This is a genomic window from Sphingosinicella sp. CPCC 101087 (assembly GCF_004151485.1).
Taxonomy (GTDB): domain Bacteria; phylum Pseudomonadota; class Alphaproteobacteria; order Sphingomonadales; family Sphingomonadaceae; genus Allosphingosinicella.
Window position 1 is genome coordinate 280,121 of record NZ_SBFF01000001.1, and the last position, 204,405, is coordinate 484,525.

Consider the following 204,405-nt stretch of genomic DNA (forward strand, 5'->3'; position numbering starts at 1 on the left):
GATCCATCAGCAGATACGGGTCGCCCGCGCGAGCCAGAAGGCCATCGTGCTCGGCAAGGGCGGCACGCGCATCCGCGCGATCGGCGAGGCGGCGCGCGCCGAGCTCTCGCAGCTGCTCGGCCGCAAGGTTCATCTCTTCCTGCACGTCAAGGTCGATCCCCAATGGGAAGAGGATCGAAGCCTCTATCGTGAGATCGGGCTAGACTGGGTCGAGTGAGGCCTGGTCGGGCATCACCTTACCCGCCGGCAAGGTCCGCTCAAGAGGACCCCAGGACTTCCTCGACCCACATCGGCACCAGCTCGCCGGCCCTGCCGATGCGGCTTTCGTGGAAATGATAGCTGCCCAGGCTGGGATCGAGGTTCATCTCGAGCGTGCGCGCGCCATAATGGCGGGCGGTCTGGACGAAGCCGGCGGCGGGATAGACGGCGCCGGAGGTGCCGATCGAGACGAACAGGTCGGACTGCATCAGCGCGCCGTCGATCCGTTCCATCTCGTAGGGCATCTCGCCGAACCAGACGATGTCCGGGCGCAGCCGGCCGGCGGCGCCGCATTCGGGGCAGGCGGGATGGTCGCCGAGATCCCCTTCCCAGCGCATCCGAGCGTCGCAGCCAAGGCACCAGGCCGATTTCAATTCCCCGTGCATGTGAAGCATGCGCCGCGCGCCGGCGCGCTCGTGCAAATCGTCGACATTTTGCGTGACGATGAGCAATTCGCCCGGCCATTCCGCGTCGAGCCGCGCCAGTGCGCGATGCGCCGCATTGGGCTCGGCCGACTTCAGCCGGGCGCGCCGGGCGTCGTAGAAGGCCTGGACGAGCGAAGGGTCGCGCGCGAAGGCCTCCGGCGTCGCCACGTCCTCGACGCGGTGACCCTCCCAGAGCCCGTCGGGTCCGCGAAAGGTAGCGAGGCCGCTTTCCGCCGAAATCCCGGCGCCGGTCAGGATGACGATGTTGGTGATTTCAGGCATGGACCCGGCCTAGCGGAGCGGCGGAAGGTCTGGAATAGGCGGAAATCGCGCCCAGGGAATGAATTGGTCCATCATCCGGATTCCGAGGCCGGCTCGCGATCCCCGTGGCCACCAGCGCCAAGAGACGGCGCCTCCGATGAAGCCGGACGTTGTGCCTTCGTCCGCGTGGCGCGCGCCCGAGCCGGTGCATGGCCCGAAGAAGCGACAGACCGACGACCGCAGCCCCCGCGAATATCGCCGCCGCCTCCGTAAGGACCCTCACCTAGAGCCCGCCTGCGATCGTGGCACAAGCCGTCCTTATGAAGTGGCCGGCGTGATTTGTTGGTTGGCGTGGCCCCTGCCGTCTACATTCGTCACCATCGAACAGACAGGCAGCAAGAGCATGATCCAAGCCGTTCATCCCGCGTCCATAGCGGCCGAACTGGCCGACCCTTATCACAATCGGCGAATAGCGGCGGTCAACGACCATGAGGTGCGCCTCAGCATCATGACCCATGCTTTCGATTGGCATTCACATCCCGACTCCGACGAATGCTTTCTCGTCGTGGAGGGCCAACTCGTCGTCGAGCTCGAAACCGAAACGCACATATTGTCGCCCGGCGAGCTTCTGACGGTTCCGAGAGGCGTCAGGCATCGAACGCGCCCGCAAGGCGCCCGCTCGGTGAACTTGACGTTCGAGAGAAGGGACGCACGCTCCATCTTCACGCAGCCTGGCTCGGCCGATCGAGCAACTCGGCCGGGATGAAAGGACGAGCCTATTCGGCCGGGCAGAAAGCCTAGCCCGGCGTTCCGCGAATCGACGGGTCCTGCGAGGGCGCCATCCGAGGCCAGGCGATCCACGTCCCGACGGCGTAGCAGACCCCGTAGACGAGGACAGTGAGCGAGCTCCAGACGACGAACCGGTCGACCGTTTCGGGGTTCACCACCAGCATTGGAATGGGCGCAAGGGCGCGCAAAAGGTAGATCGTGCTGATCGCGACCAGAGCGGTGCGGAGCAGCGGAAGACGGCGAATTCGGCCGGCTCCGGAGAAGGCGTAAAGGGCCCAGACCAGCAGGACCGACGCGATGCCGAGCGTAACCAGGACGGGCCTCGCCGAACCCGCCTCGGCTGCGCGAGCCATCTCTTCCCCCGCTCCGAAGAAGCGATACCAGGCCGGCCCGCCGAAAATGACCGCGACATGGAGGAGGGCGGCGGCGGCGCTGAGCCCGCCTCCCGCGACAAGCCACCCGTTGCTCTTCATGACACCCTCCCCTTTTCCGCATCAGCGTAACGTCGCCGGCAATCTCCGCAATGGATGGACTTCGAAGGGCCGGAAGAATGACGGCGTGAGTCGCTCGATTTGACCTTGCGCCAATCCGCCCGGGACGGCACCTGCCTTCGGACGACGGAAGGAAATCCCATGGCCGCCACGCCCGAACGCCGCTTGCTCGGCGGCACGCCCTTCGAAATTGCGCCGCTCATGTTCGGCGGCAACGTGTTCGGCTGGACGGTCGACGAGGCGACGAGCTTTGCCTTGCTCGACCGCTTCGTCGACGCCGGCTTCAACGCCGTCGACACGGCCGACGTCTATTCGGGCTGGATCGAGGGCAACGAAGGCGGGGAGTCCGAGACGATCATCGGCAACTGGCTTGCCCAGGGCGGCGGCCGGCGCGATCGGATCGTGCTGGCGACCAAGGTCGGCATGGAGATGGCGCCGGACAGAAAGGGCCTGGCGCGCGACTATATCATCCGCGCCGCCGAGGATTCGCTGCGGCGGCTTCGCACCGACCGGATCGATCTCTACCAGTCGCATCGGGCCGACGAGAGCGTGCCGATCGAGGAGACGTTGCGCGCTTATGAGGAGCTGATCGCGAGCGGCAAGGTCCGCGCGATCGGCGCGTCCAACTATTCGGCGGCGCAGCTCGGCGCGGCGCTCGACACCAGCGAGGCGAAAGGCCTTCCCCGCTACGAGACGCTGCAGCCCCTCTATAATCTCTACGACCGCGCCGAATATGAAGGCGAGCTCGAACGGCTTTGCGAGGCGCGCGGTCTCGGCGTCATTCCCTTTTTCGGCCTCGCCAGCGGCTTCCTCACCGGCAAATATCGTTCCCAAGCGGATCTGGCCGGCCGGCCACGCGGGCAGCGGGTGCAGAAATATCTGAACACGCGCGGGCTTCGGATCCTGGGCGCGCTCGATGCCGTCGGCGCCGAGCTGGACGCGAGCCCCGCGCAGGTCGCACTCGCCTGGCTGATGGCACGGCCAAGCATCACCGCGCCGATCGCCAGCGCGACGAGCATCGCGCAGCTGGACGAGCTGATCCGGGCCGCGGCGCTGACGCTGGATCCGGGGCAGATCGCGACCCTCGATACGGCAAGTGCGGATGAGGAGCGGCCCGACCGATGAAGATGGACGAGATCATGCGCCTTGCGCCGGTCATCCCGGTGCTGATCGTCGAGGACGCCGCTTATTCCCGCCCGATCGCCGAAGCTTTGGTCGCGGGCGGCCTGCGGGTCCTCGAAGTGACCTTGCGCACGCCCGCCGCGCTCGATGTCATCGCCGAGATGGCGAAGGTCGAGGGAGCGGTGGTCGGCGCCGGCACGGTCCTCGATCCGGAGCAGCTAGAGGCGAGCCTTCGCGCCGGCGCGCGCTTCGCAGTGTCGCCCGGCCTCACCGAGCGGCTCGTCCGTGCGGCGATCGACGCCCGCATCCCCTACCTTCCCGGCGTCGCCACTGCAGGCGAGATCATGCGCGGCCTCGACCTCGGCCTCGACCGGTTCAAATTCTTCCCCGCCGAAGCGGCAGGCGGAACCAGCGCGCTCGCCGCCCAGGCCGCGCCCTTCGCCCATGTCCGATTCTGTCCCACCGGCGGCGTCCGACGTGAGACGATGAAGGACTGGCTAGCGCTCGATTCGGTGCTTTGCGTCGGCGGCAGCTGGCTGGTGCCCAAAGGTCCGGCCGATCCGGCCAGGATCGAGCAGGCGGCGCGGGACGCGGTGGCGCTCGCCGCGGAAAGATTCGCATAGGCGCAGGAAGTACGGCAATGTGAACGCTCCCATACGGGGTTGACATTTTCGCTCCCGGGGTCTGCGTTAGCGCTACCAGCGCGGGGAGGATGATGCTCGAGATCAAGTCAGCCAGGGTCGTGGTGACCTGCCCGGGCCGCAACTTCGTGACGCTGAAGATCGAGACGGCCGACGGCCCGACCGGGCTCGGCGACGCGACGCTGAACGGCCGCGAGCTTGCGGTGGCGAGCTATCTCTCCGATCATGTGATCCCCTGCCTGATCGGCCGGGACGCGCACCGGATCGAGGATATCTGGCAGTATCTGTATCGCGGCGCTTATTGGCGGCGCGGCCCCGTGACGATGAGCGCGATCGCCGCGGTCGACATGGCCTTGTGGGACATCAAGGGCAAGGCGGCGGGGTTGCCCCTCTACCAATTGCTCGGCGGTGCTTCGCGCGAGCGGGTGATGGTCTACGGCCATGCCAACGGTACGACGATCGGCGACACGATCGACCGGGCCCTCGAATATCGCGACCAGGGCTACAAGGCGATCCGGCTGCAATGCGGCGTTCCGGGCCTTCCCGCCACCTACGGCGTCTCCAAGGACAAATATTTCTACGAGCCCGCCGATGCCGATCTCCCGACCGAGACGGTGTGGTCGACCGAAAAATATCTGCGGGTCGTCCCCGAATTGTTCGCTGCCGCGCGCGAGAAGCTGGGCTGGGACGTCCACCTGCTCCACGACGTCCATCACCGGCTCACCCCGATCGAGGCGGCGCGGCTGGGCAAGGACCTGGAGCCCTACCGCCCCTTCTGGCTCGAGGATGCGGTGCCGGCCGACAACCAGGAAAGCTTCCGGCTGATCCGCCAGCATACGACGACTCCGCTCGCCGTCGGCGAGGTGTTCAACAGCATCTGGGACGCGAAGACGCTCATCCAGGAGCAGCTGATCGACTATATCCGCGCAACGGTCGTCCATGCCGGCGGGATCACCCATCTGCGCCGGATCGCCGCCTTCGCCGACATGCACAATGTGCGCACCGGCTGCCACGGCGCCACCGATCTTTCGCCGGTGACGATGGCCGCGGCGCTCCATTTCGACCTGTCGGTGCCCAATTTCGGCATCCAGGAATATATGCGTCATACCGACGAAACGGACGCGGTCTTCCCCCACGCCTACCGCTTCGCCGACGGTGCGATGCACCCGGGCGAAGCGCCCGGCCTGGGCGTCGAGCTCGACGAGGAGCGCGCCGCGCGCCACCCCTACAAGAGGGCCTATCTGCCGGTGAACCGGCTCGAGGACGGGACGATGCACGATTGGTGACACCATGACCGACACGGCCGCGGCAAGCGATGCGGGGGCGGGCGGCCGGATCGGGCGCTATCGCTGGGGCATCTGCGCCCTGCTCTTCTTCGCCATCACGATCAACTATGTCGACCGCCAGATCGTCGGCGTGCTCAAGCCCTTGCTCGAGGAGGAGTTCGGCTGGAGCGAGAACGATTATGCCAATATCGTCGTCGCCTTCCAGACCGCTTACGCGATCGGACTGCTGCTCGTCGGCCGCCTGATCGACGCGCTCGGCACGCGCTGGGGGATGACCCTTGCCATCGGCCTGTGGAGCGTGGCGGCCGCCGCCCATGCCGGGGCGAGCTCGGTCTTCCATTTCGTCGCGGCGCGCTTCGCTCTGGGTCTTGGTGAGGCGGGCGGCTTTCCCGGGGCCATCAAGGCCGTCTCGGAATGGTTCCCCAAGCGCGAGCGCGCCTTCGCCACCGGCCTGTTCAACGCCGGCGCCAATGTCGGAGCGCTGGTCACGCCGATCCTGGTGCCGCTGCTGGTGCTCGCCTGGGGTTGGCGGGCGGCCTTCCTGATCACCGGGGCAAGCGGCCTCGTCCTGCTCGCTTTCTGGATCATCGTCTATCGCCTTCCGCGCGAGCACAAGCGCATCGGCGCCGCCGAGCTGGCCTATATCGAGAGCGATCCGGCCGACCCGCCGGGGCGTGTGAGCTGGACGGTCGCGCTCAAGAGCCGCCAGGCCTGGGCGTTCATCATCGGCAAGTTCCTGACCGATCCGGTCTGGTGGCTGTTCCTGTTCTGGCTCCCAGACTTCTTCGCCCGCACCCACGGCCTCACCTTGCTGCCGCAAGGTGGCGGGATCTTCGTCACCTTCGGGCCGGCGCTCGTCGCGGTCTACCTGCTCGCCGATGTCGGAAGCATCGGCGGCGGCTGGCTCTCGTCGCGGCTGATCAAGCGCGGCTGGTCGGTCAATGCCGGGCGCAAGACAGCCATGCTGGTCTGCGCCTTGTGCGTGACCCCGGTCTCGGTCGCCGCCTTCGTCGACAGCCTGCCGATCGCGGTCGCGATCATCGGGCTGGCCGCCGCCGCCCATCAGGGCTGGTCGGCCAATCTGTTCACCCTGACTTCCGACCTCTTCCCGCGCCGCGCGGTGGCGACGGTGGTCGGGCTGGGCGGCTTCGCGGGCGCGGTCGGCGGCATGTTCATCGCCAAGTTCGCCGGATGGACGCTCGAAGCGACCGGAAGCTACATCCCGTTGCTGCTGTTCGCAGGCGTCACCTATCTGGTCGCGCTCGGACTCATTCACCTGCTGGTGCCGCGGCTCGAGCCCGCGACGCTTCCGGCCGAAACGGGACTGCAATCGTGACCAGGCTCTTCCTCCACCCCGACCGGCTGTTCCCCGCCACGCCTGCGATCCGCGACATCGCACGGGCCCTCTACGCCGAGGTGAAGGATCTGCCGATCATCAGCCCGCACGGCCATACCGATCCGTCCTGGTTCGCATTCGACGCGCCGTTCGCCAATCCGTCCGAGCTGCTGATCGTCCCCGACCATTACGTCTTCCGCATGCTCTACAGCCAGGGGATCGCGCTCGAGGATCTCGGCATCCCCCGCTGCGACGGCGGCCCGGTGGAGAATGATCCGCGCGCGATCTGGCGGCGCTTCGCCCAGCATTATCACCTCTTTCGCGGCACGCCGTCGCGGCTATGGCTCGACTGGGTGTTCGCCGAGATTTTCGGTCTGGACGTTCGCCTGGCGGCCGACAGCGCCGATCACTATTACGAGACGATCGACGCGGCGCTGAAAAGGCCGGATTTCCGGCCTCGGGCCCTGTTCGAGCGGTTCAACATCGAACTGATCGCCACGACCGAGAGCCCGCTCGACCCACTCGACCATCACCGGGCGATCCGTGAATCGGGATGGCAGGGCCGGGTGGTCACCGCCTACCGCCCCGATGCGGTGGTGGATCCCGAATTCCCCGCTTTTGGCGAGAATGTCCGGCAGTTCGGCGCGCTCACCAGCGAGGATGTCGGGCACTATGCCGGCTATTTGCGCGCCCACGAAAAGCGCCGCGCCTTCTTCCGCGAGGCGGGCGCCACCTCGACCGATCACGGCCATCCGACCGCCTTCACCGCCGATCTGCCCCGGCCGCAAGCGGAGGCGCTCTACGAACGCATCCTCGCCGGCGGCGCCTCGGCGGCCGACGCCGAGCTGTTCCGCGGGCAGATGCTGACCGAGATGGCGCGGATGAGCCTGGACGACGGGATGGTGATGCAGATCCATCCGGGCGCCTATCGCAACCACAATGCGCCTCTGTTCGAGCGGTTCGGACGCGACAAGGGCGCCGACATTCCGGTGGCGACCGAATATGTCCGGTCCCTCAAGCCCTTGCTCGACCGCTTCGGGTCGGAGCCCGGCCTCACCATCATCCTCTTCACGCTCGACGAGACCAGCTATGCGCGCGAGCTGGCGCCGCTCGCCGGCCATTATCCCGCCTTGCGGCTCGGCCCGCCCTGGTGGTTCCACGACAGCCCGGAAGGGATGCGCCGCTTCCGCGAGCAGGCGACCGAGACGGCCGGTTTCTACAATACGGTCGGGTTCAACGACGACACCCGCGCCTTTCTGTCGATCCCGGCCCGACACGACGTGGCGCGGCGGATGGACTGCGCCTTCCTCGCCCGTCTGGTCGCCGAGCACCGGATCGAGGAGGACGAGGCACACGAAGTCGCCCGGGCGCTCGCCTACGACCTCGCGAAGGCCGCCTACAAACTGTGATCCCGCGCCTGTCCGAAGCGACTTTGGATAGCCTGCCGGCGGATGTCGTCCGCTTCGGCTATGATCGCCGCCGCACCCAGGCCGGTGTCGTCCATCTCGGCATCGGCGCCTTCCACCGCGCCCACCAGGCGGCGATATTCGATTCCCTGCTCGAAGGCGATCCGCGCTGGGCGGTGCGCGGCGCATCGCTGCGCTCGCCAGGCGTTCGCGACCAGATGATGCCTCAGGACGGCCTCTATGCGCTGGTCGTTCGCGAAGGGGATGCGGAACAGGTGCGAGTGATCGGTGCCGTCCGCGACGTCCTCGTCGCACCGGAGGATCCCGCCGCGCTCGTCGAGGTGCTGGCAGCGCCGGAGACGCGGATCGTCACGCTGACGGTCACCGAGAAAGGCTATCGGCCCGACCCGGGCGAGACCGGCCTCGCCGCGCCTCGGACGGCCGCCGGCTTCATCGCCGCCGGTCTCGCGCGGCGGCGTGAACGAGGCCTCGCGCCCTTCGCCGCTTTGTCCTGCGACAACCTGCCCGACAATGGCGCCCATCTGCGCGCCGCCGTGCTGGCGGCGGCGGAGCGCGACGATCCGGCCTTGCGCGACTGGATCGCCGACCGCGTCGCCTTCCCCAAGACGATGGTGGACCGCATCGTCCCCGCCACGGACCCAGCCGACGTGGACGCGCTCGCGCGGCGGATCGGCCTTGTCGACGAGGCCATGGTCAAGGCCGAGCCCTTCCTCCAGTGGGTGATCGAGGATTTCCCCGGCGAGAGGCCGGACTTCGAATCGGCGGGGGTCCAGATGACGGCCGACGTGGCGCCGTGGGAGGATGCCAAGCTGCGGCTGCTCAATGGCGCGCACTCCGCCATCGCCTATCTCGGCGGTCTCGCCGGCATCAGCTTCGTCGATGATTTCGTCGCCGACCCGGCCGGACGCGCCTATGTCGAGGCCTTGTGGGACGAGGCCCAGGAGACGCTGAGCCCGCCGCCCGGCCTCGACCCCCTCGCCTACCGCGCGGCGCTGATGCGCCGATTTGCCAATGCGGCCCTCCAGCACCGGACCCGTCAGATCGCGATGGACGGATCGCAGAAGCTGCCGCAGCGGCTCCTGGCGCCGATCGCCGAGCGATTGAAGCGCGGCCTGCCGGTCGAAGCGCTCGCCCTCGCCGTCGCCGGCTGGATCCGCTGGCAAAGCGGGCGCACCGACGAGGGCGAGGCTTTCACGGTCGACGATCCGCTGGCCGGCGAGACGACGAAGCTGCTCGCGCCGCATGGCGACCCCGCGGCGCAGGTTCGCGCGATCCTCACGCTCGAGATTTTCCCGCCGGCGTTGCGGGAAAATTCCCGCTTCGTCGACGTCGTGACGAGACAGCTGACGCGGCTGGCAAAATCGGGCGCCCGACAGGCCATCCTCCAGTTCGCACGGGACTGAAGAAGGAACTGCCTCCGCGTTCGCGGGCCTTGGGCGAGCGCTTCGGTATCCCGGGCAGCAGGCAAACCGACTTTTAAGTAGTCCGGTCTATGCCGCCGCCATGCAGGTCGAGATCGCTTCCGTGCCGCCAGCGGCGAAGTCCCAATACTCGTGGGACTTGGCGGGGCGGCTCGTGCTGCCGGCGGTGATCGTCGCCACCCTGATGTTCGAGCTTGCGTTGGCGGAGCGCAAATATGCCCTGTTCGGCGGCGGCTTCGGCCAGTCTCAGACGCTCGACGCGCCGCTGGAGATCCTGGCCTTTTTCGGCGCCCTGCTCGCCTGCCACGCCCTGCTCTTCTACCTGATCTATCGGCTGATCCGCCGGCTGCACGGCCGGCGGGCGCAAAGCCCGCTCTTCCAGTTCAACTTCGCCTGTTTCGCCGGGCTCGGCGCGATCGGGCTCATCGTCGCCAAATATCAGGCACTCGCCTATTTCAGCGACGCGATGAGCTTCCAGATCGTCCGCAACCTTGGCGGCGGAAGCCTCGCCGATGCGTTGCTCTACAGCCTGAGCGAGGCGGGACTCGTGCTCATCGCAACAGCCGGCTTCGTCGTCTGCTACGTCACTGCGCTGATGCTGGTGCGACGGCGCTGGCGCGATGCACCGCCGCTGCCCGACAGGGTGCGGCTGAGCGGTCGGCAACTGCTCCTGGCGCTCGCCGGTGCGCCGCTGCTCCTGTTTGCGGCCAACCAGGCCGAAGACGCGCGGCCTGCGCTCGCCCGTTTCACCGCCGTCTCCGCTTTCGCCATGCCGCTCCACTTCCTGACCGATTTCGACCGCGACGGATGGAGCTTCTACTCCTTTCCGCTCGATCGACAGCCTTTCGACGGCAGTCGCCACCCTTATGCGCTCGACGTGCCGAACAACGGAATCGACGAGGATGGCTATGGCGGGGATCTGGGCTTTGCCGCGGCGCCGATCGAAATCGCACCCGCGGCGATCCCGGGGCGTAAGCGCCACGTGATCCTGATCGTGCTCGAAAGCACCCGCGCCGATGCGATCGGCATGCGAGTGAGTGGCCGTCCGGTTACACCCGTGCTCGAGGCGCTGGCGGCGCAAGGGAGCGCCGCCGAGGAGGCATACAGCCATGTCGGCTTCACCACCCAGTCGCTGCAGAGCCTCTTCACCGGCCGGCTTGCGCCCGCCGACGACCGTCAGTCGTTGGTGCGCGATTTCCTCGCCAATGGCTATCGGGTCGGAATCTTCTCCGGCCAGTCGGAGGATTTCGGCGGGATCGCCGCGACAACGGGCATGCGTCGCGGCGAGATCTTCGTCGACGCCAATACGCTTCGCGAAGAGCGAGTCTTCAGCTTCGCCGCGGAAGGGTCGCTCCATGTCGACGGCAAGGTCCTGCTGCGCGAGTTCGACCGGCGGCTCGGGCGGCGCGAGGCGTGGGATCGCCCGACCTTCCTCTACTTCAATTTCCAGTCGGCCCACTTCCCCTACGCCTTTCCCGGAATGGACCGGATACTGCCGGGAGAGCCGATTCCGCGCGCCAGGATCGGCGCCGACAATCGCGACTGGGTGGCGCGAACTTATTGGAATGCGGTCGCCTATAACGACCGCCTGATCGGCGCGCTGCTGGCAAGACTGGAGCGGCTGGGCATCCGCGACGACAGCCTGGTCGTCGTAACCGCGGACCATGGCGAGTCCCTGTTCGACGACGGTTTCCTCGGCCACGGCCACGCGCTCAACGCCCAGCAGACCCGCATTCCCTTCATCCTCAGCGATCCCGAGGTGCCGATTTCCGGCCCCGTCGGGCTTGCGGACATGCGCGCCATCATCCTTCGCGCCGCGGGAGCGCAGGTTGCCGGCGGAACGATGGACGGCGGCGTATTCCAGTATCTCGGCGAACTCGACCGGCCCGGAACGATCGGCCGGGTCGGGCGCCGCGGCGCGTGGATCAGGTTCGACCTGTTCCGCGAGGCAGTTTGGACCAGCGAGACGCAGCGCTGGGTGTCTTACAACAAGCTGACTGGCGCACAGAAAGCCGAAGCCGACGCGCTCATCGACGAATGGGCAAAGCAGCGATGGATGAGCCGATTGGAGGCAGCGCGCTAGGATTGTGTGCGCCTGCCCCCCTCATCACCCTTCGTCGAATGTGGTTCCTCGGATAGCCAGCCATCCGCCCGTCGCCTGCCTCTGTTCAGGCCGGCAAGGGGCGGATGGCTCGCCGCTGGCAATCAACCGCCGGTGTCGGGGGCCGGCGTATCGATCGAGACGTCGGCGTCGATCTTCTCCGTGCCGCCGCCGCCGATCAGACCCTGTCCGAACACAAGGAACAGAACGACCAGCAGGGCGATGAGCAGCACGACCGCAAGGATCGTTCCGCCACCTCCGCCGCCACTATCGGTGGTGACGATCGTCTCTCTTTCACGCTCTGCCATAGCAAACTCCTTGGCTGACTGGTTGGCCCAACGCCCTCCTGGTGCGGCTGTTCCTTGCGCGCGCGGGTTGCAGCCGCGCGCGGCGTCCCGCATGGAGACGGTTAGATCGTCTCGGGAGCAGAGATTCGGATGACGCGAATCGGCATTTTGGGCGCGTCCGGTAGGATGGGACGGGCGATTGCGGCCCTGCTCCAGGCCAGCGTCGAGGCGCGGCTCGCCGGGACGGTCGGCCGCGGCGAGGATCCGGAGCCGCTCGCCGCCGGCTCCGACGTCCTCATCGACTTCACCGGACCCGATGCGATCCGGATCCATCTCGACGCCGCCGTGGCGAACCGGACTCCGATCGTGATCGGCACGACCGGCCTCGAGCCGGCACACCATCAGGCGATCGACCTCGCCGCCCGCAAGATCCCCGTCCTGCAATCCGCCAACATGTCGCTCGGCGTGAATCTGCTCGCTTTCCTGGTTCGCGAGGCGGCCCGGCGGCTCGATGACGAATGGGACATCGAAATTCTCGAAATGCATCATCGCCACAAGGTCGACGCGCCGTCCGGCACCGCCTTGCTTCTCGGTGAGGCGGCGGCGCAGGGGCGCGGGATCGCGCTCGATGGCGCCAGCGACCGAGGCCGCGATGGCCTCACCGGGCCGCGCGAGCCGGGTCGGGTCGGTTTCGCCTCGCTGCGCGGCGGATCGGTGGCGGGCGATCACATGGTCGTGTTCGCCGGGGATTCGGAAAGGATCGAGCTCGGCCATCGTGCCGAGAGCCGCGAGGTGTTCGCGCGCGGTGCGCTCCAGGCGGCGATCTGGCTCCACCAACAGCCGCACGGCCGCTACGACATGACGGATCTGCTGGGGCTGAAGCTCGAAAGCGGTGCGGCGGCCGGATGAGCGACGACGGGGCGGCGCCTACGGAAAAGCCTTCGCAGCGCACGTCGCAGGGACTGGTCCGCCGCCTGGGTCTGTTCGACGCGACGATGATCGTGATGGGCGGGATCATCGGCGCCGGCATCTTCGTGAATCCGGCCGAGGTCGCCCGCCACCTCTCCTCTCCGGCGCTGATCGTCGGCGCATGGCTGATCGGCGGCACCGTCGCGATGGTCGGCGCCCTGGTCTATGCCGAGCTCGCGACGCGGCGGCCGGAGACTGGCGGCCAATATGCCTATCTGCGCGACGCCTGGGGGCCCCTGCCCGCCTTCCTGTACGGTTGGTCGCTCCTGCTGGTCATCCAGTCGGGCGGGATGGCGGCTGTGGCGATCACCTTTGCGCGCTATGCCGGCGAGCTGACCGGCTGGGGACTCTCCGACGGGCTCGTCGCCGCGGCGGCGCTGGCGCTGCTCAGCGCGGTCAACTGCCTCGGCGTGCGGGCCGGCAGCAATGTCCAGAGCACCCTGATGGTGCTGAAGATCGCGGCGATCGGATTGCTCGTCCTCGCCGGCTGGCTGATCGCGCCGGCCTTCGTGGCACCGGCCGCCGCCGCGCCGCAGCCGGTCGAGACCGGCGCCGGCCTAGGGCTGATCGTCGCGCTGACGCCGGTCATGTTCGCTTATGGCGGTTGGCAGACGTCGAGTTTCGTGGCGGGCGAAATGCGCGATCCGCGTCGGGACCTGTCGCGGGGCCTGCTGCTCGGTGTCGCCGGCGTCGTGCTGCTCTACGGCGCCGTCGCCTTCGTCTGCGTCCGCGTGCTGGGGCCGGAGGGACTCGCCGCGACGCAAACACCGGCATCGGCGGTGATGCGACTCGCGCTCGGCGAGCTCGGCGCCGACCTGATCGCGCTCGGCATCGCCGTTTCCGCCCTCGGCTTCCTGAGCCAGGGCATGCTGACCACGCCGCGAGTCTATTTCGCCATGGCGGAGGATGGATTGTTCTTCCGCCGCGTCGCCCAGGTTTCGCCGCGCACCCATGCCCCGGTCTTCGCCATCCTGCTGCAAGGGGCGGCGTCGATCATCATCGCCCTGTCGGGGACCTACGGCCAGATTCTCTCTTATGTCGTCTCGGTCGATTTCATCTGGTTCGGCTTGACCGGCGCCGCCTTGTTCGTCTTCCGCCGGCGCATGCCGTCGAGCGAGGGGTTCCGCGTACCGGGTCATCCGTTCAGCACCGGCCTGTTCGTCGCCGCCTGCTGGCTCATCGTCGCCGCGACGGTGTGGAACAACCCGGCGAACAGCGCGGTCGGATTCCTGATCCTGGCTGCCGGCGTTCCGGTCTGCCTGCTCTGGCTGCGGCGGCGCGCGAAGGAAAGGACGAGGCCGGAATGACGCGGACGATGCGGTCGGACTATATGCACTGGGCGAAGAACCAGCCCAAGGTGACGTTCAATCTCGGCTCCAGCGAAGTCGACAATTTTCGTCTGGACCGACTGCCCTTCGAGATCGCCGATCTGGAACTCGACGGCGCCAGCTATCATCGTTACCCGCCGCTGCGCCAGGCGATCGCCGAGAAGGAGCAAGTGACTCCGGAGCAGGTGGTGATGGCCGACGGCACGTCCATGGCCAACATGCTGGCGCTCGCCGCTCTAATTGATCCGGGGGACGAGGTGCTGGTCGAGGAACCGGTCTACGAGCCGATGCTCGCCACCGTCCGCTATCTCGGCGGCGAGGTAAGGCGGTTCGAGCGTCGCGCGGAGGAAGGTTTCCGGCTCGACCCCGATGCGGTCGAGCGGCAGGTCGGCCCGCGCACCCGTCTCATCCTCGTCACCAACCTGCACAATCCCTCCGGCGCTTTCGCCGACGAGGCGGCGCTGGAGCGGATCGGCGCAATCGGGCCGCGGGTGGTGGTCGACGAAGTCTATCGCGACGCCGTGCCCGGATCGCGTAGCGCGGCCCATCTCGGCTCCAACTTCATCGTCACCAACAGCCTCACCAAGGTCTACGGCCTGAGCGGGCTGCGCTGCGGCTGGATTCTCGCCGACCCCGATTTGGCCGAACGGATGTGGCGATTGAACGAGCTGTTCGGCGTCGCCCAGGCGCATGCCGCGGAAAGGCTCTCCTGCATCGCGCTCGCCCATCTGGACGAGGTCGCTTCCGGCACGGCCGAGCGGCTCGAGCGCAACCGCGCTTTGGCCCGCGATTTCCTCGATGGACGCCCGGAGCTCGACTGGGTCCCGGTTCCGCACGGCATCACCCTCTTCCCGCGGCTGGTTCGCGGCGACGTCGACCGGCTTCGCGACCTGCTCGTCGAGAAATATGACGCGTCGATCGTGCCGGGACGCTGGTTCGAGCGGCCGGATCATTTTCGGCTGGGGATCGGCGCGCCGCCCGAGCGGTTCACGGCCGGTCTCGAGCGGCTCGGCTCGGCCCTGGACGAACTCTCGCGAACATGAAGAAGGCCGATATCGCTGAATTCTACCGGCGTCTCGCCGACCGCATTCCCGAGCCCGAGACCGAGCTCGATTTCGTCAACGACTATACGCTGCTGGTGGCGGTCGTGCTCTCCGCCCAGGCGACCGATGCCGGCGTCAACCAGGCCACGAAGGACCTGTTCGACAAGGTGACGACGCCCGAGCAGATGATCGCGCTCGGAGAGGAAGGGCTGAAGCAGCACATCAAGACGATCGGCCTGTTCAACACCAAGGCGAAGAACGTCATCGCGCTTTCGCAGGCGCTGATCGAGAAGCATGGCGGCAAGGTGCCGGCCGATCGCGACGCGCTGCAGGCGCTGCCGGGGGTCGGCCGCAAGACCGCCAACGTCGTGATGAACTGCGCGTTCGGGGCGGAGACGTTCGCGGTCGATACCCATGTCTTTCGCGTGGCCAACCGCACTGGCCTCGCTCCCGGCAAGACGGTCGAGGCGGTCGAGGCAAAGCTCGACCGGCTGACCCCGCAACCCTACCGACGGCACGCCCATCACTGGCTGATCCTGCACGGCCGCTATGTATGCAAGGCGCGCCGGCCGGAATGCTGGCGCTGCGTGGTCAGGGACCTGTGTGCCTACAGGCCGAAAACTCCGGCGCCCGGAAGCGAGGAGGAAGCGCGCATGAAGGCCGCGGCGAGGCGGCCGAAAAGCGCCTGAGCACCCCGCCTTTTCCCGGTCCGGGCTGGCGCGGCCGATGCGGATGGTTGTATCATGCGCCAGCGTCGGGGGACTCATGCGCTGCCGCGAGGCAGCGAAGGAGGCACGATGAAGAAGGCGTTCGTCGCCACGGCGATTCTGCTTGCCGGCTGCGTGGCTGGAACTGCCGCCACCCCTCGCCAGGAGGCTAACCGCCGGGCCCTGGACGACGCCCGCCCGGTCGGCGAGCCCGAAGATTGCATCAGCATCAACCGTATCCGGAGCAGCAATGTCCGCTCCGAAGACGTCATCGATTTCGAGATGAACGACGGTCGGATCATGCGCAGCCGGCTGCCTCAGTCCTGCCCCGGCCTCGCCTTCGAGGAGCGCTTCACCTACCGAACGTCGCTGAACCGCCTGTGTGCGGTCGACACGATCACCGTGCTCGATTCCTCCGGCCGGCGCGGTGCGAGCTGCGGCCTCGGGCCGTTCCAGCCCGTCGAGCTACCCCGAAGATAGGGTCTGGTCCCCTTGCCGGGCCTTTGCTAAGCGCCCATCTTCGCTGGCCCAGGCACCCGTAGCTCAGCTGGATAGAGCGCTGCCCTCCGAAGGCAGAGGTCACAGGTTCGAATCCTGTCGGGTGCGCCACATACCGCCGTCGGTCGACGTATGCGACGCTGCAGCCGATTGAAGCACGCCGGCGGAGCAGGCGCGACCGCTCATAGCGGCGTATGAGTGCGTCGGACAGCGCTACGTGGGACGTCGCGGCAGAAGCAGCGAAGATGGAACTCGCCGAATCGATTATTGCTTCGGTGCAACGTCGCCCCACCTAAAAGGCATGTCAGTCTGCACCGATCTGGTCCGCACTTTGTCGCTGTTGCGAGAGCTCACTGATCAGATGGTCAGCAATGGCCCTGACGGAGGGAAGCTGCCCGCGGCGATGCGGCATCAGTAGCGTCGTAGTTACGCCACGTGCGGCCCAGTCCGGCAGGATGCGGAGGAGCGCCCCGGATTCTACCAGCGGCGCACAGAAGCTGCCGGCAAGACAGGCCACCCCGAGCCCTGCCCTCGCGGCTTCCCGCAACGACACCGTTTCGTTGGCGAAATAGCGTGGCGCCGGCGCAACCTGGGCCACCGCCCCTTCGGCATTGTGAAGCGTCCAGATCGTCCCCGAGGACGAGGCCAGTAGTCCGTCGAGGTCGTTTGCTTCCTCGGGTCGCGAAGGCCGCCCCCTCTCTCGAACGTAGTCGGGCGAGGCGACAAGCCAGGCGGGGTCATAATTGATGCGACGTTGCACCAGATCGGTATCGGGCAATGGGGCGAAGTGGTTGCGGATGGCGATATCAAAGCCTTCCTGTACGACGTCCACGAACCGGTCGGAGACGTCGAGCACGATGCGGACCTTCGGATAGGCGGTCGCCAGGCGCGGGAGGATCGATGCGAGGCGGAATTGGGCGATCGGCAACGACGCCGTGATGCGCACGGTTCCGCTCGGCTCCGCAAGCCGGCCCTTGATTACATTCTCCGCCGCCTCCGCTTCGATCAGCATGGCGGCGGCATGGCGATAGAAGTCCCGTCCGACCTCGGTCACGGCGAAGCTGCGCGAGGTTCGCTGGATCAGACGCACGCCGATCGCCTTCTCCAGTTCGGAGAGCCGCTTGCTGAGTGTGGACTTGGGGATGCCAAGGGCGCGACCAGCCGCCGCGAAGCCTCCGTGATCCACCACCCTGACGAAAACGAGGAGGTCGTTGAGGTTCAGCATCTGTGCCCTCATCGTTCCCACATGTGGACGATAGGTCTGCGGATAGCCTACTACTGCTTCTGCGTCCAACATTGCATCTCCTGGCAGCTGCCGCCGTTGGGGCGGGGCTGCAACTTGGAAGGATGCAAACTTGATGGCGAATATCGCGATCATCGGCCTCGGGGCCATGGGGCAGGCGCTGACCGCCCGATTTCTTCAGCAGGGCCACACCGTCACCGTTTGGAACCGCACGCCTGGCAAGGGCGCCTCGCTCGTCGCCCGAGGGGCGCGCGAAGCTAGGTCCGCTGCCGACGCAATCGCTGCGAGCGACGTCACAGTCATGTGCGTGCTGGACTATTCCGCGACGGATTCGATTATCAATGATGCGGCACCGACGCTCTCCGGGCGAGCGCTGATCAATCTGACCAATGGGACGCCCGCGCAGGCACGCGCCACTGCAGAGCTGGTCGCGACGCTGGACGCGGACTATCTCGACGGCGGGATCATGGCGACGCCTCCGATGATCGGCGGCGAGCATGCACTCATCCTTTATAGCGGATCGAAGGCGGCTTTCGACGCGCACGCAGAGACGCTCGAAGGGCTCGGTGCGGCGAACTATCTGGGCGAGGATGCCGGGCTGGCGTCGCTACACGACCTTGCTCTTCTCAGCGGTATGTACGGCCTTTTCGCGGGCTTCTTCCACGCCACCGCGCTCGTCGATTCCGAGGGTATTCCCGCCAGCGGCTTTCTCACGCTTCTCCGCAACTGGATGACCGCGATGCTGGGCGAGTTGGCTGGATATGCGGAAAAGATCGACAGCGGCGAACACGGCGTGAATGTCGTGTCGAATCTGGGAATGCAGACCGCCTCATTGGAGAACATCCTCACTGCTACCCGAGAGCAGGGTGTAGCAGCCGACCTGCTGAACCCGATGCTGGACTTGTTTCGCAAGCGGGCCGGTTCAGGATTCGGCGACGAGGATATTTCGGGCGTGTTCGAGCTGATCCGGCGCCAGCGTGGGAAGTAGGTCGAGCGAACCAGCGCGTCCACCGTCTACTCCCTGAGCGCCCCGCTTCGCTCCTGGTACTTCTTTCCCCATGCGCGAGCGGAGCAGGATCCAGCAAGGTGGCAACGAGCCGTCCGACATCGTCATCATCAGCATCACCGTGCGGCGCGGCTACGAGGCTGAATAGCGTTGGCAATGTCGATCGCCGCGATCCGCGGCAGGACCTAATTTCTAAGGAGCTTTCATGCCCGCCCAGCATTTGCTGCATATCGACGCGAGCGCCCGGCCCGGTCTTTCTGGAGTTGATCCCCACGGTTCGCACACGCGACGCTTGACCCGGCGCTTTATGGATCGGTGGCGCGCCATTCGGCCGGTCGACCAAGTGACTTATCGCGATTTGGGGCGCGCGCCGCCATCGCCGGTAACAGGGGAATGGATCGCTGCTGCCTTCACGCCGCCGGAACGACGGGATGCCGAGATGGGCGCGTGGCTTGCAGAGAGCGACCGCCTGGTCAGCGAGCTGCAGCGTGCGCACCTCGTTGTGATCGGCGCGCCGATGTACAATCTTGGCGTTCCCTCCCCGCTCAAGGCGTGGATCGACAACATCGTGCGCGTGGGCGTGACATTTGGTTTCGACCGCAACCGTGTCGGCGACCCCTATTGGCCAATGTTACGGCCCGGTAAGCGACTCGTAATTCTCTCTTCGCGAGGTGATTCCGGGTACGGGCCTGGTGGACGGCTGGAAGCGTACAACCTCGTGGAGCGCAGCATTACACTGCCGCTGTCCTATATCGGTATCACCGACACCTACAGCGCCGCGATCGAGTTTGATGAGTTTGCCGACAACCGCTTGTCTGCCTCCATCGCGAAGGCTGAAGCCACCGTCGACGCGCTAGTGCAGAAGCTCGCCGCCGCGCCATTCGCGCCATCGTCGCGCACCCTGCCGAAGGAAGCTCCGATCCCGCAAGGGAGAATGCCTCAGGGCGGTATGGAGCCATAGGGGTGCGGAGCGCGAACCCGGCCAGTTCTCGGTGAGAGCCTCGGTACGCCGTCACTGGTCGTGGCTCGGCGCCGGATCCGGGAATTACCAAGAGCTTTGGCTCAAGAGTCCCTGCGGGACCAGGTCAGGGAACGTTGAACGTCAGCTCACTCTTCGAAGGCTACATCCGGCGACGCCGACCGGATTATCCGACCGAACGTTCGGTCGGCCCCCAGCATGCACGAAGGCGGCGGAAGCTCGTGCTTTATGGTACCATGCTAACTATGGATTAGGAGTTGCCGATGCCCCTCTCAGTGTTTGCCACCATTACTCCGAAGCCGGAACATCTGTCGGACGCCAAAGCAGCCGTGAAGAGCATCATGGCCGATACCCGCGCCGAAGAGGGCTGTATCCAGTTCGAACTCCACGAAAGCGCCGAAGCCGAACGGCTCCACCTTTACGAGGTTTGGGCCGATCGCGATGCCTTCGACGCTCATCACGCGCAGCCTTATACCCAAGCTGTGTACAAGCAATACGAAGCCTGGCTCGCTGCGCCCGTCGAGCTGGTTTTCATGCGGCCAGTGGCTTGACTTGGCGGCGGCAAGCGAGCTCGAAAAGGTCGATGCGTGCGGTCACTAGGATCGTGCCGCGAGGACTGCGGCAGGCATGCGCCCGGCCGCTCCCCTGCGGGCGTGGTTCATCGTCGATCCTTGTGTTCGAAGGTGGGAAAAGGCGCACGGCTAGAAATCCACCGCGAGGAAGGCGGTGAAGCGCCTTCTGTCCATCAGGCCGTAGCTGTTGCTGCCGACGATGCTCCAGTTGAACGTGTTGGTGACGTTCTGCATCTGGACGCGAAAGGTCGCCGGCGACGTGCCGAGCTTGAAGCGGTAGCGCGCGCCGAGATCGATCAGCGCATAAGGGTCGACGGAGACCAGATTGTCGCGCGAGGCGGGCCGCTCGCCGTACCAGGACACGGCCAGGTCGAGCGAAACGCCGGGCAGGAAGGGCAGCCGATAGTCTGCATTGCCGCGCAGGATGGTGGCGGACTGGCCCAGCGGCTTGCGGCCGACGCGGCCCAGCTCCACCGCCTCGCCGGTGACTCGGGGCTGCATGAGGACGGCTCCGGCAACGACGCTCAGATTGTCGATGGGGTTGCCCGACAGGCTCAACTCCACCCCGCGATGCCGGACGTCGCCGAGGATCGTGTAGACGTTCGCCTCGTCGGTGTTGAAGTAAGGCTTGCGCACGTCGAACACGCCCGCGACGAGCTTCAGGCGCGGCGAGATCGTCCAGCGGATCCCCGCATCCGCCTGTCGCGTGCGGATCGCGGGAAGCGCCTCGTTCCGATTGGCGGCGTTGTTGGGCGCAAGCCCGCTTTCCTCGAGCCCGCGCGTATAGCCGGCATAAAGAGCGACGTTGCCGGTCAGATAGGCGGCCGCCGACGCGTTGAACAGCCAAGGTCTGTCCCCGGCTCGCGTGGTGGGAAGGTCTCCCGGAAGGTCGATCGTCTTGCTGTAGTCGGCACGCTGGACGCCAAGGCTGAGCTCGCCCACATCCTTCCAGCGCCCCTCATAGGCGACGCCGATCGTCGTTTGTCGCACCCGATCGTAGGTGCGCTCGCCGAAGGCGAAGGACGCGGGCTCCGGAGCCGGCACGATCTCTCCGAGCCGGCGTTCGCCAAGGTCGATCGGCGCGGAGGCGCCGCCGTAGCGGCTGTCGAGTTCGCGGGCGCGCATCGAGGCATGCAAGGTGTGCAGCCGCGGCCCTTCGGTGAAGCTGCGGCTGACGCGCAGCTCGCCGCTCGTCGAGGCATAGCGCTGGCCCGGGTCGGCAATCACTTGGGCGCGGGTGCGCCCGTCCGGCGTCGTGCCGACGAAGTTCTGCGCGAAATTCTCCTCGTTGACGAAGATCGAGCGGAAGAGGCCGCCGGTGATCGCCCAGTTTCGCCCGATGCGAGCCTTGGCGATGACGCCTGCGTTGGTGCTGCGGCTGTCCTTGGCTGCCCAGCCCTGCCCGAAATAATGCCGCCGCTCGACCTCTGGCGGGACGAAGGCGCCCGCGCTGATGATCGTCGGCGCAACCTCCTCATCCTTGCCGATCGTGGTCGACCAGAAAGGAATGATCTCGACATTGTCCGACGGCCGCCACCTGGGGATGATGGCCGCGCGGAAGTAGCCGGCGTCGGCGCCGTCATAATATTCCTCGAGGGCATAGGATGCGCCGAGCGCGACGCCGAGCCGGCCCCGGGCGATCGGCAGCTGCGCATCGATCTCCAGCGAGGGCGCGCCATAGGCGAAGCTACCGGCGACGACGCTGACGAGCGGCCGGTCGCCGACGTTCCGCAGGCGATAATCGACGATGCCTGTCGGCGCGGGGAAGGGATAACCGTGAGCGGAGAGGCCCACTCGGATGGTCGAGCCCTCTACCAGCCGCGTAGCGACATAGCCCTGGCGGTCGATATAGATGCCCTCAATGCGCACGTTGCCGGCGGTGACCGGCGAGAAGCCCCGCACCTGGCTGCTGCTGTAAAGGCCGATGCTCTCGTTGCCGATCGAGGTGCCGAAGGCGTCCTCGGCGGCGGTCACCGCATTGTCCTCGGTGCGCTGGGCCTCGGCGGGCGTGACGAAGGCGGCCGCGCCGAGAACGGCGATGACCGCATATCTGTTGATCATTCCACCACCCGCCACTTGCGAATGCGCCCGAGGCCAAAGGCGATGCAGAGCAATGCGAGCAAGCTGAGCCAAAAGAGGAAGGGCAGCACCTGTCCGATTCGTTCCGCCGCGGATCGATCGGCGAGCGCGAACTCCGGCAGCGTCAGCGGCTCGGCAAGATTCAGCCGCCCGCGCGTCTCGCGATCGGGCGGTGCCGGTGGCTGGGTGATCTCGCGCTGTACGAGCGGATGGACGATCTCGCGCAGCCGCAGCTGATAGTCGCGTGCCTGCATCTCGAATGCTCGCTGGCGCGTCGGGTCGGTGCCGGCCAGCATGGCGAACGCGGCCTCGACGCCGAGGGTCGGGATCGCGAAACCGGCGATGTGGGCGACCATTTCCTGCCTTGCCCGATGATCCTGGATCGCGATGCGCAGTTGCGACAGCCGCCGCTCCGTCTCGGGCACGAGGAAGCTCAGCCGCGTCGCATAATCGAGCGTCGCCGCCCGATCGGCAAAAGGCCGCAGATCGGGTCGGCCCGTCAGCGCCGCTGCCAGGATCGCGTCCCGCTCCCTGTTGATCTCGTCGCTGATGCGGCGCTGGGCATCGACATAGCCGATGGCTGAAGGCACGGGATCGATCATGCCTGCCACGGCCGAGCCCGCCAGCGGCAGACCGATCGTCAATGCGGCCCAAATCGCCGCGAACGAGCCCAGCGCGGCCCCGGCACCCGGCTGGCGCGCAAGGACCGCCAGGGCCACGCCCGACCAGAACAGCATGTATAGGACCGTCACAAGGACGGCGACTGCAAGCGAGACGACGACGGCGCCGAGCGGGACCCCGGCGATGCCGAGCGCGGCGATCATCGCCAGAACCGTCGCCGGGACGGACCAGGCGAGGATGGCGGCCATGCGCGCGCCGATCCAGGCGCGCGGTCCCGTCGCCTGCGCCGCCACCAATCGCAGCATGTCGCGGTCCCGTTCGAAGGTGACGAGCAGCGCGAACAGAAGGAGCAGCCCGATCGGCAGCAGGAAGACGATCGCAAAGGCGAGGTCGAACCGTCCAAGCGCCAAGCCACGCGGGTTCTCGAAATCATAGGTGTCGAGGAAGCCGAACGGCGTATTGAGCTTGATCTCGAGGCGGCTGGGCGCGAGGTCGCTGACGCCTGCCGCGAGCGGTGACAGCGGCAGATGCGGCTTCAAAGCCGACTTGCGGACGAAATATTCGCTATACCCCGCGACATTGGTCGGATCCTGCCAATAGGCGACGGGTCCCGCCGAGGCGGTGACGGGCGCGCGATAGGCGCGGGCGCGCTCGACCGCGCTCGCGTGGAACGCCGCGTCGGCCTGGCGCGCCCGCTCCAGCGCCGCGGTCTGCGCCGAGTGCAACACGGCGGTATTGAGCGCGCCCCAGACGAAGCTCGCGGATAGGATCAGCAGCACGGCCCAGAGCAGCGGCGAGCGCCCGACCTGCCGCCACTCCCAGGCGAAGAGGTCGCGAAAGCGAGGGCCGCTCATGGACGGAGCCTCCCGGAAACCACGGTCAGCACGAGCCCCGCTAGGCCGAGCCAGAGGAGGAGCGCGGCGAAGGCCGGGAGCGCCGTGGACGAAAGCCGGCCGAGCGGCGGAGCCGGATAGGCGAACTCGGGTATCCGCGACCAAAGCCGCTCGTCGTTGGTGTGCCGCTCGGTGCCGTGGGCGCGGTGCGCCATTCCGTCGGAATTCATAGCGTTCACCAGGTTGCGCCGGTAGCGCTCGGCGGTATCGATGAAGTGCCGGTGATGGCTGAAGTCGCTGCCCGCCACCGAAGCCGAGGACGCCTGGGCGGCGATCGTCGGCGAAAGGAAGCCAAGCGCCGCGAACAGCCGGTCCTGACTGGCGACCTTGGCGTAGAAGCCGCCTAGCACGCGGTCGAACACCTCATGGCTGTGGCGTTCCATCAAATCGAGCTCGGCCATGCGGGGGTTCGGGATGTCCTCCACCCGGCTGACGCCATAGCGTTCGAGCAGCGCCGCGCGGTTGCGCACGTTCTGCTCGTCCGACCAGAAGGCGGGCGCCTCTTCGGCCATCTGCTGGCGGATCGCCTGGCTCGACGGCAGTGGCCGGAGGGCATCGGCCATCCCGCTCGCCACCCGCGGCAGCGCGAGCGCGAACAGGATCCACAGGCCGAACAGGCCGGCGAGCGCCAGCCGCGCATTGCCCATCCGAAGCGACACCGCGATGCCGATCGCGGCCAGCAACGCCAGATAGCCGGCCATGGCGATGATCCAGCAGAGCGTGCGCAACAAGACGTCGCCGTCGAGGCGCCCGCCGACGCCCAGCCATAGGAGCGAGATGATCGCCACAGGCAGCACCAGCATCCCGGCGGAAGCGGACCAGACCGCCAACGCCTTCGCGCCCACGATGGTGCGCGGATGAACGGCGGCGCCGAGCGCCATGCGCATGGTGCCGCGCTCGCGGTCCTGCGCCACCAGAGTGAAGGCCAGGAGGAACACGATCAGGGGACCGAAACCGGTGATGAGCGCGGTCGGGCCGGCGAAGCCGATCCGCTGAAGCAGCGAGGCGTTCTGTTGCGGCCGGTAGAGCATGTCGTTCTGGTGGTGGGCCTCGAGCCAGACGGTCTGGCCGACAAAGGGTTCGCTCCCCGGATCGAGGCCCGCCAGCGCCGGCGAAGGCTTGAAGGCGAAGATGCTGTAATGCGCGGCGCTGTGCGGGTCCTTCTCGCCCTGGCCGACCCAGCGCGCACGCTCGGCCGCCGCGACGGCCCGCTTGTCGCCGTCGGTTCGCGCATTGTCGCTGGCGATCGCCGCGAAGGACAGGAGGACAAGCACGGCAAGCGCGACCAGCGACCACCATGCCCGCCTGTCGCGACGCAGGATGGTGAGCTCCAACCGGACGAGGGAGCCGATCATGCCGCGAGCCTCTCGAGATAGAGCCGTTCGAGCTCGACCGGCCCGATGGCGGCGGCATCGCGCTCGTCGACCAGGCGGCCGGCGTGGAGGATGCCGAGGCGACGCGCGACATCCTTGACGCGGAACAGGTCATGCGTCGCCATCAGCACCGCGATGCCACGATCCGATGCGCCGCGGATTACCTGGCCGAGATCGTTGGCGGCGCTGGCGTCGAGGCCCGAGGTCGGCTCGTCGAGCAGGAGCAAGCGTGCCTCCTTGGCAAGCGCGATTGCCACGCCGACCTTCTGCCGCATTCCCTTCGAGAAGCCTTGGGCTCGCCGGTCATGCGCCTCGTCCTGGAGGCCGGCGTCGGCGAGCAGGTTCCGCGCGGTCGCGGCGTCGATCTTCCGGCCCGCGAGAAGAGCGAAATAGCCAAGATTCTCGATCGCGGTGAGCGCGGGATGGAGCATCACCGTCTCGGGCAGGTAAGCGATGCGCGCGCGAGCGGCGAGCGGATCGGCCACCGCGTCGATCCCGTCGACATGGATCGACCCGCCGTCGGGTTTCAGGAACCCGAGGATCATGTTGAGCGTGGTCGTCTTGCCTGCTCCATTGGGGCCGAGCAGCGCATAGACCTCACCCGGCTCGAGCCTCAGCGAAAGGCCGTCGACGGCGCGATGACCGTTGAAGGCAAGGGAGACCGATTCCAGTCGGAGCACGGGCATGATGAAGTTCTCCTAGAAGCGGGTCAGCAGGCTGATCTCGACGCTTCTGGGAGCGCCGACCTGGAACTGGGTCGGCAGCATGTCGGTGTAGTCGACATAGAAGGCGTCGGTGAGGTTGCGGCCGCGCAGCGTCAGCTCGCCGAAGCCGAACCTGTAGCCAATCGCAGCATCGACGGTGGTGTAGCCGCGCGCCCGGATCGCGTTGGCATTGTCGGTATAGAAGCGCCCGGCGTGGCGAAGGCCTGCGCTGAGCGTCAGCGGCAGTCCCTCGACGCTGTAGAAAGCGAACAGGTTGGCGACCGTCTCGGGAATGCGCGGCGGCGTTTTGCCTATTCGGCTGACGCCGCCTGGGTCGATCAGTTCATCGAAGCGCGCGTCGAGCCGGGTCCAGTTGGCGTCGATGCGCAGCTGCCGCGTCAGCGCGGCGGAAAGCGACAGCTCGACGCCGCGCGACGATTGCTTCCCGCCCTGGATGCTGAGCCGGGGATCGCCCGGATCGCGCGTGACGATGTCGTTCTGTGAGATGTGATAGGCGGCGAGCGTCACGTCGATGCGGTCGCTCCAGAAGCTGCTCTTGATGCCGGCTTCGACCGATCGCCCGTGTGTCAGGTCGAATTGCGAGTTGGCGAAGGACAGCAGCAGGAAGTTGCCGACCGGTACGATCGCCCTGCTGTACTGGGCGAAGACCTGGGTCTTGGGCAGGATGTCGTACACCGTGCCGACCCGCCAGGAGAGCGCGCCATATTCGCGTTTGAAGTCGGTTGTCGGCGCGATGTGGCGCGAGAAGTCGATCCAGTCGTAGCGCGCCCCGGCGACCAGCAGCCATTTTGGGGTCAGGTTGAGCGCGTTCTCGCCGAAGACGGATGCGACCTTGACCCGCGCGCGCGAATTGGGCGGGGGCAAAGGTGCGCCGGCCCCGCCGGGGAAGGTGCCGCGGACTGGAGCGAACGGATCGACCGAGGTCGCGGTACCGAAGTAGCGCCGGGTCGCGAACTCGAGATTGCTGAACTCGGCGCCGATCGTGAAGCGATCGCGCAGGCCGCCGACCCTAACCTCACCCGACAAGGCGGGACGCTCGACCCAATAGTCGATGTCGTGCGTGACGATGCCTGTGGTGCGGTCGATCAGGCTGCTTTCGGCGTTGTAGCTGTACATCTCGGCGTTGATGAAGTGCCGATCCGAATGGTAGCGGCTGAGGTCGTTGGTGAAGGTGAGCTGGTCGCTGAGCTCGTAACGGACGCGCGAGCGCAGCCACAGCGTGTCGGAATCGAGCACGGCATCGGTGACGTTGAAGTTGGTCTCGCGCAGCGCGCGGTCGATCACGAGCCCGCCGGGGCCGCTTGCCGCGTTGGAGGGATCACGCGCCACGGACGCGGGCAGCAGCGGCGTGCCGAGGTCGGCGGTATTGTAGGCATCCTCGCTATAGTCGATCGCGAGATCGACCGTCAGCAGTTCGGTCGGGCGAAACTCCACGCCTAGGCTGGCGCCGAGGAAATCGGCATCCGTGTCCTCGACGAACCCGCTGGTGCGGCCATAGGCGCCCACGCCTCGGACGGCGACCCGGTCGCCGATCGGCAAGTTCAGGTCGCCCGCGAGCCGCAGCGTGTCGAAGCTGCCGTAGCTGGCAAGCGCGGAGACGTTCGTCTCGCCGATACGCGGCTTCTTGGGAACGAGATTGATGGCGCCGGCAAGCGCCCCCTCGCCATAGAGCACCGATGCGGGACCTTTAAGGATTTCGATGCGGTCGTAGAGCCAGCTGTCGCTGGCGCGCGAGAAGATGCCTGGCGTCGCGACTCGGACACCGTCGTACAGAAGCCCTACCGACCCGCCGGTGAAGCCGCGCATGGCCGGCACGCCAGGGCTGGTGGCAGGCAGCGACGAGGTGACGCCTGGGGCGCGGTTCAATGCCTCGACATTCGTTCGGGCACCAAACTCGCGAATCTGCCGTTCGGAAAGAATATCGACGATGGCCGGTGTTTCGCGGACTGTAAGTCCAAGCCGGCTGCCTGTCTCAGTGCGTGCGTCGAGGAGAAGCTGTCGAGCGGCCGTACCGGTTACGATGATCGTATCGCCGTCGGGCTCCGTTTCGACGGCTTGTGCGTAGGCTACGGCAGGAACGACAGAGGGCAGCGCTAGACACAGGCGAAGCACGGTTGCGCCAAACACATGTGACGGCGGGAACAACCCTCGGCGCGAACGCCGCGATCCACGATGCACTGCTGTGATATCCCCCATCCCTTGCGGTCTTCCTGTTCGGTCACCGGGCTGGGTGGGTAAGGATATATCGTATCCTGAGTCAATCCCGTATGGCTTCGGCAAGAGCAAGATTTCGCCGCTTTACCTACGTTGGCAAAGGACGGGCACCGACGAAACCGCGAGGGTGCGACTCCGACCCAGGCTTCTCGCTGTAGCGGCGGCGCTTATGGCCGTTTGGACCGCGCGAGGTGAACAGCAGGGGCCCCAGGGGGGCTTCAGGCCGCCTCGCAGCACTCCGACTCCCCGAAGAGATTGCGGCCGATCGCGCGGGCAGTATCCAGACAAGCCTGAGCCACTCCATCATGCGACTCGAGCAGGAGTTCGGACGTCACCACGCGCGCCCCGCAATAATTGAAGATGCCATGGTCGATCTGCGTTTTCATGGCGCCGAAATAGCCGTGCCGCGCATAGGTTCGCAGATCGGCGCCTCCAATGGCGATCAGATGCACCCGAAGGTGCCTTAATCTCTTCACTACGCCGCTACCCTCGCCGGCGTCATAAGCCCATCCATTGGCGAAGACTCGATCGATCCACCCTTTGAGCAGTCCTGGCATCGACCACCAATAGACCGGATAGACCAGCACGAGCGCGTCCGCGCGGTCGATCCGTGCCTGCTCGGCGATGACGTCTGCGGATGGCCGCGCCTGCCTGAGATGGACGGCCACATCGGCCATCGTGAATCTCGGGTCGAAGCCTTCCGCCGCCAGGTCCGCAATTTCCCAGGAATTGCCCGGACTCGCCAGGGCTATTCCCTCGGCAAAGTGTGCGGCGACGCTATGGGTCAGCGACTCCGGCCCAGGATGCGCGACAACGATGAGAGCGTGCATGACGGTAAGCTCCAGCGAAAGGTTGCGACTCGACCCAGACCTATATACTATTGGTAAGTTACTGTTGGTATATAGACATGTCAATCGGCCAATCCGACAACTCCGCTCAAGGAACGCGTCCGCGCCGTCGCTTGCCGAGACAGGAGCGGCATCGCCAGCTCCTGGACGTCGCCTGGCGCCTCGTCGGGGACGAAGGCACGGAAGCCTTGACGCTCGGGCGGCTCGCCGAGGAGGCGGGTGTGACGAAGCCTGTCGTCTATGATCATTTCGGTACGCGATCGGGGCTGCTGGCGACACTCTACCGTGAATATGATGCGCGACAGACGGCGCTCATGGACGCGGCGCTTCAGGTGAGCGAACCGACCCTGACGGGCAAGGCGGCAGTCATCGCATCCTCCTACGTCGACTGTGTGCTCCTCCAGGGCCGTGAGATACCGGACGTCATTGCTGCGCTGGCCGGTTCGCCGGAGCTCGAAAAGGTCAAGCGCGAGTACCGAATTGCCTTCATCGAGAAATGCCGAACCGTCCTCGCTCCGTTCGCGGGGGCTGCGCGTATCGGGTCCCCCGGCTTATGGGCGATGCTCGGTGCGGCAGACGCTTTGTCCCATGCGGCCGCAACCGGGGAGATTACGGCCGTAGAGGCAAAGGACGAACTCTCCGAAACCATTGTGGCGATGGTTTCGAGAAGTGCGCGCAACGGCTCCCCATAATGGATTAACAGCAACGAGCAGCGTAGGCTGCGCGACGGGGCTTGCGTCGCGTGCGGATTCAGGTGCGGCGGGCGGCTGGGACTCCTTATCGCGCGTCATCGCTGCACAGCTCTCGCACAAGGTTCCTGACGCAAGTGCCAATAGGGTAGGTTCCAGTCGGCCCCAGCCTCCCGCAGGCTGCCGTTCGCGCAGAACCGGTACCGTTGGCGAGAATCGGGCTCGCTTCGGCTCGACTGACCGATAATGTCCAGCATGGCGGGGCTTGGCGAGGCGCAGGACAGGCTGGTGGTGAGCAAGCGGCGCATGACGATGGGAATCCTGACAGCGGCGCTACTGCTTCTGCTCGGACGTGGCTGGGTCATATCTCCGCCTCCCACGCCCGATGCCCGGGCGGCCATGCCCACGCAGCAACAAGAGATGGATCGGATCATTGCCTCCCTGCAGCCAGCGAAGCGGTGGCGGCCGCTGGTTGCCATTGTCGGCATCAATGATGGAACGGAGACAGCTGGATATTCAATGACGGCGGAGCGATGAGTTTCGGAGGCTCGCGCTTTGGCCGACAGCGGCAGCCGGAGACCCAGTTCAAGCTCTTGGAGAGGGAGAGTGCTCATGTCAGACGAAGCTGAAATCCGAATGATGCTGGACCGTTGGGCGGCCGCCGTACGCGCACATGATCTTGAAACGATCCTGGAGCAGCGAAGCCCGGACATCGTGATGTTCGACGTTCCCGAGCCGCTTCAGGCAAAAGGCCTCGAAGCCTATCGAGACGGCTGGAAGCTCTATTTTGGCGACGAGGGTTCCCGGCTGTTCGAGCTGCGAGAAACCCATATCGTTGCCGGCGACGGAGTCGCTTGGGTACGGGCGATCCTTCGCTGCACAACGTCGCCCGATCCTGCGGGGCGACTCACGATGGGTCTTCGCAAGGTCGGCGGCCGCTGGGTCGTTGAGCACGAGCATCATTCCTTCCCCGTGGGGCTCGGCGAGGGAGAATGAACCGGTTTGCCGTCGCGCCCGAGCTGTTATCTGTCGAGGCTGCCACCCGTGATCGCCGCGGCGCGATCGAGGAGAGAAGGACAGCGCTTTGATTACAAGGCGCCAATCACCAACTCGCGCAGCGCCCGTAGTCGCGCCCAGGATAAGCATTCCCACGAACCTTCGAGTGGAGCACTTGGAGGAGGCGCTTGGGATAGATTTCGAGCCGCCGAGACTGTCCTGGTGGCTCCCTCTCGGAGCTCGAGAACAGGTTGCGTATCAGCTTCGGACAAAAGAGTGGGATTCAGGCAAAGTCGAGTCCGGGAACAGCTTGTTGGTGCCGTTTCCCGGCGAACTGCAATCCCGCCAAAGCGTCGAGTGCGCCGTCAAGGTCTGGACCGACCAAGGTGAAAGCAGATGGTCCGAGCCCGTGCGGTGGGAAATGGGGCTACTTGATCCGAATGATTGGAAAGCCAGCTGGATCGAGCCGCCCGAGGGCGACGATATCCCGCCTGGCGGCAAACGTCCCGGCTGGCACCTTCATCACGCATTTACGACGGCGCAGGCACCAACCCACGCCCGCTTCTATGCAACTGCGCAGGGGATTTACGAAATCCATCTGAACGGATCGCAGGTCGGCGATATCGAGCTGACTCCGGGCTTCACAAGCTATGACAGGATTCTGCAGTATCAGACCTATGATGTCGGAGGTCTGATCCGCTCGGGCCTTAACAGGATAGACGTCATCTTGTCCGACGGCTGGTATCGCGGACAGACCGGCGCCTTCCGGCAGTTCGATCAGTTCGGGGAGCGCACCGCTTTTCTCGCCCAACTAGAGATGAGCTTCGCCGACGGTTCCCGGCAGCTCGTCATAACCGATAAGGAATGGCGTGCGACGATCGGAGCCGTGCGAGCGGCCGACCTGATGCAGGGTGTGATCATGGACTTTCGATGTTCTGCGCACGCCTTGCCGTCCAGTGGGAAGCGAGCCGTGGAATGGAACGCGGTGAACGTTGCCGATCACGACCTGGCGCGGCTCCGTGCTTCCCCCTCGCCTCCGGTTCGGCAGATCGCCGAGATCGAGCCGGCCGAGATTCGCGCCCTGGATGAGCACCGACAAATAATCGATCTGGGTCAAAACATTGCAGGATGGCTACGGCTGCGTGATCTGGGGCCAGCGCATGTCCGGTTACGGCTGACCTACGGAGAAGCCCTCGACGCCAACGGCGATGTAACGACCGACAATATCGATTCGACCGCGAATGCCGAAGAGTTGGGCCTGCCTGAGGCGGCTAAGATGCCGGATGAGATTGGCCCGCTGCAGGTTGACGAAGTCTACTCCGCGGGAAACGCATCTGACACCTTCGAGCCGCGGATGAGCACCAAGGGTTTTCGATACGTGCGCATCGAGGGACACCCGCATACCCTATCCCGCGACAGTGCCTCAGGCGTAGTCGTGCATTCCGATCTACGGCGCACCGGCTGGTTCGAATGTAGCAACGCGCGCGTCAATCAACTCCACGAAGCCGCGGTCTGGACGCTCAGATCGAACATGGTGGAGATTCCCACCGATTGTCCGCACCGCGAACGATCCGGCTGGGGCAGTGAATGGCAGATATTCGTTCCCAGTGCCGCCTTCCTTTATGATGTGGCGGGCTTCACAACGAAGTGGTTGCGCGACCTGGCGGCGGATCAGAAACCTGACGGCGCGGTCTTTCATAGCGCGCCCGAGAACAAGCTTGGCAAGTCGGAAGCCGTCATCCCGGCCGGTTCCGCCGGGTACAGCGATGCAGCGGTCATCGTGCCGTGGCGGATTTACCGGGCCTATGGGGATGAAAAGCTGCTGGCGGATCAATGGGAGTCCATGGCGGCCTGGGTGGATTGGTGCGAGCGGGTCGCACGCACGCAGAGGCACCCGGATCGGATCAAGTCTCGACCGAGACCCGAGGCGCATGAGCAGTTCTTGCGCGATACCGGCGTTCACTTCGGAGAGTGGCTGGCGCCCCCTTCCTCGATCGACCAATATAACTCGAAGCTGGAGGATGGGCGCGACGACGGCGACATTGCAACGGCGTACTTTCATTATTCGGCTAAGCTGCTCGGGCGGATCGCCAGAGTGCTCGGAAAGTTCGCCGCAGCCCAACGCTATGAGAATTTGGCCGAGAAGACGCGTTGGGCTTGGTGGACCGAATACGGAAATGCCGATGGATCGATCCGGCGGCCTACGCAGGCGAACTACGTCCGTGCTTTGGCGTTCGGACTTGCGCCCGATGCGCTCCGGGAGAAAGTAGCCTCTCATTTGGTCAACACTATTCGTGCCGCGGATACGCATGTTGGGACGGGCACCTTCGGAACGGCCTTATTGTTACCTGTCCTGGCCGATGCAGGTCATGCCGGCCTTGCGTACGAGTTACTGCTACAGGACACGGCTCCTTCGTGGCTGACCATGCTCGATCGCGGCGCTACGACGATCTGGGAGATGTGGGACGGGGTAGACGAGAATGGTGCAGCTCACTTTTCCCTGAACCATTTCAGTTTCGGTGCCGTGATTGCCTTCATGCACACGCATGTCGCCGGAATCCGTCTCGATAACACGGTGCCCGCCTACCGTCGCTTCCGCGTCCAGCCGGTCCCCGGGGGCGACCTGACTTGGGCAAAGGGAAGCCTTCTATCTCCTTATGGACTTATCTCTTCGGAATGGTGCATCGACTCCTCGCGCCGATTGCGATTGGACGTGACAATTCCGCCGGGGACGTCGGCCGAGATCCTGTTGCCGGACGATACCTATAGGGTTGTTCATTGCGGGCGTTCGCAATTCGATTGCGATCTGGGTTAGTCGTCTTCAACCTCCGGTCAGCTGTCAGCCTCCGCAAGCGCAACCCCTGCAGGCTCAGCACGCCCTCGTCCTCGGCGATGCGTCTGGCCGACAGGCATCGATCGACACGACGCCGCCTCCCCGACGAGAGGCGGCGCCGCATCCGTGCCGCGCTTCTAGAAGTGGAACACGAGCCCTGCCATGGGCCGCAGGCTGTCGAAGTCATAGGTCTCGGCCTGGAGCCGGATCCGCACGCCGCTGTTCCCGGTGATGCCGCCGAGCCCGATATCGCTTGGGCCGACTTCGACCCCGAGGCCGTAGACCCAGTCCTTCTGGTCGCTGAACCCGCGGCGGCCGTTCACCCATTGGTAGCCGGCGGAGCCGAAGACCATTCCGCTTTCGCCGGCTCGCACGCCGAACCGGCCTCTGACGCCATATTCCCAGCTGATGTCATTGAAGCCCTTGGTCGCATTGCCTTCGGCGCCGACGAATACTGGCCCGAGGGGCACGTTGACGCCCCCGATCCCGCTGATCAAGGCGCCGCCGAAGCGGCTGTCGGTCGGCGACACGCCGAACTCGCTGTCGCGATCGAACGAGTGGTAGCCGCCCAGCACGCCCAGATAGGGTTCGATGCCGAAGGCTCGTGTACCGTCTGGCGCGGAATGGCCTTCATGGGCCGCCTCCGGCGCACCCACGGCGTCAGAGCTGGCGTCGGAGGAGAAGGTTTGCTGTGCTGATCCGATAGAGGGGATGCCCGCCGCAAGAGCGGCGACTGCAAAGATGTACGATTTCATGATGTTACTCCGGATACATGCCGCGAGGCTGTTTCATTCGCGACGTACTGTTTGAACCTCCCTGTTCCAGTTAAGTTGCAAAGTGCTACGGATTGAATGGGTGTGTGATGGATAGGACACACGGACGATCCGGCGCCCCAACGATGGCGAGCACTTCCGGGCCGTCCGGCGCTGCCGAGCCTTCAGGACGGCTTGTGCTTACCCTCGCGGATGGCGGTCCCCACCAGGGCCCGGGTCGACAACAGGATAGCCGAGACGAGAATGGCGATGGACAGCAGCCCTACGGGCGTGACGCGGAGGGAAATCCGTGCGCCCGATTGCCGGCCGACGCGCAAGTCGAGCTCGGTCGATTGAGGGTCGGAAAGCAGGCCCATGGAAGGGAGAACGACGGCGGCGGAAGGAGGTTCAGCCCTTCGCTGGAGCCGCGAAGGCCACTGCGCTCCCAAGCGCGAACGGCAACACGGTCGCGGCGACGGCCGAATTCGCTCGCCCGCCACGTTTCACCCTCGGCGATCGTCATCTGGACGAACCATCGGTGACGGCGAGCCCCTCGCATCCCATTATCCGTCGATCCAAGTCCCAGGGAGTTCAGTCGTGACCGATCAAATTCTGCTCCCCAATGTCATGAAGATCACCGAGGGCCATCTGGACGCCTTTCGCGAAGCCGTGGGCACGGCGATCGATTTCGTCGAGGCCAACGGGCCTCAACTCATGGTTCGCACCTTCGTGGACGAGCAGGCAATGCGGGCCGTCAACTTTCAGCTCTACCGGAACTCCGACGATATCCTGCGTCACTGGGCGTTGTCAGACCCGTACATCAAGGACGTGTCGGCCCATTGCACCGTGGAAGCGTTCGAAGTTTATGGCGACCCAGCGAGCGGGTACGCGCCGGCCTCTCGCAATTCCTCGGCGACGGACGCGGTCTCGTGGTCATGCCGCTAGCCGGGTTTTCCCGCTTCAAGTGATGCCGAAGCCGATGAGAACAGTCGCGACAGAGTACAACACCCAGCCGGGATGCAAAGCTCGTATCGCCCATGCGTTGGCAATGGCGCCGAAGAGATAGGAGCTGCCGACAAGCAGGCCCGTCACCATCCGCGCTTCGCTTCCGAACCAGCTTGCCGCGGCGATCAACGCGAGACCGCCGACGAACCAGTTGAATGTGCTGAATTGCAAGAGAAGAGGCGCAAGCCTGCGGATTGGAGCGCCGATCCGCTTATCCCCGGCCGAAACAGCGCCGAACGGTTTCACCACCGCCCGATGGGTAAGGATCCCGTGGATCACGGCGACACCGCTTCCTATCACTCCGGCAAGCATGAGCGCACCGTCTTGCCAATCCATGATCTTGTTCCCCGATCAGGCTTCGTCGCGCGCCAGCCGGGCGCAGATCTCGGCGGTTTGGTTGTCGGCGGGGAAGGCGCACTCGATCCGCAGCTCGTCCAATGTCACATCGCGCGGGCCGGCAAATGTGGTGATCGTCTCGAAGAAGCGCAGCTCGCCAAGGCCGCTGCGGAAGATCAGGAACATGACGGGCGACGGTTCGAACTCGACGTCTCGAACGCGCCAGCTCGCCGGAACCTCGGGATAGGCCAACACCTCGTCAAGCAACGCTTGGGCTGCCTTGTCCGTCGGGACGGCGGCGATGTCGCTGTGCAGTTGGCGCAAGAATCTCTGCGCCACCTCGGACCAGTTGACGATCACCTGCCGGAAGTCGTCCGGGTCGAATACCTGGTGCAGCAGGTTCGTATGCGAACTCCGTCTGCCGCGCATCACCAGGTCGTTGATCCTTTGTGCCGCAGGATTCGCCATCAGCACGTCGAAATGACGATTGATGACGAAGGCCGGATAGGGCTCCTGATGGGCGACGATCAACTCGATCGCCTCGCGCATGCGCTCCAGGGCCGGAGTGACCAAAGGGTTCTCCGGATATTGCGGCGCATAACCGGCGGCCAGCAGCAGGGCGTTGCGTTCGCGCAGCGGCATGGCGAGGCCGTCGGCCAAGCGAAATAGGGTCTCACGGCCGGGCTGCGCCTTGCCGGTCTCGACGCAGCTCAAATGCCGGGTCGAGACGTCTGCCGCCAGCGACAGATCCAGCTGGCTCATGCGCCGCGCCGCGCGCCATTCGCGCAGCAGTGCACCGACCGGAGGAGGAGTTCGGCGTCGCGCCGCATTCGCAGATCGCATCGTCATTGCGTAGCGCTCCGTCGCTGCGGCGACCATGACTTCCAAGGTCAAACTCTCATGACCCGGGCGTCATTGTGGAAGGAACATGGCGTCGCTAGCCCTTGGTTCGAAAGCTGCTGCCACGCCGAGGAGCCGATGAACAGACGTGAACTCATGCTCGCCGGGATTGCCCTCGCGCTGCCGTTTCCCGCCGCCGCCGCCGCCGCCACGCCGGCCGAATGGACGCCCGCGCAATTCCATGCGGCCCGCAGGTTCGTCGACCTGCCCGTAGGCCGGGTCGCCTATGTCGAGCGCGGAAGCGGGCCGGTGGCAATCTTCCTCCATGGCTATCCGCTCAACGGCTTCCAGTGGCGCGGGCCAATGGCCCTCCTTGCGACGCATCGCCGCTGCGTCACACCGGACCTGATGGGGCTCGGCTACAGCGAGATACCGGCCGGAACCAGCCTGTCGCCGATCGCTCAGAGCGAGATGATCGTCGCCTTCATGGACCGGTTGGGGATCGCCGAGGCCGATTTCGTCGCCAACGACAGCGCTACGGGGATCGCTCAGCTCATCGCGGCCAACGCTCCGAACCGGGTGCGCAGCCTGTTGCTGACCAACGGTGACGTCGACATCAACAGTCCGCCGGAATTGCTGATGCCGTTCATCGAGCAATGCCGCAACGGCCAGGCCGACGCCTGGTTCTTACGTCACTATAGGGACCGCAACTGGGCGCGCACGGGCGATGGGCTGGCCAGCACCTTCAGGCACCCTGAAAAGGCGCTGAGCGACGAGAATATCGAGGTGTATTTCGGGCCGTTGGTTGCGACTTCGGAGCGGCTTGCGCAGGCACGGCGCTACGGGACCGACATGCTGCCCAATCCATTGCCGGCCATAGCGCCGAAGCTGCGGACCTTCCCCCGGCCGGTCCGCATGGTTTGGGCGCGCAATCTAGATCTGTTCCCGGATGATGGCGCGGTCTGGCTGGACAGGACCTTCCCGGCCTCGCGTGGCATTCGGTTCGTCGACGACGCGAAGCTGTTCTTCCCCGAAGAACGCCCCGATCTGATAGCCGACGAGGCGCGACGGCTCTGGGGCGTCTGAAGGATTGCGGAAGCCGGGATTTCCACCGTCCGGGCGCCAAAGCGCGGGGGATGTGCGAACGAGGCGTCGTGCGGCGGATTGCAACGATGGCGTCGTGGTCGTGCGATGCGCACGAGCACAGTCCGGCCGCGCAGATAAGCAATCCGAACTCCGAGATTTGAGCCGGCATTGCCGGCATTGACGATCAGAAGATGGGCCGCACCTCCAGGTTAGCGCTTAGGGGCGCTCGCCGAGTGACATGAGCATCCTCATGCATCGAACCTGCCGACCGCGTGAGCCGCGGCGAGGCACTCTTAGGAGGATAGGATTGGAACACCTTGGGGTTTGCCAGCGGCGGCGACCGTTGAGCCGGAACCCCAGGCGTGCATCCGGCCCCACTCGGCCAGTGCATGGACTGCCCTATTGAGGGATGCGCCCGCAGATGTCAGCGAATACTCGACGCGCAGAGGAACCTCATCGAACGCCTCGCGTCGAATGACGCCGTCGGCCTCCAACTGTCGTAGCTGCTCGTATAGAACCTTCTCGCTGATACCCGGAACGCGCCGGCGGAGCTCGCCGAAGCGGCCCGGGCGAAGATGAAGCTCCCACACTATCGTCGATTTCCACTTGCCGCCGATGACGCCTAGCGCGGCATCGAGTCCGCACGCGCCTGCTTCTTGTGTCTTTTCGGTCTCCACACGAACCTCCAAGTAAGTGCATACATCTTTGTAAGTAATTGATTCCTTGTGAACTATTCACGATTTGCCTCGTGCGGACATCACCGCGGCATCGAAGGGAATATAATCATGAGGAACGCAACCGTCATCGGCCTCGGCGAAATGGGATCGGCCCTGGCGCGTGCTTTGATACGCGCAGACCGCCACGTGACGATCTGGAATCGCAGTGCAGCCAAGGCCGCGCCGCTGGTCAGCGAGGGTGCCGAGCTTGCACGAAGCGCGGCAGCCGCCGCGGCTGCCAGCCCAGTCACGATCATGTGCGTGTCGGATTATGAAGCCGCGCAGGGAATTCTAAAGGCCCCGCAAGTGGCAGAGGCGCTGAGGGGCCGCACCCTGATTCAGTTAGGCAACGGAACGCCGCAGGAAGCACGCGACGGCGCGGCCTGGGCGGAAGCCAACGGCATCGAGTATCTCGACGGGACGATCCTGGCCTGGCCGAGCCAGATCGGCGGCGCCGAAACGGCGATCCTCGTCTCCGGGCCGACTCAGACCTTCTCGAATGTCGAGGCGGATCTCAAGCTACTCGCCGGCGGATTGAAGCATACCGGGGAGGCGGTCGGCGAAGCGGCCGCAGTCGCCGCCGCCACGCTATCCTATCTCATGGGCGAATGGATCGGCTTCTGCCACGGAGCGCTTATCCTCGAGGCGGAAGGTCTGCGCTTAGACACATTCGGCGCCCTCATCGAAGCCATTTCTCCGATCCTCGGCGCCGAAGCGAAACGCATGGGCCACGTCATTCAGACGAACGACTTCGGGTCGCCGGAAAGCTCGCTCAAGACCTCGGGCAGCGACATCATCCGTCTCGTTCGCCAGGCGCAGGAGGCAGGCATCAACGGCGAGTTCCCGACTTTCGCCGGAGACCTGTTCAAGCGCGCGATCGATGCGGGTTACGGAGGCGAGGAGCACGCCGCCATCATCAAGATATTGCGCCGCTAGCGAAGCCTTTCGGCGCCCGCGCCGCGAGCGGCCGGGCACGCCATCGGGAGAAACGAAGCGAAGGCTAACGACCCGGATAGATTAGCATTGACTGATGGATTAGCCGATGCTAATCGGTTTGCATGGATCGAATGTCCGCTGTCACCACCGCGATGCACGCGCTCGCCGGCCAAGCCCGCCCCGCGACCCTGGTCAACCTCCAGCGCAGTATCGACCGAATTCTCGCCGACGACCGGCGCAATCCCGCCGGCGGTTCAAGCTTCGGCGGATCGCGTCCTCGGTCCGTCGAGGCGTGGCGCGAGCCTCCGGGCGCGTTGGCGACCCCTGAGTCGGCCGGGCGCCGCGACGATTCCATCGCTTCCCTATCCAGAGAGAGGATCCTCAATTGATCAAGCTATTCGGACACCCCGCCAGCACCTACACGCGCAAGGTGCTCTGCACGCTGCACGAGATAGAGGCGCCGTTCGAACTTCGTTTCGTCGACTTGAACGGCGGCGAGCACACACAGGCGGCACATCTGGCACGCCAGCCTTTCGGGCGGGTGCCGACCATCGACGACCAGGGCTTCACCTTGTACGAATCACGCGCCATCATCCGCTATCTCAACGACCAGTATGGCGGCAGGCTCGTCCCGCCCGACGTGCGCGGCCGAGCCGCAATGGATCAGTGGATCGACGTTGGATATTCCTACTTCTCGGCTGCTGCCCTGAAGCCGATCTTGCACCATGTTTTCGGATTCCCGCAGGACGAACCCACGCTCGAGGCCGCGAGTGCAATGATCGAGCAGACGCTCGATGTGCTCGAAGCCCGATTGGGCGCTGGACCGTTTCTGGCGGGCGAGCAATTCTCGCTGGCCGACATCGTGTACCTGCCCGATCTGGATTATCTGATGGCTACGCCCCTTCAGGCGGCCGTGTCTTCGCGCGGCAACGTCGCTTCGTGGTGGGCACGCAGCTCGGAACGTCCGAGCTGGCGCAAGGCGACGGGACGGTAGGGACCGTCGAGCCGGCGGCCACCGGCCGCCGGCGCCGCAGGTTCAACGCCCTTCGCCGCTCGCAGCACGGGTCCGCTCGCGGATGTCGGCTTCGAAGCGATTGGCTTCCGCCGTTGCCCGCTCGAACTCCTTTTGTCTTTGCTGTTCGATCCCGGCCTCTGCCGGATCGGACGCTTCCACCTTGGTTTCTGCAGGCGCACAGCTCGCCGCGGCCACGGCGGCGACGAGCAAGAAGGTCCGCCGCATCGTCGCTATCGCCCTGCCCGTGGGCAGCGCAGCGGCACTATAGGCATCGTTCAAGATCGAGACTCCTTCGGCAAGCGGGAGCGCAAGGCGTCTCTCAGTCACACCGATTGCTTGGGGCGGGACGGGCGATCTGCCGAATATGGGGGCGCCGCGCGCAATAGCCAGCTCTGCCAACTCGGTGCCGGGTGACCGTACCAACGGCGCCCGCGTGCAACTTGGATGGCCGGTCGAATTGCTATTCCGGCGCGGATCCCCATATCGGGTCCATCACCTGCGCCCTCGCAAGCATCCCCGTGACAGAGAGACGGACCGCGCTCTCGCTTGCACAACCGAGGTGATTCACATGAACGAGACATATTGGTCCGGGCGCGAGCAGAAAGCAGCGTCTCCATGCGCGGACGTTGCACCGCAGGCCGATCGGATCAACGCGTTCGTCGGCCTTCACGCCATCCGCGGTCCGAGCGGCCGACGATGAGCTTCGCCTTCAAGAAGCCGAGGATCGGCAGGACACTCTCCACCGACGAACTGTCGCGACAGGGCGAGGCGGTCAAATCGGCCCTTGCAGCCTTGGGCGGTGCCAATGCCCTGGCCTTCCTCAACACCCATCATGACGGACTTTGCGGCCGACCGCTGGACCTTGCCATTGCGAGCGACGCAGGCCTGCAGGCGGTGGAAGCGGTTCTGAGAGCCGAAGCGGGCCCCGGCCTCGCAAGCTCTTGAGGCACTCGCAGCAGCAAGGAGAAAGACGATGATCGACTCCGACGGCGAACGCCCGGTGGCAACCTCGTTCACATCGAAAACTTCCGACGACGCGGCGATCGTGGCGCGAAGCGGCATCCCCCACATTCCGGCGGATCTTCTAGGACGGGAGGGCGAACGATGAGCCTGCACGACTGGTTCGGCCGACATGTCGCCGATCTCGAGACGAGTCACTGGGAAGGTGGCTATTTCGTCAGCCGCTGCACGCAGTGCGGGCGCAAGATGATCAAGTTGCCCGGCCTGCCTTGGCGATTGCAGGAGAAACTGCCGGCCTGACGTTGCGGCGGCTCGCGGCGCTCGTCGCGCCGGAGCAGCGAGGCATCGTTGTCGCCGCCAGGGTCCGTTCTGCGCCGGAGACTTCGAAAAAGCTTGAAGCGCCTCCCGGCTTGCCGGTCGGAGGCGTCGCCCTTGCGCACGGCGGCTCCACGCCAGCTCGGGTCGCAAAGATCCACGCCCCTTCTTGCGAATAATTCGCAATAGAAATATGGCGAACGCGGAAGGGAGATCTGCGTTCATGAAAACAATCTCGATCATCGCCGCCTGCACCGGCCTTTTTATGCTTGCCGCCTGCGGCACAGGCGCGTCCGACGGCAACGACACCGCGGCCGGTGCCGGAGAGGTCAATCTCTACACGGCGCGTCATTATGACAGCGATCAGGCGCTGTACGACCGGTTCACGGCCGAGACGGGTATCCGAATCAACCTGATCGAGGGGCGGCCGGACGAGTTGATCGCGCGAATCCGCAGCGAAGGCGAGCGAAGCCCGGCCGACCTGTTCCTGGCCGCCGACGCCGGCGCCCTGTGGCGGGCGCAGCAGGCAGGCCTGTTCCAACCGGTCCAGTCCGAGGCTCTGAACGCCGCAATCCCGGCGAACCTGCGCGAGCCGGGCGGCCATTGGACCGGATTCATGCGCCGGGCCCGCATCGTCGCCTATGACAGCCAGCGCGTGCAGCCCGAGGAAGTGGACAGCTACGAGAAGCTCGCCTCGCCGCGCTTTCGCGGAAAGGTCTGCGTGCGCTCGTCCGACAGCGTCTACAACCTTTCGCTGCTCGGCGCCTTGATCGAGGCCTGGGGCGAGGAGCGCGCCGAGCAATGGGCCCGCGGCATCGTCGCCAACATGGCCCGTCCGCCGGAGGGCGGCGACCGCGACCAGATCCGCGCCGTCGCGGCCGGGGTATGCGAAGTCGCGATCACCAACAGCTATTACTATATTCGCATGGCCAATGGGGACGATGCCGGCGACCGCGAGATCACGCAAAGGGTTCGCCTCGCCTTCCCCAGCCTGGACGGACAGGGCGCGCACGTGAACATCTCCGGCGGCGGCGTGCTCGCTCGCGCCCCCAATCGCGACAATGCGGTGCGCCTGCTCGAATTCTTCGCCTCGGCGGATTCCCAGCGGCATATCTCGGCGAACAATAATGAGTTCCCCGCCTCGCCGGGTGTCGCCGCACCCGAGCCGGTGGCCGCTCATGCGGATTTCACGGCCCATCCGATGTCGGTCGCGGCGTTCGCCGCGCGCCAGCCGCAGGCTCAGTCGATCATGAGCCGGGTGGGCTGGCGATAGGCACTGCTGCACCCCTGGAAGCCGCCGCGCCGCGCGCGCGGCGGCTTCACTTCGATCCACTGCCCTGGCTGGGGGCGTTCGCGGCCATTGCGGCCGCGTTGCCGCTCGCCGGAGTGGTGTGGGCGGCGCTTTCCGGCGAAACCGCGGACATCGCCGCACGCGACATTGCACGCTACGCCGCGACTTCGGCCGTTCTCGCCCTGTTGGTCGGGACGATCACCGCAATCCTGGGATCCATTGCCGCCTGGCTGGTCGTCATGCACCGCTTCCCGGGCCGGGACCTGTTCGCCTGGGCCCTCGCGCTGCCGCTCGCGGCGCCCGCTTTCGCGCTGGCTTATGCCTATGGCGACCTGTTCGATGTCGCCGGCGATCTGCGCATGTGGATGCGACCGGCGCTCGGATTCGACCTGCCGTTCGAGATGCGGACCCTGTCCGGGGCCGCGTTCGTCCTGTCCTGCGCCTTCTACCCTTACGTCTATCTCGCAATGCGGGCCGCTTTCCTGAATCAGTCCGTAACGGCGCTTGAGGCGGCGCGCACGCTCGGCTGTACCCAGCGCCGCGCCTTCGTCCGTGCCGCCATGCCTCTCGCCCGACCGGCGCTCGCTGCCGGCGTTGCGCTGGCGGTGATGGAAACGCTCGCCGATTATGGCGCCGTCCAGTTTCTCGCGGTTCAGACGCTCACCACCGGCGTGGTGCGCGCCTGGTCCGTCTACGCCTCGACGGCTTCGGCCGCGCAGCTGGCGCTACCGCTGCTGGGCGCGGCCGTGCTGCTGATGTGGATCGAGCGGGCGGCACGCAGGGGGCGCGCTTATGAAAGCGCCGGCTCGAAATGGCGGCCGCTGCCCGTGACGCCGCTGCCGGCCGCCAAGGCGGCGCTCGCTTGCCTCTTCTGCTTCTCGCTGCTCTTCTTCGGCCTGCTGCTTCCCTGCGGCTGGCTGCTATGGAGCTCGCTCGCGGTCTCGCCCGACTGGATCCGCCTGGCCGACGCCGCGGGCCACTCGGTGTCACTCGCCCTCGCTGGCGCCGTCGTCACCGTGGCCCTCGCCACCGCCCTTGCCCTGGGCGCGGCGCGCCTGCCGCTCGCCGCGCGCCTGGTCAGCCTCGGCTATGCGACGCCGGGCGCGGTGATGGCGATCGGGCTGCTCGCGCCCGCCGCGATCATCTGGCGGATGACGCCCGGAGCGTCGGGCTTCGCCGTCGGGATCGGCCTGCTCGTCTACGCATACGCCGCCCGGCTCATGGCGGCCGCGCTGGAGCCGGTCGATGCGGGTCTTTCCAAAGTGACGGTGCGGATGGCCTGGGCCAGCCGGACGCTCGGCCGCGGACCGGCGGCGACGGCCTGGAAGGTCCAGCTCCCCGTCGCGCGCGGCACGCTCCTGACCGCCGGGCTCGTCGTGTTCATCGACGTGCTGAAGGAACTGCCGGCGACGCTCATCCTTCGCCCGTTCAACTTCGACACGCTGGCGGTGATCGCCAGCAATTATGCGCTCGACGAGCGTCTTCCTCAGGCGGGCTGGCCCTCCCTCCTGATCGTCTTCCTCGCCCTCCCCGCCGTCGTCTGGCTCAGCCGCAAGATTGCCATGTCGCGCCCCGGGACGGCATAGCCCCGCCATGACCGTCGCGCTGCCGCCTTCCGTCGACATTCGCGGCGTGACCCGCGCCTATCCGGGCACGCTCGCGCTCGATTCGGTGTCGCTGGCGCTTCGATCGGGCCGGATCACCTGCCTGCTCGGCCCATCCGGATGCGGCAAGAGCAGCCTCCTGCGCGTCGTCGCAGGGCTGGAGCCGGTGGATTCGGGTGAGATCGAGGGCGGCGGTCGGCGCCTTTCGGCACCCGGCTTCACCGTTCCGCCGGAAGGCCGCAATATCGGCCTCGTCTTCCAGGACCTCGCCCTCTTCCCGCATCTTACGGTCGCGCAGAATGTCGCTTTCGGGCTGGACCGGCTGGACCGGCCGGCGCGCCGGGCGCGGGTATCGGAGCTGCTCGCCCGTTTCAAGCTCGCCCATCGCGCGGACGCCTGGCCCCACACCCTTTCCGGCGGCGAGCAGCAGCGGGTAGCGATCGCCCGCGCACTGGCCCGCGAGCCGGCGGCGTTGCTGCTCGACGAGCCCTTTTCCGGCCTGGACGGCGATCTGAAGGCGGAGGTGCGCCAGGTCGTCCTTTCCGGCCTGCGGGCCGCGCGCGCCGCCATCCTGATCGTCACCCACGATCCCGAGGAAGCGATGCTGGTCGCCGACGACCTTGCTTTGATGTCGGCCGGCCGGCTGCTCCAGAGTGGAAGCCCGCGGGACTGCTACCTCAACCCGTCTTCGCTGGCCGCGGCGCGGTTGCTCGGTCCGGCCAATCTCGTAACGGCGCGCGTCGAGGCCGGCATCGCGCATTCCCCCTTCGGCGCTGTGACGGCGGATATGCCGGACGGGCCGGCGACGATGATGATCAGGCCCGAAGGCCTTCGGCTCGCCGCCCAAGGCGCCGCGGTCGCCGTCGCCGACGTCCATTTCGGCGGCGCCTTCCATGAGGTCACCGTGGAGGCGGAAGGCGTCACCGCCATCCTGCGCCACACCGGCCCGCACGTGCCTGCCACCGGCCCGGCACACCTGGTCATGGACCCGGATCGGGTGCGGCTCTTTCCCCACTGACGGAGTCCATTCCCGGCAGCGTCCGCCGGACGCGGGTCCATGCCCGGTTTGTGATTTGATAACCTTGATCGGCCACAAGGGGCGGAGGGACGACAAGTCCAGCGGTGCAGGCGGCCTCGGCGTGCCGGCCAGTCTTGGGGCGGCGGGTTACGGAACGACTGCAAGCACGACGATGATCCAATCGCCCGACACGAATTCCGGAACCCGATCATTCGGCGCCGCCGCCGCGCGGGCGATCATTCTCTGGGCGGCGCTTGCCACGATGGTGCTCACCGGCATCAGCTATCTGCTGGCTTCGGCCCGCGCAGAGCGCCAGGCGCTCGAACGCCTGTCCGAATATGTCTCCCAGCGCGGCGAATCCGAAAGCCAGCTCTTCCTGGCCGCGCAGGCCAATCTCGAGACCTTTCGAAGCCGCTTCCTCGAGCTCTACAATGATCCGGCCGTGCTGGCCTCGCCCCGGTTCGGAGACTGGTTCTACGAGGACCGGCACGGCGCCATCCGCCTTCGTCCCGAATATTTCGAAGGGCGGCGGGACAGCGACGGCACCCTTCGCCGCGGCACGTCGGCCTTCATGGGCCGCAAGCGGCCCGAGCTCACGCCGGAGCTCCAGCGGCGGATGATCATCGCCTATCAGCTGGTCGACCGCTTCGGGCCCGCCTGGCTCAACCAGTTCGACAACCTGCACGCCAGCCTTCCGGAAAACGCCCTCATCATCCACTGGCCGGGCGGAAATTGGGGCGCGAATGCCGATCCGGACCTCGACATGACGGCCGGTGCGGTCATCAAGGCGACCCTGCAGTCGCACAATCCCGAACGCAGGCCGGTCTGGACCGGGCTCTATTACGATCTGACGGCGGGGCATTGGGCGGTGACCTATCAGCTCCCGGTGGATCAGGGCGGTCGCCACCTCATCAACCCGAGCCACGACATCCGCCTCGGCGACCTCGTTCGTCGGCTCGCCGAGGATCATCCGCCCGGCGGCCGCAATCTCATCCTCTCCGACCGCGGCGAACTCGTTGCTCAGCCCGAACGGATGGACGAGATCTTCCAGAACCGGGGCGTGCTGGACATCGGCAAGCTCGGCGATCCCGCGCTCCGGGCGATCCATCAGGCGTTGCAGGAGGACATCGTCGGCCGGGCGCCGGACCGACAGGCCCGCGTCGTCCGGATCGACGCGCTGGACGCCTATGTCGCCTTCGCCCGTATCGAGGGGCCGGGCTGGTGGTTCGCGACGATCTATCCGCGCTCCCTGGTCTCGCGTCAGGCGCACGAAGCTGCCGGAATCATCCTGCTGCTCGGCCTCCTGCTCCTCGCCTTGGTCGCCACGGCCGTCCTGGCCATCCTGCGCCTCAGGGTGGCACGCCCGCTGGCCGAGCTGGAATGCGCGTCACGGCGAATTGCGGCCGGGGAGCATGAGGCGGTCGCCGCGGGCGAGATCCCGCTCCCGGTCGAGCGGCGCGACGAAATCGGCCTGCTCGCGCGCGCATTCAGGTCGATGGCGACGGAGATCGGTGCGGCGAGCGCGGAGCTGGAGCGCAACGTCGCCGCGCGGACCGTCGAGCTGCGGCTTGCCAATCGCCGCCTCGAGCAGTTGAGCCTCCGGGACGGCCTCACCGGAGCCTTGAACCGAAGGGCGCTCGACAGCGATCTCGCCGCGGCGGCGCGCCGGGCCCGCGAGGTCGGCCTGCCCTGCGCCCTGTTGCTGTGCGACATCGATCATTTCAAAGCTTATAATGACAGCTATGGTCACCTCGCCGGAGATCAGGTGCTGGTCCTGGTGGCGAGCACCGTCGCCCAGTCCGTGCCGGACGGGCGGGTCTATCGGTATGGCGGCGAGGAATTCGCCGTCATCCTCGATCCCTCGGAATGCAATTGCGCATCGGTCGGCGACCAGCTCGTGCGTCGTATCGCCGCGCTGCAAATGCCGCACCGAGGCAGCCCGCTGGGGATCATCACGATGAGCGCCGGCCTGGCCTATGTGGGCGACGGTCTCGCGGGCGCCGCGGCGCTGCTGGAAGCGGCCGACGCGCAGCTCTATCGCGCCAAGGAAGGTGGCCGGAACCGCCTCGCTTGCGACGACGTAGCGGAAGCCGGCGTCTCCGACGCGGCCTAGGCTTGGGCGGATCCGGCAACGAACATATTTCGCACGGAAGCTGCCGAAGCGCGGCGCTCCTCTTGGAGGCCAGCCGCCTCCCCTCCTCTACGTTTGCGGGGTCTCGTCGCCCGACTCTTCGCGGCCGCGCTCGGCGTGCCAGGACTGCGCCGGATCGGTCGGGACGATGCGGCCGCCGCTCACCCGGCCCGCATAGCGGCGCGATCCCGCCTCCGTCGCGACCGCGAAGTCGATCCGGTCGCCGGTCAGCCGTCCGCGGGCGATGGGGAGGTCCTCGTCCCCGTTCCGAAGCGCGCCGGTGAAGGCCTGGAAGCGCTGGGAGATACGGAGCTCGCCGACGCGGCCCGCTTCGTCGGTGAAGCGCCAGACGCCGTCGACCTGGGCCGGCACCGTCCACAAATGGACCCGTGCGCCGCCGACGCGGTGGGTCTCGTCCGGCCGCCATTCGCCCATGTCGAAGGCGTGGCTGACGATGCGGGAGCCGGGGCGCAACTGCGACAGCAAGCGCGGGCGCAGCCGCAGGTTGACCTCGGGCAGAAGGAATAGCGTGACGACGGTAGCGTCCGACAGCGGCGTCTCGAACAGATTCTCGACCCGGAAGCGGACCCGATCGGCGACGCCCGCCCGCCGGGCATTTTCCTGCGCTTCGCCGATCAGAACGGGATCGATGTCGACGCCGAGGCCGCGCGCGCCGCGGTCGCGCGCGGCCGCGATGAGGATCCGTCCGTCGCCGGTGCCCAGATCGATGACATGATCAGATGGACCGACGCGCGCGGCTTCCAGCATCCGGTCGACCACGGCAGGGCGCGTGCCGGCATAAGGGACATCCAGGTCGAGCCGTCCGTGGACGAGGCTCGACAACGAGCATCGGCTCTGCGTGACCGAGAGGCAGCCCAGGCCGGTGACGACGAGCAGCCCGACGAGCAAAGTCAGCCCGCCTGCCGCCAGATGCGGCGCCCAAGACGCACGCAGTCCCCATCTCATGCCCCGTCATCCCTACCCGCCGCCTGCGCTTCACGAAAGGGGCGGCTGGTCGCCCATTCCTTCAGGATTCGGCCACCAGCTGGTCGACAGGCGCCGACAGGCAGACCTCCAGCCCTTCCGGTCGCCAGGTGCGGACCAGTTCGGCGCCAAGCTGGCCCTTGAGGGTGATATCCACCAATCGGCTGCCGAAGCCGAAATGCTCGGGCTCGCGCACCGGCGGCCCGCCTTTCTCCAGCCAGCGCAGGGTGAAGCGTTCGGCGGAACGCTCGCCGCGGACGCGGACCTGGCCCTCCGGCACGCTCAACGCGCCATATTTGGCGGCGTTCGTCGCCAGCTCATGGACGGCCAGGGAGATCGGGGTGGCGGCGCGATTCCTCAGCGGCGCATCGTCGCCTTCTACGAGAACCCGCTCCCGGCCCTCCAGTCCATAAGGCGACAGCAGCTGCCGAACCAGGCCGAGCACGGAGGCTCGCTGCGCCTCCGACGGGACGCCGTCGCCGTGCGGCCGGGCATAATCATGTGCCCGGCCGAGCGCGGCGATGCGATCGCGCACCTCGTCGGCGAAGGCGCGCGCCTCCGGATGCTGGCGGACCGAAAGCGCGATCAGGCCGGAAACGACGGCGAAGATGTTCTTGATCCGGTGGCTCAGTTCCTTGCTCGCCAGCTCCATCTGCTCGCCGAAGGACTTCTGCGCCTGGATGTCGGTGCAGGTGCCCATCCAGCGGATGATCTGCCCCGCCTCGTCGCGGACCGGATGCGCTCGGCCGAGCATCCACCGATAGTCGCCGGAACGGTGCCTCAGCCGATATTCGATCTCATAGGGATCGCCGGTGGCGAGGCTGTGCCGCCACCGCGCGAAGGTCCGTTCTTGATCGTCGGGATGGAACAGGTCGGCCCAGCCATCCCCGTCGCTCGACCCGGGCGTCGCCCCGGTATATTCATACCAGCGGCGGTTGAAGAAATCGTGATAGCCGTCCGGGCGAGTCACCCAGATCATCTGGTCCACCGATTCGACGATGTCGGCGAGCAGGGCTCGGCTCTCCTCCAGCGCTCGCTCGATGCTCTTATGTGCGGTGATATCCAGGAAGAGAACGGCGAAACGCTCGTCTCCGAGCGGGTGGGCGCGCGCTTCGTAGGATCGATGGTCCAGGGCCGGAACCTCGACCTCGAACGCGGCAGGCTCGCCGCTGTCCACCACTGCGCCGTAGCGACGCACGATGCTGGCCGGAAAGCCCGGTATCGCCGCGCTCACGCAATGGCCCAAGGCGGCGCTCGCCGTCAGCCCGGTCTGCTCCGTGAAGGCCGGATTGACCTCGCGGAAGATGAAATCCGCGGCCCGGCCCGCCTCGTCGCGGACGAGCTCGGCCACGAAGAAGCCTTCGCGAATCTTCTGGAAAAGGCCTCGATAGCTGGCCTCGCCGAGAGGCTGCTCCTCCCCGGGCTCCGCCACGGCCGCATCGTTCATCGGGCACGCCACTCCCTTTTCGTGCCGAACGTGTGCGGCCGACGGCTGTTCCTGCGGCGCGCCGGCGGTGGAGGCAAGATACGCGTCAGCAAAAGTCGCTCAGTCGAATCTCGCGCAGCGGATCGCCGCCGTCGATGAACAGGCGTCCCGCCGGCGCGAGCGCCGCGGCGATGCGCGGCACGGCCTGACGGCCCGCTCGCGGGTGCCGTCCGTCGAACGCACCGACCCGAACGGCCAAAGCGATATCGAAAGGCGCCTCCCCGGCCTCGAGCTGGAAATCCTCGGCGGCGACATGCCGGAAGCTCAAGCGCCCGGCGGCGAGCTCCTGCGCGGAGGCGGCAACGGCCTGGGCGATCGCCCTGGCGGACCGGTCGATGCCCAGCACATGGCCATCGCCGATGCGGCTCGAGACGGCGCGGGCGGCAGCCCCGGGACCGCAGCCGATCTCCAGCACGCGCAGGCCCGGACGAAGCGGAAGGGCGTCGACGATTGCCGCCAGCCGTGGAGACAGGGGATTGGTCATAGCGCCGTGTGACTCCCGGTCGGCGCCGGTTCAACGCCTTCCCTGTTCGTCGCAGCGGGCTCGGGCGGGAGCCAACGGCGTCACCGCAGTGCAGCAGAGATTTCATTGCACCGCAGCAATCAGGCCATGGAAGCGCAACGGCCGGCCCCTAGCGACCCGATCGACCGCAACAAGCGGCAATCGAGCAAGGGGTCCCAAGATGAGTTTCCGAAAGTTCGCGTCCGCCGGCCTGTCCGCCTTCCTCGCCAGCACCAGCAGCCTCGCGCTGGCCCAGACCGGCCCCGGTGACGGGCCTGTCACGACGAGCGGCGGCGACGAGGAAATCGTCGTCACCGGCCGCGCGGGGGCGTCCGAGCGCACTCGGCTGGAGACGAGCTACGCCATCACCACGATCGACAATGACGCGCTGCGCTCGCGCGCGCCGTCGAGCGTCACCGAGGCGCTCAAGTCGGTGCCCGGATTCTGGGTGGAGGCATCGGGCGGCGAAGGGAGCGGCAATGTCCGCGCGCGCGGCATTCCGGTCGACGGCTTCGGCTCGATCAACCTCCTCGAGAACGGGCTTCCCGTCCAGCACGACCCTTCGCTCGGCTATCTCAATGCCGACCAGGCCTTTCGGATCGACGAGTCGATCGAGCGAATCGAGGTGGTGCGCGGCGGCCCCTCCTCCATCTTCTACTCGAACGCGCCGGGCGGCGCGGTCAACTTCATCACCCGGCAGCCCGGTGACACGCTCGGCGGCGTTGCACGCGTGCTCTACGGGCCGACCGCCGACCTCTATCGCTTCGACGGCTGGATCGGCGCACCGCTCGGCGCCGGCTGGAGCCTCGGCGTCGGCGGCTATTACCGCAACGAAGCCGGCGTGCGAGACCCCGGCTTCACCGGCAATCGTGGCGGCCAGATCCGCGCCGACGTGAATTACGACTTCGGCAACGGCAGCGTGACGTTCGGCTACAAGAGAATCGACGACCATGCGATCTTCTACACCGGCATTCCGCTGACCAAGGACCGCGAGGGCGACGTCGTCGGGCTGCCCGGCTTCGATCCCCATTACGACACGACCGCGAGCCGGGCGACCGCCTTCATGACCCTGCGCAGCGCGGACGGGCCCGTCTTCTTCGACAATGCCGACGGCACCGATATCGAGCTCGACCAGTTCAGCCTGCTGGCCGACTGGGAGATCGCGCCGGGCTGGGAACTCACCAACCGCGCCCGCTACCGTGATTCCCGGACGGTCCGCAACGGCGTCTATCCCGCCTCCGTCAGCACCGCGACGTCTCTGCTCGACCAATATCGAGGCCAGGTGCTGACCGCCTTCCCGACCGCGACGAGCGTGCAGCTGCGCTACGTGGACACCGGCGAAGCCTTCGACCTGACCGGCCAGAACGGCAATGGCGACATATTCATCAATGCCGCGCGTCCCGTGACCGTCGAGGAGAGCGAATTCCTCAACGACCTGCGCCTTGCCCACAGCTTCGAGATCGGCGGCATGACGCACGATTTCGCGATCGGCTTCTATTATGCGCGCATCGAAGAGACGTTCGTCCGCTATTCGGCTTCGACGATCCAGGACGTCTCCGGCAACTCGCGCCTGCTCGATCTCGTCGCGCTCGGCGCCGGCGGGCAGGTGGTCGGTGCGCTCACCGAGAATGGCGTCGCCCGCTACGGTTCCGAGTTCGCCAACGGGCGCGGCACGCAGGACACGTTCGCGCTCTATGCGGCGGACGAATGGCAGGTGACGCCGCAGCTTCGCATCGACGCCGGCCTGCGCTGGGAAACGGTCAGCACCCGGGGCGCGCAGGAGGGCAGCCAAACCGTCGACCTCGGCGACCCGACGACGCTCGCCGACAATGCCGTGCTGACCGGAAATGGCGTCTTCACGCCGTTCGACCGCCGGTTCGACCGCGTCGGCTACACCATAGGCGCCGACTGGCGGTTCGATGCCCGGGCGGGACTGTTCGCGCGCTACACCTCGGCCTTCCGCCTGCCGAGCGTCGGCAGCTTCATCACCAGCGCGACCGCCGATCCGCGCACCCAGGGCATCGACCTGTGGGAGGCGGGCGTCAAATATCAGTCGCGGCTGGCGAGCCTCTATCTCACCGGCTTCCTCACCGACTTCGACTCCTATTCGATCGGCAATACGAGATTCGATCCGGTCACCCAGGGCTATGTGACCCAGACCGTCTATACCGACACCCGCTCTTACGGCGTCGAATTCGAAGGCACGGTTCGGCCCGTCGACTGGTTCGACTTCACGTTGAACGCCACCTACCAGGAGCCGACCTTCCGGAACCTGCGCTACGACGAACTGACCAGCGTGGAGGGCGTGCCGACTCTGGTGCCGCGCGATTATACGGGCAACCAGCTGCTTCGCGTGCCGAAGCTCGCGCTGCGGGCCACTCCGGCCGTCACCCTGTTCGAGGATCGCCTGCGCGCCCAGCTCGATATCGAACACTATTCCAAGCGCTATGCCGATGCGGCCAACAGGTCGGTGCTGCCGGCCTACACGGTGCTGAACGCGAGCGTCCGCTTCCAGCTCACCGATCGGATCGCGCTGTGGGCCTATGGCGACAATCTCACCAACACGATCGGCCTCACCGAAGGCAATCCGCGCGCCGGCGAGCTTACCAGCGGCCAGGCGAACGACCTGCTCTTCATCGGTCGTCCGATCCTCGGCCGGAATTTCCGCTTCGCCGTGGATTTCCGCTTCTGATGCGGGCCACGATCCTGTTAGCGGCCGCATGGCTGGCCGCCGCCATTCCGATGGCGGCGGCCGGTCAGGCGCCTACACCCGCTCCGGACCTCAGTTTCACCGGGGAGATTGTCGGCGCGGATCATCAGACCTATCGGCCGGTGCCCTTCGACGTGCCTGAGGGCGTCGGGCGGATCACCGTCACGCTCGCCTACGATCGGTCGAACCGCACGGTCGTCGACATGGGCGTGTGGGACCCGGCGCGCTTCCGCGGCTGGAGCGGCGGCACGCGCGACCGCTTCACTCTTGCGCCGAGCGACGCCACGCCAGGCTATCTGGCCGGCGACCTTCCCGCCGGTCGCTGGCGCCTCATGCTGGGCGTGCCCAATGCGCGCAGCGGCGCGCGGGCGGCTTATGAGGTCAAAGTCTATTTCGATCGCGCCGGAGAGCATCGCGCGACCGAAGCCATCGCCGATCCGCCGCTGAAAGACGGCCCCGGCTGGTATCGCGGCGATCTCCATCTGCACGACGCCCACAGCGACGGAAGCTGCGAGAGCCGAAGCGGACGACGCGTCCCCTGCCCGCTCTTCCGCACCGTCGAAGCGGCGGCCGAAGCCGGATTGGACTTCATCGCCGTCACCGATCACAACACCACCGCCCATTTCGGCGGCCTGCGCGAGCTCCAGCCTTATTTCGACGATCTGCTGCTCATCCCCGGAATCGAGATCACCACCTTCGGCGGCCATGCCAACATCTTCGGCCCGCGGCGCTTCGTCGATTTCCGGGTGGGGTCGGACGAGGTGGCCGATATCCGGGTTTTGCAACGCGACGCCGCGGCGGCAGGTGCGATCCTGTCGCTCAACCATCCCGCACTGCCTTCGGGCGAGCCATGCATGGGCTGCGGCTGGACCTGGCCCGACACCGACTTTGGCGCCGTCGCGGCGATCGAGGCGATAAACGGCACGATGACGCAGGGCCCGCTCGCCGGGCTGGGCTTCTGGTACGCCCGTCTGAACGAGGGACATCGCCTTACCGGCATCGCCGCCAGCGACAATCACGATCCGGATGTGGCCCCGGGTCAGGCACCCCCCGGCCCTTCTCCGGTGGGCCGCCCGGCGACGGTGGTCTACGCCCGCAACCTCTCGATGCCGGCAATCCTCGACGCGATCCGGGCCGGCAATGTCTTCATCGATGTTGAAGGCACTCGAAGCCGACGGCTCGAAGTCGAGGCGCAGGCAGGCCGCGACCGCGCGTCCATGGGCGAGACGCTGGCGGGCCGCCGGCAAGTGGCGATCCATGCCGTCGTGGCCGGAGCGGCGGGTGCCTTCGCCGAACTGATCGTCAATGGACAGCCGCTCGGCCAGCGCCGATCGATCTCATCGGACGAGGCGCAATTGTTCCTGTCCCTGGAGCCCGGCCAAGCCTGCGGCTGGCTCGCGATCAACGTCCGCGAAGCGGACGGCCGACCACTGCTGGTCGGCAACCCCGTCTATCTTCGGTGCGACTAGCGCGGCGGCGGATCGGGGGCGCTGGCAGGGCAGATGCGAAGATCGCCTGCTCCTGGTCCGCACCTCCGACCCGCGGCTGCGGCGCTCAGGCCGTCGCGCCCGGGGACTCGGACGCCGTCCCCGAAATATCCGGCTTCGCGGAGGCCTCCACGAACAGCATGCGGTAGGCGGCGCCTCCGACGAGGCCGCCGATCAGCGGGGCCAGCCAGAACAGCCAGAGCTGCTGCAGAGCGAGGCCGCCGACGAACAGCGCCGGTCCGGTGCTCCGCGCCGGATTGACCGACGTGTTGGTCACCGGGATGCTGATCAGGTGGATCAGGGTCAGCGCGAGACCGATCGCGATCGGGGCAAAGCCCGCCGGCGCGCGCGTGTCGGTCGAACCGAGGATGATGATCAGGAATCCGGCGGTGAGGACCAGCTCGATCGTCAGCGCGGAAGTCAGGGCATATCCGCCCGGCGAGCCCTCGCCATAGCCGTTCTGCGCGAGTCCGGAGGCGGCAAGGTCGAAGCCCGGTTGCCCGCTCGCAATCATCACCAGCAAGGCGGCGGCGGCGATGGCGCCGGCGAGCTGGGCCGCCACGTAGGGGAGAATGTCGCCGGCGGGAAACCGCCTGCCAGCCCATAGTCCGACCGTGACCGCCGGATTGAGGTGGCAGCCGGAAATATGACCGATCGAATAGGCCATGGTGAGGACCGTGAGGCCGAAGGCGAGGGAAACGCCGAGCAGGCCGATCCCCACTTCGGGAAAGGCCGCCGCCAGCACGGCGCTCCCGCACCCTCCAAAAACCAGCCAGAAGGTTCCGATTCCCTCCGCCGCCATCCGTCTGCCGATATGCATTGGCCCCTCCTTCCACTGAATTCCGACGCGAAGCCGAGTGCCCGGGACGCGCCGCGGCAACAAATGACCAGGCGCGCTGCGGCGCCCATTGCGCGCTCACCGGAGCGGAGAGGCGCGTTTACTTCTTTCTACCATATCGCGCCGGGGCCGAGAAGGAAGCTGCCGAGAGCGGCAACATTCTCTAGTTAATGCTAGTTTACACTTTGCTCGAATGGAGCGTCCCGAAACCAGCTCGTTTCTGGGCGGTCATGACGATCTTCACGCGATCCGGCGCTTCCTGCTTCCGCAAGCGGACGGACGCGCGGCCGGAGGCCGACGCAAAAGCGTCGGGAAAGCTAGAGTTGCAGCGCCAGCAATACGAGGGTCACCGCGACGACCCCGGCCATGCCGCCGATCAGTCTCATTTCCTCGACCGTCGGTATCGAGCGCCTGCATCTTCCGTCCATGCTCGTCTCCAGGGTCGATCATCTCAGGGACGCCGAGCGGCCGCCCGATCCGCAGCGGGGTGCGGCGAAGAAAATATGCGCTTGATGTCACATCCGCCGGCGCTGTCCCGTCTTGTTTGCGCTAGATCGAAAGGAGCGAACATGACACCCCGACTGAATCCCTTCGCCGCCGCGCCCAAGCCGATGCAGGCCTGGCTGGACTTCAGCCTCGGCCTCGAGGGCGTGGATCCCCGTATCGCCGAGCTGGTCAAGATCCGCGCATCGCAGATCAACGGCTGCGCCAATTGCCTGGCCATGCACACTCGTGAGGCGCGCGCGAAGGGCGAGACCGAGCAGCGCCTCTACCTGCTCGACGCGTGGCACGAAGCGCCCGTCTATGACGAACGGGAGCGCGCCGCTTTGGCCTGGACGGACGCGCTGACCCGCCTTCCGGATGCACGAGCCCCCGACGAGGTGTATGAGGCGCTGAATGCGCAGTTCACCCCGGAGGAGCAGGTGGCGCTCACGCTTCTGATCGTGACGATCAACGGCTGGAACCGGCTTGCGGTGGGATTCCGAATATTCCACCCCGAAGCGGCGGCAAAAGCCGCCCGGCAGGCGGCATGAGCGCGACCGCTATTGAAGCGGGCGCAGCGGAGACGTTCGATCCGCTGCGCCCGCGCCTGATCCGGATCGCCTATCGGATGCTCGGCTCGCTCGCCGATGCCGAGGACGTCGTTCAGGAGGCATTCCTGCGCTGGCTGCGCAGCGACCGGGCGTCGGTACGGGAACCCGAGGCCTTCCTTTGCCGCGTCGTCACCCGCATCGCCATCGACCAGCTCAATTCGGCGCGGCGCCGGCGCGAAGTCTATGTCGGACCTTGGCTGCCCGAACCGATCGTCGAGCCGGAAGAGGATTTGGCGGACGACGTGACCCTGCCGCTGCTGATGGCGCTCGAGCGGTTGTCGCCGCTCGAACGTGCGGCCTTTCTGCTGCACGACATATTCGGCCTCCCGTTCGAGGAGGTGGCGGAAACGATCGGTCGCGATCCGGCGGCGTGCCGTCAGCTCGCCAGCCGCGCCCGCACTCATGTGCGCGCGACGCGGCCGCGCTTCCCCGTCGACCGCGAACGCGGCATGGAGATCGCCGCCGCCTTCTTCGCCGCCTCCCGCAGCGGCGACATGAAGGCGCTCCGCACCCTGCTGGCGGACGGCGTAACCGTGGAGAGCGACGGCGGCGGCAAACGGCCGGCAGCGATGCGGCCGATCCGCGGCATCGAGGACGTGATGAGGCTTCATTCAAGCCTCGCCCGATTCTTCGCCAAGGGCAGATCCAGGATCCTCTGCTACGGCCTGATCAACGGTCTGCCCGGCTTCGTCACCCGCGAGGCCGACGGCATGCTGCAGACCACGGCCCTGGCGATCGACGGCGACCGTATCAGCCACGTCTACATCGTCCGGAACCCCGAAAAGCTGGCGCGGCTGGATGGCCAGCTGGTGCACTAGAAGGTTCAGGGGATGCACCTCTGCTTCCGCGTCCTTGTCCCGGCGGGGGGCGGGATCGATGGGAATGCTCGGCGCTTCCGGGTCTTACAGCGCCATGTGGAAGAACTGGTTGAACTCGGTCGGCACATAGCCGGCAAACGCTTCGCCCTTCGAGAAGCCTCGGCGTCGATACAAGGTCAGCGCCGCTTCGAAGGCGAAACCTCTTCCAGTCTCGAGGCTGAGGCGCCGGTAGCCGCGGCTGCGCGCCGTTTCGATGATGTGGTCGAGCAAAGCGGAGGCGACTCCCTTGCGCAGGAAATCCGGATGGGTCCGCATCGACTTGATCTCGCCGGTTCCGTCGCCGAGCGCCTTTAGCGCGCCGATCCCGACGAGCGAGCCGCCATGGCGTGCGGCCCAGAGCGTCACGCCAGGCGCGCGTAAGCCCAAAAGATCGAGCGCGAAGCTGTGGCCGGGCGGCGATCCGGCCTGCATCCCGGCCAGGTGAAGCGCCAGCAGCGCGCGCGTCTCCTCGCCCGAAAGATCGTCCTCGCTAATCTCGATCATGCCGCCTCCGTCGGCGCGATCCTACGCAGCGGCGCCGCCGGACTCCACGTGAGGAATTGACCCGTCTCGCTCGCGGGGCGCGGCAAAGACGGAACCGAAGGTCCACGCCGCCTCGCGTCGCGGCTCCCGCGGCGAAGCACAGGATTTTTCGTTCGAGAGCTTGCCCGAACATGCTAGGATGAAGAAGATCGCGCGCGGGGGGCGGGCACATGCGCCAGACGACCTTGTCGGTACCGCTGGAGGTGAAGCCGGAGAGCAGTGCCCGGCTGACCGACCTCATCGAGGCGCTGCGGCAGCGCGAGGAAACGCCGCCGCTCGGCCATCCGCAGGAATATGCCCGCATCATGCGCGACGTGCCGTCGCTGCATTTCATGTCGATGAGCGTCTTCCCCAGCCACGATTACGATCCCCTGTTCATTCTGGAGGCCAATTTCGACGGCCCGTCCGGCGCCTTCTGGGGCCAGATCGAAGCCGCGTTCGGCGAGGATCTTCGGGCGATGCTGCGCTGCTGCAAGCGGCCGCTCGATCGCGACGGGCCGCTCTACGATGCGGTGACCGCGCCGGATTCGCGCCTGGCGGTCGCGCCTTATTTCGAGGCGCGAACGATGCGGCCGAGCGTGTTCCACCACGGCAATCGCGGCATGACGCGCGACCGCATCCTCGATGAAGCCGCCTTGTTCCTCGCGATCCGCGACGAATTGCACGAAGCCGACAGCGATGGGCCGAGCCCGTATCGCGGCGCTTCGGCCGCGGAGGCGCACCAGAAGTTGCGGGCGGCATTGCTGCCCGCCTTTCCCTGGCTGGATCATCGCGCCCCGAAGCGGATTCCGCTGACGGAGCGGGCCACCGATATCGTTCGGCTGCTGCTGTTCGCCGTCGCCGCAGTCTTCATCGTCTCGCTGCCCGGCATCATCCTGCAAGCCTTCATGCGGACCGACCGCTACCTGATCGCGCTAATCGGGCTGATGATCGCGATCGTCGTCCTGCTCTTTCTCAAGCGCAAGCCGCTGCCGGGCACCGAGGCGCCGGGCAAGTTCCGGCCGATCGCCTTCCTGCTCCGCCACAGCCTGCTCATCGTGCTCATGCTCGGCGCCTACCTGCTCATCGCCGTGCCGGTCGCCACCGGGCTGCACATGCTGTTCCGGGGCCTGGGCGCGGAGGCCGCGTGGCAACCGGCGCTCCGCGCGGTGCTGCTCGGCCTCGCCTTCATTCCGCTCGCCCTGCTCGCTTTGGTGCTTCGGCTGCGCTATCTGGAGCGCCGCGACAGCTGGCATGACGCGCCCCATACCGACGAGCAGAGCTTGCGCGAGATGGTCCGCCGCGAAGACTGGATCGCCCAGAATCACATGGGATCGATCGTGCTGATCAAACCCGGCGTGCTCAGGTCGATCATCATCCATGCGGGGCATCTCGGCCTCGGCCTGCTGCTGCGGGTCAAGGCAACCGACGGCTATCTCGGCAGCATGCGCACCGTCCATTTCGCCCACTGGGCGTTCCTCAACAATCACAGCCGCTTGCTCTTCTTCAGCAACTTCGATCATAGCTGGGACTCCTATCTCGACGACTTCATCGAGAAGGCGCATGCCGGCCTGACGCTGGCCTGGGGCTGCGGAGTCGGCTTCCCGCCGACCCGGTTCCTGGTGCTGGACGGGGCGAGCCACGGGCGGATGTTCAAGGCATGGGCGCTGGCCTCGCGGGCGGTGAGCCGCTTCTGGTACAGCGCCTACAAGGACCTCACCGTCGACCAGATCGAGCGCAACGCACGGATCGCGACGGGCCTGCGCCGCAAGTCCATGACCGAAAAGGAGGCAGGGCGATGGATGCTCGACCTGTAGCCACGGCGCCGCGCCGGCCGAGCTGGAAGCTGAAGCCGCCTCACGACGCGAACACGCAGGGACTGGTGGTGAGCGGGTTCGGTTCGCTGCCGACCGGGCGGGCCTTGTTCCTCGAATTCGGCTGGCCCGAGGGGACCGGCGGCGGCGCCTGGTTGAACGCCCTGGAGGCGGTGGCGCCGGTCACCGATGCCGACGATCCCGAAGCGAAGACGGCGGCGCTCGCCTTCACCTGGAGCGGCCTGAGGGCCATGGGGCTCGACCGGCGTGCGCTCGATTCCTTCTCGCGGCCCTTCCGCGAGGGCATGTTCCAGGAAGACCGCCTGAGGCGCCTGGGCGATCGGCGCGGCGGCGAATGGCTGGACACGGTGATTGACGGCGGCCCGAGATGGAGCGCCAACACGCCGCGACGCGAGGAAGTGACGGCGGAAGCCTGGACCGGCGCCGACCTGATGGAATCGGCGCCGGCCGGGGACGAGCAGGTGACGACGCCGATCACGGTCCATGCCCTGCTTCTTCTCTACGACGCTAACGAGGCGGAGGCGGAAGAACGCTGCAAGGCGGTCGAGGCGGCGCTGGCGCCACACGAGGTGCGCGTCGTCCATCGCCTGCCCTTGCTGCTCGATCCCGACGGGAAGGGTATCAGCCGCGATCATTACGGCTTCGCCGACGGCCTATCCCAGCCCATCCCCTACGACGAGGCAGCGCTGGTCGGCAGCGACGGAAAGCCGGTGGAGAAGAACCCGTGTAACGGCGTGCCGCTGGGCGAGATCCTCATCGGCCACACCAACGGCCATCGCGAGAAGGCGCAGGGACCGATCGTGCCCGACGATCCTGACGGGCGGCCTGCCGCCGCCGGACTGATGCCGCATGCGAGCGCGGAGGGGTTTTTCGACCTTGGCCTCGACGGCAGCTACATGGTGGTGCGCGAGCTGAACCAGGACGTCGCCGCCTTCTGGAAATCGCTGCAAGCCAATGCCGAGCGCATTCGCAAGCGCGATCCGCAGCATAGCGGCCATGTCGACACGATCTGGCTCGCCGAGCGGGTGATCGGCCGCAGCACCGACGGCCACCTGTTGTGCCCGGGCGGCTACCTGCCGCCCGACGGCTACGGGATGCCTGACAACGATTATCTGTTCCAGGCGCGCGATCCGCACGGGATCGGCTGTCCGGCCGGATCACATGTGCGCCGCGCCAATCCGCGCGACGCGCTGGCTCCCACGGCGAAGGAGGCCCAGAGCCTGCTCGACGCCGCCAACAACCACCGCATCCTTCGCCGAGGCCGCAAATATGGCCCCAAGATCGCGGACCCCTATCAGGATGACGGAAAGGAACGGGGCCTCCTGTTCGTCTGCCTCAACACCGACATCGCCCGCCAGTTCGAGTTCGTGCAGCAGACGTGGCTGCTCAACCAGAACTTCGCGACTCTCTATGACGAAACCGATCCGCTCCTCGGTCCCGCCGGGCGGATGACCATTCGGGAGCAGCCGCTGCGGCGGATCGTGGACGTCGAGACGTTCGTGAAGATGGCGGGCGGCGAATATTTCTTCCTGCCGAGCCTATCGGCGCTTCGCTACCTGGCGATGCTGTGAACGCGCCGGGATCCGTCGCGATGCACGAAGCGTCCATCCTCGCCTCGCGCAACGTGCTCCGGCCGTCGCCGCGGGGCCTCAAGGCCTGGTTCGCGCGACGGCTGGTAGGACTGATGCCTTTCGCCTTCCGACTGATGCGGCGCTTCAAGCCGATCGCGAAGATGGGCTCCCTGTATATCGCCACTCGGCACGACGACGTGCGCGAGCTGTTCGCCACCGACACCGCCTTCGCCGTCCCCTACAAGGCGAAGCTCGACGTCATCACCGGCGGCCAGCCTTTCTTCCTCGGCATGGGCGATACGCCGGACTACCGATCGGGTCTGAAGGCCATGCAGGACGTCGTGCGCGCGGACGACCTGCCGGTACTGGCGCAAGGGGCCGAGCAAAGGGCCGAGGCGCTGGTCCAGGCGGCCGGCGGCCGGATCGAGGTGGTCGGGCTCGTCCGGGACGTCACCTTCGGCCTGCTCGGCGACTATTTCGGCGTGCCCGAACCCGCGGCCGGAAGCCTGCAGATGTGGGCGACGCGGCTCTTCGAGTTCCAGTTCGCCGATTCCGGCGACAGCCCCGAGTTGCGGGCCCAGGTCGACGTGATCGCGCCCGCGATGCGCGCGCATGTCGCCGCCGAGATTGAGCGCCGCCGCAGCGCCGGCGGCGCGGGCGGCGCCTGGGGCGACGGCGGCAAGGACGACGTACTGGCGCGCTGCCTTGCCCTGCAGGCGGCAAGCGAGCCGGGTTACAGCGACGGCGAGATCCGGACCGCCCTGGTCTGCATGATGGTCGGCGGGCCGCCGCAGCCACCAATGGTCGTGCCGCAGGCGCTGGAGCAATTGCTTCGCCGGCCGGCGGCCCTGTCCGGAGCCCAGGCTGCGGCGCGCGACGGCGGCGACGAGGCGCTGCGCGGCTATGTCTGGGAAGCGATGCGGTTCGATCCGCTCGCGCCCGGCCTGCCGCGCGTGGCGACCCGGACCTGGACCCTGGCCCAGGGCACGAAGCGCGCGAGAGAGATCCCGGCCGGCGCGACCGTGCTCGCCGCCTTCGCCTCCGCAATGATGGATGAAAGGCGGGTACCCGATCCCCACACCTTCGATCCGCGGCGCACGCCCCATCAATATATCCATTTCGGCCATCGCCTCCACGAATGCTTCGGCCGGCACATCAACGGCGCGACGCTGCACCGCATGCTGAAGCCGCTGCTCAGGCGCGAGGGGCTGAGGCGCGCCCACGGCCGTGAAGGGCGGCTCAGCAAGAACGGGCCGTTCGCCGAACGGCTGGTGGTGGAGTGGGGGTGACCTAGTCCCTGCGCCGAGACGAGCCGCGCGCGCTCGACTGATTCAGCTTCACGGCTGCCCGGATCAGGGCCTTGAAGCCCTCCTCGTCGACCTCCTCGCCCTCGTGAAAATCGATGGCGCGCCTCGTATTTCCCTCGAGGCTGGAGTTGAACAGGCCTGAAGGATCATCGAGTGCGGCCCCCTTCGCAAAGGTCATCTTCACGACCTTCTTGTAGGTCTCACCGGTGCAGATCATTCCGTCGTGATACCACACCGGGACCCCACGCCATTTCCACTCCTCGATCGCGTCCGGATCGGTCTGCCTGATCAAGGCGCGGAGCCGGGAGAGCATCTCGCCCCGCCAGTCGCCGAGCTCGTTGATCCTCTGGTCGATCAGCTGGGAGGGAGTCCTTTCTTCCTCGGTCCCGCTCTTGCTCATGAGCTTTCTCCTTCGCGCTCCGCCCTACGGTATCCAGCCTGGCATCGCCGCAGCCTGCTTGATCCAGCTCGCCACCAGCGCTTCGTCGGGCTCGTCATCCTCGTAGATGTGGAAGTAGCGCGCATTCTCGTCCTTGGACTCGACGGGCGGGAGGGGTTTCAGCGATGCGCCGCGGAAGAAGGCCACTTTGATATATCTGTTGAAGCAGTGATAGCTGAGGAACCAGCCCTGGCCCTCGGCCCCATAGAATGGCGAGTTCCATTTGACCGCCTTTTGCACGCCCGGAACGGTGCGCTCGATCAGCGCGTCGAGACGGCGCCCGGCCTCGCTTTTCCAGCCCGGCATGGCGGCGATATAGGCCTGCACCGGGGCATCGCCGTCCCCCTTCGGGATCTGGGGGTTGCCACCCGAAAGAAGCTTCGGCTCACCGGTGCTCGGCTTAGCGGGTTTCGCCGGTTTCTTGGCGGTCTTGGCCATTTCGCTCACTCCTGCGTGCCGGTGCGCCGCCCGCTCCGCCGGCCGGCGACATAAGGCAGCACGAACAGATATAGTCCGGTGAGCAGCAGGAAGGCGAGCGGGACCAGGGCCAGAATTCCCACCCAGAGGGGCGGTTCGGCCTGGGACAAGGCGATGACGTTGATGATGACGGCCAGTGTGAACGCCATGGACAACCAGCGGTGAACCTGTCGAATGGACGTGTTCCAGTTCAATGGGACCTCCTTTGAAGACGAGCCGGTCCAGCCTCGCCCTGGGTCGGCGGATTCAGTCTATCCGTGCGAGAACCTGCTCCAGTCTCGCGAGGAAGCGCGGCCACCCGCTCTTGGCGCCGTGATAGTAATTCGGCTGATCGCGCCGGAAACCCGATTGCTCCATGCGCAGAAGGGTTCCGATTTGCGTCGGGGTGAGAGTCCAGGTCACGACGCTGCTGAGATCATCATCGCCCCAGGTATAGGACAAGGTCCTGTTCGGCTCGACTTCGAGGACCTCGCCGCCCACGGAACCCCAATCCGCGCGAAGAGCGAAACGGTGGCCCACGAGAGGCTTGAAGTCGTTGCGCATCAGCCACTCCTCCATCAGGTGCGGCTGCGTGAGCGCACGCCAGATCTTTTCCGGCGGATGGCCTATTTCTCGTTCGACAATGACAGACCGGGTTTCGGTGGCAGCATCGTTCATTGGTCCATCCTTTTCAGCAGGTCCTCGAGGTCGTCGAAGCGGCTTTCCCAGAATCCGCCCATCCGACTTGTCCAGTCGATCAGCGGGGACAGGGCGCTGGGTTGCGCGCTGTAATGCGTCTGGCGGCCTTCGTGTCGGTCGCACACCAGCCCGGCCTGTTTCAGCACCCCGAGATGCTTGGAGACGGCCGGCTGCGAGACGCCCGCTCGAGAGGTCAAAGCCCCGACTGTCTGCTCCCCGTCGCGGCACAGTCGCTCGAAAATGGCTCGACGCGTCGGATCGGCGAGCGTCTTGAAGAGGAGGTCGGGGCTGTACGGCATCAAACGCATAACTCGCTGGCTATGGATTGACCGATAACCCGCGAGTTATCTGTCCGTCAATGGCGAGCTGGCTCATACGGCGACAGCCGGCCGGTTCGCCCGCGCTGCGCGTCACTCGGCGGGCCTGACCCCCCGGGAGGGCCAGCATAGGGCGTAGCGAGCCTCCGATTCCCGCGGAATGAATAAGCATTGACTAATTAATTAGTTCGCGCTATTATCTCTGCATGATCGATGCCGCTCCCATCACTTCCGTCATGCGTGCGCTTGCCGATCCCACACGGCGCGCCGTTTTCGAGCGGGTCGTCTGCTCGGACGAGATCACCGTCGTCGAGCTGACGCGAGGGAGCGGCGTGACGCAAGGCGCCATTTCTCAGCACCTCAAGGCTCTGAAGCAGGCAGGCCTCGTCGCCGAGCGCCCGGAAGGCCGGAAGGTCTATTATCGCGCCCAGCCGGAAGGCCTTGAGCCGCTGGTCGACTGGATGAGCCATTACGGCGTCTTCTGGCGCGATCGCTTCGCAAATCTGAAAACACTGCTGAAGGAAATCGACCCATGAACGACGTCGCCTTGAAGCCCGATCTCCAGGACATCGTGGTCGACGAGGTCTTCCCGCACTCGCCGGAGACGATCTGGAAAACGCTGACCACCGCCGATCTGATGGGCCGCTGGCTTATGATGCCGACAGGCTTCGAACCGGTGGAAGGCAAGCACTTCACCTACCAGACCAAGCCGGCCGGAGCATGGGACGGCACCATTCACTGCCAGGTGCTGGAGGTGAAGCCGAACGAGCGTTTGGCCTATGCCTGGAAAGGCGGGCATGAAGGGAATGCCGGATACGGCTCCCCGCTCGACACGGTGGTCACATTCATCCTTTCCAGGGTCGAGAACGGCACGCGCCTTCGACTCATCCATTCCGGCTTCATCCTGCCGAAGAACGAGGCTGCGTTCGAGAATATGAGCAAAGGCTGGCAGAAGGTCGTGCAGCACATCGGCGCTATCGCCGACAGGAAAGACTGACGCGGCGCCGCTGGGACGGCCACGGTTTGGCAACGGCTGCGCGGGGCTCGAAGCGTCTCGAATCCGCTGGAAAGGCGAGTCGACCTAAGTCGCCGCGGAAGCCGCCATCCGGGCTTCGCCTCCGGCCTCGCGGTCCATCATCGCCTGCAGGATTCTTCGTCCGCGCACCGCATGGGTGTCGTTCCTGAGCAGATATTCGCCCGGTACGTCCTGGAGGCGGGTGATCATTCGCTCGATCGCGACGGCGGCGGCGATGTCCTCGCCGACCGGAACCTTGAGCATCTCGAACTTCGCTTCCAGCGGCGTGCTCTCGAGCGCGCCGTTCGCGAAGAAATAATAACAGCTATGCTTCGTCGCCGGCGTGACCGCGTGATAGACTCGGCCCGCGGCGATCAGCTCCCCGCCTCGCTCCGGATGATCGGCCGGGATTCGCGTCTCGTCTATGCCGGCGTGGAAGCCCGGAAAGAAGAAATCCATCTGAGACAGGCGGTCTACCGGGCCGTCATAATCGTTCCTGCTCGCCGAGACCGGCGCGCGCGGCACGCTCTTCATCTCGCGCCGGCTCGTCAGTCTCCGCGGAGTCTCCTCGCGCACTTCGGGCGTGGTCGCATTGGCGGCCTGGCCGATCGTGCTCGCGTGCAGAAAGGCGAGATGGCTGAGGTCGAGAAGATTGTCGTTCAATATTTGGTACCGCGCCTCGATCTCGTGAAAGTAGAACGGGGCATAATGGAAGCCCGGCTCGTTCATCCGGATTTCTTCCATGGTCGGCAGAAGCGCCTCGTCGGCCAGATCGGGATCTCCGCCCCATATCCATAGCCATTTCCAGCGCTCCGCCACCGGATAGGCGCGGATGCGATAGGCGGCCGGCACGTGGCTCTGCATCGGGATGCCGGTGCATTTGCCGTCCGGTCCGAAGGAGATCCCGTGATAGCCGCAGACCAGCTCGTCGCCGCGCAGGCAGCCCTGCGCCAGCGGAAAGTGGCGGTGGGGGCAACGCCCGCTCACGGCGACGGCCGTGCCATTCTCCTTGCGGTAGAGCGCGACGGGTTCGCCCAGGAGCCACCGCTCCAACGGGGTCCGTCCGATCTCGTCGGCCCAGGCCAGCACGTACCAGGCGTTTCGAACGGCGAAGGAACCGGGCTTGAAGGGATACACGAGTCTCTCCCGTCGATGGCGTAATCGAACATTGTTCGCTTTATCCCCGTTGGCCTATTCGCCGCGGACATGTCAAGGAGCGCCATGTCCTTCGCAAAGCTCGACAGAGACCGCATCCTTGGCGAAGCGCTCGCGCTGATGCGGGAAGAGGGGCTGCCGCAGGTCAGCCTGCGCAAGCTGTCGGTGCGCCTCGGCGTCAGCGTCTCCTCCCTCTACTGGCACGTCGAAGACAAGGATGCGCTCTTCGCGCTGATGTCGCACTTCATCTATCGTTCCTGTGTCGAAGCCGTGCCCGAAGCGGGAACTTGGCACGATTGGCTGCGCGGCTTTGCGCGGGCGCTGTGGCAGGCCCAGAGCCGCATGCCGGATACGCGTCAGCTGATCGTGATGACGGGCAGGAGCGGACACATGCGGCGCGAACGATCCGAAACGCGCCTCCGGATCCTGACGCTGCTGGAAGGCAAGGGCCTGCCCTCGGAAATGGCCGCAATGGCCTACAAGTCCACACACGCTTTGGTTACCGGCTGGACATTGCTCGCCTCTTCGACCTCTGCCTATGAACCCGCCGACCAGGCCGATTTCGAAAAGGCGTTCGACCTCCTGATCGAGGGCATAGCCGCCCAGGTGACGAAGCGGGAAAGCATCAGGGCCGGATAGGGCCGACGGAGCGCCGAACCGGCGGATTCTCCGATTCTCAGGCGAAAGTCACATGGCCCTGCTCGTCGATCGGCCATGCGGGATTCCAGGCTATCTCCCAGGCATGGTCGTCCGGGTCGGCGACATAGCCGCGAAAGCCGCCATGGGGCGGCGCGTCGCCCGGTCTCAGCACGCGGCCTCCGGCCCCGGCGAGCCGGTCGATGAGCCGGATCACCTCGTCCGCCGACGCCACATTGTGCGCCAGGCTGAAAGCGCCCGGCGTCGCAAGCCCGCGCCGCTGCATGTCCTCCTCAAGCTTCGCCGCCACCCAGGTGCCGAGGACGAAGCCGTTCATCTGGTAGAAGGCGATCTCGTCATTGTCGAAGGCAGGCAACCATCCGAACCCGCCCTTATAGAATCGCTTCGATCGCGCGAGATCCGCGACGCCGAGGGTGATGACCGCAATCTGCTGCTGCATGTTCCATATCCTCTCTTCTGTCAGCGTCGACGGCTCACGCCGTCGCCCTTCCTCCCCCTCGAGCGCGCATATCATCGACCCACCGCCTCCGGCTCCTGTCGTCGTCGGTGCGCCTGCCGATAGGCGCGCGGACTGACTCCGAAGCGGGCGTGGAAGGAGGCGGCGAAATGGGAAGGCGTGGCGAAGCCGAGTCCGTAGGCGATCTCGGCAATGCCGGAGTCGCCGGAAAGCAGGCGCCGTGCGGCCATGTGCAGCCGGTAGGTCCGCGCATAGTCGCCCCACGACATGCCGAGCTGCCGGCCGAAGCGGCGGCTGAAATAAGCCACGGAAAGTCCGCACAGGCTCGCCGCCTCGTCGATCGAAGGCGGATGAGCCGGATCGGCGCGCAGCCGCTCCATCGCCGGGCGAAGCCGCTCGAAGCCGGCATTCCGCGCCGGCATCGCCTCACCCTCGATCACCGGCGACCGGACCGCCGCCGCCGCGAGCAGCTCCACCAGGCCAGGAACAAGCGGGTCGGTGGTGCCGAGATCGGCGAGCCAGCCGGCGAGCGTTGCGATCCGCGCTCCGAGCCGCGGATCGGGCCGGGCGCAAAAGGGGCTCGCCAGACGCTCGAGCCCGGGGCGCTGCGCCAGCTCCTCGCCGGCGGCCGGGTCGATCTGGATCAGCACCCAGTCTCGCGCGCCGGCCGTCAAGGCAAAATCGTGCTGGTGCATGGACGGGATCGAGACGATGCAGCCGGGGGAAAGCGGATAGCGGCGATCGTCGGCGACGAAATGACCGCCCACCTGGCCGAACACGACCAGCTCGCACACGTCGTGATAATGCGGGAACGGGTCGGTCTCGGCGGCGTCCGCGCCGTGCACGACTCGCTCTGCGATCACGGTCGCGCCGGGTGCGAGCTCCACCGGCTCGCAAATCGGTCGGATCGGCACGTGCTCCGTCATTTCGCCTAGGTAGAGCGAAACATAGGACCCATGAACCCCGTGGCGCCGGTCCTGAACGATAGGATCTTGGATCCGAATCCCCGGTCCGAGTCCGTGAAGGCGAGTTACAGGACGAGGCGAGACTAGGGAGTCCCGAGCACCCTCACCTCCATCGGCGCGAGGGTCAGCGCCGCCGGCTCGACCGGGTCGCCCGAACCGAGCAGGTCGGTCCACGATCCGCCCAGTTCGGCGGGCAAGCTGGCCTGGGCCGGCGCCTCGCCGAGATTGGCGAGGATCAGGGTGCGCGCCCCTTCCTGCTCGCGCACGATGCACAGCATGGATGTCTCGTCCTGGCAAAGGACCCGCTGGCCGCCCGCCCGAAGCTCCGGCCGGCGCGCACGCAGCGAGAGCAGCGCGCGATACCAGTTGAACAGCGAGTCCGGGGCACTCGCCTGTTCCTCGACCGAGACGCCGTCGCCGCTGCGATTGTAGCGCTCGGTCCACCAGGGCCGGTCGCCGGCATACCAGATCGCCGAGCCGGGCGCCTCCAGGTCGCGGGTCCAGCGGAACGCCTCCCGGAGCGGTATGTGGTTTCCATCGGAAAAGCCGCCTTCGCGTGTCCGGCCGCGCATGCCGATCTCCTGTCCGTAATAGATGAGCGGCTCGCCCCGCAGCAGCAGGCTCAGTGCGGCGCCGGCGCGGGCGCGCGCCGGATCTTCCTCGACGAGGGTCATGAATCGGTCGGTGTCGTGATTTTCCAGGAAGAGGATCTGACCCTTGTTGGCCGGGGTGCGCCCTTCCATCTCGCGCAGCGCCGTCAGAATCTCGCCTTTGTCGAGGTGGGTGAGCGCGCCGCGCAGCGGAAAGGCGAAGACCAGATCGGCATCGCCGCGCGTCAGCCAGTCGTCGCCATAGCCCCAGTCGGCCTGCTCGGCGATGATCCGGGCTTCGGGATTGCGCTCCCGAACCGCGCTGAAGATCGGCGCCCAGAATTCGGCGAAGAGATTGGTGAGGCGGCCCTTATGATCCAGATCGTCCATCATGTGATCGATGCGGAAGCCGTCCACGCCGTCACGCAGGCTGCCGTCGCCGTGCGGGTCAAGCCAGAACAGGAAGAGCCGCTCGAAATAGCGCCTGACTTCCTCGCGGCGCATGTCGACCATGGCGATGCCGATATGGGTGCCGTCATAGCTCGGCCAGGCGGGAAAGCTGAGGAACGGCTCGGGCTCGACATTGCCGGGCAGGTTCCAAAGCACGTAGCCGCTGTGGGGCGAATCCGGATTGCCCCGCGCCTCGTCCAGCCAGGGATGGCCGTCGGCGACATATTGGATCTCCTGGTCGAGATAGACCTTGAGCCCGCGCTGGTGCGCCGCGCGCACGAAGGCGAAATAATCCTCCATCGTGCCGTAATCGCTGTCGATGGCCTCGAAATCGGTCGCGAAGTAATTGTGGTAGAAAGGCGAAGGCTGGAGCGGCGTCAGCAGGATCGAGGTGACGCCGAGCGAGACGAGATGATCGAGCTTCTCGGTCAGGCCCGGCAGGTCGCCCTGGCGATCGCCATTGGCGTCGCGGAAACTGCGCATGAAGATGTGGTAGAAGACCTCTTCGCCCGCCGCCGCCCGTGCGGGCGCCGGGGCCGGTGCCTGCTGCACCGTCGCTGCCGACGGCGCGCCCGCTACGGCCAGGCAGGCCGCCACGATCCAGAGCTTCATCCCGATCTTCATCCACTGCCCTCCTCACTCAACACCCTGCCGAAGAAGACCAAAGTGTCCGCCACCGCTCGGGACCAATAGGGCCAGTCATGGCCGCCTTCGGATTCCTCGTAGATGTGCGCGATCCCGGCCTCGTCGAGCGCGCGGTGCAGCGCCCGGTTTCCCTCGAGATACGGGTCGGCCAGCCCGCAATCGAAGCGCAGCGGCGGCACGGGTCCGGAGGCGCCGAGCAGCGCCGCGAGCACCGTGCGATCCACGGGCGCCTCGCTCCAGCCACCGCGCGATTCCTCGATCAGCGAGTCCAGCTCGGCGGCGTCGGTGATCGACGAATGACCCGCGGCCGCAAGGATTCGACGGGGATGCTTCCCGGCCAGCCGCAACGCGCCGAACCCGCCCATGCTGAGCCCCGCAACCAGCATCGGGGATCCTCTGGTGCAGCCGGCGCAGACTTGGCGGGCCGCCGCCGGCACTTCGTCGAGGACCCAGCGCTCGAAATCCTGCAGAGGATGGGCGACATAGCCCGAGCCGTCCCCCCACAGCCCGTCCGAGGGCATGGCGAGAATGACGGGAGGAAGCAACCCCTGCGCGATCAGCCGCGCGGCTGTCACATGCGCGCCGCCCTTCAGCGCCCACGCCCAGTGCGAGCCATAGACGCCGTGGAGCAGCAGCACGAGCGGCACGTCCATCCGCCCCTCCGCCTCCGGTGGGACGAAGAAGCTGATATCCGCCCGCTGGCCCAATGCGGCGCTCTTGACCGTGACGAAGCGCAAGCCTTCCGCGGAAATGGCGGGATCTGACAGTTCGATCGTCCGGAAGGGCGCGGTGCTCATCCGATCCGGATCACGCTCTTGGCGGTGCGACCCGCCAACATGTCGTCCATCGCCGCCCCCAGCGCTTGCAGTTCATATTCACGGGTGATGAGCGGGCCCAGCTGGAGCTGGCCCTCGGCCGCCCAGCGGAACAGGCGCGGGAAGTCGCGCTCCGGCACGCAACCGCCGTAGAGCGGCGCCATGTAGCGCTTGTTCCAGAAGAAGTCCGGCATCGTCACGGCGACCTCGCCGTGGGCGCCGCTGACCTGCAATGCATTGCCGCCGTTGCGCGTCAGGCGCAGCGGCAGAAAGGCGAGCGCGGCGACGCCCGTCGCCTCGAACGCATGGTCGACGCCGCGCCCGCCGCTGAGCGCGCGTACCCTTGCGACGAGCGCCTCATGACCCGCATCGTCCTCGTCCGCGAACACCAGGCTGTCGGCGCCGAAGGCGCGTGCCCGCTCGAGCGCTTCCTGACGCCGATCGATCGCGATGATCCGGCCGGCCGCGGCGATCCGCGCGCCCTGGATGACGTTGAGCCCGACGCCGCCGCAGCCGATCACGGCCACCGTCTCGCCGGGCTGAACTCTCGCGACGTTCATGACCGATCCGACGCCGGTCATCACTGCACAGCCCAGGATGCACGCTTGCTCGGGCGGCAGCATGGCGGGAAGCGGCGTCACCGCCTCGGCGCGCACCACGCTGTGATGGGAGAAGGTGCCGAGGTGGAAGGACCGTTCGACCGGCCGGCCGCGCCACATCGTCGCGCCCGCATGGGCGCGGCTGGTGCCGAAAAAGTCCGGGTCGCTCTCCTGCGTGCGGTCGCACAAGGCCGCTGCGCCGGACGCGCATTGCCCGCAGGTGCCGCAGGGTATCGCCCAGTTGAGCAGGACGGCCTGGCCTGGCTCCAGCTTATCGACGCCGTCGCCGATCGCCTCGACATGGCCAGCTCCTTCGTGGCCAAGCACCATCGGTCCGGGCCAGGCGAGCGACGCATGATCGGTATGGCACAGGCCCGCCGCGGTCAGCCGCACCCGTACCTCGCCGGGGCCGGGGGGCGCGACCTCGATCTCGTCGAGGACGAACCCGCCCCGCCCGTCGGACAGTGCGGCGAGGCCGCTGACGGGCCGAGCCGTCACGCCGTCCGCTCGAACAGGACCGGATTGTTCGGCGTGTCGATCACCTCGCCGACCGCGGCGCCGGGGCACCAGCGCTCCCAATCGGCCTGCTGCATATGGTTGGTCGGTGCCTTGAGGCGCATGTCGCGATCCATGTAGATAATGGTCATCACCGACCGGGGACGGTCGGTGCGGTTCGGACCGGCGCGATGGAAGGTCCAGCCGAGGTGGAAGCTGATCTCGCCCAGGTCGAACGGTGCGTCGAACAGGCGGAAGCCGTGCCGTTCCATATCCTCGGTGATCGCCCGTTCGCTTTCGTCCGAAATGCCCAGGTCGCGGCCGAACTCCACTTCCTGGCTTCCTGCGAAGAAGGCCAGCGGCCCCATCTCCTGCGGCACCGCCTGGAGCGGCACCCAGGCGGTGATCGTGCGGTCGGTCTCGAGCGGCCAGTAATATTGGTCGGCATGGGCCGGGGTGATGCCGCCGCCCGGCTCCTTGTAGAGCGCCTGGTCGTGGTAGAGGCGAACGCCCCTGGTGCCGAGCAGGTCGGTGGCGATCTGCGCAAGGCGCTTGCCGAAGACGAACTCGCGCGCGAGCCCGCCATGCTCCCACAGATTCATGATCTGGAGAAAGGCCTTGTCGTAGGTCGAGCGCTCCTCGAGCGGCAGGGTCTGGGTATTGAGCGCGATGGTGAGCCGGGTGATCTCCTCGCCGTAATGAGCGAGCTCCTCGGCGTTGAAGACGTTCTTGAGGCGGATGAAACCATCGCGGCGGAAGGCGGCGACCTGCGCCGCCGAAACCGAATAGGGCCGGTCGAGGTCGATGCTCATATATCCTCTCCACGCGCTCATGTCCCGGCGCGATGACGATCTGTCTTCTTTCCAGGATAGCGCTTCGGATGCGTCGATTCACTCTCTACGGCTGTCGTCCGCTCGCAGAAAAACTGTCAAATTCATGACCTCTGCGTCGCCAGCGGCTCGCCGGGCGGCGCAGCCGCGTTGGGCCCGTTCAGACGCAGGCTCGCCAGGCCGGCCGCCACCATGAAGCCCCCGGCGATCAGGAAGGACACGATCGGTGCATCCGGGTAGAGGTGGCGCGACAGCGTTCCCATCACCGCCGATACGACGAGCTGCGGCAGGACGATGAACAGGTTGAAGAGGCCCATATAGATTCCGAGCTTCGCCTGCGGCAGCGCACCGCACAGGATCGCATAGGGCACGGTGAGGATCGACGCCCAGGCCATGCCGATGCCGACCATCGGGAGCAGCAGCAGTTCGGGGCTGCGGATCAAGGCGAAGGAAGCGAGCGCGAGCCCGCCGAGGGCGAGGTTGGCAAGGTGCAGCCGCGCCAGCCCCAGCCGCGCCGCCAGACCCGGCAGGATGAAGGCGTAGAGTGCGGCAATGCCGTTATAGACGGCGAACAGCACACCGACCCAGTCGGCGCCGTCATTATAGCTTTGGGTCGTCGGGTCTGCCGACCCGAACTGGTAGCGGGTCACGACCGGCGTGGCGTAGATCCACATGACGAACAAGGCGAACCAGGACAGGAACTGGATCAGCGCGAGCTGCCGCATCGTCGGCGGCATGGCCCAAAGGTCGCTGAGGATTTGCCCCAGCATCGTCGGCGCCGCCCGCTGCCGCATCCGCCAGGCGCTGTAGATCTGCGCCGCGCCGAAGGCGGCGAGGCCGAAGCCCAATATGTAGAGCGGCTTGTCCAGCCCGAGCCAGGCGACCAGCGCCACATTGGCCGTGCCGACCAGGATGCAGGCGATCGCGAAGCCCGTCGGCGGGACCGCATCGGGCCGGGCCGGGGCATGCTCGACCGTCTCGCCGAAGTCGGCGAGCTGCCGGGGCGAATATTCGCGGGTCGAAAGCACCGTCCACAACACCGCCGCCAGGAAAGCCGCCGCGCCGCCATAGAAGGCATAGCGCACCGAATCCGGAATGGCCCCTGCCGGCGCCGTGTTGTCGACGCCGAACAGGTTGGTCAGGATCGCCGGGGTCAGCGACGCGACCACGGCGCCCGAGCCGATGAATGCGGTCTGGAAGGCATAGCCCTTCGTCCGCTGCCGATCGTCCAGCATGTCGCCGACGAAGGCGCGGAAGGGCTCCATCGCGACGTTGATCGAGGCGTCGAGGATCCAGAGCAGTCCCGCCGCGACCCACAGCACGGGCGCATTGGGCATGAAGATGAGCGCGAACGAGGCCAGGATCGCGCCAGCCAGGAAATAGGGCCGCCGCCGTCCCATCCGCCACCAGGTGCGGTCGCTCATATAGCCGATCACCGGCTGGACGAGCAGTCCGGTCACCGGACCCGCCACCCACAGGATCGGCAGATCGTCGATCGAGGCGCCGAGCGTCTGGAAGATGCGGCTTACGTTGGCGCTCTGCAGCGCGAAGCCGATCTGGATCCCGAAGAAGCCGAAGGAAATGTTCCACAGGCCGAGGAAGCTGAGCAACGGCTTCCTCGCTCCTGGCGCAGCGGCGCTGCTCGCCATCCAATCTCCTCTCGCATCCGGCCCCGGCAGGACCAGACCGTTCCAACCGGAAACGGCCCGGCTTCGCTTGGCCGTCAGAACCGGTAGGTCGCCCCGGCGTAGAACTGGCGGCCGAAATATTGCAACGTCCCGGTCTGCGCTTCCTGCGCGAAATAGGAGCGGGTCGGCGCGTCGGTCAGGTTGTTGCCCTGCACGTACAGGGTCAGTCCCTCGAGCGCGCTATTCTCCTGGAAGCTGTAGGAGATCTGCGCGTCGACGACCGTTTCCGAAGCATTGTTGGTGATCTGCTCGTTCAGGCCGAATTGGGGCGCCACGAAACCGCTGCGGTAGCGGACCCCGACCCGGGCGGCGAAGCCGTTCCTGTCGTAGAAGAGGGTCGGGTTGAAGACGTGCTTCGACAGGCCTGGAAGCGGGATGGTCAGCGAGTTGCCGGACAGGCTGTTGGTGATGTCGAGGCTGCTCTGCGAATAAGCGTAGTTCATCGTCACGCCGAGCCCGTCGAGCGGTGCCGGCAGCTCGGCGAAGGTCCGGGTGAACTGCGCCTCGAAGCCGTAGACATGGCCGCCCTGGCCGTTGATCGGTGCGAAGAGCGGCCCGTTCGGCAGAACCGTCGCATTGGGTGGCGCATCGGGCGGGAGCGGCGGAAAGGTGAAGCCGGCGCCGGCAAAGTCGAAGTCATCGATGGTGCCGCCGACGATGAAGGTCTCCAGGTCCTTGTAAAATGTGCTGAGCACCAGGATGCCGGTATTGCCGAAATAATGCTCGTAGGCGAAATCGAACATGTTCGCCCGGAACGGACGCAGCAGCGGATTGCCGCCGTTGCCGCTTGGCCGGTAGACACCGCCGCCGATATTCGAAAGATTGAGACTGATCGTCCCGCCCAGATCGAAGAAGCGCGGACGGCTGAGCTGGCGCGAAGCGCTCAGGCGGATTCGGTCCGCCTCGCCCAGTTCCAGGATCAGATTGGCCGACGGCAGCACGTCCAGATAGGAATCGCCGACCGTCACGTCGTAGCGGGTCGCGTCGCCGGGGACGGTCGGATCGTCGAGCGAGCTGGTCGAGCTCTGGTCGGTGTGGACGACGCGCACCCCCACATTGCCGCGGAAGTTCAATCCGCCGACCACTGAATCGAAGTTGAGCTGAACGAAGCCGGCCCAGACATCCTCCTCGACGATGAAGCTCTGGTCGCGCGTGAATCCGAAGCTCTGGTCCGGCACCCGGTCCGGTCCGACGAACTCGTCGAGCAGGCCGTCAATGTCGACGGCCATGAAGTCCGGGAAGCCCGCCTTGGCGAAACCGCCCTTGAATCCGGCCAGTTCGAACAGGTTGGAGGGGATGGCGACATTGTCGGCGATGCCGAACGATCCGAACGAGGTCCGGATGCGCTCGGCCTTGCGGGTCGAATAACGTGCGCCGGCCTGGATGGAGCGGAAGAACGGGCCGCTCAGGTCGACGTCGAGGCTCGCGGCGAAGGCGATCAGTTCGTCATCGTCCTCGCGCGGCACGATGTAGAAACCCTGGAAGCGGTTGAGCTCGGGATCCGTGAAGTCGTGATTTATCGCCACGTCCGGGAGGTCGAGCCCGTTCAGGCGATAATCGACGACGAGCGCGCCCGGTATGCCGCTGAGGCGTCTGAAGCTGCCGTCGGCATTGCGCTGGTAGGCATTCACGTTGACGCCGGTGTCGACGAAGTAGCTGTTCGCGCGCGAATAGCTAGCGTCCAGGCTCAAGGTGACGCGCTCGCCGAAGTCCTGCTGGAAGTTGGCGGCGATCGTGTAGAGCTCGTCTCGGTCGCTTTCGTCCTGGTTCACGGATTCGACGTCGACGCCGTTGCCGCTGATGAAGCGTCCGCCGACGATCGCGCTATTCTCGACGATCGGATCCTGCAGGGTACCAAGCTCGATATTGCCGTTCTGGGTGCCCAAGGCCCGCACCCCGCGGCGGCGAACGTCCGAGCGGAAGCGAGAATAATAGCCATCGATGAGGAATCGGGTGCTTTCGGTCGGCTCGTACTGGATGACGCCGAGCACGCCGTCGCGTGTTTCCTTGCCGCCGAACTGGATCATCTCGAACCCGAAGCTGACTCCGTCGCGCACGCCGTCATTGTCCAGGTCGACGGCATTGCCGCCGCCATTGGCGCCGCTGGGCGTGTAGTCGAAGCCGACGAAGCGGGTGGCCACGTTGGGCTGGACGAGGCGCGCATAGCCGAGCGCGACGCCGAGCGTGTCGTTGAGCAGCTTGGCCTGGACCGAGACCGAGGCGCGATAGCCGAACTCGTCGGCGTCCGGGCTCTGATTGGCGCGGTCGTTATAGCTGCCGCGCAGGTTGACCGAGACCGAGAATGGGTCGCGCTGGTCGAGCGGCCGGGCCGTCTGAAGCTCGATCTTGCCGGCGATGCCGCCCTCGATGAGCGAGGCCATGGGCGATTTGTAGACCGCGGCCTGGGACAGGAGTTCCGAGGGATATTGGTCGAATTCGATCGTGCGCAGGCCGCTGGTCGAGACCTGTTCGCGCCCGTTCAGGGTCGCCGAAACCAGATCCTGGCTGAGGCCGCGCACATTGATCGCGCTCGCCTGCCCGCCGGTACGCTGCGAGGTGACGCCGGGCAGGCGGGCGAGCGCCTCGGCGATCGACACGTCGGGAAGGCCCGCAATGTCTTCGGCCGATACGGCGTCGAGGATGATGTCGGCGTTTCGCCGGGCGGCGATGGAATTTTCAAGGCTGGCGCGAAAGCCGGTCACGACGATCGAATCGTCGGCCTCGGCCGCAGCGGCGCCGGCGCTCGCGGCCTCGTCCGGCGGGCCCTGCGCGGGCGCAGGCTCGACTTCCTGGGCCAAGGCCGGAGTCGCGGCACCGATGAACAGCGCCAGCGTCGCGGCATCGCGCAACAGGCGAGCCCGGCGCGAATCGAATGAATGTCTCATATCCCCCCTCCTCTCGCAGCCGGCGAACTCTGGCCCGGCTCAGCCGAATTCTTCTCTTGCCCATTGGCCTCGAAAAGGCCGGCTGGGGCATCGGCTCCGATCGGGAAGCGCGGCGCCTGCCGCCCTCCGCTCGTTCCGTTGCCGCGTCTGCTTCGCGGTTCTCTTTCGCAAATAACTGCAAACGATTGGGCGGACGCGCAAGAGAAAAATGCCTCTGAGGCAGGAAATGTGCTGCTGCTGCCCGCCGGGTCGACAGCCAGAGCCAATTCTATAGCGTTGATCTTTCAATGTAATTGAACGTTGCCATATCGTTGCGCCGCAGGCGGGGTTGACGGCGCCGCGCGGCTTGCAAATAATTGCAAACGTCAGCAAGCCTTTCCGCCGGGACGCTCCCGCGCAATGAAGGGACCAGGGGGGAATCGTCATCGGCGAGTCGCGGCATCGGATGAGACGCACGGGCCGGAGGCTGGCGCTGACGCTGGTCGGCCTGCTCGGCTGCGTCGGCGCGGCGACCGCTCAGTCGACCGCCCCCGCCTCGTTCCGGGACCGGGTTCCGGAGGACGAATTCATCTATTTCGTGCTTCCCGACCGGTTCGAGAATGGCGATCCGGCGAACGATCGCGGCGGCCTTGCGGGCGGACGGCTCCAGCACGGCTTCGACCCCGCGCACAAGGGCTTCTACCACGGCGGTGACCTTCGCGGTCTGACCGATCGGCTCGATTACATACAAGGCCTGGGGGCCACCGCCATCTGGCTGGGGCCGATCTACCGCAACAAGCCCGTCCAAGGTCCGCCGGGGCAGGAATCGTCCGGCTATCACGGCTATTGGATCACCGATTTCCTGGACGTCGATCCTCATCTCGGCTCGCGCGACGAGCTGGAGCGCTTCGTCGATGCCGCCCATGCGCGGGGGATGAAGGTCTATCTCGACATCATCACCAATCACACCGCCGACGTCATCCGCTATCGCGACTGCGCGACGCCCGTCTGCCCCTATCGCAGCCATGCCGATTATCCTTATTCGCGACGGGGAGGCCCGGACGGCGCGCCGATCAACCCCGGCTTCGCCGGCGTGGATGCCGGGCATCGGACGTCCGACAATTTCGCGCGACTGACGCGGCCGGACTTCGCCTACCGGCCTTATGTCCCGGCCGGCGAGGAGGATGTGAAGTCACCGGCCTGGCTCAATGACCCGATCTTCTATCACAATCGCGGAGATACGACGTTCCAGGGCGAATCCAGCCGCTTCGGAGACTTTGCAGGGCTCGACGATCTGTTCACGGAGAATCCCCGCGTCGTTCAGGGCATGATCGAGATTTTCGGCCGGTGGATCGACGATTTCGGGATCGACGGATTCCGGATCGACACCGCCCGCCACGTCAATCCGGAATTCTGGCAGGCCTTCGTCCCCGCGATGCTGGAGCGCGCCCGCGCACGCGGCATCCCGAACTTCCACATCTTCGGGGAAGCCTTCGATCCCGATCCGGGCGCGCTGGCGGCCTTCACCCGCATCGACCGCTTCCCCACCGTCCTCGATTTCGCCTTCCAGTCCGCGGTGACCGAGGTCGTCGCTCGCGGCGCGCCGACCGAACGCCTGACGCGGCTGTTCCAGGCCGACGCGCTCTACGAGGGCGGGGAAGCGACGGCGCGGCGCCTCCCCACCTTTCTCGGCAATCACGACATGGGGCGCTTCGCCTTCTTCGTGCGCCAGGCCAATCCGCAAGCGAGCGACGAGGAATTGCTGAAGCGCGTGACGCTCGGTCATGCGCTGCTGATGTTCGCGCGCGGCGTGCCGACCATCTATTATGGCGACGAGCAGGGTTTCACCGGCGACGGCGGCGATCAGGATGCGCGCGAGGACATGTTCCCCAGCCGTGTCGCTTCCTACAACGACAACCGCCTGGTGGGCACGACGGCGACGACGGCGCAGGCGAATTTCGACACCGGCGCTCCGCTCTACCGCGCCATCGCGGGCATGGCCGCGATCCGCGCCGCCGATCCCGCGCTGCGACGCGGCGAGCAGAGGGTGCTGGCCGCCTCGACCGAAGGGCCAGGCCTGTTTGCCATCAGCCGCCGTTCGCCGGAAGGCGGCGAGACGCTGGTCGCCTTCAACACGGGCATGGAGCCGCTCGCGGTCAACCTCTGGATTTCGGCCGACCTCGAGCGCTTCCGGACGGTGCACGGCCGCTGCGCTCCCCGCATTTCCGCCCCGGGCAGCTACCCGGTCGAGATCCCGCCCCTCGCTTATGTGATCTGCCGCTCCGAGCGGCCCGGAGACTCGCGTTGAATCAGCTTCAGACCATGGCTTCGCCGGACCCGGCAACCGACGCGTGGTGGCGGGGTGCCGCCATCTACCAGATCTATCCGCGCAGCTTCGCCGACTCGAACGGGGACGGCGTCGGCGACCTGCCGGGAATCACCGCGCGGCTCGATTATGTCGCCTCCCTGGGCGTCGATGCGATCTGGCTCTCGCCCTTCTACGCCTCGCCGATGCGCGACTTCGGCTACGACATTTCCGATTATCGCGCCGTCGACCCGATCTTCGGCACGCTGGAGGATTTCGACCGCCTGCTCGATCGGGCCCACGCTTTGGGCCTCAGGGTCGTCATCGATCAGGTCTATTCCCACACGTCGGACCAGCATGCCTGGTTCCGCGAAAGCCGTTCGAGCCGCGACAATCCCAAGGCCGACTGGTACGTCTGGGCCGATCCCAAGCCGGACGGCTCGCCGCCGAACAACTGGCAATCGGTCTTTTATGGCCCGAGCTGGACCTGGGACGGGCGGCGCGGCCAATATTATCTGCACAACTTCCTTTCGGGCCAGCCCGATCTCAACCTGCACAATCCCGAAGTGCAGGAGGCCGTGCTCGACGTCACCCGCTTCTGGCTCGACCGCGGCGTCGACGGCTTCCGCCTCGATGCCATCAACTTCGCGATGCACGACCCGTCGCTCGAGGACAATCCGCCGGTCGCGCCAAGCGCCGTGAAGCGCCGCAGGACCTTCGACTTCCAGCATCATTTCCACAACCAGTCCCATCCGGACATTCCCGCTTTCCTGAGCCGGATCCGCGCGCTTACCGAAAGCTATGGAGGTCGCTTCATGGTCGCCGAGGTGGGCGGCGAGCAGGCGGACCGGGAGATGAAGCTGTTCACGAAGGGGCCGGATCGGCTGCACAGCGCCTATGGCTTCAACTTTCTCTACGCGGAAAGCCTCACCCCGGCGCTGATCCGCCATACGATGACGCTATGGTCGGGCGAGCCCGGCGAGGGCTGGCCGAGCTGGGCCTTCTCCAATCACGACGCGCCGCGCCACGTGTCGCGCTGGGGGGCAGGCCGCGACCCCGAGGCGGCCGCCCGTCTCTCCATGCTGCTGCTCGTCGCGCTGCGCGGCAACATCTTCCTCTACCAGGGTGAGGAACTCGGCCTGCCCCAGGCCGATGTTCCGTTCGAGCGCCTCCAGGACCCCGAGGCCATCGCCAACTGGCCTGACACGCACGGCCGGGACGGGGCGCGCACGCCGATGCCCTGGCGGGCCGACGCGCCGCATGCCGGCTTCTCGACCGCCGAGCCCTGGCTTCCGATCGACGCCGCGCACCCGGCACGCGCCGTCGACCGGCAGGAAGCCGATACCGGCTCGATGCTCCACTTCACCCGCCGAATCGTGGCCCTGCGCAGGCGGGAGCCCTCGCTTCGTTCCGGAATCGTCCGCCTGCTCGACGTGCCGGCGCCACTCGTCGCCTTCGAGCGCGGCGAGGGCGAAGCGCGCTTGCTGTGCGTCTTCAACCTGGGCGACGAACCGGTCGACCATGGCTTGGCGGCCGGATGGCGCATATTCGAATCGACCGGCGCCGGCGCCACCGCCGAGCGGCTGGCGCCGCTCAGCGGCTACCTTGCCAAGGTGTCATGACCGCCGGCTCAGCCGCCGCAGCTTTCCCGCACGATCAGCTCGGTCGGCAGCCGCTCCGACCGCATCTCGTCCCCGCCGGTGTCCAGCAGCTTGGACACCAGCAGGCGGCCGGCGCGCGCCGTATCCTGCGAAACGGTCGTGAGCGCGGGCCGGCTGTAGCGGGCGAAGGGCACGTCGTCATAGCCGACCACCGACACGTCCTGCGGCACCGTCAGCCCGGCATTCTGGAGCGCCCGGATCGCGCCCAGCGCGATGAGGTCGCTCGCCGCGACGATCCCGTCGAACTTCACTCCTCGCGCCAGCAGCGCGTCCACCGATGCCTCCGCCGATTCGACGGTGAAATGCGCCGGAACCATCAAGGCGGGATCATGCACGATCCCCGCCTGTCCCAGCGCCTCGACATAGCCGCGAACGCGTTGGCTCACTTCCGGAGCCTCGGTATCGCCGAGATAGACGATGCGCCGCCGCCCGAGCCGCGCGAGATGCGCCGTAGCCCGCCGCCCGCCGGCAAGATTGTCCGATCCGACCGAGCAATAGGCCTGTTCCGGCAGCTGCGCGCCCCACACGGCGAACCGGGCCTCGGCTTCCGCCTCGGCGAGGCGGTTGAGCGCATGGTGGAGCGAGCTCTGGCCGAGAAAGATCACGCCGTCGGCCCGACTCGTCGTCATCGCCGCCGAAAGGTCGGCGAAGCTGGTCGGCTGAAGGTGGCTGACGAGGAGGTCGCAGCCACGCGCGCGTGCCGCGTCGCTGATGCCGGCGAACAGTTCGAGGAAGAAGGGATCGTCGAGCTGCCCCTCGCGCCCCTGCGGTGGCGGCACGACCACGGCGATCGTGCCGTTCGCGCCGATCGGCCCGGCCGGCATGTAGCGGCGAAACGGGTAATCCTGCTCGCGGGCCAGCTTCCAGATCAGCTGCTTGGTGCGCGCATTGACCGAAGGGCTGTCGTTCAGCGCCCGCGACGCGGTCGCGATCGACACGCCGGCCAGCGCCGCGATGTCCTGAAGTCTCGTCGTGCGCCCGCTCATTCCCGCAATCTTTGCTGCAAATTTTTGCGCCATCTTGGGCAGCGCGCGTGTCTTTGCAAGCGCGACGGAGGCCAGCCATGATCGGTCGTCTTCTTCTCTTTCTCGCCTTGCTGCACTTCGCCGTCTCGGCCGCGGCCGAGACGGTGGCGCGGATCGGTTCCCCCGGCGGCGTGCTGAGCGTCGAGCTCGAGATCGATCCCGACGGGCGGCCAAGCTATTCCGTCCGCCGCTTCGGCCGCGAGGTGATCGCCCCCTCGCGGCTCGGCTTCCTGCTGGTCGACGCGCCGAAACTCGAGCGAGGCTTTCGTCTCGCCGACCAATCGACGCGCAGCTTCGACGAGACCTGGGAGCAGCCCTGGGGGGAGCGGCGCTTCGTCCGAAATCATTACAACGAGCTGCGCGCGCGCCTGACCGAGCGCAGCGGCCTCGGCCGAAGCCTGGACCTGGTCTTCCGCCTGTTCGACGACGGGATCGGCTTCCGTTATGAGTTTCCGGAGCAGCCGAACCTGTCCGACGTCGCGATCCAGGACGAGCTGACCGAGTTCGCCGTCGCCCCCTCCGGCACCGCCTGGTGGATCCCTGCCTTCGAATGGAATCGCGCCGAATATCTCTACAACCGCACGCCCGTGGCGGAGGTCGGGATCGCCCAGACGCCGATGACCGTCCGCACCGACGACGGGCTTCACATCGCCTTCCACGAGGCGGCGCTTGTCGACTATTCGGGCATGAACCTGGCTTCCGTGGGCCAGGGCCGCTTCCGCGCTGCGCTCACGCCGGGCACCGACGGTGCCAAGGTCCGGCGCCCGGCCCCCTTCCCGACGCCATGGCGGACGATGCAGATTGCCGACAGCGCCGGCGGGCTGGTGATGAACGACCTCATCCTCAACCTGAACGAACCGAACCGGCTCGGCGACGTCTCCTGGGTACGGCCGATGAAATATGTCGGCGTGTGGTGGGAAATGCATCTCGATCGCTCGACCTGGGCGTCGGGGCCGCGTCACGGCGCGACCACCGCCAATGTCCGCCGTCACATCGACTTCGCGGCAGAGAACGGCTTCGACGGCGTGCTCGTGGAGGGCTGGAACGTCGGCTGGGACGGAGACTGGTTCGGCAATGGACAGGATTTCAGCTTCACCCGGCCCTATCCGGACTTCGACCTGGAGGGCCTCGCCGCTTATGCGCGCGCTCGCGGGGTCCAGCTCGTCGGCCATCACGAGACCTCCGGTTTCGCAGCCCATTACGAGGACCAGATGGAGGGCGCTTTCGACCTCTACGAGCGGCTCGGCATTCGTGCGGTCAAGACCGGCTATGTCGCCGATGCGGGGCAGGCGAAGGTCCGCGGACCCGACGGACTTATCCGCTATGTCTGGCACGAAGGCCAGGCGATGAACCGCCATCATGTCCGGGTGATCGAGGCGGCGGCGCGCCGCCGCATCGCCGTCAATGCCCACGAGCCGACAAAGGATACCGGTCTCAGGCGCACCTGGCCCAACATGATCGCGCGCGAAGGCGCCCGCGGCATGGAATATTCGGCGTGGGGCAACCCGTCCAACCCGCCCGAGCATGAGGCCAACCTCGTCTTCACGCGGATGCTCGCCGGTCCGATGGATTACACGCCCGGCATTTTCTCGATGCGCACCCGCTCGCCCCAAGGGGTCCAGACCACCCTGGCCAAGCAGCTCGCGCTCTACGTCGTCATCTATTCGCCGCTGCAGATGGCCGCCGACCTGCTCGAACATTACGAGGCCAATCCGCGGCCCTTCCAGTTCATCCGCGACGTGCCGGTCGACTGGTCGGAAAGCCTCGTCCTGAACGGCGAGGTCGGCGACTATGTCACGATCGCGCGCAAGGACCGGGATGGAGAGGACTGGTATGTCGGCGCGGTCACCGACGAGGAAGGGCGGGTGCTCGAGGCACCGCTGTCCTTCCTGACGCCCGGACGCCGCTATCGCGCCCAGATCTATCGCGACGGCGCAAGCGCGGACTATCGGGCCAATCCCGCCGACATCGTCATCGAGGAAAGGGTCGTGACCAGCGCCGATAGGCTGACCCTTCGCCTCGCGCCCGGCGGCGGCCAGGCGATACGGCTCGTGGCGCTCGGCCGATGATCCCCGCAGTGAGCCGCCTGGCCGCGCTCCTCCTCCTGCTCGGGGCGGCGCTGCTGCACATCGCCCCCGCCTCGGCGCAGTCGACGGGTCGGCTGCACCAATATCGCGACTTCCCGTCGATGCATGTCGCGCCGCGCAACGTCACCGTCTGGCTGCCGCCGGGCTACGAGCCGAAGGGCCAGCCCCACGCGGTGCTCTACATGCATGACGGCCAGAATCTGTTCGAAGGCCGCACCGGCTATGGCGGCCAGGAATGGAGGGTCGACGAGGCGGCGGCGCGCCTGATCGCGAAGGGTGCGATACGTCCGACCATCATCGTCGGAATCTGGAACACGCCACAGCGCCTTCGCGAATATGTACCGGCCAAGGCGCTCGAGCGGCTGCCATCCGCCTATCTGGAGCGGGTGCGCGGCCTTTACGGGGGCGACGCGCTGTCGGAGGCCTATCTCAGCTTCATCGTGCGCGAGCTCAAGCCGTTCATCGACCGCAGCTACAACGTCGCTCGCGACCAGGCGAACACGGCGATCATGGGCTCCAGCATGGGCGGCCTGATTTCGCTCTATGCGCTCACCGAGTATCCGGAGGTGTTCGGCGCTGCCGGCGCACTCTCGACCCACTGGCCGCTCCTGCTGCCGCCCGACGGGGAAAGCCTGAGCGGCGCGGATGTCGATGCGGTCGCCACCGCGTTCGAAGCCTATCTGCGCCCTGCGCTGCCGCGCCCGGGTCGGCACCGTCTCTATTTCGACCATGGCAGCGAGACGCTCGACCGCCATTACGCGCCCTATCAGGCGCGAATCGACCGCCTGGTCGCCGCGGCCGGCTGGTCACGGGATCGCGACTGGATCAGCCGAAGCTTTCCGGGCGCCGCGCACGACGAGCAGGCGTGGCGCGCCCGCGTCCATATCCCGCTGCGTTTCCTGCTGCCCCCGATCCAGGGCAGCTCAAGCCGGGCGCACCGGCCGTCGGGCGGGACGAGCCTCGACGCCTGAACGTCGCGACGGCCCCGCTTTACCGGCTGCAGAAGGCATGGAAGAGTTGCGGCCGAAGCAGGAGGGGGCGCGGATGACGGGCGAGCGAGAGCCGCGGCACAGGATGCGGCTGATGATGAGCCGGCGGACCCTGCTGGCATCGGCCGCGGCCTTTGCCGCCTTGGCGCCTGGCACGGCCTTCGCACGGACGCGACCGGCGCCTCCCGTCGCGCGCGTCACCGACTTTTCGGAAGTCCTTCACGGCGTTCGGATCGCCGACCCCTATCGCTGGATGGAGAATGGCGAGGACCCGGACTGGCGGCCTTTCCTCGAAGGTCAGGGCGCTTATGCCCGGGCCGTCCTCGACTCGATCCCGGGACGTGCCGCCCTGCTCCAGCGTATCTCCGATTTGACCGCCGCGTCGACCATGGCCAACCAGCTCCAGTCCGTCGGGACGCGCTTCTTCACTCTCGCCCGGCCGCCCGGATCGTCGACTTTGTGCCTGATGGTCCGCGACGGCCGCGAGGGCCGCGATCGACTGCTCCTCGATCCGAACCGGCTGGCGCCGGCCGGAGGGCAGGCCGGGCTCGACTATCTGTGGAAGGTGTCGCCGAACGGCCGATACGTGGTTTGCGGCGTGATGCTGGACGGGTCGGAAAACACGATCCTCCATGTCGTCGATGTGGAGACCGGACACCTTCTCCCGGATCGGATCGACCGCACGAACTTCGCCTCGCCATCCTGGGCCCCGGACAGCAGCGGTTTCTTTTACAACCGCCTCGCGTCCCCGTCTGAGGGAGGCGCTGAGGCCTATGCGGGAAGTGTCGGCCGCTTCCACCGGCTGGGAGACGATCCCTCGCTCGACCTGGCCCTGCTCGGCCGCGGGCTCTCGCCCGATCTTCCGGTCGGCGATCTCGAGATCCCGATGCTGCGCGCCTGCGGAAAACATCTGGTCGGCGCGCTCTTCTCGGGAGTCGATCAGAACGCCACTTATTACCTCGCCTCCACCGTCGGGGCCCAGCAGGGCCGTCCCGTCTGGCGCAGGGTCTGCGGCAAGGCCGATGAAGTCGCCTCGATCGAGATTCACGGAGACGATCTCTATCTGCTGAGCCACAAGGGCGCGCCGCGCGGGCGCCTGCTCAAGACGTCGGTATCGAGCCCCGAACTGTCCTCGGCCGAGGAGGTCGCCCCGGAAGGTCCGCTGCCCCTGGTCGGGCTGGCCGCCGCACGTGACGGCCTGTTCCTCATGGCCTCTGACGTCGGCGTTCACCGCATCTCCGCCGTCGGTGCGGATGGTGCGATACGCGAGGTCCGCCTCCCCTTCGAGGGCGCCGCGCCATGGGGATTCAACGCCAATCGCGCCGAGGACGGAGTCTGGCTGGTCCTGCAAAGCTGGGTGGTGCCGCAGACCGCCTGCCGGGTGCGGGCGGACGGGAGCGTCGAGACGCTCGACATTTCCAAAGCGCCGCCGGCGGACCTCGCGCGCTACGCCTTCAGCCGCGCGGAAGTCACCGCCCGAGACGGGGTGAAGGTGCCGCTTTCCATCATCCATCCCCGAAGCGCGTCCCTCGACGGCTCGTCGCCCCTGATCATGACGGCTTACGGAAGCTACGGGGTGACGCTGGAGCCCCGATACACGCCCGCGGACATCGCCTGGTTGGAGGCGGGAGGTGTGCTCGCCGTCGCCCATGTGCGCGGCGGCGGCGACCGCGGCGACGCCTGGCACGAAGCCGGCCGCAAGTCGACCAAGCCCAACAGCTGGCGCGATCTCATCGATTGCGGCCGCTGGCTGGTCGACCGCGGCTGGACGAGCCGCCATGCTCTGGCGATCCAGGGCAAGTCGGCCGGCGGGATCGTCGTCGGTCGCGCCCTTACCGAGGCGCCGGACCTGTTCGGCGCGGTGATCTCCAGGGTCGGCGTATCCAACCCGCTTCGCAGCGAGGCGATGCCGAGCGGCCCGGCCAACGTCCCTGAATATGGCTCCCGCCACGATCCCGCCGAGTTCCCGGGGCTGCTGGCGATGGACGCCTATCACCACGTCCGGCCCGGTCTCGATTACCCGCACGTGCTGTTGACGACCGGCCTCAACGACACGCTGGTCATGCCCTGGCAGCCCGCCAAGATGGCCGCGCGTCTGCAGGCCGCCTCGCCCAACCCGGTCCTGCTACGGGTCGAGACGGCCGCCGGCCACGGCCTCGGTCTCAGCCGCTCGCAGGAGGATGAGGAAAAAGCCGACATCTTCGCTTTCGTTCTCTGGGCCGCCGGCCACCCCGACTTCCAGCCACCGGCCGTGCCCTGATCGTGACGGCGCTCAGCCAGGTCCCGTCGGCTCGGAAAGCCGGCTCAGCACCAGGTCGGCACGCTCTTCGACGGGGGCTCGGGGAAGGATCTCCAGGTCGTAGCCCAGCGCGCCATAGGTCTCGACCATGACGGCGCAGGTCCGTTCCGCCTCGTCGGCCGACTGCCGCCTTTCGCTGTCGCGCGCGTAGATTTCGGGCCAGAAGGGCGCCACGAAAACGCGGCGATTGTAGCGGCAGGCGCGGCTCGCCTCCTCGACCGCCGCCGGCACTTCGAGTCCGGTGAGCCGCAAATAGCCGGCGACGTCCGGTATGCCCCGGTCGAAGAAGACGGGACCGGAGCGTTGCGCGGCCGAGCGGTAGGCGGCGAGATCATGTTGGAGCATCGCCTGTGCGAACCCGGCAGGGTCCATCCACGGCAGCAAGGTCCCGCCGCTGGCGACCTGATCCCTGATGATCGCCCGCCCCGCTTCATCGGTGCAATGATGGCCCCGCCGTCGCAAGGCCTCGATCAGGCTGCTCTTCCCTGACCCGGGACCGCCCGTGATCACGATCAGGCGATCGGTCTGCTGCCGTGCCGCAGGTCTGGGCGAGGCTGGGGTCATCGGCAAGTCAGGGCCGCCCCGCCGGCCGGCGAGTCGAGCGTGTCGCAGGATTGTGCATTCCCGGCATGATCCGTTTGCAGGAAACCGGCGTCAAGGCGCCGGGACGATATGGCCGCCGATCGCTCCGCGTCGAGCCGGAGCCCTCAACCCTCCGCTCCCCCTCTGTCCCCCTGCGGCACAGCCGATTCTGGACGCTTGCTTCCGCCCGCCCGCGGGCGCGAAAGGAGGCCAGCCGGCTTCGGGCGGTGCGCCGCCGCCGGCCGGTTTGTTCGGCAAGGAGCGTGCGATGCGGCATATTTTCGACGGGCGGAGCCCCCTCGTTGCGGCGCGGCTGATTATCTGCGCGGCGAGCGCGATGATCCTGCTTCAGACCGCACCGGCCCTTGTCTCGGCCCGTGGCTCGGCGGAGCCGTCGTTCCCGGCCGCGTCCGAAGACTCGACCCCGCTCGGCATCGGCGCTCCCGTGCCTTCGAGCGTTGCCGAACCCGGCCCCGGACCGTCGCACGCACATGACCATGCGCCAGGCGCCGAGCAACCGCGCAGTGCGACGGCGATCCTTTCCTCCGTCAACGTCACCCGCGAGCTCGACATTCCGCACTGGCTGCGCCCCGGCGAGTTCGTCTGGACCGAGGAAGCCGTTCCACAGTCCGGGCCGACCGTCGTCGTCGTCAATCTGCGGGCGCGGGTGCTTTCCGTCTACCGCGCGGGAGTCGAGATCGGCCGTTCGAGCCTGATCTACGGCGCCGACAACAAACCGACGCCGATCGGCGAATTTCCGGTTCTGGAGAAAGATGCGGATCATGTCTCCAACCTCTATGACGCGCCGATGCCCCACATGATGCGGCTCACGTGGGACGGTGTGGCGCTGCACGGGTCGCCCGAGTTGCGCGACGATCTCGCGACCCGAGGATGCGTGGGCCTGCCGCGCGAATTTGCGGCGATGCTGTTCGACGTGGTGAAGATCGGCGACCGGGTGATCGTGTGGGACGGGGTGACGACGGCCTGAGCCTCCAGGACGCCGTCCCGGCCCTGGTCACGCGGTAACGGTCAACAGCTCCGGCGCTTCGCGCAGCCGGCTGACGTCGCTGCGCGGAGGGGCGCCGAACAGGCGGCGATATTCCCGGCTGAACTGGGACGGGCTGTCATAGCCGACCCGGAAGCCGGCCGTGGCGGCGTCGAGCGACTCGGCGAGCATCAGCCGGCGCGCCTCCTGCAGGCGCAGCTGCTTCTGGTATTGGAGCGGGCTCATCGCCGTCACCGCCTTGAAATGGGCGTGGAGCGAGGACGGGCTCATGCCCACTTCGCCGGCGAGCCGTTCCACGCTGAACGGCGCGTCGAAGTGGCGCTTGATCCAGGCGACGGCGCGGGCAATTCGCGCCGCATAGCTGCGCCCGGTGGCGATCTGGCGCATCGTCGCGCCCTGAGGCCCGGTGAGAAGCCGGTAGAGCAATTCGCGCTCCGCGAGCGGCGCGAGCACCGGCGCGCCTGCCGGATCGTCGAGCAGGCGCAGCAGCCGCAGTGCCGCGTCCAGCAGTTCGGGCCCCGCCGCGCACAAACTCATGCCGAGCGCAGAGGGGGACGAGTCTCCTCGAGCGTCGGGCGCCGGCGTGTCGAGCACGAGCTGCCCGAGAGCCAGGGGATCGAAGCCCAGCCGGACGCACAGATAGGGCTTGTCCTCGCTCGCCTCGATGACGTGGCCCACGACCGGCAGGTCGAGCCCGACGATGAGATAATGAGCAGGCTCGTAGATGAATGTGCGGTCACCCAGCACCCCTTGCTTGCGCCCTTGAGCGATGAGGCAGAGGCTCGGCTGGTACACCGTGGGCATCGGCTTTGTCGGCCTGGACGATCGTATAAGGTCGACCCGCGCAATCGGAGTCGAGGAGACGCCTTCGCCCGGCGCATGGCGGGCGATGATGCCGGCGATGTCCCTGAGCTGGTCCATGAGCCGCTCCTATGGCCGCCGGCCGGCCCGCGGCAAGCGCCAAACACCGCCGCGTGGAGGATCGTGCAATCTTCTCGGAGCCTCGGTCTACCGGTCCGGGCCTCGCGCAAGCCAAAGAGACTGCGCCCCGGGCACACCCCTGCCCTGCCCCAGAGAGGAAAGACCATGACCGACATCAAGGACAAGGTGATCCTGATAACCGGCGCATCGAGCGGCATCGGCGAAGCGACGGCTCGCGAACTCGGCGCGACCGGTGCGAAGCTGATGCTCGGCGCACGGAGAACCGATCGGCTCGAAGCCCTGGCTGGAGAGATTGGCGACAATGCCGCCTTCCGCCGTCTCGATGTGACCGATCTCCCCGATTTCCAGGCCTTCGCGGCGGCCGCCGGAGCGCAGTTCGGGCCGGTCGACGTCATCGTCAACAATGCCGGCCTGATGCCCTTGTCGCCCCTCGCCGCGCTGAAGACCGACGAGTGGGACCGGATGATCGACGTCAACATTCGCGGCGTGCTGAACGGAATCGCCGCCACCCTCCCCGGCTTCGTCGATCGGGGTTCGGGCCACGTGATCAACGTCGCCTCGATCGCCGCCTATCGAGTCATCCAGACCGCCGCCGTCTACTCGGCGACCAAATATGCGGTGCGCGCGATTACCGAAGGCCTTCGTCTGGAACATCGCGACCTGCGCACCACGTTGATCTCGCCCGGCGTCGTCGAATCCGAACTCGCCTCCACCATCACCCATGGGGATACGGCGCGGATGATCGACGAATATCGTCAGGTGGCGCTGACTCCGGACGCCATCGCCCGGGCGATCCGCTTCGCGATCGAGCAGCCGGACGATGTGGACGTCAACGAAATCGTCGTGCGGCCGACCGCCGCAGGCTGATCAACGGGAGGAAGAAGCATGAAGCAGCGCAAACTCGGAACGGCCGGCCCGACCGTCTCGGCAATAGGTCTCGGCTGCATGGGCATGTCGGACTTCTATGGGCCCGCCGATCGCGGCGAGAGCCTGGCCACGATCGCCATGGCCGTGGAGCAGGGAATTACCCTGCTCGACACCGGCGACTTCTATGGAATGGGCCATAACGAGATGCTGATCGGCGAGGCGCTCCGGACGCTCGACCGCGACCGGATGACGCTCAGCGTGAAGTTCGGAGCGCTTCGCGACCCGGAGCTGAACTGGGCCGGCTATGATGCCCGGCCGGCCGCAGTGAAGAATTTCGCGGCTTATTCGCTGAAGCGCCTGGGGGTCGATCATATCGACATCTACCGCCCGGCCCGGCTCGACCCGAACGTGCCGATCGAGGAGACGGTCGGCGCAATTGCCGACCTGATCCAGGCCGGCCATGTCCGCCAGGTCGGACTGTCGGAAGTCGGCGCCGAAATGATCCGGCGGGCCCATGCCGTGCATCCGATCGCCGACCTGCAGATCGAATATTCGCTCATCTCGCGCAGCATCGAGGACGAGATACTGCCCACGTGCCGAGAACTTGGCATCGGAATCACCGCTTATGCCGTGCTGTCGCGCGGCCTGATAAGCGGACACTGGTCGAAGGAACGTTCGGGCGGACAGGATTACAGGTCGGTGAGCCCGCGATTTCGGCCGGAGAATATCGAGCGCAACCTCGATCTGGTCGAGGCGCTGCGCGGGATAGCTGCGGCGCTGGGCGTCAGCGTCGCCCAGATCGCGATCGCTTGGGTCCTGAGCCGCGGCGAGGATGTCGTGCCCCTGGTCGGCGCGCGCCGGCGCGATCGCCTGGAGGAAGCGCTGGGTGCGCTGGACCTGCAGCTTTCCCGGGGGCATCTCGCCGCGATCGAGGCGGCGGTGCCCAGGGACGCCGCTGCCGGGGCGCGCTATCCCGAGGCGCAGCTCGTCCACATGGACAGCGAGCGAGGTTGAAGGCCGCCACGCCTCTGGCGGCCTCCACTTTCGGTCTTGGCGATGCCTCGGTCTAGATGACCTCGTCGCCGGCATTGGCCACGGATTCGACGTCCTCGCCGACTCCGCGGACCGTGTTGCAACCCGCCAGTACGAGAGCCGCCGAAATACCGGCCAGCGCGAACAGCTTGCGAATCATTGGAACTTCTCCTGATACCCTACAGGCCGCCAAATGGGCGGAGACGAGCGGAAAAGCCCTCGCCGCAGCCTTTGTTCCGCACCCGTATCCCACAGGTGCGAAACTCGGGCCGGCATGAGGCCCGGGCCGCCCGCGTTCGCGCCATATGGACAAGATCGAGCCGCCGGGGATAAGCGCGAGCGTGGTTACGGCGCTTTCGAACTTCATCGAGCTTCATAGCGCCTCGATCGGGCTCCTCCTGTTGCTGTTCCTGCTGGCCGGCTTCGTGCTCGAACGGTTCGCCCCCGTGGTGATCGCGATCATCGGCGTTGCGGCCGTGCTTGTCCTGGGATTTGCCGGGCCGGCCGAGATGCTCGACGTGTTCGGCAATCCGGCTCCGATCGCGATCGGAGCCTTGTTCATTCTCTCCGGCGCGCTCGTTCGGACCGGCGCGATCGACGCGATCATCGCGGCGGTCACGAAGCGCGCGGAGGCCCGGCCGCGCCGGACCATCGCCGAGCTCCTCTTCGGCACCATCGGCGCGGCCGCGTTCGTCAACAATACGCCGGTCGTCATCATCCTGGTGCCCGTCGTGCGGCGCCTGGCGCAGAGCGTCGGCCGCGCGGCAACCCGATTGCTCATTCCCCTCTCCTACGTTGCCATCCTGGGCGGGACGCTGACCCTGATCGGCACCAGCACCAACCTGATCGTCGACGGCGTCGCGCAGGAGCTGGGAGAGCCCGCGTTCGGCATCTTCGAGATCAGCGGCGTCGGGCTGATCACCGCCCTGGGCGGCGTCCTGGCGCTCGCGCTGCTCGGTCCTTTGCTGCTGCCGGACCGGCCCAGTCCCGAGCCGGACGAGAACCCCAATCAGAACTGCCTCTCGGAGTTGACCGTCGCGCAGGACGCGAGCGTCGTCGGACGCGCGATCGGCGAGATCGGGGCGCTGAAGCCGTCGCGCGTGCGGATCATCGCCCTCAGGCGCGACAATGTTCTGCGTCGCGGCGATCTCGAAACGGTCGAGCTCCAGCCCGGCGACCGGTTGATCGTTTCCGGTTCGCCCCACGAGCTGATCGGCATCGCCGGCGGCGAGGATTTCATCGTCGGCATCGGCGGGCTGCGCGGTGGCGCCGATCTGTCGGAAGACGCACGCCCGGCCGACGCCGAGCTGTTCGACGCGACCATCGCGCCGAGCCATCCCAGCATCGGCCGCCAACTGGCCGAAATACCCTTATTGTCCCGCCTGCCGGTTCGGATCCTGGCAATCTCGCGCGGGCGCCATCTGCCCGGACCCGATTTGCGCGGTGCCCGGATCCGCGCTGCCGACACGCTGCTGATCGCCGCGCGGCGCGAAGAGCTGCAGGCGCTGCGCGACAATGTCCACTTGCTCGGCGTGTCCCAAAGCGAGGCGCGGCCGTTCCGCCGCGACAAGGCGCCGATCGTGATCGCCGCGCTGGGCGGCGCGATCGTGCTCGCCGCTCTGGGCGTGCTCCCCATCGCCTTGCTGGCGATCATTGCCGTAGCGGTGGTGCTCGCCACCCGCTGCATCGATCCGGAAGAAGCCTGGGCCGCGATCGACGGCAACGTACTGGTCCTGATATTCGCGATGCTGGCGATCGGCGCAGGGCTCCAGAATGCCGGAAGCGTCGACCTGATCGTCGACAATGCGATCCCCTGGATCCGGGACGCGCCGTTCTTCGTGTTGCTGCTTTCCGTCTACCTGCTGACTTCGCTGCTCACCGAGCTGGTCACCAACAATGCTGTGGCGGTCGTCATGACGCCGGTCGTGATCGGAATCGCCGAGCAGCTCGGCATCGATGCGCGGCCGCTCCTGGTGGCGCTGATGTTCGCCGCTTCCGCGAGCTTCGCCACCCCGGTCGGCTATCAGACCAACACGATCGTCTATGCCGCCGCCGACTACAAGTTCGTCGATTTCCTCAAGATCGGCATGCCGATGAACCTGGTCGTGGGCCTGTTCGCCTGCGCCGGAATATACTGGCTGTTCCCGGGCTGAGGCCATTCCGGCCGCGGGCCATGCGCCTCACGCCCCGCGGATGAACGCCTCGAGCGCCTCGAACGCCTGGTCGTCGGTCATCTGCCGCGGCGGGTGCTTGCAGAAGGCGGCCGCCGCCGGATGGATCGGGCCACCGATGCCGCGGTCGCGGGCGAGCCGGGCGCAGCGTATCAGGTCGATCGCGACGCCGGCAGAATTGGGACTGTCCTCGACCGACAGGCGAAGCTCGAGGTTCATCGGCACGCCGCCGAACAGCTGCCCTTCCATCCTGAGGAAGCAGACCTTGTTGTCGTTCTGCCAGGCGACATAGTCGGATGGGCCGATATGGATGTTCTCGTCCTCCAGCCGATGCTCCGCGACCGACTGGACCGCCTCGGTCTTCGAGATTTTCTTGGACACGAGCCGTGCGCGATTCAGCATGTTGAGGAAGTCGGTATTGCCGCCGGTATTGAGCTGATAGGTGCGGTCGAGCTTCACGCCGCGCTTGCGGAACAGGTCGGTCAGCACGCGGTGGACGATCGTAGCGCCTAGCTGCGCCTTGATATCGTCGCCGATCAGCGGGACGCCGGCCTGCTCGAATCGCTTCGCCCAGTCGGGATTGCTGGCGATGAAGACCGGGATGTTGTTGACGAAGGCGACCCCGGCGTCGAGCGCGCACTCCGCGTAAAATTCGGTGGCGCGCTGCGATCCGACGGGGAGATAGTTCACCATCACGTCGGCGCCCGTTTCGCGGAGCAGGCCGACTACCTCGTCCTTGTCGGGCTCCGCCGCATCGCCGAGCAGGAAGGTGCGGTCGGGCGGCATGTCCGCCATATGCTCGGACCAGCCATCGAGAATCCGGCCCATCTGCACCTTTGCGCCGGAAAGGGGGACGTGGTCGCAGAAAGTGGCGGTGCAGTTGGGGCGTTCGAAAATCGCTTCTGCAACGTCGCGCCCGACCTTGCGGCGATCGACGTCCCAAGCGGCGACGACCTTGATGTCCTTCGGCCGATAGCCGCCCAAATCCCAGTGCAATAGGCCGATCTGCTCGTTGGCGCCGCCATTCTGGTAATGGGCGATCCCCTGAACCAGCGAGCTGGCGCAATTTCCGACGCCGACGATCGCCAGCCTGATCTCGCGCGCTGCGGGGTCGTGCAGGCTCATGCCACCTTCGCCTTAAGCTCGGCAGGCGCGTAGCGCTCGATCATCCGAGCGCAGAAATCAGCGAACACCATCGGATCGCGCGGCGGGCTGGTATGATGCGGCGCGATACCCTCGTGATCGGGGGTGAAGCAGAAGGTGACGGTCACGTCGAAATCGGCGAGCGCGTCCATCTGACGGTCGAACCAATCCTCCCATCCCGGCCGGTAGCTGTCCCACCAGCTCAGGCCGGTGCGAAGCCGGGTGACACCGAGCCGTTTCATCCAGGCGACGGCGTCGTCCAGCCGGTGATCCTCGAAATGGAACCATTGCATGATGCCCATCTCGGGTGCGTAACGGGCGAAGCGCTCCAGCGCCGGCTTGGGCGTGCCGTCCTCGCGGATCAGGCCCATGTAGAAATGGCGATAATAGCTCGACCCTTCCGCTTCCTTGTGCCGGGTCGTGGCCTCCCATTCGCGGGGCAGGTCGAACAAGCTGTACCAGTAGACGCGGGGCACGCGCCCCAGCAGCAGCTCGGCGGTTCGCTCGATACCAAAGAGCTGTACCTCCTCCGCGCCGAAGCTGCCGACCCCGACCTCGGTTGCCCAGATCTCGTGGTCAGGGGCGACCGCCTCGATCTCGGCGATACGGTCGGGCCACTCGTTGATCGGCCAGAGGTTCCAGTCGAGCGGAAAGCCGTGCACCGCGACGACATCGACATGGTCGAGCGCCCCATAGTCGTCGAGCCGGCGGATGAAGTGCGGATCGATCGGGGAGATGCCGCCGAGCACGCGCTTGACCGAAGGATTGGCCGCGGCGATCGCCTTGCCCGCCTCGACGACGGTGCGGGCGTAGATCGACCAGTCCGGATCGAGCTCCGGGTCCCAATGCGACTTGTTGTTGGGCTCGTTCCAGATCATCGCGGCTTCGATCATTCGGCCTCCCTCCGATGGCGTTCCGGATAGACTGCGCCGCTACCGGCACGGCCCTCGTAGGGCCGGTCGGCACGGCGGCAGATATAGACTTCGTCCTCGGCCCTCTTTTCGATCGAAAAGCCGGCAGCGCGCAGCATTGCCTCAGCGCAGGCGCGGTTCGGAACCCACCAGTTGGTCCAGTCGCCCGCATATTCGTGCTCTACGAAGTGGAGCTTCGGATAGCCGCTCTCGAAGAAGTGGTCGGTCTCGTTGAAGTCGTAATCCTCCGCCACGTCGAGGAGCTGCTTCGATCCTCGCTGCATGGATTGGAAGATCAGCATGTCGCCGGCGACATGCTCGCGGATGAGGTCGAGGGCGAGCAGCGGGTGGCGAAGATGGTAGAGGACGCCCATGAAGATGACGACGTCGAACTGCTCGCCGAGCGCCCCCACGTCATAGACGTCAAGCCTGCGAAACTCGATGCCGTCCTGGCCGAGCGTCTCGGCGGCGAAGCGGGCTTGGGCTAGGTATCGCTCGTCGGAATCGATCCCGAGTACGCGCGCGGCGCCGCGCCGCTTCATTTCCAGTGAATAGAAGCCGGCATTGCAGCCGATGTCGAGCACCGTCCTCCCGGTCAGGTCGTCGGGCAGATGGTCGGCGAAGCGGCGAAACTTCTCGCCCGGATAGTCGCCGAGGAAATGGTTGGGCGCGGTCCAAACGCCGCCGATATTCAGGTTGTGGAACCAGGGTCCCAGACCGTCGATCCGCTGCCGAAGTGCCTCCACGTCGGCCGGAAGTTCGTCGCGGTCTCCATGCAAATGGGCCCGGGCCAGGTTCATTGATAGAGCCTTTCGTTGAGGCTCACGATGCGGCCGCCCTGGTTCCCCAGTTCGAGGCGCGACACCGAGGCCGGGTCGATGTCGAACCGCAGCAGATGGTCGAGTGGAAGTCCCAGATAGTGCGCCACCGCACCCCGGATGATGTCGCAGTGGCTGACCGCGGCGACTGTCTCGCCCTCATGCTCCGCAGCGATCGTTTCCAGGGCGGCGGCGGCGCGCCCGACGGCCTCGCCCATCGACTCGCCGCCGGGGCATCGCGCGCTGCCGCGCGATTCATTCCATTCGTGCCACCGCGGATCGTCCTCCAGCTCGACGAAGGTCTTTCCGGCCCAATCGCCGAAATCGATTTCTTCCAGCCCGTCGTCGATGCGGACCTCCAGCCCGTGCGGTTCGGCAATGTCCCGCGCCGTGTACCAGGCTCGCTCCCGCGGCGAGGCGTAGACGGCGGCGATCGGCTGCGTGCCGAGGAGATCGGCAACGATCGCCGCCTGTTCCAGCCCTTCACGGCTCAAGGCCACATCTCGTCTCCGTCCGCTCAACTTTTGTCCAAGCTCCACATGCGCCGCGTGTCGGATCAGCAATATCCTGGCGCTCATGGTCCGCTCGGAACCGACCTGAAACGATCCCGCATGGCCGCCCAATGCTTGGAACAAAGCTTCGGTTCCAGGCGGGGCCTGGAGGGTCGCAACAGACGCGCGGGAAAGCACTTCATTCTCAAGGCGCTGCTCAGGATCGGTTCGTCTCTCGCGTCAGGAACAAGGCTGCCGATGCACGGTTCAGCACGGTCTGATGAGTTCGGCACAGCAGAAAGATTCGGCCATCCCGCCCTGGTCCTGGCGGGCCAACCTCGATTGGCTGACCGACAAGCTGGCCTTGGGCGGCAGCTTCCCGGCCGAACGCACCGCCTGGCTGGTGGAAGGACTTGCGATAAGGGCCGTCATCGACCTGCGCGCAGAGGCGTGCGACGACGCCGATGCGGTCTGCCGGCACGGTCTGGGTTTCCTCCATCTGCCGACGCCTGACCATCACGCCGTCGCGGATTCGATGCTCGACCGAGGCGTCGCCTTCGCCGCCCGTTACCTCGATCGCGGCGAGCGTGTGCTGATCCACTGCGAGCACGGGATAGGACGGGCGCCGCTCCTGGCCTTGTGCGTGCTGGTCGACCGCGGCCGGGCACCGCTCGAGGCGCTCCATCTGGCCAAGGAGCGCCGACCAGCCGTTTCGCCCAGCCCGGCCCAGTATGAGGCCTGGGCTGGCTGGCTCAGACGGCACGGGCACACACCTCCCGCCTTCGACGCGTTCGCCGCCATCGCCTATCGTCATCTCCCCCGCGGCTGACGGGGTCGCATCGATGCTCGTCTATGGCGACCGAAGCGAGCTGGCGGACCCCAGATCCTGCCTCGATCGGCTCGGCCGCGATCTCGCCGCTCTGTCGACGCAGCCGCCGGGGCTGAACCGCCATTCCGAACTCGTGTTCGCCCTGATCGAGGCGGGCCGTCTTCTCCAGGGCGTGGCGGATGCCGATTTCCGCCTGGTCGGCGCCGACCGCCGGACACCCGGCACGCGCGAGATAAGCGCTCTGCTCCAGGCCTTGGCGGCGGCCGTCTGCCGCTCCTGGGACAGCGAATTCGGCGGGCCGCTCATGCTTCCGGACGTCCCCTCCCCGCTCGGGCTACCGGAGACGGTCGAGCTGCGCACGCCGGAGGGCTTTGCTTATTACGGCCTCTATCCCGAGGCCTATATCGACGCGGCGCGGCGCCTGCGCCTCAGCGGACCACCGCGGGTGATCGGCATCAGGAGCATCGGGACCAGCCTCGGGGCGCTCGCCGCCGCCGCCCTCGGAGCACCGCCGCCGACGACCGTCCGCCCGATCGGCGATCCGGCAGACCGCCGGCTCGCGATTTCGGCCGATCTGGCCGCCGACCTGCTTTCCCCGCGCAACGCGCACTTCGTCATCGTCGACGAAGGCCCCGGCCGCTCCGGAAGCTCCTTCGCGTCGGTGGCCATCTGGCTGCGGGCGCGCCGCGTGCCGCTGGACCGTATCGCCTTCCTGCCGAGCCACGCCGGCGACCCGGGGCCCCAAGCCACGCCCCGGCACCGCCAGGTCTGGACTGGCGCGCAGCGCGTCGCTGCCGACCTCGGGCCTGCCCTGCCGCGGCTGCTCGCTGCATGGGCGGAGGATCGGATAGGTCCAATCGAAGGGCCGCTGATCGATATCTCGGCCGGCGCTTGGCGCAAGCGGGTCTATCCCGACGAATCGGCTTGGCCGGCGGTGATACCGGGGCAGGAGCGGCGCAAATTCCTCGCATCGGTCGGCGGCTCGACCTGGCTGCTCAAGTTCGCCGGCCTGGGCGTCGAAGGTCGCAGGCGGCTAGCCTGCGCGCGCACCCTCCACGCTGCCGGCCTGGTGCCTGAACCGCGGGACCTCATCCACGGTTTCCTCATCGAACGGTGGCAAAGCGACCGCAGCCCGCTCGCCGTCGGGGCGAAGCCGATGGCCGCGATCGCCCGCTATCTCGGCGTGCGGGCCCGTCTGCTGCCCGCCGCCGAAGGGAGCGGCGCCGATCTCGCCCAGCTTTTCGCACTGGCCTCGCGCAATTGCCGCCTGGCGCTCGGTGCCGAAGCCGCCTCCGCGCTGGACCGGTGGAAGGCGCGCCTGAGTGCGCTGGAAGCTCGGGTGCGTCGGGTCGCCACCGACAATCGTCTCGATCGGCACGAATGGCTCGATCTCCCCGGCAAGCCCTTGCTCAAGGCGGACGCCGTCGACCACCATGCGGGGCACGATCTGATCGGTTGCCAGGATATAGCCTGGGACGTGGCCGGCGCCGCGGTCGAGTTCGACCTCGACCCGCCCGCCGCCGCCCGCCTCGCCGCCGCAGTCGGCCGCGCCGCCGGCCGGAAAGTCGATCCGGAGCTGTGCGAATTCCTTACCTTGGCCTATCTCGCCTTCCGCATGGGCCAAGTGAAGCTCGCGGCGGAATCCGCCGGAGCGTGGCCGGGGGAAATGGTCCGGCTCGACGCCCGCGCTGCCGGCTATGCGCATCGACTTGAGCGCCGGCTCGCCCGGGCCGCCTGATCGCGTGATCGGGAAGTTCCCCGGGCGGGATCCACCCTCCTTTCATGTCACTTCCGTAATGAAAAGATACACTTGCGTAATGATCCGCATACGGAACCAAGCCGGAAATCCGCCGTTTGTGAAGGGTTGATGAAGAAGCTGCTGTGAATATTCGAAACCTGAGCTTTCTCAAAGACTAACCTGGATTAATTACGGGGGACTCGAAGTTGCCTGAAAGAATAATCGTAACCGGAGGTGCCGGTTTCATCGGTAGGGCCGTGACGGGCGAACTGCTGCGGCGCGGGCACGAGGTCCGGGTGCTCGACAGTCTGATCGACCAGGTCCATGGTGGCGGCGTCCCCGCGGATTTTCCGGCCGAAGCCGAGCTTATCCGCGGCGATGTCCGCGACCGCGACGTGGTCGCTCGGGCGCTGGACGGCGTGGATGCAGTCATCCACCTCGCGGCCGAGGTCGGGGTCGGCCAGTCCATGTATGCGGTCGAGCGCTACACCTCGGTAAACGAACTCGGCACCGCGGTCCTTTTCGAGAGGTTGATCGAGCGCCCCGTACGCCGGGTCGTCACCGCGTCGTCGATGAGCATCTACGGTGAGGGCCTCTATCTCGATGCCGACGGCCGCCCGGTGGAGGATGCCGAGCGCCGCCCGCGCGTCTCCGCCGCCGAGGGCTGGGATCCGCTGGACCGTCAGGGCCGCCCGCTTCGTCCGGTGCCGACCCCTGAATGGAAACGCCCCAGCCTCGCCTCGATCTACGCGCTCGGCAAATATGCGCAGGAGCGCCAGACCCTCATCATGACCGGCGCCTACGGCATGGAAGGCGTTTGTCTCAGGCTGTTCAACGTCTACGGGCCGGGTCAGGCGCTCTCGAATCCCTATACCGGCGTACTCGCGATCTTCGCATCGCGCCTGCTCAATGGCCAGCGTCCGATGATCTTCGAAGATGGCGAGCAGCGCCGCGACTTCGTCTATGTCGGCGACGTCGCAAGGGCTTTCGCCGATGCGCTGGAGAAGCCCGAGACGAATGGCGAGGTGTTCAACATCGGCTCTGGCCGCGACCGCAGCGTCTCCGAAGTGGCGCGCGAGCTGGCCTTGGCGATGGGCCGGAACGATGTAGAGCCCGAGATCGTCGGCAAGTCCCGGGTCGGCGACATCCGCCACTGCTTCTGTGACGGGGGCAAGGCGGCCGATAGGCTCGGCTTTACCGCCCGAAAGGATTTCCGCGAGGGCCTGGCCGAGCTGGCCGAATGGGTCGCCGCCCAGACTGCGCATGACCGCGTCGACGAGGCGCGCGCCGAGCTGGAAGCGCGGGGGCTGGTGGCATGAGATCGCCCGCCACGTCCGCCCCGATCCTGATCACCGGCGGCGCAGGCTTCATCGGCAGCAACATCGCCGACGCCCTTGCGGCGGACGGGCACGAGGTAATCGTTTACGATTCCCTCGCCCGGCCCGGGGTCGAGCGCAATCTCGGCTGGCTTCGAGAGCGGCACGGCGCGCGGATCGTGCCCATCGTCGCCGACATCCGCGACGAGGACGAGCTGCGCCGCGCCGCCGCCGGGGTCCAGGCCGTCTTCCACATGGCCGCCCAGGTGGCGGTCACCACCAGCCTTGCCGACCCGCGCGAGGATTTCGAGATCAATCTGCGCGGCACGCTGAACCTCCTGGATGCGTTGCGCATGCGGGGCGAGCCGGTCCCCCTGATCTTCGCGTCGACCAACAAGGTTTATGGGGACCTCGCCGACATCCCCTTCATTCTCGAAGACGAACGCTATGTCCCGGGCGACGCGGGGGTCCGCACGCACGGCATAGACGAGACCCGGCCGCTCGATTTCCACACGCCCTATGGCTGCTCCAAAGGCGCCGCCGATCAATATGTGCTCGATTATTGCCGCAGCTACGCTCTGCCGACCGCCGTGGTGCGAATGAGCTGCATCTACGGCAGGCGGCAGATGGGAACGGAAGATCAGGGCTGGGTCGCTCATTTCCTGATCCGGGCTCTCGAGGGCGCGCCGATCACGCTCTATGGCGACGGCTGCCAGGTGCGCGACATCCTCGACGTCTCCAATGCGGTCGAGGCCTATCTCGCCGCCTGGCGGCGAATCGAACGGGTCGCCGGGCGCGCCTTCAACCTGGGCGGCGGCCCCGCCAATGCCGTGTCGCTGCGCGAACTCATCGCCCATATCGGAGCTCTGACCGGCCGCGAGGTCTCGGTGCGGCACGAGGATTGGCGGGCCGGCGACCAGCGCTATTTCGTCGCCGACACCAGGGCCGTGCGCGACACGCTCGGCCTTTCGTCGCCGGTGCCCTGGCGCGAGGGAGTCGCCCGGCTCGCCGAATGGCTCGAAAGCGACCGGCAACCCGCCAATACTGCGCCGCACAAGACGTCGCTCGCGGCTGCGGAGGCCCGGGCATGACCAAGCGCCTCAGCGTCCTGGTCACGACCGATGCGGTCGGCGGCGTCTGGACCTACGGCCTTGATCTCGCCCGCGGCCTGAGCCGGCTCGACATCGATATCACGCTGGCTGTGCTCGGCCCCTCCCCCACCCCGGTCCAGCAGGCAGCCGCGCGGGGGACTGGGGCGAGGCTGGTCGACACCCGCCTTCCGCTCGACTGGGTGACCGAGGACCCGTCCGCGCTCACGCGGGCCGGGCAGCGGATCGCCGAGTTGGCCGGCGAGGTCGGCGCCGATCTCGTCCAGCTTAACTCGCCCGCTTTGGCCGCCGGGATAAGCTTCCCGGTGCCGCTGGCCGCCGTCATGCATAGCTGCGTCGCCACCTGGTGGGAGGCCGTGCACGGCACCGACCTTCCGCAGGATTTCGTCTGGCGGACCGGCCGCGTCGCCGCCGGCCTGGCGAACGCCGACAAGGTCGTGACGCCCAGCGCTGCCTTCGGCGAGGCAGTGCGCCGCTGCTACCGCCTCGCGGAGGCGCCTGCGACGGTGCTCAACGGCCGTTCCCCGCTCCGGCTGCCCGAGGCCGCGGGGCATGATTTCTGCTTCACCGCTGGCCGTCTGTGGGACGCGGGCAAGAATCTGGCGACCCTCGACGCGGCCGCCGCTCGGATCGGCATTCCCTTCCATGCTGCCGGGCCGACCACCGGGCCCAACGGCGCGACTGCCACGTTCGAACATCTCCATTGCCTCGGCTCGATCGAGGAAGCGGAGATAGGCCGCTGGCTGTCGGCTCGCCCGGTCTTCGCCTCTGCCGCCCTGTACGAACCGTTTGGCCTCGCCGTCCTGGAGGCGGCGATGGCCGGCTGCCCCCTGGTACTGTCCGACATCCCCACCTTCCGCGAGCTGTGGGAGGATGCGGCCGTGTTCGTGCCCCCCACCGACGCGGATGGCTTTGCCGAGGCGATTGCGGATCTGGCGGGAGACGATTTCGCGCGCGCCGCCCGCGGCCGCGCCGCCAAGGCCCGTGCGGCGCGCTACACGCCGGAGGCGATGGCCGCCCGAATGGCGGAGATCTACCGGGGATTGGTGAAGGCCGAGCGGGCTCCGAAGGGGAAGTCCGGGACGATGGTGGCCGCGGCATGAGGATCGTCTATTTCACCCATTCGCTGCGCTCCTGCTGGAATCACGGCAACGCCCACTTCCTGCGCGGCGTCCTTCGCGAGCTGATCCACGCGGGCCATGACGTCGCCGTCTGGGAGCCCGAGGGCGCGTGGAGCCTCGCCAATCTTCTCGCGGACCACGGCGAAGCGGGCCTCGCCGCCTGGCGCGATGCCTATCCGGAGCTTTCCTCGCGCAGTTACGGGCCCGATGCGGATCTCGAGGAAATGGTCGATGGCGCGGGCCTCGTCCTTGTCCACGAGTGGAACGACCCGGATCTGGTCGCGCGGCTCGGACGCCTGCGCGCCCGCGGCGGCGACTTCCTGCTGCTGTTCCACGACACCCATCACCGCGCCGTCTCGGCGCCCGACGAGCTCAGGGGCTGCAATCTTCCGGCCTATGACGGCATCCTCGCTTTTGGAGAATCGCTCGCGCGCGTCTACCGCGAGATGGGCTGGGGCGACGACGTCTTCGTCTGGCACGAGGCGGCCGACACGCGCCTGTTTCACCCTCCGACGCAGCCCACGACCCGCGAAGGGTTGGTGTGGATCGGCAATTGGGGCGACGGCGAGCGCACACGCGAGCTCGAGGAATATCTGCTCCAACCGGCGCGCGAGGCCGGCCTGCCGCTCGACATTTATGGCGTTCGCTATCCGGAGGCCGCGAAACGAACGCTGAAGCGCGAAGGCGCCGCTTACCATGGATGGCTCGCCAATGCCCGCGCGCCGGAGATATTCGCGCGCCATCTCGCCACCGTCCACGTTCCGCGCCGCTTCTATGCCGCCTTGCTTCCCGGAATCCCGACGATCCGGATGTTCGAGGCGCTGGCCTGTGGCATTCCTTTGGTCACCGCCCCGTGGAGCGACAGCGAGCATCTGTTCCGGCCCGGAACCGACTATCTCGTCGCCCCCGACGGCGCCGCCATGACCCGGCACCTGCGGGCCCTCGCAGCCGACGCGGACCTGCGCCGAAGTCTTGCGGCGCACGGGCTGGAGACGATCCGCGCCCGCCACAGCTGCGCCCACCGCGCCGCCGAGCTCGTCTCGATCGCCGGGCGGCTGCGCGGAAATCGATTGGAGAAAGTTGCATGAAGATTGCCTTTTACGGCTCCAGCCTCCTTTCCTCCTACTGGAACGGGGCGGCGACCTACTATCGCGGCCTGCTGCGCGACCTCGCCGCGCGCGGCTATGAAATCACCTTCTACGAACCCGACGCCTTCGATCGGCAGAAGCATCGCGACATCGACCCCCCCGAATGGGCGAAGGTGGTCGTGTGGGACGCGACCCCGGACGGCCTCCGGCGCGTTTTGGCCGAGGCGAAGCAGGCCGACATCGTCGTCAAGGCCAGTGGCGTCGGCGTGTTCGACGCCGAGTTGCTCCAGGGCGTGATCGACCATAGCCGCGAAGGGGCGCTCCGTCTGTTCTGGGACGTCGATGCCGCCGCGACCCTCGAAGAGATGCGAGGCGACGCAGGCCATCCGGTGCGCCGCGCCCTTTCCGCCCTCGACATGGTGCTGACCTATGGTGGCGGGCCGCCGGTGGTTGCGGCCTATCAGGGATTCGGCGCCGCCCGTTGCGTCCCGATCTACAACGCGCTCGACCCTTCCACCCATCATCCGGTGGAGCCCGACCCGCGCTTCGCTTCCGATTTGGCCTTTCTAGGCAACAGGCTTCCCGATCGCGAGGCGCGGGTGGAGGAATTCTTCCTCAAGGCCGCCGCCTCGCTCCCGGATCGGGCCTTCCTGATCGGCGGCAATGGGTGGGAGACCAAGACGATGCCGTCCAATGTCCGCCATCTCGGCCACGTCTACACACGCGAGCACAACGCGTTCAACGCGACTCCCCGGGCGGTGCTCAACGTCGCGCGCGACAGCATGGCCGATATCGGCTTCTCGCCGGCCACCCGCGTGTTCGAAGCGGCCGGCGCCGGAGCCTGCCTGATCACGGATGCGTGGGAGGGGATCGAGATGTTCCTCAAGCCCGGCGAGGAAGTGCTGGTCGCCCGCGACGGCGCCGACGTCGCGGATCATTTGCGCGGCCTCACGCCGGAGGTGGCCCGACGAATAGGCAAGGCGGCGCTGGAACGAGTCCGTGCGGAGCATAGCTACGCCCGTCGCGGGGCTCAGGTCGACGCGATCCTCCGCAAGGCGGCGCGCCCGGAAAGGAATGCGGCATGAAGCTGGTCGTCCTCGGTCTCAGCCTGTCCTCCTCCTGGGGCAACGGCCATGCCACCACCTACCGCTCGCTGCTCAAGGCGTTCGCGGCCCGCGGCCACGACATATTGTTCCTCGAACGGGACGTGCCCTGGTACCGCGCCCATCGCGACCTCGCCCGGCCGGATTTCTGCAGTCTGGCCTTCTACCGGACTCCCGAGGAGCTCGCCCGCTGGTCGGACGAGATCGCCTCGGCGGACGCGGTGATGGTCGGCTCCTACGTCCCCGACGGGGTCGAGGTCGGCCGTTTCGTCCAGCGCACCGCGCGCGGCGTCACCGCCTTCTACGATATCGACACGCCTGTGACGCTGGCGAAGCTGGAGCGGGACGATCACGAATATCTCGCGCCCGACCTCATCCCGGGCTTCGACCTCTATCTCTCCTTCACCGGCGGGCCCACGCTAAAGCGGATCGAGCGGGACTATGGATCGCCCGCCGCCCGCGCCCTCTATTGCTGCGTCGACCCGGCCGCCTACCCGCCGCTCCAGGTCCCGAAGAAGTGGGACCTCTCTTATCTCGGAACCTATAGCGACGACCGCCAGCCGACGCTGGAGCGACTGCTTATCGAACCGGCTCGCCGGCTGCCGCATCTGCGCTTCGCCGTCGCCGGTCCGCAATATCCTGAAGGGATCGACTGGCCCGCCAATGTCGAGCGGATCGACCATGTCGCGCCGGCGGACCATGCGGCCTTCTACGCCGCTTCGCGCTTCACCCTGAACGTCACCCGTGCCGACATGATTGCTGCCGGCTGGTCTCCTTCGGTGCGTCTGTTCGAAGCCGCGGCCTGCGCCGTCCCGGTCATCTCGGATCGGTGGGACGGGCTAGACAGCCTGCTCCTGCCGGATCGCGAAATCCTGCTCGCCGACACGACCGAGGACGTCACCGCCCGACTCGCGCGGACCCCCGACGGCGAGGCCGGATCGATCGGCCGCGCGGCCCGCGCCCGCATTCTCGCCTCGCACACCTCGGCCCATCGGGCCCGATCGCTCGAGACGCTGATCGACGAAGCCGGGGTGGCCCGCGCAAGCGATGACAAGACCATAATCAACAGGACTCCGGAGAGGGAGCCGATCATGAAGAATGACAGGTCCAGGACCATATTGGTGACCGGCGGCGCCGGCTTCATCGGGTCGCACATCTGCGATGCGCTGATCGCCGAGGGCGCAACCGTCGTCTGCCTCGACAATTTCATGACCGGGAGGCGCGAGAACATCGCCCATCTCGAGCGCGAGGAACGGTTCGAACTGTTCGAATGCGACGTGATCGACCGCCTGCCCTACCGGCTCGAAAACGGGCGCGCCCGCTTCGACCAGATCTACCATCTCGCCTGCGCAGCCTCACCGCCGCATTACCAGGCGGACCCCGAGCATACGATGCTGACCAACGTGCTCGGTACCCGAAACATGCTCCAGCTCGCCGAGCGCACCGGTGCGCGCCTGCTGCTGACCTCCACGAGCGAAGTCTATGGCGATCCCGAAGTGCATCCGCAGCCGGAAACCTATCGCGGCTGGGTGAGCTGCACGGGGCCGCGCGCCTGCTATGACGAGGGCAAGCGGGCGGCAGAGACGCTGGCCTTCGATTATCTGCGCAGCGGCCGGGGCGACGTGCGCGTCGCGCGCATCTTCAACACCTACGGCCCCCGCATGCGTCCGGACGACGGCCGCGTCGTGTCGAACGTCATCTGCCAGGCGCTCGCCGGTGACGACATCACCGTCTATGGCGATGGCACACAGACTCGCAGCTTCTGCTTCGTCAGCGATATGGTCGACGGGCTGATGCGGCTGATGGTCAGCGATCGCGCCGTCGGGGTTCCGGTCAATCTCGGTAACCCGAACGAACTCACCGTGATCGACCTCGTACGGCGCGTCCTCGCGCTGACCGGATCGGACTCGCGCATCGTCCACCGCCCTCTGCCCGAGGACGATCCGCGGCGGCGGCAGCCCGATATAGCCCGCGCGGCCCGGCTGCTCGGCTGGCGGCCCCGGGTCAGCCTGCAGGAAGGGCTCGGAGTGACCACGGCCTGGTTTGCCAAGGAGGAAGCGTTGCGGCTCGGGCGGCACCAGCCCGAGGACAGGAGCGAAGGCGGCCGGGCGCCCCTGGTCGAAGCGGCGGAATGAGCGGTCCCGGCACGATGCGGGCCGCCGTGCTGACCGGCCCGGGCTCTCTCAGGATCGAAACGGCGCCGGTGCCGGAGCCCCGGGCCGGCCAAGTCCGGATCCGCCTGGAAGGCTGCGGCGTATGCGCTTCGAACCTTACCCCCTGGGCCGGGCCGGAATGGATGCGCTTCCCCACCGATCCAGGTGCGCTCGGCCACGAAGGCTGGGGAATCGTCGATGCGCTCGGCGACGGCGTGACCGGGCTGGTCCCTGGCGACAGGGTCGCCGCCTTGAGCTTCGCCAGCTATGCCGAATATGACGTCGCCGCGGCCGATGCGGTGGTGCCGCTGCCGTCCAGTCTCGACGGGCTGGCTTTCCCCGGCGAGCCGTTCGGCTGCGCGATGAACATCTTCCGCCGAAGCGCGATCGAGGCCGGCCAGACGGTGGCCATCGTCGGCATCGGTTTCCTGGGGGCCGTGCTGACCCGCCTCGCCACGCAAGCGGGCGCACGGGTGATCGCCATCTCCCGCCGGCCTTTCTCGCTCGACCTCGCGCGTCGGATGGGCGCCGCCGAGACGATCCCGCTCGAGGACCATCATGGTATCGTCAGACGGGTCGCCGAGCTGACCGACGGCCGGATGTGCGAACGCGTCATCGAGGCGGTCGGAATGCAATGGCCGCTCGATCTCGCCGCCGAGCTCACCGCCGAGGGCGGGCGCTTGGTCGTCGCGGGCTATCACCAGGACGGTCCGCGACAGGTCAACATGCAGCTGTGGAACTGGCGCGGCTTCGACGTGATCAACGCGCATGAGCGCGACCCGGCCGTGGCGCGCCGCGGCATGGCCGAGGCGGTCGCCCAGATCGCCAGCGGCCGCCTCGACCCGTCGCAACTGCTGACCCACGAATATCCGCTGGAGGGCCTGGGCGACGCGCTGAACGCCACTCGCGACCGTCCGGAGGGTTTCCTTAAGGCGGTGGTGAGGCTTTCATGAACGCCGCAGGCCCGCGTCCGAAGATCGGCTTCCTCGGTGTCGGCTGGATCGGCCGCCACCGGATGGAAGCGATGCTCGCCGGCGGCGCCGTCGAGGCTGTCGCCGTCGCGGACCCGAGCGACGAAGCGGCCGCAGAGGCCCTGCGGCTCGCGCCCGCCGCAAGGCGGGTGCCCGACCTCGACGCCATGCTCGATCTGGGGCCGGACGGAATCGTCATCGCGACGCCGAGTGCGCTCCATGCCGGTCAGTCCGTCCGCGCGCTCGAAGCGGGCGCTGCGGTTTTCTGCCAGAAGCCGTTGGGCCGGACCGCGGCGGAAGTGGAAGGCGTGGTCGAGGCGGCTCGCCGCGCCGATCTGCTGCTCGGGGTCGACCTGTCCTACCGCCACACCGAAGGCATGAAGAAGATCCGCGCTCTGGCCGACGGCGATGCACTTGGCCGCCTCTATGCGGCGGACCTCGTCTTTCACAACGGCTACGGCCCCGACAAGGGCTGGTTCTACGATCCGGCCCAATCGGGCGGCGGCTGCGTCATGGATCTCGGCGTCCACCTCGTCGACCTGGCTTTGTGGATGCTCCACTTTCCCGAGGTGCGCGAGGTCTCGGCCCGCCTCTACGCTCAGGGCCGGCCCGTTGCAGCGGGAGAGGTCGAGGACCATGCGGTCGTGACGCTCGATCTCGCAAACGGCGCGACGGTGCGGGTCGCCTGCTCCTGGCGCCTCCAGGTCGGCTGCGACGCGGTCATCTCGGCCGAATTTTACGGCACCGAGGGCGGCGCGGCGCTGCGCAACGTGGACGGGTCCTTCTACGACTTCACCGCCGACCATTATCGCGGCACCGCCCGCGAGCGCCTCGCCTCGCCTCCCGATCCATGGGGCGGCCGCGCCGCCGCCGATTGGGCTGCCCGCCTGGCCGCCGGCGCGAGGTTCGACCAGTCGACCGAAGGTCTCGTCGAGACGGCGCGGGTGCTGGATCGTATCTACGGTCGCGATCCGGCCGCCCCGGTGGCCGCCGCGGACGCGACCGAAGGCGCGAGGCGGCTGAACGCGGCCTGATCCGCCGACGGCGTCCGGGACAAAGGGGCAACCGATGCCGCCCCATCTCGTTACCGCGCTGACGAAAGCCGTCGCGAGCCCGGAGGCTCCATGAGCGAACCAGTGCCGGAGGAATCCCCCGATCCGGGCGTCGGCCGCAGGATGCAGGTCAATCCGCCGGTCTTCTTCGTCTCGGCCGCGCTGATCCTTGCCTTCGCCTTGTTCGGCGCCTTGCTGCCGGACCAGGCGGGACGAATGTTCGGCGCGGTCCAGGCCGTCATCGTCGAGGATTTCGGCTGGTTCTACATCCTCGCGGTTGCCGGCTTCCTGCTGTTCGTCATCTTCCTGATGCTCAGCCGCTACGGCGACGTGAAACTGGGCCCGGACGACAGCGAGCCCGATTACGGCTATCTGTCCTGGTTCGCGATGCTGTTCAGCGCCGGGATGGGCATCGGCCTCATCTTCTTCGGCGTCGCCGAGCCGATCCAGCATTATGCGCTGCCCCCGGTCGGCGAGGGGCGGACGATCGAAGCGGCCCGCCAGGCGATGGTGCTGACCTTCTTCCACTGGGGCCTGCACGCTTGGGCCATCTACATCATTGTCGGCCTGGCGCTCGCTTATTTCGCCTTCCGCCGCGGCCTCCCGCTCGCGGTACGTTCGGCACTCTATCCGCTGATCGGAGAGCGCATTAACGGCCCGATCGGCCATGCCATCGACATATTCGCGGTGCTCGGCACGATGTTCGGAGTGGCGACGTCGCTCGGCCTCGGCGTGCTGCAGGTGAATGCAGGCTTCGGCTATCTCTTTGGGCTCCCGACCTCGACCCTGGCTCAGCTGGTGCTGATCGCGGTGATCACGGGCATGGCGACCGTCTCGGTGGTGCTTGGCCTGGATCGCGGGGTGAAACGCCTCTCGGAGCTCAACATCATCCTCGCGGTGATCCTGCTGGCGTTCATCCTCTTTACCGGCTCGACCGTGTTCCTGCTCCAGGCCTTCGTCCAGAATATCGGGACCTATTTGAGCGAGGTCGTGCCGCGGACCTTCCGCATGTACGCTTACGAGCCCAATCCGTGGCTCGGCGATTGGACGCTCTTCTACTGGGGATGGTGGATCGCCTGGTCGCCCTTCGTCGGAATGTTCATCGCCCGCATCTCGCGCGGGCGTACGATCCGCGAGTTCGTGACGGGGGTGCTGCTCGTGCCGGTACTCTTCACCTTCCTTTGGATGACGGTGTTCGGCAACAGCGCGATCGCGCTCGACCTCGCCGGCGCCGCGCCGATCGCCGACACGGTCGCAGACAATCTGCCGATCGCCTTGTTCGAAATGCTGGACGCGCTTCCGCTGACGGCGATCACCTCCGGCCTCGCTACCTTGCTGGTCATCACTTTCTTCGTCACCTCGGCGGATTCGGGTTCCCTGGTGATCGACATCATCACCTCGGGCGACGCCGAAAACCCGCCGGTGTGGCAGCGCGTCTTCTGGGCCCTGTGCGCGGGGACGGTCGCGGCGGTCCTGCTGGTCGCTGGCGGCCTCCAGGCGCTGCAGACCGCCGCCATCGCCAGCGCCCTACCCTTCGCGGTCGTCATGATCTTCATCTGCTACGGACTTCTTCGCGCGCTTCAGATGGAGGCGACGGGGTTTCCGGTGGGGCTAGCCACCGCCTCGGGCACAGGCACGGGCATGGGGTGGCAGCAGAGGCTGTCCAGCATCCTTCGTTTTCACGGCCGCGGCGAGGTCCGGGGCTTCCTGGCCGGGACGGCCCGGCCGGCGCTCGAAGCGGTGGCGGCGCAGATGCGCGAGCAGGGCCTGTCCCCCGAGCTCGCCGAGGACGAAGACCATCTCGACCTCACCGTGCCGCACGGCGAACGAGGCATGTTTCGATACGCCATCCGCGTTCGCGCCTTCCGCGCGCCGACCTTCGCCTGGGCAGAGACGCGCCGGACCCAGGATTCCGACCCGCAGCACTTTCGCGCATTGGTCTACACGGAGGGCGACCAGCCGCACGACGTCACCGGCTTCACCAACGATCAGCTGATCAACGACCTGCTCCAGCGATATGCGCGGTTCCGACAGGCGCGAAGAATGGCGTGACGCCGAGGCGGCGGGAGGATCGAGGCAATCGCGCTCCACGACGGCCGTAGCTACGATCCGTGCGCCATGTCCGGCCGCGCCGATCATTCCTCGGTCGGCGGGCTTTCTCGTGAGCAAGCGCCGTCCGAACTGGCCTGGTTGCGCAGCCTTTCGGGAAGCCGGCGCAGGATGTGGGCGAGGTAGACAGCGCGCTGGTCGTGAACGAAATCCTTGCCCGGCTCGAGCTCGGCAGCAGCGTTTGACATAAATATGTAAATCTTTACATAAACCGCGCTCCTTGAATAGGCATGGCGGGGTCGCGGCATGAATCTGGTGATGTTGCCTTTGGCGATGGCCCTCGCGGCGGCCGCTCCGCCGCAGGATCCGCCGCCCGAACATTGCGCCATCGGGGCCTATTCCCTCCCGGACGGGAGCTTCGTCGATGTCGCGCCCGCGGACGGCGCCGCTCTTCGTTGGCGCCGGCCCGACGGGACCACCGGTGCCCTTGCCGCCACGCCCGGCGGCGGCTGGGCCAGCACTCTGGGATGGACCGGTCGCCCGGATGGCGTGCAAGTTTCGTTCGATTGCGCGCGCGATACGATCGTCTTCGACGGTCGACGGGGTGAGCGGATGAAGTTCGACGTCGCCGAGACCCGTTTCGAGGTAGACGGTGCCGTTCTGGCGGGGCGCCTGATAATGCCTCCAGGTGACCAGCCGGTTCCGGTCGTGGTCCTCGTCCACGGCGCCGAACGCATGTCGGCGCGCGAAGCCTATGCGCTGCAACGAATGTTCCCGGCTGCCGGGATCGGCGCCTTCGTGTACGACAAGCGTGGAACGGGGGCTTCGACCGGACAATATACTCATGATTACGCCACGCTGGCGACCGACGCGATCTCGGCAGCCGATGAAGCGCGGCGGTTGGGCGGCAGCCGGATATCCCGCATCGGCTATCAGGCGGGCAGCCAGGGAGGATGGGTGGCGCCGCTCGCCGCTCAAATCGATCCCGTCGATTTCATCATCGTGAGCTTCGGCCTCGCCGTCTCGCCCGCGGCGGCGGAACGCGAGCTGATCGTCGCGGCGCTGAGGCGGCATGGCTTCGGGCCCGAAGCGATCGCCGGCGCCATGGAAATCTCACAGGCCGTCGAGGCGGTGATCGATAGCAATTTCCAGTCCGGCTACGATCGGCTCGCGGACGTTCGCGATCGTTATGCCGACGAACCCTGGTTCGCCCATGCCGGCGGCAGCTTCGTCGGCATGATCCTCGGAATGCCGCCCGAGCAGCTCCGCCGCGAAGGCCCGAAGCTCGCGCCGAACATATCGCTTTACTATGATCCCTTGCCGGTGCTCCGAAATCTCGACACGCCGCAATTGTGGATCCTGGCCGAAGAGGACCTCGTCGCTCCGGTGGCCGGCACGTCGCGCCGCCTCGCCGAGCTGGAGAAAGCGGGACGGCCGATCACGACGGCCATCTTCGCCGACGCCGAGCACGGCATGTACGGATACGAGATCGCGGCCGATGGCTCTCGCGTGTCGACCCGCGCTCCGGAGGGCTATTTCCCGATGATGCGCGATTACGTCCTGACCGGCCGTACCGGCCCTCGCTACGGAGCACGGATCCTGAACAGCGCCGCCGGCCGCGAATAGGCCCGATCGCGCCTTCGGAGACCTCCGTCCGGGACGATGGCGAGCGGCGGATGAGCCCTAGCTCCGCTCGATCGTGTAGAGCAGGTGCATCGCGGAGGCGGTCGCGACAGCGGAGCTCAGGGTCAGGTTCCGAGGCTGCTCCTCCAGATTCTCGAACAGGCGCAGACCGCTCCCGAAGATCACCGGCGCGACGTGCAGTTGGAGAGAGTCGACGAGGTTACCCGATAGCACCTGCTGGATCAGCGACGCCCCGCCCATCACGGCGACGTCGCGACCGGCCGCGGCCTGCGTGGCGGTCTCGATCGCGACTTCGAGGTTCGGCGCGTATAGGTAGACGCTGGCCTCGCGGAGGCTGGCTGGAGGCCTGTGCGTCACCACTATGGTAGGAACGCGCAACGGGCCGGACGGTCCGTCACCGCCCCACCCCCGGAGCGAATGATCGATCGACGTTCAACTTGCTCACATATGGCTCCTCTGCGACGGCATGGGGCGATCCATCGGCTCCGATCATGATCGCCTCGTCCCACGGCTAGTCCGCCCTTCGGTCGCGTGCCCGGAAGATCGATCATTGGCTGCCTCGGGGCCCGGAGCCGGATCGAGGATATTCCAGTTGCATCGCGACCATGGCAGCCGTCCGGGGCCCGAAACGGTGCGACAGCGCCTGGAGCGCCTGCTCGAGCGCTTCGGCCGGCCGCTGGCGCGAAGGATCCGGAAGAGTCCGCGCCTTCGCCCAGCCCGATTCGACCCGGTCGGGGAGGATGAGGAGGCCGTTGCGGCTCCGCCGTGGATCGGCGGACGCAGCATAGGTCACCGCCGTGGATCGATAGGTCCGCGACCACGCATCCGCCACCAGCGCGAGCGACACTTCGTCGATCCCGGGGGTCAGCCGGATCCCGAACTGCTCGCGATTCCAGAAGGGAATCGCATTTGCCATGACCGTCGTCACGAAGGGCCGGGAGAGAAGGAATCCGCTGCTGTCATGACGGGCATCCCAAGTGGAGAGCCCAAGGTCCCGGGCGACCGCCCCGGCCCGCTCGGGGCCTGCAACGGCCTCGATGAGCGTCAGCATCATCGGCATGGAGGCGGTGATCCCGGTCGTCGTGGCGACACCCCGGTCGACGACGAAGCGGCGGTTTCGGACATATTGGATCGTCGGGTGCCGCTCGAGCATCTCGCGCAGGTAATACCAGTGGGTCGTCGCTCGCCTGCCGTCGAGCAGCCCGGCGGCGGCGACCACCTTTGCGCCTGCGCATATTCCGATCGTGATCGCGCCCTTGCCGGCCTGGCTCCTGATCCATTGCAAGGCAGCGGGATCGTCGTCCCGGCTCATCGCCGGAACGATCACATAATCCGCGCCGCGCGGATGGTCCCGGTCGAACTCGGCCACGGTCGCCTGCGGGACCACTTTAAGGGCAGGGTAAAGGTCGACGGGGCCGGGTTCGGTCGACAGCGCCACCACATCGGCGACGTCGGCTCGCCGCAATATGCCGTAGGGCATGAGATAGTCGGTCGTTTCGGTGGCGTCGTTGATGCCGATGATCGCGATCAGCGGCCGCCGGCGCTTGGGCGGCCGCAGCGCCGACAGGGTGGCGGCCGTCTCCTGCGCCGGCACCGGCGCCGCGGCGGCGCTCGCCGCCGGAACTGGAGGAAGGGTGACGATCCATGCCGCGCCTGCGGCGGCGAGCAGGCCTGCGACGCCTGCAAGAACGCGAATCGCCAGACGCCTGTTCATGATGTCCGTCCTCCTGGCCGCCGCCGGGACGTGACGTGTCGGAGGAAGGTCGGCCAGCCTGGCGTTCGTCAGTGGTGCAGTTCATGCGCGAACGGTGCGGCTCCAGGCGGCCCGCACCGGCGGAGGCTTGAAGCGCACTTGCGCCGCACTCGCGCTCATGCGAGCCGCTTGTGCTTCGACGGCAGCGCGCCGGCCCTCCTCGCCGGGCGGGCCGGCGGTCCGCCGACCATCTGCCGGGTGGCCGCAGCGGTCGCCATGGTCGGCTTCGCGAGCAGTGCAGGCGGCGCGTGGACGGTGCAGGATTGAATAGGATATCGGCCGCTTGGGCACGCCGGCCTCGCCCCGGGATCGTCGCCGATCTCGGCCTGTTGCTCGTGATCGCCCTCTTTCTCGGCGTTACGGGGCCTTACGGAACGGCTCGCGAGCCGGTGGCGGCGAGACATCTCTTCTGGCTCTTCACGATCGTGGCGGGCGGTCTGATCGGCCTGGGGATAGCGGCTGCGCTTCGCTCCCGGATAAGGGACCGCTGGGTCCGGGCCCTCGTCGCGGCCGGTGCCATGACTCCGCCGGTCGCATTCCTCGTGCTGGCGGCCATGGTTCTCGTCTTGCGCCATGACCACGGCTTTTCCGGGATGATCTACCTCGACCTGCTCTGGCAGGTCTTCGTCATCGCCCTTGCCATGATGAGCCTGCTGACGTTGCTTCGGCGGCCGCCCCGGCGAATCGTCGAGACCCGAACCGTGATCGCCCCTCCGCTGCCCCACGCCGAGGCCCGTTTTCGCCGGCGCCTGTCGGCGGGGCGCCGCACGGCGGCACTGCTCGCGCTGGAGGCGCATGATCATTATGTGCGGGTCCACACCGACGCCGGAATCGAGCTGATCAGCCTGCGTTTCTCCGATGCCCTCGCCGAGCTCAGCGGCGCCCATGGATTCAGGGTGCACCGGTCCTGGTGGGTATCGGCCGAAGCGATCAAGGCGGCCCGCTGGCGGCGCGCGAGCGGCGAGCTGGAGCTTACCGACGGGTCGATCGTCCCGATCAGCCGTAGCGGGGCTCCGGCCCTGCGATCGGCGGGATGGCTTTGAGGCGCGTCGCGACGCCCGCTGCGAAGGGGATGAGCCTCTTTCCCCTTCGGTGCGGCCATAGCTTGTCCCTATGGCCGCCCGACCGCTTGTGATGTGACGCGCGCCGCAAGTGATCGCTAAGCTGGGCCGTCACGCACGGGGGAATATTGCGATGCTCGACCGCCGCTCGTTCCTGCTCGGCTCGGCCGCGACGATGGCGCTCCTGCCTGCCGCCGCCACGGGCGCGGTGCCGGTATCGCGCACGCATCGCGTGGGCGCCGCCGGCCTGACGGCACCTCTCGAAATCGTCGACGATCCTTACGGAGTCCCCCACATACGGGCCCAGTCGATCCCCGACGCCTTCTTCGGCCAGGGCTATGTGGTCGCGCGCGACCGGCTGTTCCAGATCGACCTCGCGCACCGGCGCGAGCTGGGGCGGCTGGCCGAAGCCTTCGGTGCCGAATTTGCCGCCCATGACGCGGCGGCCCGATTGTTCCATTTTCGCGGCGATCTGGACGCGGAGCTGGCGCGCGTGCCGGCGGAAATCCTTGCCTGCGCCCGCGCTTATGCGGCCGGAATCAACGCGCGCATCGACGAGGTTCTGGGCGATCCCGCCTTGTTGCCGCTGGAATATGCCATCCTCGGCGTCAGGCCGCTGAAGTGGGACGTGCGGGAAATGGTGCTGGCACGCGGAACGTCGTTCGGTGGCGTCGAGGACGAGGTTCGCCGCGCCCGCCTGGCCGGAATGGGGCTGCTCGAGCTGGACGCGGTGATGGCCCCGCTGCGGCCCGAATGGCCGCTCAGCGTGCCCGAAGGCCTGAATGCGGCGGCCGTGTCGGAAGCGGATCTGGGCGTGCTGCGGCTTGGCGGGCTGCCGTTCGGCTCGCTCGTGCCCGAGCCCGAACCCGGCCCCCAACCCTCTCCACTGGCCGGCACGGACGAGCGCTCCAATGCCGGCAGCAATGCCTGGACGGTCGGTCCTTCGCGCACCGCGACGGGCAGGCCGATCCTCGCCAACGATCCGCATCTGGGCATTGGCGGCTTCGGCCCGCGCCACGTCGCCCATTTGAGCGCTCCCGGGCTGGACGTGATCGGCGGCGGCGCCCCGGGCCTTCCGGGGATCATGCAGGGCCACACCGACCGCTTCGCCTTCGGCCGCACCAACTTCCATATCGACCAGGAGGATCTGTTCGTCCTGGAGCTGCACCCCGATGATCCCGAGCGCTATCGCCACGGCGACGGCTGGCGCCGGTTCGAACGGGTCGAGATCTCGGTCCCGGTCAAGGGCGGGGCGCCGCATTCCGCGACGCTGCGCTATGCCGTGCAGGGACCGGTGGTTTCGCATGATCCCGCCAGACGACGCGCCACCGCCCTCGCCGCGGTGGAGCTGCAGCCGGGCGCCAGCGGTGCGTTCGCGATGATCGCGATCAACCTGGCGCGGGACTGGGCGAGCCTGCGCGGCGCCTTCCGATTCCACCCCTCGCCGACCAACTTCCACTATGCCGACGTGGACGGGAACCATGGCTGGCAGGTGATCGGGTTCGTGCCGGTGCGGCGCAAGGGAGAGGGCCTGATGCCGGTGCCCGGCGACGGGCGCTACGACTGGACGGGCTTGCGCGACTTCCGGTCGCTGCCGAGCGAATATAATCCGGCCAAGGGCTGGTTCGCTTCGGCCAATCAGAACAACCTTCCGGAAGGCTGGCCGCGCGATCGCATTCCGGCCTTTTCGTTCCGCGATCCCTATCGGTACGAGCGGGTCGCGTCTGTGCTTTCCGCTCAGCCCAGGCACAGCCTCGCCGACAGCATCGCGCTGCTGCACGATACCCTGTCCACCCCGGCCCGGCAGCTGATCGCGCTCCTGCCCGCCCGGGGCTCGGCCGGGGCGCAGCCGGCGATCGCGATGCTGCGCGGCTGGGACGGACGGCTCGACGCCGACAGCGGACCGGCGGCCTTGTTCCAGATCCTGTGGCGCGAGCTTGGCGAGCGCATGCTCGCGGCGCTCGTGCCCGAGCGGGCCCGCGCCCTGGTCGACGAGATTTCGCCTTCGGTGCTGCTCGGCCTGCTGGCCGATCCCGACCGGCGGCTCGGCCCCGACCCCGCCGCGGCACGCGACGCCTTGTTCGACGCCGCGCTCGCCGCCGCCTGGGGCTCGGCGCGCGAGCAGCTCGGGCCGGATCCCGCCGCCTGGCGCTGGGGGACGCTCCACCAGGTAAGGATCCAGCATCCGTTGTCGCGCATTCCCGCCATCGCCGCGGCCTTCCCGCCGATCGAAGGCGGGGGATCGGGCGGCGATTCCTACACCGTCATGGCGCGCTGGGTGCGCCGCGGCCGGGGATGGAATGTCAGCGGAGGCGCCAGCTACTTCCAGGTGATCGATGTCGGCGCCTGGGACAATTCGCTGATGCTCAACCTGCCGGGCCAGTCGAACGACCCCCGCTCTTCCCATTATCGCGACCATTACGCGTCCTGGATCCAGGGCGAGATGCAGCCGATGCTGTTCAGCCGCGCCGCCGTCGATGCCCGCGCCAGGGGCCGCACCATTCTTCGTCCGTGACGTAAGGTCTAGCGGGCGAGCGCTTCGCACAGCCGGTCGGCCGCCAGCGCGATTCGGGACTCGGCGGTGTCCCGGTTGGAGGGGGCGTTGCGCACGCCGCGCGTTTCCGTGTTGAAGGCGATCAGGCTGCCGGCGCGCTGATCGGGACACAGACTCAAATAGGCGCGAAACCCGTTCTGGTCGCCATTGTGGCCGACGAACCGGACCGGTCCGGCCTCATCGACGAAGAAGGACAGGCCGCTTTGCGTCGTCGGTGCCATCCGGCCCTGGGTGAAGTCGTCGCCGGCGGCGATCTGCGGCCGCCACATCTCCTCGATCGACGCGCGCTTCAAGACGAGGTCGTAGTCCGCCTGTCGCGCGGGATCGCCGATCAGGAAAGCCACATATTTCGCCATGTCGGTGAGCGGCGCGTTGAGGCCGCCGTTCGAAACCGTCACGCCGGTATCGACGTCGAAGGGCGCCGCGACCCGCCGTCCGTCGCGTAGGTAGTAGCTGTGGGATCGATGCCGAAGCAGATGCGGCGGCGTGCGGTCGAAATAGCTGGCGTGCATGCCCAGCGGCCGAAGGATGTTCTTGTCGACATAGACTTCGAAATCCTCGCCGGAGAGCCGCTCGATCACCTGTCCGAGATAGACGATGCCCGGGTTGGAGTAGCTGAAGCGCGAACCCGGGCGGAACAGGACCTGCGTATAAGGCAGCATCGCCTCCAACTGTGCCCAGCTCGGCGGCTCGAACGGCTGCCACTCTTCGTCGCGCCAGGGCCAGGTTCCTCCCCGGAAGCCGGCGCTGTGGCTCATCAATTGCCTCAGCGTGATCGCGCCCGTGTCGCCGAACGGGTTGTGGACCGCGGCGAGCTCGGGCACGTGGCGGACGATCGGATCGTCCAGCGACAGCAGCCCGCGGTCGCGAAGCTGCATGATCGCGATGCCGGTCATCGTCTTGGTGATCGAGGCCCAGTGATAGATCGTCCGCGCGTCGACCGGCACGTGGGCGTCGGCGTCCTGCTCGCCCAGATGATCGGCGGCGACGATCTGCCCGTCCCGGACGAAATAGAAGCTGCTCCCGACGATTCCCGCTCGCTGCATCTCGGCCCGGTGAAGCTGACGGAAATCGCCCATGGCGGCCTCGAAGGCACGCTCGTCGGCGACGGCCGGGCTTCCGGTCAGCGAGGCGGCTATGAGGAACGTGGCGGCCGTCCGGCGGATCATGGCGAAAATTCCCCTTCCTTGATCGGGGAGACGCGACCCCTTCGGACGATCCCGGAATAAGCGATCCCCTGCGCCCGCACCATGGCCGTCGCGGCCTCGCTCAATCGAACAGGGTGACGGGCAGCGCCGCGCCCCGATAGGCGAAGGCGGCCGCGATGTCCGCTTCGGTCACGCGGCCGAGCGAGAGTTCGGGCAAGGCGTCGGGCGCAAAGAAGTCGGCTCCGCTCGTCTCGTGCCCGGCGACGGCGACGGCATCGCTTTCCCGCTCGCACAGGAAGAAGAGCTTGTAGAAATCGCGCGCGTCGGGCTCGTAGGGGCGCTTGGCCTTGTGCCGCACGGCGTAGAGGCCCGCGACGGCCACCTCGATCCCCGCCTCCTCGCGCATCTCCTTGGCGATGTTCTGGGCGGCCGAAAGGCCCACGTCGGCGAAGCCGCCGGGCAATGTCCAGCGGCCGTCGCTGCGCTCGCGCACCAGAAGCACGCGCCCGTCCTCGATGACGGCGCCGCGGACGTCGACCTTCGGTGTCGCATAGCCCTGCGCGAAATCGGAGACGAGGCCTTCGATCCGCGCGATCGGAACGCTGCCGAGCTCGGCCAGCATCGCGTTGGCGATCTGCGCCACCTCGGCATAGCGTTCGCGGTCGAACGGGTCGCGCGCGAAGTGCAGGCCCGTGGACGCGATCGCCTGCAGCCGCTTGGCATGCGCCAACCAAAGGCTCTCCATCGGCAAGCTCCTGCGAAAGGCGTGAGATTGCCCTCAACCGAGGACGGTGGCCAGACCAAAAGCGCTGATCGGGTTCCCGGCACGAGGGGTGCGCCCTCACGGTGACAGGGCTGTTCGTGCAGCCGGCGAACGTCCTCATTTCGCCCGAGCCACGCCTCGATGCGAGGGTCGCCTTCGCACCGGCGCTGGAAAGGCCTGAACACCGGCAGCCGTTACGCGGCGTGCAGCAATGCCAGGCCGGCGAGCAGCCCGAACACACCGGCAATTCCGAGCCGCGAAAGCGGTTCGCGGAGCAGCAGGCTGCCGATCACGACACTTACGCCGCTTGCCAGTCCGCTCATCACGGTTGCGATTGCCACATGCCCGGCCGCCTGTCCCAGTGCCAGCATGAGCGTACCGGCAACCGCCGCAGCGGTCGTGCCGAAGACCAGGGGCAGATGGCGGGCCGGCAGTCGAAGCGGTACCCGGGCCTTCCAGACCACGATCAGTGACGCGAGCGCTCCCGACACATAGTAGGCCCAGGTCGGAACGATGACGCCGAGCGACGGGATCACCAGCTCTCCCTGTACCCAGAAGCCGAGCCCGTACAGCAAGGCGGCTGCCGTGGCGTGCCACAGTCCACCCGAACCGGCTTGAGGTCCTGCGTGGCCGGCTCGCGTAAGGGCCAGTCCGCCGCACAAGGTCAGGAACAGGCCCGCCCACCCGAGCGGCGCGAGATATTCTCCCGCCATGGCGGCGAGCACTGCCGAGACGCCGCCATAGGAGGCGGCGATCGGTGCCACCACGCTCAGCGATCCGGCACGCAGCGCAGTGTAGAGCAGGGCTGTCGCGGCAAGATTGCTCGCGATGGAAAGGATCGTCCAAAGGCAGGTTTCGGTCGGGGCGGCGGGGATGCCGTTTCGGATGACGAGCAGGGAAAAGCCGATGGCCGCCGCGGTGTGGCCATAAAGGATCGTTCGCAGAGGGCCCGCTGCGGATCCCGACTGCTTGGCCAGGAAGTCGGTCACGCCGTAGAATAGCGCGGAGAGCAAGCCGAAGAGGATCGACGCCGTCATTCGGGCGATACGGCTGCCGCCACCGGGCAGTCGTCACAGACCTCGAAGTTGCACAGGCGGCAGATCCGATAGAGGTCGTCGCGACTGCCGGTCAAAGACAGCAGCATCTTCTCCGCCAATCGCGAAAAGACCCGTTGCTCGGCGGGGCTGAGAGCGTCGCTCATCACGCTGGCAAGCGAGGCGCTCCGCTTGCGGAGCCGCTCGTTTGCCAGCCGCTCGCCCTGCGGCGTGAGCCTCAGCCAGATCGCGCGCCGATCGATGCTGTCCCGGCTTCTCATGGCGAGGCCGGCATTTTCCAGGCGATCGGCCAGGCGCACGGTCGCTGAATGGCTCAGGTTCAGCACCCGGCGCAGCGATTCGATGGTCGGGGAGCGGCAATGCGAGAGATGTATGAGCGCGGCGTCGGGCAATGCGGCGTCGCGATCGGCTGCCATGCGATCGCAGAGCGCGAGCGCCAGCGCACCCATGATGTTCGCGGAGCGATTTATATGCGTCATGCATATAAAATTGCCGGATCCGGTGAATGTTCTCGCCGGAGGCTGAAGGCGGCCTGCGAATCTGCCCCGGCGCTACCCTTTCTCTGCAGTCGCTCGGGCGCCCCGATCCTTGCCTTCCTCTCCATCGGGGAACGACGGGCGAGACCCGGGAAGGTCGGCATCCGCCGCGGCCTGCCGAAGGAGCCATTGGCTGACCGCCTCCACGGCAGCGCCGGCCTGGCGCGTCGGTCGGCGCAGCAGATAATAGGTCTGCCCGGGGATCGTGGTGGCGAACGGCCGGACCAGGAGCCCGCGGCGTAGCGGCTCGCTGGCGATGGTGAGGCTGAACAGCGCCACCCCCTGCCCGGCGATGGCGGCCTGAAGGGCGTGGCTTTCCTCGTTGAATCGAAACGCGGCCATGGCCTCGCGATGTTCGTGACCGGCGGCCGCGAGCCACTTCGGCCAGTCTGGCGCGTCCGGCCGCGGCCGGTGCCAGTCGAAATGGATGAGCGGCACCTTTTCGAGGTCGGCCAGCCGGGAAATGTTCAGCGTCGGGCTCGCCACCGGCGTGAAATGATCGTCGAACAGCGCGATCGCGCCATGCTCGGCCGGAGGTCGGCCGGCGAGACGAACGGCCAGGTCGGCCTTGCCCCCTTCGAGGCTGACCACTTCGTCGGTCGCCAGCACCGCGATCGCGATCGAGGGGTGGCGCTCGCTGAAGACCGAGAGTCGCGGCACCAGCCAATGGGCCGCGAATGCGGCGGTCGTGGTGATCACCGCCGTCGGGCTCTCGCCTTGGCGCCTGACGCGATCGACCCCGTCGTGCATGGCATCAAGTCCATCGCGCAGTGCGGGATAGAGCTGCCGGCCGGCCTCCGTCAGGATCACCTGCCGCGTCCGGCGCTCGAACAGGCGCCGACCCAGATTGTCCTCGAGCAGCCGGACCTGATGGCTGATCGCCGTCGGCGTCACGCCGAGCTCCTCGGCCGCCTGCTTGAAGCTGGAATGCCGTGCGGCCGCCTCGAAGGCGCGCAGGCTGCCAAGGGGAGGAAGGCGTCGCATGGGACAGATGATCTCCGCTCATCCGATAGGTGCGCATTTCGCGTTTGTCGAGAGCTCTTGGCCACTCGATACACACGCTCAGTTCCCGGCAGCTTCAAGGATGAGGATATCTCAGGCGATGACGACCATTCTCCATCTCGATTCCAGCGCCCGGCCCGCGTCGTCGGACCAGGCGACCTTCGGATCGCACTCCAGGCGTTTGAGCGCCCGCTTCGTCCGGCGATGGCGGGAGCTCAGGCCTCGCGACACGCTGCTCTACCGCGATGTGGGCCTCAGCCCGCCGAAACCCGTGACGGCGCAGTGGATTCACGCCGCCTTCACCAAGGCCGACCAGCGCACCCCCTGGATGAAGGCTGTGCTTCAGGAAAGCGACATGCTTGTCGACGAGCTGATCTCCGCTGATGTGATCGTCGCCGGCGTGCCGATGTACAACTTCAACGTGCCCGCCCAGTTCAAGGCTTATATCGACAACGTCGTGCGGGTCGGCCGCACCTTCGGTTTCGACCGCTCGCGCACCGGTGACCCCTATTGGCCACTCCTGAGCGAGATGAACAAGATTCTCGTCATCCTGTCATCCCGGGGCGACTTCGGCTACGATCCATCCGGGCGGATCGCGCATTTGAACCATGTCGAGCCGAGCATAAGAACGGCCTTCGGCTATATCGGCATCACCGATGTTTACAGCGTCGCCGCTGAATATGACGAGTTCGGCGAAGAGCGCCTGGCCCGCTCGCTTCTCGAGGCAGAGACTGCGGTCGATCGCTTGGCGTCGCGACTGTCGGAAAGGGTGGATGGCCTGACGTTCAGCCGAGACACGGAATTCGCCTGAGGAAAGCGGAGATTGGTCGGCCATGCCTGAGCACCAGGCGGGGTCCGGGGCTCGCGCGGGGGATCGAGAAACGTCCTCGTGCTTGGACCTGACCGGCCCGCAGGTCGTCGGCGCCCCGCGCAGCCGGATCAATCCGACAGCACCTCCAGGAGGCGGCGCTCGAAAGTGTCCGGCGCTTCGACCTGCGGAGAGTGGCCGAGGTGCGGGAAGGTGATGAGCTCGGCGTTCGGCATCCGCGCGGCTGCCGCGGGCGCCAGACTTGGAATGGGCTGCAGTCGCCTCCGCACGTCGTCGGGCGCCTGGCCTTTGCCGAAGGTCGTGGTGTCGAGCAGACCGATCATCAACGCGACCGGCATGGTCAGCCGCTCGAGATGCTGCGAGACGGGCTGGGTGAGGATCATCTCGCTGGTTCTCGCCTGCGCGACGGCAACGGCGTCGCCGCTGGCATATTGTCCTGCCAGCATCCGCACCCAGCGATCATATCGTGGCTCCCATTCTCCATGATAATAAGTGTCGAGCTGGTACTGGCGGATGGAATCGTAGCTTGTTTGCCGCTCCTGCTCGATCAGCCGGGAGAGCGGCACATAAGGAACGCCTTCCGCCATCCGGTCGGTCAAACCGAGCGGGTTGATGAGAACGAGGCGGTCGACGGCGTCCGGGTACATCAACGCGAAATGCATCGCCAGCATGCCGCCGGTGGAATGGCCGACGATCACGGCTTCATCCATTTCGCGCTGGTCCATCAGGGCGCGCGTGAAGTGCGCCATCATGGCGAAGCTATATTGCGCATCCTCGGGCTTGGAGGATTTGCAGAAGCCGACCTGATCGGGGATCAAGACCCGATAGCCGACGCCGAGCAGCGCCTTGGCCGTGCTTTCCCACGTGGCGCCGCAGAAATTCTTCCCGTGCAGCAGCACGACGGAACGCCCGTTGGGGCTTTCCGGCCGGACGTCCATGAACGCCATGTGCCCATCGCTCCTGCCGATCCGAACCGCCATGGTTTCGACGGGCCACGGATATTCGAAGCGCTCCAGGTCCACGCCGAGGGGTTGCACCGTCTCTGCGACGGAAGGACTCGAATAGGCTGCAAGAAGCGCCGCGGCCGCAACCACGGCGCAGCAGCGGACGAACGGGACCGAGCGGGCTTTTCCGATCATGAATTCTCCAGCACGCGATTATGCGTCACAACCAAAAGCCTGAAAGCCAGGCACCTATCGTCGCTCGATGCCGTAATCTATTCTGATCCTGACCCAGGCGCCCACCAGGTTCTGCCCACCGCGCCGCGGAGGCCGCACCCTGAATTCCCAGGCCGCGGCGAGCACCGCGCGGTTGATTTGCGATCCCTCCGGATATTCGGTGAGCCCCACGCAATCCTCGACCCGATAGTTCGGCGCCGTGCGACAGGCGATCAGCCCCCAACCGGGTCCTCGGGCGGTGGAAAGATAGGCGCGCAGCTCCTCATCGCCCGGCTCGCGATACCAGGCCGCCGCATAAAGCGGCTCGCCATTGGGCGCTGTTCCCACCCGCTCCGTGTCGCGGAAGAAGGAGGAGCGGCCCGTATCAGCTGGCCCGTAAACCGGCTCGGCAGGCGGCGCCGGCCGAACGGCCTTCTCTGGACGGTTGGTCGACAGGGGCGGTTCGCCCGGGACCGGGATGATGACGCGCGGCGTCGGCGCGGCCTGCGGTTCGGCGGGTTGCGGGGGCAGCGGCGCCTCGGTTTCCGGCTGCTGCGGCGCCGGTCGCTCTTCGGGCGGCTGCTCGGGCTCCGGGCTGGCCGGTTCGGGCGCTTCCTCCGACACCTGGTCGGCCTGGAGGTGCACCACGGTGATGCCCCCCTCCTCCTCATCGCCATGCGCCTTTTGCGAGCCGGACCAGAGCAGCAGGAGCAGCATGAGCCCTTCGATCAGCAGGGCTAGGCTGATCGCCAGCGTGCGGCGTCCAGCCCCGGTGCGGAGCCGTTCGACGAAGGAGGTGGCGGGAACGGGGCTCGGCTGAAGCAATGGGTCTTCGCTGGCGGTTGCCGCGGACCAGGTGCCCGAAGCGACTGTGCGAGGGTAGTCGCGCGCCGGACCTTTGACAAGCGGGAGGGGCGGCCGAGCGCGGGTTCCGTCGCATATGCACGAAGGCCGGTTTCGCCGCTTGGCGCCCCCGGACCGCCGTCTCGCTTGCGGCCACGAGCTGAACGGATTCCTCCCTCGTGACGGCGCTGGTCGCCCCCCGGTCAGGGATGAAGTCGGTTATATCCAGCGGCGCCGGAACCAACTCGACAGCTGGTCAAGTGCCAATACGAGAAGGTAAATGGCGATCAGTATCGTACCCACGTGCGCATACTGGTAGAGATCATAGCGCCCCTTCAGTTCCAGGCCGATCCCGCCAGCGCCGACCAGGCCGATGACGGTCGCCATGCGTACGTTACGGTCAAGGATGTACAGCGTGTAGGCGACATATTGCGGCAGGACTTGCGGTAGAATGGCGTAGCGCAGCAGCTTCAATCGGTTGGCACCGATGGCTCTCAATGCTTCTTGTGGGCCGCGATCTGCATTCTCGATATCCTCGGCATAGAATTTTCCCAGGAAGCCGGCAGCGTGTAGCGCGAGCGCCAGCACGCCGGCTGCAGGCCCGAACCCGTAAGCGAGCACGAAGAAGAGCGCGCTGATCAGCTCGGGAACCGCACGAAGCAGGCTGACGACAGCCCTGCTGAGGGTGACCAGCAACCAGTGGGGCGAGAGGTTCCGCGCGCCAAAGAAAGCAAGCGGCGCACCCATCAGCACCGCGAGCAGCGTACCCCAAAGGGCAATCTCGAGCGTCTCGATGAGCTTCGCCGCGACCTGGACTACATAACCGAGGGGTTCGACGAGCACCTCGCGCTGGGTGGTGCGCGCGACCATGCGCATGGTTTCGGGATCGAGCGACTGAACGGTAACGACCTGCGTTTCGACGTGCGCGAACAGGGGGAGCCGATCAGGATCGAAATCTGCGATCCGGGCGGTTTCGGTGACCTCGGCGAGCTGTGGCGGGAACATCTGCCCAAGGATCGCGCCGAAGCCGCGCGCGACCTGCGAATCCTCGACAAGACCGGCTCCGGCCGCCACGCCCTCTCCAGACTGTACGATGGCGCGGCCGATATCCACATCCGCGCCGGTACGAAGCAGGATGGCCATCGCGACGATGGCCACCAGCACGGTGCGCCATCCGAAAGGCGTCGGGAAGCGCCATTTGTCCGGCGTCCCGCGACGAACGATATTTGTCGCGCCGTTCATGCGCCGACAGCCTGGCGAGAGATGCTCGTCTCGAGCCGGGGTGAACCATAGATGTGCCTGATCCGGCCGTCGGCGAGCGCGTCCGGCGGACCGTCGAAGACCAGCCTTCCGTCCCGCAATGCGACGATGCGATCCGCAAAGCGCATCGCCAGATCTATCTGATGGAGGCTGCACAGCACGGCCGCACCCCGCTCCTTCGCTTCACGCTCGAGCAGAGCGAGAATGTCGATGCTCGTCTGTGGGTCGAGGCTGGCAACGGGTTCGTCCGCCAGCACATAGGGAGGATCGAGCATGAACGCCCGGGCGACTCCGACACGCTGCTGCTGCCCGCCCGACAGGGCTGCGGCCCGGCGGGTTAAATGCTCCTCGTCCAGCCCGACTTCGGCGATCAGCGCGCACGCCTTTTCGCGCAGGGCCTTCGGAAACAGGCCCAGGATCGCGCGCGGGGTGGAGACAGCCGGGAGTGCGCCCGCGATCACATTCGTGGCGACACTGGCGCGCGGTACGAGATTGAAGGACTGATGGATCATCCCGACTTGCGGGCGCAACTTCGCGAGAGTTCTTGGCGTGACGCTCACGCCATCCACGGATACGCGGCCCTCGCTTGGGACGGCGAGACCGTTCACGCATTTCAGCAGGGTTGATTTGCCTGCGCCCGATCGCCCCAGGACGACGCAGAATTGGCCGCGCGGCACCTCGAAGCTGATATCGGTGAGAGCGATCGTCCCGTCCGGATAGCGTTTGCCGACCTTCTCGAAGATCAGGCTCACTGATCCGACGCCTTTCTGAGGATCGCCGCCTTGAGGCTGTCGTCCAGCCTCGCCATGACGGCGCCGGCGACGTCGAACTGATCGGGCGTGATGGCGGTGTCGTAGCGATCCACCTGCTTGCCGCCATAGCCCCGGATCATTTCAGGCGTGACGCCTGGAGCGGTGTTCACCCTTGCGAAGGCGTCGCGCAGCTTCGACTTGAGGTCGGCGCTCAGCCGGCTGTTCATGATGAGCGGCGGATACGGGATCGGCGGACTCTTCGCGATCACCCGAATGGTGCTTGGGTCGACTGCGTTCTCGCCCACTGCCTTTTCGAAGCTGTCGAACGAGAGGGCCGCGACATCTGCTTGGCCATGGACGAGGGCGGCAAGGCTGTCGGCGTGGCTGCCGGTCATGCGGATTGTTCCCAGATCGCGCACCGGGTCGAGACCTGCATCGATGATCATCGCCATCGGGTAGATGAAGGATGAGGTCGAGTTGACGTCGCCGAACGACACTTGTTTGCCTCGGAGGTCGGCAATGCTGCGGATCGGTGATGTTGCCTTGGTGAAGAGGCCTGCGAAATAGATTGATTGATTATCCTCGACGCCGACGGCGAGCAGATCGGCGCAACCACGCTCGCGAGCCTGGATGTAGGTAACGGGTCCGACGAAGGCGATGTCTGCACCGTTGTTGCAAAGCGCTTCGACGACCGTGGCGTAGGATTGACCGACCCTGATGTCGAAATCGAGGCCGGTCATGCGCGACACGGCTTCGAAGATCGGTTCGTAGTCGGCCTTCGTTCCGTCCTCGGTACCTCCGTCCGCGGGGATCAGGATGACGCGAAGCGTTTCGCGCGTCGGCTCGTCCGCCGGCGAGCAACCAGGCAGCGCGAAGAGGATCGTCAGCAGCGCCCAAAGGACTCGCATGTTTCGTCTCCACCGAAACGGCCGAAACGCCGCCGTTCAAGGGAGCCATAGAATGGGAATGTGACATACGTGCGAACGAAGTCTCAGTTTGCAAAGGTCATAAACTGAGACTACCACACCCCTTATATGGATTCCGAACCGAACAGTGCAGACCGCGGCATCCGCCGGACCGCCCACGTTGGAAGTCCGCCGGTTGCACCGCCAGAAGGTGAGAACGGATTCTCAGCGGGCGATCACTTCATTCTCGACTTGGACGGAACGCTGGTTCGTGGCGGATTTGCAACGGACGGTGCCGAAGCTTTCCTGCGCGCCGTCGCAGGCCGGTTTGTGCTGGTGTCGAACAACTCGCGCGACACGAGCCGATCGCTGAGTTCCAGGCTGCGTCGCGTGGGCTTCGATATTCCGGCGGAGAGCATCCTTGTCGCGGGCGAAGAGACGATCGGCTTTGTCGCACGCCAATATCCGCGATCGCGTTGCCTTGTCGTCGCCTCGCCCGCACTGCGTCGCTGCGCGAGCAGCCACGGCCTGGTGCCGGTTTCTGAAAACGCGGAAGTTGTCGTCCTGGGCCGCGACACGCATTGGAGCTACGCCAAGCTCGCACTGATCGCCAACGAAGTACGGCGCGGAGCGGCGCTGGTGGCCGCGAATCCGGATCTGACCCATCCGGGCAATGACGGGCTGGTCGTGCCCGAGACGGGGTCGCTGCTCGCCGCCGTCGAGGCTGCGGCCGGCGTCACGGCAACGCATGTCGTCGGCAAACCGGGCGCGCTTCTTTTCGTCGCCGCTCTTCGACGCCTTGGCTCGTCGCGCGACAACACGATCGTCATCGGTGACAATCCGCTGACTGACCGCGCAGGCGCCGAGGCGCTCGGCCTGCGTTCGCTGACCGTCCACCCCGACCGCCAGGGCGGCCATCCCAACCTGTCCGACCTCTGCTACCGGCTCTCGAGTGCCTAATAGCGCTTGAGCGAAAGTATCTCGAAGGACCGTCGCAGAATGTCGCTGGAGTGTTCATAATCCTCCAGCGCGAGGCACGCGATCAGGGCATCTATGACGGCGAGTTGGCCGATCCGGCTTGTCATCGCCTCGGTCCGGAAGTCGGTCTCCCGCGCCACGGTAAACAGCACGACGTCGGCATAGGCCTGGATCGGCGACTTGCCGAAGTTGGTCAAGACGATCGTCTTCGCTCCTGCCTCGCGCGCGAGGCGCGTCGCCGTGACCGTCTCCTGAGTCGAGCCCGAATGCGAGATGGTCAATGTCGCGACATCGGGACCGGTGAGGCTGGCGCCAATCGCCTGCGTATGGCTGTCGATCAGCACTTTGGCCTCGATCCCGATCCGCATGAGCCGGTAACCGGCGTCCTCGGCGATCGGCGCCGCCGAGCCGATGCCATATATCTCTACGCGACGGGCGGCCCGAATCGCATTCGTGGCACGGATAAGGGCGTGCACGTCGAGGCTGGCGCGGGTGTCCTGCAGTGCCTGGATATGGCTCGCAAAGATCTTGCGGACGACCGTGTCGGGGTGATCGCTTGGCTCCAGATCCTCGTGAATGAACTGGACAGGGGCCACCAGATCCTGCGCGAGCGCGATCTTGAGCTGCTGGAAACCGGTGTAGCCGAGGGTCTTTGCGAGGCCGACGACGCTGCCTTCCGAGGACTCCGTTCTCTCCGCGAGCTCCGTCACGGACATGTGAACGACCTCGCCGACATTCTCGAGCACGAAGTGAGCGATTCGCCGACTGGTCGCCGGCAGGCTGGCCGCCATGCTCTGGAGCCTGGCGGCTGCCGGCTGAAAATCCTGCCCTGTGGTCCGCAGCTGCCTCGTCATGACCAGGGGATAACTCGGCTCGCGGCCATCGGGAAGCGAATGTGCGTGGCCAAGTTGAAATTCCTCGTCGCATCGACCAGCGGCCTTCAAGAACTTCGCAAGGAGATATAGCGATGTCTCATACGGCGAATGCAGAAAACTGAGACATCTTCATCCTGCTGTCACAATCACCTCCTATCGCCCCTGGCATCCGACCATCTGGATAGGACGCCGCCTCGGCCCGGCGTCCGCTGAAAAGGGGCAAGGGAAATGACCACCGTCAAGGCGCTGCTAATGACCGGATTGGCCTGCTCGGCTTTCGTTGCTTCGGCTGCGACGGCGCAGGGCCCGACGCCGACGAATACCGAAGGTCCGCAAGACCGCGCAGCCGATACCGGCGATATCGTCGTCACAGGGACTCGCATCATCCAGTCCGGCTACAGCGCGCCTGTGCCACTGACGGTGGTGGGCCAGGAAGCGATCACCACGACCGGCTCGACCAACATCATGGACACCCTGCTAAGGACGCCCTCGATCACCCGGGGGCTGGACTCCACCAATGGGAACAACAATCTCAATGCCGGCGCGGCATTCGTCAATCTGCGCGGGCTCGGCACGAATCGGAGCCTGACGCTCGTCAATGGCCGCCGGCGTGTCTCGGGTTCGGCAACGTCTTCCGCTGTGGATCTGAACACCATTCCCGCCGCCATGATCGAGAGAGTGGAGATTACGACCGGAGGCGGGTCGGCATTATACGGCGCAGACGCGGTGAGCGGGGTCCTCAACGTCATCACCAAGACAGGCGTCGAAGGGCTGGAAGTATCCGCTCGAGGGGGAATCAGCCAAAAGGGAGATGCCGCGAATTTCTCGCTGAACGTCTTCGGCGGCACCAGATTCGGTGACGATCGGGGGTCCATCAATTTTGGCGTCAGCTATAACAAGGAGGACGATCTCGAGATCAACGACAGAACTTACCTGCGACATCCTCTTACCGACCAGGCCAATCCGGCCAACACCGGGCCTAATGACGGAATACCTGACACGATAATATACAGGGACGTCGTGTCTTATACGGCGTCTCCGAACGCGAACTTCTACCTCAATGGCCGACCATGGGATTACGGACCGAATGGTCTTATCGATGCGCGGCGACAGACAACGATAACTGGCGGCTCTCTTGGAAGCGGCGTGTTTGAGCCCCGCTTGGGTGATCTGCGAGATTTCAACTTTGGAGAGCGTAGAGTACGTTTGGAAAGCGAAGCGCTGTCCATGCGCAGCGATATGAAATATGAGCTGACGCCCGGTATAACGTTCTTCGCGGAAGGCGAATACACGCAGACTGAAGTGCCCGGCACCATCGAATATTACCGCTTCGATGATCGCGCGCTCTGGTTCAATGCTACCGGCGGGCCGAGGATCCGGATCGACAATTACTTCCTACCTCCAGAAGTCGCAGCGCTGATGAATGAGGAAGGTGTAACGAATATCGGTATCCGGAAGAGGATGGTGGACGAACTCGGCGTCATAACCGACTACCACAATCGCAAAACCTACTCGATTATCGCGGGCTTCGAAGGAAGGATCGCCGACAACTGGAGCTGGAATGTATCCTATCAGCATGGGCAGGCCGACGACGAGATCGAAACCCCCAATTTGCTGCGCGGGCAGAATTTCAAGAACGCTCTTGACGTAGTTGCCGATCCGGAAACGGGACAGCCTGTTTGCCGCGATCCCGAAGCCCGCGCCGATGGCTGCGTTCCCTACAACATCTGGGATCGTGGCCCGCTCACGCAGGCGCAACGCGATTACTTCGTGGCGACACGCCTGCAGAGAACGCGCAACTCGCAGGAGATCTTCGCCGCGCACGTGAATGGTGATCTTTTCCAATTGCCCGCTGGCGCGGTGGCGCTCGCGGCAGGTGCGGAACGCCGGGAAGAAGGTCTGCACACGCGGGACGACGCGGCCATGCTGAGCGGCGACATCCGCTGGGGCGTTGGAGCCAACGCCAACGCCAGGCCACCACTCGACGAGCAATTCAAGGTAACCGAAGGATATGCCGAAGTCCTGGTCCCGGTCATCCACAACACTAGGTTCATCGATGAGCTGAGCCTCAACGGCGCCGTCCGCGTATCGGACTACAATACCATCGGGTCCACCATCGCCTGGCAGGCGGGGGCCAACTGGACCGTGAGCGATGATCTGAGGCTACGATTCTCCCGGTCGCGAAGCGTTCGCGCACCCAATCTTCAGGAGCTGTTCGGACCAGTCACGGTAACCCTTACCAGCATCGGGAATCCCTGCGGTTCCAACAATATCAACACGACAGCGAACCGACGGGCCAACTGTATCGCCTTGGGCGCGCCAGCAAACGGAGGCCCGGTTACCGTCCCTCAGATTGAGGCTATTTCCGGCGGAAATGCCGATCTTACCGAGGAAACTTCAAATAGCTTGACGATTGGTGCGGTGTTTACACCCACATTCGTTCAGGACTTGCGTCTGTCCGTAGATTATTACGACATCAGCATTACTGGTGTCGTCACGTCTCCCGACCTCAACAGGGGATGCCTCGATGCCACTTCCATGGCGGGGAACTCCTTTTGCGAGCGTCTGGAGTTTGGACCCGACGGCCTGTTGGTGCGCCAGAATACCTCGCTCATCAACGCCAGCGAATTCTCGACTTCCGGCGTCGATTTCTCTGCCGACTATCGTTTGCCGGTTGGGGGAACGGGCCGCGTGGGTATCAACCTCATCGGAACATATGTCATCGAGAAGGAAACGCTCGGCGTACGCGGCGACCCGACGACACTGTCCATCCAGGACGGAGAATATACCGACCCCCGGCTTCGCCTCAATCTGAGGGTGAGTTACGATGAAACGCGTTGGGGCGTCAGCGTCGCCAACCGATTCATCAGCAGATCCCATATCGACCGCCAGGCTCTACCGGAAGCTCGCGAATTCCCCATGGTCGAGGAACGCATCTATACGGATGTAATTGTCCGCTACAATATCAACAGGAATATGTCTGGATATCTCGGCATCAACAACATAGCCGATACCAGGCCCCCACAGACAGCTCAGACCTACAATTACGGGTCATTCTACGACACCGTCGGCCGCTTCTTTCACATGGGAATCAAGGCGAATTTCTAAATAGCGCCGACACTTCCGGCTCAGACAATTTGAGGAAGATTGTGATGAAGACGAGATTGTTCTTGACCGCTTTTGCCTGCACATTGGGTTTGGGAGCCAGCCTGATTTCGGCGGCGCACGCGCAGGGCACGGAGCTCAAATGGTACAAGGGGAATACCCACACCCATACGAGTAATTCGAGCGGTGGTGACAGTGCGCCCGACGCCGTCGCCCGCTGGTACCGCGAACATGGCTATCAGTTCGTCTTCATCACCGATCACGACGAATATCTGACCGATGTCGAACCATTGAACGCGCTGCTCGGCAGGCGCGACTGGTTCCTCGTCCTTCCCGGCCAGGAGATCGGCGAGAGGATCAGGCGCGCGAACGGCGAGCATGTCGGCCTCCATATGAATGCGCTGTTCACGACCGAGACGCTTTATCCCGAGACATCGATCGAGAGCGCCGTCGCTCCGGCCTTGGCGCAGGGGGCACTGGTCCAGTTCAATCATCCCAACTACGTCTGGTCCGTGAAGCCCGCTGATCTCGATACCGTGCCGGATGGCGCGTTGATCGAGGTGTGGAACGGCCTCGACGGGATCAACAATCTAGGCGGTGATGACGGACAGGGTGACGTAAGACCCTCGGCCGAAGGTTATTGGGATTATCTGCTCAGCCGAGGGAAGATAATCTGGGGTGTGGGGGCCGACGATGCCCACGTATTCAAGGGTGAATCCGCGACTCCAGGCAGGGCGTGGATCGTTGTGCGAGCGCCTGAGCTCACGCCTGACGCGATCAAGACGGCGATGACCAAGGGGGAGTTCTATGCGTCCACCGGTCTGGTTCTGGACGATATCGTCTCGGACGCGAACAGCCTGACCGTGAAGATCGCGGAATCCGAGAGCAATCCGCCACGTTATCTCACCCGCTTCGTCGGGCAGGGCGGCGAGATATTGGCCGAAGTCGCTGGCTTGAACCCGAGCTATCGCTTCAGGGGCAACGAAACCTATGTCCGCGCCTCGATCATCGACTCGAACGGGAGGCGTGCCTGGACCCAGCCCGTGTTCCGCGATGGCCGGGCGATCCGGTAGCTGAGATTGCGGAGTCTTGCCGGCGGGTAGGAGGAACCGCTGGTGGATGTCTCGACGAACGCCGGCTTCGGCAGGCGCCATTTCGTCACGCGCCGTTCCGCTCTCGGCCAGCGATCGATCTGGCCGTGAGCGATTCGCGGCCGTTCGCATCTGACCGGCCTCGCCCACCCCGGCGCCGCAGGTCCTCCACGCACCGCGCCGCCGTGCGCCCGTCCCAAAATTCCGGCTTCGGCGCCCGGTGCACGTTGCTCCCGCCATTCAGCGCGGCACGCAGCGATTCGAGCACGTTCTGCGGTGTCGCCAGCCGGTTTGTGCCTTGCTCCACCGTGATCGGCCGCTCGGTGGATTCCCTCAAGGTGAAGCAGGGTATGCCGAGATAGGTGGTCTCCTCTTGGATCCCGCCGGAATCGGTGACGACCGCGCGCGCACCGGAGACGAGGCTCATGAAGCGCACATAAGGCATCGGCTCGAGCAGCTTCACCCCGACGCCGGCCAGACGGGCGTCGAGGCCGCTCTCCTTCAGCCGCGCCGACGTGCGCGGATGGACCGGAAACACGACCGGCAGCTCCGCCTGGACCGCGGCGAGGCAGTCGACCAGGGTGGCGAGCTGCGCCGGATCGTCGACATTGGCCGGCCGGTGTAGCGTCACGACGCAATAGCCGCTTCCATTGTACCCCAGGCTCGCCGGCACGCCGGCCGCCTCGATCGCCGGCCGCTTCATCTCGAAGCTGTCGAGCATGATATTGCCGACCCGGGTCACCCGTTCGGCCGGCACCCCTTCCGCGGCGAGGTTCGCATCCGCGTCGGGCGAGGGCGTCCACAGCACGTCCGCCACCGCGTCGGTGGCGATCCGGTTGATCTCCTCCGGCATCGTCCGGTCGCGGGAGCGAAGCCCCGCCTCGAGGTGGACCGTCGGGATTCCGAGCTTCACCCCGGTGAGCGCGCAGGCGAGCGTCGAATTGACGTCGCCGACGACGACCAGCCAGTCGGGCCGGTGCGCGGCGGCGACCTCGCCATAGGCCAGCATCACCCGGCCGGTCTGCTCGGCATGGCTGCCCGATCCGATGCCGAGGTGGAAATCGGGATCGAACAGGCCGAGGTCGGCGAGGATGTCGGCCGACATGTTGGCGTCGTAATGCTGGCCGGTATGAATAAGGACCGGCGCGAAATCCTCGGCGGCGGCCAAAGCGTGCCAAAGCGGCGCCACCTTCATGAAGTTGGGGCGAGCGGCGGCGATCAGATGGACGGTGCGGACAGGCAAGCAACGGGCTCCGGTGAAGTCGGATTTCCGTTACGCACGCAACGGTTAAGGTCGCCTCAACGCGCATCCGGCACAACGCCCGGTACGCCGTGGCGCGAATACGTTCGTCGGTGTCGCATACGATTTGCGAACGCGCGCACGGAACGCTACCCGAACGGCTGTCCGATGCCGGATGCACGAACGTCATGTCCGAACTCAAGCAGCGCGACGCCAGCAACGCCGATCAGGCCGACGAGATCGAGGCCAGCCAGGAAGCGCTCCGGCGGAGCATCGCCGAAAGCCGGCGGCTGATCGAGCAGGCCGCCGAGATCACGCGGCGCCATCGCCGCAGCCAGGAAGAGCGCGGGCGTCGCTGACGGCCCTCCTCGCCTGCGGTGAGCATCAAGTTCGGTGAAGCCGGACTCCTCCCGCAAGGACCAAGGCATGGCAGGTGGCCCGGATCATCTGGGCGTCGTACCGGCGAAGCCTGCCCCGATCCGCACCGAAGGGGCGCCCCTCCGCCGCCGATGACGAAGGGCTGCCTTCTCACTCCAGCGAGGCGTGCACCCGTCTCATGCGCGCAGCCCTCTCCTCTTCGCGTCTTTCGGGTCTTCCGGCCTTGCCGTACTGGATCGCTTCCGATCCTTTCCGGATAGCGCTTGCGCGACGAGACCATTCCACCCTGTCGCACCCCTTCGCTCCCTTCGCGTGCCGTTCTCCGGAACCGCCGCACCATCCCGAGGTTGCCATGCCGGGCCGGGCGTGACAGGTCCGCCGCGACAGGGAGACGAGCAGGCTTGAATCGGGAGGCCCAGCCACCTTCCGCCGGAGCGGCGGACGCGGAGACGCAAGGGGAAGAGGCTCCGAGCCCTCCCGCGCGCACGGGTTCGCTGGCGCCGCTGCGCCACAAGACCTTCCGCTCGATCTGGATCGCGAGCCTCGCCTCGAATTTCGGCGGCATGATCCAGTCGGTCGGCGCGGCCTGGATGATGACCTCCATCTCCGGTTCGGCCGACATGGTCGCCCTCGTCACCGCATCGGTGACCCTGCCGATCATGCTGCTCGCTCTGCTCGCCGGCGCGGCCGCCGACAATTTCGACCGGCGGCGGATCATGCTCGCCGCTCAGACCTTCATGCTCCTGGTCTCCGCCGCGCTCGCCGTCTGCGCCTGGCTGGGCTGGATCACTCCCTGGTTCCTTCTCCTCTTCACCTTCCTGATCGGCTGCGGCTCGGCCTTCAACGGTCCCGCCTGGCAGGCCTCGGTGGGCGAGATGGTACCGCGCTCGGACCTGCCGTCGGCCGTCGCTCTCAACAGCATGGCCTTCAACATCGCGCGCAGCCTCGGGCCCGCGATCGGCGGCGCGATTGTCGCAGCTGTCGGCGCGGCGGCCGCCTTCGCGGTCAACGCCGTCAGCTATTTCGGGCTCGTCGCCGTGCTTGCGCGCTGGCACCCGAATCGGCCGGAGCGCCGGCTGCCGCGCGAGCGCATGGGCGGCGCGATGGCCGCCGGCATACGCTATGCCGCCATGTCGCCGGCGATCGGAACCGTGCTCGGCCGCGCTCTCCTGTTCGGCTTCGGCGCCAGCGCGGTCTCGGCGCTGATGCCGCTCATCGCCCGCGACCTGATCGGCGGCGGCGCGCTCACCTACGGTCTGCTGCTCGGCGCGTTCGGCGCCGGCGCCGTCGGCGGGGCGCTCGCCACCGCGCGCCTGCGCGCCATGGCGACGTCGGAAGGAATCGTCCGCGCCGCCTGCCTGGCCTTCGCTGCCGCGGCCGCCGCCGCGGCGTTCAGCTCATGGCTCGTCGTGACCATGGCGGCCCTGCTCGCCGGCGGCGCCGCCTGGGTGCTGGCGCTGTCGACTTTCAACGTCACCGTGCAGCTCAGCGTCCCCCGCTGGGTCGTGGCGCGCGCATTGTCCCTCTACCAGATGGCCGCGTTCGGCGGGATGGCGATCGGGAGCTGGACCTGGGGCATGGCCGCCGAGGCGGAAGGCCTGCCTGCCGCCCTCGTCGAGGCGGCGGCCGTGATGGCGGTCTGCGCCGCCTTGGGGCTCAAGCTGCCTTTGCCGCGCGTCGGCGCCGCCAATCTCGATCCGCGAAGCGGCTGGGTCCCGCCCGATACCGCGCTCGACATCGAGCCGCGCAGCGGCCCGGTGGTGATCACCATCGAGTTCCGGATCCGCGAGGCCGACATTCCCGAATTCATGAAGGCGATGGCCGAGCGGCGCCGGATCCGCCGCCGCGCCGGCGCTCGGCGCTGGACGCTGCTTCGCGACCTCTCCGACCCGGAAATCTGGATCGAGCGGTTCCACCTCCCCAACTGGATCGAATATATCCGCCACAACAGCCGCATCACCCAGGCCGATGCCCTCGCCACCGGCAGGGCCTGGGAGCTCCACGCCGGCCCCGACAGCCCCCACATCCGCCGCCTGATCGAACGGCACACCGATGCCCCGCCGGATACCGTCCGCCCGGAACTCTCCGAGCCGCTGACCGACGCCCGGCGCTTCGGATAGGAAGCCCGCTTCGCGAGCGCCCCCCGCGAGGGAGGGGATCCAGCTTGCCCGCTTGGCTGCCTTGCGCGCGACTACGGGCGGCTGCGCGTGACCCGGGTCCGTCGCAACGACGCTCCAACGGCTTAGGTTTATCTTCACCCCCTCGCTCTACGCCCGAATCCCATGGCTACTCGGGTGCTGCTCACTGTCGATACCGAGCTGACCTGGCGGCATTTCGCGCGCGGCGCGGACTGGCGCCAGAATCTCGCGCTCAGCTTCGATCCGGCCGGTGTCGGGATACCCTACCAGCTGGACCGCCTCGCGCGGCACGGGCTCAACGCCTGCTTCTTCGTCGATCCGATGCCGGCCCTGGTCTACGGGATCGAGCCGGTTCGCCGGATGATTGCGCCGATCCTCGACGCCGGTCAGGAAGTGCAGCTTCACCTCCACAGCTTCTGGGCCGATCTCGCCGAAGGGCGGCGCGACGACGCCCGGTTCGAGCTGACCGCCTTCGACGCGGCCGGGCAGGCGAAGCTGATCGCCACTGCCCGCGACCTCCTCGTCGCCGCCGGCGCCCCGGCGCCGATCGCCTTCCGCTCCGGAAGCTATGCCGCGGACTCCGCCACCCTGGCCGCGCTCGCCGGGCTCGGCCTTCGCTATGACAGCAGTCACAACGGCGCCGAGCACCCCTGGCCCAGCGCGCTTCCGCTTGATCCAACCCTGATCGACCCGTGCGAGTCGGAGGGGATCGTCGAACTGCCGATAAGCCAGATCCTCCGCTCCGACGGCGGCTTGCGGCCGGTCCAGCTCTGCGCCCTGTCGGACGGCGAGATGGCGGCGGCGATTCGCCACGCCGACGCTCACGATCATCCGCTGGTGACGATCGTCAGCCACAGCTTCGAGCTGGCCAGCCGCGACGGGCTCAGGGTCAACGCCTTGGTCCGGCGCCGTTTCGATCGGCTGTGCGCCTTCCTCGAACGGGAAGCGGAGACCGTTCCGACCACGCGTTTCGACGCGTTGCCCGCATTTCCGCCGCCACCGGGATCCGCACCGCTGCCGGCGCAGCCGCTGCGCACGCTTCGCCGCGTTGCCGAGCAAGGCTGGGGCAATGCCCGCTACGAGCAGCCGGCGCTGACCGCCGCGCTGCTGGCACCGGCCCCGGCCGCGGCGCTCGGATATCTCTCCTATGTCGGCCTCTGAAACGGCGCTGCCGCTCCGTGTCGGCGCCCGCACCCTGGTCACGCTGCGGCGGCGGCTGGTCAGGCGGCGGCTGAGCCTTGAGGAGGCGCTGACCGGCCAAGCGCCCCGGCTGCCGACCCTCGGCCGCAACGAGCATGGTTATCTGGTGAATGCGTTGCCCGCCGGACTCGCGCAACCGCTCGCTTGCGCCCAGGGCGACCTGAAGCCGTTCGTGCGCCAGGCCTATGTCCGGAGCTACGCGCGGCTCGACCTCGGTTTCGATTCCTATTTCTCGGCTTTTTCAGCGAAAAGCCGGTCGACCCTAAGGCGCAAGGTGAAGAAACTCGCCGACCGGTCGGGTGGGTCGCTGGACCTGCGCGCCTATCGAAACGAGGCCGAGATCGAAACCTTCCATCGCGCCGCCCGGAGCGTCTCGGCGCTCACTTATCAGGAAAGGCGGCTCGGCGCCGGCCTTCCGGACGGGCCCGAGGCGCTTGCGTCGATGCAGGCGCTGGCCCGGCAGGGCCTCGCCCGCGGCTGGCTCCTATTCGTCGACGGCCGGCCGATCAGCTATCTTTACGCGCCGGCCGAGGGCTCCACCCTCATCTATGCCTATCTCGGCTACGATCCCGAATTCGCCGCCTTCTCGCCGGGAACGGTCCTTCAGCTCGAGGCGATGCGCACCTTGATGGACGAAGGCGATTTCCGCCTGTTCGACTTCACCGAAGGCGAAGGGCAGCACAAGCGTCAGTTCGCCACCGGCGGCCTCGACTGCGTCGACCTCCTGCTGGTCCGCCCTACTCCCGCCAATCTCGCCATCGGCCACACCCTCAATGCCTTCGACGCCGCAGTGGCGATGGGGAAGAAGGCCGCCACCACGCTCGGTGCCCAGGACCTGCTGAGGCGTCTACGGCGCTAAGCCGTTCCGGCATGCCAATCCGAAAGAGCCGAATGTCGGCACGGCCCAACTTCGTATTTGTTCTTGCTTTGTTCGGTAGACTCGGGTAACGGCAGTGCGGCTGACGGCTCTTTCGCATCGTGGATCGACGAACGCTTCCCGGCCTCGCCCGACCTGGAGGAATGCACCCGCGCGTCACCCTCGCCCTTTCGCGGGACCGGCGGACCGGCCGGCTTACCCTTGGCCCCTCTCGACTCCTTTGTCCGGGTCGAATCCGTCTCGCCTCCACCGTGCTGACCTGGAGGGATGCCGCCGGCGCTGGCTTTCCCGCCGCGCCTTCGCGTGCTCCGCGTTTCTCAGCGTGGCGCGGCCGCTGTGGAGAAGGCCGGCACGATAGAGGCCCGGCCGCATATTTCGGCCGGAGGGACTCGCGCGCGCGTGGCAAGTGTCAATTTCGTCAACTTCGTCGTCGCGAGCTACCGCCCTGCGCGCACCGTCGCCGCATAAGCGAAGAATCCGAGAGCGATGAACCCTTCCTTATATTCGGTCGGATCCGGGAGGTCGATTGCCGCCCCTCCCCAAGCCAGGAACAGCAGCTTCCCGCCGACCAGGGCCGCCGCGGCAAGACCGAAAGTCGTCGCCTCGCCCCGATCGCCCCGTCGCCAGGCTGCACCGGTCCAGGCGAGCATCGCGAACAGGCCGACCATGGCGCCGAGCTGGATAGCGTAGAGGTCCCAGTGCCCGTAATCGAACCAGAGGAGCGGCGCGCTCACCAGAGCGACGGTCCGGTGCGGCACGAACGCCGTCAGCGGATGCGCCGCCGCCGCGGCCGGCAGGAGGTCGCGCACTAGCGGGAACAGGATCAGGAACAGGGCGGCGCCGCAATAATAGAGCGTCTCGAACAGGTCTGTCTGGAGGTTGTGAAAGTTGAACTCCTGCTGCCAGTTCACCTCCGCCAGCGGCTCCGGTGTGGCGAAGCCGAGCAACCGCTGGCCCCAGCTGATCTCTTCCATTCCGATCACGGCAAGTACGGCGCACAGGCCGGCAGCGACGATCAGTGCGGCGGGGCCGTCGCGCCGGCGCAGCGCGCGCCCGGCGAGCAAGCCGGCGCCGACGAGAAGCAGCAGCGCCGAGCCCCATTCGAGCGGACGATCCTCCTGCGCCCCCGCATGGAAGGCGGCGGGATCGGCGAGGAACAAGGCCGTTACCGCCGCGCCGGCCGTGGTGGCGGCGATCCCGGCGGCGAGGCGGGCGGCCGTCATCGACTCCGTACCGAGCGGGCAGGGCTTCGCCTGCGCCCTCACCAGGGACGAGACCAGCAGCGCCGTGGCCGAAAGCAGGAAGATCGACTGGACGATCTGGTGGAAGGCGAAGCCGGCCGGCGCCTCGCGCACGAGCGGAAGGCCGAGCAGCACGACGTCGTTGAACGCGAAGACGATCTGCCCGGCGAGCAGGGCCAGCAGCGCGGCGCGGATCGGCCGCGCCATGGGCTGCGCCAGCCAGGCACCGGCATCGCGCAGCGGCGTCAGGGACGGGCTGGAGGACCGGATCACGCCCGCACCCTCGTCCAGAGCGGCCGCAGCAGGGCCGCGAGCGCGGCTCCGCGGACGATCAGCAGGTCCAACATGTCGGGCCCCGGCCGCGCGCCCATTTCGCTCTTGTATCCCGGATCGCCGGCGCCCCAGTCGACGGCCGCGATCCCGGCCTCTGCGGCGCGCTGGAGATCGCGGTAGAGCAGGATCCGCCCGGGACTGCCCTCGCGGAACCGCTCGTTATAGCTGTTGGCGATGATGTGCAGCGTCGATCCGGCACGAAGGCTGAAGGTGAAGGCCGCGGGTTCGCCGCCGACGGAAAGGATCGAGCAGCCGAGCATCGCGGCGATCTCCGGATCCTCGGTCAGGCGGACCCACATCGCGCGATTGTCCGGGTTCAGGAACTTGGTGTCGCGCTTGGCGGCCCTGCGGCCGACCCAGCTTTCGCCCTCGATATGAGCGAGCCGATCGAACGTCCCGGCATTCCATTGCGGACCCGTGATCGACTCGAAGGCAAGCTCGCCCGATTCGCCGAGGCGGCGCTCGAGCCAACGGTTCTTGCGCAACGTCTTGACCGAGGGCCACGGACCGGACTCGCGCAGGGCGGCGAGGTCGACGACGAAGCAGGCGCCCAGGCGCCGGCTGAGGATCGTCCAGCCGCTGCGCGACGCCGCCGCCGTGAGCCGCGCGAGGGCCGGATCGTCGGCCAGGACCGGCCCGATCCGCCAGGCCAGGCCCAGCGCCCGGCGGCCATCGGACGAAGAAAGCAAAGCGGCAAGGGCGGCTTCGCCGCCTTCGCCCGCGGCCGGAAAGCCCCGCCAGGGCCAATAGCTGCCGCCGACTTCCGGTATCGAAAGAGGGCCGATCCTGCGCCTGGTCAGCGGAATGGCGGCGAGGATTTCCTCCGTTCCGCGGCAGCGCGCAACGAGTGTGGCGAGCGGAGCATCGCCCGCGGCCGCCGCAAACCAGGCGGCGCGAAGGAAGGCGCGCGCGGGCACGTCCGCCGCGGCGGCGTGGTCGAGAGCGATCGATGCGCCTGGCTCGAGCGCCGCGGCGATTCCGTCGGCGACCAGCGGGCCTGGATGAAGCAAGCGGCTCTTCCCTTCACTCTCACAGCGTGCGTCGGCATGTCGTAACCCGGACGGGTTAAAGCCGCCTCAACGCCGCACCGCGTCCTAACGTGCCGGAATTCGGCGATGTTTTCGGATCCGGCGGCGACCTCGCATTCGCTATTCGGGCCGCGCCGTGCTAGGGTCGCGCATCACCCGGTCCGCTCCGCAGGCATTCCAGTGACTGAGAGACGTTTGCGCTCCCGCTTGCAGGACAGGTGAATGCCATGAATGATCGCCCTGCCATCCGCGTCGGCGGCGACGCCGGCCTTGCCGCCGCTCGGCCCGCGCCGCAACCGCGCCGCCGGAAGCCCGAGGACACTCCGGCAGGCTGCCGCGCCTTCGCCGCTGCCGACCTGGGCCGCGCAGCCACGCAGAATGTCGATCGCGGCCGCTGGCTGTTCGAGTCCAGCGCCGCAGCATGGTCGGCGCGGGCCGACCTGCTCGAGCGCCTCGCCCGGCAGTCCGATGCCCGTATGCGGTCGGCTTCGCAATGACAGCCAACCGGAACGCCCGGGGCTTCGGGCTCGTCCTCGCGCTGGCTCTGGCGCTTTTGGCCTGCGCCCGGTCGGAAAGCACCCAGGACGCCTCGGTGTCCGTGGCGGAAGGCATCGACCAGCAGAGCCGCGAATGGGATGCGGCCGAGCAGAAAGCCGGCCGGCCGGCAGCGCCTGAGCGCGGCCCCGAAGCGGAGCCCGCCGAGGCTCCCGCGCAATAGCGCCAGCGCCGCTGCGGCCTCGGGAACCGCATCCGCTCGCGGCGGCGGCCGGCCGAAGTCCACGCCTCCCACGACTTTCGGAAAGGAAACCGGAGACGCCGCTTCAAAATCGGCGTGACCGGCCCTAGGAGCGCTCCGGTCATGCGGTGGCCGGATCAGATCGGGATTCGAGAGGGGTGAGCGGCGAGATCCGGATCTTCGTCGATGCCGATGCCTGCCCGGTGAAGGAGGAGATCTACAAGGTCGCCTTTCGCCTCGACGTACCGGTCTCGATCGTCGCCAACGACTATATGCGCGTGCCGCGCCATCCCCTGGTCGAGCGCGTGGTCGTCGGATCCGGCTTCGACGCGGCCGACGACTGGATCGCGGAGCGGGCCGGCCCCGCCAGCCTGGTGGTCACCGGCGATATCCTGCTCGCCGACCGCTGCCTCAAGGCCGGCGCCACCGTGATCGGGCCGAACGGCAAGCCGTTCACCACCAGCTCGATCGGCGCGGCGATCGCCACGCGCGCCATCTTGGCGGATCTTCGCGCCGGCGGCGATGCCGTCGGCGGCCCCCCGCCCTTCGCCAAATCCGATCGCTCACGCTTCCTCTCCGCGCTCGACGAGGCGCTGATCCGGCTGAAAAGAGCCGGCTGAGCAAAATCGGGAGCCGTGAACGACCGGGCGCAGCGCCCACGGCTCCCGTCCTGCCACTTCCCCCGCCATTCACGACTCGGCCAGTCCGGTGCCGGCGGCACAAGGGTCAGGAACTCTTCTCCGGCGGCCGCTCGAGGAGCAGCGCGCGGTACCCGTGATATTCCGTCTCCGAGAAGGCGCGGTAGCCGAGCTTGTAGGCGACCCGCAGCGACACCCTGTTGCCGACATGGATCATGCAGACGGTGCGCCGCGGCCCCAGCCTGAGGTCGAGCCAGTCGAGCGCCGCCTGGACCGCCTCGGTGGCATAGCCTTGGCCCTGCGCCCCGGCGGCGATCGTCCAGCCGCCCTCTGGGGCGCTGTCGAACTTCGGGCCGAGGTCGCGCCGGAAATCGCCAAAGCCGACCTCGCCGACGATACAGCCGGTCGCCTTCTCCTCGACTGCGAAGATGCCGTAGCCCATCAACGCCCAATGGCCGGCCTGACGGAGCAGCCGCGACCACACCTCCTCCCCGTTCATCGGCCCGCGATCGGTCCAGCGGAACGCCTCTGGATCGGCGAGAAGGGCGCAATATTCGCGATAGTCGCCGACCTCCGGAACGCGCAGGATCAGCCGCTCGCTCTCGACTCGGCGGAAGTCGAAGCCGCTCTGCGCCGCTCGGGCGGGGCGCTGGCGATCGACGAACAGTGCGGACAATTCGGTCTGGATGTTCTGCATGGCGATCATGCCGCCTGCACCAAGACGCCGGTGACGGGGGACAGCGAAGCGGCGATGGTGATCAGCGCTCCGATCGTGATCAGGAGCGTGGATAGGGCCAGCAATCGGTCGATGAACATCCCGGCTACTCCGTTCGGGCAATGGCTTGCCACGTCTCGACCGGCTCTAGCCGAGCCTTTCCCGGACATCCTGAGCGACCGCTGAAAGCTCGCGATTCAGAATCTTTTCAGAATCGGGCACGGAAATCCGCGAAAAGTGCGGGAAAGGTTCGAAAGGCGTGGCGCGCTGTGCTAGATTGTGCGTCAGATCCCGGCGACGAAAGTCCGCGAAAACATGGCGAAGGGTGCGCGTCTCGACTTTGTGGCCTTCGATCGCTTCGTCGTCGACCGCGGCGACGAGCGCGTGATCGGCCCTGACGGGCCGGTCAAGCTGGGCAACAAGGCCTACCGCCTGCTGATGGCGCTGATCGACAATGACGGGCGGCTCCTCACCAAGGACGAGCTGCTCTCCTCGGTCTGGGACGGCACGATCGTCACCGAGGCGTCGCTCACCTCGGCGATCCGCGAGCTGCGCCGCGCGCTCGGCGACGAATCGCGCCAGCCGCGGCTGATCGAGAGCGTCTATGGCCGTGGCTATCGCTTCATTGCGCCGCTCGGGCCTGCCGCGCCCCCGCCTCCGGCCGCGCCGACAGCGGGAGCGTCGCGGCTGCCGCAGCAGCCGGCCCCGGAGGGGCGACCGCCGCTCATTCTCGTCTCGGCCTTTCGGGACGATGCGGTGCGAGCCCTCCATCCCTTTCTCGCCTCCGAGCTTCGCGAGGAGGTGCTGTCCGGGCTGTCGCGATTCCGCGAGATCCGGCTGATCGCCGACAACCGCCCCGAGGAAGAAGCGGCACAGGCGCACCGGACGGACCGCGGCTACCAGCTTACCGCGACCCTCCTGCCGGAGGGGGACGGGATCAAGGTGATCGCCCGCGCCCGCCGCCTCGACGACGGCCGCGTGCTGTGGGCGGAGACGATGTCACTCGCGGATACCGGCACCGCCAGCGGGGTCGGCAAGATCGTGCGGCGCATTGCCGGTGCGGCCATCCCGGCGGTCGACGAGGACCTCTATCTCGATCTGCCGCGCGAGAGCGACGATCTCTACAACCGCTACCTCGTCGCCAAGCGGCGCTCCTTCACCGCGCAGACGTTCGTCGAGGCGAAAGCGGCGGCCGAGGCGCTCGAAGCGATCGTCGCCGAGCGGCCGGGCTTCGCCCTTGCATACCCACCGCTCGCCCGCCTCTACAATACCGACTTCGGCTATACCGCGCTCGGCTCGAGCGGGTCGGCGGAACGGGCCCGCGCACTCCAGCTCGCCAAGGACGGCCTCGCCGCCGACCGCGGCAACGTCCACGCCTACACCGTGCTGGGCTTCTGCCATTTGAGGCATGAGCAGCGCGATCTCGCTCGCGAATGCTTCGAAACGGCGCTCATCCTGAACCCGTACAATCCCGGCCGGCTCAACGAGGTGGCCACCGGTTTGATGTGGCTCGGCGAATTCGAGCGGACGCGCAGCCTCTACGAGTTCAGCCAGTCGCTCCATCCGTTCATCGACGACCTGCTTCTGGAGGATCTGGCGCAGCTGGCGCTGTTCGAAGGCCGGCCCGAGGAGACGCTGGGCCATGTCCGCAAGATGAGTGCGCAGCGGCTTTGGGCCAGTCTGTACGAGGCAGTCGCGGAGCATATGGTCGGAGTCCCGGCCTCCCGCTCCAGGCTGCCCGCCTGGCGCGACTGGGTGGGGAGCCGCTGGCACGACGGCAGCCCGCCAGGCCAGCAGGCGCTCGAGGAATGGATCGCGCTCCACCACCCGCTCGCCTCCGAGCCGAAGGCGGAATTTGTCGGACTCGTGCAGTCCACCTTTGCCTTGGTCGACCGGATGGACCGGCACGACACCCGTCCGGAGCCGGCCACCGGGGTTCCCCACCGCTTCTGACGTACAGCTGAAGCGGGTCGCGGGAGCCGGCATGGCTCAGGCGCCGGATGCAGCCTCCGCCGCCGTCGGCGAGCCCCCCCGACGCGGTGCCGACACACCGCAATCGGCCGCGAGCCTTTCGATGAAGCAGGTCCGCGGGACATGAAGCGGCCGCAGCCGGACGGGCGATCCGAGCGCCGCCGCGGCGGCGGCCAGGCAGCGGAGGGCATCGCGCTCCTTCAGGCGGACCTTGCCGCACGGGAGCCACTCGGCGAAAGCCTGCCGCTCCGGCAAGGGACGGCATGACAGGATGGCGGCCCAGCTGCGCTCGCCATAGTGCAAGGACGATGCATCGGCCAACAGCGCGCCAGCGCCGGCGCGGGAAAGCGCTCCCTGCCTGATGGCCGCAGAGAGCGTCGCACGAACGTCCACCAGGGGTTCGCTCAACGGCCTCCAGTCCAACTCCTCCGGGGCATGGACCAGCGCGACCTCGTCGTCGCCCTCGATCCTTCCGGAGCGATAGAGCCGATAGATCGCGCCGATGCCGATCATCCCGAACCGGTCGAGCTCGGCGGCGCGAAGCGCGCCCATGCTGGCGCCGCCGAAGACGGCGACTCCGGCTTCCATGAGCAGCAATATCTCCTTGTGCCAGACGGACGGCGTCGAATCGAAATAGCCGTCGATCAGGCAGACGGCGTGCGGAGGATCTTCGACCAGGCGGATCAGGTCTCCCGAACTGGCCGGAGGGCGCCAGCCGAACCGCGGCTCGGCCGGGCGCCGCGCCGTCGGAAGCGAGGGTCCGGCGAATATCAGGAGGGAAAGCCGGCTCATTGCACGGGGTCGCGGCGGCGGCGGGCGCCGGAGCCGAGGCCGCACACCCACACTTTGACCAAATGGAAACCCTCGACGGTTCCCAGCTCATGGACCGCAACCTGCGGGTAGCCGGCCAAGGCGAGCGCGGTCACGAGGCCCTCGACATCCGCCGGACCGGGCTCGATCTCCTCCCATTGCCGACCCGGCCAGCCGGCGGGCAGAGGCAGGCCGAACGCGACCGTCGCGCCGGGCGCTGCGGCGGCATATTGGGAACCGAGCCGGTCCTCGCGTGCCCCCGCTATCCAGGTCGACCGCGACTGAATGGCTTCGGCCATCGCCCTGAACAAGGCGATTCCGGGGATCGAATGGGTTCCGCTGCCATGGGTGGCCCGATACGGCGCCCGGTCTTTGCGGGAATCGTTCAGCTCGCACACGAAGGTCGGACTGCGAGTGACCGAAGGCACATGATAGGCTCGAAGGCCGATGCCGGCACCTGCCAGCCGCCCGCGCCACGCCTGAAACCAGTCGAACGGCACCGTCGCGAGGTCCAGCCCGTCGGCGGTGCAGGAGATCAGCCCCCTCGCGCTCCACTCGGTGACCGCGTCGCGTTCGATCGCCTCGTGCAATGCGACCACGATGGCCTCGTCGCGCGATGCCCCGGCCGCCAGGCCGTTGCTGGAGCGCTCGAAGAAACTGGGCAGGCCTCGCGTGAAATCGAGCGAAACGAGGTGGAAGGGCAGATGGAGTCGACCGCCGCCGACTAGGTCGAACGCCTCGAGCCATTCATGGGTCTCGTCGGCGGGTGGCGGGGCGCCGCGACGGCGCGCGAAGTCCGAAAGGCACATGGCGCGTTCGGTGGACGGCAGGTCGGCAAAGCGGCAGATGGGACCCGTCGGAACCACTGACTCCGCCCGATGGCTTTCGACCGCCTCGAGCAACGCGCCGACCTTGGCATCGCTCGGAGTCGCGCCCTTGCCCTGATGGACGCTGAGCGCCCGCCCCATCGGCCGCACCGCCTGCCAGACGGGCAGCCCGATCCGGTCGAGCCGCGTCAGATCGGCGAGACGGGTGACGCCGCAAGCCTCGGCGGCGCGTCGCGCGCGGTCCAGAACCGTCTCGGCGCCTGCCTGGCGACTCGGGTCGGCAGGACCGAGCGACATCACGGGGGCGGTGGCGGGCCCGTGCTCTGTCCGGCCCATTCCATATCCGAATGGAGCGGAACGGCTTTGACGGCCGAGGCCTGGCCAGCTTCGAACATCTCGCGGATCTGGCGGGCGGCAATCTTCTGATCTTCGGTGAGCCCCGCTGCCGCCTCGTCATATTCGATGACGGCAACCGTCACGTAGAAGCGGCCCTGATATTCGACGATGAAGCTCGGCTCGGACTGCCCACCCTTGCGCGGGTCGCCGGCCACGGATCCCGATCTCGATGCCATGATACATCCCCCCTTCTTCGAAGGATAATAGTCCAATAAGCGCCCGGGCGCTACCGGGCGCTGGAGGGCGGGATCCGGCCCGGCGCGGCACCTGAAGCTTGCGGACGATCGATGTCGGCCCGCACTCGCGGGCGAGCAGGTCGACAAAGGCAGTGCGGACGAGAGGCGGCGCCGCGCGTCCCGACCGTCAGGTGGCGGCCGCCAAGCCGTAGCAGATCGTCGCGCCGGCCCCGAGCACTCCGCGCACGGCATGAAGGCGGCCCCAGCGCCGCATCAGCGGAACGGCATTCTCATGAGCGCCGTCCGCCCGCGCCGATTGCAGCGCATCGTTGACCGGCTTGATCGCCAGCAGGGTGAACGGCCAGTTCGACAGGATCAGCACCGCCCCGGCCAGCCAGAGAGAGCCGCCGCCCGCCCACCATGCCGCCAACCCCAACAGGCCGGATGCCACGGCGAGCGTCGCCTGCATGACATAGCCGCGGGCATAAGAGGGCTGCCATTGGGCAAGCATTGCCGGCACGTCGATACCGAGCCTCGCCGGATGCTCCGCGAAGCTGATATAAAGTGCGGCGCCGGTGAAGGCGGACGCGGTGATGAGCGCGAGGATACCGAGCATTGCCGCTCAGGAAGCATGTGGGAACGGGGCACACAAGGGCCGCAGGACAATCACCGTATTCTTACGGGGTGAGCGTTCACCCGGATGTCACAGGTCGTGGCCTATCAAGAGACGACTCTCGCGACGGTCTTCGTCCCTGGAGATTAACCATGATCGAGCCGATCCGGCCCCTGCTACGCTCCAACCGCGCGTCCGCGCCGTCTTCACGGTCACGGCTGGCGGTCACGACAAGCGGGGCGTGCGAGCCGTGGCCGGAACGCCGACCCGATCTGCTGACCCGCGTCGCTCGCGCCGCTCAGAGTGCGGTGAGGGATGTGCGCGAGGCCGGCGACGTGCCGCTACCCCATCTTTATCGCGGCCGGAATTTCGGCCGGTCGCGAGGCAATGCCTGACAGCTGAAGTACGTTCGTCCGGAGGGTTCTCCGCGACAAGCCGCTTCAATGGACCGACAATGGCCGCCCCAGCGCGGCCGAGAGGCCGTTGGTGACGGCGCGGCGCGCATGTTCGGCGATCCGGGTCGGAACGCCGGTCCGCTCCGCGATCCGCGAGGCCAGCCAGGCGGTATGGGCTCCGCCCCCGGTGAGGACGATTCCATCTTCGAGCACGTCCTGGGAGAGCTCGGGCGGAGTCGCCCGCAGCACCTGCCGCACCATCGCGACGAGCGGAACAAGGTCCCGTTCCCACACCGGCGCGAGCTCGGTGACCGGCACCTCGAGCCGCTGCGGCAGGCCATCGGTGGACGAAAGGCCCGACACCGAAATCTCGGCGTCCAACGCCCCACCTTCGAGCAGGCGCGAGATTTCGAGCTTCAGCTGCTCCGCGGTTGAGAAGCCGATCCGGAACCGGCGCCGCATCCTGAAATGATCGATGATCGAGCGCGTCAGCTCGTCGCCTCCGCCCCGGACGGAAGCCGCGGCGCAGATCCCGCCCATCGAGATGACCACCGCTTCGGTGACCCCGGCCCCGCAATCGACGACCATCGTGCCGCGCGGCGCGTCCACATCGAGGTTCGCGCCCGCGGCCGCCAGGATCGGTTCGGCGATGACGTGCGGCTCGCTGATTCCGGCATCCGTCGCCGCCACCTCCAATGCGCGCCGCTCGGCCTGCGTCGCGTCGGCCGGCGCGCCGAAGATCGCCCGTACGCGTCCGAACCGCCGCTTCGGGCGCACCTCACGCGTGGCGAACCGGATCAGCTCGCGCGCCGCCGCCATGTCGCTGACCACCCCGTTATGCAGGGGGTTCACCATCTTGAGCGGCTTGGAGACCCGGCCGACGAGCCGTTCCGCCTCGGCTCCGGCGGCGACGAAGGCGGGAACGGCGTCATAGGCCCTGAAGCAACAGAGGGAGGGCTCGTCGAAGACGACGCCCGATCCCGGCTCGACCACCGTGGTTCGAGCGGTCCCGAGGTCGACGGCTATGTCGGCCTTTTGGCGGCGGTGGCTGTAGAGCATGGCCGGCACTACTCCACGGTGACGCTCTTCGCCAGGTTTCTCGGCTGATCGACGTCGGTCCCCTTGAGCACGGCGACATGGTAAGCGAGCAGCTGCACCGGTACCGCATAGACCAAAGGCGCGATCAGCGGGTGGACTTTCGGCATCTCGATCGTCGCGATCGCGCCCTCCCCGGCCTGGGCGATCCCTTCGGCGTCGGAGATCAGGACGACCTTGCCGCCACGCGCCTGGACCTCCTGCATGTTGCTCACCGTCTTCTCGAACAGGGGGCCGGACGGGGCGAGGACGATGATCGGGACATTGTCGTCGATGAGGGCGATCGGGCCGTGCTTCATCTCGCCGGCGGCATAGCCTTCGGCGTGGATGTAGCTGATCTCCTTCAGTTTTAGCGCACCTTCCAGCGCCAGCGGATAGTCCTGGCCGCGGCCGAGATAGAGGACGTCGCGCGCCTCGGCGATGACATGGGCCATGGCGGCGATATCGGCGTCGTGGGCCAGCGCCGCATTCATCGCGGCGGGCGCCTCGTTGAGGTGGAGCACGATCTCGCGCTCCTCCTCTTCGCTCATCCGGCCCCTCTCGCGGGCGAGGCGCGCGGCGAAGGCGGCCATCACCGCCAGCTGGCACGTGAAGGCCTTGGTCGAGGCGACTCCGACCTCGGGGCCGGCATGGGTCGGCAGCAGCAGGTCGACCTCGCGGGCCATCGAGCTGGTCGGCACGTTGATGATTCCCGCGGTGGTAACACCGTTCGCCTTCATGTGCCGCAAGGCCGCCAGCGTGTCGGCGGTCTCGCCCGACTGGGATATGACCAGTCCGAGCGTCCCCGGGAGCAGGATCGGCTCGCGGTAGCGGAACTCGGAGGCGACATCGACCTCGACCGGAACGCCGGCGAAGCGCTCGAGCCAATATTTGCCGACCATGCCGACATAGGAAGCGGTACCGCAGCCGATGATCGCGACCCGCTCGGCCTTGCCGAGATCGAAGTCCATCTGCGGAAGTGCGACCTTCTGCTCGAGCGGCCGGATATAGGATTGCAGCGTCTGGGCGACGACGAGCGGCTGCTCGAAAATCTCCTTCTGCATGTAATGGGCGTGATTGCCCTTGTCATAGACGGCGGCGCTGACGCCGGAGCTGACGATCGCCCGTTCTACGGGCCGGTTGTCGCGGTCGAAGATGCGCACGCCGTCATGGGTGACGACCGCCCAGTCGCCTTCGTCCAGATAGGTGATGCGCTGGGTCAAGGCAGCCAGGGCCAGCGCGTCGGAGCCCAGATAGGATTCGCCTTCGCCCCAGCCGACGGTGAGCGGTGCCCCCAGGCGGGCGCCGACGATCATGCCGGGATGGTCGCGGAACAAGATGGCGATCGCGAAGGCGCCGTGGAGGCGCGGCAGGACGGCCGCCACCGCCGCTTCGGGATCACGGCCCTGGGCGAGCTGGTCGGCGACGAGATGGGCGACGACCTCGGAATCGGTCTGGCTTTCGAACTGCCGGCCCTTGGCCTGCATCTCGTCGCGAAGCGCCTTGAAATTCTCGATGATTCCATTGTGGACCACGGCGACCCCGTCGACCACATGCGGGTGGGCGTTGCCGACCGTCGGCGCGCCGTGCGTCGCCCAGCGCGTATGCGCGATGCCGACATGACCGTCGAGCGGCGACGCCTCGAGCTCGCGGGCGAGGTTGTCGAGCTTGCCCTCGGCGCGCCGGCGTTCGAGCGCGCCATCCCGGATCGTGCAGATGCCCGCACTGTCATAGCCGCGATATTCGAGCCGGCGCAGGCCATCCATGAGCCGCACCGACACCTGCTCCCGGCCGACAATGCCGATGATTCCGCACATAAGCTTACTCGTTCCCCAATCCCCGCTGATATCGCAGAGACTTAATAACGATTGGTCACCCTCGCGAAAGCGAGAATCCAGCTTGCCCCCTGGCTGTAGAAAGGCAGCTGGCGCCCGCTTTCGCGGGGGTGACGCATCCGGTCAAGCGCCCCGGTTCTTCTTCGCCGCCATGGCCTCGCGGAAGCGCTTCGCCCGCCCCGGCTTCTCCACCTGCTGGCCGCGCGCCAGCGCAACCGCATCGGCGGCGACGTCCCGGGTCACGACCGACCCTGCGCCGACCAGGGCGCCCGGACCGATGGTGACCGGCGCGACCAGCGCGCTGTTGGAGCCGATGAACGCCCCCTCCCCGATCACCGTCCGATATTTGAAATAGCCGTCATAATTGCAGGTGATCGTGCCCGCGCCGATGTTGGCGCCGGCGCCGACGTCGGCGTCGCCCAGATAGGTGAGGTGATTGGCCTTGGCGCCCTTGCCGAGCCTTGCCTTCTTCACCTCGACGAAATTGCCCACCCTGGCTTTCTCGCCGATCTCTGCGCCGGGACGCAGCCGCGCATAAGGGCCGATCTGCGCATCGTCGGCGATCACCGCACCTTCGATATGGCTGAACGCCTTGATCCGGACACGCTCGCCGATCGTGACGCCTGGGCCGAAGACGACATTCGGCTCGATCACGCAATCGCGGCCGATCACCGTGTCGTGCGCGAACCAGACAGTGTCCGGCGCCACCAAGGTGACCCCATCGGCCATCGCCTTGAGGCGCCGGCGGCGCTGCCATTCCGCTTCGACCAGAGCGAGCTCGGCGCGGCTGTTGACGCCGGCCATCTCCCACGGCTCCGCCTCGATCACGGCCGAATGGCGGCCGTCGGCGGCGGCGAGCATGACCACGTCGGGCAGATAATATTCGCCGGCGGCATTGTCCGAGCCGACGCGGTGAAGCAAAGTGAACAGCTCGCCGGCGCGGGCGGCGAGCATCCCCGAGTTGCACAGGTCGACCGCGCGTTCTTCCGGAGTCGCGTCCTTATATTCGACCATCTTCTCGATCGTCCCGTCGCCGCGCGCGAGGATTCGGCCATATTGAAGCGGGTCCTTGGGCCTGAAGCCGACCACCACCGCGGCCGGGCGATCGCCGGCGTGAAGCCGTTCGAGCATCCTCCCCATCGTCTCGGCCTCGATGAGCGGCGTGTCGCCGTAGAGGATGAGGACGTCGCCGTCGAAATCGGCAAGGCAAGGCTCGGCCTGGAGCACCGCATGGGCAGTGCCGAGCTGCCTGTCCTGAACGACGGTCTCTCCGCCCCGCGCCTCGACCAGCCCCTCGACCTGCTCTCGGCCGCTGCCGACCACGACGATCTTGCGCGCGGGGCCGAGGCCTTCGAGCACGCCCATCAGATGATCCAGCATTGCGCGGCCGGCGATGGGGTGCAGCACCTTGTGCACGTCGGACTGCATCCGCGTGCCCTTTCCGGCGGCGAGTATGATGGCGGCAAACGGTGAAGGTCTGATCATGAAAGCCCCTATGCGGGTCGCCGATGCCACGGAAATCTTGCCATTTCCATAGGCCGGCCCGAAAGCCGGCACCGATGGAAGACTTTCCCTTCGACGTCGTCGCGTTCGACCTGGACGGCACCTTGGCCGACACCGCCCCCGATCTGGCGGCATCGCTGAACCATGCGCTCGAGCGGCTCGGCCGGCCGATGGTGCCGCCGGATTCGGTGCGGCACCTGGTCGGCCACGGCGCCAGGGCGCTGCTCCGCAAAGGGCTCGCGGCGAGCGGCGACGCACCCGAAGCCCTCGTCGACGAAGGCTTTCCTCTCTTCCTCGATTACTACGCGGCCAACATCTGCACAGGCACGGCCCCCTATCCCGGCCTCGAGGACTCGCTCGACGCTCTGCGCCGGCGCGGCGCCGCGCTTGCGATATGCACGAACAAGCCCGAGCGCCTCACCCACCTCCTGCTCGATGCCCTGGGCTGGAGCGGGCGGTTCGACGCGGTCGTCGGCGCCGACACGCTCGCCGTGCGCAAGCCGGATCCGGCACCGCTGCGGGAGGCGGTCGACCGGGCCGGCGGCGGCCGTGCCGTATTCGTCGGCGATTCGATCGTGGACGCGGATTCGGCCAGAGCGGCGCGCCTGAAGTTCGTCGCGGTCAGCTTCGGCTTCTCGGATCGTCCGGTCGGACAGCTCGGCGCCGATGCGATAATCGACCATTATTCCGAGCTGGCGGGGGTGCTGGAGCGACTGTGATCCGCCGGCGCGGAGCGCCTTGCCGAGGCGGACGTTCTCGGCACGGAGGAAGTGCATGCCGGACGACCCGACACCCGAGCCGAGCCGGACCGACCTGGCCGAAGATCGGACCCTGCTGGCCAACGAGCGCACCTTCGCCGGCTGGCTGCGCACCGCCTTTGCCGCGGTCGGCATAGGGCTGGGATTCCACGTCCTCTTCCAGCGGATGGAGCCGGCCTGGATACCGCGGGCCATGGCGTCGGTCTTCCTGCTGATCGGCATTGCCGTCGCGGTCGCGGCGGAACGGCGCGCCTGCGCCGTGCGCGACCGGCTGCAAACCCACATCGTCCAAAGCGCCAAGCCGATGAACCTGCGGCTCATCACGGCCGGCATGAGCGTGGCGACGATCGCCTTGCTCGTCGCGATATGGGTCGTGCCGATCGGCTGATCGCGCCGGACGCTCAGGCGGCAGGGGGCCGACGCTTGAGCTCGTCCCTTATTTCGCGAAGGACCGTCAATTCCTCGCTCGGCCCCGCCGCTTCGGCCTCGGCCCGTTTGCGCAACCGCGTGGCCACCCGCACCAGCTGGAAGATGATGAAGGCCAGGATCAGGAAGTTGACGACAGCGGTGATGAACTGGCCGTAGCCGAACATCGGCACGCCGGCCGCTTTCAGCGCGGCATAATCATTCATATCGCCGGTATAGTCCGCCGGGATCGGTCCAAGCCGGATGAAGTAGCTGCTGAAGTCCAGCCCGCCGAAGATCGCGCCGACCACCGGCATGATGACGTCGTCGGTCAGTGAGGTGACGATGGTGCCGAAAGCCGCGCCGATGATCACCGCCACCGCCAGGTCGAGCACGTTGCCGCGCGCCAGGAATTCGCGAAACCCTGCCATGTCCATCTCCCGCTTCGGATTGCCTCGCCCGATCGGGCGCGCCGGAGCGTAAACCGGGGCATCCGGCGAGGTCCAGAGTACCGCTCCCGAGCGTCAGGACCGCGCCTTGGCCCAGAGGTGGCGAGCGAGGAGCAGCGGGGGCATGCGCAGCCAGTGGGAACGGATGTAAAAGGCCAGGCGAAGCGCGGGGCGCACCGGCTGGCCCCAGCCGTTGCGGGCGAGCAAGCGGGCGGCGAACAGCCGGTCGGTGACCCGGTCCGGGCCGGCGGCCTGGCGGTCGACCGGTGTGCCGTAGAGCCGGGCCGCGAGCCGCAGGGACAAGGCGACCGACCGGCGGAGCTGATGGTGTTGCGCGCGCTCCGCCAGCGCGGGCCAGAATGCCGGGTCGGCAGCCACGAACTGCCGCACCAGCCGGTCTATGTCCCACAGGTTGCGAAGGCCGCCGGCCAGGTCGCCGTCGGCGAACAGGTGGGCGGCGGCATGGACGATCATGTCGGGCGGCGAGAGGATGCGAAGGCCGCTGCCCGCCCCGGGCGGCGATCCGGGGTCCAGCGCGACGCTGTCGGCGATCAGGGCTGCGGCGTCGGGCTTGGGCCGCGCCGTCTCGGGCAGGATGGTGTGATGCACGTCGATCATCCGATCGCGGGTGCGATGAATCAGCGGGGGAAGCTCGTGCATCCAGCGGCGATAATAGAGGTCGTCATAGCCGTCGGCTTCCTTGAGCCGTTCCCAGCCGGCGCCGATCAAGGCGGCCTCCACCGCCTCCAGGCTCGCCTTGGGAACGAGGATGTCGAGGTCGCCCACCGAGCGGCCGATGGCGGCGTCCAGCCCTGCGGCGTGGAAGGCGTTCCCCTTGAGCAGGACCAGCGGGACGCCCAGCGGTGCGAGGGCGCGCCGGGTCATCTCGGCCTCCCACAGCGCCTGGATCCGTGCCTGGGCCGAATCGCGGCGAGCCGCTTCCATGATGGCCTCGACCTTTTCCGGCAGGTCCCTGCCCTCGAGCCGGTAGGCCAGGCTGCCGATCAGCTGCTCGGCGCGGGCGGCGGCGATCAGCCCGTTCCAGTCGCCGTCGCCGGCACGGGCCGGGTCGCGAAGGGCGGCGATGAGGGCGTGGGCCGCGCTCATGCCGCCTCGGCCCATAGCTGCTCGACCATGTCGATCGCCGATTCGGTGTCGGGATAATCGATCGCCGCCGCAGGGCAGCCGCCGACCAGCCCGGTCAACGCCTCGAAGCCGGCGGCGCCCAGCGAGACGTAGTTGGTCGAAGCCTGGGTAAGGCGCATGAAGACTTCGGCCTGTCCGACCCCGCGAGCGGCCGCCGCCTCGCCGAAGCGAGGGAAAAGGACCAGGGCGGGCTGCGCCGGCTCGGCCATGGCTTCGAGCGCCCGCTCATTGGGGCGCATGTGGCGGATCGCCCCCTTGGGCGTGCCGTCGAGCCGCGGACCAAAACGCTGCGGCGCGACCTCTCTTTCCATGACGGTGATGGCGCCGTTCTTCAGGCTGATTGCGCGCGGAAAGGCGCGCAGGCGGCCGTCTTCCAGCCCCAGCAAGGCGAATTCGTCCCCCATCAGCCGCCACCCGCGCTCGCCGAGCAAGGCGGCGAGAGTGGACTTGCCGGCGCCGGATTCGCCGGTGAGGATCAAGGCTCTTCCGTCTTTCTCGACGCTCGCGGCGTGGAGCAGCAAATGGCTCTTCTGCCCGAGCGCCATCTGCAGGTTCATTCCCATCTCGGCGGCGAGCAGTCCATGGGCGAGCGACATCGGCGCCGCGTCGGGCAGGATATAGTCGCCCTGAATCGCGACGGACGGGCGGATCCAGCGCCGCCAGGGCTTTTCGGGTTCCAGCCGCACGGTGAAGTCGCAGACCCGCCCGGGGTCGGGATAGCCGGCATAAAGCCGCGCCAACGCCTCGATCGGCGAACGCCAGGCCGATCCGATCCGGAACGCGACGGGCCCGATCTGAAGCGAGAGGCTGTGCTTCACGTCCGCCTCACCAGACCGGCGGCTTCGAGCTCCTCGAGGCGCGCCTCGACCGCGTCGGCCGCCTCGTCACCTTCGAGATCGTACCAGGCGCGCATGCGGGCGACGACCTCGCCGGCATCCGCGGGACCGAGGCGCAGCGCCTCGAGGATCTGCGGCGCCGGCGGCGCGACGATGTGGGTCATCCCCGATGGCCGGTGAAAGAGGAGGGAAAGGCCGTCCAGCGCGACGGTGCGGACGCACTCCTCCGGATCGGCGACGTAGCGGGCGCCTGCCATGGAGCCCTCCGAGCCGCTAGCGCGGCATCTGCAAGGAGGCGTAGCAGGTGAAGCCGCTCATCCCCGCCTGCAGCCGGCGAATATAGTTGGCATAGGCCTGAGCGGATTGCGGATTGACGCCGGGCGGCGTGGAGCCGCGCAGCAGCAGCTTCGCCTGTTCGCCGGTCAGCGGCCGGAGGAGCGGCGGCGCCGCGCCCGGCGTGCCGGGTGCGACCAGGCTTCCGTCCGGAGCGACATAGCTGCCGGCGGCCTGCGGCCCGGGCACAGGTATTTCGCAATTGAGCACCGAGCCGGCGGTCTGCGCGAGCGCGGGCCTGATCGTCACGACCGTCGACGCCGCGGCGGCGCCGAGCGCGAGCACGGTGCGCCGGCTTGGAACGAACTTGCTGTCGTCGGTGCCGCTCATTCCTGCTCCACTACATGCGGGAGCCTTACATAAGGGTAAAGGCCGCACCCGCGCGACTGGTCCGGTCGCCCCCGTCCCGGATCGGGACGCGTGCGCCTGCGGAACGCTACGTCGCATTCCAGCAACGGTTCGTCCGACGCGGCCGGAACGTTGGCGGGATTCCGAGGCGCGGCGGAGAAAAATCGTTTCGCCGGCGTTTGTCTCCCGATTTTCCACTAGGAAGGAGCCTGACATGAAGACGGCAATATTCGCGGCTGCCCTGCTGCTCGGCGGCGCGGCCATCGCGCAGACGACCGAGGACACGACCGGCCAGACGGCCAATCAGCCGGCGGCGCAGCCCGCCACGCCGCCCCCGGCCGAGTCGACGACGCCGCCTTCCGCGCAGCCGGCCGCGCCCCCCTCGGCGACGCAATCGATGAGCCAGCCGACGACGACGCCCTCGAGCCAGCCGACGACCATGCCCGCCGCTTCCGGAGCGGGAACCGGCACCGTCGCCCCCAGCAACGAGTCCCCTGAGCGCGACGCGCGCGGGATCCCGGTCGTCTCGGATCCGGCCGAGGTGCCGGCCGGCGCCAACCAGGCCCAGCCGATCCCGCCCGGCGCGACCTTCACGCCCAATCCGAACCAGGCGCAGGTGTTCACGCCGCGGCCGGCGACGGAAGAATATCCGACCTGCTCGCGCACCGTGACCGACAATTGCGTCCAGTCCTACGAGCGGGGCCGCAGCCCGGAATGAGGGCCGGCTAGCCTGCTCCCGGCCTGCAGGCGGGCCTCCCCCGCCGCGGGCCGGCTTTGTCCCGAATCCGGCCGCCGAGCGCGGGAAAGGGCCGAAAGGCGCCCTTTCCCGCTGCTTTGCTTTCGCCTACCCGCCTTTCCCAGGGCAGCCGGGGAGGGAATTTTCGAATGACCACGCGTTTCGATGGCCGGGTCGCGATCGTCACCGGCGCCGGCGGCGGCCTCGGCCGCGCTTATGCGCTCGAGCTCGCCCGGCGCGGCGCGGCGGTGGTGGTGAACGATCTGGGCGGCAGCCGCGACGGCACCGGGGCCGGCGAAGCCGCGCTCCAGGTCGCCCACGAGATAAAGGCCTCCGGAGGCAGCGCGATCGCGAGCGGCGCCAGCGTCACCGACCCGGACCAGGTCGAAGCCATGGTCGCGGAGGCGAAGGCGAAATATGGCGGCGTCCATATCCTCATCAACAATGCCGGCATCCTGCGCGACCGAAGCTTCGCCAACATGACGATGGAGGATTTCCGCGCCGTCGTGGACGTCCACCTGATCGGATCGGCCAATTGCACGAAGGCGGTCTGGGCGACGATGCGCGAGCAGGCCTATGGCCGCATCCTGATGACGGGCAGCTCGACCGGCCTGTTCGGCAATTTCGGACAGGCCAATTACGGCGCCGCCAAGATGGGCCTGGTCGGACTTGCCCGCACGCTCGCGATCGAGGGCGCCAAATATGACATCAAGGTCAACACGATCGCGCCGACCGCGGCGACCCGGATGACGGAGGATCTGTTTCCGGCCGAGATGCTCGACCGCTTCCGCCCGGAGCTGGTCACGCCGGCGGCGCTCTTCCTGGTGTCCGACGCCGCGCCGACCGGCGCCATCGTCGGCGCCGGCGCCGGCGTGGTCCAGGCCGCCTTCGTGACCCTCACCCGGGGCGTGGCGCTGCGCGAGGACGAGCGAACGCCGGAGGGCGTCGCGGCCCGATGGGACGGGATCATCGACCGCCAGAACGAGATCGTGCCGCAGACCGGCGCCGAGCAGGCGATGGCGATCATCGAGCGGCTCCAGGGCGGCTGAAGCCGCGGCCGACCGAACGTCGACCGGGCCTGCAGCAGCAGTCGGGCCCGACGCGGTGAACCTCGGGCTTGGCAAGCGTGGCCCAGCAGGTCAGGACAGAGAAGCTGGGCAAATGCGGAGATGGAAGTGCCGCCAAGCATATTCTCCCAACTCCTGCGGGAGGCCCGGCGAGCCTCCCGCAGCCCGGCGGAAGCAGAGGATCTTTTTCAGACGGTCTGGCTTGCCGCTGTCGAGGCCGGCCGGGAAGATCTCTCCTGCCCCGCCAATCGCCGGTGGTTCGTCGGCGCGCTTCGCAAGCGCGCCGCGTTCGAAGCGCGTACCGCCGTTCGCCGGCGGGCCCGCGAGCAGCGCGTCCCCGCGGTGGACGCGCAGGGCAGCCAGAGTACGGAAATTCCCGTCCGGTTCGTGGAACAGCTTCCGCCGAGGCTCCGCACCACGGCGCTGCTGGTTCTGACGGGCCACAGCAAGAGCGAGATCCTTTGGCTGCTGCGGATCAACGACCCTGCCCTGCGCCAGCGCATCGCCGAGATACGGCGCCGTTGGCGGGCCGGCGGCGGCGGTTCGCTCGACGGCGTATCCGGGCTCAGCGGCTTCCTCGATTTCGGCATCATCCGGCGCGCGCTCCTGCGGGCGGCCCGCAGACCGGGCGTCGTGCTCGCCAGCCACGATCCCGACGGGCAGCTTTTTGTCGTAAGCACCTCACGAAAGGCCGGGCCCCGGCAACTGGGCAGCGTCTCGAACCGCTAAAGGAGCCGATTCATGTTCGCCAAATCCCGGCTGGGTGCCGTATGCTACTATGTGAAAGACGTCGACCGTACCGAGACGTTCTACCGGGACGTGCTAGGGCTGGCGGTCCAGCGGATGGATGACGACGGAGACGGCCATCCCTGGCTGACCGCGACGACGGCCAACGGCGTCGAATTGCTTTTCTTCACGCAGGAGTCGCGGCCGGGCAACACGCCGATCGTCGTGTTCGAAGTCGCGGAAGGCGGCATCGACGACATGGTTTCGGAGCTGGCGGACAAGGGCGTGACGATCGTGACGCCGGTCAGCCACGCGCCGGGAGGCTGGTCGGCGGAATTCGAGGATCCGGAGGGACATGTCCTTTCCATGTACCAGTCGGCGGACAAGCCGCGGAAACGCTGAGGGCGGCTGAAACGGCTGCGCCCGCTCGAGTAAGATAATCGAATCGGATCGGTGCGGTACGTAGATTCAGGAATTGCGCCCGCCCTGGATTCCGGCGGCGGACGTGGCTCACTCGGGTCCGCCGCAGGACCGACGCCGCCCTGCGCGAGATGGGCGCCGCCAAGAGCCGGATCGCCATGTTCACCGACGAGGTGAGCTATGCCGACAAGGCTTCGGCCAGCATGGCGATGAAACGACTGAATGTCTCGCGCTCGTCGGGCGCGTGATCGGGGTTGGCTTCGGTCACCGTCAGCGCGCACCAATTGGGGGCTGCGACCATCGGCGCAAGCGCCTCCGAAAGCGCCTCGAAGCTCAAGCCGTCGCAGCGCCGGACATTCTCTGCGATCGGGAAGTCGGTGAAGCTGAGCACATCGACATCGAGATGGATGAGAAGCCGCTTGTAGCGCGCACCCCAGGCCACCGCGCGTCGAGCCGCTGCGAGCGGATCTTCCTTCACCTGCGCAAGCTCTATCCGCTCCAGATCGAGCGCGTCCACGACCCTTGCCTCGGCAGGCGTGATATTGTCGGCGGCGAAATACAGAATATCGGTGGGAGCGAGCATCGGCCGACGCGGGCCGAGGCCGCTCAACTCCATCTGCGTGCCCGGCAGGTCGAGCAGATGGGCGACTCCGGTCCAGTCGAGTGCGCCGTCGCTCGTCTCCGGCGCATTCAGATCGACGTCGAGATCGATGTAGACAAGCCCGACCGAGCGTTCGTCGCGCAGCGCCCCGGCCACGGTGCCAAGCTCGACCGTGCAGTCGCCGCCGAGCACGAGCACGGCATCGCCGTCGGCCAATGCCTGCTCCACCCTGTCGGCCACGGCGGCAGCCGTCCGTCGCACGGCATCGAGATTCATAGCCTTGGGACGCTGCGGGTCCTGCCGCCAGCGGAAGCCCGGTACGTCGCCACGATCGTTCACCCGGAGCCCGGATTCCAGGAGCGCGGAGACCAGGCCATGGCGCCGGAAGGCGGCCGGGGCCTTCTCCTGCCCGGGCGCATAGGCACCGGCACTGGAAGGTGCGCCGACAAGACTAAGCGTCCGTGCCATTATCGTGCCCGCTTGTGCCTAGTCGAAATGCTCGATCCCGGCACCGACGATTTCGAGCCAGGCGTACTTGCGCTCTTCGTAGACCGAGTAGTTCGGCGGCGGAAATGCGTTGTCCGCGAATGCGCCCACCGGAACGGCGATCAGGTCGGGCTGCGACTCGGCCCTGTAGTAAGCGGTCGATCCGCAGGTGGGACAGAAATGAAAGGCGGCGATGTTCCGGCTGTCGCCACTCCCTTCCCAGATCCGCTCATCGCCCGATATTTCGACATCGTCGGTCCGGAATCGGGCCTGGGCCGCAATGCCGATCCGGAGCGCTTCTGGCAGTCATAGCAATGACAGACGGAGACGCGGACTGGCTCCCCCGCGCAGGCGACGGTCAGCTGGCCGCAACGGCAGCTCGCAATTCTCCTGTCATCCACGTTTTCACTCCTCCGTGTCCTAGCTCGCGCGAGACCGGATTCGGTCATCGGCTTTTAAATGGTGCCGAGGCCGTCTTGAAGCGCGCATCAACCGCCGCTCGCGGCCGCCCAGGCTTTGGTTTCCCGGCACGTGTCCATGGCCCGCTTGTAACCGTCCCGGCCCGTGACGCGCGAGATATAAGCTTCCTCGACCTCGCCATAGGCGATGCCTACGCCTCTCCTGGCCAGCAGCAGGGCATAGGCCACCGAAATATCGGCCGCAGTGAACGCCTCGCCGGAGAGATAGGGTGTCCGCGCGAGCTGCTGCGTCACCAGCTTTAGCCGGCTCTCGAAGCTTTCGAGCGCCCAGCGGGTGGTCCAATTGTCCTGCTCGGCCTCGGGCGCGAGTATGCGCGTTGCGACAATGGCGTTGATCGGGACGGCGAGGCCGGCTTCGCCGAGGTGAAGGAACTGCTGGTACAGGGGGAAGGCAGGATCGCGCGGCTCCGGCGCAAGCCGTGTCGGGCCGTAGCGCGCCATCAGATATTCCATGATGGCGATCGACTCGACCATGATGACGTCGCCATCCCGGATCGCCGGGATAAATCCGGCGGGATTGATAGCCAGAAACTCTGGATCGTTCTCAACGCCGGCAAGCAGGTCCACGGGCCGCAGCCGATTGGAAAGCCCCATCTCTTCCAGCAGCCAGACGACCCGGAAGCCTCGTCCCTCGCCGAATACGGTGATCATTGTCGAAATGCCCTCCTACCGCTTGCGTTTTGCAATTGGTTTCCGAATAGCTCGACCACTCCTGTTTAGCAAGCAGTAGGCGGCGGAGGATATCGGAGGACGCGCACCGGTCGGGCTGCCCGACCCACCCGCCTGTCGAGCCTCCGGCGAATGTTCACGAGCGGCTTCGGTTCGCATGGACCGCCAGGCAACCGGCGTCAGCGAATCACGTCGCAGAAGAGATGCGTCACCCCGCTCGGGCCCGCCTCGACGCGGGTGCGTTCCAGGCGGATTGGCTCGGGCTCAAGCTGGTCGAACAGGCGAATGCCCTGTTCGAGCAGCAGGGGAATGTCTGTTCCGGGTGGAAAGCGGACACTCCCGCCGCAATTCTCGCCGCTCAGGGGATAATGACGCCTTGCGGCTGCCAGATGTCCTCGGTGGGCAAGATCCCCTTGCCCATGACTTCCAACCGCTGCGGCTTTAGGCGGATCAGCGCAAGATCGTTGGGGTAATCTGGCCATAACGCCCGATACCTCTCACTGGGCCCGCGGGCAGCGATGCTCTCTGCGTCCGTGTGAACCGACGCTAAGCCCATGAAGCTGGCGTAATAAGCATTCTCGTGATTGTTGGGTGTGTCATCAGAGCCGAAGTGTAACGTCGCCTTCGGATTAGCGGCGATCTGCCGGGTCTTGCGGCTCCCACGGCGAGTCGAAATCCAGAGGCTCCAATCTTCGAGCGGGGCAGCAACTCCCACCGGACGCGCCCGTGGCATGCCATGCTCGTCTACAGTGACCAGGACGCCGATATAATCCTCTCGGATGATCTCCCGCGCGGCGGCCATTATCGTGGCGGAATCGTCGACCCGATAAAGATCGTCTGACGCTTCTTGAGTAACCAGCCCCTTCGCAGCACCGCCCGCAAGCACGGTTGCAAGCCCGGCAGCTGATGCACCGAGGATTAGCTTGCGCCGACCGAGCTCCATCGCGCACTCCTCATTCTCGACACGGTGTATGCTGATCGCTGAAGCGTTCGAGCACAAGAGCAATCAGCGCTCTACGAGAGCACCGCCGTCGGCCCGGAGGCTAATGTCCGCTTTGGGTCGGAAGCGGACTTAGCTGTATCGAATGAACGAACGTCCGGTTTTCGGCGCAAGAGCCAGTGATCTGGACGGCTGATCTGGGCGCAATCCCGCTATTCGCGACCGAGGGCTCCAGCCAGTCAATGCCCGACGGGCCCGCTCTCCTGAAGCTCATGCCACAAGGCTTCGGCCACGGGTCCGTGCGAGCCATCGCGCCTCCGAACTGCCGCCAGCGTCTCGACTCGTCCGGGCAGGTGCTCGCTAGCGATGGAGATGAGACGTCCGCCGCTCAGGTCTTCCCGGATGAGCCAGTCGGGAAGGTGCCCCCAGGCGAGGCCGTGAAGGATGAGCTCCCGTTTCATGGGGTGATCCGGCGCGGAGCATCGGTGCGCGCCTTCGACCAGGAAATAGTCCTCGGGCCACTGGCGCCGGGCGGTGTCGCGGATCACGCACTGGGTGAATGGGCGCAATATGCGCGGCGTGACATCCGCCGTGCAGCCCGGCGGCAGGAAACCCGGGGCGACCACCGGCACCAGGCCGACCTCGAACAAAGCGACCTGCTCGAGGCGCGGGTCGAAAGGGTCGGCGCGGTGGAAGACCAAGTCGGCCTCGCCCTCCAGCAGCCGTTCGAGCGGACCGCCTACCGCTTCATATTCCAGGTGCAGCCGCGTTCGCGGCCGCGTTGAAAAGAAGCGGCTGAGCCAGGCGAGAATCGGTGAGCGCGGGCACAGATCGCCGATCACCACGCGCAGGATCGTTTCCTCGCCGCTCGCGAGCTGGGAAGCATAAGTGCGCAGCTGCTCCAACTCCCGCAGCATCAGCTCGGCGCGCGCATGGAACATCCGCCCCGCCTCCGTCAGGCGGACGCGGTAGCCGCCGCGGTCCAGGAGGGTGAGGCCCAGATGCTGCTCGAGGCGGGCGACGGCCGCGAAGACGGAAGGGTGCGACCGGTTGAGGGCCGATGCAGCCGCCTGGAAGCTGCCTTCGGTCGCGACGGCGCTGAAGCAACGCAGGTCGTGGAGCTTCAGTCCATCCATTGTCGAAAAACCCTACAGAGACTGGCCGATCTTAGTAATTTTCCTGTTGAAGGCCAAGCGGTAGGCAGCCGGGACGACGACCAACCAATCAGGAAGAGGCGCAGAGACGATGACCGACACCTGCTTCATGACCACGGGCGACAATTGCCGGATCGCCTATCGCCTGGAGGGCGCGGAGGACCGGCCGGTGCTCGTCCTCTCCAACTCGATCGCCACCAACCTGCATATGTGGGACGGCCAGATGCCGGAGCTGGCCCGCGCGTTTCGGGTGCTTCGCTACGACATGCGCGGCCATGGCCTGTCGGACGCTCCCGGGGGCCCCTATTCGCTGGACCGGCTCGGCCGCGACGTGGTCGAGCTGCTCGACGCATTGGGGATCGCACGGGCGCATTTCTGCGGATTGTCGCTCGGCGGCTTCGTCGGCCAGTGGCTCGGGATCCACGCCCCGGAGCGGATCGACCGCCTCGTCCTTTCCAACACCTCGCCTTACCTCGGGCCTGCGCCACAATGGGACGAACTGATCCGCACATTGCTCTCCGCGCCGGACATGACCACCACGGCGGACATGTTCATGCGGAACTGGTTTCCCGACCGGATGCTCCGCGGCGCGAACGCGACCGTCGACGCATTTCGGTCGATGGTGCTCGGAACCTCGCCGCAGGGCCTGGCGGGCTGCTATGCGGTGGTCCGCGACTGCGATCTTCGCCGAACCCTCCCCCTCGTCACCGCTCCCACCCTTGTGATCGGGGGGAAAGACGACAAGGTCACGCTGGCAAGCCATAGCGAAGAGATCGCGGCGGCCATCCCGGGCGCTCAGCTCGTCCTATTGCCGGGCGTGCACCTGCTGAACGTCGAGCTCCCCGTCGAATTCCTGGGTGCGGTCATGGCGTTTCTGACGGCGGATTGCGGGTAGGCGGCGGCTCTTCATCGGCGGACATGAGCCTTTCGCGGGGGCGCACACGGCTTCGCGAACAGGGTGACAGCGCGACGTTCGCCGCGCTGTCTTCTTCACGAACGCCAATACCTCCTGATATGGGGCCTGGATGCTGAGTCGACGGACAATGTTGCAGGCTGCGGCGGGGGCGTTGCTCGTGCCGGCAGGCGCGCGTTCTGCGGTGCTTCCTGCGAGGCGCAAGCCCCGCAGGCTGAGGCGGGGCGACATCGTCGGCCTCGTGGAACCGGCCGGCTTCACCGCCGACGCCTTCGATCTCGAGCTGGTCCTCGAGACGGTTCGGGCCATGGGGCTGGTGCCGCGCCCGGCGCCCCACCTTCTCGGCCGCTACGGCTATCTCGCCGGCCAGGACGAGGAACGGGCCGGCGACGTGAACGCGATGTTCGCCGATCCGGAGGTGCGCGCCATCTTCGCGGTGCGTGGCGGCTGGGGCTGCGCGCGCGTGCTGCCGCACCTCGACTTCGACGTGATCCGGGCCAATCCGAAGCTCCTGGTCGGGTTCAGCGACATCACGGCGCTCCACCTGGCGCTCGCGGCCCGCACCGACTGCCCGACGATCCACGGCCCCAATGCCAGCAGCGCCTGGGGGGAGCTTTCCTGGGACTCGTTCCGCCGGCTCGTCTTCGACGCCGAGGCGCCGACATGGCGCACCCCTGCCGGCACGGAGAATCGACTGGTGCAGCGCAGCGGACGAATCCGCACCTTCCGCCCGGGCCGCGCGACCGGTCCCCTGATCGGCGGCAATCTCACCGTGCTGGCGGCGTTGGTCGGCACGCCCTATCTGCCCAGCTTCGACGGCGCGATCCTGTTCCTGGAAGATGTCGACGAGGCGCAATATCGGATCGACCGCATGTTGACGCAGCTCGCCCTCGCCGGAATCCTGGGGCGCGTGGCCGGCGTGGTGTTCGGCCAATGCACCAACTGCGCCTCCCAGGGGCCGTCCCTGGGGGGATTCACGCTTTCCGAGGTTCTCGACCAGCATTTCACCCCGCTCGGCGTCCCGGCCTTCCAGGGGGCGCTCTTCGGTCACGTCGCAGACCAGTTCAGCCTACCGGTCGGCGTGCGCGCGGAAATCGATGCGGAAGCGGGAACGATCCGAATCCTGGAGCCGGTGGTAGCCTAGAGCGGCACGCCCGAGCGGGTCACGCCCCCATTCCAGACCTTCGTCGTCGCATTGATATTGCGAAGCCGCTTCCCGCTTTGCCCATGATGCTCCAGCGGGCGCGCTCGGTTGCCGTCGGCAAAGGCGCACGCCACGAAACGGGCGTCCTCGCCCGACGCCCGACGTCAGTACAGGTTGCCGGCGTTCGTTAGCCGCCTTCAGAAATGCGAGGCGGATCAGTACGCGACTATCGGGCCGAGAGAAGGTCGGTCAAGATCGTCTCCAGCTGATGCGGCTGATAGGGTTTGGTCAGGATCGGTCGGTCGCCATAGCCCTCCCGCATGCGGCCGGCATAGCCAGTCGCGAAGATGAACGGCACGCCCATCCTGGCGAGCGCGTCGGCCACGGCATGCGTTCTGTCCCCGTTCAAGTTCATGTCCAGCATCGCGATGTCGAAGTCGTTCGAGGCGATCAGATCCAAAGCCTGTTCGACCGACGCCGCGGCGGTTACCGCCGTGCAGCCAAGATCCGCCAGCAGATCCTCGGTCAGCATCAGCACGAGCATTTCATCCTCGACAATGAGGGCGCGCCGTCCTGCCAGTAACTTACTCATTGCGGGCGCCGCGCGGCGCCGGAATGTCGATCGTGCAAACCAGTCCCGCCGAACGATAGTCGAGGTCTACCGAACCTTTCAGTTCGTGAGCGAGGCCGCGTTCGATCACCCTGGATCCGAAGCCTTTTCGTGTCGGCGGCGTCACTGGCGGCCCGTTCTTCTCGCGCCAATGCAGGATCAGCCGGCGTCCGCTGGGCGACGGCAGAATCGTCCAATCGACCGTTATGCAGCCATGGTTGTTGGAGAAGGCGCCATATTTGACCGCATTGGTCGCGAGTTCGTGAAAAGCGATGCCCAGCGCCAGTGCCGCGTTTGGAGGGAAGCGGATGTTCGTCCCGGTGATGACGAACCGCTCCTTTCGTCCATTGGCGATCCCGAACGGCTCGAGCGCCGCGACGATCACGTCGTGGAGACCGGCGCTTTGCCAATTCTCCCGGGTCAATAGATCGTGCGAGCGCGACAGCGCGAACAGCCGTGATTCGATGGACTCCCGGATCACGGCGGGATCGGTCGCGTTGCGAAGCGCCTGCGAGACGATCGACTGCACCGTCGCCAACGTGTTTTTGACCCGATGGTTAAGCTCGTCGATCAGCATGCGGGACTGCGCCTGCTCGTCCTTGTGCCTGGTGAGATCGGTGAACGAGGCGAAATGCTGGATCACAGCGCCGCTTACGTCCCGGACCGGGCTGATGAAGATGGAGGCCCAGAATTCGGTGCCGTCCTTGCGCCGATAGCGGATTTCCGAACCGCTGTGCTGATCTCCCGTGAATTCGCGTTCGATTCGCGTCAGCGCCACCTTGTCGGTGCCGCGCGCCATGAGGAAGTTGAAGCTTTGCCCGAGCACCTCGTCGCGGCTGTATTTGGTCAGCTTCAGGAAGCTGTCATTGGCGAAGATGATGGGATTGCCCGGCTCCCTGGCGTCGGTGAACACCATCGGCATCCGCGTCTCCTCGGCGGCAACGACGAACGGGCCGAGTTCCTCGCGGAAATGTTGAACTTCGGCTTCAGCCGCTTCCTGCTCGCTCGAGCGGTTCGTCATCTTAATTCCTAAAGGAAAGGTGACGGCGGGATGTTTCTGCCGCCGGTCATCGTCACGCGTGCAGCGACAGGAGGTCCTTCCCTGACAAGCACTACGCGGTAAATGCCAAGATGCAAAGACGGTGCCGAAATCGAGCATCGGGCAAGAAGAAATCCCGACCTGGGGGATAGGTGGTCCCACAGCCACGCCCGTGCCCGAGTTGACAGCGTCTCAGCTTGAACCGTCGTCGTCCGGCCGGAAGGTTCGTATCTTTCGGCCGCCCTGCCACAGCTCCGTGACCGTCGCTCGATTCAGCTATCGGGAGTCGCGCAAAGCCTGTGCGTCATTGTCTGCCTGGAAATCGTCGACTCCAACGAAGCCGTTATCCCCCACGTGATATAGCCGGTAATAAGGCATTCTAGCTCCCGGGTTCAGGCGGGAGCGCGACAATTGGTCTCTCAGGCACCCGCGGGCCGATACGGAGCGGGCGATGGCCGACCATAGCAGGTCTGGCGGCGAATGACCCGCGATGATCTTCACGGCGTCAGAAATGGGTCAGCCAAGGTGAATGTCAGGATTGGGAACATGCCTGTCGTTCAGCCGGAGCAGATCAGGACATCCAAGGGCGCGCATGAGCGCTCGCCGGCCGGCACCCATTCGTCATGCCTGGGCGCTGATTGCGATTCTGGACGACCCGTCGCCTTGCCGGGACAGCGGCACGCCAAGCCGCCGGCGACAGCGAAGGGTGGCCGGGAGATATCGTGATGCTGCCGGTCGATTTTCGCCGCCGGCCGACGCCATCATGCTATGTGATCATGGGAGCGGCGGGCGTATGGAACTGACAGGAGCAGTACGGCATGGAAGCAACGCACGCCACGAAGACGCTCGAAGACAAGGTCGACGAGACGAACCGGCTTCTCGGAGCGTTACTCAAGGAAATCAGCGCGCTGAGGGGCCAGCTGGTCCCGGACCAGCCCAAGACGGCCAGCGAACTGCTCGATACGAACTTCAGAGAATGATCGAGTCGCCGGCCGAGGCAACCACCGCCGGCCCGCGCCCCTCCGGAGGAATAACGGCGCCCTTTCGTTTCCGAACCTGGGCGAGCGGCGGCCGCCCCGACTATCGAACATCCGGTCCAAGACGGAGGAAGTCCCATGAGTGTTCGCAAGTTCGCCCTGGCCGACGCATCATTCGAGCGGTCGCCTGGGCAGGATGGGGAGGTGTTCACAGGCAATCTCGTCGACCAGCGCCATGGCGGGCCGGTCACCATCGGCTTCGGCCGCTACGGCCCCGACCAGAGCGTCGACGAATCGATCGCCGTCGACGACGTCATGGTGGTGCTGGAAGGGCGGCTGTCGGTCTCGACCGGCGCCACCACCGTCACGGCCGGTCCGGGCGAGATCGTCTATATGCCCAAGGGCGAGTCGGTCACCATCCGTTCGCATGAGCAGCGGGCGATCACAGCCTATGTCACCTATCCGCACTGGCAGGAGGCGCTCGCGTGAACCGTCCCGCCAGCACCAGCAGCACGCCGGGCCGAGGATCGGCTTTCGGGCGGCTGCTGCGAGCCGGGTGAGGCCGGGAGAGGGCCGATCGGGCGCCGCGTGTGTTCGACTCTCGGCCTGCGCGGCGGCTACGCGCCTCCGACTGCGCGAGCGCAAAGGTAGTTGCGGTCCGCCGCAGGGTGCCGGCTACGGTCAGGGCGACCTCGAAGGTCGATGCCCATCAATCCGGCCTGCCTGCACTGGTCGCCGAGGACACCCCACGGCTCACGACGGTTCGTATCTATGCCTCTAATCGTCTCCAGGCGAACTTGCGGCAGTTAGAGCGCCGCAAGTTCGCCGCACCGGAGGTTCCTCAACCCGCCGTTCGGCCGGCCGGGAAGAGTCCTTGCTCCTGCATGCCTTCGATCACGTCCGACGCGACCCGGGCATTATATTCGTCGACGGTGCCGATCACCTCTCCGCGCTTGTTCAGCATGACCGCCGGAGCGGTAGAACCAGCCTGGACCAGACGAATATAGACCGGGTCGGGATAGAGATGATTCGACGCACCGTTGCTGGCGTCAACGACGCCGCCAATAATGCCGCCGGCGAGGACATTCCCGACGACGCCTCCGCCGGTCCGACTTTGAATATAGACCTCTACCGGCTCATAGCCAGCGAGGGTGAACGTGACCATGGAGTCATCGCCGCGCTTCATACTATATTGACACGGCGTCTCGCAGGTCAGTCCGTTCACCAGCGTGATCGTCGCACCGCTGGGATCCGACTGAAATTCCACTGGTTGACTGGTGCCGTTCATCACAGTGGCACAGCCACCTAGCCCCGATGCGATCGGAATCATCGCGCAAGCCAGAATATATTTCTTCATGATATCCCCCCTAGAAATCCCCGCCTTCCTCTTAAGCCGACAAATCTCTCCCGGCAAAGAGGAAGTCATTCGAGATCTCATGCTTGTCCGGGAAAATGCTTTCGATTTCCTGAAACGGAGTGAAGCGCTACGCGGATGCGGGTGGGGCATCTTGCCGGATTCCGCTCGAGGAGGCGTGGATCGGGGTGCGAATGCCGTGAGGGCGCGGCCTCTTCCCGGTACCGGAGATCAGTGCGGCGCGGGCGGGACCCGTTGGAACTGCGACACCCCATCGGCGATGTCGTAATAGTCCCCCTTCTCGGCCGTGTGGACATGCACGGCCAATCGAGTGCGGGTCGGCTGGTCGAAGGCGCCCATCGCAATACCGGTCCAGTCGCGGTCGATCGGGTCCCAGAATAGAGACGAGCCGCAGGTCGAACAGAAGCCTCGCCGGGCCCGTTCCGAGGATCGAAACCAGCTGACATTCTCCTCGCCATGGATGGTCAGGGAGGACCGGGGCACGTCAGTCGAGACGAAGAAATGGCCCGAAAATTTCCGGCAGGCTGTGCAGTGACAGCCATCCGGGCCGGGGAGCGCCCCTTCTACCTCGAACTTCACCGCGCCACAAAGGCAGGATCCCGTGTGCATCCCGATCATCCGGCTACCGCTCCAGCGCATCTCCTAATCGCGCCGGACGCCAGGCGGCAAGCGACCGCTGGCTTGCGCGGCCCGCCGGCGAACATGCCGCCCCAGGCAGGATCCAGGGCGAAACACCGACTTCGGCGCGGAGCACCGCGCCTGGTGAGTCGTTGTCTCGCCGATGGCAAAGCAGTCGGATCACGCCGAGGCGGCAGGGCGAGCCTTTCGCGAGAGGGTCGAGGCGCTTCCCTTCGGGATGGGCCCGCTCATCCTGGGGCATTTCGATGCGGACGGCCTTTCGGCGGTAGCGATCCTCGCCCGCGCCCTGGAGCGGCTGGGCCGGCCAGCCGAAATCCGCCTGGTCGGCAAGGGAGAGAATCCGTGGTCCCCGGCGATGCGCGAAGAGCTGGCGCGCAGGACGCCCGCAGGACTCATCATCGCCGATCTCGGCGTGCGCGAGGGCGAACCCGTTCCGGGCGTTCCGACGATCGTCATCGATCATCATGTGCCCACGGGCGTTCCGGGCGAGGCGCTCGTGATCAGCGGCAACGGGCTTGACCCCGAGCCGACTTCATCCTTGCTGGCTTATTGGTGCGCCGTGGGCTCGGGCCCCGCCGAAGACCTTCTCTGGCTCGCGGCGCTCGGACTCATTGGCGACATGGCCGAGGATGCAGGCTTTCCCGAGATGGCCGAGGCCCAGCGGCGCTACGGAAAGACGGCCCTTCGGGAAGCCGTTTCCCTGATCAACGCGCCCCGACGAGCCGCGGCGGCCGATGCACGGCCCGCCCTCGCCCTGCTGATGGCCGGCGCGGGGCCCAAGGACGTCACTTCCGGGAGATATCCGGAAACGGCGGAACTGCTCGCGGCCAGAGCGGAGGTGAGAGAAGCCCTGAACGCCGCCAAAAAGATCGGCCCCAAGATACGCGGCGACGTCGCGTTGATCCGCTTCGCTTCGCCTTGCCAGATCCACCCGCTGCTGGCGCAGCAATGGCGGGCACGGCTCAAGGACAAGATCGTGCTCGCCGCCAACACCGGATACCGGCCGGGCTGGGTGCATTTCGCCGCGCGAACGGCAGGCGACACGAACCTGATTCGATTCCTCGCCGGGCACCGCCCCGCCGGCGCCGACGAGAATTACGGCAGCGGCCACATCAAGGCGACCGGCGGCGCGCTGCGTCCGGCGGACTGGAACGCGTTCGCCGTTCGGCTCGGCTTTCCCGAGGCGCAGGTGGAAGCATGAACGAGCCCAACCCACCGCGTCCGCTGAGGCTCGGCTTTCCGGTGAAGGTCATCGGCAAGCCCGGCCTGAAGAGCAACGACAGCAGGCGCTGGCAAAACGAGCCCCACCTCAAATGCTCACTGCAGCATGTGGACCAGATCCTCGACTATCTGCACCGGATTGGGATCGACATGTACCGGCTGAGTTCGGATCTCGCGCCTTACGCTACGCACCCGGACATGCCGCAGTTCCACGACATGGTGGCGCAGAGCGACGCCGAGCTTGCCGCTTTCGGCCGCAAGGCGCGGCAATATGACATCCGCCTGTCCTTCCATCCTTCGCAATATGTGCTTCTGAACAGTCCCGATCCGAAGCTCACCACCAAGAGCATCTGGGACTTCTCGTCCCAGGCGGAGATGCTCGATCGGATGGGGATGGGGGACGATGCGGTCCTCGTCACGCATGTCGGCGGCGTTTATGGCGACAGGGAGGCGAGCCGCGCGCGCTGGATCCGCGGATGGGAGCAATGTCCCGATCATGTGAAGCGGCGACTGGTGCTCGAGAATGACGACATCAGATTTTCGGCGGCCGACGTGCTCTGGATACAGGAACGGACCGGAGTCCGGCTCGTCTTCGATTATCAGCATTTCTGGTGCCTCAACCCCGAGCGGCTGGAGCTGCGCCCGACGCTCGAGCGCTTCCTCGCGACCTGGACGGAGGGCGTCAGGCCGAAGATCCATTTCTCTTCGCCCCGAACCGAGATGCGTGAGGTGAAACGGGCGATCTCGGCCAAGGATCGCGACCGCGCCAAGGCCGGCGGAAAGGAGAATAAGCGCGAGCTGACCAAGGCGCCGGTCAAGGCCTCGTCGCGGGTCAAGACGGTTCTCGTGCCGCCGATCTGGACGGGCCATGCGGATTTCACCAACCCCTTCGAATTCGCGACCTTCATGCGCATGGCCGAGGGTCTGGAATTCGACGTCATGATGGAAGGCAAGGCCAAGGACGTCAGCCTGCTCAAGCTGCGGCCGGATCTGCTGCGCTTCGCGCCCGACGTGGCCGAGCGATTCGGCATCTTTCCCTCGGAGGCCGATCGGCTCGTCCAACAGGAGAAGGCATTGGAGAAGGGCGTAGCGGCCGAAGACGAGCCGGACGTGGACGAAGGGTCGGAGCGTCCGCTGCCGGCCGAGGCTGCGGAATAGGCGAAGAGCGCCGCGAGTCGATCGGGAGAAGGAGATCCAGGTGCCGCTGACCGCAATCGCACTGAATTGCAGCCTGAAGTCGCGCGAGGGCGAGACCTCGTCCACCGACAAGATGATCGGCCTCATCGCGACGGCCCTGGCCGCCCATGACGTCCAGTTCACCGAAACCATCCGAGTCGTCGACCATGACGTGAAGCCCGGCGTCACGTCGGACGAAGGCGAGGGAGACGCCTGGCCGGACATCCGCCGGCGAGTGCTTGCCGCGGACATTCTCATCTTCGGTACACCGGTTTGGCTGGGGCAGATGTCCAGCGTCGCCAAGCGGACCGTCGAACGGATGGACGCCTTCCTGAGCGAGACGGACGAGCAGGGCCGCATGCCCAGCTACGGCAAAGTGGCCGTCCTCGCCGTCGTCGGCAACGAAGACGGCGCGCACGGGATCAGCGCCGACCTTTATCAGGCGCTGAACGATACCGGCTGGACCATCCCGGCAGGCGCCGTCTGCTACTGGGTGGGCGAAGCGATGGGGAAGACCGACTTCAAGGAATTGCAGGCCGTCCCGGAAAAGATCCGATCGACGGCGACGATGGTCGCCTCGAACGCAGCCCACCTGGCGCGGCTCCTGAAGGAGGCCCCCTACCCCGGGACCGAAGGCTGAGAGGCTCGCGTCTCAGCTCCGCTTGCGCAGCTCGGCCGGCCTGTGTGCGGCCTCGGCGCCGGTCTTGTCGCTTTTGACCAGATATTCGGGATTGTCCCTGGAGGCGGCGACCTTGTGTTTCTTGATATGGATCTCGGACGTCAGCTTGCGCTCGACCGTTCCCTTCACCTCACCCTGGCTGCTGTCCCAAGCGACCTTGTCGCCCTTCTTGAACTGCGTCATCGTTGCTGCCTTCCATCTTCCTCCGGCCCGAGCCGTGCGGCACGTCAACAGACCGTCGACGTGGCTGTTCCGAGGGGGCCTTGGCAGTGGACCGCCGACCATGCGCCTTCGGCCTGGGCCCCGTCGCCGATCTTGCGGGGTCAGCGGTTGCCGGGGCCGGGCGCCGGGGCGGGCGGCGCGTCCATGCCTTCGAAGAAACCCGTGGCGCGCGGCGGGAGGCGATCGTCGAGGAACGGTGTGGCAAGCTCGGCGATCCGCTCCGCCTCGGCCATGATGCCGATGTGCGACGTGGCCGGAAGGATCGCCAGCCGCGCGCGTGGCGCCCCCGTGAGGAAGCCTCGCGCCGCCGCCTCCCTGTCCCCGCCGCCGCGCAGCTTGAACAGTTCGATCGCGTGCTCCAGCGCCACCCCGTCCGCGTCGCCGACGATGATCATCGTCTTGTCGTCGATCGCGCGGACGGCTTCGTCGGAGGCGGCGTAATCCTGCTCTTCCAGGGCCAGGACCTCGCTGACGAAGGTGGCGAACTGGTCCGGGTTGGGCGAAAGCCGCCGATATTCGGCCTCGATCGGCGATCCGGCGAACATGGCGGGCGTTGCCTGCGCCATCGCCTGGAGCACTTCGGGATACCAGCCGTCGCGCCGAGACGTACCGGCCAGGATGATCTGCTTGCCCACCCGGTCCGGATGGCGGCTCGCCATGAAGAGGGCGGTGGTGGCGCCCATCGAATAGCCGAGCACGTCGGCGCTCGGCACGTTCAGCGCCGCCAGCACGGCCGCGGCATCGTCGGCCATCAGCTCATAGGTGATTGGTCCCGGAGTTTCGCCGGAGCGGCCGTGGCCGCGGGCGTCGATGGCGATCACGGGGCGGCCGGCGGCGAACGGCCCGAAGATCGGCTCCATCGTGTCCCCGGACATGAACGAGCCGTGCAGCACCAGGAGCGGCGTCTTGCCCGAATCGAGATCGCCGTACACCTGATAGTGGATCCGTCCGCCCTCGACCTCGGCATAGCCGGTACGGGTCGGCGAAAGTGCGCGCGTTTGCCCACTGGTCTCGTTCGCTCCCGCGACCGAGTTTTGCGCCAGATTCTGCGAGCCTGCTTCGCAACCGGCGAGCGTGAGCGAGATCGTTACCGCGGCCAAAATTCGCCGATATGCCTTTGCACGGGTCATCATTCCATCTCCTCGTAGCGCAGTCGGCCTCATCGGCCCGACATCGAAGCGACGAACGGGATTGTCGGAAATCGACATGGTACCGAAGATTTCTTTTCGACGGTCGAGGCGCAGGGCGCAATGGCCGCTGCCATCTCAGTATGGACCTGACCCGCAGAATCATGGTGTATTGCTGCAGTGACACACCTATGGTATGTCGGCCCAAACAGGTGGGAGAGGGCCGATGTACAGCGAGAGCGACCTCGAGGCGGCGGTAAGCGCCGGGGTGCTGACGCCGCAGCAGGCGGCAGGTTTCAGGGACCATGTCGCGTCCAGCCGGCACGTGCCGGCGGTGGACGAGGAACATTTCCGGCTCTTGACCGGCTTCAACGATATCTTCGTCGGAATCGCGACGGTGATCCTGCTCGTGGCGGTGGGCTGGATCGGCTATTCCGTTCCGCCGCATGTCGAGGGCGACGGGCCGACACCGTTCATGGGCCTGTTCGTGGCGATCACCGCCTGGGGGCTGGCGGAGTTCTTCACCCGCGAGCGGCGAATGGCTCTGCCCAGCATTCTGCTCCTGCTCGCCTTCGTCGGTGGCGTGTTCGCCTTCTCGCTCTTCACATTGGTGCTGATGGTGGGCGAAGCACGCTTCGAGAACGATGAATCGCTCGCCGCGACGGTGATGGCCGCGGCCGCCTTGCTCCCGGCGGTCGCCGCCTGGGTGCATTGGCGCCGCTTCAAGGTGCCGATCACGGTCGCCGCCGGCGTGGCCGCGCTCGCGGCGCTGGCGCTCGCCTTGATCCTCGCGGCGGTCGCCGCGACACCGGCGGCCGAGACGATCGTCCTGGCCGCGGCCCTGATCCTCGGCGTCGGCATATTCCTGTTCGCGATGCACTGGGATTCGTCCGATCCGCGGCGCGAGACGCGCCGCTCGGACGTCGCCTTCTGGCTGCACCTGCTCGCCGCGCCGATGATCGTCCATCCGATCTTCACCCTGCTCGGCCTGACTCAGGGGACGGCATCGCTCGGCGAAGCGACGATCGTCGTCCTGCTCTACATCGTGCTCGGCCTGGCGGCGCTGGCGATCGACCGGCGGGCCCTGCTCGTCTCCGCGCTCGCCTACGTGCTCTACGCGCTGAACAGCCTGTTCCGCGAATATGGCGCGGTCGAGCTCAGCGTCGCCTTCACGGCCCTGATCATCGGATCGGCCCTGCTGCTGCTTTCGGCCTTCTGGACCAATGCCCGGCGGGCGGTGGTTCGTCCGCTCCCCGAGGGCCTGCGAGGCAAGCTGCCGGTGGTGGACCGGGTATCGCCGGGGATTGTGGCGGCTTAGGGCGACCTAGTTCGCCACCACCTTCAGCAGGCGCCGCTCGATCGGGGCGAGGATGGGGCCGAGTTCGTGGCCGCGACGCAAGACCTGGCCGGCTTCGCCGATCAGGGTCCAAGGCCCCTGGCGCGCGCCGGGGCGCTTCTCGATGCGGCATTCGGGACGATCGGCGCTGCGGCGGAACGCCCAGAACGAGGCGGCGTCGGGCCGCAGCTCGATCGCATAGTCCTTCCACAGCCCGGCCGCGACCATCCGGCCGTACAGCTCGACGATGCGGTTGAGCTCGCTTCTCGAAAAGCCGGTCTGTTTCCCCTGCCCTCCCTGAGCCGCGGACGGGAAAGGGAGGACGGTGCCCATCAGGCGCGGCTCCGGTCGCCGGCGCTGCGCCCCTTCGGGGCCACTCTTTTGGCCTGGGTCTCCTCGATCAGCTCGGCAAGGCGCTTGCGAAGCTGCTCGACCTCGCACTGGAGGATCTCCAGCTTCTGGGTCGCCGGATCGTAGACGTCGGAACAGGGGGTGCCATAGGGAAGGAAGCTCTTGGAGCTTTCGCCGGCGTCGACCAGGGTCGAGCGGGCGGGAATGCCCACCATCGTGGCGCCTTCCGGCACGTCCTTGGTAACGACCGAATTGGCGCCGATCCGCGCGCGGGGCCCGACCGTGACCGGCCCGAGCACCTGAGCGCCGGACCCGATCACGACGCCGTCGCAGATGGTCGGATGCCTCTTGCCGCCGATCCCTTCGTGCGGGGCGGTGCCGCCCAAGGTCACGTGCTGGTAGATGGTAACGTCATCGCCGATATCGGCTGTTTCACCGATCACCACATAGCCATGGTCGATGAAGAAGTTGCGGCCGATCGTCGCGCCGGGATGAATGTCGATCCCGGTCAGCATTCGCGACAGGTGGTTGACGAAGCGGGCAAGGAAATAGAGCTCGCCGCGAAACAGCCAGTGGGCGAGGCGATGCATGCCGAGCGCCCAGACGCCGGGATACAGCAGGATCTCCCACCGGGTACGCGGCGCGGGATCGCGCGCCTTGATCGAATCCAAATAGGTGACAAACCCGGATGCCATAAGCGGGCGCTTTCTCCGTTACGGTCCAGAGATAGTCCGGTCCGCGACGGATTTCCAGACATCCCGCGCCGACACCCCGCGGTATGACTTGCAACAGCTTGAATAAGCAAGAAAGATCGTGCCGGCCGCGGTGGCCGTTCGACGCGCCCGAGGTCCCTTCGGCGGACCGCGTCATCCTGCATGCCTCTGGAGGCGGACAGGCCTTCGGGCGGAGGCGCGCGCGAACGGGGCGACGAGCGGCAAGATCAGGCCGGCGAGCAGGAGGAACGCGCCGCCATATCCGAACGGGTTGGCGAGCAGCCCGAACCCGACGGCGCCGAAGCCGAGCCCGGTGTCGTAGGCGATGTTCCAGGCGGCGCTGATGGCATCCTCCTGGCCCTTCGGCGCACGATTCAGCATCAAGGTGAGGCTGCCGCTTTGCAGGAGGCCGAAGCCGGCACCCAGCGCCGTGATCGCGACCAGCACCGCCAGATTGCCCGAACTTATTCCCAGAAGTACGGCACCGGTCACCGTCGCGACGAGCCCGAACAGAACCGGCCCCATCGGGCCGCGGCGATCGCCGTGCCGCCCGGCCGCCAGCCGCGACAGAGCCGCCGCGAGGCCGTGGAGGAGCAAGGCCCCTTCCACGAGCAGGGTTTCGGAATGCCCGACGACGAGCGGCAGAAAGGTGATCACCACGCCGGCCGTCACCGCGCCGGCAGCGAGCGTCGTGGCGGGCCAGACCTGGGCTGCCCAGTCGACGCGGCCGACGGTGTTCCCGCCGGGCTCCGCGCGGGGCGGAAAGACGCTCAATCCCAGCAGGCCGGCCAGACCGAAGGCCATGGTCGCTCCCGCCACGAGAGAGGCGCTCCCCTGGGCCATCATCCACAAACCGAGCGGGACGAACAGGATGGCCGGAAGGGCCGCCGAAAGCCCGTAGATGCCGAGCGCTTCGTTGCGGCGGGCGAGCGGCGCCAGCGTGGCGGCGAGCCCGCCCGCCACAACGAGGACGATCCCGAGGCCGACCCCCCGTACCAGGCAGGCGGCCGCGACCAGGACCAGATCGCCCCCGAACACCGCAAATCCGGGCAGTGCGAGGGCCAGCATGGCCAAAGCGGCCGTCAGCCTACGCCCCAGCCGCGCGATCAGCCGGGTCGCGACGATCTCGCCAAGGACGGTCCCACCCATCAGCACGCCGGTGACCAGCCCGGCGCCGAAGTTGCCGCCCTGCCCGGCCGCATGGAGCGGCGCGGCCGACAAGGGCAGATAGAAGCATCCCATCACCCCGAACACGCAGAAGCACAAGCGATAGAACGGCGTTCCCAGCGGCTCGCGCCCGGCGATGGCCCCGGCACGGCGTTGCAGCGTCACTTCGTCGGGCATGTCTTCCTCCCTGATCGGCCAGGCGATGTTGATCGGGGGCTTCTACTTCGGTACTGGATAGTTAGACATGACCACTTTGGCGCCTATTGTATTGACCAGTTCCAGCGCCGCGTGGCCGCTGCGGATCGATCGCGAGTCCCGCGAGACATTGAGCGCACAGATCCAGGTCAGGCTGCGCGGGGCGATCCGGGCCGGGGCTTTGCGTTCAGGGGTGAAGCTGCCGTCGACGCGTTCGCTTGCCGGCCAGTTGGGCGTGTCGCGCCCATTGGTGGTCGAGGCCTATGCGCAACTGGCGGCCGAGGGCTATCTCGAGCTCCGGCGGGGCGCATGCCCGGTTGTGGCGGGCTTTGCCGCCCCGCCGCGCCAGGCGTCCCGAGCGCCGGCGGAGGAAGAGACGCCAATCCGCTTCGACCTGCGGCCGGCCATTCCCGACCTCGGGATGTTTCCGCGCCAGGCCTGGCTGCGAGCCGTTCGCGCGGCGCTCAACGGCATGACGGCCGAGGAGCTCGGCTATGGCGACCGCCACGGGGCGGTGCGATTGCGCAACGTGATCGCCGACTATCTCGGCCGGACACGCGGCGTGCTCGCCGATCCCGATCTCGTCGTCGTCACCGGCGGGTTCGCCGAAGGCCGCGCCCTGTTCTGCCACGCGCTGCGCGCGAGAGGCATCGAACGGCTCGGCGTGGAGGACCCAAGCTACAGCGACTGGGAAGGCGTCGACATGGCCGGTCTGCACCGAATCCCGATCGCCGTGGACTCGGCGGGGATCGACATCGCCGCCGCCGAGACATCGGCCGCGCAAGCGCTGTTCGTCACGCCGGCGCACCAGTTCCCGATCGGCGCCGTGCTCGGCGCCGAGCGCCGGTCCCGCCTCGTGAGCTGGCTCCGGGATCGCGACGGCTTCGCACTCGAGGACGATTACGACGCAGAGTTCCGCTACGATCAGTCTCCAGTCGGGGCGTTGCAGGGTCTCGCACCGGACCGGATCGTCTATGCGGGGACGGTGAGCAAGACGCTGGCCCCAGGGCTCCGCCTGGGCTGGCTGGTCGTCCCGCCGGATCTCGCCGACCCGGTGAGGGCGATCCAGCGACGATGGAATGCAGGCCCGCCGCGCATCGATCAGGCCGCGCTGGCGGCATTCATGGAGTCCGGCGCGTACGACCGGCACCTGCGCCGCATGCGCCGAGTCTATCGGCGCCGGCGCGACACGCTGATGGCGCTGCTCGCCGACAAGCTTCCAGAGGCGCGGTTCGAAGGGGTTGCCGCAGGCCTCCACATAACCTTGCGCCTGCCCGACGGCGCGGACGAGCTCGGCATCTGCACCGAGCTGCGGCGGCGCGGCGTCGCCGTCGAGGGGCTCAGTCGATATTCGATCCGGCCCTATGGGAGCGCTGCTCTGCTTCTCGGCTATGGGCGCGCATCCGAAAGCGGCCTGCGCGCTTCGGTGCAGGCCCTGGCGGAGGTCGTCTCAAGCCAGGGGGAGCAGGACCGCGGCACGGCGCGAACGGCGCCCGCGCGGCGCCGGGCGCCACCCGACCAGGGAAGAGCGCCGCATGCGGATGAATGATTTCGGCACCCCCCCGGCCTGGCACCCGTGCGGGGTTGACCCAGCCGCATGGAACGATATTTTAGCCTTAAAATAAATTGGAGCCGAGAATGCGCATCGCTTGCCTGGGCGGCGGACCCGCCGGGCTCTATTTCGCGATTTCGATGAAACTGCGCGACCCGCAGCATCAGATCGACCTGTTCGAACGTAACCGGCCCGACGACACGTTCGGCTGGGGCGTCGTCTTCTCCGATCAGACCGTCGACAATCTGATGGCGAACGACCCAGTCTCGGGTGGCGTGATCCGCGACGAATTCGCCCATTGGGACGATATCGACGTCCATATCCACGGACAGCGCATCCGCTCTTCCGGCCACGGCTTCATCGGGATCGGCCGCAAGCGGCTGCTCGCCATCCTCCAAGCGCGGGCGCGCGAGCTCGGAGTCGCGCTCCATTTCGAGCATGAGGCGAGCGCCGATCTGGACGACTGGGCCGATTACGACCTGGTGATCGCCGCCGACGGCGCCAACAGCCGCATCCGCACCCGCTATGCCGATCATTTCGGGGTCGACATTCAGGTCCGGAAGAACAAATTCTTCTGGTTCGGCACGACCAAGGTGTTCGACGCCTTCACCTTCGCGTTCGAGCAGACCGAGGCGGGGTGGGTCTGGGCCCACGCCTACCGCTTCGACCAGGATCACTCGACCTTCATCGTCGAGATGGCGCCCGACACATGGGCCCGGCTCGGCCTGAACGCGATGGACCAGCCCGAGGCGATCGCCTTGTGCGAGGGGATGTTCGCCAAGTATCTCGACGGGCAGCCGCTCGTGTCCAACGCGGCCCATCTGCCGGGACCTGAGGCCTGGCTGAACTTCCGCCGGATCGTCTGCGCGCGCTGGTCCCACCGCAACCTGATCCTCCTCGGCGACGCGGCGCACACCGCCCATTTTTCGATCGGATCCGGCACCAAGCTGGCGCTCGAGGACGCGATCAAGCTCGCCGAAGTGCTCAACCGGCCGGGGCTCGGACGCGAGCAGGCGCTCGAAGAGTATCAGGCGGAGCGCAACCTGGAAGTGCTGAAGCTCCAGAACAGCGCCCGCAACTCGACCGAATGGTTCGAGACGCTGGACCGCTACCTGCATTTCGAGCCGATCCAATTCGCTTATTCCCTGCTCACCCGCTCGCAGCGCGTCAGCCACGAGAATCTGCGACTGCGCGACAAAGCCTGGCTCGAAGGCGTCGAACGCTGGTTCCAGTCCAAGGCGCGCGGGCGGAAGGTGAACGAGCCGGCACCGCCCATGTTCGCACCGTTCCGGCTGCGCGAGATGGACCTCGAGAATCGCGTCGTCGTCTCGCCGATGGCGATGTATTCGGCCGTGGACGGCTGCCCGACCGACTTCCACCTCGTTCATTACGGCGCCCGCGCCGAGGGCGGCGCCGGCCTGGTCTATACCGAGATGACCTGCGTCTCGCCGGAAGGCCGGATCACGCCGGGCTGCACCGGGCTCTATGCGCCCGACCATGTCGATGCGTGGAAGCGGATCGTCGATTTCGTCCACGCCCACAGCAAGGCCCGATTCTGCCTGCAGCTCGGCCATTCCGGCCCCAAGGGCTCCACCAAGGTCGGCTGGGAGGGCTATGACGTCCCGCTGGACGAAGGGAACTGGCCGGTGATGGCCGCTTCGGACGTGCCGTGGAGCCCCGACAACCAGGTGCCGCGGCCGATGACCCGCGCCGACATGGAGGCCGTGATCGGCCAGTTCGTCGCCGCCACGCGCATGGGCCTGGAAGCGGGTTTCGACATGGTCGAACTGCACGCCGCGCACGGCTATCTGCTGTCGAGCTTCATCACGCCCCTGACCAATCGCCGGACGGACGAATATGGCGGCAGCCTGGAAAACCGGATGCGTTTCCCGCTGGAAGTGTTCCGGGCGATGCGCGCAGCCTGGCCGGACGACCGGCCGATGTCGGTACGCATCTCCGCCAACGACTGGATGGGCGACCAGGGCGTGACTCCCGACGAGGCGGTCGAAATCGGCCGGGCCTTCGCCGAGGCCGGCGCCGACCTGATCGACGTGTCGGCTGGCCAGACCTGGGCCAATTGTCAGCCGGTCTACGGGCGCATGTTCCAGACGCCGTTCGCCGACCAGGTTCGTAACGAGGGCCGCCTGACCACCATGGCGGTCGGCAACATCTACGAGACCGACCATGTCAATTCGATCCTGGCCGCCGGCCGCGCCGACCTGGTCGCGCTCGCCCGGCCGCATCTGGTCGATCCGATGTGGACGCTGAGGGCGGCGGCGCAGCACGACTATCGCAAGGTGCACATTCCGCCGCCTTATATTGGCGGCGTGACCCAGCTTGCGCGCAACCTCCAGCGTGAGGCGGAGATGAAGGCGTGACGGCGCGCGCCCCATCGCCCCCTTCCGCGACTGCCGCCACCGCGAAGCGTTGGAAGAGCGAGGGCGCGTGAGGCTGGCCGGTCACCATGCGCTGATCACCGGGGCCGGCACCGGCATCGGCGCCGCCATCGCCCGGGTCCTCGCCGCCGAGGGCGCGAAGCTGACCCTGGTCGGGCGGCGGCGGGAGAAGCTGGAGGAAGTCGGAGCCGGGAGTCCCGACGCTTTGGTTGCGCCGGCCGACGTCACGCGCCGGGACGAGGTCGAGCGCTGCTTCGCCCTCGCCCGGGACGCGCAGGGGCCCGTGACGATCCTGGTCAACAATGCCGGGGCGGCCGAGAGCGCGCCCTTCGCCGAGGTCGACGAAGGGCTGTGGCGCCGGCTGATGGCCGTCAACCTCGACGCCCTGCTCCATTGCTGCCAGGCGGCGCTTCCGGACCTGATCGAGGCCGAGGCGGGGCGGATCGTGACGATCGCCTCGACCGCGGGGCTCAAGGGATATGCCTATAGCGCCCCTTATGTGGCGGCGAAGCATGGCGCGGTGGGCCTCACCCGCGCGCTCGCCGCCGAGCTGGCGCGCACGAACGTGACCGTGAATGCGGTCTGTCCCGGCTTCACCGACACCGACATCCTCGCCGAGGCGATCGACAATATTCGAGCAAGGACCGGCCGCAGCGCGGAGCAGGCGCGCGCGGAGCTGGAGCGGTTCAACCCGCAGCGGCGACTGATCAGTCCCGAGGAGGTCGCCGCGACCGTGGCATGGCTTTGCCTCCCGGAGAGCCGGTCGGTCACCGGCCAGGCGATCGCCGTGGCGGGAGGAGAAGTGACGTGAACCGGGCGGTGTCGATCCGGGAGAAGCATGACGGCGCGCTCGGCGACCGCTCGAGCGTGCGGGTCTGGCTCAGGATGCTGAGCTGCACCATGGCGATCGAGAAGGAGGTGCAGCGCCGCTTCGCCGCACTCGGCGTGACGCTGCCGCGCTTCGACGTGCTGGCCGCGCTCGACCGGAATTCGGAGATGACGATGGGCGCCTTGTCCCAGGCGCTGCTCGTGTCGAACGGCAACGTCACCCAGCTGGTGCAGAAGCTGGTCCGCGACGGGCTGGTCGAGATGCGCAAGCCGCCCGCGGACCGCCGGTCGTCGATCGTCCGGCTGACGCCGGAGGGCCGCGAAACCTTCGCCCGGCTCGCCCGCGCCCACCAGGACTGGATCGACGAGTTGCTCGGCGGCCTCGACTTCACCCAGCGTGAGCGGCTCTATGTCTCGCTGGGCGTGCTCAAGACGTCGATCGCCGGCGCGCCGGCCCAGAGGAAAGCGAAATGACTCCACAGGACTTCCAGCCGCGCCACTTCCGGTGGGACTATGCCGACGGCGTCGCCACGGTGACGCTGGACCGGCCGGAGCGCAAGAATCCCCTCACCTTCGAATCCTATGCCGAGCTTCGCGACCTGTTCCGCGACCTCGTTTATGCGCAGGAGGTGAAGGCGGTGGTGGTGAACGGCGCAGGCGGAAACTTCAGCTCGGGCGGCGACGTGCACGAGATTATCGGGCCGCTGACCGAGCGGACCATGCCAGGCCTGCTCGAATTCACGCGGATGACCGGCGACCTGGTCAAGGCGATGCGCGCCTGCCCGCAGCCGATCGTCGCCGCCATCGACGGCGTCTGCGTCGGCGCCGGCGCGATCGTGGCGATGGCATCCGACATCAGGATCGCGACTCCCGAGGCGAAGACCGCCTTCCTCTTCTCCCGCGTCGGGCTTGCCGGATGCGACATGGGCGCCTGCGCGATCCTGCCGCGGATCATCGGGCAGGGGCGTGCCTCCGAGCTGCTGTTCACCGGGCGAACGATGAGCGCCGAGGAAGGCGAACGGTGGGGCTTTCACAACCGGCTGGTGCCGGCCGAGCGGCTCGTCGAGGAAGCGACCGCTTTGGCGCGCTCGCTCGCGGCAGGTCCGACCTTCGCCCACGGTATCACCAAGACCCAGCTCAACACCGAATGGGCGGTGAGCCTGGAGACGGCGATCGAGATGGAAGCGCAGGCCCAGGCGATCTGCATGGCGACGCAGGATTTCCGAAGGGCGTTCGAGGCGTTCGCGGCGAAGAGGAAGCCGGAGTTCGAGGGCAATTGATGGCCGACCGCGACTTTCTCGAATGGCCCTTCTTCGACGACGGGCACCGTGCGCTGGCCGAGGGACTGGAGGATTGGTGCTCGGTCCATCTCGCGCGCGCTCATGCCGGCGACGTCGACGCGGAGTGCCGGGCGCTGGTGCGCCTGCTGGGCCAGGGGGGCTGGCTTCGCTACTGCGTTCCGGCGTCTCATGGCGGCGTGCACGAGACTCTGGACGTCCGCTCGCTCGCTTTGATCCGGGAGACGCTGGCGCGCCATGACGGCCTGGCCGACTTCGCCTTCGCGATGCAGGGGCTGGGCTCCGGCGCGATCAGCCTGTTCGGCACCGAGGCGCAGAAGGCGGCTTATCTTCCCGCGGTCGCCGCCGGCGACAAGATCGCCGCCTTCGCCTTGACCGAGCCTGAGAGCGGATCCGACGTGGCCAGCATCGCCACGACGGCGGAGCAGGGCCGCGAAGGCTATACGGTCAACGGCGCGAAGACCTACATTTCCAACGGCGGGATCGCGGATTTCTACCTGCTATTCGCGCGCACCGGCGAAGCGCCCGGCGCGAAGGGGCTCTCCGCCTTCATCGTCGATGCGGACCGGCCGGGCCTCGATGCGAGCGAGCGGATCTCGGTCATCGCACCCCATCCCCTCGCCACTCTGCGCTTCACGAACATGCCGCTCGGGCACGACGCACTGCTCGGCGAGCGCGGCCGGGGCTTCGCCCATGCCATGGCGACGCTCGACGTCTTTCGTACGACGGTGGGCGCGGCGGCTTTGGGCTTCGCGCGACGCGCGCTCGACGAGGCGACGGCGCGCGCCCTCGCCCGCCGGCTCGGTCAGGGCGTGCTGGCCGACAATGCGATCGTCCAGTCGATGCTCGCCGAGATGGTGCTCGACGTCGAGACCTCCGCGCTTCTGGTCTATCGCGCCGCCTGGCTGCGCGACGTGAAGGGTCGGCGCAACAGCCGCGAGGCGGCGCTGGCCAAGCTTCATGCCACGGATTCCGCCCAGCAGGTGATCGACAAGGCCGTCCAGATCTTCGGCGGGCTCGGGGTCACGCAGGGCGTGCCGGTCGAAGGCCTTTATCGCGAGATAAGGGCGCTCAGGATCTACGAAGGAGCATCGGAGGTGCAGAAGGTGGTAATCGCCCGTCATCATCTGGCGGAGCGGCGGTCGTGAGAGCGCTGCTTCCCGAAGGGTGGCCGCGCCCGAAAGGCTATTCGAACGCCATTTCGGCGCGCGGGCGGACCATCTTCACGGCCGGGCTGATCGGATGGGACGCGTCCGAACGGCTGACCGCCGAGGATCTTGCCGGGCAGTTCCGGCAGGTGCTTGCCAATTTGAAGGCCATCCTCGCCGTGGACGGCGCCGGACCGGAGCATGTCGTGCGCATGACCTGGTACGTGACCGACATCGGCGAATATCGCTCGAGCCTCGGCGAAATCGGCGCCGCCTATCGCGAGGCGATGGGAAAGAACTTCCCCGCCATGGCGGTGGTGGAGGTGGGCGCCCTCGTCGAGCCCGGAGCCAAGATCGAGATCGAGACCATCGCGGTGGTGCCCGAGCCATGATGACCGCGCATGTCGACACCTTCATTCGCGACAGGCTCCCGCCGCTCGCGCTTCAGCCCGAATTCCGGTTCGACCTGCCCGAGCTGCAATATCCCGAGACGCTCAATGCCGCGGTCGAACTGATCGGCGCCGGCGATCCGGCCAGCCTGGCGGTGCTGAACGATGCCGGGCGCTGGACCTATGCCGCGATGAGGGACCTCTCAGACCGGATCGCGCGGCTGCTGGTCGAGGAAGAGAAGCTGGTGCCGGGCAACCGCGTGCTGCTGCGCGGCCCCAACAATGCGATGCTGTTCGCCGCCTGGCTGGGCGTCCTCAAGGCGGGCGGTATCGTCGTGGCGACCATGCCCATGCTGCGCGGCGGCGAGATCGCGACCATCCTCGAGCGGGCGCAGATCAGCCACGCCATCGTCGATTCACGCTGCCTGGAAGATTATGCGGCCGGCGCCGCCAAGGCGGGAACCGTGCGATCGCTGCTGAGCTATGACGGTGATGCCGGCACGGGGGCGCTCGAACGGCGTCTCGAGGCGGTCGCGCCCGACTTCGCACCGGTGCAGACACATCGCGACGACGTCGCTTTGGTCGCCTTCACCTCCGGCACCACCGGCCGGCCGAAAGGCTGCGTCCATTATCATCGCGACGTGCTCGCCAGCGCCGACAGCTTCGCGCGCTACGTGCTGATGCCGCAGCCCGGCGACCGCTGGGCCTCGTCGGCGCCGATCGCCTTCACCTTCGGGCTCGGCATGCTGCTCACCTTCCCCTGGCGCTTCGGCGGCACGGCGGTGACGATCGAGACGCCCGGGCCGAAGCCCCTGCTCGAGGCGGTGGAGCGCCATGGCGTTACCACACTCGCCACGGCGCCGACCGCCTACAAGGCCATGCTCGGTGCCGTTGGAGAGCATGACATCGAGTCGCTGCGCACCTGCGTATCGGCGGGCGAGCATCTGCCGGCCGCGACCTGGCACGCCTGGCGCGAGGCGACGGGCTTGCGGATCGTCGACGGGATCGGCGCCACCGAGATGATGCACGTCTTCATCTCCGCCTCGGGCGACGACATCAGGCCTGGCGCGACCGGCAAGGCCGTGCCGGGCTATGTGGCGACGGTGCTGGACGAAGGGAACCGGCCGATGACGAGCGGCACCGGCCGGCTCGCGATCAAGGGGCCGACGGGCTGCCGCTATTTCGACGATGAACGCCAGAAGGACTATGTCGTCGACGGCTGGAACGTCACCGGCGACACCTATCGCAAGGATGAGGACGGCTATTTCTGGTACGTCGCCCGCTCCGACGACATGATCGTCTCGTCGGGCTACAATATCGCCGCGCCGGAGGTGGAGAATGCGCTCTACGCGCACGCCGCGGTGCAGGAATGCGCGGTCGTCGGGACCCCCTGTCCCGAGCGGGGCCAGAAGGTGAAGGCGTTCGTCGTGGCGGCCGAGGGGCACGAGCCGGGCGAGGCGCTCGCCCGGGCCCTACAGGCCCATGTGAAGACGTCGATAGCGCCCTACAAATATCCACGCGAGGTGGAGTTCGTGACGGCGCTGCCGAAGACCGCGACCGGCAAGCTGAAGAGGTTCGCGCTGCGGGAGCAAGGCGGCAGGCACGACGGCGGAGCGGCCTGAACGCGGCTGCGCGCGCCTTTGCGGCTCGCAGGGACAGCTCGTCGTCCGCTCCGACCAGAAGCGCGCCTTACCCATTGCAAGGCGGTCCGATGGCCTGGGAAGGCTGGCGGATTTGCGGAGCGGCTTCTAAGTTCGCCGCTTGATTGCCTTCTCGCATCTTTGGCCGTGGATCGGGCTCGGCCTGGCCGTATTGCTGCTCGCCGCCCTGCTCCTCGGCGATCTGCGCAGGGATCGCGCGGTGCCGCGCACGCGCGACATGGTGTGGCTCGCCTGGGCGGCCGTCGCGGCCTATCTGCTCCACCAGTTCGAAGAACATGGCGTGGATGCGCAAGGCACGCCCTACGCATTTCGCGGCCTGCTCTGCGCCGCCACCGGATTCGCCGACGCCGCCGCCTGTCCGATCCCGGAGGCCTTCATCACGGCAGTGAACATTCCCGTCGTGTGGCTGGCCGGGCCGATCGCCGCCCTTCTGGGACGCCGCTGGCCAGCCCTCGCGCTCAGCTGGTTCAGCGTGCCGGCGGTCAATGCGTTCGCGCACATCGTACCCGCAGTGACCGCCGGAACCTATGTTCCGGGCCTGCTCACCGCGGTCCTGCTGTTCCTGCCGCTCTCGCTTTGGACCTTCGGTCTCGCGCTGCGGCGGCCGGACCTCGGATGGCCTGTGGTAATCGCCACGATCGTCGGCGGCGTGGCGGTGCATGCGGTGCTGATGCTTTCGCTCAAGGCGTATCTCGCCGGTTGGCTTGGCGAAACCACCCTGATCGCCGTCCAGATCGTCAACCCGGCGATTCCGATCCTGCTGGTCGCCGTCGTGGCGCGCCGAAGGCCCTTGCCGACCTGATGCGGAGTGCGGCGCGGAACGGCCCGCATTCCGCGCCGGCCCCGTTCAATATTCATCGTGAAGGCGAACCCAGCTCATCGTGCCGTCGCTCTCGTTGCGGCCTTTGGGGGTGAGATCGAGCCAGTTGAACGCCCCCATCAGCAGTTCGGTGCCGCGGTGATAGGTCGAGTAGGTGTGGAAGATGTCGCCGCCATCGTCCTTCACGAAGATGCTGACGCCGAACATGTCCGGACTGGTGCGGATCGGCGTGCCATAATTGTAGATCGCGTGGCCGGAGGCGCGGTCCTCTGGCGTGAACGACACGGCGAAATCGAAGTTGAAGTCGCTCCCTTCGGAGGAAACCCAAGGAAAGGTCCAGCCCATCCGTTTGCGCACTTCCTCGATCCGCCGAAGCGGCGCGCGGGAGATCGCGGCGAAGGCGAGGTCCGCCTGCTCGAAATGCTGCCGCGCCGCATCGATGTGGTCGGCGGTGTAGGAGCAGCCGGCGCACAGGTGATCCGAGCCCGGCGTCAGCATGAAATGATAGATTGCGAGCTGGCTGCAGCCGCGGAACAGGTCGGCGAGCGTGGATTCGCCCTCGGCCCCTTTGAAGACATAGGCCTTCTCCACCCTGACCCAGGGCAGCTGCCGGCGCTCGGCGCGGAGCGCGTCGAGCGCGTGGGTCATGGCCCGCTCCTTGGCGAGAAGCACCTTGCGGGCGTCCAGCCACTCTTCGCGCGAAACGATTGAATGGGTCATGGTCGGTCTCCTTCGATCGTCGGTCAGGAGCGCACCCGGCTTCGGGAAGCGAGCTTCAGCCAAGGCGCCAGGTGGAAGAGGCTCATCAGGAGGTACATCGCGGTCATGTCGTCGATCGGAAGGATGCCCGAGCCCGAGGCACAGAAAGCTGGCCGAGGTGCATCGAATCCCGCGACCAACCCCATGAGCGCGAAGACCGGCGAGGCCGCGAGGGCGAGCCAGCCGGCCCCAACCTGCGCCTGGCAGGCGCCGGCACTTTCGTCTTTTGCTGCTTGGGATTCGATCACGTTCCGCTCCCGACGACTTTCGCCGTTCCCGGCGGTTCGAGGTCGAGCGGGATGTAAGCCGCGGCAAGGGCCGGGTGGGAGTTACAAGTGTGTCGGGATTTCGCGCCGTTGGATCATTGCGATCGGCCGCGTGCGTCCACCGGCCAGATATCCACCAGCGTGTCACCCCTGACGACGTGATAATGATCGTAGAGGTTTACCGTCGGGTCGCAGTGCGGGACGGCGCAGGTGATTGTTGCACCGATCTCGAGCGCAGCGCCCGAACTGAACTTCAGTCCGCCCTGCTCATCTCCGCGGAACATATAATGCGTGCCGTCGGGCGCGCCTCCGACGATCCGCGGCGGTCCCGCATCCGTGGCAAAGGCCTTGAGGCCGGCATCGGTCGTCGCCTGGCCCGGGACGTTGGCGCTGATCACCGTCGTCTGCACGAAAAGCGCGGTTCCGAACGGAACGTGCTCGGCCTCCGTATCCCAGACGTCGCCATATTGAACGTCCATGAACAGGTAGGAGCCTGCCTGCAGGTCGGTGAGCACGCCGGCGCGCGGATCCAGATCGAACGTTCCGGTGCCGCCGCCGGTGACGATCGGGCAGGCGAGGCCGAGCTCTTCAAGCGCGCGGCGCATGCCGGCGAGCATTTGCATCACGGCCAAGGACCCGTCCCGGCGCTGAGACCGGTCGCCGACATGCATCAGGTGCCCGGCATAACCCTGGATGCCGACGAAGTGCAGACCAGGCGCTGCGGCGATCCTCTGCGCGAGCGCGAGCGCATCGCCACCCGGAGCGATGCCGGTCCGGTGGTGCCCGACATCGAGATCGACCAGCACCTTGAGAGCCCGCCCGGAGGCCGAGCAGACCTGGGAGAGCCTTTCCACATTCGCCCCGCAATCGGTGACGATCATGAGGTCCGGGCAGCACTTGTTGAGCGCGGCGAGACGGCGGCACCCCTCCTCGGTTACCACCGGCGAGGTGATAAGAAGGGATTCGATCCCGCCGGCCGCAAGCACCTCGGCCTCGCCGAGCTTGGCGCAGCAGATACCAACCGCGCCGGCCATGATCTGCCGCCTGGCGATCTCGATGGACTTATGGGTCTTGGCATGCGGCCTCAGCCCGATCGCGCTGTCTCGGCAAAGGCGCGCCAAGGTCGCGATATTCTCGTCGAGCCGATCCAAATCGAGGATCAGGCTCGGCGTATTGAGCCGCCATCGGCCGCCCGGAACCTCGAGCAGATGCGCGTTCACCCCGAGAGTCGGATTGCCGACGTGCTGAACCATCATGCCTCCTTCGGAATTCCGTCGATGAGGTGGTGCGCCAATATGAGCGCCGCCGCCAACAGCGACAAAGCCTATCCATAGTCGTGGAGGCTATATGGGTGCCGGCGGTGGCGCAGCATGTCGATTCTCCCGGCCCGCTTTCAGCTATGAAGCGGCCTTCCCCAAGCATCCCTTCGAGGAACACCGGTTCGCCCGACCGGGGGGCGACGCGGGAAAAGGCCTCCGCATCGACCGCGAGTGCGATGTCACTGCGGAGCTCGGCCGGCCATGCTCAGGTGCGATTGATGGAGACGCCGCCGTCCACAAGAAAGGCGGTGCCGGTGACGAAGCTCGACGCGTCGGACGCGAGATGGAGGACGGATTGCGCGATCTCCTCGGGCCTCGCCATCCGCTTCAACGCATGGAGCGCCTCGACGAAGGCCAGCACGTCAGGCGTCGCGTCCGCGGCGTTGGTGATGCTGGCAGGCGTGTCGGTTCCGCCGGGAAGGATGGCATTGGCCCGAATGCCCTTTGGGCCAAGCTCGGCGGCGAGAACCTTGGTCAGCCCGATCAGCCCTGCCTTGCTGGCCGCATAAGCGGCCATGCCCGGCATGCCCACGCTGTAGCCCACGAAAGACGAGGTAAAGATCAGCGATCCGCCGCCCCGCTGGATCATGGCCGGGATCTGATATTTGGCGCCTAGGAAGGCGCTGGTCAGATTGGTGTCGAGCGTGTCGCGCCATTCGGCGAACGGCATCTCGGGGACGGGCCCCATCGCGCCGGTCCCACCGGCATTGTTGAAAGCGACATCGAGGCCCCCGAAAAGATCGACAGCCCTCTCGACCAGGGCCCTGGCATGCTCCTCATCCTTTACGTCCCCGGCAAGCGCGACGGCCTGGCCTCCTTCTGCCTCTATCTCACGCACAAGCCCGTCGAGAGCGGCCTGCCGCCGCCCGGCCAGAACGAGCCTGGCGCCTTCGCGCGCGAACAGCTTGGCGGTTGCGTGTCCGATACCCGAGCTCGCGCCCGTCACGATCGCGACCTTGTTTGCAAGTAGGGTCATCTAGAAGCTCCTTGGCCTGTGTGCGTTCCGTCGAGCCCAACGTTACCGGCGAGGACCGCCCAACACGTCCCGGCGCTTGCTTCCAATGCCATTCGGTGCCGCATTGACCGTCTCGCAAGCGACGCCGGCCGCTCAGCTTCGTCAGAGTTCCTTCAACCGCCTATGTCCCAAGTCGCCGATGGGCGCAGGTCGACCCTCAATGCGGTTCGCCGTCCGGACGAACAAAGGGCTCGGCACGTCACATCATCGCGAACCAAGCACTGCGCGACCCCGGCCACTCAATCTGTACCCGCGCTGCAGGCTTTCCGTGAGGCCGAGCGCCTTCAGATCGCGGATGCGCTGCTTCAGCATCAATTTTTCCCAACCGAGCTCCGCCGCAAGGTCCGCCGCCGCGCGCGCCTCGTTCGCGCCGATCAGCGCCAGCACCTTTCGCGTCCAGGCACCCTGCTTTCCCTTTCGGTCGAGCCGGTCCAGCTGCGCCCCGACCGCTGCCAGCTCGCTCGGATCGAGGCGGTCCTGCTGCCGCAAGGCCAGCCGCGGGTCAGGACCGAGCAGATGGAAGGCAATCCGGTAGAACCTGCCCGTCTGCCTGCTGCGCAAGGCTTCGAGGAGAGCGCTGCGCGTCGGATACCCAGCACGGCGTGCGTCCTCCGCACCGATCTCGCCAAGGGCGACCGGGCTGACGTCGTCGATGGCGAGCACGCCGACCGGCGTGCGCAGCGTGCCTCCGGCCTTCACCGTCGTACGATCCCAACGGCGGAAGGCCAGCGACACCTCGCCCGCGGCAATCCGTTCGAGAATGGCCTTGTTGAACAGCATCCGGTGGGAGGCAGGGTGATATCGATCATCCCCTGCCGTCAAGCTATTGCCGAGGTCCTGATATGTCACGGTTCTGAAACAGATCGCCGATAGCTGGCCCTCACAGTTTGCCGGCAACTTTCAGCGCAGGTGCCCGATCGCTCATGCCGCCCAGCGGGCGCGGCACGCGGACCTGCCTGAACCAGGGCTTAGAAGCTGACATCAGCCAACATCTAGCGCCGCACAGGCGGAGTCCGTCCTTTCGGGTCGGACCAAGGGGAAGTCATGCATTCGAGATCGAACACCGTCGGCCGTCTCACCGCCGCGCTGCTGAGCAGCGTCGCCGTCAGCGGCGCCATGCTCGCGGCAACGCCTGCCGCGGCGCAGTCGGAGGAAGCCGCGATCAGTGGCATCGTGTCGCAGTCGGCCGATGGCGTGCTGCTGAGCGGTGCTACGGTAAGGATCGCCGAGACCGGCCAGAGCACGGTCACCGACACGCAAGGCTATTACCGCTTCGGTGCTGTCGCCCCTGGAAACTACACGGTGATCGTGGATTATCTCGGGTTCGAACCGCACTCCGTCCCGATCGTCGTCGCACCCGGCCAAGTCAGGCGTCTTGACGTGACGCTCGGTGGGGAGGGTACCTTGATCGTGGTCAGCGGGCAGCGCGGCGCGCAGGCGAAAGCGCTGAGCGAGCAGCGCGCCGCGGACAATACGCGCAATGTGGTCTCGGCCGATCAAGCAGGCCGCTTTCCGGATTTCAACGCCGCCGAGGCGTTGAGGCGGGTACCGGGAGTCTCGGTTCAGCGCGAAGTCGATGCCGGCGAGGGCCGGTACATCTCAATTCGCGGTCTCGACAGTGGGCTCAACAATACGCAGATCAACGGCATGAACGCGGCGCAGCCGGAAGCCGAAAATCGCCGGGTTCCGATGGACATGATCCAGACAAGCGCGCTGTCTTCAATCACGGTGCACAAGACCCTGCTGCCCGACCAGGAGACCGATGGCATCGGCGGCGCGGTTGTGCTCGAGACGGCCACCGCCTTCGACTATCGCCGTCCGGTCATCGATTTCACCGTCAGCGGTTTCTACCACGACCTGGCGGACAAGGTTCAGCCGATGGTGCAGGGCACTCTGGCAACGAGGTTCGGCGACAGCAACCAGTTCGGTATTTTGGTGTCCGGGGCATGGTCCAGGCGCAAAACCCGCGGCTTCGTTTTCTACCAGGACGAGGACTATCTGAGCTATGCCGAAGATGATCCGACGTCGGGCGTGACCCCGTTGCAATATCACCTGACCCGATACGATAATGACCGCGAGAATTTATCGGGCAATATCGCGCTTAACTGGGCCGCATCGGACACGACGGAATTGACGCTCAAGGCGAGCTATAACCGGCTCTATGACAAGGAGCTGAGTCATGCGCTCTATTTCGAAGCCGGAACCGACGAATATGATGATGAGGGCAATCTGATCCTCAGCGAGCCGGGCAGCGCAAACATCTTCAACCAGTATGAAGAAACCATCCTGACACAGCAGAGCTACGTGCTGAGCGGCGTCACCAGAACGGGCGCCTTCACGTTCGGCTATGGCATCGGCTATGCCACCGGCAAGCGCGAGGAGCCGTTCGACAACGAAGTGGCGTTCACCAGGCAGCTGGACAGCAACCTTCTCGACTACGACTTCTCCGGCAATTTCCCGGTTCCCAACCTGAGCGCAGCCGATATTGCCGCCATTGCCGACCCGGACGGCTACGAGTTGGGCTATAACGACATCGACATCGACGATTCGAAGAATACCCGCTATTCCGCTTACCTCGACGTGAGCTACGAGCCGTCGAACTCCTGGCTGCGCCTCGTGAAGGTCGGCGCCAAGGTGGAACGCTCTCGCAAGGTCCTGTTCGAAGGCAATGTGATGGAGCTGACGGGCCCGCTGACGCTGCAGGAATTCGGCATCGGCAAGATGATCGATACCAGCGTCGTTGGCGCCCCTTACGCGCCGTTTCTCTCCCTCAACCTCCAGAACCTGATGAACTGGCGCAACTATTCGCAGAATCTGGTCGATACGGATCCGGACTTCGTGAACGAATATGTCGAAGGCGACTCCGTTCCCATCGACGGCGACAGCTACTCCAGCAATGAAGACACCTACGCCGCCTACGCCATGGCGAAGGGTGTGTGGGGCGGTCTCGAGGTGATTGGCGGCGTGCGCATCGATCACACGAGGGTCGCCTCGGACAATTGGGAAACCCTCGAACTGGAAGGCGAACTGCCCGTCTTCACCAGGATCAGGGGCGAAGCGGACTACACGACCGCGCTTCCGCGCCTGCAGGTGAATTACCGCGTCACCGACAATTTCGTGGTGCGCGGCGCGTTCTACACGTCCATCGCGCGGCCCGAACCGTCGTACATGTCCGGCGCGATCGCCATCGAGGAAGAGGATGGCGAAGTGGACGTGACGATCGGCAATCCCGGCCTGAAGCCAGCTTATGCTTACAACTTCGACCTCAGCATCGAGCGCTATTTCGGCTCGATCGGCGTGGTCTCGGCTGGCGTCTATTACAAGAAGATCGACCGCTTCATCTTCAGCGGCACGGCACCGGAAACCGACGCCGATGCTGAGCGGTTTGAAAATGATCCGCGGCTCGCCGGCAAGATCATCGACGACGTCATCACGTTCGCGAACGGCGACGGCGCGGAGATATATGGTGTCGAGTTCAATGTCGTACGGCAGCTGACGGAGCTTCCCGGCGCGCTGGGCGGTCTCGGCGTCTACGCCAACGCCACCCTCCAGCACAGCAAGGCCGATACGGGGATCGAAGACGTACCCGCCGGAGACTTCTTCAACGCTCCCGAGGCGATCTTCACCGGCGCGCTGACCTATCAGAAATACGGGCTGGAAGGCTCCCTCGCTTATAGTTGGAGGGACAGCCAGGCCGTCCGGTTCTCCAGCTACAACACCCGAATCGTGGAGGAACCCTATGGGTCGCTGGATGCGCAGCTTCGCTTTGCCGTCACGCCGCAGATCGACTTGTTCGTCAATGCCGTGGACCTGCTGAACAGCGGCAGGGACCCGATCGTCGACGAACGCTACGGCGAAGGCAGTCGCTACCTTGAAGGCGCGACCTATACCGGCCGCACGATGACCTTCGGCATCGGCGCTTCGTTCTGATCCATGTCGGACGACGACTGCGCCGCCCCTGTTCCTCGCAAGATCCGCAACGACAAAGGCGGCGTACGTTTCTACCGCCCCCGCAGCAGCGCCCCACCGTTCACGGCGATCGTCCACCGACGCGGATTCATGTTCGGCGTCGCAGCGTCGGCCTGCACCGCTGCGCTGGGCCTTGGCAGCAAGGCGCAAGCGGCAGGCGGGGCCGCGCAACCGCCGCCGAACGCTACACAGCCGGACTTCGATTTCGCCGAGATCGAACTGAATGCGCGGGCGGACGACCTCCTGCCCGAAGGCTACGAGCGGCAGATCCTGATCCGCTGGGGCGATCCCCTGTTCGCCGATGCGCCCGGATTCGATGCGAACGACCAGTCGCCGGAAAGGGCACGGCGGCAGTTCGGCTACAACAATGACTATACCTCCTTCATTCCGCTTCCGTTCGGCAGTCGCTCCTCCGATCGAGGCCTGCTAGTGGTGAATCACGAATATCCGCTTCCGCATCTGATGTTCCCTGGCCTGGCGCAGGACCGGGTCGCGGAGGACATCACAAGCGCGCAGGTGGACGTAACCATCGCGTCGTGCGGGCATTCGATCGTCGAGCTGCGCCGCAATGGGGCCCGGTGGGAAGTCGATCTGGCCAGCCGCTACAATCGCAGAATCACGGCGGATACTCCGATCCGGATCAGCGGCCCGGCGGCCGGCCATCCGATGATGCGCACCCAGGCCGACCCGACGGGCCGCCTGGTGCTGGGCACGCATGACAATTGCAATGGCGGGATCACCCCGTGGGGAACGATCCTGATCTGCGAGGAAGGTTCGGCAGAATTCTTCGCGGGGAATGTCGAGGAGCATCCCGACCGCGCCCATATGGAGCGCAACCATTATGAAAGTTCGCCCGCGGGCCGCTACGGCTGGGCGAGGTTCCACAACCGGTTCGATTTCAACGATTCGCCCAACGAGCCCAACCGGTTCGAATGGGTGGTGGAGATCGATCCCCTTGCGCCCGAGGAGCCGCCGGTGAAGCGCACCGCGCTGGGCCGGTTTGCCCATGAAGGCGCTCATTGCGCGCTGGCTGCGGACGGACGTGTGGTCGTCTATCTTGGGGACGACTGGGAGTTCGAATATTGCTACCGTTTCGTCAGCGCACGGCGCTTCGACCCCGCCGATCGCGCGGCGAATCGGGACCTGCTCGACCACGGGATCCTCTCAGTCGCCCGGTTCGAGGCGGACGGGACCGTAAGCTGGTTGCCGCTCATTTGGGGCGAGGGCCCGCTCACTCCGGCCAACGGTTTTGCGGACCAGGGCACCGTCCTACTGCACACTCGCCGCGCCGCCGACCTGCTGGGCGCGACGCCGATGGATTCCCCCGAAGGCTATGAACCCAGCCCTGTCACTGGCCATGTGTTCATCGCTCTGACCGGGAACGAGGGACGACAGCCCGACCAGGTAGATGCGGCCAATCCACGCTCAGCCAACGCCCACGGCCACATGCTCGAACTCATCCCGCCCCGGGTCGACGGCAAACCCGATCACGCGGCGGAGCGCTTCGAGTGGCGCGTCTTCATGCTCTGCGGCGATCCCGAGAGCCCTACCGACGGCGCAACTTTTCCTGAAGGAACGAGCCGGGAGGGGTGGTTCGTTGAACCGGACAATTTCGGCTTCGACCCGGCCGGACGAATGTGGCTGTGCAGCGACGGTCCCGGCATTCGCCAGCATGACGGATTGTGGGCGATGCATGTGAGTGGAACGAAGGCTGGCCTGCCCCGGCTGTTCTATTCGGCCCCCGCCGGCGCCGAATGCTGCAGTCCGGCTTTCACGCCGGACGGGCGCACCTTGTTCCTGTCGATCCAACATCCCTCCGCAGGCGCTTCCTCTATCGACACGGCCGCCTCCCGCTGGCCCGATTTCGACGCAGACACACCGCCGCGACCAGCGGTGATCGCGATCCGGCGCAAGGATGGAAATGCGGTCGGGGGCGCTTGAGCACGCGCTCGCCTTGGATCTGAGTCGGCTTGGGAAGCCGCAAGCCTGAGCCGATTTCAGCGCGAGATTCGATCCGGCTCGCACGGCGCTGAAGAGCAGCGTTGTCCTCAGCTCGTGGGCCGTGTTGCCGCAGCCAACCTGAAAGGGCCTGCCTTGTGAATGCGTCTGCCCGCGAGCGGCGAAGGTGAATGCGCATGCGTCTCACCCCGACATCGCAACGAATGCCGGCTGGGCGGCGATCCGGTCCAGCCAGGCACCCAGATGGGGATAGTCGCCGAGCTTGAAGCCGCCGTCCTCGGCGACATGGGTGTAGGCATAGAGGGCGACGTCGGCGAGTGTGAGGGTGTCGCCCACCAGGAAGCGGCGCCCCTCCAGGTGCCTGTCCATGAGCGCGAGCGCGGCCTCGCCGGCAGCGCGCTTGCCCGGGATCTGCGCGCGCTGGGCCTCAGTGAGCCGGTCCTCCCCGACGAAAGCGAGCCAGAAGCGCAGGGTGGCGACGTTGGGCTCGTGATTATATTGCTCGAAGAACATCCAACGCAGCATGTCGGCGCGGTCGAACCGATCCTCCGGCACCAGCGCCGATCCCTCGGCAAGATAGAAGCAGGCGGCATTGCTCTCGGGGAGGAAACGGCTGCCGATCTGGAGAACCGGGATGCGGCCGTTGGCGTTTACCGAGGCGAGGAAATCCGGCGTGCGCGTCTCTCCCTTCAAGACGTCGTAGGATTGCCGCTCGAGCGGCAGGCCGAGCAGCGTCGCCGTCAGCCTTATCTTGTAGCAGTTCCCGGAAATGGGGTCCTCGTGAAGGATCGCTGGTTCCATCATGGCCTCCTGTTCGGCCGATCCCTATCGCCGATCCGGGACGGCGGGAAATGCAGGTTCCTTATGGACCCAGCGATGGGGCTTATGACCTTTTGTTCGAGACGCAGCCATCGATCGGCCGACGAAGCAGGCGCGGGTTCGGGGTGACAGCGAGCGCCGTCATGACGATGGGGATCGTGAATGAAGGCCGTCCGGCAGGACGGCGGGGGAGCGCCTCAGCCCCTCATCTGGAGGACGATCTTTCCCACATGGTCGCCCTGCTCCATTCGCCGGTGGGCGTCGGCCGCCTCGACGAAGGTGAAGACCTTGTCGATCACCGGCTTGAGCCGCCCAGCCTCGACGAGCGGCCAGACCGTGGACGCGATCTCGTCGGCCACCAGGCTCTTATATTCGACAGACCGGGGCCGCAGCAGCGAGCCGGTCAGGGTGTGGCGGCGGGCCATGAGCTGGACGATGTCGAGCTCGACCGAAACCCCGCGCTGCGCGGCGATCGCAACGTGCCGGCCTTCTTCCGCCAGGCAGGCGAGGTTGCGGGGCTGATAATCGCCGCCGACCATGTCGAGCACGATGTCGACGCCGCGGCCGCCGGTGAAATCCCGGGCCGCCTGTACGAAGTCGGCGTTGCGGTAATTGACGGCCAGGTCAGCGCCGAGCGACTCGGCCCGGCGGCACTTCTCGTCGCTGCCGCAGGTGACCATGATGCGCACGCCGAACAGCCTGCACAAGGCGATGGCCATGGTGCCTATGCCGCTTGTGCCGCCATGGACCAGAGCGGTTTCGCCCTCGCGGGCATAGCCGCGCTGGAACAGGTTGCTCCAGACGGTGAATAGGGTTTCGGGCATCGCCGCCGCCTCGACCAGGGTGAGCGCCTCCGGCACCGGCAGGCACTGCCCCGCCGGCGCCGCCGCATATTGCGCGTAGCCGCCGCCGGCGATCAGGGCGCAGACCTCGTCCCCGATCCGGATCGTGTCGACGCCCTCGGCGGCCGCGACGACCCTTCCCGCCACTTCGAGACCAAGGATGGAAGGGGCGCCGCTTGGAGGTGCATAGAAGCCGCGGCGCTGGAGTATGTCGGGCCGGTTCACCCCGGCAGCCGCCACCTCGATCAGCACCTCGCCCGGACGCAAACGGGGCACCGGACGGCGTACCGGCACGAGCAGCTCGGGACCGCCCGGCTCGGCCGGATCGATCGCTTCCATGTGATCGGACACGTCAGTCATGATTCCCCACCGCGGCATCGGAGGATCCGGTCGGCCCGGGCGCGACCGTCGACCCGACCGGTCCTGTGACGTGGTCGGACCATTCGCGCAAGCCGGGCGCGAAACGCATCATCCATCCGCATTGACAGGGGCCCGCCGAAAGGGGATTCTCCACCCATGGACCTCGACGAGCTGTTCCCGGACAAGCCGGACGATCCGCTGAAGCTGCTCACGCGGCACGATCTCGATCCTCTCTCGGTCGACGAGCTGCATGCCCGAATCGCCATATTGGAGGCGGAGATCGCCAGGGTGAGGGCCAAGCTGGAAAGCGCGGTTAACTTCAGGTCAACCGCGGACGAGCTATTCAGGAAATGACGCCGCCATGCGCAGATGGGGCCCGCCCCTACGGCGCGCCATCGCGCCCGGGGGGGACGATGTTCCTGCAAACGGTGCCGTCATGGGAACCCTCGGCCTTGCCAGGTTTTCCCCAACAGTTTCGGG

200 protein-coding genes, 1 tRNA gene and 1 pseudogene (1 of these 202 running past the window's edge) are annotated in these 204,405 nt (G+C 66.9%); 108 read left to right on the forward strand and 94 right to left on the reverse strand.

The genetic code is table 11. The features are described from left to right. On the forward strand, positions 1–217 hold the 3' end of the coding sequence (era, locus tag EKM57_RS01325; RefSeq protein ID WP_129790655.1) for a GTPase Era. Its footprint begins 677 nt before the window's first position; only the last 217 of its 894 coding nucleotides appear in the window; its start codon lies beyond the left edge, outside the window; it ends in the stop codon at positions 215–217. A gap of 40 nt (positions 218–257) precedes the next feature. Here era and EKM57_RS01330 read toward each other — a convergent pair whose 3' ends face one another. Further along, the gene (locus EKM57_RS01330) at positions 258–965 is read right to left on the reverse strand and encodes an NAD-dependent deacylase (protein ID WP_129790656.1); all 708 of its coding nucleotides are present in this window, start codon (positions 963–965) and stop codon (positions 258–260) included. A gap of 136 nt (positions 966–1,101) precedes the next feature. Here EKM57_RS01330 and EKM57_RS22105 point away from each other — a divergent pair, with 136 nt between their 5' ends. After that, positions 1,102–1,710, forward strand: a complete 609-nt coding sequence (locus EKM57_RS22105) for a cupin domain-containing protein (protein WP_206185247.1) — start codon at positions 1,102–1,104, stop codon at positions 1,708–1,710. Positions 1,711–1,741: 31 nt separating this feature from the next. On the opposite strand, the gene EKM57_RS01340 is transcribed toward EKM57_RS22105, so the two are convergent. After that, entirely contained in the window at positions 1,742–2,206 is a 465-nt protein-coding gene (locus tag EKM57_RS01340) for a hypothetical protein (protein WP_129790657.1), read from the reverse strand. A 159-nt stretch (positions 2,207–2,365) separates the two neighbouring features. Here EKM57_RS01340 and EKM57_RS01345 point away from each other — a divergent pair, with 159 nt between their 5' ends. The 7 genes from EKM57_RS01345 (at position 2,366) to EKM57_RS01375 (ending at position 11,540) form a co-directional block, all read left to right on the forward strand. Further along, the gene (locus EKM57_RS01345; protein WP_129790658.1) at positions 2,366–3,349 is read left to right on the forward strand and encodes an aldo/keto reductase; all 984 of its coding nucleotides are present in this window, start codon (positions 2,366–2,368) and stop codon (positions 3,347–3,349) included. Further along, positions 3,346–3,969 carry a bifunctional 4-hydroxy-2-oxoglutarate aldolase/2-dehydro-3-deoxy-phosphogluconate aldolase gene (gene eda, locus EKM57_RS01350; RefSeq protein ID WP_129790659.1) on the forward strand — a complete coding sequence of 208 codons (624 nt, stop codon included), beginning with the start codon at positions 3,346–3,348 and terminating at the stop codon, positions 3,967–3,969. Before EKM57_RS01345 ends, eda begins: the two co-directional genes overlap by 4 nt. Before the next feature lie 92 nt (positions 3,970–4,061). Beyond that, positions 4,062–5,273: a D-mannonate dehydratase ManD gene (gene manD / locus EKM57_RS01355; protein WP_129790660.1), complete on the forward strand. Its 1,212-nt coding sequence runs from the start codon at positions 4,062–4,064 to the stop codon at positions 5,271–5,273. A gap of 4 nt (positions 5,274–5,277) precedes the next feature. Continuing rightward, a complete protein-coding gene (locus tag EKM57_RS01360; protein ID WP_129790661.1) occupies positions 5,278–6,609 on the forward strand; it encodes an MFS transporter in 1,332 nt (443 codons plus the stop codon). Next, the gene (gene uxaC, locus EKM57_RS01365) at positions 6,606–8,018 is read left to right on the forward strand and encodes a glucuronate isomerase (RefSeq protein WP_129790662.1); all 1,413 of its coding nucleotides are present in this window, start codon (positions 6,606–6,608) and stop codon (positions 8,016–8,018) included. The genes EKM57_RS01360 and uxaC overlap by 4 nt, the downstream gene beginning before the upstream one ends. Next, complete coding sequence (locus EKM57_RS01370) at positions 8,018–9,439, forward strand: mannitol dehydrogenase family protein (RefSeq protein ID WP_129791030.1); 1,422 nt, start codon at positions 8,018–8,020, stop codon at positions 9,437–9,439. Before uxaC ends, EKM57_RS01370 begins: the two co-directional genes overlap by 1 nt. 100 nt (positions 9,440–9,539) lie before the next feature. Beyond that, positions 9,540–11,540 carry a sulfatase-like hydrolase/transferase gene (locus tag EKM57_RS01375; protein WP_129790663.1) on the forward strand — a complete coding sequence of 667 codons (2,001 nt, stop codon included), beginning with the start codon at positions 9,540–9,542 and terminating at the stop codon, positions 11,538–11,540. Between the two features lie 122 nt (positions 11,541–11,662). Here EKM57_RS01375 and EKM57_RS01380 read toward each other — a convergent pair whose 3' ends face one another. Then, positions 11,663–11,866, reverse strand: a complete 204-nt coding sequence (locus tag EKM57_RS01380) for a hypothetical protein (protein ID WP_129790664.1) — start codon at positions 11,864–11,866, stop codon at positions 11,663–11,665. A gap of 129 nt (positions 11,867–11,995) precedes the next feature. On the opposite strand from EKM57_RS01380, the gene dapB reads away from it, so the two are divergent. The 6 genes from dapB to EKM57_RS01410 all read left to right on the forward strand — a co-directional run bounded on the left by dapB (position 11,996) and on the right by EKM57_RS01410 (position 16,501). Further along, entirely contained in the window at positions 11,996–12,754 is a 759-nt protein-coding gene (gene dapB / locus EKM57_RS01385) for a 4-hydroxy-tetrahydrodipicolinate reductase (protein ID WP_129790665.1), read from the forward strand. Next, positions 12,751–14,121 (forward strand): APC family permease, encoded by a 1,371-nt coding sequence (locus EKM57_RS01390; RefSeq protein WP_129790666.1) that lies wholly within the window; start codon positions 12,751–12,753, stop codon positions 14,119–14,121. The genes dapB and EKM57_RS01390 overlap by 4 nt, the downstream gene beginning before the upstream one ends. Further along, positions 14,118–15,185 carry a pyridoxal phosphate-dependent aminotransferase gene (locus EKM57_RS01395; protein ID WP_129790667.1) on the forward strand — a complete coding sequence of 356 codons (1,068 nt, stop codon included), beginning with the start codon at positions 14,118–14,120 and terminating at the stop codon, positions 15,183–15,185. Before EKM57_RS01390 ends, EKM57_RS01395 begins: the two co-directional genes overlap by 4 nt. Further along, complete coding sequence (gene nth / locus EKM57_RS01400; RefSeq protein ID WP_129790668.1) at positions 15,182–15,874, forward strand: endonuclease III; 693 nt, start codon at positions 15,182–15,184, stop codon at positions 15,872–15,874. The genes EKM57_RS01395 and nth overlap by 4 nt, the downstream gene beginning before the upstream one ends. Positions 15,875–15,982: 108 nt before the next feature. Next, a complete protein-coding gene (locus tag EKM57_RS01405; protein ID WP_243450843.1) occupies positions 15,983–16,372 on the forward strand; it encodes a hypothetical protein in 390 nt (129 codons plus the stop codon). A gap of 52 nt (positions 16,373–16,424) precedes the next feature. After that, a tRNA-Arg gene (locus tag EKM57_RS01410) sits at positions 16,425–16,501 on the forward strand. 193 nt (positions 16,502–16,694) lie between these two features. On the opposite strand, the gene EKM57_RS01415 is transcribed toward EKM57_RS01410, so the two are convergent. After that, positions 16,695–17,615, reverse strand: coding sequence for a LysR substrate-binding domain-containing protein (locus EKM57_RS01415; RefSeq protein ID WP_129791032.1), 921 nt, complete (start codon positions 17,613–17,615; stop codon positions 16,695–16,697). 133 nt (positions 17,616–17,748) lie between these two features. Here EKM57_RS01415 and EKM57_RS01420 point away from each other — a divergent pair, with 133 nt between their 5' ends. The 3 genes from EKM57_RS01420 (at position 17,749) to EKM57_RS01430 (ending at position 20,169) form a co-directional block, all read left to right on the forward strand. After that, positions 17,749–18,621 carry an NAD(P)-dependent oxidoreductase gene (locus EKM57_RS01420; RefSeq protein ID WP_129790669.1) on the forward strand — a complete coding sequence of 291 codons (873 nt, stop codon included), beginning with the start codon at positions 17,749–17,751 and terminating at the stop codon, positions 18,619–18,621. 223 nt (positions 18,622–18,844) lie between these two features. Continuing rightward, positions 18,845–19,600, forward strand: coding sequence for an FMN-dependent NADH-azoreductase (locus EKM57_RS01425; protein WP_129790670.1), 756 nt, complete (start codon positions 18,845–18,847; stop codon positions 19,598–19,600). A 281-nt stretch (positions 19,601–19,881) separates the two neighbouring features. Beyond that, complete coding sequence (locus EKM57_RS01430; RefSeq protein ID WP_129790671.1) at positions 19,882–20,169, forward strand: putative quinol monooxygenase; 288 nt, start codon at positions 19,882–19,884, stop codon at positions 20,167–20,169. A gap of 150 nt (positions 20,170–20,319) precedes the next feature. On the opposite strand, the gene EKM57_RS01435 is transcribed toward EKM57_RS01430, so the two are convergent. From EKM57_RS01435 to EKM57_RS01460, 6 genes are all read right to left on the reverse strand, one after another. Further along, positions 20,320–22,251 (reverse strand): TonB-dependent receptor domain-containing protein, encoded by a 1,932-nt coding sequence (locus tag EKM57_RS01435; RefSeq protein WP_129790672.1) that lies wholly within the window; start codon positions 22,249–22,251, stop codon positions 20,320–20,322. Beyond that, positions 22,248–23,744, reverse strand: coding sequence for a DUF3526 domain-containing protein (locus EKM57_RS01440; RefSeq protein WP_129790673.1), 1,497 nt, complete (start codon positions 23,742–23,744; stop codon positions 22,248–22,250). The genes EKM57_RS01435 and EKM57_RS01440 overlap by 4 nt, the downstream gene beginning before the upstream one ends. Next, a complete protein-coding gene (locus EKM57_RS01445) occupies positions 23,741–25,138 on the reverse strand; it encodes an ABC transporter permease subunit (protein ID WP_129790674.1) in 1,398 nt (465 codons plus the stop codon). Before EKM57_RS01445 ends, EKM57_RS01440 begins: the two co-directional genes overlap by 4 nt. Beyond that, positions 25,135–25,842 (reverse strand): ABC transporter ATP-binding protein, encoded by a 708-nt coding sequence (locus tag EKM57_RS01450; RefSeq protein ID WP_206185248.1) that lies wholly within the window; start codon positions 25,840–25,842, stop codon positions 25,135–25,137. Before EKM57_RS01450 ends, EKM57_RS01445 begins: the two co-directional genes overlap by 4 nt. Before the next feature lie 12 nt (positions 25,843–25,854). Further along, a complete protein-coding gene (locus EKM57_RS01455; RefSeq protein ID WP_129790675.1) occupies positions 25,855–28,077 on the reverse strand; it encodes a TonB-dependent siderophore receptor in 2,223 nt (740 codons plus the stop codon). Positions 28,078–28,313: 236 nt separating this feature from the next. Next, on the reverse strand, positions 28,314–28,925 hold the full coding sequence (locus tag EKM57_RS01460) for an NAD(P)H-dependent oxidoreductase (protein WP_129790676.1): 612 nt from the start codon (positions 28,923–28,925) through the stop codon (positions 28,314–28,316). Between the two features lie 131 nt (positions 28,926–29,056). Between EKM57_RS01460 and EKM57_RS01465 the strand changes: the two genes are divergently transcribed. The 4 genes from EKM57_RS01465 to EKM57_RS01480 all read left to right on the forward strand — a co-directional run bounded on the left by EKM57_RS01465 (position 29,057) and on the right by EKM57_RS01480 (position 33,443). Beyond that, positions 29,057–29,635 carry a TetR/AcrR family transcriptional regulator gene (locus EKM57_RS01465; RefSeq protein WP_206185249.1) on the forward strand — a complete coding sequence of 193 codons (579 nt, stop codon included), beginning with the start codon at positions 29,057–29,059 and terminating at the stop codon, positions 29,633–29,635. Between the two features lie 243 nt (positions 29,636–29,878). After that, positions 29,879–30,169, forward strand: a complete 291-nt coding sequence (locus EKM57_RS01470; protein WP_129790678.1) for a hypothetical protein — start codon at positions 29,879–29,881, stop codon at positions 30,167–30,169. Between the two features lie 75 nt (positions 30,170–30,244). Continuing rightward, positions 30,245–30,628 carry a nuclear transport factor 2 family protein gene (locus EKM57_RS01475; protein WP_129790679.1) on the forward strand — a complete coding sequence of 128 codons (384 nt, stop codon included), beginning with the start codon at positions 30,245–30,247 and terminating at the stop codon, positions 30,626–30,628. A gap of 316 nt (positions 30,629–30,944) precedes the next feature. Further along, entirely contained in the window at positions 30,945–33,443 is a 2,499-nt protein-coding gene (locus EKM57_RS01480; RefSeq protein WP_243450862.1) for a family 78 glycoside hydrolase catalytic domain, read from the forward strand. A 155-nt stretch (positions 33,444–33,598) separates the two neighbouring features. Here EKM57_RS01480 and EKM57_RS01485 read toward each other — a convergent pair whose 3' ends face one another. Further along, the gene (locus tag EKM57_RS01485) at positions 33,599–34,216 is read right to left on the reverse strand and encodes an opacity protein (protein WP_129790680.1); all 618 of its coding nucleotides are present in this window, start codon (positions 34,214–34,216) and stop codon (positions 33,599–33,601) included. Positions 34,217–34,398: 182 nt separating this feature from the next. Beyond that, a complete protein-coding gene (locus tag EKM57_RS22110) occupies positions 34,399–34,590 on the reverse strand; it encodes a hypothetical protein (RefSeq protein ID WP_129790681.1) in 192 nt (63 codons plus the stop codon). Between the two features lie 250 nt (positions 34,591–34,840). On the opposite strand from EKM57_RS22110, the gene EKM57_RS01495 reads away from it, so the two are divergent. Then, positions 34,841–35,158 carry a hypothetical protein gene (locus EKM57_RS01495; protein ID WP_206185251.1) on the forward strand — a complete coding sequence of 106 codons (318 nt, stop codon included), beginning with the start codon at positions 34,841–34,843 and terminating at the stop codon, positions 35,156–35,158. Between the two features lie 15 nt (positions 35,159–35,173). Here the strand turns inward: EKM57_RS01495 and EKM57_RS01500 are convergent, their stop codons facing one another. After that, positions 35,174–35,554 (reverse strand): hypothetical protein, encoded by a 381-nt coding sequence (locus EKM57_RS01500; RefSeq protein ID WP_129790682.1) that lies wholly within the window; start codon positions 35,552–35,554, stop codon positions 35,174–35,176. A 15-nt stretch (positions 35,555–35,569) separates the two neighbouring features. Continuing rightward, the gene (locus EKM57_RS01505; protein ID WP_371414109.1) at positions 35,570–36,433 is read right to left on the reverse strand and encodes a helix-turn-helix domain-containing protein; all 864 of its coding nucleotides are present in this window, start codon (positions 36,431–36,433) and stop codon (positions 35,570–35,572) included. A 99-nt stretch (positions 36,434–36,532) separates the two neighbouring features. On the opposite strand from EKM57_RS01505, the gene EKM57_RS01510 reads away from it, so the two are divergent. Next, positions 36,533–37,480, forward strand: a complete 948-nt coding sequence (locus EKM57_RS01510) for an alpha/beta fold hydrolase (RefSeq protein WP_129790683.1) — start codon at positions 36,533–36,535, stop codon at positions 37,478–37,480. 293 nt (positions 37,481–37,773) lie between these two features. Here the strand turns inward: EKM57_RS01510 and EKM57_RS01515 are convergent, their stop codons facing one another. After that, on the reverse strand, positions 37,774–38,157 hold the full coding sequence (locus tag EKM57_RS01515) for a helix-turn-helix domain-containing protein (protein WP_129790684.1): 384 nt from the start codon (positions 38,155–38,157) through the stop codon (positions 37,774–37,776). 108 nt (positions 38,158–38,265) lie between these two features. On the opposite strand from EKM57_RS01515, the gene EKM57_RS01520 reads away from it, so the two are divergent. The 3 genes from EKM57_RS01520 (at position 38,266) to EKM57_RS01530 (ending at position 40,126) form a co-directional block, all read left to right on the forward strand. Beyond that, complete coding sequence (locus EKM57_RS01520) at positions 38,266–39,132, forward strand: NAD(P)-dependent oxidoreductase (protein ID WP_129790685.1); 867 nt, start codon at positions 38,266–38,268, stop codon at positions 39,130–39,132. A 122-nt stretch (positions 39,133–39,254) separates the two neighbouring features. Further along, positions 39,255–39,521 (forward strand): hypothetical protein, encoded by a 267-nt coding sequence (locus EKM57_RS01525; protein WP_206185253.1) that lies wholly within the window; start codon positions 39,255–39,257, stop codon positions 39,519–39,521. Continuing rightward, positions 39,518–40,126, forward strand: a complete 609-nt coding sequence (locus tag EKM57_RS01530) for a glutathione S-transferase family protein (RefSeq protein ID WP_129790687.1) — start codon at positions 39,518–39,520, stop codon at positions 40,124–40,126. Before EKM57_RS01525 ends, EKM57_RS01530 begins: the two co-directional genes overlap by 4 nt. A 42-nt stretch (positions 40,127–40,168) precedes the next feature. Here the strand turns inward: EKM57_RS01530 and EKM57_RS01535 are convergent, their stop codons facing one another. Next, positions 40,169–40,426, reverse strand: a complete 258-nt coding sequence (locus EKM57_RS01535; protein ID WP_129790688.1) for a hypothetical protein — start codon at positions 40,424–40,426, stop codon at positions 40,169–40,171. Between the two features lie 417 nt (positions 40,427–40,843). On the opposite strand from EKM57_RS01535, the gene EKM57_RS01540 reads away from it, so the two are divergent. The 7 genes from EKM57_RS01540 (at position 40,844) to EKM57_RS01560 (ending at position 47,448) form a co-directional block, all read left to right on the forward strand. After that, on the forward strand, positions 40,844–41,092 hold the full coding sequence (locus EKM57_RS01540) for an antitoxin Xre/MbcA/ParS toxin-binding domain-containing protein (protein ID WP_129790689.1): 249 nt from the start codon (positions 40,844–40,846) through the stop codon (positions 41,090–41,092). Between the two features lie 28 nt (positions 41,093–41,120). After that, positions 41,121–41,255, forward strand: a complete 135-nt coding sequence (locus EKM57_RS22620) for a hypothetical protein (RefSeq protein ID WP_256386843.1) — start codon at positions 41,121–41,123, stop codon at positions 41,253–41,255. Then, positions 41,252–41,407, forward strand: a complete 156-nt coding sequence (locus tag EKM57_RS21720; protein ID WP_165357140.1) for a hypothetical protein — start codon at positions 41,252–41,254, stop codon at positions 41,405–41,407. Before EKM57_RS22620 ends, EKM57_RS21720 begins: the two co-directional genes overlap by 4 nt. 238 nt (positions 41,408–41,645) lie before the next feature. Then, positions 41,646–42,695 (forward strand): extracellular solute-binding protein, encoded by a 1,050-nt coding sequence (locus tag EKM57_RS01545; RefSeq protein ID WP_129790690.1) that lies wholly within the window; start codon positions 41,646–41,648, stop codon positions 42,693–42,695. A gap of 98 nt (positions 42,696–42,793) precedes the next feature. After that, a complete protein-coding gene (locus EKM57_RS01550) occupies positions 42,794–44,299 on the forward strand; it encodes an iron ABC transporter permease (RefSeq protein ID WP_129790691.1) in 1,506 nt (501 codons plus the stop codon). Between the two features lie 7 nt (positions 44,300–44,306). Beyond that, positions 44,307–45,335, forward strand: a complete 1,029-nt coding sequence (locus EKM57_RS01555) for an ABC transporter ATP-binding protein (RefSeq protein ID WP_129790692.1) — start codon at positions 44,307–44,309, stop codon at positions 45,333–45,335. A 64-nt stretch (positions 45,336–45,399) separates the two neighbouring features. Continuing rightward, positions 45,400–47,448 carry a GGDEF domain-containing protein gene (locus EKM57_RS01560; RefSeq protein WP_206185254.1) on the forward strand — a complete coding sequence of 683 codons (2,049 nt, stop codon included), beginning with the start codon at positions 45,400–45,402 and terminating at the stop codon, positions 47,446–47,448. An 87-nt stretch (positions 47,449–47,535) separates the two neighbouring features. On the opposite strand, the gene EKM57_RS01565 is transcribed toward EKM57_RS01560, so the two are convergent. The 3 genes from EKM57_RS01565 to EKM57_RS01575 form a co-directional block, all read right to left on the reverse strand. Continuing rightward, on the reverse strand, positions 47,536–48,432 hold the full coding sequence (locus tag EKM57_RS01565) for a cyclopropane-fatty-acyl-phospholipid synthase family protein (protein ID WP_129790694.1): 897 nt from the start codon (positions 48,430–48,432) through the stop codon (positions 47,536–47,538). A 61-nt stretch (positions 48,433–48,493) separates the two neighbouring features. Beyond that, on the reverse strand, positions 48,494–49,897 hold the full coding sequence (locus EKM57_RS01570; protein WP_129790695.1) for a sensor histidine kinase: 1,404 nt from the start codon (positions 49,895–49,897) through the stop codon (positions 48,494–48,496). 85 nt (positions 49,898–49,982) lie between these two features. Continuing rightward, entirely contained in the window at positions 49,983–50,420 is a 438-nt protein-coding gene (locus EKM57_RS01575) for a cyclopropane-fatty-acyl-phospholipid synthase family protein (RefSeq protein WP_129790696.1), read from the reverse strand. A 199-nt stretch (positions 50,421–50,619) separates the two neighbouring features. Between EKM57_RS01575 and EKM57_RS01580 the strand changes: the two genes are divergently transcribed. Both EKM57_RS01580 and EKM57_RS01585 read left to right on the forward strand, forming a co-directional pair. Next, positions 50,620–53,130 (forward strand): TonB-dependent siderophore receptor, encoded by a 2,511-nt coding sequence (locus EKM57_RS01580; RefSeq protein ID WP_129790697.1) that lies wholly within the window; start codon positions 50,620–50,622, stop codon positions 53,128–53,130. Further along, entirely contained in the window at positions 53,130–54,617 is a 1,488-nt protein-coding gene (locus EKM57_RS01585; RefSeq protein WP_243450844.1) for a CehA/McbA family metallohydrolase, read from the forward strand. Before EKM57_RS01580 ends, EKM57_RS01585 begins: the two co-directional genes overlap by 1 nt. An 85-nt stretch (positions 54,618–54,702) precedes the next feature. On the opposite strand, the gene aqpZ is transcribed toward EKM57_RS01585, so the two are convergent. Next, positions 54,703–55,455, reverse strand: a complete 753-nt coding sequence (gene aqpZ / locus EKM57_RS01590) for an aquaporin Z (RefSeq protein WP_129790698.1) — start codon at positions 55,453–55,455, stop codon at positions 54,703–54,705. A gap of 587 nt (positions 55,456–56,042) precedes the next feature. Between aqpZ and EKM57_RS01595 the strand changes: the two genes are divergently transcribed. Together EKM57_RS01595 and EKM57_RS01600 are read left to right on the forward strand one after the other, a co-directional pair. After that, a complete protein-coding gene (locus EKM57_RS01595) occupies positions 56,043–56,507 on the forward strand; it encodes a carboxymuconolactone decarboxylase family protein (RefSeq protein ID WP_129790699.1) in 465 nt (154 codons plus the stop codon). Then, a complete protein-coding gene (locus tag EKM57_RS01600; protein WP_129790700.1) occupies positions 56,504–57,385 on the forward strand; it encodes a sigma-70 family RNA polymerase sigma factor in 882 nt (293 codons plus the stop codon). Before EKM57_RS01595 ends, EKM57_RS01600 begins: the two co-directional genes overlap by 4 nt. Before the next feature lie 84 nt (positions 57,386–57,469). Here EKM57_RS01600 and EKM57_RS01605 read toward each other — a convergent pair whose 3' ends face one another. Next, positions 57,470–57,928, reverse strand: a complete 459-nt coding sequence (locus EKM57_RS01605) for a GNAT family N-acetyltransferase (protein ID WP_129790701.1) — start codon at positions 57,926–57,928, stop codon at positions 57,470–57,472. 209 nt (positions 57,929–58,137) lie between these two features. Between EKM57_RS01605 and EKM57_RS01610 the strand changes: the two genes are divergently transcribed. The 3 genes from EKM57_RS01610 to EKM57_RS01620 are packed head-to-tail and all read left to right on the forward strand — an operon-like array spanning position 58,138 to position 62,641. Next, positions 58,138–59,763, forward strand: coding sequence for a hypothetical protein (locus EKM57_RS01610; protein WP_129790702.1), 1,626 nt, complete (start codon positions 58,138–58,140; stop codon positions 59,761–59,763). Next, a complete protein-coding gene (locus tag EKM57_RS01615; RefSeq protein WP_129790703.1) occupies positions 59,745–61,352 on the forward strand; it encodes a hypothetical protein in 1,608 nt (535 codons plus the stop codon). The genes EKM57_RS01610 and EKM57_RS01615 overlap by 19 nt, the downstream gene beginning before the upstream one ends. A gap of 20 nt (positions 61,353–61,372) precedes the next feature. Beyond that, entirely contained in the window at positions 61,373–62,641 is a 1,269-nt protein-coding gene (locus tag EKM57_RS01620; protein ID WP_129790704.1) for a cytochrome P450, read from the forward strand. 1 nt (position 62,642) lies between these two features. Here the strand turns inward: EKM57_RS01620 and EKM57_RS01625 are convergent, their stop codons facing one another. The 5 genes from EKM57_RS01625 to EKM57_RS01645 form a co-directional block, all read right to left on the reverse strand. Continuing rightward, entirely contained in the window at positions 62,643–63,059 is a 417-nt protein-coding gene (locus tag EKM57_RS01625; RefSeq protein WP_129790705.1) for a DUF1801 domain-containing protein, read from the reverse strand. 24 nt (positions 63,060–63,083) lie between these two features. Next, positions 63,084–63,536, reverse strand: coding sequence for a DUF1801 domain-containing protein (locus EKM57_RS01630; protein WP_129790706.1), 453 nt, complete (start codon positions 63,534–63,536; stop codon positions 63,084–63,086). 5 nt (positions 63,537–63,541) lie between these two features. Further along, on the reverse strand, positions 63,542–63,724 hold the full coding sequence (locus EKM57_RS01635; protein WP_206185255.1) for a hypothetical protein: 183 nt from the start codon (positions 63,722–63,724) through the stop codon (positions 63,542–63,544). 97 nt (positions 63,725–63,821) lie between these two features. After that, the gene (locus tag EKM57_RS01640) at positions 63,822–64,232 is read right to left on the reverse strand and encodes an SRPBCC domain-containing protein (protein WP_129790708.1); all 411 of its coding nucleotides are present in this window, start codon (positions 64,230–64,232) and stop codon (positions 63,822–63,824) included. Beyond that, positions 64,229–64,561, reverse strand: coding sequence for a helix-turn-helix transcriptional regulator (locus EKM57_RS01645; RefSeq protein WP_206185256.1), 333 nt, complete (start codon positions 64,559–64,561; stop codon positions 64,229–64,231). Before EKM57_RS01645 ends, EKM57_RS01640 begins: the two co-directional genes overlap by 4 nt. A 215-nt stretch (positions 64,562–64,776) precedes the next feature. On the opposite strand from EKM57_RS01645, the gene EKM57_RS01650 reads away from it, so the two are divergent. After that, the gene (locus tag EKM57_RS01650) at positions 64,777–65,106 is read left to right on the forward strand and encodes a helix-turn-helix transcriptional regulator (protein ID WP_129790709.1); all 330 of its coding nucleotides are present in this window, start codon (positions 64,777–64,779) and stop codon (positions 65,104–65,106) included. Continuing rightward, the gene (locus EKM57_RS01655; protein ID WP_129790710.1) at positions 65,103–65,567 is read left to right on the forward strand and encodes an SRPBCC domain-containing protein; all 465 of its coding nucleotides are present in this window, start codon (positions 65,103–65,105) and stop codon (positions 65,565–65,567) included. The genes EKM57_RS01650 and EKM57_RS01655 overlap by 4 nt, the downstream gene beginning before the upstream one ends. Positions 65,568–65,651: 84 nt before the next feature. On the opposite strand, the gene EKM57_RS01660 is transcribed toward EKM57_RS01655, so the two are convergent. Beyond that, complete coding sequence (locus tag EKM57_RS01660; RefSeq protein ID WP_129790711.1) at positions 65,652–66,722, reverse strand: aromatic ring-hydroxylating dioxygenase subunit alpha; 1,071 nt, start codon at positions 66,720–66,722, stop codon at positions 65,652–65,654. Positions 66,723–66,806: 84 nt separating this feature from the next. Between EKM57_RS01660 and EKM57_RS01665 the strand changes: the two genes are divergently transcribed. Then, entirely contained in the window at positions 66,807–67,379 is a 573-nt protein-coding gene (locus tag EKM57_RS01665; RefSeq protein WP_165357142.1) for a TetR family transcriptional regulator, read from the forward strand. A 37-nt stretch (positions 67,380–67,416) separates the two neighbouring features. On the opposite strand, the gene EKM57_RS01670 is transcribed toward EKM57_RS01665, so the two are convergent. The 8 genes from EKM57_RS01670 to EKM57_RS01705 all read right to left on the reverse strand — a co-directional run bounded on the left by EKM57_RS01670 (position 67,417) and on the right by EKM57_RS01705 (position 77,816). Next, positions 67,417–67,836: a VOC family protein gene (locus tag EKM57_RS01670; protein WP_129790713.1), complete on the reverse strand. Its 420-nt coding sequence runs from the start codon at positions 67,834–67,836 to the stop codon at positions 67,417–67,419. A gap of 71 nt (positions 67,837–67,907) precedes the next feature. Next, positions 67,908–68,780 (reverse strand): AraC family transcriptional regulator, encoded by an 873-nt coding sequence (locus tag EKM57_RS01675; RefSeq protein ID WP_129790714.1) that lies wholly within the window; start codon positions 68,778–68,780, stop codon positions 67,908–67,910. Between the two features lie 122 nt (positions 68,781–68,902). Beyond that, complete coding sequence (locus EKM57_RS01680) at positions 68,903–70,483, reverse strand: alpha-amylase family glycosyl hydrolase (protein ID WP_206185257.1); 1,581 nt, start codon at positions 70,481–70,483, stop codon at positions 68,903–68,905. Further along, the gene (locus EKM57_RS01685; RefSeq protein ID WP_129790715.1) at positions 70,480–71,301 is read right to left on the reverse strand and encodes an alpha/beta hydrolase family protein; all 822 of its coding nucleotides are present in this window, start codon (positions 71,299–71,301) and stop codon (positions 70,480–70,482) included. Before EKM57_RS01685 ends, EKM57_RS01680 begins: the two co-directional genes overlap by 4 nt. Continuing rightward, on the reverse strand, positions 71,298–72,416 hold the full coding sequence (locus tag EKM57_RS01690; RefSeq protein ID WP_129790716.1) for an alcohol dehydrogenase catalytic domain-containing protein: 1,119 nt from the start codon (positions 72,414–72,416) through the stop codon (positions 71,298–71,300). Before EKM57_RS01690 ends, EKM57_RS01685 begins: the two co-directional genes overlap by 4 nt. Further along, a complete protein-coding gene (locus tag EKM57_RS01695; protein WP_129790717.1) occupies positions 72,413–73,225 on the reverse strand; it encodes a phytanoyl-CoA dioxygenase family protein in 813 nt (270 codons plus the stop codon). The genes EKM57_RS01690 and EKM57_RS01695 overlap by 4 nt, the downstream gene beginning before the upstream one ends. A gap of 122 nt (positions 73,226–73,347) precedes the next feature. Continuing rightward, a complete protein-coding gene (locus EKM57_RS01700; RefSeq protein ID WP_129790718.1) occupies positions 73,348–74,892 on the reverse strand; it encodes an MFS transporter in 1,545 nt (514 codons plus the stop codon). A 74-nt stretch (positions 74,893–74,966) separates the two neighbouring features. Next, positions 74,967–77,816, reverse strand: a complete 2,850-nt coding sequence (locus EKM57_RS01705) for a TonB-dependent receptor (protein ID WP_129790719.1) — start codon at positions 77,814–77,816, stop codon at positions 74,967–74,969. Positions 77,817–78,261: 445 nt separating this feature from the next. Here EKM57_RS01705 and EKM57_RS01710 point away from each other — a divergent pair, with 445 nt between their 5' ends. Both EKM57_RS01710 and EKM57_RS01715 read left to right on the forward strand, forming a co-directional pair. Continuing rightward, the gene (locus EKM57_RS01710) at positions 78,262–80,103 is read left to right on the forward strand and encodes an alpha-amylase family glycosyl hydrolase (RefSeq protein ID WP_129790720.1); all 1,842 of its coding nucleotides are present in this window, start codon (positions 78,262–78,264) and stop codon (positions 80,101–80,103) included. A 14-nt stretch (positions 80,104–80,117) separates the two neighbouring features. After that, a complete protein-coding gene (locus EKM57_RS01715; protein ID WP_129791039.1) occupies positions 80,118–81,722 on the forward strand; it encodes an alpha-amylase family glycosyl hydrolase in 1,605 nt (534 codons plus the stop codon). A gap of 8 nt (positions 81,723–81,730) precedes the next feature. Here the strand turns inward: EKM57_RS01715 and EKM57_RS01720 are convergent, their stop codons facing one another. After that, a complete protein-coding gene (locus EKM57_RS01720; protein ID WP_129790721.1) occupies positions 81,731–82,747 on the reverse strand; it encodes a LacI family DNA-binding transcriptional regulator in 1,017 nt (338 codons plus the stop codon). Between the two features lie 77 nt (positions 82,748–82,824). Here EKM57_RS01720 and EKM57_RS01725 point away from each other — a divergent pair, with 77 nt between their 5' ends. The 3 genes from EKM57_RS01725 (at position 82,825) to EKM57_RS01735 (ending at position 88,122) form a co-directional block, all read left to right on the forward strand. After that, entirely contained in the window at positions 82,825–84,855 is a 2,031-nt protein-coding gene (locus EKM57_RS01725; protein ID WP_129790722.1) for a glycoside hydrolase family 97 protein, read from the forward strand. After that, on the forward strand, positions 84,852–85,844 hold the full coding sequence (locus EKM57_RS01730) for an alpha/beta hydrolase (protein ID WP_129790723.1): 993 nt from the start codon (positions 84,852–84,854) through the stop codon (positions 85,842–85,844). The genes EKM57_RS01725 and EKM57_RS01730 overlap by 4 nt, the downstream gene beginning before the upstream one ends. Positions 85,845–85,917: 73 nt before the next feature. Beyond that, positions 85,918–88,122, forward strand: coding sequence for a prolyl oligopeptidase family serine peptidase (locus EKM57_RS01735; RefSeq protein ID WP_165357143.1), 2,205 nt, complete (start codon positions 85,918–85,920; stop codon positions 88,120–88,122). A gap of 12 nt (positions 88,123–88,134) precedes the next feature. Here EKM57_RS01735 and EKM57_RS01740 read toward each other — a convergent pair whose 3' ends face one another. After that, positions 88,135–88,725: an AAA family ATPase gene (locus EKM57_RS01740; protein ID WP_129790725.1), complete on the reverse strand. Its 591-nt coding sequence runs from the start codon at positions 88,723–88,725 to the stop codon at positions 88,135–88,137. A gap of 286 nt (positions 88,726–89,011) precedes the next feature. Here EKM57_RS01740 and EKM57_RS01745 point away from each other — a divergent pair, with 286 nt between their 5' ends. Then, entirely contained in the window at positions 89,012–89,731 is a 720-nt protein-coding gene (locus EKM57_RS01745) for a L,D-transpeptidase family protein (protein WP_243450845.1), read from the forward strand. A gap of 27 nt (positions 89,732–89,758) precedes the next feature. Here EKM57_RS01745 and EKM57_RS01750 read toward each other — a convergent pair whose 3' ends face one another. Further along, positions 89,759–90,670 (reverse strand): AraC family transcriptional regulator, encoded by a 912-nt coding sequence (locus EKM57_RS01750; RefSeq protein WP_129790726.1) that lies wholly within the window; start codon positions 90,668–90,670, stop codon positions 89,759–89,761. Between the two features lie 165 nt (positions 90,671–90,835). Between EKM57_RS01750 and EKM57_RS01755 the strand changes: the two genes are divergently transcribed. Both EKM57_RS01755 and EKM57_RS01760 read left to right on the forward strand, forming a co-directional pair. Then, positions 90,836–91,558, forward strand: coding sequence for an SDR family oxidoreductase (locus EKM57_RS01755; RefSeq protein WP_129790727.1), 723 nt, complete (start codon positions 90,836–90,838; stop codon positions 91,556–91,558). An 18-nt stretch (positions 91,559–91,576) separates the two neighbouring features. Beyond that, positions 91,577–92,572 (forward strand): aldo/keto reductase, encoded by a 996-nt coding sequence (locus EKM57_RS01760; protein WP_129790728.1) that lies wholly within the window; start codon positions 91,577–91,579, stop codon positions 92,570–92,572. Between the two features lie 52 nt (positions 92,573–92,624). Here EKM57_RS01760 and EKM57_RS01765 read toward each other — a convergent pair whose 3' ends face one another. Continuing rightward, positions 92,625–92,750: an entericidin A/B family lipoprotein gene (locus EKM57_RS01765; RefSeq protein WP_129790729.1), complete on the reverse strand. Its 126-nt coding sequence runs from the start codon at positions 92,748–92,750 to the stop codon at positions 92,625–92,627. A gap of 145 nt (positions 92,751–92,895) precedes the next feature. On the opposite strand from EKM57_RS01765, the gene EKM57_RS01770 reads away from it, so the two are divergent. Continuing rightward, positions 92,896–94,743: an SLC13 family permease gene (locus tag EKM57_RS01770; protein WP_129790730.1), complete on the forward strand. Its 1,848-nt coding sequence runs from the start codon at positions 92,896–92,898 to the stop codon at positions 94,741–94,743. A 27-nt stretch (positions 94,744–94,770) separates the two neighbouring features. Here EKM57_RS01770 and EKM57_RS01775 read toward each other — a convergent pair whose 3' ends face one another. The 4 genes from EKM57_RS01775 to EKM57_RS01790 are packed head-to-tail and all read right to left on the reverse strand — an operon-like array spanning position 94,771 to position 98,211. Continuing rightward, positions 94,771–95,886: an inositol-3-phosphate synthase gene (locus EKM57_RS01775; RefSeq protein WP_129790731.1), complete on the reverse strand. Its 1,116-nt coding sequence runs from the start codon at positions 95,884–95,886 to the stop codon at positions 94,771–94,773. Beyond that, the gene (locus tag EKM57_RS01780; protein ID WP_129790732.1) at positions 95,883–96,797 is read right to left on the reverse strand and encodes a beta-xylosidase; all 915 of its coding nucleotides are present in this window, start codon (positions 96,795–96,797) and stop codon (positions 95,883–95,885) included. Before EKM57_RS01780 ends, EKM57_RS01775 begins: the two co-directional genes overlap by 4 nt. Then, entirely contained in the window at positions 96,794–97,615 is an 822-nt protein-coding gene (locus EKM57_RS01785) for a TIGR04290 family methyltransferase (protein ID WP_129790733.1), read from the reverse strand. Before EKM57_RS01785 ends, EKM57_RS01780 begins: the two co-directional genes overlap by 4 nt. Then, positions 97,612–98,211 carry a histidine phosphatase family protein gene (locus EKM57_RS01790; RefSeq protein ID WP_129790734.1) on the reverse strand — a complete coding sequence of 200 codons (600 nt, stop codon included), beginning with the start codon at positions 98,209–98,211 and terminating at the stop codon, positions 97,612–97,614. Before EKM57_RS01790 ends, EKM57_RS01785 begins: the two co-directional genes overlap by 4 nt. 193 nt (positions 98,212–98,404) lie before the next feature. Here EKM57_RS01790 and EKM57_RS01795 point away from each other — a divergent pair, with 193 nt between their 5' ends. From EKM57_RS01795 to EKM57_RS01850, 11 genes are all read left to right on the forward strand, one after another. Next, positions 98,405–98,953 (forward strand): dual specificity protein phosphatase family protein, encoded by a 549-nt coding sequence (locus tag EKM57_RS01795; protein WP_129790735.1) that lies wholly within the window; start codon positions 98,405–98,407, stop codon positions 98,951–98,953. A gap of 13 nt (positions 98,954–98,966) precedes the next feature. Then, on the forward strand, positions 98,967–100,691 hold the full coding sequence (locus EKM57_RS01800) for a hypothetical protein (protein WP_129790736.1): 1,725 nt from the start codon (positions 98,967–98,969) through the stop codon (positions 100,689–100,691). Between the two features lie 206 nt (positions 100,692–100,897). Further along, positions 100,898–102,010, forward strand: coding sequence for an NAD-dependent epimerase/dehydratase family protein (locus tag EKM57_RS01805; RefSeq protein ID WP_129790737.1), 1,113 nt, complete (start codon positions 100,898–100,900; stop codon positions 102,008–102,010). Then, the gene (locus EKM57_RS01810; RefSeq protein ID WP_129790738.1) at positions 102,007–103,098 is read left to right on the forward strand and encodes an SDR family NAD(P)-dependent oxidoreductase; all 1,092 of its coding nucleotides are present in this window, start codon (positions 102,007–102,009) and stop codon (positions 103,096–103,098) included. Before EKM57_RS01805 ends, EKM57_RS01810 begins: the two co-directional genes overlap by 4 nt. Next, positions 103,095–104,219: a glycosyltransferase family 4 protein gene (locus tag EKM57_RS01815; protein ID WP_129790739.1), complete on the forward strand. Its 1,125-nt coding sequence runs from the start codon at positions 103,095–103,097 to the stop codon at positions 104,217–104,219. Before EKM57_RS01810 ends, EKM57_RS01815 begins: the two co-directional genes overlap by 4 nt. Continuing rightward, positions 104,216–105,325, forward strand: a complete 1,110-nt coding sequence (locus tag EKM57_RS01820) for a glycosyltransferase (protein ID WP_129790740.1) — start codon at positions 104,216–104,218, stop codon at positions 105,323–105,325. The genes EKM57_RS01815 and EKM57_RS01820 overlap by 4 nt, the downstream gene beginning before the upstream one ends. Further along, positions 105,322–106,410 carry a glycosyltransferase gene (locus tag EKM57_RS01825; protein WP_129790741.1) on the forward strand — a complete coding sequence of 363 codons (1,089 nt, stop codon included), beginning with the start codon at positions 105,322–105,324 and terminating at the stop codon, positions 106,408–106,410. Before EKM57_RS01820 ends, EKM57_RS01825 begins: the two co-directional genes overlap by 4 nt. Beyond that, the gene (locus EKM57_RS22750) at positions 106,407–108,563 is read left to right on the forward strand and encodes a bifunctional glycosyltransferase/UDP-glucuronate decarboxylase (RefSeq protein WP_371414110.1); all 2,157 of its coding nucleotides are present in this window, start codon (positions 106,407–106,409) and stop codon (positions 108,561–108,563) included. Before EKM57_RS01825 ends, EKM57_RS22750 begins: the two co-directional genes overlap by 4 nt. Then, entirely contained in the window at positions 108,560–109,534 is a 975-nt protein-coding gene (locus EKM57_RS01840; RefSeq protein WP_206185258.1) for a zinc-binding dehydrogenase, read from the forward strand. The genes EKM57_RS22750 and EKM57_RS01840 overlap by 4 nt, the downstream gene beginning before the upstream one ends. After that, positions 109,531–110,586: a Gfo/Idh/MocA family protein gene (locus tag EKM57_RS01845; RefSeq protein WP_129790742.1), complete on the forward strand. Its 1,056-nt coding sequence runs from the start codon at positions 109,531–109,533 to the stop codon at positions 110,584–110,586. Before EKM57_RS01840 ends, EKM57_RS01845 begins: the two co-directional genes overlap by 4 nt. Before the next feature lie 90 nt (positions 110,587–110,676). After that, a complete protein-coding gene (locus EKM57_RS01850) occupies positions 110,677–112,656 on the forward strand; it encodes a BCCT family transporter (RefSeq protein WP_206185259.1) in 1,980 nt (659 codons plus the stop codon). A gap of 83 nt (positions 112,657–112,739) precedes the next feature. Here the strand turns inward: EKM57_RS01850 and EKM57_RS21725 are convergent, their stop codons facing one another. Next, a complete protein-coding gene (locus tag EKM57_RS21725) occupies positions 112,740–112,901 on the reverse strand; it encodes a hypothetical protein (protein WP_165357144.1) in 162 nt (53 codons plus the stop codon). 58 nt (positions 112,902–112,959) lie between these two features. On the opposite strand from EKM57_RS21725, the gene EKM57_RS01855 reads away from it, so the two are divergent. Continuing rightward, positions 112,960–114,279 carry a S9 family peptidase gene (locus EKM57_RS01855; protein WP_129790743.1) on the forward strand — a complete coding sequence of 440 codons (1,320 nt, stop codon included), beginning with the start codon at positions 112,960–112,962 and terminating at the stop codon, positions 114,277–114,279. 57 nt (positions 114,280–114,336) lie between these two features. On the opposite strand, the gene EKM57_RS01860 is transcribed toward EKM57_RS01855, so the two are convergent. Together EKM57_RS01860 and EKM57_RS01865 are read right to left on the reverse strand one after the other, a co-directional pair. Beyond that, a complete protein-coding gene (locus EKM57_RS01860; RefSeq protein WP_165357145.1) occupies positions 114,337–114,654 on the reverse strand; it encodes a dihydrofolate reductase family protein in 318 nt (105 codons plus the stop codon). 190 nt (positions 114,655–114,844) lie between these two features. Next, entirely contained in the window at positions 114,845–116,011 is a 1,167-nt protein-coding gene (locus tag EKM57_RS01865; protein WP_129790745.1) for a DJ-1/PfpI family protein, read from the reverse strand. A gap of 138 nt (positions 116,012–116,149) precedes the next feature. Here EKM57_RS01865 and EKM57_RS21730 point away from each other — a divergent pair, with 138 nt between their 5' ends. The 3 genes from EKM57_RS21730 to EKM57_RS01875 all read left to right on the forward strand — a co-directional run bounded on the left by EKM57_RS21730 (position 116,150) and on the right by EKM57_RS01875 (position 119,626). Next, on the forward strand, positions 116,150–116,317 hold the full coding sequence (locus EKM57_RS21730) for a hypothetical protein (protein ID WP_165357146.1): 168 nt from the start codon (positions 116,150–116,152) through the stop codon (positions 116,315–116,317). Next, positions 116,314–117,093, forward strand: coding sequence for a LytTR family DNA-binding domain-containing protein (locus EKM57_RS01870; protein WP_206185260.1), 780 nt, complete (start codon positions 116,314–116,316; stop codon positions 117,091–117,093). The genes EKM57_RS21730 and EKM57_RS01870 overlap by 4 nt, the downstream gene beginning before the upstream one ends. Before the next feature lie 151 nt (positions 117,094–117,244). Further along, complete coding sequence (locus tag EKM57_RS01875) at positions 117,245–119,626, forward strand: penicillin acylase family protein (protein ID WP_129790746.1); 2,382 nt, start codon at positions 117,245–117,247, stop codon at positions 119,624–119,626. Positions 119,627–119,634: 8 nt separating this feature from the next. Here the strand turns inward: EKM57_RS01875 and EKM57_RS01880 are convergent, their stop codons facing one another. The 5 genes from EKM57_RS01880 to EKM57_RS01900 form a co-directional block, all read right to left on the reverse strand. Continuing rightward, positions 119,635–120,834: a serine hydrolase gene (locus EKM57_RS01880; protein ID WP_129790747.1), complete on the reverse strand. Its 1,200-nt coding sequence runs from the start codon at positions 120,832–120,834 to the stop codon at positions 119,635–119,637. Between the two features lie 100 nt (positions 120,835–120,934). After that, a complete protein-coding gene (locus EKM57_RS01885) occupies positions 120,935–121,558 on the reverse strand; it encodes an NUDIX hydrolase (RefSeq protein WP_129790748.1) in 624 nt (207 codons plus the stop codon). A 212-nt stretch (positions 121,559–121,770) separates the two neighbouring features. Beyond that, on the reverse strand, positions 121,771–122,613 hold the full coding sequence (locus tag EKM57_RS01890; protein ID WP_129790749.1) for a DMT family transporter: 843 nt from the start codon (positions 122,611–122,613) through the stop codon (positions 121,771–121,773). Further along, positions 122,610–123,110, reverse strand: coding sequence for a MarR family winged helix-turn-helix transcriptional regulator (locus EKM57_RS01895; RefSeq protein ID WP_129790750.1), 501 nt, complete (start codon positions 123,108–123,110; stop codon positions 122,610–122,612). The genes EKM57_RS01890 and EKM57_RS01895 overlap by 4 nt, the downstream gene beginning before the upstream one ends. A 72-nt stretch (positions 123,111–123,182) precedes the next feature. Beyond that, on the reverse strand, positions 123,183–124,151 hold the full coding sequence (locus tag EKM57_RS01900) for a LysR substrate-binding domain-containing protein (protein WP_129790751.1): 969 nt from the start codon (positions 124,149–124,151) through the stop codon (positions 123,183–123,185). 118 nt (positions 124,152–124,269) lie between these two features. Here EKM57_RS01900 and EKM57_RS01905 point away from each other — a divergent pair, with 118 nt between their 5' ends. Beyond that, positions 124,270–124,980 (forward strand): FMN-dependent NADH-azoreductase, encoded by a 711-nt coding sequence (locus EKM57_RS01905; RefSeq protein ID WP_129791045.1) that lies wholly within the window; start codon positions 124,270–124,272, stop codon positions 124,978–124,980. A gap of 128 nt (positions 124,981–125,108) precedes the next feature. Here EKM57_RS01905 and EKM57_RS01910 read toward each other — a convergent pair whose 3' ends face one another. The 5 genes from EKM57_RS01910 to EKM57_RS01930 form a co-directional block, all read right to left on the reverse strand. Beyond that, entirely contained in the window at positions 125,109–126,137 is a 1,029-nt protein-coding gene (locus EKM57_RS01910) for an alpha/beta fold hydrolase (RefSeq protein ID WP_129790752.1), read from the reverse strand. A 54-nt stretch (positions 126,138–126,191) separates the two neighbouring features. Beyond that, positions 126,192–126,980, reverse strand: a complete 789-nt coding sequence (locus EKM57_RS01915; RefSeq protein ID WP_129790753.1) for a hypothetical protein — start codon at positions 126,978–126,980, stop codon at positions 126,192–126,194. Between the two features lie 237 nt (positions 126,981–127,217). Continuing rightward, positions 127,218–128,162, reverse strand: coding sequence for a phosphonate ABC transporter, permease protein PhnE (gene phnE, locus EKM57_RS01920; RefSeq protein WP_243450847.1), 945 nt, complete (start codon positions 128,160–128,162; stop codon positions 127,218–127,220). Between the two features lie 74 nt (positions 128,163–128,236). After that, positions 128,237–129,010 carry a phosphonate ABC transporter ATP-binding protein gene (locus EKM57_RS01925; RefSeq protein ID WP_206185261.1) on the reverse strand — a complete coding sequence of 258 codons (774 nt, stop codon included), beginning with the start codon at positions 129,008–129,010 and terminating at the stop codon, positions 128,237–128,239. Further along, a complete protein-coding gene (locus EKM57_RS01930) occupies positions 129,007–129,918 on the reverse strand; it encodes a phosphate/phosphite/phosphonate ABC transporter substrate-binding protein (protein ID WP_129790755.1) in 912 nt (303 codons plus the stop codon). The genes EKM57_RS01925 and EKM57_RS01930 overlap by 4 nt, the downstream gene beginning before the upstream one ends. A 126-nt stretch (positions 129,919–130,044) precedes the next feature. On the opposite strand from EKM57_RS01930, the gene EKM57_RS01935 reads away from it, so the two are divergent. After that, complete coding sequence (locus tag EKM57_RS01935) at positions 130,045–130,875, forward strand: HAD-IIA family hydrolase (RefSeq protein WP_129790756.1); 831 nt, start codon at positions 130,045–130,047, stop codon at positions 130,873–130,875. Here the strand turns inward: EKM57_RS01935 and EKM57_RS01940 are convergent. Beyond that, positions 130,872–131,747, reverse strand: coding sequence for a MurR/RpiR family transcriptional regulator (locus EKM57_RS01940; RefSeq protein WP_129790757.1), 876 nt, complete (start codon positions 131,745–131,747; stop codon positions 130,872–130,874). The two genes, EKM57_RS01935 and EKM57_RS01940, sit on opposite strands and share 4 nt — an antisense overlap. Before the next feature lie 249 nt (positions 131,748–131,996). Between EKM57_RS01940 and EKM57_RS01945 the strand changes: the two genes are divergently transcribed. Beyond that, a complete protein-coding gene (locus tag EKM57_RS01945; RefSeq protein ID WP_129790758.1) occupies positions 131,997–134,876 on the forward strand; it encodes a TonB-dependent siderophore receptor in 2,880 nt (959 codons plus the stop codon). Positions 134,877–134,920: 44 nt separating this feature from the next. Further along, a complete protein-coding gene (locus EKM57_RS01950) occupies positions 134,921–135,946 on the forward strand; it encodes a CehA/McbA family metallohydrolase (RefSeq protein WP_129790759.1) in 1,026 nt (341 codons plus the stop codon). Positions 135,947–136,031: 85 nt separating this feature from the next. Here EKM57_RS01950 and wecB read toward each other — a convergent pair whose 3' ends face one another. Continuing rightward, entirely contained in the window at positions 136,032–137,207 is a 1,176-nt protein-coding gene (gene wecB / locus EKM57_RS01955; protein ID WP_243450848.1) for a non-hydrolyzing UDP-N-acetylglucosamine 2-epimerase, read from the reverse strand. A 185-nt stretch (positions 137,208–137,392) separates the two neighbouring features. On the opposite strand from wecB, the gene EKM57_RS21735 reads away from it, so the two are divergent. The 4 genes from EKM57_RS21735 (at position 137,393) to EKM57_RS01970 (ending at position 141,779) form a co-directional block, all read left to right on the forward strand. After that, a complete protein-coding gene (locus tag EKM57_RS21735) occupies positions 137,393–137,563 on the forward strand; it encodes a hypothetical protein (RefSeq protein ID WP_165357147.1) in 171 nt (56 codons plus the stop codon). 513 nt (positions 137,564–138,076) lie between these two features. Next, complete coding sequence (locus EKM57_RS01960) at positions 138,077–139,702, forward strand: MFS transporter (protein WP_129791048.1); 1,626 nt, start codon at positions 138,077–138,079, stop codon at positions 139,700–139,702. Between the two features lie 162 nt (positions 139,703–139,864). Further along, positions 139,865–140,881, forward strand: a complete 1,017-nt coding sequence (locus EKM57_RS01965) for a polysaccharide deacetylase (RefSeq protein WP_206185262.1) — start codon at positions 139,865–139,867, stop codon at positions 140,879–140,881. Next, on the forward strand, positions 140,868–141,779 hold the full coding sequence (locus tag EKM57_RS01970) for a GNAT family N-acetyltransferase (RefSeq protein ID WP_129790760.1): 912 nt from the start codon (positions 140,868–140,870) through the stop codon (positions 141,777–141,779). The genes EKM57_RS01965 and EKM57_RS01970 overlap by 14 nt, the downstream gene beginning before the upstream one ends. Before the next feature lie 455 nt (positions 141,780–142,234). On the opposite strand, the gene EKM57_RS01975 is transcribed toward EKM57_RS01970, so the two are convergent. Further along, the gene (locus tag EKM57_RS01975; protein WP_129790761.1) at positions 142,235–143,311 is read right to left on the reverse strand and encodes a hypothetical protein; all 1,077 of its coding nucleotides are present in this window, start codon (positions 143,309–143,311) and stop codon (positions 142,235–142,237) included. Continuing rightward, the gene (locus EKM57_RS01980) at positions 143,308–144,381 is read right to left on the reverse strand and encodes a GNAT family N-acetyltransferase (protein WP_129790762.1); all 1,074 of its coding nucleotides are present in this window, start codon (positions 144,379–144,381) and stop codon (positions 143,308–143,310) included. The genes EKM57_RS01975 and EKM57_RS01980 overlap by 4 nt, the downstream gene beginning before the upstream one ends. Before the next feature lie 245 nt (positions 144,382–144,626). Here EKM57_RS01980 and EKM57_RS01985 point away from each other — a divergent pair, with 245 nt between their 5' ends. The 3 genes from EKM57_RS01985 to EKM57_RS01995 all read left to right on the forward strand — a co-directional run bounded on the left by EKM57_RS01985 (position 144,627) and on the right by EKM57_RS01995 (position 145,755). Continuing rightward, positions 144,627–144,896 carry a hypothetical protein gene (locus EKM57_RS01985; protein ID WP_129790763.1) on the forward strand — a complete coding sequence of 90 codons (270 nt, stop codon included), beginning with the start codon at positions 144,627–144,629 and terminating at the stop codon, positions 144,894–144,896. Further along, positions 144,893–145,117, forward strand: a complete 225-nt coding sequence (locus EKM57_RS01990) for a hypothetical protein (protein ID WP_129790764.1) — start codon at positions 144,893–144,895, stop codon at positions 145,115–145,117. The genes EKM57_RS01985 and EKM57_RS01990 overlap by 4 nt, the downstream gene beginning before the upstream one ends. Positions 145,118–145,305: 188 nt before the next feature. After that, a complete protein-coding gene (locus EKM57_RS01995; RefSeq protein WP_129791049.1) occupies positions 145,306–145,755 on the forward strand; it encodes a YaiI/YqxD family protein in 450 nt (149 codons plus the stop codon). A 106-nt stretch (positions 145,756–145,861) separates the two neighbouring features. Here EKM57_RS01995 and EKM57_RS02000 read toward each other — a convergent pair whose 3' ends face one another. Continuing rightward, complete coding sequence (locus EKM57_RS02000; protein WP_206185263.1) at positions 145,862–146,479, reverse strand: GNAT family N-acetyltransferase; 618 nt, start codon at positions 146,477–146,479, stop codon at positions 145,862–145,864. 324 nt (positions 146,480–146,803) lie between these two features. On the opposite strand from EKM57_RS02000, the gene EKM57_RS02005 reads away from it, so the two are divergent. Continuing rightward, positions 146,804–148,441 (forward strand): winged helix-turn-helix domain-containing protein, encoded by a 1,638-nt coding sequence (locus EKM57_RS02005; RefSeq protein WP_129790765.1) that lies wholly within the window; start codon positions 146,804–146,806, stop codon positions 148,439–148,441. A 36-nt stretch (positions 148,442–148,477) separates the two neighbouring features. On the opposite strand, the gene EKM57_RS02010 is transcribed toward EKM57_RS02005, so the two are convergent. The 4 genes from EKM57_RS02010 to EKM57_RS02025 form a co-directional block, all read right to left on the reverse strand. Next, complete coding sequence (locus EKM57_RS02010) at positions 148,478–149,251, reverse strand: TfuA-like protein (protein WP_129790766.1); 774 nt, start codon at positions 149,249–149,251, stop codon at positions 148,478–148,480. Beyond that, complete coding sequence (locus EKM57_RS02015; protein ID WP_129790767.1) at positions 149,248–150,432, reverse strand: YcaO-like family protein; 1,185 nt, start codon at positions 150,430–150,432, stop codon at positions 149,248–149,250. The genes EKM57_RS02010 and EKM57_RS02015 overlap by 4 nt, the downstream gene beginning before the upstream one ends. Further along, positions 150,393–150,668, reverse strand: a complete 276-nt coding sequence (locus EKM57_RS02020; RefSeq protein WP_129790768.1) for a hypothetical protein — start codon at positions 150,666–150,668, stop codon at positions 150,393–150,395. The genes EKM57_RS02015 and EKM57_RS02020 overlap by 40 nt, the downstream gene beginning before the upstream one ends. Before the next feature lie 187 nt (positions 150,669–150,855). Further along, positions 150,856–151,284: a DUF1772 domain-containing protein gene (locus EKM57_RS02025; protein WP_129790769.1), complete on the reverse strand. Its 429-nt coding sequence runs from the start codon at positions 151,282–151,284 to the stop codon at positions 150,856–150,858. 149 nt (positions 151,285–151,433) lie between these two features. Here EKM57_RS02025 and EKM57_RS02030 point away from each other — a divergent pair, with 149 nt between their 5' ends. After that, positions 151,434–151,676 carry a hypothetical protein gene (locus EKM57_RS02030; protein WP_129790770.1) on the forward strand — a complete coding sequence of 81 codons (243 nt, stop codon included), beginning with the start codon at positions 151,434–151,436 and terminating at the stop codon, positions 151,674–151,676. A gap of 45 nt (positions 151,677–151,721) precedes the next feature. Here EKM57_RS02030 and EKM57_RS02035 read toward each other — a convergent pair whose 3' ends face one another. From EKM57_RS02035 to glmU, 3 genes are all read right to left on the reverse strand, one after another. Then, positions 151,722–152,735, reverse strand: coding sequence for a rod shape-determining protein (locus EKM57_RS02035; protein ID WP_129790771.1), 1,014 nt, complete (start codon positions 152,733–152,735; stop codon positions 151,722–151,724). 8 nt (positions 152,736–152,743) lie between these two features. Then, entirely contained in the window at positions 152,744–154,567 is a 1,824-nt protein-coding gene (glmS, locus tag EKM57_RS02040) for a glutamine--fructose-6-phosphate transaminase (isomerizing) (protein WP_129790772.1), read from the reverse strand. 141 nt (positions 154,568–154,708) lie between these two features. After that, positions 154,709–156,067, reverse strand: coding sequence for a bifunctional UDP-N-acetylglucosamine diphosphorylase/glucosamine-1-phosphate N-acetyltransferase GlmU (gene glmU / locus EKM57_RS02045; RefSeq protein WP_206185276.1), 1,359 nt, complete (start codon positions 156,065–156,067; stop codon positions 154,709–154,711). Positions 156,068–156,144: 77 nt separating this feature from the next. On the opposite strand from glmU, the gene gph reads away from it, so the two are divergent. Together gph and EKM57_RS02055 are read left to right on the forward strand one after the other, a co-directional pair. Further along, positions 156,145–156,807, forward strand: coding sequence for a phosphoglycolate phosphatase (gph, locus tag EKM57_RS02050; protein ID WP_129790774.1), 663 nt, complete (start codon positions 156,145–156,147; stop codon positions 156,805–156,807). A 55-nt stretch (positions 156,808–156,862) separates the two neighbouring features. Further along, positions 156,863–157,234 carry a YidH family protein gene (locus EKM57_RS02055; RefSeq protein ID WP_129790775.1) on the forward strand — a complete coding sequence of 124 codons (372 nt, stop codon included), beginning with the start codon at positions 156,863–156,865 and terminating at the stop codon, positions 157,232–157,234. 13 nt (positions 157,235–157,247) lie between these two features. On the opposite strand, the gene mscL is transcribed toward EKM57_RS02055, so the two are convergent. The 5 genes from mscL to EKM57_RS02080 form a co-directional block, all read right to left on the reverse strand. Then, entirely contained in the window at positions 157,248–157,682 is a 435-nt protein-coding gene (gene mscL, locus EKM57_RS02060) for a large conductance mechanosensitive channel protein MscL (protein ID WP_371414111.1), read from the reverse strand. Between the two features lie 93 nt (positions 157,683–157,775). Then, complete coding sequence (locus EKM57_RS02065) at positions 157,776–158,807, reverse strand: nucleotidyltransferase family protein (protein WP_129790777.1); 1,032 nt, start codon at positions 158,805–158,807, stop codon at positions 157,776–157,778. Further along, positions 158,804–159,664 (reverse strand): HprK-related kinase A, encoded by an 861-nt coding sequence (locus tag EKM57_RS02070; protein ID WP_129790778.1) that lies wholly within the window; start codon positions 159,662–159,664, stop codon positions 158,804–158,806. The genes EKM57_RS02065 and EKM57_RS02070 overlap by 4 nt, the downstream gene beginning before the upstream one ends. Then, the gene (locus EKM57_RS02075; protein ID WP_129790779.1) at positions 159,661–159,939 is read right to left on the reverse strand and encodes an HPr-rel-A system PqqD family peptide chaperone; all 279 of its coding nucleotides are present in this window, start codon (positions 159,937–159,939) and stop codon (positions 159,661–159,663) included. The genes EKM57_RS02070 and EKM57_RS02075 overlap by 4 nt, the downstream gene beginning before the upstream one ends. Positions 159,940–159,955: 16 nt before the next feature. After that, positions 159,956–160,345: a hypothetical protein gene (locus tag EKM57_RS02080; protein WP_129790780.1), complete on the reverse strand. Its 390-nt coding sequence runs from the start codon at positions 160,343–160,345 to the stop codon at positions 159,956–159,958. A 232-nt stretch (positions 160,346–160,577) separates the two neighbouring features. On the opposite strand from EKM57_RS02080, the gene EKM57_RS02085 reads away from it, so the two are divergent. From EKM57_RS02085 to EKM57_RS02100, 4 genes are all read left to right on the forward strand, one after another. After that, complete coding sequence (locus tag EKM57_RS02085; RefSeq protein WP_129790781.1) at positions 160,578–161,081, forward strand: hypothetical protein; 504 nt, start codon at positions 160,578–160,580, stop codon at positions 161,079–161,081. 167 nt (positions 161,082–161,248) lie between these two features. Beyond that, positions 161,249–162,148 carry an SDR family NAD(P)-dependent oxidoreductase gene (locus tag EKM57_RS02090; RefSeq protein ID WP_129790782.1) on the forward strand — a complete coding sequence of 300 codons (900 nt, stop codon included), beginning with the start codon at positions 161,249–161,251 and terminating at the stop codon, positions 162,146–162,148. A gap of 126 nt (positions 162,149–162,274) precedes the next feature. After that, on the forward strand, positions 162,275–162,895 hold the full coding sequence (locus EKM57_RS02095) for an RNA polymerase sigma factor (protein WP_206185264.1): 621 nt from the start codon (positions 162,275–162,277) through the stop codon (positions 162,893–162,895). Between the two features lie 12 nt (positions 162,896–162,907). Then, positions 162,908–163,294, forward strand: a complete 387-nt coding sequence (locus tag EKM57_RS02100) for a VOC family protein (RefSeq protein ID WP_129790784.1) — start codon at positions 162,908–162,910, stop codon at positions 163,292–163,294. Positions 163,295–163,490: 196 nt separating this feature from the next. On the opposite strand, the gene EKM57_RS02105 is transcribed toward EKM57_RS02100, so the two are convergent. Continuing rightward, positions 163,491–164,381 carry an arginase family protein gene (locus tag EKM57_RS02105; RefSeq protein ID WP_129790785.1) on the reverse strand — a complete coding sequence of 297 codons (891 nt, stop codon included), beginning with the start codon at positions 164,379–164,381 and terminating at the stop codon, positions 163,491–163,493. Between the two features lie 132 nt (positions 164,382–164,513). Continuing rightward, positions 164,514–164,642 (reverse strand): annotated as a pseudogene (locus tag EKM57_RS22360) (aldehyde-activating protein); the annotation flags it as partial. Here EKM57_RS22360 and EKM57_RS22630 point away from each other — a divergent pair. Beyond that, the gene (locus EKM57_RS22630; RefSeq protein WP_256386845.1) at positions 164,580–164,711 is read left to right on the forward strand and encodes a hypothetical protein; all 132 of its coding nucleotides are present in this window, start codon (positions 164,580–164,582) and stop codon (positions 164,709–164,711) included. The pseudogene EKM57_RS22360 and the gene EKM57_RS22630 overlap by 63 nt on opposite strands. Positions 164,712–164,887: 176 nt before the next feature. Here EKM57_RS22630 and EKM57_RS02115 read toward each other — a convergent pair whose 3' ends face one another. The 3 genes from EKM57_RS02115 to EKM57_RS02125 all read right to left on the reverse strand — a co-directional run bounded on the left by EKM57_RS02115 (position 164,888) and on the right by EKM57_RS02125 (position 167,623). Further along, a complete protein-coding gene (locus EKM57_RS02115) occupies positions 164,888–165,529 on the reverse strand; it encodes a glutathione S-transferase family protein (RefSeq protein ID WP_129790786.1) in 642 nt (213 codons plus the stop codon). Positions 165,530–165,905: 376 nt separating this feature from the next. Next, the gene (locus EKM57_RS02120) at positions 165,906–166,490 is read right to left on the reverse strand and encodes a pyridoxamine 5'-phosphate oxidase family protein (protein WP_129790787.1); all 585 of its coding nucleotides are present in this window, start codon (positions 166,488–166,490) and stop codon (positions 165,906–165,908) included. 236 nt (positions 166,491–166,726) lie between these two features. Next, a complete protein-coding gene (locus EKM57_RS02125) occupies positions 166,727–167,623 on the reverse strand; it encodes a LysR family transcriptional regulator (RefSeq protein ID WP_129790788.1) in 897 nt (298 codons plus the stop codon). Between the two features lie 109 nt (positions 167,624–167,732). On the opposite strand from EKM57_RS02125, the gene EKM57_RS02130 reads away from it, so the two are divergent. Beyond that, on the forward strand, positions 167,733–168,536 hold the full coding sequence (locus EKM57_RS02130) for an alpha/beta fold hydrolase (RefSeq protein ID WP_129790789.1): 804 nt from the start codon (positions 167,733–167,735) through the stop codon (positions 168,534–168,536). Positions 168,537–168,684: 148 nt separating this feature from the next. Beyond that, positions 168,685–169,698 carry an LD-carboxypeptidase gene (locus EKM57_RS02135; protein WP_243450849.1) on the forward strand — a complete coding sequence of 338 codons (1,014 nt, stop codon included), beginning with the start codon at positions 168,685–168,687 and terminating at the stop codon, positions 169,696–169,698. Between the two features lie 226 nt (positions 169,699–169,924). On the opposite strand, the gene EKM57_RS02140 is transcribed toward EKM57_RS02135, so the two are convergent. Then, positions 169,925–170,290, reverse strand: a complete 366-nt coding sequence (locus tag EKM57_RS02140) for a response regulator (protein ID WP_129790791.1) — start codon at positions 170,288–170,290, stop codon at positions 169,925–169,927. After that, positions 170,283–171,329 carry an HWE histidine kinase domain-containing protein gene (locus EKM57_RS02145; RefSeq protein WP_129790792.1) on the reverse strand — a complete coding sequence of 349 codons (1,047 nt, stop codon included), beginning with the start codon at positions 171,327–171,329 and terminating at the stop codon, positions 170,283–170,285. Before EKM57_RS02145 ends, EKM57_RS02140 begins: the two co-directional genes overlap by 8 nt. An 836-nt stretch (positions 171,330–172,165) precedes the next feature. Between EKM57_RS02145 and EKM57_RS21740 the strand changes: the two genes are divergently transcribed. Together EKM57_RS21740 and EKM57_RS02150 are read left to right on the forward strand one after the other, a co-directional pair. Then, on the forward strand, positions 172,166–172,327 hold the full coding sequence (locus EKM57_RS21740) for a hypothetical protein (protein WP_165357148.1): 162 nt from the start codon (positions 172,166–172,168) through the stop codon (positions 172,325–172,327). A gap of 135 nt (positions 172,328–172,462) precedes the next feature. Further along, entirely contained in the window at positions 172,463–172,813 is a 351-nt protein-coding gene (locus tag EKM57_RS02150; RefSeq protein ID WP_129790793.1) for an ethanolamine utilization protein, read from the forward strand. Positions 172,814–173,165: 352 nt separating this feature from the next. Here EKM57_RS02150 and EKM57_RS02155 read toward each other — a convergent pair whose 3' ends face one another. Both EKM57_RS02155 and EKM57_RS02160 read right to left on the reverse strand, forming a co-directional pair. Beyond that, a complete protein-coding gene (locus EKM57_RS02155) occupies positions 173,166–173,681 on the reverse strand; it encodes a PEGA domain-containing protein (protein WP_129790794.1) in 516 nt (171 codons plus the stop codon). Between the two features lie 228 nt (positions 173,682–173,909). Continuing rightward, complete coding sequence (locus tag EKM57_RS02160) at positions 173,910–174,338, reverse strand: GFA family protein (protein WP_371414112.1); 429 nt, start codon at positions 174,336–174,338, stop codon at positions 173,910–173,912. Positions 174,339–174,480: 142 nt separating this feature from the next. Between EKM57_RS02160 and EKM57_RS02165 the strand changes: the two genes are divergently transcribed. From EKM57_RS02165 to EKM57_RS02175, 3 genes are read left to right on the forward strand one after another with little or no spacing between them, the layout of a single operon-like run. Next, the gene (locus EKM57_RS02165; protein WP_129790795.1) at positions 174,481–175,539 is read left to right on the forward strand and encodes a DHH family phosphoesterase; all 1,059 of its coding nucleotides are present in this window, start codon (positions 174,481–174,483) and stop codon (positions 175,537–175,539) included. Further along, positions 175,536–176,717 (forward strand): UV DNA damage repair endonuclease UvsE, encoded by a 1,182-nt coding sequence (gene uvsE / locus EKM57_RS02170; RefSeq protein WP_129790796.1) that lies wholly within the window; start codon positions 175,536–175,538, stop codon positions 176,715–176,717. The genes EKM57_RS02165 and uvsE overlap by 4 nt, the downstream gene beginning before the upstream one ends. Before the next feature lie 40 nt (positions 176,718–176,757). Continuing rightward, the gene (locus tag EKM57_RS02175) at positions 176,758–177,375 is read left to right on the forward strand and encodes a flavodoxin family protein (protein WP_129790797.1); all 618 of its coding nucleotides are present in this window, start codon (positions 176,758–176,760) and stop codon (positions 177,373–177,375) included. Positions 177,376–177,387: 12 nt separating this feature from the next. On the opposite strand, the gene EKM57_RS02180 is transcribed toward EKM57_RS02175, so the two are convergent. Together EKM57_RS02180 and EKM57_RS02185 are read right to left on the reverse strand one after the other, a co-directional pair. Continuing rightward, complete coding sequence (locus EKM57_RS02180; protein ID WP_129790798.1) at positions 177,388–177,597, reverse strand: DUF2945 domain-containing protein; 210 nt, start codon at positions 177,595–177,597, stop codon at positions 177,388–177,390. 140 nt (positions 177,598–177,737) lie between these two features. Beyond that, the gene (locus EKM57_RS02185) at positions 177,738–178,766 is read right to left on the reverse strand and encodes an alpha/beta fold hydrolase (RefSeq protein WP_206185265.1); all 1,029 of its coding nucleotides are present in this window, start codon (positions 178,764–178,766) and stop codon (positions 177,738–177,740) included. Positions 178,767–178,989: 223 nt separating this feature from the next. Here EKM57_RS02185 and EKM57_RS02190 point away from each other — a divergent pair, with 223 nt between their 5' ends. After that, entirely contained in the window at positions 178,990–180,081 is a 1,092-nt protein-coding gene (locus EKM57_RS02190; RefSeq protein ID WP_129790800.1) for a hypothetical protein, read from the forward strand. A gap of 6 nt (positions 180,082–180,087) precedes the next feature. Here the strand turns inward: EKM57_RS02190 and EKM57_RS02195 are convergent, their stop codons facing one another. The 3 genes from EKM57_RS02195 to EKM57_RS02205 all read right to left on the reverse strand — a co-directional run bounded on the left by EKM57_RS02195 (position 180,088) and on the right by EKM57_RS02205 (position 182,507). Next, positions 180,088–180,432 (reverse strand): DUF2794 domain-containing protein, encoded by a 345-nt coding sequence (locus EKM57_RS02195; RefSeq protein ID WP_129790801.1) that lies wholly within the window; start codon positions 180,430–180,432, stop codon positions 180,088–180,090. Further along, the gene (epsC, locus tag EKM57_RS02200; protein WP_129790802.1) at positions 180,432–181,145 is read right to left on the reverse strand and encodes a serine O-acetyltransferase EpsC; all 714 of its coding nucleotides are present in this window, start codon (positions 181,143–181,145) and stop codon (positions 180,432–180,434) included. Before epsC ends, EKM57_RS02195 begins: the two co-directional genes overlap by 1 nt. Positions 181,146–181,316: 171 nt before the next feature. Next, positions 181,317–182,507: an MFS transporter gene (locus EKM57_RS02205; RefSeq protein WP_129790803.1), complete on the reverse strand. Its 1,191-nt coding sequence runs from the start codon at positions 182,505–182,507 to the stop codon at positions 181,317–181,319. A 148-nt stretch (positions 182,508–182,655) separates the two neighbouring features. Between EKM57_RS02205 and EKM57_RS02210 the strand changes: the two genes are divergently transcribed. The 9 genes from EKM57_RS02210 to EKM57_RS02250 all read left to right on the forward strand — a co-directional run bounded on the left by EKM57_RS02210 (position 182,656) and on the right by EKM57_RS02250 (position 192,599). Then, entirely contained in the window at positions 182,656–184,074 is a 1,419-nt protein-coding gene (locus EKM57_RS02210) for a PLP-dependent aminotransferase family protein (RefSeq protein WP_206185266.1), read from the forward strand. A gap of 89 nt (positions 184,075–184,163) precedes the next feature. Beyond that, positions 184,164–186,455 (forward strand): bifunctional salicylyl-CoA 5-hydroxylase/oxidoreductase, encoded by a 2,292-nt coding sequence (locus tag EKM57_RS02215; RefSeq protein WP_129790805.1) that lies wholly within the window; start codon positions 184,164–184,166, stop codon positions 186,453–186,455. Positions 186,456–186,522: 67 nt separating this feature from the next. Continuing rightward, positions 186,523–187,284 (forward strand): SDR family NAD(P)-dependent oxidoreductase, encoded by a 762-nt coding sequence (locus EKM57_RS02220; protein WP_129790806.1) that lies wholly within the window; start codon positions 186,523–186,525, stop codon positions 187,282–187,284. Then, the gene (locus tag EKM57_RS02225) at positions 187,281–187,775 is read left to right on the forward strand and encodes a MarR family winged helix-turn-helix transcriptional regulator (RefSeq protein ID WP_243450851.1); all 495 of its coding nucleotides are present in this window, start codon (positions 187,281–187,283) and stop codon (positions 187,773–187,775) included. Before EKM57_RS02220 ends, EKM57_RS02225 begins: the two co-directional genes overlap by 4 nt. After that, a complete protein-coding gene (locus tag EKM57_RS02230) occupies positions 187,772–188,581 on the forward strand; it encodes an enoyl-CoA hydratase family protein (protein ID WP_129790808.1) in 810 nt (269 codons plus the stop codon). Before EKM57_RS02225 ends, EKM57_RS02230 begins: the two co-directional genes overlap by 4 nt. After that, a complete protein-coding gene (locus EKM57_RS02235; protein ID WP_129790809.1) occupies positions 188,581–189,747 on the forward strand; it encodes an acyl-CoA dehydrogenase family protein in 1,167 nt (388 codons plus the stop codon). Before EKM57_RS02230 ends, EKM57_RS02235 begins: the two co-directional genes overlap by 1 nt. Next, entirely contained in the window at positions 189,744–190,139 is a 396-nt protein-coding gene (locus EKM57_RS02240) for a RidA family protein (protein WP_129790810.1), read from the forward strand. Before EKM57_RS02235 ends, EKM57_RS02240 begins: the two co-directional genes overlap by 4 nt. Then, the gene (locus EKM57_RS02245) at positions 190,136–191,758 is read left to right on the forward strand and encodes an AMP-binding protein (protein WP_129790811.1); all 1,623 of its coding nucleotides are present in this window, start codon (positions 190,136–190,138) and stop codon (positions 191,756–191,758) included. The genes EKM57_RS02240 and EKM57_RS02245 overlap by 4 nt, the downstream gene beginning before the upstream one ends. Before the next feature lie 139 nt (positions 191,759–191,897). Next, a complete protein-coding gene (locus EKM57_RS02250) occupies positions 191,898–192,599 on the forward strand; it encodes an HXXEE domain-containing protein (RefSeq protein WP_206185267.1) in 702 nt (233 codons plus the stop codon). A gap of 45 nt (positions 192,600–192,644) precedes the next feature. Here EKM57_RS02250 and EKM57_RS02255 read toward each other — a convergent pair whose 3' ends face one another. The 5 genes from EKM57_RS02255 to EKM57_RS02275 form a co-directional block, all read right to left on the reverse strand. Continuing rightward, positions 192,645–193,337, reverse strand: coding sequence for a thioredoxin family protein (locus EKM57_RS02255; protein ID WP_129790812.1), 693 nt, complete (start codon positions 193,335–193,337; stop codon positions 192,645–192,647). A 23-nt stretch (positions 193,338–193,360) separates the two neighbouring features. Continuing rightward, entirely contained in the window at positions 193,361–193,624 is a 264-nt protein-coding gene (locus tag EKM57_RS02260; protein WP_129790813.1) for a hypothetical protein, read from the reverse strand. Positions 193,625–193,737: 113 nt separating this feature from the next. Beyond that, positions 193,738–194,895, reverse strand: coding sequence for a DSD1 family PLP-dependent enzyme (locus tag EKM57_RS02265; protein ID WP_129791053.1), 1,158 nt, complete (start codon positions 194,893–194,895; stop codon positions 193,738–193,740). Between the two features lie 271 nt (positions 194,896–195,166). Beyond that, positions 195,167–195,937 carry an SDR family oxidoreductase gene (locus EKM57_RS02270; RefSeq protein WP_129790814.1) on the reverse strand — a complete coding sequence of 257 codons (771 nt, stop codon included), beginning with the start codon at positions 195,935–195,937 and terminating at the stop codon, positions 195,167–195,169. A 243-nt stretch (positions 195,938–196,180) separates the two neighbouring features. Continuing rightward, positions 196,181–196,756, reverse strand: coding sequence for a hypothetical protein (locus EKM57_RS02275; RefSeq protein ID WP_129790815.1), 576 nt, complete (start codon positions 196,754–196,756; stop codon positions 196,181–196,183). Between the two features lie 264 nt (positions 196,757–197,020). Here EKM57_RS02275 and EKM57_RS02280 point away from each other — a divergent pair, with 264 nt between their 5' ends. Together EKM57_RS02280 and EKM57_RS02285 are read left to right on the forward strand one after the other, a co-directional pair. Further along, positions 197,021–199,906 carry a TonB-dependent receptor gene (locus EKM57_RS02280; protein ID WP_129790816.1) on the forward strand — a complete coding sequence of 962 codons (2,886 nt, stop codon included), beginning with the start codon at positions 197,021–197,023 and terminating at the stop codon, positions 199,904–199,906. A 3-nt stretch (positions 199,907–199,909) separates the two neighbouring features. Then, the gene (locus tag EKM57_RS02285; RefSeq protein WP_129790817.1) at positions 199,910–201,886 is read left to right on the forward strand and encodes a PhoX family phosphatase; all 1,977 of its coding nucleotides are present in this window, start codon (positions 199,910–199,912) and stop codon (positions 201,884–201,886) included. Positions 201,887–202,087: 201 nt separating this feature from the next. Here EKM57_RS02285 and EKM57_RS02290 read toward each other — a convergent pair whose 3' ends face one another. Both EKM57_RS02290 and EKM57_RS02295 read right to left on the reverse strand, forming a co-directional pair. Further along, entirely contained in the window at positions 202,088–202,708 is a 621-nt protein-coding gene (locus EKM57_RS02290) for a glutathione S-transferase family protein (RefSeq protein ID WP_165357150.1), read from the reverse strand. A 212-nt stretch (positions 202,709–202,920) separates the two neighbouring features. Beyond that, positions 202,921–203,925 (reverse strand): NAD(P)H-quinone oxidoreductase, encoded by a 1,005-nt coding sequence (locus EKM57_RS02295; RefSeq protein WP_129790818.1) that lies wholly within the window; start codon positions 203,923–203,925, stop codon positions 202,921–202,923. Positions 203,926–204,081: 156 nt separating this feature from the next. On the opposite strand from EKM57_RS02295, the gene EKM57_RS02300 reads away from it, so the two are divergent. Next, positions 204,082–204,279: a DUF1192 domain-containing protein gene (locus EKM57_RS02300; RefSeq protein WP_129790819.1), complete on the forward strand. Its 198-nt coding sequence runs from the start codon at positions 204,082–204,084 to the stop codon at positions 204,277–204,279. The last annotated feature ends 126 nt before the right edge of the window (positions 204,280–204,405 follow it).

Coding starts and splice junctions, on each gene's coding strand:
- EKM57_RS01330 (WP_129790656.1), bottom strand. CDS start 965: ATGCCTGAAATCACCAACATCGTCATCCTGACCGGCGCCGGGATTTCG.
- EKM57_RS22105 (WP_206185247.1), top strand. CDS start 1,102: ATGAAGCCGGACGTTGTGCCTTCGTCCGCGTGGCGCGCGCCCGAGCCG.
- EKM57_RS01340 (WP_129790657.1), bottom strand. CDS start 2,206: ATGAAGAGCAACGGGTGGCTTGTCGCGGGAGGCGGGCTCAGCGCCGCC.
- EKM57_RS01345 (WP_129790658.1), top strand. CDS start 2,366: ATGGCCGCCACGCCCGAACGCCGCTTGCTCGGCGGCACGCCCTTCGAA.
- eda (WP_129790659.1), top strand. CDS start 3,346: ATGAAGATGGACGAGATCATGCGCCTTGCGCCGGTCATCCCGGTGCTG.
- manD (WP_129790660.1), top strand. CDS start 4,062: ATGCTCGAGATCAAGTCAGCCAGGGTCGTGGTGACCTGCCCGGGCCGC.
- EKM57_RS01360 (WP_129790661.1), top strand. CDS start 5,278: ATGACCGACACGGCCGCGGCAAGCGATGCGGGGGCGGGCGGCCGGATC.
- EKM57_RS01375 (WP_129790663.1), top strand. CDS start 9,540: ATGCAGGTCGAGATCGCTTCCGTGCCGCCAGCGGCGAAGTCCCAATAC.
- EKM57_RS01380 (WP_129790664.1), bottom strand. CDS start 11,866: ATGGCAGAGCGTGAAAGAGAGACGATCGTCACCACCGATAGTGGCGGC.
- dapB (WP_129790665.1), top strand. CDS start 11,996: ATGACGCGAATCGGCATTTTGGGCGCGTCCGGTAGGATGGGACGGGCG.
- EKM57_RS01390 (WP_129790666.1), top strand. CDS start 12,751: ATGAGCGACGACGGGGCGGCGCCTACGGAAAAGCCTTCGCAGCGCACG.
- EKM57_RS01395 (WP_129790667.1), top strand. CDS start 14,118: ATGACGCGGACGATGCGGTCGGACTATATGCACTGGGCGAAGAACCAG.
- nth (WP_129790668.1), top strand. CDS start 15,182: ATGAAGAAGGCCGATATCGCTGAATTCTACCGGCGTCTCGCCGACCGC.
- EKM57_RS01405 (WP_243450843.1), top strand. CDS start 15,983: ATGAAGAAGGCGTTCGTCGCCACGGCGATTCTGCTTGCCGGCTGCGTG.
- EKM57_RS01415 (WP_129791032.1), bottom strand. CDS start 17,615: ATGCTGAACCTCAACGACCTCCTCGTTTTCGTCAGGGTGGTGGATCAC.
- EKM57_RS01420 (WP_129790669.1), top strand. CDS start 17,749: ATGGCGAATATCGCGATCATCGGCCTCGGGGCCATGGGGCAGGCGCTG.
- EKM57_RS01425 (WP_129790670.1), top strand. CDS start 18,845: ATGCCCGCCCAGCATTTGCTGCATATCGACGCGAGCGCCCGGCCCGGT.
- EKM57_RS01430 (WP_129790671.1), top strand. CDS start 19,882: ATGCCCCTCTCAGTGTTTGCCACCATTACTCCGAAGCCGGAACATCTG.
- EKM57_RS01435 (WP_129790672.1), bottom strand. CDS start 22,251: ATGATCAACAGATATGCGGTCATCGCCGTTCTCGGCGCGGCCGCCTTC.
- EKM57_RS01440 (WP_129790673.1), bottom strand. CDS start 23,744: ATGAGCGGCCCTCGCTTTCGCGACCTCTTCGCCTGGGAGTGGCGGCAG.
- EKM57_RS01445 (WP_129790674.1), bottom strand. CDS start 25,138: ATGATCGGCTCCCTCGTCCGGTTGGAGCTCACCATCCTGCGTCGCGAC.
- EKM57_RS01450 (WP_206185248.1), bottom strand. CDS start 25,842: ATGCCCGTGCTCCGACTGGAATCGGTCTCCCTTGCCTTCAACGGTCAT.
- EKM57_RS01455 (WP_129790675.1), bottom strand. CDS start 28,077: ATGGGGGATATCACAGCAGTGCATCGTGGATCGCGGCGTTCGCGCCGA.
- EKM57_RS01460 (WP_129790676.1), bottom strand. CDS start 28,925: ATGCACGCTCTCATCGTTGTCGCGCATCCTGGGCCGGAGTCGCTGACC.
- EKM57_RS01470 (WP_129790678.1), top strand. CDS start 29,879: ATGTCCAGCATGGCGGGGCTTGGCGAGGCGCAGGACAGGCTGGTGGTG.
- EKM57_RS01475 (WP_129790679.1), top strand. CDS start 30,245: ATGTCAGACGAAGCTGAAATCCGAATGATGCTGGACCGTTGGGCGGCC.
- EKM57_RS01485 (WP_129790680.1), bottom strand. CDS start 34,216: ATGAAATCGTACATCTTTGCAGTCGCCGCTCTTGCGGCGGGCATCCCC.
- EKM57_RS22110 (WP_129790681.1), bottom strand. CDS start 34,590: ATGGGCCTGCTTTCCGACCCTCAATCGACCGAGCTCGACTTGCGCGTC.
- EKM57_RS01495 (WP_206185251.1), top strand. CDS start 34,841: ATGAAGATCACCGAGGGCCATCTGGACGCCTTTCGCGAAGCCGTGGGC.
- EKM57_RS01500 (WP_129790682.1), bottom strand. CDS start 35,554: ATGGATTGGCAAGACGGTGCGCTCATGCTTGCCGGAGTGATAGGAAGC.
- EKM57_RS01505 (WP_371414109.1), bottom strand. CDS start 36,433: ATGGTCGCCGCAGCGACGGAGCGCTACGCAATGACGATGCGATCTGCG.
- EKM57_RS01510 (WP_129790683.1), top strand. CDS start 36,533: ATGAACAGACGTGAACTCATGCTCGCCGGGATTGCCCTCGCGCTGCCG.
- EKM57_RS01520 (WP_129790685.1), top strand. CDS start 38,266: ATGAGGAACGCAACCGTCATCGGCCTCGGCGAAATGGGATCGGCCCTG.
- EKM57_RS01525 (WP_206185253.1), top strand. CDS start 39,255: ATGGATCGAATGTCCGCTGTCACCACCGCGATGCACGCGCTCGCCGGC.
- EKM57_RS01540 (WP_129790689.1), top strand. CDS start 40,844: ATGAGCTTCGCCTTCAAGAAGCCGAGGATCGGCAGGACACTCTCCACC.
- EKM57_RS22620 (WP_256386843.1), top strand. CDS start 41,121: ATGATCGACTCCGACGGCGAACGCCCGGTGGCAACCTCGTTCACATCG.
- EKM57_RS21720 (WP_165357140.1), top strand. CDS start 41,252: ATGAGCCTGCACGACTGGTTCGGCCGACATGTCGCCGATCTCGAGACG.
- EKM57_RS01545 (WP_129790690.1), top strand. CDS start 41,646: ATGAAAACAATCTCGATCATCGCCGCCTGCACCGGCCTTTTTATGCTT.
- EKM57_RS01555 (WP_129790692.1), top strand. CDS start 44,307: ATGACCGTCGCGCTGCCGCCTTCCGTCGACATTCGCGGCGTGACCCGC.
- EKM57_RS01565 (WP_129790694.1), bottom strand. CDS start 48,432: ATGAGATGGGGACTGCGTGCGTCTTGGGCGCCGCATCTGGCGGCAGGC.
- EKM57_RS01570 (WP_129790695.1), bottom strand. CDS start 49,897: ATGAACGATGCGGCCGTGGCGGAGCCCGGGGAGGAGCAGCCTCTCGGC.
- EKM57_RS01575 (WP_129790696.1), bottom strand. CDS start 50,420: ATGACCAATCCCCTGTCTCCACGGCTGGCGGCAATCGTCGACGCCCTT.
- EKM57_RS01580 (WP_129790697.1), top strand. CDS start 50,620: ATGAGTTTCCGAAAGTTCGCGTCCGCCGGCCTGTCCGCCTTCCTCGCC.
- EKM57_RS01585 (WP_243450844.1), top strand. CDS start 53,130: ATGCGGGCCACGATCCTGTTAGCGGCCGCATGGCTGGCCGCCGCCATT.
- aqpZ (WP_129790698.1), bottom strand. CDS start 55,455: ATGCATATCGGCAGACGGATGGCGGCGGAGGGAATCGGAACCTTCTGG.
- EKM57_RS01595 (WP_129790699.1), top strand. CDS start 56,043: ATGACACCCCGACTGAATCCCTTCGCCGCCGCGCCCAAGCCGATGCAG.
- EKM57_RS01600 (WP_129790700.1), top strand. CDS start 56,504: ATGAGCGCGACCGCTATTGAAGCGGGCGCAGCGGAGACGTTCGATCCG.
- EKM57_RS01605 (WP_129790701.1), bottom strand. CDS start 57,928: ATGATCGAGATTAGCGAGGACGATCTTTCGGGCGAGGAGACGCGCGCG.
- EKM57_RS01610 (WP_129790702.1), top strand. CDS start 58,138: ATGCGCCAGACGACCTTGTCGGTACCGCTGGAGGTGAAGCCGGAGAGC.
- EKM57_RS01615 (WP_129790703.1), top strand. CDS start 59,745: ATGGATGCTCGACCTGTAGCCACGGCGCCGCGCCGGCCGAGCTGGAAG.
- EKM57_RS01620 (WP_129790704.1), top strand. CDS start 61,373: ATGCACGAAGCGTCCATCCTCGCCTCGCGCAACGTGCTCCGGCCGTCG.
- EKM57_RS01625 (WP_129790705.1), bottom strand. CDS start 63,059: ATGAGCAAGAGCGGGACCGAGGAAGAAAGGACTCCCTCCCAGCTGATC.
- EKM57_RS01630 (WP_129790706.1), bottom strand. CDS start 63,536: ATGGCCAAGACCGCCAAGAAACCGGCGAAACCCGCTAAGCCGAGCACC.
- EKM57_RS01635 (WP_206185255.1), bottom strand. CDS start 63,724: ATGGCGTTCACACTGGCCGTCATCATCAACGTCATCGCCTTGTCCCAG.
- EKM57_RS01640 (WP_129790708.1), bottom strand. CDS start 64,232: ATGAACGATGCTGCCACCGAAACCCGGTCTGTCATTGTCGAACGAGAA.
- EKM57_RS01645 (WP_206185256.1), bottom strand. CDS start 64,561: ATGCGTTTGATGCCGTACAGCCCCGACCTCCTCTTCAAGACGCTCGCC.
- EKM57_RS01650 (WP_129790709.1), top strand. CDS start 64,777: ATGATCGATGCCGCTCCCATCACTTCCGTCATGCGTGCGCTTGCCGAT.
- EKM57_RS01655 (WP_129790710.1), top strand. CDS start 65,103: ATGAACGACGTCGCCTTGAAGCCCGATCTCCAGGACATCGTGGTCGAC.
- EKM57_RS01665 (WP_165357142.1), top strand. CDS start 66,807: ATGTCCTTCGCAAAGCTCGACAGAGACCGCATCCTTGGCGAAGCGCTC.
- EKM57_RS01670 (WP_129790713.1), bottom strand. CDS start 67,836: ATGCAGCAGCAGATTGCGGTCATCACCCTCGGCGTCGCGGATCTCGCG.
- EKM57_RS01675 (WP_129790714.1), bottom strand. CDS start 68,780: ATGACGGAGCACGTGCCGATCCGACCGATTTGCGAGCCGGTGGAGCTC.
- EKM57_RS01680 (WP_206185257.1), bottom strand. CDS start 70,483: ATGAAGATCGGGATGAAGCTCTGGATCGTGGCGGCCTGCCTGGCCGTA.
- EKM57_RS01685 (WP_129790715.1), bottom strand. CDS start 71,301: ATGAGCACCGCGCCCTTCCGGACGATCGAACTGTCAGATCCCGCCATT.
- EKM57_RS01695 (WP_129790717.1), bottom strand. CDS start 73,225: ATGAGCATCGACCTCGACCGGCCCTATTCGGTTTCGGCGGCGCAGGTC.
- EKM57_RS01700 (WP_129790718.1), bottom strand. CDS start 74,892: ATGGCGAGCAGCGCCGCTGCGCCAGGAGCGAGGAAGCCGTTGCTCAGC.
- EKM57_RS01705 (WP_129790719.1), bottom strand. CDS start 77,816: ATGAGACATTCATTCGATTCGCGCCGGGCTCGCCTGTTGCGCGATGCC.
- EKM57_RS01710 (WP_129790720.1), top strand. CDS start 78,262: ATGAGACGCACGGGCCGGAGGCTGGCGCTGACGCTGGTCGGCCTGCTC.
- EKM57_RS01715 (WP_129791039.1), top strand. CDS start 80,118: ATGGCTTCGCCGGACCCGGCAACCGACGCGTGGTGGCGGGGTGCCGCC.
- EKM57_RS01720 (WP_129790721.1), bottom strand. CDS start 82,747: ATGAGCGGGCGCACGACGAGACTTCAGGACATCGCGGCGCTGGCCGGC.
- EKM57_RS01725 (WP_129790722.1), top strand. CDS start 82,825: ATGATCGGTCGTCTTCTTCTCTTTCTCGCCTTGCTGCACTTCGCCGTC.
- EKM57_RS01730 (WP_129790723.1), top strand. CDS start 84,852: ATGATCCCCGCAGTGAGCCGCCTGGCCGCGCTCCTCCTCCTGCTCGGG.
- EKM57_RS01735 (WP_165357143.1), top strand. CDS start 85,918: ATGACGGGCGAGCGAGAGCCGCGGCACAGGATGCGGCTGATGATGAGC.
- EKM57_RS01740 (WP_129790725.1), bottom strand. CDS start 88,725: ATGACCCCAGCCTCGCCCAGACCTGCGGCACGGCAGCAGACCGATCGC.
- EKM57_RS01745 (WP_243450845.1), top strand. CDS start 89,012: ATGCGGCATATTTTCGACGGGCGGAGCCCCCTCGTTGCGGCGCGGCTG.
- EKM57_RS01750 (WP_129790726.1), bottom strand. CDS start 90,670: ATGGACCAGCTCAGGGACATCGCCGGCATCATCGCCCGCCATGCGCCG.
- EKM57_RS01755 (WP_129790727.1), top strand. CDS start 90,836: ATGACCGACATCAAGGACAAGGTGATCCTGATAACCGGCGCATCGAGC.
- EKM57_RS01760 (WP_129790728.1), top strand. CDS start 91,577: ATGAAGCAGCGCAAACTCGGAACGGCCGGCCCGACCGTCTCGGCAATA.
- EKM57_RS01765 (WP_129790729.1), bottom strand. CDS start 92,750: ATGATTCGCAAGCTGTTCGCGCTGGCCGGTATTTCGGCGGCTCTCGTA.
- EKM57_RS01770 (WP_129790730.1), top strand. CDS start 92,896: ATGGACAAGATCGAGCCGCCGGGGATAAGCGCGAGCGTGGTTACGGCG.
- EKM57_RS01775 (WP_129790731.1), bottom strand. CDS start 95,886: ATGAGCCTGCACGACCCCGCAGCGCGCGAGATCAGGCTGGCGATCGTC.
- EKM57_RS01780 (WP_129790732.1), bottom strand. CDS start 96,797: ATGATCGAAGCCGCGATGATCTGGAACGAGCCCAACAACAAGTCGCAT.
- EKM57_RS01785 (WP_129790733.1), bottom strand. CDS start 97,615: ATGAACCTGGCCCGGGCCCATTTGCATGGAGACCGCGACGAACTTCCG.
- EKM57_RS01790 (WP_129790734.1), bottom strand. CDS start 98,211: ATGAGCGCCAGGATATTGCTGATCCGACACGCGGCGCATGTGGAGCTT.
- EKM57_RS01795 (WP_129790735.1), top strand. CDS start 98,405: ATGAGTTCGGCACAGCAGAAAGATTCGGCCATCCCGCCCTGGTCCTGG.
- EKM57_RS01800 (WP_129790736.1), top strand. CDS start 98,967: ATGCTCGTCTATGGCGACCGAAGCGAGCTGGCGGACCCCAGATCCTGC.
- EKM57_RS01810 (WP_129790738.1), top strand. CDS start 102,007: ATGAGATCGCCCGCCACGTCCGCCCCGATCCTGATCACCGGCGGCGCA.
- EKM57_RS01815 (WP_129790739.1), top strand. CDS start 103,095: ATGACCAAGCGCCTCAGCGTCCTGGTCACGACCGATGCGGTCGGCGGC.
- EKM57_RS01820 (WP_129790740.1), top strand. CDS start 104,216: ATGAGGATCGTCTATTTCACCCATTCGCTGCGCTCCTGCTGGAATCAC.
- EKM57_RS01825 (WP_129790741.1), top strand. CDS start 105,322: ATGAAGATTGCCTTTTACGGCTCCAGCCTCCTTTCCTCCTACTGGAAC.
- EKM57_RS22750 (WP_371414110.1), top strand. CDS start 106,407: ATGAAGCTGGTCGTCCTCGGTCTCAGCCTGTCCTCCTCCTGGGGCAAC.
- EKM57_RS01840 (WP_206185258.1), top strand. CDS start 108,560: ATGAGCGGTCCCGGCACGATGCGGGCCGCCGTGCTGACCGGCCCGGGC.
- EKM57_RS01845 (WP_129790742.1), top strand. CDS start 109,531: ATGAACGCCGCAGGCCCGCGTCCGAAGATCGGCTTCCTCGGTGTCGGC.
- EKM57_RS01850 (WP_206185259.1), top strand. CDS start 110,677: ATGAGCGAACCAGTGCCGGAGGAATCCCCCGATCCGGGCGTCGGCCGC.
- EKM57_RS21725 (WP_165357144.1), bottom strand. CDS start 112,901: ATGTCAAACGCTGCTGCCGAGCTCGAGCCGGGCAAGGATTTCGTTCAC.
- EKM57_RS01855 (WP_129790743.1), top strand. CDS start 112,960: ATGAATCTGGTGATGTTGCCTTTGGCGATGGCCCTCGCGGCGGCCGCT.
- EKM57_RS01865 (WP_129790745.1), bottom strand. CDS start 116,011: ATGAACAGGCGTCTGGCGATTCGCGTTCTTGCAGGCGTCGCAGGCCTG.
- EKM57_RS01875 (WP_129790746.1), top strand. CDS start 117,245: ATGCTCGACCGCCGCTCGTTCCTGCTCGGCTCGGCCGCGACGATGGCG.
- EKM57_RS01880 (WP_129790747.1), bottom strand. CDS start 120,834: ATGATCCGCCGGACGGCCGCCACGTTCCTCATAGCCGCCTCGCTGACC.
- EKM57_RS01885 (WP_129790748.1), bottom strand. CDS start 121,558: ATGGAGAGCCTTTGGTTGGCGCATGCCAAGCGGCTGCAGGCGATCGCG.
- EKM57_RS01890 (WP_129790749.1), bottom strand. CDS start 122,613: ATGACGGCGTCGATCCTCTTCGGCTTGCTCTCCGCGCTATTCTACGGC.
- EKM57_RS01895 (WP_129790750.1), bottom strand. CDS start 123,110: ATGACGCATATAAATCGCTCCGCGAACATCATGGGTGCGCTGGCGCTC.
- EKM57_RS01900 (WP_129790751.1), bottom strand. CDS start 124,151: ATGCGACGCCTTCCTCCCCTTGGCAGCCTGCGCGCCTTCGAGGCGGCC.
- EKM57_RS01905 (WP_129791045.1), top strand. CDS start 124,270: ATGACGACCATTCTCCATCTCGATTCCAGCGCCCGGCCCGCGTCGTCG.
- EKM57_RS01910 (WP_129790752.1), bottom strand. CDS start 126,137: ATGATCGGAAAAGCCCGCTCGGTCCCGTTCGTCCGCTGCTGCGCCGTG.
- EKM57_RS01930 (WP_129790755.1), bottom strand. CDS start 129,918: ATGCGAGTCCTTTGGGCGCTGCTGACGATCCTCTTCGCGCTGCCTGGT.
- EKM57_RS01935 (WP_129790756.1), top strand. CDS start 130,045: ATGGATTCCGAACCGAACAGTGCAGACCGCGGCATCCGCCGGACCGCC.
- EKM57_RS01940 (WP_129790757.1), bottom strand. CDS start 131,747: ATGACGAGGCAGCTGCGGACCACAGGGCAGGATTTTCAGCCGGCAGCC.
- EKM57_RS01945 (WP_129790758.1), top strand. CDS start 131,997: ATGACCACCGTCAAGGCGCTGCTAATGACCGGATTGGCCTGCTCGGCT.
- EKM57_RS01950 (WP_129790759.1), top strand. CDS start 134,921: ATGAAGACGAGATTGTTCTTGACCGCTTTTGCCTGCACATTGGGTTTG.
- EKM57_RS21735 (WP_165357147.1), top strand. CDS start 137,393: ATGTCCGAACTCAAGCAGCGCGACGCCAGCAACGCCGATCAGGCCGAC.
- EKM57_RS01965 (WP_206185262.1), top strand. CDS start 139,865: ATGGCTACTCGGGTGCTGCTCACTGTCGATACCGAGCTGACCTGGCGG.
- EKM57_RS01970 (WP_129790760.1), top strand. CDS start 140,868: ATGTCGGCCTCTGAAACGGCGCTGCCGCTCCGTGTCGGCGCCCGCACC.
- EKM57_RS01985 (WP_129790763.1), top strand. CDS start 144,627: ATGAATGATCGCCCTGCCATCCGCGTCGGCGGCGACGCCGGCCTTGCC.
- EKM57_RS01990 (WP_129790764.1), top strand. CDS start 144,893: ATGACAGCCAACCGGAACGCCCGGGGCTTCGGGCTCGTCCTCGCGCTG.
- EKM57_RS02000 (WP_206185263.1), bottom strand. CDS start 146,479: ATGATCGCCATGCAGAACATCCAGACCGAATTGTCCGCACTGTTCGTC.
- EKM57_RS02005 (WP_129790765.1), top strand. CDS start 146,804: ATGGCGAAGGGTGCGCGTCTCGACTTTGTGGCCTTCGATCGCTTCGTC.
- EKM57_RS02010 (WP_129790766.1), bottom strand. CDS start 149,251: ATGAGCCGGCTTTCCCTCCTGATATTCGCCGGACCCTCGCTTCCGACG.
- EKM57_RS02015 (WP_129790767.1), bottom strand. CDS start 150,432: ATGGGCCGGACAGAGCACGGGCCCGCCACCGCCCCCGTGATGTCGCTC.
- EKM57_RS02020 (WP_129790768.1), bottom strand. CDS start 150,668: ATGGCATCGAGATCGGGATCCGTGGCCGGCGACCCGCGCAAGGGTGGG.
- EKM57_RS02025 (WP_129790769.1), bottom strand. CDS start 151,284: ATGCTCGGTATCCTCGCGCTCATCACCGCGTCCGCCTTCACCGGCGCC.
- EKM57_RS02030 (WP_129790770.1), top strand. CDS start 151,434: ATGATCGAGCCGATCCGGCCCCTGCTACGCTCCAACCGCGCGTCCGCG.
- EKM57_RS02035 (WP_129790771.1), bottom strand. CDS start 152,735: ATGCTCTACAGCCACCGCCGCCAAAAGGCCGACATAGCCGTCGACCTC.
- glmS (WP_129790772.1), bottom strand. CDS start 154,567: ATGTGCGGAATCATCGGCATTGTCGGCCGGGAGCAGGTGTCGGTGCGG.
- gph (WP_129790774.1), top strand. CDS start 156,145: ATGGAAGACTTTCCCTTCGACGTCGTCGCGTTCGACCTGGACGGCACC.
- EKM57_RS02055 (WP_129790775.1), top strand. CDS start 156,863: ATGCCGGACGACCCGACACCCGAGCCGAGCCGGACCGACCTGGCCGAA.
- mscL (WP_371414111.1), bottom strand. CDS start 157,682: ATGGCAGGGTTTCGCGAATTCCTGGCGCGCGGCAACGTGCTCGACCTG.
- EKM57_RS02065 (WP_129790777.1), bottom strand. CDS start 158,807: ATGAGCGCGGCCCACGCCCTCATCGCCGCCCTTCGCGACCCGGCCCGT.
- EKM57_RS02075 (WP_129790779.1), bottom strand. CDS start 159,939: ATGGCAGGCGCCCGCTACGTCGCCGATCCGGAGGAGTGCGTCCGCACC.
- EKM57_RS02080 (WP_129790780.1), bottom strand. CDS start 160,345: ATGAGCGGCACCGACGACAGCAAGTTCGTTCCAAGCCGGCGCACCGTG.
- EKM57_RS02085 (WP_129790781.1), top strand. CDS start 160,578: ATGAAGACGGCAATATTCGCGGCTGCCCTGCTGCTCGGCGGCGCGGCC.
- EKM57_RS02090 (WP_129790782.1), top strand. CDS start 161,249: ATGACCACGCGTTTCGATGGCCGGGTCGCGATCGTCACCGGCGCCGGC.
- EKM57_RS02100 (WP_129790784.1), top strand. CDS start 162,908: ATGTTCGCCAAATCCCGGCTGGGTGCCGTATGCTACTATGTGAAAGAC.
- EKM57_RS02105 (WP_129790785.1), bottom strand. CDS start 164,381: ATGGCACGGACGCTTAGTCTTGTCGGCGCACCTTCCAGTGCCGGTGCC.
- EKM57_RS22630 (WP_256386845.1), top strand. CDS start 164,580: ATGAAAGGCGGCGATGTTCCGGCTGTCGCCACTCCCTTCCCAGATCCG.
- EKM57_RS02115 (WP_129790786.1), bottom strand. CDS start 165,529: ATGATCACCGTATTCGGCGAGGGACGAGGCTTCCGGGTCGTCTGGCTG.
- EKM57_RS02120 (WP_129790787.1), bottom strand. CDS start 166,490: ATGGAGCTCGGTCGGCGCAAGCTAATCCTCGGTGCATCAGCTGCCGGG.
- EKM57_RS02125 (WP_129790788.1), bottom strand. CDS start 167,623: ATGGATGGACTGAAGCTCCACGACCTGCGTTGCTTCAGCGCCGTCGCG.
- EKM57_RS02130 (WP_129790789.1), top strand. CDS start 167,733: ATGACCGACACCTGCTTCATGACCACGGGCGACAATTGCCGGATCGCC.
- EKM57_RS02135 (WP_243450849.1), top strand. CDS start 168,685: ATGTTGCAGGCTGCGGCGGGGGCGTTGCTCGTGCCGGCAGGCGCGCGT.
- EKM57_RS02140 (WP_129790791.1), bottom strand. CDS start 170,290: ATGAGTAAGTTACTGGCAGGACGGCGCGCCCTCATTGTCGAGGATGAA.
- EKM57_RS02145 (WP_129790792.1), bottom strand. CDS start 171,329: ATGACGAACCGCTCGAGCGAGCAGGAAGCGGCTGAAGCCGAAGTTCAA.
- EKM57_RS21740 (WP_165357148.1), top strand. CDS start 172,166: ATGGAAGCAACGCACGCCACGAAGACGCTCGAAGACAAGGTCGACGAG.
- EKM57_RS02150 (WP_129790793.1), top strand. CDS start 172,463: ATGAGTGTTCGCAAGTTCGCCCTGGCCGACGCATCATTCGAGCGGTCG.
- EKM57_RS02155 (WP_129790794.1), bottom strand. CDS start 173,681: ATGAAGAAATATATTCTGGCTTGCGCGATGATTCCGATCGCATCGGGG.
- EKM57_RS02160 (WP_371414112.1), bottom strand. CDS start 174,338: ATGCGCTGGAGCGGTAGCCGGATGATCGGGATGCACACGGGATCCTGC.
- EKM57_RS02165 (WP_129790795.1), top strand. CDS start 174,481: ATGGCAAAGCAGTCGGATCACGCCGAGGCGGCAGGGCGAGCCTTTCGC.
- uvsE (WP_129790796.1), top strand. CDS start 175,536: ATGAACGAGCCCAACCCACCGCGTCCGCTGAGGCTCGGCTTTCCGGTG.
- EKM57_RS02180 (WP_129790798.1), bottom strand. CDS start 177,597: ATGACGCAGTTCAAGAAGGGCGACAAGGTCGCTTGGGACAGCAGCCAG.
- EKM57_RS02185 (WP_206185265.1), bottom strand. CDS start 178,766: ATGACCCGTGCAAAGGCATATCGGCGAATTTTGGCCGCGGTAACGATC.
- EKM57_RS02190 (WP_129790800.1), top strand. CDS start 178,990: ATGTACAGCGAGAGCGACCTCGAGGCGGCGGTAAGCGCCGGGGTGCTG.
- EKM57_RS02195 (WP_129790801.1), bottom strand. CDS start 180,432: ATGGGCACCGTCCTCCCTTTCCCGTCCGCGGCTCAGGGAGGGCAGGGG.
- epsC (WP_129790802.1), bottom strand. CDS start 181,145: ATGGCATCCGGGTTTGTCACCTATTTGGATTCGATCAAGGCGCGCGAT.
- EKM57_RS02205 (WP_129790803.1), bottom strand. CDS start 182,507: ATGCCCGACGAAGTGACGCTGCAACGCCGTGCCGGGGCCATCGCCGGG.
- EKM57_RS02215 (WP_129790805.1), top strand. CDS start 184,164: ATGCGCATCGCTTGCCTGGGCGGCGGACCCGCCGGGCTCTATTTCGCG.
- EKM57_RS02230 (WP_129790808.1), top strand. CDS start 187,772: ATGACTCCACAGGACTTCCAGCCGCGCCACTTCCGGTGGGACTATGCC.
- EKM57_RS02235 (WP_129790809.1), top strand. CDS start 188,581: ATGGCCGACCGCGACTTTCTCGAATGGCCCTTCTTCGACGACGGGCAC.
- EKM57_RS02245 (WP_129790811.1), top strand. CDS start 190,136: ATGATGACCGCGCATGTCGACACCTTCATTCGCGACAGGCTCCCGCCG.
- EKM57_RS02255 (WP_129790812.1), bottom strand. CDS start 193,337: ATGACCCATTCAATCGTTTCGCGCGAAGAGTGGCTGGACGCCCGCAAG.
- EKM57_RS02265 (WP_129791053.1), bottom strand. CDS start 194,895: ATGGTTCAGCACGTCGGCAATCCGACTCTCGGGGTGAACGCGCATCTG.
- EKM57_RS02270 (WP_129790814.1), bottom strand. CDS start 195,937: ATGACCCTACTTGCAAACAAGGTCGCGATCGTGACGGGCGCGAGCTCG.
- EKM57_RS02275 (WP_129790815.1), bottom strand. CDS start 196,756: ATGCTGTTCAACAAGGCCATTCTCGAACGGATTGCCGCGGGCGAGGTG.
- EKM57_RS02280 (WP_129790816.1), top strand. CDS start 197,021: ATGCATTCGAGATCGAACACCGTCGGCCGTCTCACCGCCGCGCTGCTG.
- EKM57_RS02285 (WP_129790817.1), top strand. CDS start 199,910: ATGTCGGACGACGACTGCGCCGCCCCTGTTCCTCGCAAGATCCGCAAC.
- EKM57_RS02290 (WP_165357150.1), bottom strand. CDS start 202,708: ATGATGGAACCAGCGATCCTTCACGAGGACCCCATTTCCGGGAACTGC.
- EKM57_RS02295 (WP_129790818.1), bottom strand. CDS start 203,925: ATGACTGACGTGTCCGATCACATGGAAGCGATCGATCCGGCCGAGCCG.
- EKM57_RS02300 (WP_129790819.1), top strand. CDS start 204,082: ATGGACCTCGACGAGCTGTTCCCGGACAAGCCGGACGATCCGCTGAAG.